Source organism: Streptomyces tibetensis (assembly GCF_040647715.1).
Taxonomy (GTDB): Bacteria; Actinomycetota; Actinomycetes; order Streptomycetales; family Streptomycetaceae; genus Streptomyces; species Streptomyces tibetensis_A.
In genome coordinates this window covers 229929-460614 of the sequence record NZ_JBEZCR010000005.1, presented here as the reverse complement: position 1 = coordinate 460614, position 230686 = coordinate 229929, and the positions used below count along the sequence as shown (strand labels likewise).

The 230686-nt window shown below is 71.4% G+C and carries 186 protein-coding genes and 3 pseudogenes (2 of these 189 only partly in view); 94 read left to right on the top strand and 95 right to left on the bottom strand.

The features are described 5' to 3' along the window. Position 1, top strand: partial view of a xanthine dehydrogenase family protein molybdopterin-binding subunit gene (locus AB0B29_RS16455; RefSeq protein WP_362239636.1) — a 1-nt sliver only. It extends 2195 nt beyond the left edge of the window; a 1-nt sliver of its 2196-nt coding sequence is all that appears in the window; its start codon lies off the left edge, out of view; its stop codon straddles the left edge of the window (only 1 of its three bases is visible, at position 1). Positions 2-167: 166 nt separating this feature from the next. Next, the gene (locus tag AB0B29_RS16450) at positions 168-1298 is read left to right on the top strand and encodes an XdhC/CoxI family protein (protein WP_362239633.1); all 1131 of its coding nucleotides are present in this window, start codon (positions 168-170) and stop codon (positions 1296-1298) included. Between the two features lie 289 nt (positions 1299-1587). On the opposite strand, the gene AB0B29_RS16445 is transcribed toward AB0B29_RS16450, so the two are convergent. From AB0B29_RS16445 to AB0B29_RS16435, 3 genes are all read right to left on the bottom strand, one after another. Then, the gene (locus AB0B29_RS16445) at positions 1588-2592 is read right to left on the bottom strand and encodes an NADP-dependent oxidoreductase (protein WP_362239630.1); all 1005 of its coding nucleotides are present in this window, start codon (positions 2590-2592) and stop codon (positions 1588-1590) included. 134 nt (positions 2593-2726) lie between these two features. Beyond that, a complete protein-coding gene (locus AB0B29_RS16440) occupies positions 2727-3782 on the bottom strand; it encodes an aldo/keto reductase (protein WP_362239627.1) in 1056 nt (351 codons plus the stop codon). Positions 3783-3841: 59 nt separating this feature from the next. Continuing rightward, positions 3842-4537 carry an SDR family oxidoreductase gene (locus AB0B29_RS16435; protein WP_362239624.1) on the bottom strand — a complete coding sequence of 232 codons (696 nt, stop codon included), beginning with the start codon at positions 4535-4537 and terminating at the stop codon, positions 3842-3844. Positions 4538-4649: 112 nt separating this feature from the next. Between AB0B29_RS16435 and AB0B29_RS16430 the strand changes: the two genes are divergently transcribed. Continuing rightward, positions 4650-5210 (top strand): TetR/AcrR family transcriptional regulator, encoded by a 561-nt coding sequence (locus AB0B29_RS16430; protein WP_362239622.1) that lies wholly within the window; start codon positions 4650-4652, stop codon positions 5208-5210. Between the two features lie 837 nt (positions 5211-6047). Here AB0B29_RS16430 and AB0B29_RS16425 read toward each other — a convergent pair. Beyond that, positions 6048-7628: a SpoIIE family protein phosphatase gene (locus AB0B29_RS16425; RefSeq protein ID WP_362239619.1), complete on the bottom strand. Its 1581-nt coding sequence runs from the start codon at positions 7626-7628 to the stop codon at positions 6048-6050. After that, positions 7625-8155 (bottom strand): methanogen output domain 1-containing protein, encoded by a 531-nt coding sequence (locus AB0B29_RS16420; RefSeq protein ID WP_362239617.1) that lies wholly within the window; start codon positions 8153-8155, stop codon positions 7625-7627. The genes AB0B29_RS16425 and AB0B29_RS16420 overlap by 4 nt, the downstream gene beginning before the upstream one ends. 266 nt (positions 8156-8421) lie before the next feature. On the opposite strand from AB0B29_RS16420, the gene AB0B29_RS16415 reads away from it, so the two are divergent. The 4 genes from AB0B29_RS16415 (at position 8422) to AB0B29_RS16400 (ending at position 11315) form a co-directional block, all read left to right on the top strand. After that, the gene (locus tag AB0B29_RS16415) at positions 8422-8826 is read left to right on the top strand and encodes an ATP-binding protein (protein WP_362239614.1); all 405 of its coding nucleotides are present in this window, start codon (positions 8422-8424) and stop codon (positions 8824-8826) included. Between the two features lie 224 nt (positions 8827-9050). Beyond that, a complete protein-coding gene (locus tag AB0B29_RS16410; protein ID WP_362239612.1) occupies positions 9051-9407 on the top strand; it encodes an STAS domain-containing protein in 357 nt (118 codons plus the stop codon). Further along, entirely contained in the window at positions 9407-10339 is a 933-nt protein-coding gene (locus AB0B29_RS16405; protein WP_362239610.1) for an anti-sigma factor RsbA family regulatory protein, read from the top strand. Before AB0B29_RS16410 ends, AB0B29_RS16405 begins: the two co-directional genes overlap by 1 nt. A 127-nt stretch (positions 10340-10466) precedes the next feature. After that, complete coding sequence (locus AB0B29_RS16400) at positions 10467-11315, top strand: RNA polymerase sigma factor SigF (RefSeq protein WP_362239608.1); 849 nt, start codon at positions 10467-10469, stop codon at positions 11313-11315. 187 nt (positions 11316-11502) lie between these two features. Here the strand turns inward: AB0B29_RS16400 and AB0B29_RS16395 are convergent, their stop codons facing one another. After that, a complete protein-coding gene (locus AB0B29_RS16395) occupies positions 11503-11697 on the bottom strand; it encodes a hypothetical protein (RefSeq protein WP_362239606.1) in 195 nt (64 codons plus the stop codon). Positions 11698-12477: 780 nt separating this feature from the next. On the opposite strand from AB0B29_RS16395, the gene AB0B29_RS16390 reads away from it, so the two are divergent. Both AB0B29_RS16390 and AB0B29_RS16385 read left to right on the top strand, forming a co-directional pair. Continuing rightward, a complete protein-coding gene (locus AB0B29_RS16390) occupies positions 12478-12672 on the top strand; it encodes a ribbon-helix-helix protein, CopG family (protein ID WP_362239604.1) in 195 nt (64 codons plus the stop codon). After that, positions 12669-13061 (top strand): type II toxin-antitoxin system death-on-curing family toxin, encoded by a 393-nt coding sequence (locus AB0B29_RS16385; RefSeq protein WP_362239602.1) that lies wholly within the window; start codon positions 12669-12671, stop codon positions 13059-13061. The genes AB0B29_RS16390 and AB0B29_RS16385 overlap by 4 nt, the downstream gene beginning before the upstream one ends. Positions 13062-13346: 285 nt before the next feature. On the opposite strand, the gene AB0B29_RS16380 is transcribed toward AB0B29_RS16385, so the two are convergent. The 8 genes from AB0B29_RS16380 to AB0B29_RS16345 form a co-directional block, all read right to left on the bottom strand. Continuing rightward, a complete protein-coding gene (locus AB0B29_RS16380; protein WP_362239600.1) occupies positions 13347-15110 on the bottom strand; it encodes a class I adenylate-forming enzyme family protein in 1764 nt (587 codons plus the stop codon). After that, positions 15107-16912, bottom strand: coding sequence for a CoA transferase (locus AB0B29_RS16375; RefSeq protein ID WP_362239598.1), 1806 nt, complete (start codon positions 16910-16912; stop codon positions 15107-15109). The genes AB0B29_RS16380 and AB0B29_RS16375 overlap by 4 nt, the downstream gene beginning before the upstream one ends. Further along, the gene (locus AB0B29_RS16370; protein WP_362239596.1) at positions 16909-17766 is read right to left on the bottom strand and encodes a class I SAM-dependent methyltransferase; all 858 of its coding nucleotides are present in this window, start codon (positions 17764-17766) and stop codon (positions 16909-16911) included. The genes AB0B29_RS16375 and AB0B29_RS16370 overlap by 4 nt, the downstream gene beginning before the upstream one ends. Positions 17767-17824: 58 nt before the next feature. After that, positions 17825-19402 carry a class I adenylate-forming enzyme family protein gene (locus AB0B29_RS16365; RefSeq protein WP_362239593.1) on the bottom strand — a complete coding sequence of 526 codons (1578 nt, stop codon included), beginning with the start codon at positions 19400-19402 and terminating at the stop codon, positions 17825-17827. Beyond that, positions 19389-20759, bottom strand: coding sequence for an FAD-dependent oxidoreductase (locus AB0B29_RS16360; RefSeq protein ID WP_362239591.1), 1371 nt, complete (start codon positions 20757-20759; stop codon positions 19389-19391). The genes AB0B29_RS16365 and AB0B29_RS16360 overlap by 14 nt, the downstream gene beginning before the upstream one ends. Further along, complete coding sequence (locus AB0B29_RS16355; RefSeq protein WP_362239588.1) at positions 20756-21730, bottom strand: UbiA family prenyltransferase; 975 nt, start codon at positions 21728-21730, stop codon at positions 20756-20758. Before AB0B29_RS16355 ends, AB0B29_RS16360 begins: the two co-directional genes overlap by 4 nt. A gap of 106 nt (positions 21731-21836) precedes the next feature. Next, positions 21837-22979, bottom strand: coding sequence for a DegT/DnrJ/EryC1/StrS family aminotransferase (locus AB0B29_RS16350; protein ID WP_362239586.1), 1143 nt, complete (start codon positions 22977-22979; stop codon positions 21837-21839). Beyond that, positions 22976-24079 carry a DegT/DnrJ/EryC1/StrS family aminotransferase gene (locus AB0B29_RS16345; protein WP_362239584.1) on the bottom strand — a complete coding sequence of 368 codons (1104 nt, stop codon included), beginning with the start codon at positions 24077-24079 and terminating at the stop codon, positions 22976-22978. Before AB0B29_RS16345 ends, AB0B29_RS16350 begins: the two co-directional genes overlap by 4 nt. Positions 24080-24354: 275 nt before the next feature. On the opposite strand from AB0B29_RS16345, the gene AB0B29_RS16340 reads away from it, so the two are divergent. Genes AB0B29_RS16340 through AB0B29_RS16315 form a run of 6 tightly spaced genes read left to right on the top strand, consistent with a single transcriptional unit; the run spans position 24355 to position 30156 of the window. Beyond that, entirely contained in the window at positions 24355-25431 is a 1077-nt protein-coding gene (locus AB0B29_RS16340; protein WP_362239582.1) for a Gfo/Idh/MocA family oxidoreductase, read from the top strand. Position 25432: 1 nt separating this feature from the next. Further along, positions 25433-26353 (top strand): sugar phosphate isomerase/epimerase family protein, encoded by a 921-nt coding sequence (locus AB0B29_RS16335; RefSeq protein ID WP_362239579.1) that lies wholly within the window; start codon positions 25433-25435, stop codon positions 26351-26353. Continuing rightward, positions 26350-27648: a M20/M25/M40 family metallo-hydrolase gene (locus AB0B29_RS16330; RefSeq protein WP_362239577.1), complete on the top strand. Its 1299-nt coding sequence runs from the start codon at positions 26350-26352 to the stop codon at positions 27646-27648. Before AB0B29_RS16335 ends, AB0B29_RS16330 begins: the two co-directional genes overlap by 4 nt. After that, a complete protein-coding gene (locus AB0B29_RS16325) occupies positions 27645-28778 on the top strand; it encodes an Ldh family oxidoreductase (RefSeq protein WP_362239574.1) in 1134 nt (377 codons plus the stop codon). The genes AB0B29_RS16330 and AB0B29_RS16325 overlap by 4 nt, the downstream gene beginning before the upstream one ends. Further along, positions 28775-29725, top strand: a complete 951-nt coding sequence (locus AB0B29_RS16320) for a Gfo/Idh/MocA family protein (protein WP_362239572.1) — start codon at positions 28775-28777, stop codon at positions 29723-29725. Before AB0B29_RS16325 ends, AB0B29_RS16320 begins: the two co-directional genes overlap by 4 nt. Then, entirely contained in the window at positions 29722-30156 is a 435-nt protein-coding gene (locus tag AB0B29_RS16315; protein ID WP_362239569.1) for a DUF6917 domain-containing protein, read from the top strand. The genes AB0B29_RS16320 and AB0B29_RS16315 overlap by 4 nt, the downstream gene beginning before the upstream one ends. 79 nt (positions 30157-30235) lie before the next feature. On the opposite strand, the gene AB0B29_RS16310 is transcribed toward AB0B29_RS16315, so the two are convergent. The 3 genes from AB0B29_RS16310 to AB0B29_RS16300 all read right to left on the bottom strand — a co-directional run bounded on the left by AB0B29_RS16310 (position 30236) and on the right by AB0B29_RS16300 (position 34234). Next, positions 30236-30769, bottom strand: coding sequence for an EF-hand domain-containing protein (locus AB0B29_RS16310; protein WP_362239567.1), 534 nt, complete (start codon positions 30767-30769; stop codon positions 30236-30238). Positions 30770-30978: 209 nt separating this feature from the next. Then, on the bottom strand, positions 30979-32238 hold the full coding sequence (locus AB0B29_RS16305) for a nucleotide sugar dehydrogenase (RefSeq protein WP_362239564.1): 1260 nt from the start codon (positions 32236-32238) through the stop codon (positions 30979-30981). Between the two features lie 796 nt (positions 32239-33034). Next, a complete protein-coding gene (locus AB0B29_RS16300; protein WP_362239561.1) occupies positions 33035-34234 on the bottom strand; it encodes a flavin-containing monooxygenase in 1200 nt (399 codons plus the stop codon). Positions 34235-34553: 319 nt separating this feature from the next. Between AB0B29_RS16300 and AB0B29_RS16295 the strand changes: the two genes are divergently transcribed. Both AB0B29_RS16295 and AB0B29_RS16290 read left to right on the top strand, forming a co-directional pair. Beyond that, a complete protein-coding gene (locus AB0B29_RS16295; protein ID WP_362239558.1) occupies positions 34554-35198 on the top strand; it encodes an ABC transporter ATP-binding protein in 645 nt (214 codons plus the stop codon). Beyond that, positions 35195-35986: a hypothetical protein gene (locus tag AB0B29_RS16290; RefSeq protein WP_362239556.1), complete on the top strand. Its 792-nt coding sequence runs from the start codon at positions 35195-35197 to the stop codon at positions 35984-35986. Before AB0B29_RS16295 ends, AB0B29_RS16290 begins: the two co-directional genes overlap by 4 nt. Positions 35987-36144: 158 nt before the next feature. Here the strand turns inward: AB0B29_RS16290 and AB0B29_RS16285 are convergent. Continuing rightward, positions 36145-36396 (bottom strand): annotated as a pseudogene (locus AB0B29_RS16285) (aldo/keto reductase); the annotation flags it as partial. Positions 36397-37110: 714 nt separating this feature from the next. Between AB0B29_RS16285 and AB0B29_RS16280 the strand changes: the two are divergent. From AB0B29_RS16280 to AB0B29_RS16270, 3 genes are read left to right on the top strand one after another with little or no spacing between them, the layout of a single operon-like run. Next, positions 37111-38370 (top strand): MFS transporter, encoded by a 1260-nt coding sequence (locus tag AB0B29_RS16280; RefSeq protein ID WP_362239554.1) that lies wholly within the window; start codon positions 37111-37113, stop codon positions 38368-38370. Beyond that, complete coding sequence (locus tag AB0B29_RS16275; protein ID WP_362239552.1) at positions 38370-41696, top strand: type I polyketide synthase; 3327 nt, start codon at positions 38370-38372, stop codon at positions 41694-41696. Before AB0B29_RS16280 ends, AB0B29_RS16275 begins: the two co-directional genes overlap by 1 nt. 47 nt (positions 41697-41743) lie before the next feature. Next, entirely contained in the window at positions 41744-49051 is a 7308-nt protein-coding gene (locus tag AB0B29_RS16270; RefSeq protein ID WP_436845852.1) for a MupA/Atu3671 family FMN-dependent luciferase-like monooxygenase, read from the top strand. Positions 49052-49379: 328 nt separating this feature from the next. On the opposite strand, the gene AB0B29_RS16265 is transcribed toward AB0B29_RS16270, so the two are convergent. After that, positions 49380-49655 carry a DUF3253 domain-containing protein gene (locus AB0B29_RS16265; protein WP_362239547.1) on the bottom strand — a complete coding sequence of 92 codons (276 nt, stop codon included), beginning with the start codon at positions 49653-49655 and terminating at the stop codon, positions 49380-49382. A 171-nt stretch (positions 49656-49826) separates the two neighbouring features. Next, positions 49827-53063: a BTAD domain-containing putative transcriptional regulator gene (locus tag AB0B29_RS16260; protein ID WP_362239545.1), complete on the bottom strand. Its 3237-nt coding sequence runs from the start codon at positions 53061-53063 to the stop codon at positions 49827-49829. A gap of 437 nt (positions 53064-53500) precedes the next feature. Here AB0B29_RS16260 and AB0B29_RS16255 point away from each other — a divergent pair, with 437 nt between their 5' ends. The 5 genes from AB0B29_RS16255 to AB0B29_RS16235 all read left to right on the top strand — a co-directional run bounded on the left by AB0B29_RS16255 (position 53501) and on the right by AB0B29_RS16235 (position 57739). Next, positions 53501-54388 (top strand): NAD(P)-dependent oxidoreductase, encoded by an 888-nt coding sequence (locus AB0B29_RS16255; RefSeq protein ID WP_362239542.1) that lies wholly within the window; start codon positions 53501-53503, stop codon positions 54386-54388. Positions 54389-54733: 345 nt separating this feature from the next. Continuing rightward, entirely contained in the window at positions 54734-55795 is a 1062-nt protein-coding gene (locus AB0B29_RS16250; protein ID WP_362239540.1) for a peptidoglycan recognition protein family protein, read from the top strand. Positions 55796-55989: 194 nt separating this feature from the next. Next, positions 55990-57111 (top strand): acyltransferase family protein, encoded by a 1122-nt coding sequence (locus AB0B29_RS16245; protein ID WP_362239537.1) that lies wholly within the window; start codon positions 55990-55992, stop codon positions 57109-57111. Between the two features lie 55 nt (positions 57112-57166). Beyond that, positions 57167-57397, top strand: a complete 231-nt coding sequence (locus AB0B29_RS16240; RefSeq protein ID WP_362239534.1) for a DUF2945 domain-containing protein — start codon at positions 57167-57169, stop codon at positions 57395-57397. A 6-nt stretch (positions 57398-57403) separates the two neighbouring features. Continuing rightward, positions 57404-57739, top strand: a complete 336-nt coding sequence (locus AB0B29_RS16235; RefSeq protein WP_362239532.1) for a DUF3140 domain-containing protein — start codon at positions 57404-57406, stop codon at positions 57737-57739. 58 nt (positions 57740-57797) lie between these two features. Here the strand turns inward: AB0B29_RS16235 and AB0B29_RS16230 are convergent, their stop codons facing one another. The 5 genes from AB0B29_RS16230 to AB0B29_RS16210 all read right to left on the bottom strand — a co-directional run bounded on the left by AB0B29_RS16230 (position 57798) and on the right by AB0B29_RS16210 (position 62016). After that, the gene (locus tag AB0B29_RS16230; protein WP_362239530.1) at positions 57798-57953 is read right to left on the bottom strand and encodes a hypothetical protein; all 156 of its coding nucleotides are present in this window, start codon (positions 57951-57953) and stop codon (positions 57798-57800) included. 249 nt (positions 57954-58202) lie between these two features. Continuing rightward, positions 58203-58433 (bottom strand): hypothetical protein, encoded by a 231-nt coding sequence (locus tag AB0B29_RS16225; protein ID WP_362239527.1) that lies wholly within the window; start codon positions 58431-58433, stop codon positions 58203-58205. 500 nt (positions 58434-58933) lie between these two features. Beyond that, positions 58934-59956 carry a hemolysin family protein gene (locus AB0B29_RS16220; protein ID WP_362239524.1) on the bottom strand — a complete coding sequence of 341 codons (1023 nt, stop codon included), beginning with the start codon at positions 59954-59956 and terminating at the stop codon, positions 58934-58936. Then, positions 59953-61296, bottom strand: coding sequence for a hemolysin family protein (locus AB0B29_RS16215; RefSeq protein ID WP_362239521.1), 1344 nt, complete (start codon positions 61294-61296; stop codon positions 59953-59955). Before AB0B29_RS16215 ends, AB0B29_RS16220 begins: the two co-directional genes overlap by 4 nt. Positions 61297-61512: 216 nt before the next feature. Further along, positions 61513-62016 (bottom strand): MarR family winged helix-turn-helix transcriptional regulator, encoded by a 504-nt coding sequence (locus AB0B29_RS16210; RefSeq protein ID WP_362239518.1) that lies wholly within the window; start codon positions 62014-62016, stop codon positions 61513-61515. 116 nt (positions 62017-62132) lie between these two features. On the opposite strand from AB0B29_RS16210, the gene AB0B29_RS16205 reads away from it, so the two are divergent. Then, positions 62133-62648 (top strand): YceI family protein, encoded by a 516-nt coding sequence (locus AB0B29_RS16205; protein ID WP_362239515.1) that lies wholly within the window; start codon positions 62133-62135, stop codon positions 62646-62648. An 8-nt stretch (positions 62649-62656) separates the two neighbouring features. Here AB0B29_RS16205 and AB0B29_RS16200 read toward each other — a convergent pair whose 3' ends face one another. Then, positions 62657-64387, bottom strand: coding sequence for a hypothetical protein (locus AB0B29_RS16200; protein WP_436845849.1), 1731 nt, complete (start codon positions 64385-64387; stop codon positions 62657-62659). Positions 64388-64544: 157 nt separating this feature from the next. Continuing rightward, positions 64545-68606: a bifunctional nitrate reductase/sulfite reductase flavoprotein subunit alpha gene (locus AB0B29_RS16195; RefSeq protein ID WP_362239512.1), complete on the bottom strand. Its 4062-nt coding sequence runs from the start codon at positions 68604-68606 to the stop codon at positions 64545-64547. A gap of 193 nt (positions 68607-68799) precedes the next feature. Here AB0B29_RS16195 and AB0B29_RS16190 point away from each other — a divergent pair, with 193 nt between their 5' ends. The 6 genes from AB0B29_RS16190 (at position 68800) to AB0B29_RS16165 (ending at position 77011) form a co-directional block, all read left to right on the top strand. Beyond that, the gene (locus AB0B29_RS16190) at positions 68800-69195 is read left to right on the top strand and encodes a cell division protein SepF (protein WP_362239510.1); all 396 of its coding nucleotides are present in this window, start codon (positions 68800-68802) and stop codon (positions 69193-69195) included. Between the two features lie 89 nt (positions 69196-69284). Beyond that, positions 69285-70493: an ATP-binding protein gene (locus AB0B29_RS16185; RefSeq protein WP_362239508.1), complete on the top strand. Its 1209-nt coding sequence runs from the start codon at positions 69285-69287 to the stop codon at positions 70491-70493. Next, positions 70486-70845, top strand: a complete 360-nt coding sequence (locus tag AB0B29_RS16180) for a nucleotide pyrophosphohydrolase (RefSeq protein ID WP_362239506.1) — start codon at positions 70486-70488, stop codon at positions 70843-70845. The genes AB0B29_RS16185 and AB0B29_RS16180 overlap by 8 nt, the downstream gene beginning before the upstream one ends. 201 nt (positions 70846-71046) lie before the next feature. Beyond that, on the top strand, positions 71047-71517 hold the full coding sequence (locus AB0B29_RS16175; RefSeq protein WP_362239503.1) for a DUF6099 family protein: 471 nt from the start codon (positions 71047-71049) through the stop codon (positions 71515-71517). Between the two features lie 995 nt (positions 71518-72512). Further along, entirely contained in the window at positions 72513-76241 is a 3729-nt protein-coding gene (locus AB0B29_RS16170; protein WP_362239501.1) for an SGNH/GDSL hydrolase family protein, read from the top strand. Then, a complete protein-coding gene (locus tag AB0B29_RS16165) occupies positions 76241-77011 on the top strand; it encodes a hypothetical protein (RefSeq protein WP_362240004.1) in 771 nt (256 codons plus the stop codon). Before AB0B29_RS16170 ends, AB0B29_RS16165 begins: the two co-directional genes overlap by 1 nt. A 246-nt stretch (positions 77012-77257) precedes the next feature. On the opposite strand, the gene AB0B29_RS16155 is transcribed toward AB0B29_RS16165, so the two are convergent. After that, complete coding sequence (locus AB0B29_RS16155) at positions 77258-77431, bottom strand: hypothetical protein (protein ID WP_362239498.1); 174 nt, start codon at positions 77429-77431, stop codon at positions 77258-77260. A gap of 240 nt (positions 77432-77671) precedes the next feature. Between AB0B29_RS16155 and AB0B29_RS16150 the strand changes: the two genes are divergently transcribed. From AB0B29_RS16150 to argF, 5 genes are all read left to right on the top strand, one after another. After that, positions 77672-78592 carry an LLM class F420-dependent oxidoreductase gene (locus tag AB0B29_RS16150; RefSeq protein WP_362239495.1) on the top strand — a complete coding sequence of 307 codons (921 nt, stop codon included), beginning with the start codon at positions 77672-77674 and terminating at the stop codon, positions 78590-78592. A 157-nt stretch (positions 78593-78749) separates the two neighbouring features. Then, positions 78750-80213 carry a 3' terminal RNA ribose 2'-O-methyltransferase Hen1 gene (locus tag AB0B29_RS16145; RefSeq protein ID WP_362239493.1) on the top strand — a complete coding sequence of 488 codons (1464 nt, stop codon included), beginning with the start codon at positions 78750-78752 and terminating at the stop codon, positions 80211-80213. Next, positions 80210-82786 carry a polynucleotide kinase-phosphatase gene (locus tag AB0B29_RS16140; protein WP_362239490.1) on the top strand — a complete coding sequence of 859 codons (2577 nt, stop codon included), beginning with the start codon at positions 80210-80212 and terminating at the stop codon, positions 82784-82786. Before AB0B29_RS16145 ends, AB0B29_RS16140 begins: the two co-directional genes overlap by 4 nt. Before the next feature lie 147 nt (positions 82787-82933). Continuing rightward, positions 82934-84157: an arginine deiminase gene (locus AB0B29_RS16135; RefSeq protein ID WP_362239488.1), complete on the top strand. Its 1224-nt coding sequence runs from the start codon at positions 82934-82936 to the stop codon at positions 84155-84157. Between the two features lie 165 nt (positions 84158-84322). Beyond that, on the top strand, positions 84323-85330 hold the full coding sequence (argF, locus tag AB0B29_RS16130) for an ornithine carbamoyltransferase (protein ID WP_362239485.1): 1008 nt from the start codon (positions 84323-84325) through the stop codon (positions 85328-85330). 67 nt (positions 85331-85397) lie between these two features. Here the strand turns inward: argF and AB0B29_RS16125 are convergent, their stop codons facing one another. Then, entirely contained in the window at positions 85398-85865 is a 468-nt protein-coding gene (locus AB0B29_RS16125; protein WP_362239483.1) for an ATP-binding protein, read from the bottom strand. Between the two features lie 308 nt (positions 85866-86173). On the opposite strand from AB0B29_RS16125, the gene AB0B29_RS16120 reads away from it, so the two are divergent. The 4 genes from AB0B29_RS16120 (at position 86174) to AB0B29_RS16105 (ending at position 91652) form a co-directional block, all read left to right on the top strand. Continuing rightward, positions 86174-87001, top strand: a complete 828-nt coding sequence (locus tag AB0B29_RS16120; protein WP_362239480.1) for an enoyl-CoA hydratase family protein — start codon at positions 86174-86176, stop codon at positions 86999-87001. Next, a complete protein-coding gene (locus AB0B29_RS16115) occupies positions 86986-89361 on the top strand; it encodes a bifunctional salicylyl-CoA 5-hydroxylase/oxidoreductase (RefSeq protein ID WP_362239478.1) in 2376 nt (791 codons plus the stop codon). Before AB0B29_RS16120 ends, AB0B29_RS16115 begins: the two co-directional genes overlap by 16 nt. A 10-nt stretch (positions 89362-89371) precedes the next feature. Next, positions 89372-90322 (top strand): RNA polymerase sigma factor SigJ, encoded by a 951-nt coding sequence (gene sigJ, locus AB0B29_RS16110; RefSeq protein WP_362239475.1) that lies wholly within the window; start codon positions 89372-89374, stop codon positions 90320-90322. A gap of 115 nt (positions 90323-90437) precedes the next feature. Further along, positions 90438-91652 carry an NAD(P)/FAD-dependent oxidoreductase gene (locus AB0B29_RS16105; protein WP_362239473.1) on the top strand — a complete coding sequence of 405 codons (1215 nt, stop codon included), beginning with the start codon at positions 90438-90440 and terminating at the stop codon, positions 91650-91652. A 24-nt stretch (positions 91653-91676) separates the two neighbouring features. Here AB0B29_RS16105 and AB0B29_RS16100 read toward each other — a convergent pair whose 3' ends face one another. The 7 genes from AB0B29_RS16100 to AB0B29_RS16070 form a co-directional block, all read right to left on the bottom strand. Beyond that, on the bottom strand, positions 91677-92759 hold the full coding sequence (locus AB0B29_RS16100) for an ABC transporter ATP-binding protein (RefSeq protein WP_362239470.1): 1083 nt from the start codon (positions 92757-92759) through the stop codon (positions 91677-91679). Between the two features lie 25 nt (positions 92760-92784). Further along, positions 92785-93636 (bottom strand): molybdate ABC transporter permease subunit, encoded by an 852-nt coding sequence (modB, locus tag AB0B29_RS16095; RefSeq protein WP_362239467.1) that lies wholly within the window; start codon positions 93634-93636, stop codon positions 92785-92787. Next, positions 93633-94448 carry a molybdate ABC transporter substrate-binding protein gene (gene modA, locus AB0B29_RS16090; protein ID WP_362239465.1) on the bottom strand — a complete coding sequence of 272 codons (816 nt, stop codon included), beginning with the start codon at positions 94446-94448 and terminating at the stop codon, positions 93633-93635. Before modA ends, modB begins: the two co-directional genes overlap by 4 nt. Before the next feature lie 146 nt (positions 94449-94594). Next, complete coding sequence (locus AB0B29_RS16085) at positions 94595-95386, bottom strand: ribonuclease BN (RefSeq protein ID WP_436845848.1); 792 nt, start codon at positions 95384-95386, stop codon at positions 94595-94597. After that, on the bottom strand, positions 95383-95505 hold the full coding sequence (locus tag AB0B29_RS16080; protein WP_362239462.1) for a hypothetical protein: 123 nt from the start codon (positions 95503-95505) through the stop codon (positions 95383-95385). The genes AB0B29_RS16085 and AB0B29_RS16080 overlap by 4 nt, the downstream gene beginning before the upstream one ends. Before the next feature lie 100 nt (positions 95506-95605). Beyond that, positions 95606-96418 carry a PaaX family transcriptional regulator gene (locus AB0B29_RS16075; RefSeq protein WP_362239459.1) on the bottom strand — a complete coding sequence of 271 codons (813 nt, stop codon included), beginning with the start codon at positions 96416-96418 and terminating at the stop codon, positions 95606-95608. A 15-nt stretch (positions 96419-96433) separates the two neighbouring features. Then, entirely contained in the window at positions 96434-98044 is a 1611-nt protein-coding gene (locus AB0B29_RS16070) for an AMP-binding protein (protein WP_362239457.1), read from the bottom strand. 127 nt (positions 98045-98171) lie between these two features. Here AB0B29_RS16070 and AB0B29_RS16065 point away from each other — a divergent pair, with 127 nt between their 5' ends. Together AB0B29_RS16065 and AB0B29_RS16060 are read left to right on the top strand one after the other, a co-directional pair. Then, entirely contained in the window at positions 98172-99356 is a 1185-nt protein-coding gene (locus AB0B29_RS16065) for an acyl-CoA dehydrogenase family protein (protein WP_362239455.1), read from the top strand. Then, entirely contained in the window at positions 99353-99751 is a 399-nt protein-coding gene (locus tag AB0B29_RS16060) for a RidA family protein (RefSeq protein ID WP_362239452.1), read from the top strand. Before AB0B29_RS16065 ends, AB0B29_RS16060 begins: the two co-directional genes overlap by 4 nt. A 34-nt stretch (positions 99752-99785) precedes the next feature. Here AB0B29_RS16060 and AB0B29_RS16055 read toward each other — a convergent pair whose 3' ends face one another. Next, on the bottom strand, positions 99786-99986 hold the full coding sequence (locus tag AB0B29_RS16055; protein ID WP_362239450.1) for a DUF5999 family protein: 201 nt from the start codon (positions 99984-99986) through the stop codon (positions 99786-99788). A gap of 246 nt (positions 99987-100232) precedes the next feature. Between AB0B29_RS16055 and AB0B29_RS16050 the strand changes: the two genes are divergently transcribed. Both AB0B29_RS16050 and AB0B29_RS37775 read left to right on the top strand, forming a co-directional pair. Then, entirely contained in the window at positions 100233-100685 is a 453-nt protein-coding gene (locus AB0B29_RS16050) for a DUF6299 family protein (RefSeq protein WP_362239447.1), read from the top strand. 18 nt (positions 100686-100703) lie between these two features. Beyond that, positions 100704-100841 (top strand): annotated as a pseudogene (locus AB0B29_RS37775) (ABC transporter ATP-binding protein); the annotation flags it as partial. A 31-nt stretch (positions 100842-100872) separates the two neighbouring features. Here the strand turns inward: AB0B29_RS37775 and AB0B29_RS16040 are convergent. From AB0B29_RS16040 to AB0B29_RS16020, 5 genes are all read right to left on the bottom strand, one after another. Continuing rightward, positions 100873-101172, bottom strand: a complete 300-nt coding sequence (locus AB0B29_RS16040) for a hypothetical protein (RefSeq protein WP_362239445.1) — start codon at positions 101170-101172, stop codon at positions 100873-100875. Between the two features lie 149 nt (positions 101173-101321). Next, entirely contained in the window at positions 101322-102080 is a 759-nt protein-coding gene (locus AB0B29_RS16035; protein WP_362239443.1) for a class I SAM-dependent methyltransferase, read from the bottom strand. A 90-nt stretch (positions 102081-102170) separates the two neighbouring features. After that, positions 102171-103367, bottom strand: a complete 1197-nt coding sequence (locus AB0B29_RS16030) for an aminotransferase class V-fold PLP-dependent enzyme (protein ID WP_362239440.1) — start codon at positions 103365-103367, stop codon at positions 102171-102173. Positions 103368-103372: 5 nt separating this feature from the next. Then, positions 103373-104692 (bottom strand): pyridoxal-phosphate dependent enzyme, encoded by a 1320-nt coding sequence (locus tag AB0B29_RS16025; protein WP_362239437.1) that lies wholly within the window; start codon positions 104690-104692, stop codon positions 103373-103375. Then, a complete protein-coding gene (locus tag AB0B29_RS16020; RefSeq protein ID WP_362239434.1) occupies positions 104689-106182 on the bottom strand; it encodes an alanine racemase in 1494 nt (497 codons plus the stop codon). Before AB0B29_RS16020 ends, AB0B29_RS16025 begins: the two co-directional genes overlap by 4 nt. Before the next feature lie 296 nt (positions 106183-106478). On the opposite strand from AB0B29_RS16020, the gene AB0B29_RS16015 reads away from it, so the two are divergent. Beyond that, on the top strand, positions 106479-107552 hold the full coding sequence (locus AB0B29_RS16015) for a type I phosphomannose isomerase catalytic subunit (protein WP_362239432.1): 1074 nt from the start codon (positions 106479-106481) through the stop codon (positions 107550-107552). Positions 107553-107679: 127 nt separating this feature from the next. Then, complete coding sequence (locus AB0B29_RS16010) at positions 107680-108312, top strand: hypothetical protein (RefSeq protein ID WP_362239429.1); 633 nt, start codon at positions 107680-107682, stop codon at positions 108310-108312. Between the two features lie 4 nt (positions 108313-108316). Here AB0B29_RS16010 and AB0B29_RS16005 read toward each other — a convergent pair whose 3' ends face one another. The 4 genes from AB0B29_RS16005 to AB0B29_RS15990 are packed head-to-tail and all read right to left on the bottom strand — an operon-like array spanning position 108317 to position 113729. Further along, positions 108317-108718: a DUF488 domain-containing protein gene (locus tag AB0B29_RS16005; RefSeq protein ID WP_362239426.1), complete on the bottom strand. Its 402-nt coding sequence runs from the start codon at positions 108716-108718 to the stop codon at positions 108317-108319. 32 nt (positions 108719-108750) lie between these two features. Then, complete coding sequence (locus AB0B29_RS16000) at positions 108751-109038, bottom strand: DUF6881 domain-containing protein (protein WP_142158676.1); 288 nt, start codon at positions 109036-109038, stop codon at positions 108751-108753. Between the two features lie 4 nt (positions 109039-109042). Beyond that, a complete protein-coding gene (locus AB0B29_RS15995) occupies positions 109043-113440 on the bottom strand; it encodes an HYD1 signature containing ADP-ribosyltransferase family protein (RefSeq protein ID WP_362239424.1) in 4398 nt (1465 codons plus the stop codon). 7 nt (positions 113441-113447) lie between these two features. Beyond that, positions 113448-113729: a hypothetical protein gene (locus tag AB0B29_RS15990; protein ID WP_362239422.1), complete on the bottom strand. Its 282-nt coding sequence runs from the start codon at positions 113727-113729 to the stop codon at positions 113448-113450. A 274-nt stretch (positions 113730-114003) separates the two neighbouring features. Here AB0B29_RS15990 and AB0B29_RS15985 point away from each other — a divergent pair, with 274 nt between their 5' ends. Continuing rightward, positions 114004-114162, top strand: coding sequence for a DUF2399 domain-containing protein (locus AB0B29_RS15985; RefSeq protein WP_362239419.1), 159 nt, complete (start codon positions 114004-114006; stop codon positions 114160-114162). Positions 114163-114280: 118 nt separating this feature from the next. Here AB0B29_RS15985 and AB0B29_RS15980 read toward each other — a convergent pair whose 3' ends face one another. Both AB0B29_RS15980 and AB0B29_RS15975 read right to left on the bottom strand, forming a co-directional pair. Further along, entirely contained in the window at positions 114281-115810 is a 1530-nt protein-coding gene (locus AB0B29_RS15980; RefSeq protein ID WP_362239417.1) for a helix-turn-helix domain-containing protein, read from the bottom strand. Between the two features lie 83 nt (positions 115811-115893). Then, positions 115894-116094: a DUF4236 domain-containing protein gene (locus tag AB0B29_RS15975; RefSeq protein ID WP_362239414.1), complete on the bottom strand. Its 201-nt coding sequence runs from the start codon at positions 116092-116094 to the stop codon at positions 115894-115896. Positions 116095-116384: 290 nt separating this feature from the next. Between AB0B29_RS15975 and acnA the strand changes: the two genes are divergently transcribed. After that, the gene (gene acnA, locus AB0B29_RS15970) at positions 116385-119102 is read left to right on the top strand and encodes an aconitate hydratase AcnA (protein ID WP_362239411.1); all 2718 of its coding nucleotides are present in this window, start codon (positions 116385-116387) and stop codon (positions 119100-119102) included. A 99-nt stretch (positions 119103-119201) separates the two neighbouring features. Here the strand turns inward: acnA and AB0B29_RS15965 are convergent, their stop codons facing one another. The 7 genes from AB0B29_RS15965 to AB0B29_RS15935 all read right to left on the bottom strand — a co-directional run bounded on the left by AB0B29_RS15965 (position 119202) and on the right by AB0B29_RS15935 (position 130070). Continuing rightward, a complete protein-coding gene (locus AB0B29_RS15965) occupies positions 119202-120557 on the bottom strand; it encodes an ABC transporter substrate-binding protein (protein WP_362239408.1) in 1356 nt (451 codons plus the stop codon). An 87-nt stretch (positions 120558-120644) separates the two neighbouring features. Then, a complete protein-coding gene (locus AB0B29_RS15960; RefSeq protein WP_362239406.1) occupies positions 120645-121949 on the bottom strand; it encodes a sugar ABC transporter permease in 1305 nt (434 codons plus the stop codon). Next, positions 121940-122719, bottom strand: a complete 780-nt coding sequence (locus tag AB0B29_RS15955) for an ATP-binding cassette domain-containing protein (protein ID WP_362239403.1) — start codon at positions 122717-122719, stop codon at positions 121940-121942. The genes AB0B29_RS15960 and AB0B29_RS15955 overlap by 10 nt, the downstream gene beginning before the upstream one ends. 14 nt (positions 122720-122733) lie before the next feature. After that, positions 122734-123816: a sugar ABC transporter substrate-binding protein gene (locus tag AB0B29_RS15950; RefSeq protein ID WP_362239400.1), complete on the bottom strand. Its 1083-nt coding sequence runs from the start codon at positions 123814-123816 to the stop codon at positions 122734-122736. Further along, on the bottom strand, positions 123816-126266 hold the full coding sequence (locus AB0B29_RS15945) for a SpoIIE family protein phosphatase (RefSeq protein ID WP_362239397.1): 2451 nt from the start codon (positions 126264-126266) through the stop codon (positions 123816-123818). Before AB0B29_RS15945 ends, AB0B29_RS15950 begins: the two co-directional genes overlap by 1 nt. A gap of 893 nt (positions 126267-127159) precedes the next feature. Further along, the gene (gene murJ, locus AB0B29_RS15940; RefSeq protein WP_362239394.1) at positions 127160-128842 is read right to left on the bottom strand and encodes a murein biosynthesis integral membrane protein MurJ; all 1683 of its coding nucleotides are present in this window, start codon (positions 128840-128842) and stop codon (positions 127160-127162) included. Between the two features lie 136 nt (positions 128843-128978). Continuing rightward, a complete protein-coding gene (locus AB0B29_RS15935) occupies positions 128979-130070 on the bottom strand; it encodes a lytic polysaccharide monooxygenase auxiliary activity family 9 protein (RefSeq protein WP_362239392.1) in 1092 nt (363 codons plus the stop codon). A gap of 341 nt (positions 130071-130411) precedes the next feature. On the opposite strand from AB0B29_RS15935, the gene AB0B29_RS15930 reads away from it, so the two are divergent. After that, the gene (locus AB0B29_RS15930; protein ID WP_362239389.1) at positions 130412-130822 is read left to right on the top strand and encodes an MmpS family transport accessory protein; all 411 of its coding nucleotides are present in this window, start codon (positions 130412-130414) and stop codon (positions 130820-130822) included. A gap of 137 nt (positions 130823-130959) precedes the next feature. Here the strand turns inward: AB0B29_RS15930 and AB0B29_RS15925 are convergent, their stop codons facing one another. After that, positions 130960-132351 carry a cytochrome P450 gene (locus tag AB0B29_RS15925; RefSeq protein WP_362239386.1) on the bottom strand — a complete coding sequence of 464 codons (1392 nt, stop codon included), beginning with the start codon at positions 132349-132351 and terminating at the stop codon, positions 130960-130962. A 404-nt stretch (positions 132352-132755) separates the two neighbouring features. Then, positions 132756-133742 (bottom strand): acetylxylan esterase, encoded by a 987-nt coding sequence (locus AB0B29_RS15920; protein WP_362239383.1) that lies wholly within the window; start codon positions 133740-133742, stop codon positions 132756-132758. A gap of 231 nt (positions 133743-133973) precedes the next feature. Between AB0B29_RS15920 and AB0B29_RS15915 the strand changes: the two genes are divergently transcribed. The 6 genes from AB0B29_RS15915 (at position 133974) to AB0B29_RS15890 (ending at position 138743) form a co-directional block, all read left to right on the top strand. Next, positions 133974-134966, top strand: a complete 993-nt coding sequence (locus AB0B29_RS15915; protein ID WP_362239380.1) for an ABC transporter permease — start codon at positions 133974-133976, stop codon at positions 134964-134966. Further along, a complete protein-coding gene (locus AB0B29_RS15910; protein ID WP_362239378.1) occupies positions 134960-135832 on the top strand; it encodes a carbohydrate ABC transporter permease in 873 nt (290 codons plus the stop codon). The genes AB0B29_RS15915 and AB0B29_RS15910 overlap by 7 nt, the downstream gene beginning before the upstream one ends. 79 nt (positions 135833-135911) lie before the next feature. Then, entirely contained in the window at positions 135912-137567 is a 1656-nt protein-coding gene (locus AB0B29_RS15905) for an ABC transporter substrate-binding protein (RefSeq protein ID WP_362239375.1), read from the top strand. Then, a complete protein-coding gene (locus tag AB0B29_RS15900) occupies positions 137564-137686 on the top strand; it encodes a hypothetical protein (protein ID WP_362239373.1) in 123 nt (40 codons plus the stop codon). Before AB0B29_RS15905 ends, AB0B29_RS15900 begins: the two co-directional genes overlap by 4 nt. Next, entirely contained in the window at positions 137683-138366 is a 684-nt protein-coding gene (locus AB0B29_RS15895; protein WP_362239371.1) for a hypothetical protein, read from the top strand. The genes AB0B29_RS15900 and AB0B29_RS15895 overlap by 4 nt, the downstream gene beginning before the upstream one ends. After that, the gene (locus AB0B29_RS15890; protein WP_362239369.1) at positions 138363-138743 is read left to right on the top strand and encodes a Beta-galactosidase C-terminal domain; all 381 of its coding nucleotides are present in this window, start codon (positions 138363-138365) and stop codon (positions 138741-138743) included. The genes AB0B29_RS15895 and AB0B29_RS15890 overlap by 4 nt, the downstream gene beginning before the upstream one ends. On the opposite strand, the gene AB0B29_RS15885 is transcribed toward AB0B29_RS15890, so the two are convergent. Both AB0B29_RS15885 and AB0B29_RS15880 read right to left on the bottom strand, forming a co-directional pair. Beyond that, positions 138689-140671, bottom strand: coding sequence for an alpha-glucuronidase (locus tag AB0B29_RS15885; protein WP_362239367.1), 1983 nt, complete (start codon positions 140669-140671; stop codon positions 138689-138691). The genes AB0B29_RS15890 and AB0B29_RS15885 overlap by 55 nt on opposite strands. Before the next feature lie 20 nt (positions 140672-140691). Beyond that, positions 140692-144489, bottom strand: a complete 3798-nt coding sequence (locus AB0B29_RS15880) for a GH92 family glycosyl hydrolase (protein WP_362239364.1) — start codon at positions 144487-144489, stop codon at positions 140692-140694. 368 nt (positions 144490-144857) lie between these two features. Here AB0B29_RS15880 and ngcE point away from each other — a divergent pair, with 368 nt between their 5' ends. The 9 genes from ngcE to AB0B29_RS15835 all read left to right on the top strand — a co-directional run bounded on the left by ngcE (position 144858) and on the right by AB0B29_RS15835 (position 157118). Next, complete coding sequence (gene ngcE / locus AB0B29_RS15875) at positions 144858-146312, top strand: N-acetylglucosamine/diacetylchitobiose ABC transporter substrate-binding protein (protein WP_362239362.1); 1455 nt, start codon at positions 144858-144860, stop codon at positions 146310-146312. 44 nt (positions 146313-146356) lie between these two features. Continuing rightward, positions 146357-147283 (top strand): carbohydrate ABC transporter permease, encoded by a 927-nt coding sequence (locus AB0B29_RS15870; RefSeq protein WP_362239360.1) that lies wholly within the window; start codon positions 146357-146359, stop codon positions 147281-147283. A 3-nt stretch (positions 147284-147286) separates the two neighbouring features. Then, positions 147287-148210: a carbohydrate ABC transporter permease gene (locus AB0B29_RS15865; protein ID WP_362239357.1), complete on the top strand. Its 924-nt coding sequence runs from the start codon at positions 147287-147289 to the stop codon at positions 148208-148210. A gap of 358 nt (positions 148211-148568) precedes the next feature. Further along, entirely contained in the window at positions 148569-149780 is a 1212-nt protein-coding gene (locus tag AB0B29_RS15860) for an ROK family transcriptional regulator (RefSeq protein WP_362239979.1), read from the top strand. A 133-nt stretch (positions 149781-149913) separates the two neighbouring features. After that, on the top strand, positions 149914-151014 hold the full coding sequence (locus AB0B29_RS15855) for an ABC transporter substrate-binding protein (RefSeq protein WP_362239976.1): 1101 nt from the start codon (positions 149914-149916) through the stop codon (positions 151012-151014). Positions 151015-151203: 189 nt separating this feature from the next. Continuing rightward, the gene (locus AB0B29_RS15850) at positions 151204-151995 is read left to right on the top strand and encodes an ATP-binding cassette domain-containing protein (RefSeq protein ID WP_010033972.1); all 792 of its coding nucleotides are present in this window, start codon (positions 151204-151206) and stop codon (positions 151993-151995) included. Next, on the top strand, positions 151992-153284 hold the full coding sequence (locus AB0B29_RS15845) for a sugar ABC transporter permease (RefSeq protein WP_362239354.1): 1293 nt from the start codon (positions 151992-151994) through the stop codon (positions 153282-153284). The genes AB0B29_RS15850 and AB0B29_RS15845 overlap by 4 nt, the downstream gene beginning before the upstream one ends. A gap of 182 nt (positions 153285-153466) precedes the next feature. After that, a complete protein-coding gene (dxs, locus tag AB0B29_RS15840; protein ID WP_362239352.1) occupies positions 153467-155389 on the top strand; it encodes a 1-deoxy-D-xylulose-5-phosphate synthase in 1923 nt (640 codons plus the stop codon). Positions 155390-155603: 214 nt separating this feature from the next. Continuing rightward, on the top strand, positions 155604-157118 hold the full coding sequence (locus AB0B29_RS15835; protein ID WP_362239349.1) for an amino acid permease: 1515 nt from the start codon (positions 155604-155606) through the stop codon (positions 157116-157118). Between the two features lie 121 nt (positions 157119-157239). Here the strand turns inward: AB0B29_RS15835 and AB0B29_RS15830 are convergent, their stop codons facing one another. Continuing rightward, positions 157240-157611: an NTP pyrophosphohydrolase gene (locus tag AB0B29_RS15830; protein WP_362239346.1), complete on the bottom strand. Its 372-nt coding sequence runs from the start codon at positions 157609-157611 to the stop codon at positions 157240-157242. A gap of 83 nt (positions 157612-157694) precedes the next feature. Between AB0B29_RS15830 and AB0B29_RS15825 the strand changes: the two genes are divergently transcribed. From AB0B29_RS15825 to AB0B29_RS15815, 3 genes are all read left to right on the top strand, one after another. Then, a complete protein-coding gene (locus AB0B29_RS15825) occupies positions 157695-158714 on the top strand; it encodes a hypothetical protein (protein WP_362239343.1) in 1020 nt (339 codons plus the stop codon). Between the two features lie 230 nt (positions 158715-158944). Continuing rightward, on the top strand, positions 158945-160216 hold the full coding sequence (locus tag AB0B29_RS15820; protein WP_362239340.1) for a nucleotide sugar dehydrogenase: 1272 nt from the start codon (positions 158945-158947) through the stop codon (positions 160214-160216). Beyond that, positions 160213-161985 carry a glycosyltransferase gene (locus AB0B29_RS15815; RefSeq protein ID WP_362239337.1) on the top strand — a complete coding sequence of 591 codons (1773 nt, stop codon included), beginning with the start codon at positions 160213-160215 and terminating at the stop codon, positions 161983-161985. The genes AB0B29_RS15820 and AB0B29_RS15815 overlap by 4 nt, the downstream gene beginning before the upstream one ends. Positions 161986-162061: 76 nt before the next feature. Here AB0B29_RS15815 and AB0B29_RS15810 read toward each other — a convergent pair whose 3' ends face one another. The 6 genes from AB0B29_RS15810 to AB0B29_RS15785 form a co-directional block, all read right to left on the bottom strand. Further along, a complete protein-coding gene (locus tag AB0B29_RS15810) occupies positions 162062-163483 on the bottom strand; it encodes a polysaccharide deacetylase family protein (protein WP_362239334.1) in 1422 nt (473 codons plus the stop codon). Between the two features lie 59 nt (positions 163484-163542). Next, complete coding sequence (locus AB0B29_RS15805) at positions 163543-164982, bottom strand: cellulose binding domain-containing protein (protein ID WP_362239332.1); 1440 nt, start codon at positions 164980-164982, stop codon at positions 163543-163545. A gap of 162 nt (positions 164983-165144) precedes the next feature. Then, positions 165145-167274 (bottom strand): 3-hydroxyacyl-CoA dehydrogenase NAD-binding domain-containing protein, encoded by a 2130-nt coding sequence (locus AB0B29_RS15800; RefSeq protein WP_362239329.1) that lies wholly within the window; start codon positions 167272-167274, stop codon positions 165145-165147. Further along, positions 167271-168488, bottom strand: coding sequence for a thiolase family protein (locus tag AB0B29_RS15795; protein ID WP_030838745.1), 1218 nt, complete (start codon positions 168486-168488; stop codon positions 167271-167273). Before AB0B29_RS15795 ends, AB0B29_RS15800 begins: the two co-directional genes overlap by 4 nt. 198 nt (positions 168489-168686) lie before the next feature. After that, positions 168687-169715 (bottom strand): LacI family DNA-binding transcriptional regulator, encoded by a 1029-nt coding sequence (locus tag AB0B29_RS15790; protein WP_362239327.1) that lies wholly within the window; start codon positions 169713-169715, stop codon positions 168687-168689. Next, on the bottom strand, positions 169712-172117 hold the full coding sequence (locus AB0B29_RS15785) for a glycoside hydrolase family 2 protein (RefSeq protein WP_362239324.1): 2406 nt from the start codon (positions 172115-172117) through the stop codon (positions 169712-169714). Before AB0B29_RS15785 ends, AB0B29_RS15790 begins: the two co-directional genes overlap by 4 nt. 163 nt (positions 172118-172280) lie before the next feature. Between AB0B29_RS15785 and AB0B29_RS15780 the strand changes: the two genes are divergently transcribed. The 3 genes from AB0B29_RS15780 to AB0B29_RS15770 are packed head-to-tail and all read left to right on the top strand — an operon-like array spanning position 172281 to position 175371. Beyond that, the gene (locus AB0B29_RS15780) at positions 172281-173594 is read left to right on the top strand and encodes an ABC transporter substrate-binding protein (RefSeq protein ID WP_362239322.1); all 1314 of its coding nucleotides are present in this window, start codon (positions 172281-172283) and stop codon (positions 173592-173594) included. After that, a complete protein-coding gene (locus tag AB0B29_RS15775; RefSeq protein WP_362239319.1) occupies positions 173594-174544 on the top strand; it encodes a carbohydrate ABC transporter permease in 951 nt (316 codons plus the stop codon). Before AB0B29_RS15780 ends, AB0B29_RS15775 begins: the two co-directional genes overlap by 1 nt. Next, a complete protein-coding gene (locus tag AB0B29_RS15770) occupies positions 174541-175371 on the top strand; it encodes a carbohydrate ABC transporter permease (RefSeq protein ID WP_362239316.1) in 831 nt (276 codons plus the stop codon). Before AB0B29_RS15775 ends, AB0B29_RS15770 begins: the two co-directional genes overlap by 4 nt. A 76-nt stretch (positions 175372-175447) precedes the next feature. Here AB0B29_RS15770 and AB0B29_RS15765 read toward each other — a convergent pair whose 3' ends face one another. The 3 genes from AB0B29_RS15765 to AB0B29_RS15755 all read right to left on the bottom strand — a co-directional run bounded on the left by AB0B29_RS15765 (position 175448) and on the right by AB0B29_RS15755 (position 178600). Further along, the gene (locus AB0B29_RS15765; RefSeq protein ID WP_362239314.1) at positions 175448-176737 is read right to left on the bottom strand and encodes a ribonuclease D; all 1290 of its coding nucleotides are present in this window, start codon (positions 176735-176737) and stop codon (positions 175448-175450) included. Between the two features lie 183 nt (positions 176738-176920). Then, complete coding sequence (locus tag AB0B29_RS15760; protein WP_003993737.1) at positions 176921-177583, bottom strand: response regulator transcription factor; 663 nt, start codon at positions 177581-177583, stop codon at positions 176921-176923. A 342-nt stretch (positions 177584-177925) separates the two neighbouring features. Then, positions 177926-178600 carry a DUF3000 domain-containing protein gene (locus tag AB0B29_RS15755; protein ID WP_104778336.1) on the bottom strand — a complete coding sequence of 225 codons (675 nt, stop codon included), beginning with the start codon at positions 178598-178600 and terminating at the stop codon, positions 177926-177928. A gap of 101 nt (positions 178601-178701) precedes the next feature. Here AB0B29_RS15755 and hemE point away from each other — a divergent pair, with 101 nt between their 5' ends. After that, a complete protein-coding gene (gene hemE, locus AB0B29_RS15750) occupies positions 178702-179769 on the top strand; it encodes a uroporphyrinogen decarboxylase (protein WP_362239311.1) in 1068 nt (355 codons plus the stop codon). A gap of 42 nt (positions 179770-179811) precedes the next feature. On the opposite strand, the pseudogene AB0B29_RS15745 reads toward hemE, so the two are convergent. Continuing rightward, positions 179812-180186, bottom strand: a pseudogene (locus AB0B29_RS15745) (MFS transporter); the annotation flags it as partial. On the opposite strand from AB0B29_RS15745, the gene AB0B29_RS15740 reads away from it, so the two are divergent. Continuing rightward, entirely contained in the window at positions 180128-180349 is a 222-nt protein-coding gene (locus AB0B29_RS15740) for a LysE family transporter (protein WP_362240002.1), read from the top strand. The pseudogene AB0B29_RS15745 and the gene AB0B29_RS15740 sit on opposite strands and share 59 nt — an antisense overlap. 137 nt (positions 180350-180486) lie before the next feature. Beyond that, complete coding sequence (locus tag AB0B29_RS15735; RefSeq protein ID WP_362239308.1) at positions 180487-180819, top strand: hypothetical protein; 333 nt, start codon at positions 180487-180489, stop codon at positions 180817-180819. Between the two features lie 236 nt (positions 180820-181055). On the opposite strand, the gene AB0B29_RS15730 is transcribed toward AB0B29_RS15735, so the two are convergent. Together AB0B29_RS15730 and AB0B29_RS15725 are read right to left on the bottom strand one after the other, a co-directional pair. Continuing rightward, positions 181056-182444: an FAD-dependent oxidoreductase gene (locus AB0B29_RS15730; RefSeq protein ID WP_362239306.1), complete on the bottom strand. Its 1389-nt coding sequence runs from the start codon at positions 182442-182444 to the stop codon at positions 181056-181058. A gap of 27 nt (positions 182445-182471) precedes the next feature. After that, the gene (locus AB0B29_RS15725; protein ID WP_362239303.1) at positions 182472-183452 is read right to left on the bottom strand and encodes a DUF4349 domain-containing protein; all 981 of its coding nucleotides are present in this window, start codon (positions 183450-183452) and stop codon (positions 182472-182474) included. Between the two features lie 157 nt (positions 183453-183609). Between AB0B29_RS15725 and hemG the strand changes: the two genes are divergently transcribed. Then, positions 183610-185055: a protoporphyrinogen oxidase gene (hemG, locus tag AB0B29_RS15720; protein ID WP_362239301.1), complete on the top strand. Its 1446-nt coding sequence runs from the start codon at positions 183610-183612 to the stop codon at positions 185053-185055. A 4-nt stretch (positions 185056-185059) separates the two neighbouring features. Next, positions 185060-185791, top strand: a complete 732-nt coding sequence (hemQ, locus tag AB0B29_RS15715; RefSeq protein ID WP_362239299.1) for a hydrogen peroxide-dependent heme synthase — start codon at positions 185060-185062, stop codon at positions 185789-185791. 1 nt (position 185792) lies between these two features. Here hemQ and AB0B29_RS15710 read toward each other — a convergent pair whose 3' ends face one another. From AB0B29_RS15710 to AB0B29_RS15700, 3 genes are all read right to left on the bottom strand, one after another. Next, positions 185793-187457, bottom strand: a complete 1665-nt coding sequence (locus tag AB0B29_RS15710) for an alpha/beta hydrolase (RefSeq protein WP_362239297.1) — start codon at positions 187455-187457, stop codon at positions 185793-185795. A 118-nt stretch (positions 187458-187575) separates the two neighbouring features. Then, positions 187576-188346, bottom strand: a complete 771-nt coding sequence (locus tag AB0B29_RS15705) for a TIGR04222 domain-containing membrane protein (RefSeq protein WP_362239294.1) — start codon at positions 188344-188346, stop codon at positions 187576-187578. Between the two features lie 86 nt (positions 188347-188432). Continuing rightward, positions 188433-188573, bottom strand: a complete 141-nt coding sequence (locus AB0B29_RS15700) for a hypothetical protein (RefSeq protein WP_362239292.1) — start codon at positions 188571-188573, stop codon at positions 188433-188435. 204 nt (positions 188574-188777) lie between these two features. On the opposite strand from AB0B29_RS15700, the gene AB0B29_RS15695 reads away from it, so the two are divergent. The 3 genes from AB0B29_RS15695 (at position 188778) to AB0B29_RS15685 (ending at position 193455) form a co-directional block, all read left to right on the top strand. After that, positions 188778-190244 (top strand): aldehyde dehydrogenase family protein, encoded by a 1467-nt coding sequence (locus AB0B29_RS15695; protein ID WP_362239289.1) that lies wholly within the window; start codon positions 188778-188780, stop codon positions 190242-190244. A gap of 155 nt (positions 190245-190399) precedes the next feature. Then, positions 190400-191956: a GMC family oxidoreductase gene (locus tag AB0B29_RS15690; RefSeq protein WP_362239287.1), complete on the top strand. Its 1557-nt coding sequence runs from the start codon at positions 190400-190402 to the stop codon at positions 191954-191956. Beyond that, positions 191953-193455, top strand: coding sequence for an APC family permease (locus AB0B29_RS15685; RefSeq protein WP_362239285.1), 1503 nt, complete (start codon positions 191953-191955; stop codon positions 193453-193455). Before AB0B29_RS15690 ends, AB0B29_RS15685 begins: the two co-directional genes overlap by 4 nt. Positions 193456-193477: 22 nt before the next feature. On the opposite strand, the gene AB0B29_RS15680 is transcribed toward AB0B29_RS15685, so the two are convergent. Continuing rightward, positions 193478-194857, bottom strand: a complete 1380-nt coding sequence (locus AB0B29_RS15680; RefSeq protein ID WP_362239282.1) for a DUF692 domain-containing protein — start codon at positions 194855-194857, stop codon at positions 193478-193480. 181 nt (positions 194858-195038) lie between these two features. Between AB0B29_RS15680 and AB0B29_RS15675 the strand changes: the two genes are divergently transcribed. Continuing rightward, a complete protein-coding gene (locus AB0B29_RS15675) occupies positions 195039-195611 on the top strand; it encodes a potassium channel family protein (protein ID WP_362239280.1) in 573 nt (190 codons plus the stop codon). A gap of 73 nt (positions 195612-195684) precedes the next feature. On the opposite strand, the gene AB0B29_RS15670 is transcribed toward AB0B29_RS15675, so the two are convergent. Continuing rightward, positions 195685-196446 carry an aminoacyl-tRNA hydrolase gene (locus AB0B29_RS15670; protein WP_362239277.1) on the bottom strand — a complete coding sequence of 254 codons (762 nt, stop codon included), beginning with the start codon at positions 196444-196446 and terminating at the stop codon, positions 195685-195687. A gap of 42 nt (positions 196447-196488) precedes the next feature. Here AB0B29_RS15670 and AB0B29_RS15665 point away from each other — a divergent pair, with 42 nt between their 5' ends. Beyond that, a complete protein-coding gene (locus tag AB0B29_RS15665) occupies positions 196489-197361 on the top strand; it encodes an ABC transporter ATP-binding protein (RefSeq protein ID WP_362239275.1) in 873 nt (290 codons plus the stop codon). A 229-nt stretch (positions 197362-197590) separates the two neighbouring features. Beyond that, entirely contained in the window at positions 197591-198262 is a 672-nt protein-coding gene (locus AB0B29_RS15660; protein ID WP_362239273.1) for an ABC transporter, read from the top strand. A 9-nt stretch (positions 198263-198271) separates the two neighbouring features. Here the strand turns inward: AB0B29_RS15660 and AB0B29_RS15655 are convergent, their stop codons facing one another. Together AB0B29_RS15655 and AB0B29_RS15650 are read right to left on the bottom strand one after the other, a co-directional pair. After that, a complete protein-coding gene (locus AB0B29_RS15655; protein WP_361878045.1) occupies positions 198272-198451 on the bottom strand; it encodes a hypothetical protein in 180 nt (59 codons plus the stop codon). A gap of 28 nt (positions 198452-198479) precedes the next feature. Next, the gene (locus AB0B29_RS15650) at positions 198480-199997 is read right to left on the bottom strand and encodes an FAD-dependent oxidoreductase (RefSeq protein ID WP_362239270.1); all 1518 of its coding nucleotides are present in this window, start codon (positions 199995-199997) and stop codon (positions 198480-198482) included. Between the two features lie 186 nt (positions 199998-200183). Between AB0B29_RS15650 and AB0B29_RS15645 the strand changes: the two genes are divergently transcribed. After that, positions 200184-200660, top strand: coding sequence for a hypothetical protein (locus tag AB0B29_RS15645; RefSeq protein WP_362239267.1), 477 nt, complete (start codon positions 200184-200186; stop codon positions 200658-200660). Next, positions 200657-201268 carry a hypothetical protein gene (locus tag AB0B29_RS15640; protein ID WP_362239265.1) on the top strand — a complete coding sequence of 204 codons (612 nt, stop codon included), beginning with the start codon at positions 200657-200659 and terminating at the stop codon, positions 201266-201268. The genes AB0B29_RS15645 and AB0B29_RS15640 overlap by 4 nt, the downstream gene beginning before the upstream one ends. Before the next feature lie 297 nt (positions 201269-201565). On the opposite strand, the gene AB0B29_RS15635 is transcribed toward AB0B29_RS15640, so the two are convergent. The 6 genes from AB0B29_RS15635 to zapE form a co-directional block, all read right to left on the bottom strand. After that, the gene (locus AB0B29_RS15635) at positions 201566-202423 is read right to left on the bottom strand and encodes a PPK2 family polyphosphate kinase (protein WP_362239262.1); all 858 of its coding nucleotides are present in this window, start codon (positions 202421-202423) and stop codon (positions 201566-201568) included. 86 nt (positions 202424-202509) lie between these two features. Beyond that, positions 202510-203916 (bottom strand): PhoX family protein, encoded by a 1407-nt coding sequence (locus AB0B29_RS15630; RefSeq protein ID WP_362239259.1) that lies wholly within the window; start codon positions 203914-203916, stop codon positions 202510-202512. Between the two features lie 90 nt (positions 203917-204006). Further along, positions 204007-204960 carry a slipin family protein gene (locus tag AB0B29_RS15625; RefSeq protein ID WP_362239256.1) on the bottom strand — a complete coding sequence of 318 codons (954 nt, stop codon included), beginning with the start codon at positions 204958-204960 and terminating at the stop codon, positions 204007-204009. A gap of 167 nt (positions 204961-205127) precedes the next feature. Continuing rightward, a complete protein-coding gene (locus AB0B29_RS15620) occupies positions 205128-206615 on the bottom strand; it encodes a SulP family inorganic anion transporter (protein ID WP_362239254.1) in 1488 nt (495 codons plus the stop codon). An 8-nt stretch (positions 206616-206623) separates the two neighbouring features. Continuing rightward, positions 206624-207205 (bottom strand): carbonic anhydrase, encoded by a 582-nt coding sequence (locus AB0B29_RS15615; RefSeq protein WP_362239252.1) that lies wholly within the window; start codon positions 207203-207205, stop codon positions 206624-206626. A gap of 706 nt (positions 207206-207911) precedes the next feature. After that, a complete protein-coding gene (gene zapE, locus AB0B29_RS15610; RefSeq protein WP_362239250.1) occupies positions 207912-209015 on the bottom strand; it encodes a cell division protein ZapE in 1104 nt (367 codons plus the stop codon). A gap of 37 nt (positions 209016-209052) precedes the next feature. Here zapE and AB0B29_RS15605 point away from each other — a divergent pair, with 37 nt between their 5' ends. From AB0B29_RS15605 to msrB, 4 genes are all read left to right on the top strand, one after another. Continuing rightward, positions 209053-209868, top strand: coding sequence for a pyrimidine reductase family protein (locus AB0B29_RS15605; RefSeq protein ID WP_362239248.1), 816 nt, complete (start codon positions 209053-209055; stop codon positions 209866-209868). 243 nt (positions 209869-210111) lie between these two features. After that, positions 210112-210585 (top strand): indole-3-glycerol phosphate synthase, encoded by a 474-nt coding sequence (locus AB0B29_RS15600; RefSeq protein ID WP_362239246.1) that lies wholly within the window; start codon positions 210112-210114, stop codon positions 210583-210585. A 168-nt stretch (positions 210586-210753) separates the two neighbouring features. Then, the gene (gene murC, locus AB0B29_RS15595; protein ID WP_362239243.1) at positions 210754-212145 is read left to right on the top strand and encodes a UDP-N-acetylmuramate--L-alanine ligase; all 1392 of its coding nucleotides are present in this window, start codon (positions 210754-210756) and stop codon (positions 212143-212145) included. A gap of 14 nt (positions 212146-212159) precedes the next feature. Continuing rightward, positions 212160-212567 (top strand): peptide-methionine (R)-S-oxide reductase MsrB, encoded by a 408-nt coding sequence (gene msrB, locus AB0B29_RS15590; protein WP_352094963.1) that lies wholly within the window; start codon positions 212160-212162, stop codon positions 212565-212567. A gap of 8 nt (positions 212568-212575) precedes the next feature. Here msrB and AB0B29_RS15585 read toward each other — a convergent pair whose 3' ends face one another. From AB0B29_RS15585 to AB0B29_RS15570, 4 genes are all read right to left on the bottom strand, one after another. Next, a complete protein-coding gene (locus AB0B29_RS15585) occupies positions 212576-215485 on the bottom strand; it encodes an ABC transporter substrate-binding protein (RefSeq protein WP_362239240.1) in 2910 nt (969 codons plus the stop codon). Between the two features lie 239 nt (positions 215486-215724). Continuing rightward, positions 215725-216462 (bottom strand): FAD:protein FMN transferase, encoded by a 738-nt coding sequence (locus tag AB0B29_RS15580; RefSeq protein ID WP_362239973.1) that lies wholly within the window; start codon positions 216460-216462, stop codon positions 215725-215727. A gap of 14 nt (positions 216463-216476) precedes the next feature. After that, entirely contained in the window at positions 216477-216890 is a 414-nt protein-coding gene (locus AB0B29_RS15575) for an FMN-binding protein (protein WP_362239237.1), read from the bottom strand. A 13-nt stretch (positions 216891-216903) separates the two neighbouring features. Beyond that, positions 216904-218190 carry a ferredoxin reductase family protein gene (locus AB0B29_RS15570; RefSeq protein WP_362239970.1) on the bottom strand — a complete coding sequence of 429 codons (1287 nt, stop codon included), beginning with the start codon at positions 218188-218190 and terminating at the stop codon, positions 216904-216906. Between the two features lie 206 nt (positions 218191-218396). On the opposite strand from AB0B29_RS15570, the gene AB0B29_RS15565 reads away from it, so the two are divergent. Together AB0B29_RS15565 and AB0B29_RS15560 are read left to right on the top strand one after the other, a co-directional pair. Next, the gene (locus AB0B29_RS15565; protein WP_362239235.1) at positions 218397-219095 is read left to right on the top strand and encodes a response regulator transcription factor; all 699 of its coding nucleotides are present in this window, start codon (positions 218397-218399) and stop codon (positions 219093-219095) included. After that, a complete protein-coding gene (locus AB0B29_RS15560; RefSeq protein WP_362239233.1) occupies positions 219092-220555 on the top strand; it encodes a sensor histidine kinase in 1464 nt (487 codons plus the stop codon). Before AB0B29_RS15565 ends, AB0B29_RS15560 begins: the two co-directional genes overlap by 4 nt. A gap of 266 nt (positions 220556-220821) precedes the next feature. Here the strand turns inward: AB0B29_RS15560 and AB0B29_RS15555 are convergent, their stop codons facing one another. Further along, on the bottom strand, positions 220822-221373 hold the full coding sequence (locus tag AB0B29_RS15555) for an EF-hand domain-containing protein (RefSeq protein WP_362239231.1): 552 nt from the start codon (positions 221371-221373) through the stop codon (positions 220822-220824). Positions 221374-221505: 132 nt separating this feature from the next. Further along, positions 221506-223800, bottom strand: coding sequence for a molybdopterin-dependent oxidoreductase (locus AB0B29_RS15550; RefSeq protein WP_362239229.1), 2295 nt, complete (start codon positions 223798-223800; stop codon positions 221506-221508). 321 nt (positions 223801-224121) lie between these two features. Between AB0B29_RS15550 and AB0B29_RS15545 the strand changes: the two genes are divergently transcribed. The 4 genes from AB0B29_RS15545 to AB0B29_RS15530 all read left to right on the top strand — a co-directional run bounded on the left by AB0B29_RS15545 (position 224122) and on the right by AB0B29_RS15530 (position 227638). After that, on the top strand, positions 224122-225246 hold the full coding sequence (locus AB0B29_RS15545) for an ABC transporter ATP-binding protein (RefSeq protein WP_362239227.1): 1125 nt from the start codon (positions 224122-224124) through the stop codon (positions 225244-225246). Continuing rightward, complete coding sequence (locus AB0B29_RS15540) at positions 225243-225947, top strand: ABC transporter permease (protein ID WP_362239225.1); 705 nt, start codon at positions 225243-225245, stop codon at positions 225945-225947. The genes AB0B29_RS15545 and AB0B29_RS15540 overlap by 4 nt, the downstream gene beginning before the upstream one ends. Beyond that, positions 225944-226609, top strand: coding sequence for an ABC transporter permease (locus AB0B29_RS15535; RefSeq protein WP_104778254.1), 666 nt, complete (start codon positions 225944-225946; stop codon positions 226607-226609). The genes AB0B29_RS15540 and AB0B29_RS15535 overlap by 4 nt, the downstream gene beginning before the upstream one ends. A 72-nt stretch (positions 226610-226681) precedes the next feature. Next, on the top strand, positions 226682-227638 hold the full coding sequence (locus tag AB0B29_RS15530; protein WP_362239222.1) for an ABC transporter substrate-binding protein: 957 nt from the start codon (positions 226682-226684) through the stop codon (positions 227636-227638). Positions 227639-227733: 95 nt separating this feature from the next. Here the strand turns inward: AB0B29_RS15530 and AB0B29_RS15525 are convergent, their stop codons facing one another. The 4 genes in view from AB0B29_RS15525 to AB0B29_RS15510 are tightly spaced (at most 14 nt apart) and all read right to left on the bottom strand, a layout consistent with a single transcriptional unit that may run on beyond the window. Then, positions 227734-228318 carry a GTP-binding protein gene (locus AB0B29_RS15525; protein WP_362239220.1) on the bottom strand — a complete coding sequence of 195 codons (585 nt, stop codon included), beginning with the start codon at positions 228316-228318 and terminating at the stop codon, positions 227734-227736. Next, positions 228305-228664: a DUF742 domain-containing protein gene (locus AB0B29_RS15520; RefSeq protein ID WP_362239217.1), complete on the bottom strand. Its 360-nt coding sequence runs from the start codon at positions 228662-228664 to the stop codon at positions 228305-228307. The genes AB0B29_RS15525 and AB0B29_RS15520 overlap by 14 nt, the downstream gene beginning before the upstream one ends. 1 nt (position 228665) lies before the next feature. Further along, entirely contained in the window at positions 228666-229097 is a 432-nt protein-coding gene (locus tag AB0B29_RS15515) for a roadblock/LC7 domain-containing protein (RefSeq protein ID WP_020271575.1), read from the bottom strand. A 14-nt stretch (positions 229098-229111) separates the two neighbouring features. Further along, a protein-coding gene (locus AB0B29_RS15510; protein WP_362239215.1) for a sensor histidine kinase crosses the window boundary here: on the bottom strand, positions 229112-230686 show its 3' portion. It continues 999 nt past the right edge of the window; the window shows 1575 of its 2574 coding nt (coding positions 1000-2574); the start codon falls outside the window, past its right edge — the gene reads right to left on this strand; it ends in the stop codon at positions 229112-229114.

Here is a 230686-nt window from a genome sequence, read left to right as displayed (position 1 = left end):
ATCCATGCCCTCGGGCCGACGGAGCGCACACCGCTCGTCCGGCAGCCTGCCCCGTCCGGCTGCCGGACTTCCCAGGGGCCGCCGCCGCGTGACGTTTCCCCGGCGTCGTGGCGGCGGCCCGTTCACCTTCCGATCCTGTTCCTGCCATGGAGACATGGAGAACCGCCATGCTGAACATCGCGGACACTCTGCACCGCTGGTGCCGCGAGGCACGCCCCTTCGCCCTGGCCACCGTCGTCGGCGTGCACGGCAGTGCCCCTCTGCCGGTCGGTACGTCGGTAGCCGTGGACGAGGACGGCAACGCCGTCGGCAGCATCTCCGGCGGCTGCGTCGAGGGAGCGGTCCACGAGCTGTGCCGGCAGGTGCTCCATGACCGGGGCACGCCGCAGCGGGCCTGGTTCGGCTACTCCGACGACGACGCCTTCGCCGTCGGTCTGACCTGCGGCGGCGAACTCGACGTCCTCGTCCAGCGCATCGATCCCGCAGCCCAGCCACACCTGTCCACGGCCCTCTCCGAGATCACGCAAGGGCGACCGGTCGCCGTGGCACAGGTCGTGGACGGCCCGGATCGTCTCCTCGGCTCCACGCTGAGTGTGCTCGGCGGCGGCCATGCCGCCTACGGGCGCGTGGACGGCGGCCCGGCGGACCGGGCCGTGGCCGACCGGGCCAGGGCCATGCTGCGGGCGGGCCGAACCGTCCGCACCGACATCGGCGGGCAGGCAGACGAATGCGCCGAACGGTTGTCCGTCCTCGTTCATGTCCGTGCGTCCCCGCCGCGCCTGCTGGTCTTCGGTGCCGTCGACTTCGCCGCGGCCCTCAGCCGGGTCGGCCGCTTCCTGGGCTACCACGTCACCGTCTGCGACGCCCGCCCCGTCTTCGCCACTCCCGCCCGCTTCCCGTGCGCGGACGAAGTGGTCGTCGACTGGCCCCACCGCTACCTGGAACGCACCGAGGTGGACGAGCGCACCGCCGTATGTGTCCTCACGCATGACGCCAAGTTCGACATCCCGCTGCTTCGCCTCGCACTCGACCTGCCCGTCGCCTACGTCGGGGCCATGGGTTCCCGGCGCACCCACGACGAGCGCCTGCGCCGCCTGCGTGAGCAGGGCGTCACGGAGAACCAGCTGGCCCGGCTGCGTTCCCCCATCGGCCTCGATCTCGGAGCCTCCACACCCGAGGAGACGGCCGTCTCCATCACCGCGGAGATCATCGCCCAGGCCAACCACGGCACGGGCAGACCTCTGACCCAGATCACCGGCCCGATCCACCGGCCGTCGGAGTCGGCGGGCTACCGGTAGGCCCGCCGGCCTCACGAACCGACGAGGGTTCATCGTCTCCCCCCGGACGCAGCCGTCGGTCGCGGAGAACCGACACCCGGCGTTCTCGATGGGAGTGCGGAAGGCACCGCTTCATCGGGGGTGTGCGCCGGACGGTCAGCCCGAAAGCCCACAGGCGTGCCTGCCGGGCCGACGTCGGCAGCGCGCAATGGCCTCTGACCTGGCCCTTTCTGCGACTCGCCAAGCAGACACGGAGCGGTGGGCCTTCTCGCCGTCGGAGGCGGCTGGTGCCTGGGGCTCGTGCTCGCTCTCACGTCATCGTGACGACGACTTTGCCCGCCTTCGGCCGTCCCCCTTCGACGTACTCCATGGCCTGGAGGGTTTCTTCGAACGGGAAGACCCGGTCGACGACGGGGCGGATCTTCCCGGCGTCGATGAGCGGGGTGAGTTCGCGCAGTTGGTCGCCACTGGCCTTCATGAACAGGAACGTGTACGACACGCCGTGGCGCTCGGCGCTGCGCCGGGTCCTGAAGCTGAGCGCGGTCATGGCCAGGCGGAGCATCGGGTTCACGCCGAGTTCGCGGGCGAAGGCCGGGTCGGGCGGGCCGGCGACGCTGATGGCCATGCCGCCAGGCTTCAGAACGCGCAGCGACTTGGCGAGGTTCTCGCCGCCGAGGCTGTCGAGGACGACGTCGTAGCCGTCGAGGACCTCTTCGAAGTCCTGCGTGCGGTAGTCGACCACGACGTCAGCGCCGAGGTCCTTGACCAAGCCGATCTTGGCGGTGCTCACGGTCGTGGCCACGTCCGCGCCCAGCGCCTTGGCCAGCTGCACGGCGATGGAACCGAGGCCGCCGGCGCCCGCGTGGATCAGGACCTTCTGGCCCGGCCGGACATGCGCCCGCTCGACCAGGGCCTGCCATGCGGTCAGGGCGACCAGGGGGAGGGAGGCGGCCTCGGCCATGGTGAGGGTGGCCGGCTTGGGTGCCAGGTCGTCCGGGTGGACGGCGATGAGTTCGGCGAAGGTGCCGATGCGGTCCTTGTCGGGCCGGGCGTAGACCTCGTCGCCCACCGCGAAGCGGGTGACGGACGGGCCGACCCGGACGACCGTCCCTGCGAGGTCGTTGCCCAGGACGAGCGGGAGACGGTAGGGCAGGAACGCCTTGAAGTCCCCGTTGCGGATCCTGAGGTCCAGCGGGTTGACGCCCGCTGCGTGGATCTTGACCAGGACGTCGTCGGCGCCCACCTGCGGGTCGGGGAGCTCGGCGGCGCGCATCCCGGCTTGGCCGCCGTACTTCTCGACCATGAAGCCCCTCATCGTCGTCTCCGTTCTGTGTTCCGTCCCGGGAGGGCGGGGTCTCCGCTCGTCCGGCCGTCGACCAGTACGAGTGGTTTGGATTGTGGCTCCGGCTTGTGGCTCGGGCGAGCTGGTTCCTCAGCCGCGTTCACCCGTCAGGCGACCGGCACGACCGGGGCGGTGACGCGGTCGGCGGCACCTCCCCGGAGGCGGTCCAGTGACGCGGCGGTTCCGTCGTGGGGTGCGCCGAGCGGCACCGCGCTGACCTCGGCCAGGCGGGTGTACTGCTCGTCGGTCAGCTGGATGTCGAGTGCGCCGAGATAGCTGTCGAGCTGGGAGAGGCTGCGGGGGCCGATGATCGGGACGAGTGTGGCCACGGAACGCGCGGCGCGCTCACGCACCCAGGCCACCGCCACCTGGGCGGGCGTCACGCCGGTCTCCTCGGCGATGGCCAGGACGGTGTCGACGACGGCGGTCTTCTGGCCTGTGCTCTCGGTGTGGATGACCATCCCCAGGTCGCTCAGGCGCCCCTCGGCGGAGCGGCGGTATTTGCCGGTGAGCAGTCCGCCGCCGAGCGGGGACCACAGGGCGGCACCCAGGCCCAGGCTCTCGGCCATGGGCAGGAGCTCACGGTCGGCGGTGCGCTCGACGAGGCTGTACTCGTGCTGGATGCCCACGACCGGGGCCCAGTTCTTCAGGTCCGCGAGGGTTACCGCGCGCGATACGCGCCAGGCGGGGAAGTTGGACAGCGCGGCGTGGTGGATCTTTCCGGCGCTCACCAGGTCGTCGAGTCCGCGCAGGAGTTCCTCCATCGGCGTGAGCTCGTCGGGGAAGTGCACCCACAGCAGGTCGATGTAGTCGGTGTTCAGGCGCTTGAGACTGGCCTCGACCGAGGAGACCATGTTCTTGCGGCTGTTGCCGGTCTTGGAGATGTCCGGCTGCGAGGCGGCGCCGAGGGCGAACTTCGTGGCCAGGACGAAGTGGTCGCGGTCGGCGGAGATCAGCTTCCCGGTCAGTTCCTCCGACTCGCCGAACTGATAGCCGTCCGCGCTGTCGAGAAAGGTGCCGCCCGCCTCGGCGAACCGGTCGAAGATCCGGCGTGCCTCGTCCGGCTCGGCGCCTGCGCCCCAGCCGGTGCCGAAGTTCGCGGTGCCGAGCGCGTACTCGGAGACGCGCAGTCCGGTCCGGTTGCCGAAGGTCGTGTAACGCATTCGATGTCCTTGTGCGGAGGGGTGTGAGGGGGGTCGCGCGGGGGGTGCAGGGGTGAGTGTCAGCCGGCGTGGTGCGGCTGGGGCTCCGCGGACAGGCTCTGCTTGACGTACCGGCTGGTCTCGTCGGCGAGGATTTCGGGAAGGCCGGTCTCGATGCCGTCCAGGGCCTGGGCCGCGACGTCGGCGGCGGCGACCTTCTGATCGGCGGGTACACCGGCGGCCATGTCGGTGTCCATGTAGCCGACGTGCAGCGCCGAGACGGCGATTCCGCGGGGCGCCAGCTCGTCGCGTGTGGCACCGGTCAGCGCCCAGGCGGCGGCCTTGGACGCGGCGTAGGAGCCGAGTCCTGCCGGGTGGAACCAGGACAGGACGGACAGGACGTTGAGTACGGCGCCGCCGCCGTTGCCCTCGATGACGGGGGCGAAGGACCGGATCGCGGCGAGCGGGCCGAAGAAATTGGTCTCCATCTCCTGGCGCACCTGGGTCACCTCGCCTCCGATCAGCGACGCCCCGGTGGAGATGCCTGCGTTGTTGATCAGCAGTGTCGCGTCGGACGCCACGCGCGCGGCCTCCCGTATCGACGCCTCGTCCGTGACGTCCAGCCGTATCGGGATGACGCCCGGCACGTCGACCGTCTCGGGGCGTCGGGCCGCGCCGTACACCTTCGCGCCGCGCTCGACGAGCTGGGCGGCCAGGTGCCGTCCGAGCCCCCGGTTGGCACCGGTGACGACCGCGACCGCGTTCTTCAGTTCCATGTTCGCTCCATTGCCGGCGGGCGCCGTCCGCGACCCGCTGAGTTAGATTGCAGTCATAATCTAAACACGGAGCTATGATAGATGCCAGTCGACATCCAAATGGGAGGTGGTCATGGGCCGCGTATCGCAGGCGCAGGCGGAGGAAAACCGCAGGCGGGTGGTGGACACCGCCTCCCGGCTGTTTCGAGAGCAGGGCACGCAGGTCAGCGTCGCCGACCTGATGAAGGCGGCCGGTCTGACGCACGGCGCCTTCTACAAGCAGTTCGCCTCCAAAGAGGCGCTCGTCGACGAGGCCACCGCCCACGCCTTCGCCGAGCTCGCCCAGCGCCACAGCGCCGGGCTCGAGCGGTACGACGGGCAGCGCGCCGCCGCCCAGCAGGCGCTGATCGACACCTACCTCTCCGTCGAGCACCGCGACGACCCGGCGGACGGCTGCCCGGTTGCCGCGCTCGCCGCCGACATCGCGCGCGAGGGCGGCGGGCACGAGGCCCGTCGCGTCTACGCCGAGGGGGTGGCGGACTTCGCCGACTTCCTCGCCACCGACGATCAGGACGGCATCGCCCGGCTCTGCACGCTGTTCGGTGCGCTGGTCCTGTCCCGTGCCACCAAGGGCTCCCCGCTCTCCGGGGAGATCCTCGCCGCAGCCCACGCAGCATTGACCGAAGCCGGTTGATCAAGGGCAGGAGGCAGACCGTCCGCCTCGGCGGTCGGCTCGGGAGGACTTCGGTCGCGGAGGGCAGCCGAAGTGGTCGAGGCCGGGTGAATGACGGCGTCAGAGGGTCCCGGTCGTGACGCTCATATGACGCTCCGGCTCGGGGCAGGCCGTACCCGTGCCCGGGGAAGGCCCTCTTGCCTGCGGCTTTCTCCAGCTGGGGAATCCGGAGATGGTTCCGATGACGTCGCACGTGGCGTGCGTGGCAATTCTCGAGCCTGCTGCAAAGGGGCTCTGACCTGCAGATTTCGCAGGTTGCTCAGGCGCGTTCGGGTGCGCTCGACGTGTTCCTCGACATGCACGACGTGGCACGTGTCCTGGTGCCGGGGTGGGTTTGACCTGCGGCTTCGTGGGAGGTCTCGCGAGCTGATGGACGCGTTTCCCTCGGTCCATGGAGGCGTGGGGGAAACCGTCCCGACGCTCATTTGACGCTGCTTGCAACGGACCATCAGGTGGGTGGCACGCGGGCCGCCTGGTCATGACTGGCCCCGGCCCACTCGTCCGCGACTGCTCCGTCCCGCGGCGGGGCAGCCGGCCCGCTACCCCGTCGGGACGGCCTCCGCCCGCCACAGGACAGGGGGCGAAGTCCACCGGCCGCCTCGTCGAGGAGCGGCCCGCCGCCGTCGGCTGACGAGGGAAGGCCCGGAAGACACTGGTCGGCGTCGCGACTCAGGAGGCCAGGGAGTGTGCCGACGGCGCTGAGCGTTCTCGTTCTGCCAGGCACCCGGCCTGCCGGGGGCCAGGGCTCACGCCGTCCTGGGCGCCCCTATGCCCTGCTGTCGCTGAGCGGAGGCGCGCTCAGGAGGGTGAGGGGAAGCGGGCGGCGAGCAGGGCGCGGTCGTCGGGAAACGCCGCTTCGGGCTGGTGGTGCAGGAACCGGTCGCACAGCTCGGTGATGCTCAGGCCGCTGGTGGTGTGGGCGAACCCGGTCAGCCGCTCCATTCCTGTGGCGAGGTCCTCGCGACGGCGCTCGATCAGGCCGTCGGTGTACAGCAGCAGGGTGTCGGTCTCGGTCACGGTGGTGTCGGCCAGCCGGTAGCGGACGTTCCGGACGGGGCCGAGAGGTGGTGAGATGGCGTGGTCGAGGTAGGCGCTGGTGCCGTCGGCGTGGACGAGCAGCGGTGGCGGATGGCCTGCTCTGGCGTAGGTCAGGGTGCGCGTCCGGCGGTCGAAGACCAGGTAGCAGGCGGTGGCCATGCGGTTCGGATGGTAGCGGCCCAGGAAGGTGTTGAGCTCGTCCAGGACGGCGGCGGGGTCGGTGCCGCAACGCGGCACGATGTTGCGCAGGGCGGCGGTGATCTGTGCCATGACGGTCGCTTCGTGCAGTCCGTGACCGGCGACGTCGCCGATGCTCAGGCCGATGTGATCGGAGTCCACGTCGTAGACGTCGTACCAGTCGCCGCCGACCGAGAGCAGGTCACTGCCCGGGGCGTAGCAGGTGGCCGACTCCAGACCGGGTAGCTGTGGCAGCTGGGGCAGCAGACTGAGCTGCAGGCGTTCGGCGACCCGGTGCTCGTGCTCGTGCAGCCCGGCCCGGCGCAGAGCCTGGGCGATCTGCTGGGCGACCGCTGTCACATGCTCGGGAGCGGTGGCGCTGAGCGAGCCGTAGACGATCAGCATGCCCAGGTGGACGCCGTCCGCCTCCAGGGACAGGGCCAGGGGAACCGCGTCCGCGGCTTCACGAGTGAGCGGGCCGTCCGAGGAAGAGGGCCGGTCCAGGTCGGTCCAGCCGCCCGCGCCGACCGGAAGGCCGGTGTCCTCCGGCTGTAGGGGCGGTACCAGCCGTGACGAGTGCAGATAGAGTTCCGCCGCGGTGGCCCCCAGGGCTGTCGGCGCCACCTCGCTGACAGCGCGGGAGACCTCCGCGAGAGTGATCGCTCCGGCCAGGGCGGCCGTGAGGTCGTACAGGTGCTGCAACCGGGCACGGGCGGCCTGTTCGGCGGCCAGCAGCCGCGCCCGGTCCACTTCTGTGGCCCGGCGGAAGGCCACCTCCCGGTTCAGCGCCTCCACCTGCTGGCTGAGCACGACGAACTGGTCCGACGCCCCGGCCTCGACGAGATGCAGCTGCACGGCCGGCTGCGGGCCGTCCCACCACGTGGCCCGCGCCCCGTGACAGCGAAAGCGCCGCGTGCGGCCGTCGGCGTCCTTGAGGACCAGCGCGCCGGGCACGGGACTGCCGCTGCGCAGCCACACAGCCAACTGCTGACGCAGCTGCGGGGTGTCGTCCGGCCGTAGATCGAACACGCTGGCGCCCGGGCGCAGCCGGTCGTCACAGCGGCGGGCAGCCGGGTTGGCGGCCAGCACGCGGCCGTCGGCCCCGCACAACAGCACCGGATGGGGCAGCGGTCTGGTGATGGCCCGGAAGAGGCCAAGGGTCATGGAGCCACAGCCCGGTCGCCGAAGTACTCACGGCCACTCACCGTCTCGACATCCACGTCGGGCACCAGGTGCACCACCACCCGGCAGCCCGCGTCGCCGCGCGCGATGGTCTCCTCCAACTCCACCCGCGCGTAGCCCAGATTGCGGGCGGCGACGGTACCGAAGACGTTGGACGTCATCATGCACATCGACTCCCGGCCCACCACCTTCTCCGCGAACGGGCACACCCGGTTGCCCAGCACGATCTTCGTCTCGTCGTGATCGATGACGTAGAAGTCACCCTTGATGCGGCGCTTGAGGTCCACCAGCGCCTCGGCGACCTGCTCACCCGTGAGCCGGTCGGTTCCCAGTGCCTTGAGGTACATCTCGTCGATCTGCGTGCCGACGGCCTGCCCCACCAGGCTGACGTAGCCGGACGCCTCCTCCAGACCGATCACCGACTCCAGCGACGTCGCCAACTCACGCACCAGAGTGCGCAGGAACACATCACGGTCCAGCGGAATCTCCACATCCGAAATCCGTTCCATGCCGGCTCCCTCGTTCTCGGGCCCCGGTGGCAGCGCGACCGGCGTGGCCTCATGTCGTGTGCGGGAATGATTCTGCCAGCGCACTCCAGCCCGCCACCACCAGTCCCGTCGACAGCGGCGATCAACCCTTCACAGGATCAGCCCGTCACCCGACAACACAGATGGTTCACCAGGCAGGCAGGGGTAACCCGACAGACGACTGCGACCGGCTGTACGCAGCGCCAGGCGGCGGCAGAGCAGGCCGCCACCCAGGCTGGAGGAACCTCGTGAACGGCGAACCGATCATCCCATCCTGCGAGTCGCGCTTCCCCGCTGTGACGGCGAGCATCGCGGCCGCCCGGCACTGGGTCCGCGACTGCGTGGAAGGTTTCGGCGGTCCGCTGCACCAGCACCGGATGATCCAGACCGCCGAACTGCTCGTCTCGGAACTGATCACCAATGCCATCCGCCACGGCGTCGGCCCACCCCTGATCCGGCTCACCTGGAACGGCCGGCTGCTGCGCATCGCGGTCAGCGATGACAGCGACCGCTGGCCGCGCATGCGTGCCACCAGGAACACCGAGCCCGGCGGCTTCGGCATGCAGCTCCTCGAACGGCTCGCGCACCGCTGGGGCGTCACCCCGCGCCACCCCGGCAAAACGGTCTGGGCGGAACTCAGCCTCGCTCCCTGAGCTCGCCCTCCCGCCAAGCCTGAGTCGGCACGGGCGCCACTGCAGGAAGGCACGTACTGGGTCGCACGAGCTCCACCAGCTCACGTCTCGGGACCCGCGCAGATAGGGGGGCCCGATTCTCTCGCGTGGCCGGACTGGGCGTCCGCCGTGCCTGACCGGGTATCGTGCAAGGCGATCGATATGAGCCGCCGTGCGGCCGAGCCCGGGGAACTGGGGGCAAAAGCGTGGATGTCGCACCTGGCGTGGGCGGTCCCTCCGCCGCGCCGCCACGTGAGGCGGTACTGCAGATCGATCCGTTGCCCGACAGTTCGGGGCTGGGGGCGATCGGGGAGATCAGCATGAACACACGGACGGTCTGGCAGCAGGCGTTGCAGCAACTGGTCGAGCGTGGCACGGACGTGTATCACGTGGATCTGTCCCGGGTGCGATTCGTGGATGTGGCCGGCGTGACGGACCTTGCGGTCACCGCCCAGCGTCTCCCCGAGGGACAGCGGATCGTGCTTCACCGACCTCCGGCGCAGCTGCCGCGCATCCTCGAACTCTTCTGGCCCGGGCTTTCCGTGATCGAGGTGGCTGCGTGATGACCACAGTGCCCTCGCACGAGCCGTTCGTGCACCCGGCGCTCTTCTACGAGGGGACCGACCAGTACGTCGCGGGAACGGTTCCGTTCCTGCGGGAAGGGCTGGACGCCGGTGAGCCCGCAGCCGTCGCAGCTCCGCCGGATCGTTTGAAGCTGATCCGCGAGGGGCTCGGTGAGCGAGCGGCACAGGTCCGTTTCATCGACATGACCGAGGCCGGCCGCAACCCGGGCCGCATCATCGCCAACGTGCTGCGCAAGTTCGCCGACGCCCAACCCGGCGCCCGCCGGGTCCGTATCATCGGCGAGCCGATCTGGCAGGGCCGTTCCGCCGACGAGTACCCGGCGTGCGTCCAGCACGAAGCGCTGATCAACGCCGCTTTCACCGGGCGCGCGGTGACCATCCTCTGTCCCTACGACGCTGGGCAACTGGAGCAGCAGGCGCTCTGTGACGCCCTGGCGACCCACCCGGTCGTCATCGACGCCGACGGTGAGAGGCGATCCACCGCCTACAGCCCCGAAGAGATCATTGCTCGCTACAACGAGCCCCTGCTCGCTCCACTCGATGCTGCGGCCCGTACTTTCGCCGCACCGACGCTGCCCGAGATCCGCGACTTCGCCGTGTCCCGGGCGCGGGCCCTGGGCGTGTCCGGCGTGAGCCTGGGCGACCTGGAACTCGCGGTGGCGGAGCTGACCACCAACAGCGTCGTCCACGGCGCCGGCTCGGGGACGCTGCGGATCTGGGCCGAGAGCGGCCGCATCGTCTGCGAGGTCCACGACGGCGGACAGCTGACCGATCCGCTGGCCGGCCGCCGTCCGCCGAATCCCACGCAGCCCGGCGGCCGCGGACTCCTGCTGGTCCACCAACTCGCCGACCTCGTCCGTGTCCACACCGGCCCCGAAGGCACCACCGTTCGCTGCTACCTCCCCAGCTGACACGACCAGGCAGCGAGCCCGAACAACACAGCACAGGTATAGGTGCGGGAAGGCGGGGTAGGCGATGCGCCGTCGGCCGTTTTGCAGGCGATAGCGCGGTCGGCTCCAACTTTGGGAGGGGCACAGCATGGCGCTCATGGGCATTCCGGCGGCACTGGACGCACGAACGAGCGAGCTGCCGGAGGTCGCCGACCCCTCCCGGGTTGCGCCAAAAGACGCTCGCCAGCTCTCCAAGCTGTTCTTCGAACAGCTGACGGTCCTGGAAGAGGGCACGCCCGAGTACAGCTACGCCCGCGGCACACTGATCGAGATGAACATGTCCCTGGTCCGGTACGCGGCCGGCCGTTTCCGCAGCCGCGGCGCGGAAGAAATGGAGGACATCGTCCAGGTCGGCATGATCGGCCTGATCAAGGCCATCGACCGGTTCGAGCTGACGCGCGAAGTGGAGTTCACCTCCTTCGCGATCCCCTACATCGTGGGCGAGATCAAGCGGTTCTTCCGCGACACCACCTGGGCCGTACACGTGCCGCGCCGGCTGCAGGAAGCCCGCGTCCAGCTCGCCCGCGCCACCGAGGAACTGCGCAGCCGGCTCGGCCGCACCCCCACGGTCAAGGAACTGTCGGAGCTGATGAGCCTGCCCGAGGACGAGGTACGGGAAGCCCGACTTGCCGCCAACGGCTACAACTCCTCCTCCCTGGACGCCGCGATCGGCGGCAGCGAAGACGGCGAGAGCGCTCTGCAGGACTTCATCGGAGCCGAAGACCAGTCGCTGGAACTGGTGGAGGACTTCCACACCCTCGCCCCGCTCCTCGCCGAACTCGACGAGCGAGACCGGCAGATCATCCACATGCGGTTCGTGGAGGAACTCACCCAGGCCCAGATCGGCGAACACCTGGGTGTGTCCCAGATGCACGTCTCCCGACTCCTGGCACGGACCCTGGGCCGCCTGCGCGAAGGCATGCTCACTCAGCGCTGAGACCACCGGCAAAAGCGACGCCAGGTCCGCAAGGTCCGCCGATGGACGTCGGCCAGAACCGGGCGACTGCGCTGCCGTCGAGGTGGGCGGTTGCCGAGGTCGGCCGATGAAGACGCCGGACGAAATGTGGATGATCACGCGCACGGAGACAGGTCCTCTGATCGGGAGACAGATGGGGCTGCCCGGGTCACGCCTCGGCCACTTGGAGCAGCCAGCTGACCGGCATGTCGTCCTCGGTGTCGCTCGCGCTCTTCCTGGTGCGGCCGATGGCGATCTTCTGCGGACTCGTCGGGAGCTTCGCGCCGTTGTGGACCCGGCCGCCTGCCTGCGTGACGTTCAGGTCCACGGCGGCGCTCCAGTTGGAGCCGTCGTGCCAGTTCACCTTGATCTTTGCATCCCCAGTAGTGGATGAGCCCGCCGCTCTCAGTGAACGCGAAGCCGGGGGGGTGCCTCTATGTCCTTCGCCAAGCCGGAGCTGGTCATGCGAGGGCTGCTTTGGGGAGGCGGGGTTCGTAGAAGGTGCCGTCGCGGAGTCTTCCCGTCCGGGGTGACTCCGTGGCCGTGGTGGTTGCTCTTGCCGACGTCCAGGCAGAGGAAGACGCCCGTCTCGTCGACGTCGATCACCGTGCCCCCACATGCGTCGATGCCGTGGCGGCCTTGGCGGCGGGGCCGCTCTCGCGCATCCACGTCATGCAGACCTGCCGCCCGCAAGCGGCCCGGCATTGCGCCGGGCCGGGCGGTGGCCGGACCCTGGAGTCCACAACGGTCCCTGAGCTGATGTTCTTCGTGACTCTTCCGGGCCGACCTCTTTTCGATGACGCATCACGTGGAGTGCGTGGCGGTTCTCGAGCCTGTGGGCAAGGGCGTCTGACCTGCGGATTTGTTGCTCTGGTGGGTTTCGACCTGCTTCCCTCCGTGTAGCGGTTTGAGCGGACGGGTCGGTCTTTGAGAGCCTCTCTGACCTGCGAATTCGTGAGCGAGGCGCTTGCAACGGCGACGCCTTCAAGTGGCTCTTGCGGGACTCTTGACGCTCGGATGACGCTCGAAATGGAAGTCTTTGGACCTCCGCGGCAGCGATGCGCATGGGCGCCTGGTCCCACCCTTCGCGGAGCCGAGCGTGGCCCGACCGCGCCACTTGATACCGGCCTGGTATCATGTTTGTATGGCTATGACCCTTCGACTCCCCGACGACCTTGATGCGAAGCTCACAGAGCGAGCTCGTCGGGAGGGCCGCAGCAAGCAGGAACTTGCCATTGAGGCCATCCGTGATGCCCAGAACCGGGCCGAGCTCAAGGTCGATGACGTCCTGGCCGAGCTCATGGACAGCGATGCGAAGATCCTGGACTACCTGAAGTGACGGACGTGCGCTACGTCCAGATCGACGAGATCCTGGCCGTCGCCCGCACGGTCAACGGTACTGAGCACGGCGTGCGTGACATGGGCCTTCTGGTGTCGGCGATCGAGAGACCCCGCACGCATGTGTTCGGGGCCGAGTTGTATCCCACGCTGCATGAGAAGGCTGCGGCGCTGCTGCACTCCGTCGCCCGCAACCATGCGCTGATCGACGGCAACAAGCGCACTGCCTGGCTCGCCATGCGTGTCTTCCTGCGGTTCAACGGCGTCAGCGCGAGTACCGTCCCGCCGCCCGTTTCCGTGGCCGGCCCGTTCGTCGAGGACGTCGCGCAGGACAACGTCGATGTACCGGCGATCGCCAAGCGCCTCGCAACCTGGTTCCCCGTCGTTTGACTTTCGGCTGACGGGGTCCGGACGACTGACGAGGGCGGTCTGCCGGCGCAGTTGACGAACCCGGTGGTCGATGGGTCCCGGAGGTGAGCCCACCGACCGTCTCGGGCGGTACGTGACGCTTCCAAGGGCGATCAACCGTTGACAGAGGACGCGCTCGGTAGGTTCGAGGGCGGCCGGATCAGTACGAACGAGGCTGCACCCCGCTGCTGCTTTCGCGGTGGACTGCGACTGAGACGTGTCCCATGCCGAGCGGGGCAGTGGCGGGGGGCGGGAGGGGCAGTGTCGTCACCCGCCTCCTGAGCGGTCCGGGACGCGGTGCTGAACGGCCCGGGCGGCCAGGGTGCGATGGCAGATCTTGCCGGTGGGGCCGAGGGGCATTTCCTCGACCACCAGGAGGAGTTCCGGGAGCTTGCGGCGGGCCAGCCCCCGGTGCAGCAGGTGAGTGGTGAGCTCGGACAGGGTGGGTGTGGGCGTGCCGGGGGCCGGGCGGACGCAGGCGCACAGGCGTTCGCCGAGGGCCGGGTCGGGTACCGGTACGCAGACCGCCTCGGACACCGCCGGATGATGGCCGAGTGCGCGTTCGACCTCGGCGAGACTGATGTTGAGGCCGCCGCGGATCGCGACGCGCTTGAGCCGTCCCAGGACGTGCAGCCGTCCGTGCTCGTCCAGCCGGCCGAGGTCGCCGGTGCGCACCCAGCCGTCCGACGTGCGGTAACGGGCGTCCAGCTCCGGCGCGTTGACGTAGCACATCGGTGTCATGGGGCCCCTGGCCTCGATCTGGCCGGTGTGCCCGGTGGTCAGGGGCGTGCCGTCGAGGCCGGTGATCCGGATGCGGGCGACCGTGGGGTCGGGGGTGCCGACGCTGTCGCCGAGCGGGTGGCGTTCGCCCGCGGTATGGCAGTTCACGCCGTCCGAGGAGCCGTAGACGGTCACCACCGGCCGGGCGAACCGCCGGACGCACGCGTCAGCGGTGGCCGTGGGCAGCGCCGCGCCGCTGGAGACGACGACACGCAGCGAGGAGGTGTCCTCGCCGGGCCGGGGTGGGAGGTCGGTGAGCCGGCGGAGCATCGTGGGCACCGCGAAGAGGTGGGTGGGGCGGTGCTCGGAGACCAGCCGCAGAGCGTCCTCCGCGTCGAACACCGACTGCACGATCACAGTGCCGCCGAGGGCGGCGAGCGTGACGGGCGTGCCGAGGGAACCGAAGGAGGAAGCCAGCGGGACGAGGACGAGGTGACGGGGCGGCACCGATGCATCCGGGCTGAGTGCCCGGACGTAGCGGGCCCGGCCGCCGGCCAGGGCGTGATGGCTGTAAGCGACCATCTTCGGCTCGGCCTCGGTACCCGACGACACCAGGATGCGGGCGGGGCCGTACGGATCGGCCGGCCGGTGTCGCCGGGCGTGCCGGATCGTGGCGTGTGGGGCGTGCCAGCCCGTGGGGTGCGGGGAGTGCCCGGCCATGGGATGCGGGGCGGGCCGGTCCGTGGGATGCGGGGCGTGCAGCCCGTGGGACGGTGCCTCCCCGCGGCCGGGTACGAACACGGAGCGCAGGTGGGGGAGGTCCGCGACGGCCCGTGCCTGAGACGCCCCGGTGAGAACGACGCCGCGGGCCCGTGAGCGGGCGAGCAGCGCCCGCAGGTCATGGTCGTCACCGCCCGGCGGGAGAGGGAGGGCCACCGCGCCGATCGCGTACACGGCGAGTTCCGCGGCGACGGCGTCGCGGCCGTTGGGCAGGCGCAGCGCCACCACGTCCCCGGCCCCCAGGCCCGCCCGCTCGAACACGGCGGCGATGCGGCGCGCCTCGGCGCCGAGGGCGGCGTAGGACAGCGCTCCGGCGTCGTCCACCAGCGCCTCACGGTCAGGGTGTTCCCGGACCCGCGCGGTGAACAGGCTGTACAGGTCGGTGTCCGGGCACACTCCGGCCCTCACCCAGGCCCGTCGCAGGTCGCGGGGCACATGGTCGGGAAAGGGGACTCCGGCCCGTGAGGTCCACACCGGTTGCCTGGTCCCCGTCGTCCCCGTCCTCTCCGGCGTGGTGGGGGCGGTTGTCATGCGAACTCCCACGGTGTGCAGGGGCGTGCGTAGCCGCCGGCCGGGTCCGGCGGCGTGACGGCTTTGCGGAAGGCGGCGTCGTGGAGCAGGCCGGACAGGTCGGTCAGCACGGGTGTCGCCGTCAGTCCTGCCTCGGCCAGCCGCACTTGCCACTCCTCGGTCGTACGGCGGGCGAAGCGGGCCGCGACGTCCCGTACGGATGCGGTGTCGGCGCCGTCCAGCAGGCGACGCACCTCCTCGGGGTGGCGCCGGGCACCGGGGCCGAGGTACAGGTGGCCGTCCGCCGTGCGCAGCGGCCGGTCCAGTGGCGTCCAAACGACCCGGCTCGCGGCACGGGGGACCAGGGTGCCCGCGGAGAGCAGACTGGAGTGGACCTGGCTGCCCCGGTGGGCCGCCTCACGGACCGCCAGCGCGGTCAGCACGCCCTGGGCGCACACCAGCCCGCCCAGCACGTCGGTGAGGGTCATCAGGGACGGGGCCGGGGGGTCGCCGGCCGGACGTACCGCGGCGGCGAGTCCGCTGTGCACCTGGGCGAGGTAGTCGGTGCCCACGGGGGGCCGGTCACCGCACGCGTCACCGAAACCGGACGCCCAGGCGTAGACCAGGTCGGGGCATCCGGGCAGCAGGTCGGAGGCGGTCAGACCGAGACGGGAGGCCTTTCCCGGCGCCCAGTTGTGCAGGAACACGTCGGCCTCGGCGGCCAGGGCGCGGATGGTGCGGCGGCCCTGTGCGGTGGTCAGGTCGGCCTCGATGACCGGCTTGCCCGCGCTGAGCGCCAGGAACCGGGCCGAGCACTCTCCCGCCAGCGGGGGGAGCCAGCGCATCGGGTCGCCGCCGGGCGGCTCGATCCGTACGACGTCGGCGCCCAGCATCCGCAGGACGTGCCCGGCGAGCGGGCCCTGCACCCTGCGGGTGGACTCCACGACCTGAATCCCGGTCAGCGGCAGGGCGCCCTCCCGGGCCGGGCGCGGGGAGGGGGCGGCTTCTACGGCACTGTCCGCACGCGGCGTCCGGCCCGGTGCCGGTTCCGGCCCGGGGGTCAGGTCCCAGGGCTCGGGGCGGACGGAGGGGGCCGGGTCGGAACGTACGACGAGCAGGCTGACCCCGCTGTGGTGTGCGGCGGCCCGCAGATCCGGCAGTGTGTGACGGCGTGCGGCCTGCCGCAGCGCGTCGGGTAGGGGACAGACGGCGGTGGCGAACCGTTGCTGGAACGCCGGCCAGCCGCGGCCCGCGACGCCCGGCGCCGCACCGAGCCGGACCCAGAACTTCCGCCACGCGTCCGGGTCGAGGGTCTCGACCTCCACCCGGACACCGTCGGACGTGACCAGGGTCGCCAGGCCGCCCGCACTGCTCGCGGAGCCGGGCGGGGGCTGAGGCTCCGGAGGACCACCGCTCCCTCCGGCCGTGGCGGCGGCGAGGTACTGCCCGACCGCCAGCAGTGCCCCCTCGGCCACCGAGGTCCTCACCTCGCACAGGTCCATCCCGCGGGCCCGCCCGACGCGCAGGGCGGTGGCACCCAGGGCGGCGAGCACCCCTGCCACCACCGAGGCGTAGTCGACCGCCAGGGGGGCGGGCCCGCCCGTGGCCCGGCCGTGGACGTGCATCAGACCGCAGGCGGCCTGTACGGCACGCTCGTCCGGCAGGTCCGCTGCGACGGGGCCCGCCCAGTCGAGGTGGAGGCGCACCGGGTCCTGGCCGGCGCCGGGCCCCTGCGGAAGGGCGCGTGCGGTGTGCCGCAGCAGACGCTCCGCGACCGTGGTGGCGACCGTCGGCCGGACCTCGTCCCGCGGTCCCGGCGTCACAGTCGCTCCTCGGCGGGCCGACGGCCCTGTACGGAGTAGAAGACGCTGGACGCGGCACGGAAGGACGGGTCCTGCATCAGGTCCCGCACCCGTTCCAGCTCGTCGTCGGTCATGCCCTGCTCCCTGAGCCGGTCCTGGAGGTTACGGGTGTGGTTCAACTGGAGCTCCAGACCGGGGTCCTGTGCGTGGCGTACGCCGATGTGGAGGTGGACGTCGAGGGCGGTCAGTCCGGCCGCCCGCATGGCGGCGGGCGCTCTCCGTGCCCAACCGGGGTCGCCGCCCGCGGCGCGCAGTGCTGCCCTCTTGGCCTCGAGGAACCGGACGTACAGCGCCTCCGCCTGTGGGCCGGGGGTGAGCAGCGGCGGTTCGTAGGAGGCGTCGATCTCGTCGATCTGCAACAGGCCGCCGGGTCTGAGGGCGCGCACCAGCTTGCGCAGGACGGTGTCGCGCGCGGGCACGTGCTGGAGGACCAGGCGGGCCACCACCAGGTCGTAGGCGCCCTCCGGGAGCGGGTCCCGGGCGACGTCGAGGGCAGCGGCCTCCAAGCCCGGGCCGGTCGTCAGGTCGCGTGGGTCGAGGTCGGTGGCGAGCACGGAGCCGCCCGGTGCGACCCGGTCCGCCAGCCAGCGCGCGATGCTGCCCCCGCCGGCACCGACCTCCAGGCAGCGCCAGCCCGGACCGACGCCGGCGGCGGCCAGTCGGGGCAGGGTCACCGGGTCGTACGCGGCGGCCAGGCAACGGTGCTGGTCGCGGCTGTGCGCGGTGCCGTTGCCGAAGACCGCGCGGGCAGCTCTCCGGGCGGGCTCCCGGGCGCGGGGCGGCTGCGGCACGGTATCGGGAGACGGCTGGGGCACGGCAGGACTCCTCTCGTCGACGTGATGACCCGTCAGGCCCGGCTTGCAGAAGGGCCGGTCAGGTCCAGCGGCCGGTCCCGGTGACCGCGGTGCCGGTGAGGTGCCGGGCCAGGGCGGCGCGGCGCACCTTGCCGGTGCCGGTGCGAGGGACCTCGTCCCAGGTCAGGACCGCGGGCTGACGCATCGCCGGCAGCCCGTGAGCGGCCTGTTTCCAGGCATCCGGATCCAGCCGGCCGTCGGCGGTGACCACGGCCGGCAGCGGATCGCCGTCCGGGGTGCCGACGATGACGCATTCCAGAGCCTGTGGCAGCCGCTGCTCCAGCAGGTCCTCGGTCCGCAGGCAGCTCATCCCGGGCAGGGTGTCGGCCTCGCGGTCGAGGACGCTGACGCTGCCGTCGCGGTGGTGCACCCCCACATCGCCCGTGGACCACCAGTCGCCGACGCGCTTGGCCTCCCAGCGCTCCTGTTCACCGACGTAGCCCAGCGCGAGGGCGGGTGTGCGGACCAGGAGCAGACCCGGGCGGCCGCGCGGCACCGGGCGCAGTGTGTCCGGGTCCACCGCGCGCAGCCGGGCCCGGCCCGGCACCGGACGGCCCAGGCCGCGCGTCCTGGACGCGGCGTCCGGTGCGAGGGTGGAGCCACGCGTGTGGAAGCGGAACGTCAGCGGTCCGGTCTCGGTCTGGCCCCAGCCCTGCATCCACAGCGGGTGGGCGCGGCGGCTGGCGGTCAGGTACGCGCGCAGGGCGGGCGGGTGCATCGCGTCGTAGGTGCTGATGTACAGGCGGACGCGCCGGAACGGGTTGTCCAGCCGCGCGGTGAGCGGCCGCAGCCGGACGTAGGTGGCGGGCAGCGCCTCCATCACGGTGGGCGGGTACGCCCGCAGCAACGGGTCGGCGGTGTCCGGGTCGTCGCCGGTGAGGAACACGATCCTTGCGGGCGCGAGCGCCATCACCACCGCCGTCCAGCAGAAGGTGCGCCCGTGCGCGTACGCGCTGGCGTTGCACAGGACGTCGTCCCGGCGCAGGCCGATGCCCGGGTAGCGCACCGCCTCCGGGCGGGCCAGCTTGTGCACGAGCGTCCGCGTGGAGTGGGCCACGAGTTTGGGCACGCCGGTCGTGCCCGAGGTGTGGTGGATGACCAGGGGTTCGTCGTCGTGGCGCCGCACCGGCGCGCCCGTGCGGGAGGCGTCCAGTGCGGCCAGGTGGGTCGCGCCGGGCACGGCGGTGTCGACGGTGACGCAGACGGGGGCCGTCGCGGCGGCGTCCCGGCAGCGGGCCAGCACCGCGGAGGTGGTGATCAGCGCGGCCGGCCGCAGCCGCCGCAGCAGGGTGAGGAGGTCCGGGGGGTCCAGCCGGGCGGACAACTGGGCGGGCACGGCGCCGACGCGGACGGCGGCGCAGGCGAGCACGTCGTAGTCCCAGTGGTTGTCCTTCACGATGGCCACGCGGTCCCCGGGCCGGACCCCCGCGTCGGTGAGCCGGGCGGCGGTGGCGCGCACCAGCGCGGCGAGTTCCGCGACGGTCCACCGGGTGCCCGCCCGCGGGGCGATGTCGAAGGGCCGGTCCAGGTGGAACACGGTCCGGGCGCCGCCGGCCGTCGCGTCGTCGAACAGGGTGCCCATGTCATGCGGTCGCACGGGTCTCCTCGGCTCGGTCGGGGCCGGACGACGGGCGTCGCCTCAGCCTGCTCAGGACACGGGACGCGGCCAGCGCACCCGCCCGGACGGCCCCCTCGGACGCGGGCCGCAGCATCACCCAGTCGCCGGCGTACTCCACGGCGCGCACCGGGCGGCTCAGGAAGCCGGGGCGTTCCCGCAGCGCCCGCGGGGTCGCTTCCGGCAGGCCGTGCCGGAAGGCGTGCACCAGATGATGCCGGCGGGCTCCGGCGAGGCCCGGTACGTAGCGTTCCGCCGCGTGGGCGAGGACATCGGCGGCCTCGTCGGGGGAGGCGTCCAGCAACTCGCGGACCCGGCGCGGACCGGCCACGAGCGTGATCAGCCCGCGGCCCGCGGGAGCCCGGCCGGGGTGCTTGGCGTGGTCCACGACCACACCCGAGAGCACGTCCTCCTCGACGGCCGGGGTGAGCAGGATGTGCACCGGACGCCGGGCGGGCGGGGCCAGCGGGCGGTCCAGCAGATGGCTGACCTTCAGCATCGGGGTGAAGGTGCAGGCCGTGACGAACGGCCGCTCGTCGGCGGGGAGATCCGGACGCAGCCCCACCGCCACGGGCGCCGGTACGGCCAGCACCGCGGCCCGCGCTCTGACCGCACCGTCGTCGAACCGCAGGACGGCGTGCTCGCCCGCGTCGGTGACCTCCCGCACGGCGCGGCCGGTCACGACGTCGGTACCGGCCGCCAGCCGGCGGGCCAGGAAGTCCATGCCGTCCCGGTAGGTACGCCAGGCGGCGGGGGAGCCGGACTCCAGCAGCAGGCTCACCAGCGGGGCGGCGGCGGAGCGGGCGGTGTCCCAGCCGAAGAAGCACCCCGCGACCGGCTGGAGAAGGTAGTCGTGCAGGTCGGAGTGGTAGCGGGCGGCCGTCTGCCGCACCGTGGCGGCACCGAGCGGACTGTGCTCGGGGCGGTCCCCGTCGAACCGGGCGCGGCGGCGCCCGGTCCACGCCGAGAACGCGGCCAGGTCGAGCCGGGCGCGGACGGAGAGGCCGGCGCCGGTGAACACCGCCGTGCTCTCGCCGACGCCGAGGCGGGCGCGCCCGTCACGCCAGACGGCCACCGCACCGCCGACCCGGGGGACGTCCGCCGGGCCGGCGCCCAGGCGGCGCAGCAGCTCCCAGGTGGCACGGTAGCCGCGCGCCGCCACCTGTTCGGCTCCGGTGTCCACCGTCCAGCCCTCGTGGCGCAGGCTGCGCATCCGGCCGCCCACCTGCGGCAGATGCTCGTAGACCCGCACCGACAGCCCGGCACGCCGCAGCTCGTGGGCGGCGGTCAGACCGGCGATGCCCGCGCCGACGACCGCGACGTCGACGTCGGGCGTCATGCGGCGGCCCCCGCCGCGACCAGGATGTTGGCCCCGGTCATCAGCACCACACTCAGCCGGTGCACCGCGAAGCCCGTCCGGCGGGCCGTCATGATGTCCGCCCGGACGAAACCGGTCAGGTACTGGCGGGCCCGCAGCGCGGTCGCCGGGAGCATCAGCACCACGAACCACCACGGGGCCGCGCCGGTCACGGAGGCGACCGCACCGATGAGGAACTCGGTGACCGACAGGGCCCCGATGAACACGGCGTTGCCCCGCTCGGACACCAGAGCCGCCACGGTCGGACGGCCCACCGCCCGGTCGCCGGCGACGTCGTTGGTGTTGGAGTAGACCCCGAACATCAGCGGCCCGAACCCGAACAGAACCGCCTGCACCATCAGGAAGCCGGACCAGCCCCCTGCCACCAGGCCGTACGGCACGATCACGAGCACCGCGCCGAGCGCGACGAGGAACACCTCCTGGAAGCCGTGGTAACTGAGCTTCAGGCCGTACGAGTACTGCAGCGACACGACGAACAGGACGCCCGCCGCCACCAGCGCCCACAGCGGGCGGTGCGGTGCCAGCACGGCGGCTCCCGCCCACAGCGCCGCGCCCGCGGTCGCGCAGCCCCAGGCGAAGCGCAGCGCCTGCGGCACCGTCAGCGTCCCGGCGACGAGGGGCTTGCGCGCCTTGCTGCGCAGCGGGTTGTCGGGGCCGTAGTTGGCGAGGTCGCTGCCGTCCCGGAAGCCGGTGACGTCGTCCAGGGCGACCATCGCCATGAGGACCGCGATCTCCCCGGCCAGGAACAGCACCAGTACCAGCCCCTGTCGGGCCGTGAAGTCGCCCACCGGGAACAGGGCCGCCGAGAGGGCGAGAAAGATGCCGAGGTAATAGTCGTACACGTCCAGCTTGCCGAGCCGCGCGTAGACGCGCAGCCTGCTTGCGCCGTGGGCGGCGGGCGCGGGACGGCCGGCCGCGATGCTGTCCGTCATGGGTGACCTCTTGGGTTTCTCTGCGTCGGACGGGATGCCGGCGCCGTCCGGGGCGGCGGGACGGGCCCGGCGGCTGTCGTGCGTGCTGTTGTGCGCGCGCCGTTCGTCAGGAGCGCTCGGTGACGAACGCGCACACCAGGTCGGCGACACGTTCGACCTGTGCGTCGCTCAGCAAGTGGTGCACCGGAAGCGCCAGATGACGTTGGGCGGCCTGCTCCGCCCTCGGCCAGCGGGCACCGGGTGGCGCGTACGGGGCGAAGGCGGGGTGCGCGGGCAGGGGGCGCGGGTAGTAGACGTGCGAGGCCACCCCCCGCTCGGCCAGGTGGGCGCCGAGGGAGTCCCGGTCGGTGGCGAGCACCGCGTAGACGTAGAAGCACCGGCCGTCCCGGTCGGGCGGCGGCGGGACCACGCCGTGGCCGGCCAGCGGCGTGAAGCGTTCGGTGTAGTAGGCGGCGATCTCCGCCCGACGCGCCAGCCGCTGCGGGAAGCCGCGGTAACGGTGCGTCTGGAACGCGGCCTGGATCTCGTCGAAGCGGCTGTTGAGCCCGATGGCGTGGTGGACGAAGCGCCGCCCGGCCGTCTGGCCGTGGTTGCGCAGCATCCGCACCTTCTCGCCCAGCTCCGTGTCCCGGGTGACGACCACGCCGCCTTCGCCGGGCATGCCGCAGGTTTTGACCTGGACGAAGGAGTAGACGCCCGCCTCGCCCCACAGTCCGGCCGGAACGCCGCGCAGGACGCCGCCCTGGGCGACCGCCGAGTCCTCCACCAGACGCAGTCCGTGCCGACGGGCCAGCTCGGCGAACCTCGGCATGTCGGCCATCACGGAGAACATGTGAGCCGGCATCACCGCCTTGGTCCGCGTCGTGACGAGCCGTTCGGCATGGTCCGGGTCCATGGTCATGGTGTCGGGCCGGATGTCGGCGAAGACCGGAGTGGCTCCGGTGCCCGCCACCGACGCGGCCAGCGGCGCGCACCCGAACGCGGGGACGATCACCTCGTCACCGGGACCGATGTCCGCGGCCCGCAGCACCAGTGAGAGCGCCGAGGTGCCGCTGGAACACGCGACCACGTCGGCCGCTCCCAGGTCCTCGCGCAGCAGATCCTCGAAGGCCGCGGTGCGCCGGCCCAGGATGAACCGCTGCTCCGGGTCCAGGCCGACCTCCCGGACCAGGCCGATGAGCGCGGCGCGGTCGGCTTCGAAGAGGTCGGGCGGGAAGAAGGGGACGGTGGGAGGGAGCGATACGGTCATGCGGTCCCTCCTCCGGTCAGGACGGAGCGGACGGTGTCGCACACGCGGTCCACGTCGCCGGTGCTGAGATCGGGGTGGAACGGCAGGGCCACGGCATGCCGGGCCGCTGCCTCGGCGCGGGGGAACTCGCCCTCCCGGTGGCCCAGATGGGCGAAGGCGGGCTGGTGGGGCAGGGGCAACGGATAGTAGACCTCGGTGCCGATGCCGTGCCGGTCGAGACGGGCGACGAGGGCGTCCCGGTCCTCGGTCTCGATGAGGTAGACGTAGTACACGTCGCGGTCGCCCGGCTCCACGGCGGTGCTCCGCGGCAGGCGGATGACGCCCGGCACGTCCCGCAGACGGGCGGTCATGGCGTCGGCCAGCTCGGCCCGGTACGCGATCTGCTCCTCCAGGAGGGGCAGCTTGGCGAGCAGGACCGCCGCCTGGATGTCGTCCATCTTGCTGTTCACGCCCGGCCAGGCGCTGTCGGTCGAGATCGCCGGGAAGTCGTTCAGGGTACGGCCGGTCCTGCCGTGGTGGCGCAGCGCCGCGACGGTGTCCGCCACCTCCGGATCGTCGGTGAGAACGGCTCCCGCGTCCCCGAGCGCACCGAGCGTCTTGGACGGGAAGAAGGACAGCACTCCTCCGGCGCCGTGCAGGCCCGCGTGCACCCCACGGCGGCGCATGCCGATCGCCTCGGCGCTGTCCTCGACCACCGTCAGACCATGCCGCCGTGCGACCGCGGCGACGGCGTCCAGGTCGGCCATCGTGTGGAACAGGTGCACCGGCATGACGAACCGGCTGCGGTCGGTGACGGCCGCCTCAAGGGCCGCCGGATCCATCGCGTACGTCTCCGGGTCGATGTCGACGAACTGGGGGCGGCCGCCGGCCAGAACGACTGCCGACGCCGTGGCGAAGAAGGAGTACGCGGGCACCAGGACGCCGTCGCCGGGACGCAGCCCACAGGCGCGCAGCAGCAGCACGAGCGCGTCGGTCCCGCTGTTGACACCGATGACGTACCGCGCGCCCGTGAATTCCGCGAGCGCCGTTTCAAGCTGTCCGACCTGTTTTCCGTGAGAGAACTTACCGCTGTGGAAAACCTCCTCCAGTGACTTCTCCATGGAAGGCCACAGCAGTTCGAAGGTTTTGGCCTGGGAAAAGAAGGGAATCGCATGCGCCGCTCCCTTTGTGGCCGGTAATTCGCTCAATTCTGCACCCGCCCCGTCGAGTCGTGTCGAATGCCGACGCTAAGGGGGTCCGTGGGCCGCGGAGAATGAGAAAGGGGGAATCTTCACACGTTGTGAGTAAAGGCCTTCCGTATGTCTTGACCCATTCCTGACGGGGCGGCAATAGTCCAGCGTCGCAACGGAGTTGGCGCACAGAATGAGGAGGCCCTGTGCTGCAGCCGCTCGTGGTCGGGCTAGGCCGGTCCGGATCCGGACTGCACTTGAGGACGCTGGCCCGGCTGGCCGGGCGGACCGGAAGAACGGGTCATCCACTTGTCGCCCGGCCCCCGGTCGGCTGCGACCCGCGCGCCGGTGTTCTGCGGCTGACGGCCACCCCTGGTGAGGTGACCGTCGTCAGCACACTGGATGAGGCCCTCGACCACGTGGACCCCGCCACCGCGGTGGTGCACGTCTGCACGCCGCCCCGGTTGCGGCACGCCCTGATCGCCGAACTCGCCGGGCACGGTTTCCGGCGGATGATCGTGGAGAAACCCCTGGCGGCGTCCCGCGAGGAGTTCGACGCCCTCATGCGGCTCCACGGCGAGGCGGGCCTCGCCCTCGTGGCCGTGGCCCACTGGACCGGCTCCCGGCTCGCGGGCCGGCTGCGCCGGCTCGTCCAGGGAAGGCAACTCGGTGCGTTGCGCCGCATCACCGTGGACCAGCACAAGCCGCGCTTCCTGCGGTCCCTGACCACCGACGGGCACCAGAGCGCCCTCGACGTGGAGATCCCCCACTCCCTCGCTCTGGCCCTCGACCTGGCCGGCCCCGCCGAACTGCGCGCCGCGCACTGCTGGGACCTGCGCTGCGAAGACCGGGAGCTGCCCCGTCTGGGCGGTGCCCACGTGGCACTGGAGCACAGCAGCGGGGTGGCCACACTGCTGCGCTCCGACCTGGGCGCACCCGTGCGACAGCGCAGCGTCGTCTGCGAGTTCGACGGCGGGACCGCCACGGGCCACTTCCCCCTCAGCGAGGACGACGACCACGCCCAGCTCGTCATCACCCCCGTCGGCACCGACGCGCCCGAGGCGCCGGCCGGAGCCCCCGCCACGGGCGGCGTGCCCGGTCCCGCTCGGGAGGTCTTCCGGGACGACGCTCTGACCGACTTCCTGGAAGGCGCCTATCGCGGCTTCCTCTCCGAAGCGCCGGACGCCGCCGGCTTCTCCCTCGCCTGCGAGACCGCCCGCCTGCTGTGCACGGCCCGGGAACACTGCGCCGCCGCACCGTCCGCCTGCAAGGGGAGCCACTGACATGCCCCTGTACGACACCGCCGGGCACCCCGCCACCGGGTTGGGGCCCACAGGGTTCGGGCCCCTGGCCGGGATCGGCGACGAGGCGGCACCCGGCACCGACGGTCAGCTGGCCGCCCTGCACGACCTCGGCTGGCACGCCATCGAACTGCGCACGGTTGACGGCACCGCCGTCGCCGACCTCTCCCCGGCCGCGTTCGGCACCCTCACGCGGCGGTTGGAGGACGCCGGTGTCTCGGTGATCGCCGTGGCCTCCGGGATCGGCAACTGGTCCCGTCCCATCACCGGTGACCTCGCCGTGGACCTCGCCGAACTGGACGTCCTGGCCGAGCGGTGCGCCGCCCTGGCCTGCCGTCTCGTCCGGATCATGTCGTACCCCAACGACGGTCTGACACAGACCGATTGGGCCGACCGCGTCCTCGCCCGCACCGCCGTACTGGCGGACCGCGCCGAGCGGGCGGGACTGGTGCTGGTGCACGAGAACTGCGCGGGCTGGGCCGGGGACCGGGCCGACCGCGCGCTCCGACTGCTGCGCGCCGTCGGCAGCCCGGCCCTGCGCCTGCTGTTCGACACCGGCAACGGCGTTCCTCACGGCTACCACGCGCCGGACATGCTGCGCGAGCTCGCCCCCTATGTGGCCCACGTCCACATCAAGGACGGCGTCCGCGCCCCGGACGGCACCACCGCCTACACCCTGCCCGGTGAGGGTGATGCCGACGTCGCCGCATGCCTGCGGATCCTGGCCGCCCACGGCTACACCGGCGCCCTCTCCCTCGAACCGCACCTCGCCGTGCGCCCCCACGAGGGCCTGGTCCGGGCCGGTGAAGACGCCGGTGACCTGTTCGTACGGGCCGGGCAGGCGCTCACCCGGCTGCTGCGCGGCGTGGAGGCGGCACCCTCCCAACGGGGCGGTACGGCGTGACCGTACTGTTCACCGGCCGGTACCAGCGGCTGCTGCTGGACCTTCTGCGCCTGCCCAGCGTCAACCCTCTGGAGGCGGAGCCGGCCGGCCCGCCGTCGCGGTTGCCCGACCTCCTCGACCGGTACGCGGCGGCCGCCGCCGACGTGGGCTTGCGCACCGTTCGGCTCGCGGCCGCGCCCCCGGCCTGTCTGGACCGGCCCGGCGTCCCGTCCACCGTCCGGACCGCCGCGCGCGACCCGCGCTTCCTGGCGGACCAGCCCAGCCTGCTGCTGCGGCTGGGCCCCGAACGTCCAAGCGCGGACACGGTGATGTTCAACGTCCATCTGGACACCGTCGCCGGACACGTCCCGCCCGCCTTCGACGGAAGCAGGTTCACCGGCCGGGGGGCGGTCGACGCCAAGGGGCCCGCTGTCGCCCTGCTCGCGGGCCTGCGGGCCGCCGCTTCCCACCCGGCCGTCGGACGGGACGTCACCGTCCTGCTGCAGGCCGTCGCCGGGGAGGAGGGCGGCGCCCTGGGCACCTACGGCACCCGCCCCCTGCTGGAAGCGGGCCACCACGGACGCCTCAACGTCTTCTGCGAGCCGACCCGGCTGCGCGCGCTGCCCCGGGCGACCGCCGCCATGACCGCCCGGATCACCGTCACCGGTGAGGACGCCGTGGACGACCATCCGGACGCCGGACACAACGCCACCGTGCTGCTCGGCTTCCTCGCCCAGTACCTCGCCGCCCGCCTGGACGGCGAGGTACCCGGCGCACGGGTGTGCCTGGCGGGGCTGCACACCGGCCGCACGCACAACCGCGTCCACGGCACCGGCACCCTGCTCGTGAACCTGTCCTACCGCACCACCGCGGACGGCCGGCACCTGAGGGCCGCGATGACCCGGCACGTCACCGACGGTCTGCTCCGCTTCACCGAACTCTTCACCCCCACCCGGGAGTTCGCCCGCACGGCACGGGACGCGGCCGACATCACACGGCTCGGCTGGGACAAGCACGGACTGCCCGCGCTGGACAACCGCGACGCCTGGGCCGAGACGCTCCTGGCCCGCGCGGGAGCCCGGCCGGCGGACGACGACGACCCCGGTTTCACCTGCGACGCCGTCTGGGCCGCCGGCCTGGACGACGCGTTCACCACCGTGCTCGGCCCCGGTGACCTCGCCGCCAACCACGCCCACGCGCCCGGGGAGTTCGTCGACCTCGCCGATCTGGAGGACTTCGCCGGCGTGGTCCACCGCCTCGTCACCCTCTTCGCCGAAGGCCACCGACCGTCCCCTGACGTAAGGAACCCCGTATGACGGTGCCCACCGCCTCCCCGGCAACCTCCGACGACGCATCCGTCCTCGTCGGCCACGCCGAGCTGCATGCCGCGCTGACCGGCCTGTTCACCGGCCACGGCATCCCGGAGCCCCGGGCCCGGCTCGCTGCCGACGCCCTGTGCCACGGCGACCTCACCGGCCACGACTCGCACGGGGTGTTCAACCTCACCCGGCTCTACCTGCCGCTGCTGGAGTCGGGGCGCTGCGATCCCCGTGCCGAACCGCGGACCGTCACCGACCTGGGCGCCTGCGCGGTCGTCGACGCCCGCCGCGCCCTGGGCCTGTGGGCCGCGGCCGAGGCCATGGACGATGCCGTCGCCCGGGCCCGCCGGCACGGCGTCGGCCTGGTGTCGGTGCGCGGCGCCACCCACTTCGGGTGCGCCGGCTTCCACGCCGTCCGCGCCGCGCACGCCGGGATCATCGGTGTCGTCGCGAGCAACTGCGGCGGCCAGCGCATCGCACGGCCGCCGGGAGGCGCGGTGGCCATGCTCGGCACCAACCCGCTGAGCGTCGCCGCACCCGCTCTCGACGGCCACCCCTTCCTGCTGGACATGAGCACCACCGTCGCACCGACCGGTCGGGTACGCGTCGCCGCCCGCCGCGGCACGCCGGTGCCCGTCGGCTGGCTGGAGGACGCGGCGGGCGCCCCGGTGACCGACCCGTCCGCCTTCGACCGCGGCGAGGCGTTCCTGCGCTGGCTGGGCGGTACGGCCGAGACCGGCGTCCACAAGGGCTACGGACTCGGTATCGCGGTGGAACTGCTGGCCGCGGTGGTGTCCGGGTCGGCCGTGGGTCCCTCGCCCGCCGCCCTGGAAGGGGACGGCGGGCCGCACGGACGGGACGACGGGATCGGCTTCTTCCTCCTCGCGATCGCCCCGGACGTGCTGCGTCCGGGCACGGACGTCGCCGCCACGACCCGTTCCCTGTTCGGCGCGCTCGCCGACTGTCCGCCGGTGCCCGGCGGCGAACCGGTGCGTTACCCGGGGTGGCGGGAGGCCGAACTCGCCGCCGGGCGCCGCCGAGACGGCGTCCCGCTGCCGGAGCACCTGTACCGGGAACTGGCCGACCTGGGTCTCCTCGCTGGTGCCGGCGCCGGGAACCTGCGATGACGGGGCCTCTGCGACTGGGCGTCATCGGCCTCGGCGCCATCTCCCCCTACTACCTGGCCGCCGCCGAACAACTGCCCGGCTGGGAGCTGTCGGCCGTGTGCGACACCCGCGAGCGGGCCCTGGAGCAGTACCGGGGCCGGGCGGCCCGCTTCCGCGACCACCGCACACTGCTGGCCCGGGCACGGCCGGACGCCCTGGTCGTGGCCGTCCCGAACCACGCACACCTCCCCGTCTGCCGAGAGGCGCTGGGCGCCGGTGTTCCCGTGTGCGTCGAGAAACCCCTCGCCCTCACCGCCGCCGAGGGAAGCCTGCTGGAGGAGCTCGCGCGGCGCTGCGGCGTCCCCCTGATGACGGCGTTCCACCGCCGCTACAACGCGGCCGTCAGCGCGCTGGCACACCGGGCGGCCGGCCGGAGGATCGTCGCGGTTCGCGTGCGGTACCTGGAGCGCATCGAGGAGCATCTCGGCGGCGAGGACTGGTATCTCGACCCCGCCCGCTGCGGCGGCGGCTGCGTGGCCGACAACGGCCCGAACGCCGTCGACCTGGTGCGGCTGCTGCTCGGCGACGTCACGGTCACCGGCTGCGAGATCCACCGCGACGGCTCGGGCCTCGACCGGCAGGCCGTGATCCGCCTCGACAGCCCCACCGGAGCCACCGCCTCGGTGGAACTGGACTGGTCGTATCAGGGGGAACTCAAGGACGTCGAGGTCGAACTGGCCGACGGGGAGGTCCTGCACGCCGACATGCTGGCCGGCCACCCCGGCTTCAAGGCGTCGCTGTGGCACGAGTACGAGGCGATCCTCACGGAGTTCGCCTCCCTCGTCGACCGGAGTGCCCCGGCCGGACCGGGAGCGCACGGCGGCCTGGCCGCACTGGAGTCGGTCGAGGCGGCCTACCGCTGCGCGCTGCGCGCGCCCGATGCGGCGACAGCGGAGGCGGACCGGTGAACCCGGCGGAGGACGGCCCGAAACGTGTGGTGCGCGCCGACCTGGTCAAGGTGCTGACACACCACCGCACGGACCGCGGGATGCGGCTGGAGGAACACGCGGCGCGCTGCGTCCGCCGCGGCGAGGTGCACGAACTGGTCAGCACCGACCAATGGGACCCGCGCCCGGGTGCCCGGATCGACCGGGTGGGCTTCCTCGGCTTCGCGGAACTGCTGTGCGGCGGCGTGATCGACCGCGGCGATCTGGTGACCATCGGGGACACGCCGGTCGGCACGGTCCTCGGCTTCGACGCCTGCCACCTTCCGAACCACTACAACATCCTGATCCACACCCCCCGTCCGGTCAGTGGCCGGGACCTGCGGCTGGAGCCCGAGGCCCGCGTCACCTTCGTCCAAGGGCGAGACGAAGGGGGCCTGCGGCCGAAGCGCTGACGCCTTCGGCCGCAGGCCGCCCTCCCTGGGATGGCCCCCTGGGCGGATACCCAGGGGGCCACCGAGCCGTTCCGGCAGGTCAGCCGAGGAGCTCGACGTCCAGTCGGCCGAAGTGGAAGTCGCGGAGCGCCCCGAGCAGTTCCTCCTCGGACAGGCGGCCGTCGCCGTCCGTGTCGAGCTGCCCGAACATGTCACCTGCCCGGGAGTCCGGCACGCCGACCGCGGTCAGCCAGGCCCGGAACTCGCGCTCGTCGATCTCTCCGTCGTGGTTGTCGTCGCACAGGCGGATCAGCGCCTTCACGATGGGGGAGAGTGCGCGGTTGAGGCTCGCCTCGCCCTCCTTGAACAGCATGTCCCCCGTGGCGTCGAGGAACTGCTCCCGGCTGATGCCGTTCCCGGCGGGGACGCCGGCCTTCTCGGCCAGGTGCTCGTAGAGTCCCTGGAAGGCGGTCAGGAGCTCCTGAACCTCCGCGGAGTCGGCCTTCAGCCCCAGGTTCTGGGCGATCCGGGCCGCCTCGCCCTGGAAGTCGCCGGGTTCCAGCACACCGTTGCCGTCGATGTCCCACTTCTCGAAGCGCTTCACCAGACGGTCGTTGGCGACAGCAGTGCTCATGTGTTCTCCTTCTCGGTTCGTCTCGGATACGACGGGCTGCGGCCTGGTCGGGGCCGCAACCGCGCAGGGCGCTGCCACTGCGCGGGTCTGGGGGCCGGCGGGACGCCGGCAGGAAGGCGCACGCCGACCGGGTCGGCGGCACGAGGCGTCGGCCGATGCGGTGAAAAAGGGGTCGTCGCGGCCGGTGCGGTAGAGCCGACGGGGCTGTGTCAGAGAAGCGTCACTCTGCTGCCCACGGCCTTGCCGCGGGTGTCCAGCACGGCGCAACGGGCGCTGCCCAGCGCTTCCCTCGCGTAGCAGGAGTGGTCCTGCAGCAGGATCGCCACATCCGCCTCGTCCAGGGCTTGCCGCAGATCCGTGGCGCGCGGCAGGGGCCGGTCGTCCACGCTGAAGCCGGCCGCGTACGGGTCGTGGTAGAAGACATCGACCCCCGCTGCGAGCAGCCCCTGCGCCACGGGGTGCGCCGGTGACTCGCGTATGTCGGCGACGCCGGGCTTGTAGGTGACGCCCAGGAGGAGGGCGCGTGCGCCCCCGGGCAGGCCGCGGGTCTCGGTGAGCAGGGACAGCGCCCGGTCCACGACATGCTTCGGCATGTGGGTGAGGACCTCGTGTGCGGCAGCCAGCATGCGGAAGGGGAAGCCCTCGGAGTGGGCCCGTGAGGCCAGATAACGGGGGTCGACGGGGATGCAGTGCCCGCCGACGCCGGGGCCGGGACGAAAGGGTGCGAAGCCGAACGGCTTCGACGCCGCGCAGTGCAGCACGTCCCAGACGTCGATGCCGGCCCGGTGGCAGAACAGTGCCATCTCGTCGACCAGGGCGATATTGACGTAGCGGTAGGTGTTCTCCAGGAGTTTGGCCAACTCCGCCTCCCGCGTGCCCCGGGCGAGGACGAGGTGGTTCACGAACCGTCCGTAGAACGCGGTGGCGTACTTGGCGCACAAGGCGGTGCAACCGCTCACGACTTTGGGGGTGTTGCGGACGTCCCAGGTCTCGTTGCCGGGGTCGATGCGCTGCGGGGAGTACGCGAGATGGAAGTCCTCACCGGCTCGCAGCCCACTGCCGCGCTCGAGCAGCGGTCGCACGACGTCCTCTGTGGTCCCCGGGTAACTGGTGGACTCGAGGACGACGAGCATGCCGGTGCGCAGCCGGGCGGCGACGATCTCCGAGGCGTCCCGCACCGCGGACAAGTCGGGTGAGCCCTGTGGTGTGAGCCCGGTCGGCACACAGATCACCACGGTCTGTGCGCCGTCCAGGACCGCTGAGTCGGCCGTCGCGCGGAAACCCGCGTCCAGCATGGCGGCGACCTCGGCGTCGCGGACGCCGCCGACGTGTGAGCGGCCTTCGGCGAGAGAGGACACCACGCTGCCGGACACGTCGTACCCGGCGGTGGTCAGACCGGCCGAGACCGCGGCTCGGGCGAGCGGTAACCCGACATGGCCAAGCCCCATGACGACAAGGTCGAGGGTCATGTGCAGCAGTTCTCCTGGATGTGGGGGGACCGGAGCGCGCGAAGCGGTGGTTCAGGCCGAGAAGCTGCCGCTGCCGGGCGCGACGTGCGCTCCGAAGCCCGGCTGCACAGTGAGGCCGGGTGTCATACAGAAGGGGTCCCCGTACACCGTGACCGGCCTGTCGGTGTTGTTCGTCAGCACGTGTGCGTCCGCCGGAAGTTTGTGACAGCCGTGAGGTTCCGGGTAGACGGACAACGGCGCCGCCTCCGTCCGGAACACCACGACATCGCCGGGTTCCGCCGCCGCAGCTGTACCGGTGGCTGCGGTCCCCGCGAGGAGCGCACAGGTTGCAGCAAGCAGAAAGGTCCGGGCACCACGCACGAGCGGTCTCCTCTGGGATTCTTCGGTGATTTCTTTTTCTCGGTCGTTCTTCTCAGGTCGGCGGGGCCGATGACTCGTCGAAGGGTTGACCCCGGTGACCGTTCTCGCGGGGCTGTCGGCAAGAATTCTTCAACGGTCAGGGGCACGGCTGCTTCCCTTTCTGGCGGCCATGAGACGGGAGCCCAACAGTCAAGTCGTGCGGCGTTCCTCGGAAGGAAACGTCTGCCGCGCTTTCGGCGTCTGGAGTCTGTCCGCTTGCCGGGGAAGGATGCGCCGACGGCAGGTGGTGTACACGTGTGAGTGAATACGCCTGCAATTACGGTGAGTTGGCGCGGGGGGACGGGAGACGATCGCCCGTCCCGGCACGGCTGTGAGGCACGTATGACGCACGAGGCTCTCAAAGCGGTCTGATGGCAACCCTCATACCGAGGGGCGCTCAGGCCGTCCGGTCGCCACGCTGAGGGGCGAGACGGGGCGCCCGGGCCTTCTCGCGACGGAACGCCTGCACGATGGCGCGCGCCTCGATGCCCGCCTGGCGGAGAACCCCTGTCAGGGGATTGGTGTAGCCGGCGAAGTACAGGCGTGGGGCTTCGGGACGGGTCTCTGACGCTACGGCGAGGGGTAGCCCGTGCTCGTCGAGTACGCCCAGGGACCCGACCAGGTCGTGCAGGTCGGCCCGGTACCCGGTGGCGGCGATGACCGTGTCGGGCCGCAGTCGGGTGTCGTCGGTCAGTACCACGTCGGGGCCGTCGAATGCCCGGACGGCCGCGACCGGCTCGACCCGCCCGGAGCGGACGGAGTCCACGAAACCGTGGTCGAGCACCGGGCTCACCCCTTCGTGGGCATTGCGGGTGTACAGGCCCGTACGGGGTCGCGGCAGCCCCCGGGAGGTCAGGTCGGGCACCGCGAGACGTTGCGTGAGCAGGGAGGTGCGGTCGCGCCACGCGAGCGGGAGGGCCTCGGTCAGCCGGCCGACCGCATGCCATCGGGCACTGGAGCGGGGCAGGATGTTGGGCGGCGTGCGGATCGAGATCCAAACCCGTTCGGCTCCGGCCCCGGCGAGGACGCTCGCGATCTCGGTACCGCTGTTGCCGGCGCCGACCACCAGGACGTGTTGCCCGCGGTAGGGCGCCGGAGAGCGGTAGTGGGCCGAGTGCAGCAGCGTGCCGGTGAAGGCCGAACGTCCGGGCCAGTGAGGGAGGTTCGGCGTGTGGCAGCGGCCGGTGGCCACCACCACCGCATCCGTGGGCACCGGTCCGGCGGGGGTGTGGACCAGCCACTGTGCTCTCGAACCCGGCTGGGCCCTCTCGACGCGCTGTGCCGGGGTGGCCACCCGGACGTCGAGCCGGTGATGGGCGGCGTAACCCTCCAGGTAGCGCACGTAGTCGTCCCTGCTCATCCACGGGCCCGCCTGGCGTGGCACCGCCAGGCCGGGGAGTTTCGACGCGCCGCGAGTGGTGTGAAGGCGCAGGTGGTCGTAGCGCTGCGTCCAACTCGCTCCTACGTGGTGCGACCGCTCGAGGATCATGGTCGGCTCTCCGGAGCGGTTCAGTAGTGCGGCGGCCGCCAGGCCGTGAGGGCCCGCTCCGATCACGATCGTGGGAGCGCTGAAGTGTCGCTGTGGTGTCGGGGGCATCGCTTCCTACAACGGCGGACTGCGGCGCACGTCACGCCCGACTGACAGCGGCGCACGTCACGCCCGACTGACACAGGGGGAACAACGGGCTGCCGCCGTAACACCGGCGGTGTGGAGTCGTTGGAAACAGGGCAGGCGTGCGCCGCTTCGTGCGGGAGGGGGGCGTCCGGTCCGCCCATGACCGGACCGTCCGGGCCGGACGCGGCTGAACGGTCATGAGCCGGGCGGGCCAGGGGACATGGGCCTGCGTGGCCCCCGCCTCGGGGCGGCCCCCTCCGGGCCGGCTCGCTCCACCAGTCCGATCTTCCGAGGGGCTCATGTGCAGGCAGTAACGACGCGCCACCGGCCAGGGCTGCGGATCAGTGGGGTCTGCAAGGCGTACGGCCGCAGGCAGGTCCTGCGCGATGTGGATCTTGATGTGTGCGCCGGGACGCTGGTGGGAGTCGTCGGCGAGAACGGCGCCGGGAAGAGCACTCTGGTACGGATCGCTGCAGGACACCTTGCACCCGACCGCGGAACGGTGACGCGGACCGGGGCAGTGGGGTACTGCCCGCAACGGGCCGTGCTGAACGACGCGTTCACCGTCGGGCAGCATCTGCGCCTGTTCCGGACGGCCTACCGGCTGCCGACCCTGGAGCGCGCCGACGAGCTGATGGAGCTGCTGGCGCTGACCGACTGCCGGGGACAGCAGGTCGGTGAACTCAGCGGTGGAACGCGGCAGAAGCTGAACCTGCTGATCGCCCTCATGCACGATCCGCAGCTGCTGATCCTGGACGAGCCCTACCAGGGCTTCGACTGGGACACCCATCAACGGTTCTGGACCCTGGCCGCCGACCTGCGTGATCGAGGCCGGTCGATCATCGTGGTGTCCCACCTGCTGCACGACCTGCACCATTTCGACGCGATCGCTCACCTGCGCCAGGGCCGTCTGCACTTCGAGGAGACCGAGGAGACCGACCGTTGAGGCTCTTCTGGACGGCATTCACCGAACTGCTGCGCTGCACCTTGCTGGGCCACCTGCGCAACCGGCTGGCTCTCGTCCTTGCGGTCGCGTTCATCCCCCTCTGGATCGCCGTGGCCCGCCTGTGCACCTCCGACCAAGTGGTGCGCATCTGGCTGGAGGCCATCAGCGCCCCCGTCTCCGCCCCGGCCGGCCAAGTAGGGCAAGTGGCCAGCGCGCTGGGAGCCGTCACCATGGTTGCGGGCTTCATCACCTTCATCGAGACGTTCCGGTCCCGGCAGTTGGACCGCCGTCTGCTGCTGGCCGGCTATCCCCGGCTGCCGATACTGCTGGCGAAGCTCGCCGCCGTCGCCCTGACCGCCGCCGCGCTGGCCCTCTACACCACGATCCTGCTGTGGATCTCCCTGCCCGTACGCCACGCGGCACCCCTGGCGCTGGCCCTTGCAGGCGCCGGCCTCGCCTACGGCGGCATCGGCCTTCTGGTCGGCTCTCTGGTCCGCGGCGAGCTGGAGGGCTTCTTCCTCATCATCATGCTCAGCCTGGTCGACACCGGCCTGCAGAATCCCGTTTTCAACACGCTCATGGACGTGGCGGGCGTGTCCGCGCTTCCTCTGTACGGCGTGAACCAGGTGGCGCTGAGCTCAGCTCTTACTCCGCGCATTCCCTGGTCCCACGGCCTGCTCTCCCTCACCTGGTCCGCAGCGACCGGCGCCCTGGCGCTGCTCGTCCTCCACACCCATCGCCCTTCCCGCTCCCCACGGTCCCGCGGGACGGGAGCCCGGGCGGGGTGAACGGTGAGAACCCTCTTCCTCCCGAGGCCGCCCCGCCGGCCACGAGGCCGTACTGCCAGCGGTTGTCCTTCGATCGGCGGTGACGGAGAGTCGTGGAGGGCGTTGACCTTCACGTGTCCAGTGACGGTCGCTGTGAACGACGTGGACGTGTCGACCGCCCCGGTCAGGAAGCCTTTGCCGAGCGGGCTGAACGGCACGAAGCCGATGCCGAGGGCCGCGCAGGTGGGCAGCACCTCCGGCTCGGGGTCCCGGGTCCACAGTGAGTACTCGCTCTGCACCGCCGTCACCGGATGCACCGCGTGGGCGCGGCGGATGGTCTGCGCACTGGCCTCCGAGAGCCCGAAGCAGCGGACCTTGCCTTCCTGTACGAGTTCGCCCACCGTGCCGGCGACGTCCTCGATCGGCACGTCCCCGGCGAGCTTGTCCACCCGATAGACATGCTGATCGTGCCCCTCGAATGCTTTGTGCGGGGGGGCGAGCTGTGCGTCGCGCCTTGGAAATCGCTCACGATCTTCAGCCACTCCTGCGGGCGTTCGACGAATGGCAGATGTCCGGTCGGGAGCTCCGCGGTCTCGGCGGTGGGGATGGCGGCGGCGAGCTGTCGTTGCAGGGGGAGATCAAGGGGTCCGCGGTGGTGACGACGACCAGTGTCGGTACGGCGATGCCGGCGAGGTCGCCGCGGACGTCGACCCGGCGGACCAGGTCGAGCTGGTCCGCCGGTGCCGGAGGGGAGGGTGGGAGCGAGTTGCCGACTTGGGCGTCCCCAACTTTGACCTGAGGCGCTGAGCGGTGCGGCCCGCGGAGCGGTTGGCCAGAACGGCCGCTCCGTTCCCGAGCGGTTCGAAATCGCCAAATCCGGACCGGAAGCCGTCCGGGCCACTTCCGAGTCTTGAACACGCCTGTCCGGGTCTGCTTGGGTGGCGGATCAATGGCCGCCACCCCGGCGGCGTATCGGGGGGAATGGTTTCTGTGCTGGGCCGGCAGCGGGGCATGAACACGCCGTACGACGGGCGACCTCACCGGCCCCTTCCATCTGTCTGGACCCCGTACCGCCACTGAGCGTGCGGGCAGGCGATTCCGGTCTCACACCCTTCACCCCCTTCATGCAGACCAGAGGAAGGTGCATGAGGTACTTCCGTCTGCTCGTCCTGGGCAACGGCATCTCGGCGTACGGCAGCTATCTGAACATGGTGGCGCTGAACGTCTTCGTCTACGACGCCACCGGCAGCGCGCTGGCAGCCGGCCTCTTCATGGCCGTACGCCTGGCGACCAGCGTCGTCTCGGGCTGGGTCAGCGGCCGGCTCGTCTCGGCCTACGACCGCAAGCGCCTGATGGTCGGTGCCGACCTGTGCCAGGCCCTGGCCCTGCTGTCGCTGCTGCTCGCCCCCGACGGGGCACGCCCCGGACTGCTGTACGTCCTGGCCGTGGTCACGGGCGGCTGCTCGACGCTCTCCCAGGTGGCCCTGCGCAGCAGCATCCCCGAGATCGTCGGCGCGGAGCACCGCGTGCGGGCCAACGGGCTGCTCGTCACCGGACGTTCGCTCGCCATGATCGCCGGCTTCGCCTCGTCGGGCCTGGTTGTGGCGCAACTCGGCTACTCGGCGGCGTTCGCGCTGGACGCCGCGACCTTCCTGGTCTCCGCGACCATGCTCTTCCTGCTGCCCGTCCGCACCAGGTCGGCCGCCGAGCCCACGGGAGCCGGCTCCGCGAAGGACTCCGGCGCCGCGCGCTGGACGGCCCGGATGCTGCTCGGCACCGCACCGGTACTCATGGCGATGGTCGCCGTCCGGGCGGTCGACGGGCTGGGCTCCTCGTCCCACAACGTGGCCCTCCCCATCTACTCCAGCAGCCTGGACCCCGACCATCCGGCCACGTTCATCAGCCAGTTCTGGGCCACCTGGGCCATCGGCAACATCGTCGTCCAGCAGGTGATCGGCCGGATCACCAAGAAGTCCGGACGGACACCGGGGGAGCGGGCCTTCGCGCTCGGCGCCTGTGTGATGTCGGCCGGGTTCATCGTGGTCTTCAGCGGGCTGCCGACCGTGCCCGCCGTCATCGCCGCGCTCGTCGCCGGAGCCGCCGACGGATTCACCGAGATCGTCTACGTGTCGAGGCTGCAGACCGCCCCCGACGAGCAGCGCGGCCGCCTCTTCGGACTCACCGCCTCGGTGGAGAACTTCGGGTTCGGGCTCGGCATGCTCGTCAGCGGCGCGCTCCTGGAGGCCTTCTCGCCGCTCCAGGTGGTGGGCGCTTTCCACGGCCTTGCGATCGTCCTGTGTCTGCTCCTGCTGGGCTGGCTGCTGCGCCGGGGGACGGCACCCGACCCGCCCGCGGAGGAACCGGCCGGCCGGGACCAGCCGACGGTGACGGAGGAACGCGGCTGATGAGCACCAGCGAACCCGACCCCCGGATGGCCGTCATCGGCATGGCCTTCCGGCTGCCCGGCGCCGACACGCCCGAGGACTTCTGGCGGATCATCCGGGACGGCACGGACTGCATCACCCGCTTCACCGACGAGGAACTCGCCGCCGCGGGTGTGCCCGCCGAGGAGTACGAGGCGGAGGACTTCGTCGGCGCCTCAGGGCTCCTCGACGACATCGCCGGCTTCGACGCCCAGCACTTCGCGATGAGCCCCCGCGAGGCCCAGCTCACCGACCCGCAGCACCGCATGTTCCTGGAATGCGCCCAGCACGCCCTGGAGAACGCCGGGTATCCGGACGAACGCGACGGCACCCGGGTCGGCGTCTACGCCAGTACCGGCTACCACCTGTACACCATGCAGAACTACCTGCTCAACAACGTTCTGCCCGGCGGGCCGGTGCCCGACTGGACGTCGGGCATGCAGATCACGGTCGGCAACTACGCCGACTTCACGGCCACCCGGGCCGCCTACCGGCTGGGCCTCACCGGACCCGCCGTCAACGTCCAGACGGGCTGCTCCAGTTCCCTGGTCGGTCTGCAGTCGGCCGCGCAGTCGCTGCTCATGGGGGACTGCGACATCGCCCTCGTCGGCGCCACCGCCGTCCACGTGCCGCAGGTCCTGGGATACCGCTACGTCAAGGGCTCGATCCTGTCCCGGTCCGGCCGCCTGCGGGCCTTCGACGCCGGGGCCGACGGCACCGTGGGAGGAACGGGCGTCCTGGCCGTGGTCCTGAAGCGGCTGGCGCGGGCGGTCGCCGACGGCGACACCATCCACGGCGTCGTCCGCGGCTGGGGCATCAGCAACGACGGCGCGGACAAGAAGGCGTTCACGGCCCCGAGTGCCCGGGGCCAGCGCGCGGCCGTCCGCCAGGCCCTGCGACGCGCCGGCGTCGGCGCCGACACCATCGGTTACCTCGAGACCCACGGCACCGGCACGCTGAAAGGCGACCCCATCGAGTTCGACGGCGCGGCCGGCGCCTACCGCGAGGACACCGACCGCGAGGGCTACTGCGCCCTGGGTTCGACCAAGGCCAACATCGGCCACCTCGACGCCGCCTCCGGACTGGCCGGCCTCGTCAAGGCCCTGCTGGTCCTGCGCCACGGTGTCATCCCGCCGATGGCGAACTTCAGCGAACCCAACCCCCTCATCGACTTGGACCACAGCCCTTTCTACATCCCCCGGACCGCACGGCCCTGGCCGAAGAGCGACGTTCCCCGCCGCGCGGGCCTCACCTCACTCGGCGTGGGCGGCACCAACGTCCACCTGATCCTGGAACAGGCCCCCGAGCCGGCGCCCAGGGCCGACGACACCGCGCCCGCGGATGTGCTGCTGGTCTCGGGGAGCAGCCGGGAGGCCCTCGCGGCCAACGCCCGCGCCTTCCGCGACCGGTTACGCAAGCCGCCCGCACCGCACCTGGCGGACCTCGTCACCACCGCCGCCCTGGGCCGCGCCCACGGCCGTCACCGCCTCGCGGTCCGCGGCTCCACCCCGGCAGCCCTGGTTGAGGCCCTCGACGCCTGGCTCGCCGGAGCCGCCCCCGCGGCGGTCACCACGGGGACGGCAGCCGGGGACGGAACCCCACGCGTGGCCTTCCAGTTCACCGGGCAGGGCAGCCAGTACCCCGGAATGGCCGACGCGCTCTACGCGCGTTTCCCCGCCGCACGCCAGGTACTCGACACCTGCGAACGGCACTACCGCGACCTCACCGGCGACTCCCTGCTCGACGCACTGCGCACGGCGGACCCGGCAGACGTACCGGGGGAGGGGCCGCTCGGGGAAACCGACACCGCGCAGCCCGCGCTGTTCGCCCTGCAGTGCGCACTGGTCCGGCTGTGGCGTGATGCCGGAGTCGAACCGTACGCCGTGACCGGGCACAGCGTCGGGGAGTACGCCGCGCTGTACGCGGCCGGAGCCCTGTCCCTGGAGGACGGTCTCCGCCTCACCACCGAACGCGGCCGGCTGATGCGGGCGCGCTGCGCACCGGGCGCGATGGTCGCGGCACCGATCGACCGGGCGGCCGCCCTCGCCCTGGCCGACGCGGTTCCCGGGCTGGAGCCCGCCGTGACCAACGGCGAGCGGAACCAGGTGCTCGCCGGGCCCGTCGCCGCCGTCGACCGGGCGTGCGCGCTGCTGGAGGAACGCGGCACCCCGGGGCAGCGGCTGCCGGTGACCCGGGCCTTCCACACCGCCTTGATGGAACCGATGCTGGACGAGTTCGGGAAGGTCCTCGACGAGGTCGACTTCGGGCCCGTGCGCATCCCGTTCGTCAGCGCCCTGGACGGTGCCACCCGGCCGCCCGGCTGGATCCCCGGCCCGGACCACTTCGTACGGCACACCCGCGAACCCGTCCGCTACGACGAGGCGTTGCGCGGCATCGGCACCGACCCGCCCGGGGTGCTGCTCGAGATCGGACCGCACACCACCCTCAGCGGACTGGCCCGCCGGGCCCTGCCCGGCGTACCGGCGCTGCCGTCCCTGCGGCGCGGCACCGGACTCGGCGCCCTCTGGGGTGCTGCGGCGGGACTGCACTGCGCCGGAACGGACGTCGGCTGGGACGTGCTCCTGGCGGGCGGCGGCGGCAGACGCATTCCGCTGCCCGGATACCGGTTCCAGCACAAGGACCACTGGACGGGGCACCGGCCGACGCCCCTGAGTGCGAGAACAGCAGCGAGAAAGGGAACCGAAGTGGTGCAGCAGGAGACAGCGGTCGCACAGGTACTCCAGCGCGTCGTCGAGGCGACCGCCCGGCACCTCGGCGGAGATCCGTCGGCGATCGACGGCGACGCGAACTTCTTCGACCTCGGCGCCGACTCTCTGCAGATGATCAGTGTGCTGCGGGAGCTGGAGCAAGCGCATCACGTCAAGGTGACGATGAGACAGCTGCTCGAGGAGACGGGCACGCCGCGCCGACTGGCGGAGTTCATCGTCGCCCACATGCCGGACGACGCCGGTACGGCGCCGACCGGATCCCCGGTGCAGCGAGCCGAGCCGACGATGCCCGTCGCTCCGGCAGCCCTATCGGAGCCTGTCGCACCGGCACCCGCTCCGGAGCCTGTCACACCGGCACCGGCCCCAGAGCCCGTTCCACCGGCGCCGACTCCGGAACCCGCCCCCGCCGGCACGGCCGCCGCTCCCGAGTACGCGACCCGCGAGGAACTGGAGGACCTCGCCGACAAGATCCAGCAGATGTCCCGGATACAGCTGCAGATGATGTCCCAGCTCTCCCAGCTCCTCGCCCTCCAGACCGCCTCGGTGACGGACCGGCTCAACGGCAAGGTGGCCAAGTGACCGGGCTGAACGGCGTATCCGCGGCGCTGGACCAGGACCTCGCGGCGATGACCGAGCTGTCGCAGCGCATCGCCGAGCAGATGGCCGACGCCGCGGCTCCGGCCTCGCGGCCGCCGCAGATGCACGGGCCCCGCGTGACGGTCGCGAAAACCTCCGGCATGGTCCAGGACGTCTCGCCGCACACCCAGCAGGAGCACCTGACCGACCTCGTACGCCGCTACACCGCCAGAACGCCGACCTCCAAGCGGATCGCCCAGCGCTACCGCCATGTCCTGGCCGACAGCCGCGCGGTCGTCGGCTTCCGCAGAGGCACGAAGGAGATGCTGTACCCCATCGCCGGCCGCCGGGCGAGCGGTGCACGCCTCGAGGACGTCGACGGCAACGAGTACGTCGACATCACCATGGGCTTCGGCGTCCTGCTCTTCGGCCACGAGCCCGACTTCGTCACCGAGGCCGTGCGCGAGCACCTGTCCCGGGGCATCCAGCTCGGCCCCCGCACCATCGAGACCGGCGAGGCGGCGGAACTCCTCGCCGGCCTCACCGGTCTGGAGCGGGTGGCGTTCGCCAACTCCGGTACGGAGGCGAACTCCGCGGCCATCCGCCTCGCCCGCGCCGCCACCGGCCGGGACAAGATCGTCTCGTTCCTGGGCGCGTACCACGGCCACGCCGACAACGTCCTGGGCCGGGCCTCGAACAGCGGCGGCGATCAGATCACCGTGCCCGTCTCCCGGGGCATCCCGCAGTCCGCCGTCTCCGATCTCCTGGTCCTCGACTACGGCAGCGAGGCAGCGCTCGAGGCGATCGCCCGGAACGCCGGTGACATCGCCGCGGTCGTCGTGGAGCCGGTGCAGAGCAGACACCCCCGGCTCCAGCCGGTGGAGTTCGTGCGCAGGCTGCGGGAGCTGACCCGACGCCACGGCATCGTGCTGCTCTTCGACGAGATGCTGACCGGCTTCCGCCCCGCCCCGCGCGGCGCGCAGGAACTGTACGGCGTGACCCCGGACCTCGCCACCTACGGCAAGCTCCTCGGGGGCGGCTTCCCCATCGGCGCCATCGCCGGGCGCGCCGACATCATGGACGGCGTCGACGGCGGCCACTGGTCCTACGGCGACGACAGCTACCCGCCCGCCGACACCACCTTCTTCGGCGGCACGTACATCCAGCACCCGGTGTCGATGGTCGCCGCCCGTGCCGTGCTGACCCACCTCAAGGAGCACAGCCCGCGCCTCCAGGAGCGCCTCAACGCGCGTACCACCGAACTGGCCGCGACGCTGAACGGCTTCTTCGAGGCCGAGGAGTACCCGCTGCGGATGAGCCACTTCGGCTCCCAGTTCCGCTTCGAGCACCGCGCCGACATGGAACTGCTCTACCACCACCTGATGCTGCGCGGTGTGCACGTGTGGGAGTGGCGCAACTTCTTCCTGTCCACCGCCCACTCGGACGGCGACATCGAGTTCGTCGCCGACGCCGTACGGGATTCGCTGCGCGAGCTGCGGTCGGCGGGCTTCTTCCCGGGCGCGCGGCCCCCGGTACCGGCGACAGCACCGCCGAAGCCGGCGCAGGCCGCGCCCGCCCCACCGCAGACGGCGCCGCCCGCCCCCGTGGCATCCATGGCCTGGAACGCCGCGGCCGTCACCGCACCCCGTACGGAACCGGCGAAGGAAGCCGCACCCCGCAACGGACCCGCGAAGGAAGCCGCACCCCGCAACGAACCCGTCAAGGAAGCCGCACCCCGCACACCCGACTTCAGCGTCTACTTCTTCGGCGACTACCCGCAGGACAGCCCGGCGCCCCGCCAAGGCCAGTACGAACTCCTCATGGACGTCGCCCGGTTCGCCGACCGGCACGGCTTCCACTCGCTGTGGATGCCCGAGCGGCACTTCCACTCCTTCGGCGGCCTCTTCCCCAACCCGGCGGTGCTCGCCGCCGCGCTGTCCCGCGAGACCGAACGCATCCGGCTCAACGCGGGCTCCGTCGTCCTGCCCCTGCACGACCCCATCCGGGTCGCCGAGGAGTGGTCCATGGTCGACAACCTCTCCGGAGGACGCGTCGGCATCGGTGTCGCCAGCGGCTGGAGCGCGAACGACTTCGTCTTCTTCCCCGACCGTTTCGGCCGGCACAAGGAGGTGATGTACGAACAGCTCGAAGAGGTACGGACGTTCTGGCGAGGCGACGCCATGCACCGGACCAGTGGGGACGGGGAGGCCGAGGTGCGGCTCTTCCCCCGGCCGGTGCAGGACACCCCGCCCATGTACACCGCGGTGGTGGGCAACCCCGCGTCGTACGAACTCGCGGCCCGCCACGACCTGGGCATCGTCACCAACCTGATGACCCAGACCGTCGAACAGCTCCGGGACAACATCGCCCTCTACCGGCGCACCCGGGCCTCGCAGGGGCTGGACCCGGACGCCGGACGCGTGGCCGTCCTGCTGCACACCTACCTCGCCGATCACCACGACACCGCGCGGGCCGAGGCCTACGAACCGCTGTCCCGCTACATGCGCGCGTCCCTGTCCGTGTTCAGCGGCGTCACCAACAGTCTCGGGCACAGCATCGACCTGGCCGACCTGAGCGAGGACGACCTGGACGCCGTGTTCCGCCGCGCCTACGGCCGCTACTGCGACCAGCGCGCCCTGATCGGCACGGCGGACAGTGTGCGGCCCGTGGTCGACGCGGTGACCTCGGCCGGCGCCGACGAGATCGTCGCGCTCGTCGACTTCGGCGTCGCGGAGGACGCGCTGCGCGGGGGACTGCCCCGCCTGGACGCCCTGCGCCGCCACTACGGCCGGTCGACCGCCGCGCGCGACCCGGCGCCGGACGCCGCCGCCCCCTCACCCCCCGAACCCACTGCCACCGACGCCCCCTTGTCGCCCGGCCAGGAACGGATCTGGTTCCTTGAGCGCCTGCTCCCGGGACGCACCGCCTACAACGAGATCAAGGCGATCCGCCTCGACGGTCCCCTCGACGTACCCGCTCTGCGTGCGGCGCTGCGCGGTCTCGTCGCCCGGCACGAGGGGCTGCGCACCGTCTTCGGCGAAACCGGAGGCAAGCCCCGGCAGACCGTACGGGTGTCCGCCGAGCCCGATTTCGAGATCGTGCACGGTGCGCTCCAGGACGTCCTCGCGGCCGAGAGTGCACGCCGCTTCGACCTGGCGAACGGCCCGCTGTTCGTCACCAGGCTGGTCAGGCTCGCCGAGGCGGAGCACGTCCTCGTGCTGTCTCTGCACCACATCGTGGTCGACGCGGCCTCCGCCACCGTCCTCGCCCGCGATCTGTCCGCCCTCTACCGGGCCGAACGCGAGTCCACCACCCCCGGTCTCCCGGCCCTCACCTGGAGCTACGCCGACCACGCCAGGGAACTGGCGGCGTCCGCGAACAGCCCCGAGGCCGAGGAGGACCTGGCCTACTGGCGCCGCACCCTCGGCGGTGAGCTGCCCGTCCTCGCCCTGCCCACCGACCGGCCGCGCCCCGCGACGATGACCTCCAACGGCCGAGCGGTCTTCCACACGCTCGGCCCGGAACTCTCGAGCCGTCTGCGCGAGTTGAGCCGCACCCGGCGCAGCACCCTGTTCATGACCCTGCTCGCCGGATACGCGACGATGCTGCACCGGATCACCGGACAGACGGACATCGTCGTCGGCACCCCGATCTCGGACCGTCCCGAGCGGGCCGAGCACCTGCTCGGCTTCTTCGTGAACACCCTCGCGCTGCGCTTCGACCTGTCCGGGGACCCCGCGTTCTCCGCGCTGCTGGAGCGCGTGCGCACGATCGCCCTCGACGCCTACGACCACGCACGGGTGCCGTTCGAGGCGGTGGTGCGCGAACTCGCCCCGGCCAGGGCGGTCGACCGGACACCGGTGTTCCAGACCTTCGCCGAGTTCCAGCGCGCCGAACCCTTCCGCTTCGACCTGCCCGGCATCGAGGCCACCCCCCTGGACGTCGGCCCGGACAAGTCCCTCACGGACCTCACCGTCTACTTCACCGACCAGCCGCAGGGCATCCGCTGCCATCTGGAGTACAACACCGACCTGTTCGACCAGCCCACCGTCGACCGGTTCTTCGCCACCCTCCAGGACCTGCTCGCGGCGGCCGTCGACACCCCCGAGGCACCCCTGTCACAGCTCGCCCCCGCTGCCGTCGACACGGCGGCCGAGGGCGGCCCCGTTCCGGTGTCCTGGCAGCACGGCCCTTCCCGCCCGTCGGCGGACACCACCGTCCACGCCCTCTTCGCCCGGCAGGCAGCCACCCAGCCGAACAGCACGGCGGTGATCAGCGGAAGCTCCCGGCTGACCTACCGCGAACTGGACCACCGCGCCGAGCAGTTGGCCTCCGCCCTGCGAGCGCAGGACACGACGGGCGGCGACACGGCGGGGACGGTGGCCCTGTGGCTGCCGCGCTCCGCCGACCTCGTCGTCGCCATGCTCGCCGTGCTGAAGACGGGCCGCGCCTACGTCCCGCTCGACCCCTCCCTGGGCCGGGCGCGCGCCGAGCAGGTCATCGCCGAGTGCGGGGCCCGGACGCTGGTGTCCACGCCCGAGCAAGCGGCGGCCCTGAAGCTGACCGGGCAGGTGACCGTCGTACCGCCGGACGCGACCGCACCACGCCGGCAAGACGTCGCGTCCCTCCCCGACGACCGCTCCCCGTGCTGTGTCCTCTACACCTCGGGCAGCACCGGCACGCCCAAGGGCGTCGTGGTGGCACACCGCGGCGTCGTCGACCTGTGCGCATGGCAGCACCGGCGCTTCGCCTTCACCCGGGCCGACCGCAGTGCCGTCGTGTGCAGCCAGAGCTTCGACGCCTCGCTCCTGGAGATCTGGCCGGCGCTGACCGCGGGTGCGTCGGTCGTCATCGCGGACGAGGAACTGCGCATCGATCCGCGGTCCCTGGCCCGTTGGTACGCCGAGCAGGGCATCACCTTCTCGATCCTGCCCACCGCCCTCGGCGAACAGGTGCTTCGCCTGCCCCCGGCCGACCAGCCGCCCCTGCGCCACCTGCTGCTCGGCGGCGACGTGCTCCGCACCCGGCCGCGGCCCGAGGCGCCGTACGAGACGGTGAACGTGTACGGACCCACCGAGGTCACCGTGCTGTGCACCACGCACACCGTGCACCCGCAGGGCGAGGACGCCGCCGCGATCGCGCTCGGGCGCCCGGTCGACAACGTACGGCTGAGCGTCCTCGACGCGTCCGGCACCCCGGTCCCCGTCGGCACGGTGGGGGAGTTGTACGTCGGCGGCCCCGGCGTGGCTCTCGGCTATCTGCACCGCGCCGGACTCACGGAGGAGCGCTTCCTGCCCGACCCGCTCGGCGGCCCGGACGCCCGCCGGTACCGCACCGGCGACCTGGTCCGCTGGAGGGGTGACGGGACGCTGGAGTTCCGCGGCAGGGTTGACGACCAGGTGAAGATCCGGGGCTTCCGCGTCGAGCCGGAGGAGGTCTCCCGCGTGCTCAACGCCCTGGAGGGCGTGCGCGAGGCGGCCGTGCTGGCCCGCCGCAACGACCGCGGCGAGGCATACCTCGCGGCCTACGCCGTCCCCGCCGACCCGATCGGCACGGCGGCCGATGACCGGCAGGCGTTTGCCGACCTCGTGGCCGAGGAACTGGCGGCCCGGCTGCCGGAGTACCTGGTACCGCGTGCCTGGCGGGTCCTGCCGGCCCTTCCCGTGACGGGCAACGGCAAGCTGGACCGGTCCGCGCTGCCGGCGCCTGACCTCGTCACCACGGCCCCGCGCCCCACCAGGCCGGGCACCACCGTCGGCGATGGGCCCCGGGCCGGTCACCGTACGGACGTGGAGCGGCGCGTACGGCAGCTGTGGGCGGACGAGTTCGGCGTCGACGCGGACGGCATCGCGGCCGACGCCTCGTTCTTCGACCTGGGCGGCCACTCGATCACCGCGATGCGGCTGGTCAACCAGGTCCGGGAGGAGTTCGGCACCGACTACCCGATGCTGAGCTTCTACCAGGAGCCGACACTACGGGCCATGACGGCCCAACTGGCCTTGGCAGCAGGCGAGATGCCGTCGGGCCCGGGATCCGGGCCCGACGAAGGGCCAGGCTCGGTGGAACGCCGGGCACCAGCCACCGCTCAGCAGTCCCGCTTCGCCGCGGTGCACGCCGAACACCTCTTGCCCCAGGTCTTCAACGTCGCCCTGCGGATCACCCTCACCGGAAACCTGGACGTGACGGCCCTGCGTACGGCCCTGACCGGCCTCGTCGAGCGGCACGAGGGACTGCGGACCCGTCTGGTCCCCAGCGGGGACGGCTGGGAGCAGCAGGTGCTCCGGCCCGGTGTGGTGGAACTGCCGGTCGAGGACCTCACCGCACGGCCCCCCGGGGAGCGGCGGACGGCCCTGGACGAGGCCGGCACGGAGGCCGCCGAAACACCGATCGACCCCACCCACGACACACCGATGGCCGTGCGCCTCCTGTGCACCGGCGAGAGCACCTGGGTCCTGCTCCTCGTCCTGCACCACTCCGCCTGCGACGGCTGGTCCGTCAGCCTGCTGCTGAAGGAACTGGCCGCGCTCTACGGCGCCGCCGTGCGGGGCGAACCCCACACCCTGCCGCCCGTGCAGTGCCAGCCCGCGGAGTACGCCCACTGGCAGCTGGGCCAGGCGGACAACGCCGCCGACGAGCGCAAGCTGCGGTTCTGGCTGCGCGAACTCGACGGAGTGCCGTTCAACGTCGAGCTGCCCCTCGACCGGCCCCGGCCCGAGAGGGCGAGCGGCCGGGGCGGTGCCGTGATGTTCACCGTGCCGGGCGAGGTGCGGACCGCCGTGGAGCGGCTGGCGCGGCAGCGGGGCACCACGCCCTTCGTGGTCACGGCGGCGGCCCTGGGCCGGCTGCTCGCACGGAAGTCGGGGCAGACCGACGTCGTGTTCAACATCTCCTACGCCAACCGTGAACGCCGCGCCTTCGAGTCCCTGCTGGCCTGCACGATCACCGGCTTCGCGCTGCCCGTGCGAGACGGAGCCGCCGGTTCCTTCGCCGGTCTGACGGACCGTGTCGCCCGCACGGCGGTGGAGTGCATGGACCGGGCCATGCCGGTCCGCCTGATCGCCCCCGCGCTCCAGGAACGCACGGGCGTGGCCGTGCCGGACCGGCTGGACGTCGGCTTCGCGTACCAGAGCTCTCTGGACGCCGAGATCGAACTGCCCGGACTGACCACGGCCGTCGAGGACCTCGCCCCCGCCGCGTCCCGCACGGAACTCACCTTCGGCCTCGTCCCGGCCGGGGACCAGCTCCAGGGATTCGTGGAGTACTCGGCCGACCTCTGGGACCGGACCACGATCGAGGGATGGACCCGTGAATACGTCGCCCTGCTGCGCGAGGAGACCGGCAGCGCGCTCGGGGACTGACCCCGGTCCGTGTCGCCGCCCGCGAGGCGCCCGGCTCCGGCCCGCCTCGCGGGGCAGCACACGGACAAGTCCGCCTACCACGCGCGGGACCAGCCCGTTTTCCTGGGTTCATCAGGTGGCCGGCCCTGCTCGACCTGATTACCGACGTACACGACGTGAGGCCCGCTGCTGCCCGCGAACGCCGGCTGACCTGGCGTTCGAGAAATCGGGCCGGGACGGCGATGCCGACCCCCTTGAAGGGGGCGGGTGACCGCCACGGTGACCAGCTGTGCCGCGGCTGGGTGAAGCCCCGCCACCGGATGACCCCGGGGCCATGCGCAGCCGGCCGTCACCGGCCCGCGCGACGGATGCGGATGGGGCCGCGGGCTTCGGTCTCCGCGACGGGCCGGCCGGCCTGGGTCACCTCGACCTTGCCGGCCGCCACCAGACGCCAGGCCGCTCGACGGGCCGGTTCCATCAAGGTCCGCCAGCCCTCGTCGTCGCCTTCGTAGGCCTCGCGCGCGGCGTCGGACGGACAGATCGAAGCAGTGGCCGCACGTCGCTCGAGCAGGGCCATGATGACCTGCTCCAGCCGCTGGGTGAGCTGCCGATCCGTCTCCGCCACGCAATCCAGTGTGGCACCGTTCGCGCGGGGCGGCTGTCATGCGGGCCGCGGTGTCGGCGGTGACGGCATCCGCGACGGTCGCCACGTGGCCGACCTCGGCCGGACTCGCCGCGCAGGAACAGCGGCCCGACCAGCTCGGGCCCGCACAGAGGGTCGGTGAGGGCTGCCGGATCATGGTGTCCGCGGGTGTGCCTCCGCCAGAACCTCCACCTCATGGGTGTTTCTGGTGCCCGCGGTGAACTCGCCCGTGTACGTCTCCTCGGCCATCGTGGCGCGCAGGCGGGCGGCGATGCGTTCCACGTCTCCCCGCTCCGCCGGGGGGTGCGGGGCACCGGCCCGTTCGCGGGTCGCCGCAGCCGTGCCCAGAAGGCGAGTCGCCCGCTCCGTCGCGCCGGACAGGGAGTACGCGCCTGCCAGGCCCTCGAGGGCCAGGGCGACCGAGCGGGGGTCCTTGGTCGTCGCGGCCGCTGCGAGGCCGTCCCGGTGGCAGGCCAGGGCGCGGGCGGCGTCGCCGCGCTGTTCGGCGATGAAGCCCAGTTCGGCCAGGACCAGCGCGAGACCGGGGCCGTCGCCGCGGCGGCGGTTCCAGGCGAGCCAGGGCCGCAGCCACTCCTCGGCCGCGTCCAGCCGGCCCCGGCGGCGGGCGCTCAGCGCGAGGCCCAGCGCGGCGAACTGCTCGGCCGGCTGGTTGCCCTGCCCGACCGCGATCCTGAGCGCGCGCGTGTGCAGCTCGTCCGCCTCGTCGTAGCGCTGGGTGAGCAGGGCGATCCGGCCCAGACCCGACAGCTTCGTGGACATCTCCGGCCAGGTCTCCAGGGCCTGGGCGATCTGCAGGCTCTCCCGGTGCAGCCGGGCGGCGAGGTCGTAGTCGCCGTTGATCTCGGCGAGCCTGCCGAGCACGTCGGTCGTCTTCAACCGGCCCCACAGGTCGCCCAGTTCCGCGAAGTGGGCACGGGCCTCCTCGGCGTTGCCGCGCAGCGACTCCAGGTCCCCGCGGGCCAGGGCGAAGCACGCGCGGGTGGTCAGCGCGGCGGCGGTGCCCCACGCGTCCCCGAGAGCGCGGAAGCGGACCAGGACCCGCTCGAGGCGCTGTTCGCCCTCGACCAGCGCCCCCACCGTCCACTGCGCGTGTGCCAGGAACCACTGCGCCCTGGTCGACTCCAGGGTCGATTCCGGCGGGTGCTCCTCCAGGGCGTCGCACTCCCGGCCGTGCTCGCCGAGCAGCAGGCGGATGCCCGTGTACCAGGACGCCGCCTCCCCGCGCTCCTCGGGCGTGGCCTCGCCCGGGGTGTCGAGGGCCGTCGCCAGCGCCCTGCGGGCCTCGCCCAGCCGGCCGCGGACGTACCAGTACCAGGTCAGCGAGTTGACCAGGCGCAGTGCCTCCTGCGCGGCCCCGGACCGGTTCGCCTCGGCCAGCGCGCGCTGTACGTTCGCCGCCTCCAGGTCCAGGTGCTGGAACCAGCGGGACTGCTCCCGCTCGTGCAGGTGCGGCCGGGCCCGCTCGGCGAGGCGGACGCAGTGGCGCAGGTGCCGGGCGGCGGTCCCGGCGTGCTCACCGGACTCGGCGAGTTTGTCACGCGCGTAGACCGCGACCGACTCCAGCAGCCGGTAGCGCGGACCCTGCGGCCCTTCCGTGCGGACGGCCAGGGAGCGTTCCACGAGCAGGCTCAGCGCGTCCAGGACGTCGGTGGGGGACACACCGCCGCCGGAGCACACGTCCTCGGCGGCTCGCAGCCCGCATCCCTCGCCGAACACCGACAGCCTGCGCAGCACGGTCCGTTCCCGGTCGTCGAGCAGGCTCCAGCTCCAGTCGAGCGTGGCCTGCAGCGTCCGGTGGCGCGAAGGGGCGTCCCGGTAACCGCTGTTGAGCACTTTGAAGCGGTCGTCGAGCCGGTCGTGCAGCTCCACGATCCCCAGCGACCGCACGCGTGTGGCGGCCAGTTCCAGGGCGAGCGGGATGCCGTCGAGGCGCCGGCACACGTCCGCGACGAGCGGAGCGGTGGTGGCGTCCAGCACGAAGTCCGGGTCCGTCGCCCTGGTCCTGTCCACGAAGAGACGTACCGCCCCCGCGCTCGTCAGGGCGTCGAGGTCCGGGGTGTTCTCCGGGGGCAGTGACAGCGACGTCACCGGATACACCGTCTCGTCACGGGTGCGCAGGGGCTCCTGGCTGGTCGTCAGGATGTGCAGGTGCGGGGCCCGGCCCAGCAGCAGCGAGGTCAGGTGCGCGACGGCCTCCACGACGTGTTCGCAGTTGTCCAGCACGAGCAGCAGCCGCCGTCCGGCCAGGGCGTTCGCCAGCCCGTCGACCGGGCCCCCGGCGTCGTCGTCGGAGGTGTTCTCCCGGATACCCAGCGTCGCCATCACCTGCTCGGCCAGCGCCTCCGCACCGGCGAACCGCTCCGGGCCCCCGGCGTCCGCGAGCTCCACCAGCCAGGTGCCCTCGCCGAAGGCTCCCGCCAGACTCTCCGCCGTGGCCAGGGCGAGACGCGTCTTGCCGACCCCTCCCGGGCCGGTGAGCGTCACCAGGCGGCGCTGTAAGAGCAGGGCCCGGATCGCCGGGAGGTCCTGCTCGCGGCCCACCAGCGGCGAGGCCGACCCTGCCGCCGCCGGGCCCGCCTGCACCGCCGGAGCGAACCGCGCGGGCGGCTCCGGGCGGGCCAGGACCGGGTCGTGCCGCAGGATGGCCTGCTGCAGCGCCTCCAGGGACGGCCCGGGTGTCAGCCCCAGCTCCTCGTCGAGCCGGCGCCGCAGGGCGTTGAAGCTGTCGAGCGCGTCCGAGGAGCGCCCCGCCTGGTACAGCGCCCACATCAGCGCACCCCGCAGGCCCTCGCGCAGCGGATGGTGCTCCACCAGCTCCGTCAACTCGCCGACCAGCAGGTTGTGTTCACCCAACTCCAGCCGCACCCCGGCGTGTTCCTCCACCGCCGTCAGGCGCTCCTCCTCCAGGCTCGCCGCCGCCGGCCGCACGGACGGCTTCTCCGCGAACTCGGCGAAGGCGGGGCCCCGCCACAGTGCCAGCGCCTCGGTGTACAGCGCCGCCCGCGTCACCGGGTCCGCTCCGGACCTGGCCCGGGCGACCAGTTCACGGAACCGTCCGGCGTCGAGCGCACCGGCCGGGATGTCCAGGACGTATCCGGGAGGCCGGTGCGCGATCAGTTCACGGCCCCCCGTCTCCGCGTCCTCCAACGCGCGCCGCAGCTGCGAGACTTTGGCCTGGAGCGACGCCGTCGGCCGGGCCGTGAACGCCGAGCCGCCCCACAGGTCCTCGATCAGCCGGCCCGCGGGGACGACCTGTCCGTGGTGGGCGAGCAGATCGGCGAGGAGCAGGCGCACCTTTACTTCGGGGACCCGCACCGGACGACCTTCGTCCGTGCGCACCTCCAGCGGGCCCAGCACCCCGAATTCCATGATCTCAGCGTAACCGGCCGAAGACCGGCGCGACGTGCGACGAACAGAGCTCGGCCGCCGTCCCGAAGTGCTCCTCCGCCGTCCTTCCGAAGTCGTCCGAAGCGAATCCGAAGGGGCGTGGGCCAGGGTTTCCCGAGGAATGCGGTGCGGCGCTGGTGGGGGGAGGCGGGGCAGGTGGCCGGAAATGAGCGACTCCACCTTGCGATCACCATCGGCAGCACGAGGAAAGGCCGCTTCGGGCACGTCGCGGCGGAACGGCCGGCCTGTCGGGCGCGGTTGCGACCCCACTTCGACGGGGTGGTCGCGGACCCCGCCACGGCCCGGTTGCCCGACGTGGTGTCCGCCGGCGTCTGAGCCGATGCCGCGAACCTCTCTCACCGGCGCGCCCCGCGTGCCGGCTCGCTCAGCACACCACTTCGTACTGGAGGAACAGATTCATGGGTGACAACCACACCTCGGTGTCGGTGCTCGGCCTCGGCCTGATGGGGCAGGCCCTGGCCGCCGCCTTCCTGAAGGCGGGTCACGCCACCACCGTGTGGAACCGCTCGGCGGACAAGGCCGACGGCCTCGTCCAGGACGGCGCGGTCCTCGCCGCGAACCCCGCCGAGGCCGTCGCCGCGGGCGACCTGGTGGTCGTGTGCGTGTCGACGTACGACGTGGTGCACGACGTCATCGGCTCGCTCGGTGACGCCCTGCGCGGCAAGACCGTCGTCAACCTGACCTCGGGCTCCTCCGAGCAGGCCCGGCAGACCGCCGCGTGGGCCGGGAAGAACGGCGCCGAGTACCTCGACGGCGCCATCATGATCACCCCGCCGGGCATCGGCGCCGAGACCTCCGTCCTCTTCTACGCGGGTGACCAGGCCGTCTTCGACGCCCACGAGCCCGTGCTGAAGCTCCTCGGCGGCGGCACCACCTACCTCGGCACCGACCACGGCAAGCCCGCCCTTTTCGACGTGTCGCTGCTCGGTCTGATGTGGGGCGCCCTCAACAGCTTCCTGCACGGCGTGGCCATCGTGGAGACCGGAGGCGTCAAGGCGCAGGAGTTCCTGCCGTGGGCCCACATGTGGCTCGACGCCATCAAGATGTTCACCGCCGACTACGCCGCGCAGATCGACGCCGGCGACGAGAAGTTCCCGGCCAACGACGCCACCCTGGAGACGCACCTGGGCGCGCTCAAGCACCTCGTCGAGGAGTCCGAGGCGCTCGGCGTGGACACCGAACTGCCCAAGTACTCCCAGGCACTGATGGAGGGCATCATCGCCCAGGGCCACGCCAGGAACAGCTACGCCAGCGTCGTGAAGGCGTACCGCCGTCCCCATCAGTAGGCGCCGGGACAGTTGTTCGCTCAATTCCGGGCGCTTTCCCTCCCGCAATCCCCGCTTTTGCGAACGGTGTGCCGGTCGAGGAGGAGGTGGTGGCGGCCGACGCCTCTTCCCCCGGTTCCGGGACGTCGTAATCGCGCCGTTTTCGGTACGTGGGGTACGGCGAGGTGAACGACGGGTCGAACGGCGGAAGAATGATAGGGACCTGACAGCTGCAGTGCTGGACCAGGCACGCTGCGAGATTCGGCATGCCCCGAGATCAGCCACTCACCGGGATCAGGCCGCTCCCCACATGTGATCGGACCGTCTTCAGACCGGCACGCACGCGCCGGAACGGAGGACTGACTCATGGCCACCCCGCTCACCGCCGCCCGGCTCGTCGCCGCGTTGAAAGCCGAGGGCTGCGCCGTTCACGAAGTCGCCGGCTGGCGCACCAACAACCGCAACCACAAAGGACCTTGGGGTCCCGTGCACGGCGTGGTGATCCACCACACCGTCACCGGCCCCGGCACGGACGTCGTCGGGCTGATCTTCCACGGCCACAGTGCCCTGCCCGGCCCTCTCGCGACCGGGTGCATCACCAAGGACGGCGTCGTCCACCTCACCGGCAACGGCCGGGCCAACCACGCCGGTGGCGGCGACGGCGACGTCCTCGACGCCGTCATCGGCGAGTCGTACGGCACGTACCCGCCCCCGACGCACGAGCACGACGGCTCGGCCGGCGCGGTCGACGGCAACGCCCGGTTCTACGGCTGGGAGTGCGAGAACAAGGGCGACGGCAGGGACCCGTGGCCGCCCGCCCAGTACCTCGCGATGGTCAAGGCCACCGCCGCGATCTGCCGCGCGCACGGCTGGGGCCCCAAGAGCACCATCGGCCACCTGGAATGGAGCGACTGGAAAGTCGACCCGCGCGGATTCGACATGGCCGGCTTCCGCCGTGACGTCGCCGATGCCCTGGCCCTCCCGGCGGGCCGGTGGGAAGGAGAGGACCCCATGCCCCAGTACGTCAACCTCGGTGTCGACGCGCAGTACCCACTCACGCCCGGCGCCTGGAACTCGATCGAGTTCACCGAGGAGTGGACCGACGAGACCGGCGACCACGCCACCGGCGGGAGTGTCTTCGCCCGCGGCCCGGCCCGCTTCAGCGGAACCCTCAGCCTGCACCTCGACGGACTGCCCGCGGGCGCCGTCGTCCAGGCGCGCATGACGGAGTACGAGGACGACCAGCAGCGCGTGGACCACCCGATCCACGAGCTCGTCGGGACGGGCGGCGGCACCTTCGTGGTCCTGCCCGTGACGAAGCGGGTCCCGTCGGGCCGGAGCATGCGGGTGCGGCTGCTGAACCAGGCCGCCGTACCGGTCACCGTCGTGAGCGCCGTCCTGACCGTGCTGGTGTGGAAGGAGACCTGAGCACCGAAGGGCGGGAGACGATCGCCCGTCCCGGCACGTATACCCGGGCATGAACCGAAGCGAGCCATGTCCGTTACGAGTTGAACGAATGCACGGCCCTGTGATTAGGGTGCGGACGATGTTCTGCGCACACTCCCTCCCTTCGCTTCCGGCCGGAAGAGGCGCCCACGCCTCGCGTCGCTTCGGGAGGGCCCGTGAGTGACACGATGACCGCGGCCCGCCCGGGCGCGGAAACGACCCCGGTGACGCGCACCGAAGAGCAGAGCACCGCGACCGGCCCGGCACGGCAACGGGACGCGTTCTTCGACAACGCCAAGTACCTCGCGATCGTGCTCGTGGCCGTGGGGCACGCCTGGGAGCCACTGCGCCAGGACAGCAGGGCCGTCACCGCCCTCTACACCTTCGTCTACGCCTTCCACATGCCGGCGTTCATCATCATCTCGGGCTACTTCTCACGCACCTTCGACGGCAGCCCGGCCCGGCTCAAGCGCCTGGTCACCGGCGTCGTCGTCCCGTACGTGGTGTTCGAGACGGCGTACACCCTGTTCACCCGCTGGTCCAGCCAGGACCCCGACCGCCCGGTCAGCCTGCTGGACCCCCTGTACCTCACCTGGTTCCTCGCGGCACTGTTCGTCTGGCGGCTGACCACACCGCTCTGGCGGCTGGTGCGGTGGCCGCTCCCCCTCGCCCTGGTCATCGCCATGGCGGCGACGACCGCGCCCTCCACAGGACCCGACCTCGATCTGCAGCGCACCCTGCAGTTCCTGCCGTACTTCGTGTTCGGCTTGCTGCTGCGGCCGGAGCACTTCCGGCCGGCACGACGGCGCGCGGCGCGGATCCTCGCCGTGCCGGTGGCCGTCTGCGCCCTGGGCCTGGCGTACTGGGCGGTTCCGCGGATGGACTACGCCTGGTTCTTCCACGCGGACAGCGCCCCGGAACTGGGCGTCCCCCTCTGGTACGGGCCCCTGATGACCCTGGTCGGCTTCGGCTGCTCACTCGTCCTGGTCGGCTGCTTCCTCGCCTGGGTGCCCGGGCGGCGGACCTGGTTCACGATGCTGGGCGCCGGCACCCTGTCCGGCTACCTGCTGCACGGTTTCGTCGCGCAGGCCGCGAAGCACTGGGGCTGGTACGAGCCGGCCTGGGTCCGCGGGCCGGCCGGGGTGATCGCCGCCACCCTGATCGCGGCGGTGGTCGTCACCGCGCTGTGCACACCGGCCGTACGGCGGGCCTTCCGCTGCGTGACGGAGCCCAGGATGGCGTGGGCCTTCGACGACACGGCCCCTGGGCGGGCCGGCGCCCGCCGAGCTGCGCCCTGACCGGCCGGCCCGCACGCTGGAAGGACATCACACGTCTCGGCCAGGGAGCACCGGCATGGCGAACGATCACAGCGAGAGCGGGAAACCGAAGAGGGGTGACAAGGTCACCTGGAGCAGTCACGGCAGCCGCACCGAGGGCGAGGTGGAGCGGGAGATCACCGAACGGACCGAGGCGTCCGGCCGCACGGTCGACGCCTCGCCCGACGACCCGCAGTACGAGGTGCGCAGCGAGAAGTCCGGCAGGACGGCGGTGCACAAGCCGTCCGCGCTCAAGAAGAAGAAGTGAGGCGGCGTGGACGAGGGCGAACGTGAGGAGACCTGGAACGACTTCCGTGACCTGGTGAACATGACACCGGCCGGTCTGGAGAAGTGGCTGGAGTCCGACGACTCGCGGAACGCCGGACAGCACCAGGACGGGGGCGAGTCCACCGGACACGCCTCCGGCCGTCGGATCGTGGCGATCCTGCGGGCCAAGAAGGGCGACCTCACGGACGACGACTACCGGCACATGCGCAAGGTCGTCGGCTACGTCCGCCGTCACCTGGCCCAGCGGCCCTCCGGGGACGTACGGGACTCACGGTGGCGGTACTCCCTGATGAACTGGGGTCACGACCCGCTCGGCGGGTGAGGGGCCGGCGGGGGAGCGACCGCACGGATCCCCCGGGAGGCGCGATGCCCCCCGGGAGTCATGCCGCGTCGGTCTCCCGCGGGGTCACCGCGACCCCGTTCAGCGCCTGGGTCATCTGGTGCTGGGTCTCCTCGGCCACCACACGGGCCTCTTCCACGACGTCACCGCGTTCGCGTATGAGGCTCTCGTAGATCGGCAGCTCTCCGGTCGACATCGAGTCAGGTTTCACGGTGCTGTTCCTCTCGCTTTGCAGACGGGATCTGAGGGGGTCCGAGTAAGTCTGCGTCACGCCCTCTCACCGTGTTACCCACCCCCGGGGTGTCCAGATTTCCGTCACGTGTTTCGCAAATCCCTCACGTTTGCCGTCGCGCTTCCGTGCGAGGCGCGCTGTCGTGGCCACGTGTGCTGCGCATGCGGAAGGGCCCCGGGAATCGCTTCCCGGGGCCCTTCCGTGCGCAGTGCGTCAGAGCGACGTCGTGTGGACGCCCGCGTTCGCGCCGGCGGCCGCGCCCTGCGGGGAGACGACCGCCTGCACGGCGGCGCAGGCCTCGCCGGTCAGGGGGCCGACCAGGCCGGCGGAGAGGCCGCCCACGAGGCCCGCGGAGACATCGACGCCGCCCGCGTTGCCGCCGGCGACGGCGTCCAGGTCGGCGTCGGTGAGCTCGGCGGTGTCGACCCGAGAGGTGAGGTTCATGGGGGTGTTTCCCTTCGCGTGAATGTCTCGCAGTGGCGATGAGCACGGGCGCTCGCAGAAAACCGGAGACCGGTATTCCGCCCCGGCCGCTCCCGCCGTGCGCAGGATCAAAGCACTCCCCGGAGGAGAGATCCAACCGACCGCCGGTGCTGCCCGCCTTCGCGCGGCCACCGCCTTCACCGCTGTGACCTCCGGGTCACGGGATGCGCCCACTCCTTCACACAGCCCGTCGCCCGGCCGGGCGCGGGACTCTTGCGCCCCGATTCCCGAAGCGGGCACTTCACCGCCAAGTTCCCAGGTCGCGCCCGAGCCGCGGCGGCGGCCCGGGGCACCGCACGGCATCCCGGTGCACGGTGTGCAGATGTGCTGGATGTTCGGGCCCCGTCTCCGTCAGGCTCAGGCCCCCGCCCCCGTCAGGCGCAAGCCCCTGGCCCGTCAGGCGCAAGCCCCTGCCCCGTCAGGCGCAAGCCCCTGCCCCGTCAGGCGCAACCCCGCCCCCGTCAGACCGCCCCGGCCGGCTGCAGCAGCCGGGCCAGCAGGTCGTCCAGGGTGACCAGGCCCGAGAGGCGGCCGGAGCCGTCGCGGACCACGGCCAGGGACGACCGGCGGCGGCGCAGCACCTCGATGGCGTCGGCGACCGTGGCGGTCTCCGTCAGTTCGGGCACCGGCCGGGCGAGGTCCCGCGCGGTCGTGGCCCGGCCCCGGGCCCGGGCCACCAGCGCGTCGCGGGCGTGCACCGAGCCGAGGACCGTGCCGTTCTCCCGGACCAGCAGCCGGGTGCGGTCGTGCTCGGCGGCGAAGCGCAGCAGCGCGTCGAGGTCCGCTTCGCCCTCGACCCAGCTGATCTCGGCGGCCGGGATGCGCAGCGCGGCGACCGGAGTCTCCGGTTCGGTCAGCGAGCGGGTCAGCAGCTCGGAGTCGGTCGCGCTGATCAGACCCAGCCGCTCCGACTCCTCCACCAGGTGCGTCAGCTGCTCCCGGTTGTGCACCGAGGCCAGCTCGTCGCGCGGGGCCACCCGGCACAGCCGTACCAGGGCGTTGCTCACCCGGTTGAGCAGCCGGATCAGCGGACGCACGGCCCGCACCACCGCCCGGAAGGGCGGCGACAGCAGCATCGCCGACCGCTCGGGGTGGGCGATCGCCCACGACTTGGGCGCCATCTCGCCCACCACCATGTGCAGGAACACCACCACGACCATCGCCACGGCGAAGGCCACGCCGTAGCTCACGGCGCTGGGCAGGCCCAGGGTGTGCAGCAGCGGGTCGAGTTCGTGCGAGATCGCCGGCTTGGACACCGAACCCAGGCCCAGGGTGCAGACGGTGATGCCGAGTTGGGCGCCGGCCAGCATCAGCGACAGCTCGCGCATCCCCTCCAGGGCCGCCCCGGCGCCGCGCCGCCCCTCGGCGGCCGCCTTCTCCATGCGGTGCCGTTTGGCGGCGACGAGGGCGAACTCGGCCGCGACGAAGAAGCCGCTGCCGATCAGCAGCAGCACGGTCACGAAGACCGCCATCGGGAAACTCACGCCATCTCCTCGGCTTCCGCGGCCTCCACGAGCAGGCCGATCCGGACGCGGTCGGCCACGTGCCGGTCCAGCGTGCGGACGTCGATCACGGCCCGGCCGCCCTCGGGCAGCTCGACCGTGACCCGGTCACCGACCGTCGGGAAGCGGCCGAGCCGGTCCACGACCAGGCCGGCCACGGTGTCGTAGTCGTCGTCCTCCGGCAGCCGGACACCGGTCGCCTCGGCCACCTCGTCCACCCGGCGGCCGGCGTCCACCAGCCAGCCGTCGCCGTCCGCGACGGCGAGCAGGGTGACCTTGTCGGACTCGTCGGCGATGTCACCGACCAGCTCCTCGGCGATGTCCTCGTACGTGACGACGCCCGCCACGCCGCCGTGCTCGTCCAGCACGACCGCGAACTCGTCGTCGTGCTCCCGCATCCGTGTCACCGCGTCGGGCAGTGCGAGCGTGTCCGGCAGCAGCAGCGGCCGTCGGGCCACCTCGCCCGCCCGTGCGCCGGCCAGGCGGGCGGCGGGCAGCGCCATCAGCTCGCGCACGCCCAGCACGCCCACGATGTCGTCCGGGTGGTCGCCGAGCACCGGATAGTTGGAGTGGCCGTGCCGGGCGATCAGGCCGATCGCCTCCTCGGCTCCGGCGTCCTTGCGGACGAAAACCGCGTCGGCGCGCGGCACCATGACCTCGTCGAGGGCACGCTCGGAGAACTCCAGCGCGTGGTCCAGCAGCGCGGCGGTGTCCTGCGGCAGCTCTCCCTGCTCGTGGGACTCGCCGATGAGATGGCCGAGCTCCTCCAGCGTGGCGCCGTGGTGCAGTTCCTCGACGGGCTCGATCCCCACCTTGCGCAGCAGCCGGTCGGCCGCGCCGTCGAAGATCCGTACGACGGGGCCGACGATCCTCAGATACGCGAGAGTCGACGGGGCCAGCGCCTTGGCCAGCCGTTCGGGCACGGCGATCGCGAGGTTCTTCGGGGCGAGTTCACCGAGGACCATCTGCACGACCGTGGCCAGGACGAAGGCGAGCACGACGGCGACGGTGCCGACGGCCGCGTCGGGCAGGCCGAGGCTCGACAGGGCCGGCCTGAGCAGCGCGGACACCGACGGTTCGGCGATGAAGCCGACCACCAGGCCGGTGACGGTGATGCCCAGTTGCGCGCCGGACAGCATGAACGACAGCCGCTCCAGCACCCTGAGGGCACGGGCGGCCCTGCGGTCCCCGGCCTCGGCCTCACGCGCGAGGGTGAGCCGGTCGGCGGAGACGTAGGCGAACTCCTGGGCGACGAAGTAGCCGGTGCCGGCGGTCAGCACGAACACGGCGAGCAGGCCCAGCAGGGCCTCGGCGGCACTCATCGAACACCACCCCGCCGTGTGCCGCGATCACGCGTGTCAGGGCGGGATGGTCGGGGACTGTGCCCCGGAGGGTCCGTCGATCTGGCGGACAAGAACGTGCTCCTTGGACGGGTGGTGTGTCATCCGGTACAACGCTCCTCGCCGCGCCGGTGTTCCCGGATTCTACGCCCGTGTAGATGAAGCGCTCCGGGATCACGGGGCGCCGGTGCGCCCGGCTCACTCCTTGCCGGGGGCCTCCGCGAGATCCGGCACCAGCCCCCGCATCGCCGCGCACTGGTCCGGCCCCATGAAGCGGGCCAGGGCCTCGGTGACCGTGTCGGCGAGCGGGGCCGAGGCTTCGCTCAGCAGGTGGCGGGCCTTGTCCGTCAGGGTGACCTCGACGCCGCGCTTGTCGCCGCAGACCGATCTGCGGGTGACCAGGCCGGCGTGCTGGAGGCAGGCGATCTGGTAGGTGAGGCGGGTCTTCGGGCGGCCCAGGAGCTCCGCGACCCGGGTCATGCGCAGGCCGCCCTCGGGCTGCTCGGCGAGCAGGCACAGGACGAGGAACTCGTCGTGCGAGACGTCCAGTCTGTCCTTCACGACCGCGCGCAGCCGTTGCTCCACCGCCCCTGTCGCGGCCAGCAGCAGCATCCAGGCGCGCAGTTCCGCGGGCAGCAGCCCGCCACCGCCGTGGGACGGGCATTCGGGCAGGTCGGTGGGGTGCTCCTCGGGGTCGGCCATGCCCCTGAGTGTACCTGTCGTCCAAATTTGAAGAAGAAGGGTTGTTCAATTTTGGATTAGCCGCTAGCGTGCCTCGCAGTCATCCAAATTTGCACTACTCGGCAGGGAGAACGCCCATGACCGTCACCGTGGAAACCGGACAGTGGCAGCTCGACGCGACCGCCTCGAGCGTCGGCATCCGGCACAAGACCATGTGGGGCCTGGTCACCGTGAAAGGCGCCTTCGGTGCTCTCGGCGGCCGGGGCGAGGTCCGCACCGACGGGTCCGCCGTCGGCACCCTCACCTTCGACGTGGCCTCCCTCGACACCAAGAACGCCAAGCGCGACACCCACCTGCGGTCCGAGCACTTCTTCGACGCCGACCACCACCCCGAGATCACCTTCGTGGCCCGCAGCGCGGAGCTCCGTGAGGGGGACCGGGTGCACGTGGTCGGACAGCTGACCGTGCGCGGCATCAGCAGGCCGCTGTCCCTGACCGCGCGCGTGACGGACCGGGACGCCGCGGGGCTCGCCCTGGACACCGAGTTCGACGTGGACCGCGAGCAGTTCGGCATGGGCTGGAACCAGCTGGGCATGATCCGCGGCCGGACGACGGTCACCGCCACCCTCCGCTTTTCCCGGGCCACCGTCTGACATCCGGGTCAGCCCGGGCGCACGGCCTTCTGCACATCCGCGCTCGACAGCGTCTGCGGCGACGCCGTGAACGCACGCAGACGGATCCGGGCACCGGGGCGGGGCAGTGGGAAGCGGCCCGCGGGCGGCCGGAGTTCATAGGGGGCGGTGCCGTGCGCGGGCAGGGTGCGCGGGCCCCGCACGACCTGCCAGTACGCGCCCATGCCCTGGCCGGTGGTCAGCATGAAGTGCGGGGAAAGCGCGGTGCCGCCGGTGTTGGTGACCTGGAGGGCGAGGCGGGAGACGGTCGCCGCGGTGGGGTGCCGCACCGCCGTGACCCGCATGCGCAGGGGCGGCGTGCCCGTCGCCGCCACGGCCGCACAGGCCGCCGCCGGCGCCAGCAGCAGCACCGTCACGGCGACCCGCGCCGGGCGGCCGCGCACCCCGGTCGGCAGGCCCGCACGAGGCTGCCACGCCCGGGTGAACGCCGACGCCGGAGTCGTCACCGCCGCCGCCAGCCACAGCGGCGTCATCAGCAGGTAGTAGCCGTCCTGCGACCGGGTCGCCAGATAGAAGGCGCACCACGGCAGCACGGTCGCGGCCGGCCCCAGCCGCCGTACGAACAGCACGAACAGCGCGAGCAGTCCCGCCAAGAGCAGCAGGCTCGCGTGGGAGTACCAGCCGATCCGGTCGCTGCCGTCCGTGAGATACAGCGAGACGCCGACCACGCCCTGGCCGTGCAGCACCGCCCCCTGGGTGAGCGGCAGCGCGATCCCCGTGAGCCAGCGCCCCGGCTCGCTCACGACGAAGTACGCGTTGAGCGCACACCATGCGCAGGCCGCCGCCCCGGCGAACCGCAGCACCACCAGCGTCGCCGCCCGGCCGCCCAGCTCACCGCGCCGCACCGCGTAAATCCCGGCCAGCAGGAACGGCGCCAGGAACCAGGGGAGTTGCTGCGCCGCGCACGCCGCCCCCAGACACACCGCCCCTGCCAGACCCGCGGCCCCGAGCCGGCCACCCTCACCGGTACGGGGCCACCGCACCACCACCGGCACCAGCAGCGCCAGCGCCACGACCGCCGGGTAGCCGAGCCGCCCGTACGACGGCAGCATCCCGAAGCCCAGACACACCAGGGTCGCCGCCGACCGCCACGGCACCGGCAGCATCCGCCACAGCACGACCGTCCCGGCGATCAGCGCGCCCGTGCTCACCGCCGTCGCCGGAGTGCCGCCGTGGCCCAGCCACAGCATCGGCACCGTCAGCAGCGGGGCGAGCGGCGGATAGCCGTAGGTGAAGTCATAGCCGCCGGTCACCGTCGGGGTGAGGGCCACGCCACGGCCGAAGAGCCAGGGCCACGGCTGCCCGTACACCGGGTGCCCCGCGGCCAGTTCCCGCGCCGCCTGGGTGGTGAGCAGGGCCTCGTCGGAGCCGTTGTGGAGCATGATCCACGCGCACAGGGTGAGCGTCACGCCCGTCACCAGCACGCACACATCCACCCCGGCCAGCGACCGGACCCGGCGGACGACCAGGGCCAGCACCCCGCACGCCAGGATCGAGGCGTAGCACAGCGAGATCACGGCGGCCACGGCCGGACGGTGACTCGCCGCCGAAGTCCACACCGCCCGCGTACCGATCAGCAGACCGATGTCGGCGAGCAGGGTCAGGACGCGGTGCCACTGGGCCGGGGGAGCCGGCGACGCCGAGACCGCCGCCCCGGTGCGCGGGCCGGGCACCACCAGCGTCGTTTCTGCCGAATACACGCCGCAGGACGCTAATCGCCGTCGGTGAGCGGGACCCGGAGGGAGGTGAAGATTCCGGTGTGCTCCGGGTAAGGGGCCTGTTCGGCCCGTAGACGGCTCAGTTCAGTACACAGCGGTTCGGAACACAGCCCGACGGCCGCCCGATTCAGTACACCCCTCAGTACACGTCCCGCACGTACCGCTTGTCCGCCGCGAGCTGCTTCACGTACGCGGCGGCCTCGGCCTCGCCCAGCCCGCCGTGCGCCACCACGATGTCCCGCAGCGCCCGGTCCACGTCCTTCGCCATCCGGGAGGCGTCACCGCAGACGTAGAAGCGGGCCCCGTCGCGCAGCCAGTGCCACAGTTCCGGCCCGTGCTCGCGCATCCGGTCCTGCACGTACACCTTGTTGCGCTGGTCCCGGGAGAAGGCGGTGTCCAGCCGCGTGAGGCTGCCCTCGTCGAGCAGCGCCGTCAGTTCCTCCTCGTAGTAGAAGTCCGTCGCCCGGTGCTGCTCCCCGAAGAACAGCCAGGAAGGGGCACGGTGACCGAGCGCCCGCCGCTCCTGGAGGAACCCCACGAAGGGCGCCACACCGGTGCCGGGCCCGACCATGATCATCGGCGTCGACGCGTCCGCCGGGGGCCGGAAGTGCGGTGAGCGCTGCACGAACACCGGTACCTCCGTGTCCGGCTCGGCATCCGCGAGGTACGGCGAGCAGACCCCGCCGCGCGCCCGGCCGTGCAGGTTCTCGTACCGCACCACGGACACCGTCAGCGACACCCGGTGGGGATCGGCCAGCGGGCTGGACGATATGGAGTACAGCCGCGGCTGAAGCCTGCGCAGCACCCCGGCCCACTCCTCGGCGCTCGCCCGCACGGCGTACTCGGCCAGCACGTCCACGGCTTGGCGCCCCCAGCTCCACTGCGCCAGGCCGTCCTTGTTGTCCGGCCGCAGCAGCCTGCGCAACTCATGCTTGTCCCGGGCGCGTTCGGAGACGAAGCGGAGCAGATCGGGGGTGATCCGGGTGATGTCGAGATGCCGGTGCAGCGCCTCGCCGAACGGCACCTCGCCGACACCGTCGACCGTCACGGCCGCCCCCGCGTCCACCCCGGTCACCGCCAGCCACTCCTCCACCAGCGAGGGCGCGTTGACCGGCCGCACCCCGAGCGCGTCCCCGGCCTCGTACGCCAGGTCCGTCCCGCTCGTGTCGAAGGTGAACCGCCGGACCTCCTTGCCCGCCCCGGCCCGGCTGAGCAGCCGGTTGCCGACGAGCCTTGCCGTGGTGACCGGCTTGGACCTGGCCCTGGGCTTCGCGACCGGGGTGGCGGACTGCTCACCCAGGGCCGACAGCACCTGGTCGAGCCACTGCCGGGCGGACGGCTCGAAGTCCGGCTCACAGTCCGTGCGCGGGGCCAGCCGCACCCCGCCCAGTTCGCCGAGGCGCGCGTCCAGCCGCCGCCCGTGGCCGCAGAAGTCGTCGTACGAGGAGTCGCCGAAGGCCAGCACCGCGTACCGCACCCCGTCCAGCCGCGGGGCCGGCTCGCCGGACAGGGCGTCCCAGAAGCCGGAGCCGTTGTCGGGCGCGTCGCCGTCCCCGAACGTGCTGGTGATGAACAGCAGGTCGGCCGTGCGGGCGAGCGTGCCGACGTCGGCGTCGTCCATGCCGACGAGGGTCGCACGGTGCCCCGTCGAGGTCAGCCGCTCGGCGGTGGCGGTGGCGAACTCCTCCGCGTTCCCGGTCTGCGAGGCCCACAGCACGACGACCTCACGGCCGGACCGCTGCGGCGACTCGGCCGCCGACGTCCGTGAGTACATCCCGGCCAGGACGCCGTTGACCCACAGCGCGTGCTCGGACGAGAAGGGCGCGTCGGACGGCAGCACCGGAACGCCGGGCGCGCCCGAGCCGAGGCCCGCGAGAAAACCGGTGAGGTACTGCCGCTCCTGGGCGGAGAGCACCGGCGGAGGGGAGGGGTCCAGACCGAAGGGGTTCGCGGTGCCCGGCGTCACGGCCGTGGGCGTCAGCGCCGGTGCCTGCGGTGCGGACGCCGCTGCCTGAGGGATGGACGCCGGTGCCTGCGGTGCGGGCGAAGCCACCTTCGCCAGCGACACCGCGCAGGCCTTGAACTCCGGCTGGAACGACAGCGGATCCACCGCGTCGCTCGTCACCGCGTTGACGCTCAGGTACTCGCCGAACAGGTCGTTCCAGTGGAACGGCGCGAAGCAGCACCCCGGCCGCACCCGGTCCGTCACCACCGCCGGCAGCACGGCCCGCCCGCGCCGGGAGGCCACCTCGACGAGGTCGTCCTCGTCGACCCCGAGCGCCCGGGCGTCCTGCGGGTGCAGCTCCACGAACGGCCCGGGATTCAGCTTGTTGAGCTTGGCGACCTTCCCGGTCTTGGTGAGGGTGTGCCACTGGTGCTGCACCCGCCCGGTGTTGAGCACGAACGGGTAGTCGTCGTCGGGGAGTTCGGCGGCGGGCAGATGCGGCCGGGCGAAGAACACGGCCCGTCCGGAGGCCGTGGGGAAGCGCAGCCCCTCGTCACCCACGTACCGGATCGGATTGCGCGGCGGCCCGTCCTCCCGCGCGGCCGGCCACTGCACGGGCGTCTCCCGCAGCCGCTCGTAGGAGACCCCACGCAGGTCCCAGCCGGTCTTCGGGTTCCGGAAGCGCCGGATCTCCTCGAAGACCTGCTCGGCGCTGTCGTACGAGAACCCCTTCTCGTAGCCCATCGCGCACGCCACCTCGGCGATGATCCGCCAGTCGGCCATCGCCTCCCCGGGCGGGTCCGCCGCCTGCCGGGTCAGCGTGAGGTTGCGCTCGCTGTTGACGAACACCCCCTCGGCCTCGGTCCACATCGCACCGGGCAGGACGACATCGGCGTACGCGTTCGTCTCGGTGTCCGCGAACACGTCCTGCGTGACGACGAACTCGGCGGCCTCCAGACCCTCGATGACCGTACGGCGGTTGGCGACCGAGGCGACCGGGTTGGTGCAGATGATCCAGCACGCCTTGATCTCCCCGTCGGCCATCCGCCGGAACATGTCGACGGTGCCCTGCCCGGCCCCGTCGGCCCGCAGCGTCCCCGGCGGCAGCTCCCACACCTCCTCGGTGAACGCCCGCTCTTCCTCCACGAGCACCGACCGCTGCCCCGGCAGCCCGGGCCCCATGTAGCCCATCTCGCGCCCGCCCATCGCGTTGGGCTGCCCGGTCAGGGAGAACGGCCCGGCGCCCGGACGGCAGATCGCTCCCGTCGCCAGATGCAGGTTGACCAGGGCGTTGGTGTTCCAGGTGCCGTGCGTGGACTGGTTCAGACCCATGGTCCAGCAGCTCATCCACCGCTTGCCCGCCGCACCGATGATCCGGGCCGCCTCGCGCAGGTCGTCCTCGTCGACGCCGGTGATCCCGGCGACGGATGCCGGGTGGTAGTCGGCGAGGAACTCGGGCAGGGCCTCCCAGCCCTCGGTGTGGGCCGCCACGAACTCGGTGTCGGTGTGCCCCGCCTCGTGCAGCAGATGCAGCAGGCCGTTCAGCAACGCGAGGTCGGTCCCAGGCCTGACCTGCAGGAACAGATCCGCCTTGGCGGCGGTCGCGGTCCGCCGGGGGTCGACGACGATCAGCTTGGCACCCGCCTTGACCCGCTCCATCATCCGCAGGAACAGGATCGGATGGCAGTCGGCCATGTTCGACCCGATGACGAGGAAGGCGTCCGCCCGGTCGAAGTCGTCGTACGACCCGGGCGGCCCGTCCGCGCCGAGCGACAGCTTGTAGCCGGTGCCCGCGCTCGCCATGCACAGCCGCGAGTTCGACTCGATCAGGTTCGTGCCCACGAAGCCCTTGGCCAGCTTGTTCGCCAGATACTGCGCTTCCAGGCTCATCTGCCCGGACACGTAGAAGGCGACCGCGTCCGGCCCGTGCTCGTCGACGATCGCCCGCAGCCGCGCCGCCGTCTCGGTGATCGCCTCGGCGACGGGTGCGGGGGCCGCCTCCTCGCCCCGGACCTCCCGCACCAGCGCGCCGGTCAGCCGCCCGGGCGCGGCGAGCAGGTCGGCCGTGGTCGCGCCCTTGGTGCACAGCCGCCCCGCGTTCGCCGGGTGCGCCCTGTCACCGGACGCCTTCAGCACCGTGCGGCGCCCGTCCGGGCCCGTCCCCACATCGAGCACGAGACCGCAGCCGACACCGCAGTACGAGCAGACGGTGCGCACCTGCCGCGTGTCCGGCCGGTCGGAGGGGGTCGTGGTCATGCCTCCGACGGTACGAATCGCCCGTTACGCCTCTGTCACACGGCTTGATCATCGGGGGTTACGCCCGTCACACAGCCGCCTTCCGGCCGTTGTGAGGTGCAATGAGGTCGCGGAGCGTGTCGCATTGGGCCGAACGGGTGACTCTGCGCAAGAATTGCCCGATGCAGACAGCGAGCGCGAGCCAGGACGGAGCATGCCGGTGAACAGCCACGATGTCACCGACGAACAGTGGGAGGGGCTCGCCCAGGTCGTGCCGCTGCGGGGCCGGGACGCCTGGCCGTCCGCCGTCGGCCACCGGTCCATACCGGAGGCCGAGACGCAGACCCGCCGCCGTTTCGTCGTCCTGCGCGTCAACGTCTTCGCCGACGCCCGGGACGTCGCCGAGCGGCTGATGGCGGGCGTTCCCGTCCTGCTCGACCTCACGGGCGCGGAGACGGAGGTCGCCAAGCGGGTCCTCGACTTCAGCACGGGCGTGGTCTTCGGCCTGGCCAGCGGGATGCACCGGGTGGACCGCAACGTGTTCCTGCTGACACCGGCGGGGACCGAGGTGACCGGGTTGATGGAAGGGGCGGGGTTCCCCGGGGCGTGACCGGGGCCCGGGCGTGACCGTAGCTCGTTCGTAGGAAGCCCTCGAAGAGGGAACGGTTCGTCCCACCGGCGGAGCCCTACCGTCCGCCTATGACCCAGCCTGTCCTCCCCGCCCCACCCGGCCGGGCCGTGCCCGCTGACCGGACCGCCGCAGCCACCTCACCACCCGCTCTCCCTGTCCATCCCGACCGCCCCCGCGTCACCGAACTGCGTCTGGCCGCCTTCGCCACCCACCGCCGCGCCGCCTTCCCGATCGGGCCCTTCACCCTGCTCGCCGGTCGAAGCGGCTGCGGCAAGACCAGCGCGCTGCGGGCGTACGAGGCCCTCGCCCGGCTCGGGGGCGGTGCCGAACTCGGCGAGGCGTTCCCCGACCCGGTCGCCTGCGTGCCGGAGCGGGCCCGGCCCGACGCGCAGCGCCGCCGCGGCTTCCGCATCGGATGCACGGCCGACGGTCCCGCCGGCCCGGTCCGTCTCGACGTGGCCGTACAGGCCGAGCCGGAACTGCGTGTCGTGGGCGAGCGGTTGACGTCCGACGGGCTGATCCTCCTGGAGACCGCCCTGCGCGATCCGGGCAAGCGTGCCGTGCAGGCCGCCTGGCACACGGCCGGGCCGACGCCCGTGACCCGCGGCCCGCTCCCGGACGACCGGCTCGGCACCGCCCTGCTGCCCCTGCGCGTCGCCGGCAAGACAGCGGGGCAGCGCAGGGTGCTGGCGGCGGTCGAGCAGATGGTCGTCGCCCTGCGCTCCGCCTTCGCCTGCGACCCCGAACCCTCCCGTATGCGCGAGCCCGTGGCGGCCGGCTCCGGCCGCCTCCGGAGCGGCTGCGGCAACCTCGCGGACGTGCTGTGGCGCACCCGGGCCGAGTGCGGGCGGCGGCACGCGCAGCTCGTGGCGGCGGCGCGGGCCGGATGCGGCGGGCCGGTGGTGGACGTGCTCGCCCGGCTGAACGGCGACGGGACGGTCGCCGCCGCCGTCGACCGGGGCGACGGCCACCACACGGAGCTGGGCCGACTCGGCCACGGCGAACTCCGCTACCTCGCCTTCGCGTTGGTCCTCCTCACCGGACCCGGTGTGCTGGAGGTCGACCCGGCAGGCGAGGTACCCGCCGCCCTGCAGTCGCTCACGATCCTCGCCGACGGTTTCGACCGGGGTCTGGACAGTCTGCAGCGACGGGAACTGCTGAACCTCGCGGCCCGGATGTGCGAGCGGGGGCACATCCGGCTCCTCGGCGCGGTCAGCGACGGTGCGTGGGCCGCCGGGACGGAGGGAGCCACGGTGGTACACCTGGACCGTGACTGATCCACTGGACGCAACGCAGCCCGGCCCCCACGGTGAACCCCTCGACGTGGCGACACTGCAACGCCGGCTGGCCGAGTTCGCCGCCGCGCGGAACTGGCAGCCGTACCACACCCCCAAGAACCTGGCCACCGCCCTCAGCGTCGAGGCGTCCGAACTGGTCGAGATCTTCCAATGGTTGACGCCCGAGGAGTCGGCGCGGGTCATGGCCGACCCGGACACCGCGCACCGCGTCACCGACGAGGTCGCCGACGTGCTCGCGTATCTGCTCCAGCTCTGCGAGGTGCTGGGCGTCGACCCGCTGGCGGCGCTGAACGCCAAGATCGACCGGAACGAGCGGCGGTTTCCGATCTAGTGCCGGCACCGCCCGGCCGCCTGGAGTGAAGAAGTCCACTTGTACTCTGCGTAACTGAACCTCGGCCCGAATCCGAATCGTTGTCCGCAATTTTCCGCCTTCCTCTGGCTTTTCGTCTCACAGCCCCTCACGCTGGGTAGTGAACAAGGGAGTGTGGGCAGACGGACGCGCGCAGCGCGTCGGACAAGACGGGGGCAGCGCATGGACGCGGTGCGGCTCATCGTGACGAGCAGGCGGTCCCTGGCGGCGGGCGGCGACGCGCGGGAGACCCTGGCCGAGGTGTGGCAGGCGCAGGCCCTCGCGCAGGCCATCGGCAGCCGCCTCGCGGTGGCCGGACCACCGGAACTGCGCGGCGAGGCACTGGGGTTGACGGAGCTGGCGGGCCGGGGCTGCGGCGTCCTCGACCCGCCGGTGCTGGCTCCCGGGGAGCTGCGGGCGGGCCAGCTCACCGAGTTGGGCGACGCCCGCCACACCCTGATGTACCTCGGCGGCCTCCTCGGCGAGGTCGGCATCGCCCTGGTCGCCCTGGCCAGCGCCGCCGACGACGAGGGCACGTACTGGCAGTGCATGGAGGCCATCGACGCGGCGGACGAGTCCCGCGACCGCGTCCTGGAGATGCTCCGCAGGCTGGCGGACCGGGAACAGGCGCTGCCGGAGCGAGAAGCGGGGTAGGGGGAGGGGCCGGGAGCTGCGACTCTCCGTACCCCGTCGAGGGAGGCCGGTCCTTCACCGCCCGATTCGGTGAGCTCGGCGAAATCCGTCACGGTCACTCCGCCGCAGGCGCAGCGTCCTTCCCCTGTCTCCACCGCATCAGCCAGTCGAAGGGCGGAAATCTCGCCGCAGTGAAGCGGACATTCCGGCACGTTGAAATCGATCGGCGAAGGGGTCGTGACCGGCAGCGCTCCGGAAAGGAGCTGCCAGGTGCGAAGTGCGTGGGTGGCGCAAAGCCGTCAACGGCGATGCCCTTTGTGTCCGGCATCATGGGGCTTGTCGGGCTGTTGTTCCTCCTGAGGTTTTCATAGAATCTTCATCATGTAACGCTGTACGGCTTCTGCTTGAGGGGGAGAGCTTGGGTGCCACAGCGCCGCCGATCGAAGAGGCCGACCGCAAGATTCCGCAATTGCTGTGCCCCCGCTCGGCGGACGGACCCTGACCGACTGGCGTTGCGGCATCCAACACGGCGCGACGGAAACGGGTGCTGTCGACATGTCAGGCGCAGGCAGCCCCCGATAGATCACGTCACGTCAGCATCGAATCAGCCCGCACGTCCGTGACGGGCAAGGCGCCTGGACGAGTGGCCTTCGCGTGCGACCGGCCACTGCAGGGCTACCCCGCGACGGACCCGCGGTGGCCGCTGCGCCCCGCGCTGCCGGTCGGGACCGCGGGAGGGCCGGCGCCCCTGCACACCACATTGCGTCCCGTAACCCCACTACTGGAGTAGGTAGTTGAGAGTTCATAGATTAGCTCGTACCGGGATCGCGAGCCTTGCGGCCACCGCGGTCCTGACCGGGCTCATACAAGCCGCGCCCGCGTTCGCCGACACCAGCCCTCCCGGTTCGAAGCCGTCTCCGAAGCCGTCCGGCAGTCCGTCGTCCGATCCGCCGGCACGTGTGCAGAGTCCCGGCAAGAGGCTCGGGAAGGACTGGAAGAGCTCGGCGGACCGGGCCGTGACCACCGCGGCGGACAACGGCGGATTCAAGATCCTGGTGGCGGACAGCAAGGACGCCTACCAGTGGCGGACCGTTGCCACGCTGGCGGAGCCCGGCATGCCGGCGGACACGTGGATCGGCAACTCCTGTGTCATGGACCGTGATCACGCTGCGGTCGTGTACGCGCCGCGTACGTTCACGAACAAGCCGGACCTGATGCAGGGTGGGGCGTTCACCGCGGTCGTCGACCTGAAGTCCGGCCGGGTGACGAAACTGCCCTTCACCGGCTCCCTGGCCTACTTCGACCCGTCGTGCAACCCCGAGACCCGGACGGCCGCGTTCACCGCGTTCCGCGACAGCAAGACCCGGCTTCTCACGGTCGACACCGGCGGCAGGACGACCACCGACACCACGGTCACCGGCCAGGTGACCTCGGCCGTCCCGACGAAGGACGGCCTCGTCGCCGCACACGGCCGTCACCTGGTGAACGTCGACCCTGCGGACGGCAAGCTCCGGACGCTGGCCGCCGCGGACGGCGTGCCCTTCGACATCCGCCCCACCGGCAAGGGAATCGCCTTCCTCGACCGCAAGGGCGAAACGGCGCACGCCAAACTGTGGAAGCGCCAGGGCAAGCTGTCGGAGCTCGCGTCGGGAAAGCTCGGCGATGTGGCTCTTGAACAGGGCACCGGGGGCCGGGCCTTCCTCACCGGGAACGCCAAGAACACGAAGCTCACGGGTACCGCGGTGGCTCACCTGGACGTTGCGGCGGACACACACGTGTCCAGCCTCGGACGACTGGCCGTCGATCCCGTGCTGATGCCCGGCGTGCGCGCGGGCCTGGAGCGGATCGGGAGCGCGGGCAAGGGCTTCACCAAGGCCGAACCCTCACCCCGGACGGGCACCTCCGAGGACCCCACGACTGAGGGAACCGACCCGCTGACCATCAGCAGTATCGCGACCGCCACCGGCGAGAAGATCACCCAGACGGTCACCGACACGACCAGCGCCACGGGGAAGGGTTCCTTCTCGCCCGCCCTGCGCGTGGCCGGCGGAACCGGGCAGGCGTCCGGGAAGAGCGCGCGAACCGCGCAGGCGGCCGACCCGCACGATCCGGTCGACACGGACCGCTGGTGCTCCATCCCCCGCAACGACGTCAAAGCGCTCGCGCTGCAGCCGACCCCGAACCAGGTCGAGTGGGCCGTCGACATGGCGATCCGCGGCGAGCTGCGCGCCAAGTGGATCAAGCAGGGCGGCTGGCGCTCGGGCCTGGGCACCGTCGACCCGCAGGGACTGTTCCCGCCCCCGACGCTGAAGGGCAAGGCCGGCGCGCGCATCCCCGCCCAGGTGCTGCTGGGCGTCCTCGCGCAGGAGTCGAACCTGTGGCAGGCCGAAGGCGGCGCCATCCCCGGCCAGATGGGCAACCCGCAGGCGGCGATCGCCGGGTTCTACGGGCACAAGGGGGATACCTCCGAGGCGTACTGGAGGATCAACTGGAACCTGTCGGACTGCGGCTACGGCGTCGGCCAGGTCACCGACGGCATGCGCTTGGCCGGCCTGGAGAAGCCCGGCGAGACGTCCCTGCCTGCGGCGAAGCAGAAGGCTGTGGCGCTCGACTATGCGGTCAACATCGCCGCGTCGATGTACATCCTCGCGGACAAGTGGAACCAGGTGCACACCGCGGGCCAGACCATCACGGTCAACAACGACGACCCGTCGAAGCCGGAGAACTGGTTCGCCGCGCTGTGGAACTACAACCTCGGCTTCAACGAGAACAAGGGTGACGGCAAACCGTGGGGCCTGGGCTGGTACAACAACCCGGCGAACCCCGTCTACCCGCCCTCGCGGCACCCGTTCATGTCCGACCCGCGCGACGCCGCGAAGCCCCAGAACTGGCCGTACCAGGAGAAGGTGATGGGCTGGTCCGCCTGGTCCATGGACACCGGCTACTCCTACGCCACCGACGGACGGCAGGACTGGCCCGGCGAGTCCGGGTTCTCCAGCGCCGGTTTCCGGCCCGCCTGGTGGATCAACCCGGGACAGCGCGACCGCGTCAAGCCGCCGCTGGACGCGTTCTGCAATTCCACCAACAACTGCAACTCCGCCAACCCGCCGGATTGTCCGGACGCCGCGTGCTACGAGAAGTACTGGTGGCGCGGCTCGAACGTGACGTGGAAGGCGAACTGCGACGCCGACTGCGGCAACGAAAACATCAAGTACGTGACACTGCGCGAGGAACCGGGCCGCGGCTACCGCTTGCAGAGCGGCAAGTCGTCGTGCGGCGCCGCTCCCGCGGGGGCGCTGATCGTGGACTCCATACCGGACAACGTCGAGACCTACAGCGACTGCGGATCGTCCGGCACCGACGCCGGCTCCTTCCAGTTCACCTTCCACGCCAACCCGGTCGCGAACGGACCGGGGCTGGGCCCGTTGGAGGCCAAGGGAGACCTGCACCAGATCGGCGGCGGGCAGGGCGGTCACTTCTGGTACACCCACACGCGTGACACCGCTCATCTCGGCGGCCCCGGCGCCCGGATGACCATCGACGGCACCTGGACCCTCGGCCGCACCGTCGAGTGGGCCCGCGTCTTCGCCCACCAGCCGGACACCGGGGCGCACACCCAGCAGGCCCACTACGTCATCAAGGGCGTCGCGGGCGGTGACCGCCACCGCTATGTCAACACCCACTTCGGTGAGAACACCTGGGTCGAACTCGGCGTCTACCGCTTCACCAGCACGCCACGGGTGGAGCTCACGAACACCACCGACGACGGAACCGCGGACGAGGACATCGCCTGGGACGCGGTCGCCTTCCAGCCGCTGTCCGGCAAGCCGAAGCACATGGTCGTCGCCATGGGAGACTCCTACACCTCCGGTGAGGGCTCCGGGTCCTACTCGCCCGAGTCCGACCGGGGCCACGGAAAGAGCAGTTGGAACGCGTGCCGACGCGGTGACAACTCCTGGCCGCGCAAGGTCCTGCTGCCCGGTCAGAGCACCAGTCTCGGCCAGCTCTCGAAGGACAGGAGCACCACCGTCGACTTCCTCGACGTCAGTTGCTCCGGCGCGAAGACGTCGCAGATGACCACGGGGGACCCCACACCATGGGGAAGGATCGGCAACTACCGCGAGAAGAGCCAGATCGACTCCGGTGCCCTCAGCTCTGACACCACCCTGGTCATGCTGACCATCGGCGGAAACGACGGGGACAACTTCACCAACGCCGTCAGCAACTGCTACATCGTCGGAGTGTGCGACCCGGGCGACTACACGGGCAAGGTCGACCAGGCGGTCACGGACACCGGGACCGTCATCGACCAGATCGCGGCCGCCGCGCCGAACGCGCAGATCGTGCTCATGGGTTACCCCCGTCTGGTCAGTGACAGTCAGTGCGTCACAGCGGACTTCGACGCCCTGAACCAGCTGGCCGACTACGTCCGGGACAAGCAGAAGGCCAAAATCGAGGAATTGCGCAAGGCGGGGCGCAAGGCGGCCTTCGCCGATCCCATTCCCGCGTTCCGGGGACACGGGATCTGTGACGGCGACGAATGGATCAACCGTGTCGTCGCCGGCCCGAACGGTGACGGCGACTTCCACGACGGTGACCCGGCCAACCAGGTCCCGTGCTTGCCCTGGCCCGGCAACAACGTCTGTGCCAGCCTCGAGTCGTTCCACCCGAAGAGTGCCGGAACAACGGGCTACGCCCGGGTCATGGATCAGGCACTGGCCGACATCGGGTACAAGGGAAGTTAGTGGCTGACACCACGGGCAGCCCGGTGGTCACGGGGCGGGTCAACCGCCTCGTGACCACCACCTGCCTCACCGTCCTGATCGCGCTGATCACCGTTCTCGGCGTCGTCGTCTCCTGGCTGTGGTACCGGCACTGGCATGACGGGAACATCAACAGCGAGCGCAGGGACAGGGCACTCGCATCGATCCTGGAGCGATCCCGTGCGACGGCGGACGACACGGCCCGCGCACTCGACACGAGCGACGCCACCGACACCGACGCTCTCATCGGTGTGATCTGGCGGAACACAGAAGCTCCCGTGATCACCTATGACGCGTCGCGCAGCGAGTTCACTGCCACGGCCGCGAGCTCCGCCATGTACGACGAAGAGGCCATGCTCCCCGGTGGTGGGCCCGTCAAGGTGACCCGGTGTCTGATCTTCGCCTACGCCCAGCGCCCCGGTCAGGGGTGGACGTCGAGGGTTTCCGAGCGGGACGACGACGTATGTCGTCCGGGCACCCAGATCGGCGGACTGGTGCGCCTCGCGCGGACGCGTATCTCCGCCATGTATGCCGAGGACCTGACGCGAGCCGGCGTGCAGAAGGCCCTGGACCCCACGGGACGGCTGCGTTTCTACGACGTCAAGAGCGCGGTGCGCAGGGCAGACACGGTGACGGTATCCATCCTGCTCTCCAGCTCGGACACAACGGTCGCTCAGTGCTACCGCTTCACCCGGCCCGTCGGCGACGCCGACCAGGGCTCCGCCACAGCGGTTCCGGTCTCTTCGTGCTGACCGTGCGGCCCCGACACCTGAAGGCTGGACAACGCCCTTCGTGGCTTGCGGAGCCTGTAGGTCTCGCGGTCGGACGGGCGGCCCGCCGCCCCGGCTGCCGCGTCGAAGGCGGTGTGCCTGCTGATCGGCCGGGACGGGGATGAACGCACGGATTCCGTCCGGTAGTAACGGCTCGATCCGCGTCCACTGCGCCTCACTCAACGGACACACCCTGACCAGCGACCGGCTGAGCCGAACGAAAACAGCCTAGCCCGCTTGTCCCTCCCCGACGGCCCACCGTTGCGCATCCCCCGCCGCCTGAAGGTCCGCGTCCAATGCCGACAGGTCCGCGTTCAACGCCGCCATCAGCTCCTCCATCTGCTGCAACAGCCCCTTGGGCTGCCCGCTTCCACCTTGCTGCGGCACGGTCTCTTCGGACATGACGGCCTCCTCGGCCCCCGGCCCCCCGGGGAGGCCGATGCGGGTGACACCCCGGCGGTCCACCCCCCGGTGCGGAAGCCGGGGGCTCCGGCTCCGCCCGAGCCAACGATCACCATCGGGGCGGGTCACTGGCCCGGTCACCCGGGCCCCGCGGTATGGACGTAATTTCACCCGACCGGGGACCGGACGGTACGGGGGACCGACCGCGTGATCGCACACCCCGGCGTGCAGGATGGAAGCATGGATCTGCGCATCTTCACCGAGCCCCAGCAGGGGGCCACCTACGACACTCTGCTCACCGTCGCCAAGGCCACCGAGGACCTCGGCTTCGACGCCTTCTTCCGTTCCGACCACTACCTCCGCATGGGCAACGTGGACGGCCTGCCCGGCCCCACCGACGCCTGGATCACCCTGGCCGGACTCGCCCGCGAGACCAAGCGCATCCGGCTCGGCACCCTGATGACCGCCGGCACCTTCCGGCTGCCCGGCGTGCTCGCCATCCAGGTCGCCCAGGTCGACCAGATGTCCGGCGGCCGCGTCGAACTCGGCCTCGGGGCGGGCTGGTTCGAGGAGGAGCACAAGGCCTACGGCATCCCCTTCCCCAAGGAGAAGTTCGCGCGCCTCGAGGAGCAGCTGGCGGTCGTCACCGGCCTGTGGGGGACGGCCCCCGGCAAGACCTTCGACTTCCACGGCACCTACTACGACCTCGCGGACTCTCCCGCCCTGCCCAAGCCGGCCCAGCAGAAGATCCCCGTGCTCGTCGGCGGCCACGGCCCGTCCCGCACCCCGCGGCTGGCCGCCAGGTACGCCGACGAGTTCAACATGCCCTTCGGTTCCGTCGAGGACAGCGAGCGCCAGTTCGGCCGGGTGCGTGCCGCCGCCGAGGAAGCGGGCCGCGGAGACGCGCTGACGTACTCCAACGCCCTGGTGGTCTGCGTGGGCCGGGACGACGCGGAGGTCGCCCGCCGGGCCGCCGCAATCGGCCGTGAGGTGGACGAGCTGAAGCTCAACGGTCTGGCCGGCTCCCCGGCCGAGGTCGTCGACAAGATCGGCCGCTACGCCGAGGCCGGCTCGAGCCGCATCTACCTCCAGATCCTCGACCTCGACGACCTCGATCACCTCGAGCTGATCTCCGCGCAGGTGCAGTCGCAACTGTCGTAGCCGGCCCGCCGAGCCGCCCTCGTTAAACGAAGGCGCTGGTGGGCACAGGTGTGCGAAGCTGTGGGCGTCGTCCTGCCGAGCCCCCAGGATCACCCGTCCTGGGGGCTCTCGCGCGTACGGCACCGACACCGTCCACCCAGCCGGAGAGGCCCTCCGCATGTTCCTGACGATCACGACCACCGGCACGCCGGAACGCCCCGCCACCGACCTCGGCTACCTGCTGCACAAGCATCCCGACAAGGCGCAGGCGTTCTCCACCTCCTACGGCACGGCTCACGTCCTCTACCCCGAGGCGGAAGCCCAGCGCTGCACGGCGGCGCTGCTGCTGGAGGTCGATGCGGTGGCACTGGTCAGGCGCGGCAAGGGCAAGGGGCGCGGCGGCGCCCCGGACGCGGCCCTGGCGCAGTACGTCAACGACCGCCCCTACGCGGCCTCCTCACTGCTCGCCGTGGCGCTGAGCAGCGTCTTCTCCAGCGCCATGAAGGGCGTCTGCAACGCCCGGCCGGAGCTGCCGGGACAGACAAGGCCGCTGCGCGTCGAGGTGCCCGCGCTGCCCGCCCGCGGTGGCCCCGACCTCGTGCGCAAGCTCTTCGAGCCGCTCGGCTGGACCGTCACCGCCGAGCCGGTGGCCCTGGACAGCGAGTTCCCCGAATGGGGTGACTCGCGGTACGTGAGCCTGGTGCTGGAATCGGACGCGCTCGCTCTCGCCGAGGCCCTGCGCCACCTCTACGTCCTGCTCCCCGTCCTCGACGACGCCAAGCACTACTGGGTCGCCCCGGACGAGGTCGACAAGCTGCTGCGTGTCGGTGAGGGCTGGCTGCCCGGCCACCCGGAGCAGCGGCTGATCACCAGCCGCTACCTCTCGCGCCGCTGGTCGCTGACCCGGCAGGCCACCGAGCGGCTGGAGCTGGTGCGGCTCGCCGAGACCGACGACAGCGAGGTCGAGGAGATCGACAACGCCGTCGAGGCGGAGACCGAGGCCGAGGAGAAGCCGACGCCGCTGGCCGTGCAGCGCCGCGAGGCGATCGTCACGGAGCTCCGGAAGTCCAAAGCCGCCCGGGTCCTGGACCTGGGCTGCGGTCAGGGTCAGTTGGTGCAGACCCTGCTCAAGGACCCGGCGTTCACCGAGATCGTCGGTGTGGACGTCTCGATGCGGGCGCTCACCATCGCCTCCCGGCGCCTCAAGCTGGACCGCATGGGCGAGCGGCAGGCCGCCCGCGTCCAGCTCTTCCAGGGCTCCCTCGCCTACACCGACGTACGGCTCAAGGGCTACGACGCCGCCGTGCTCAGCGAGGTGATCGAGCACCTCGACCTGCCGCGGCTGCCCGCCCTGGAGTACGCGGTGTTCGGTTCCGCGCGCCCGAGGACGGTCCTGGTGACCACCCCGAACGTCGAGTACAACGTGCGCTGGGAGTCCCTCCCGGCCGGGCACGTCCGGCACGGCGACCACCGCTTCGAGTGGACCCGCGCGGAATTCCGCGCCTGGGCCGGGGCGGTGGCCGAACGCCACGGCTACGGCGTCGAGTTCGTCGCCGTGGGCCCCGACGACCCCGAGGTGGGGCCGCCCACCCAGATGGCCGTGTTCACGATGACCACCCCGAAGGAGGCGAAGGCGGCATGACCGACGTACAGCAGGGTCGTGTGCTGCCCGTCACCGACCTGTCCCTGGTGGTGCTGGTCGGGGCCACCGGCTCCGGCAAGTCCACCTTCGCCCGCAGGCACTTCAAGCCCACCGAGGTCATCTCGTCCGACTTCTGCCGCGGCCTCGTCTCCGACGACGAGAACGACCAGAGCGCCACCAAGGACGCCTTCGACGTCCTGCACTACATCGCGGGCAAGCGCCTGGCCGCAGGCCGCCGCACGGTCGTGGACGCCACCAGTGTGCAGTCCGACGCCCGCCGCCGGCTGATCGACCTGGCCAAGCAGTACGACGTGCTGCCGATCGCGATCGTGCTCGACGTGCCCGAGGAGGTGTGCGCCGAACGGAACGCGGCCCGCACCGACCGCGCCGACATGCCCCGCCGGGTGATCCAGCGCCACACCCGCGAACTGCGCCGCTCCCTGAGGCACCTGGAGCGCGAGGGCTTCCGCAAGGTGCACATCCTGCGCGGCGTCGAGGAGGTCGAGCACGCCACGGTCGTCACGGAGAAGCGCTTCAACGACCTGACCCACCTGACCGGCCCGTTCGACATCATCGGCGACATCCACGGCTGCGCCGCCGAGCTGGAGGCGCTGCTCGGCAAGCTGGGCTACGTCGACGGCGTCCACCCGGAGGGCCGTACGGCCGTCTTCGTCGGCGACCTGGTCGACCGCGGCCCGGACAGTCCCGGCGTGCTGCGCCGCGTGATGGCGATGGTGAAGTCCGGCAACGCCCTGTGCGTGCCCGGCAACCACGAGAACAAGTACGGCCGTTACCTGCGCGGCCGCAACGTCCAGCACACGCACGGCCTCGCGGAGACCATCGAGCAGATGGCGGGCGAGAGCGAGGAGTTCGTCGCCGAGGTACGGGAGTTCCTCGACGGTCTCGTCAGCCACTACGTCCTCGACGGCGGCCGGCTGGTCGTCTGTCACGCCGGTCTGCCCGAGAAGTACCACGGCCGCACCTCCGGCCGGGTCCGCAGCCACGCCCTGTACGGCGACACCACCGGGGAGACCGACGAGTTCGGTCTGCCCGTGCGCTACCCGTGGGCGGAGGACTACCGGGGCCGGGCCGCGGTCGTCTACGGCCACACCCCGGTGCCGGAGGCGACCTGGCTCAACAACACCATCTGTCTCGACACCGGCGCGGTCTTCGGCGGCAAGCTCACCGCGCTGCGCTGGCCGGAGCGCGAGCTGGCCGACGTCCCGGCGCAGCAGGTCTGGTACGAGCCGACGAAGCCCCTGCGCTCGGAGGCGCCCGGCGGGCAGGACGGCCGCCCGCTGGACCTGGCGGACGTGCGGGGCCGCCGGGTCGTCGAGACCCGGCACCAGGGCCGCGTCTCGATCCGCGAGGAGAACGCGGCGGCGGCCCTGGAGGTCATGAGCCGCTTCGCGGTGGACCCGCGGCTGCTGCCGTACCTCCCGCCGACCATGGCCCCGACGGCCACGAGTCACGTCGAGGGCTACCTGGAGCACCCGGCGGAGGCGTTCGCCCAGTACAAGGACGACGCAGTCGCCCGGGTCGTGTGCGAGGAGAAGCACATGGGCTCCCGGGCGGTGGCCCTGGTGTGCCGCGACGCCGAGGCGGCGCACAAGCGCTTCGGCGTCGGGGGTACCTCCCGCTCGAGCGCAGCCGAGAGTGGGGGAGGCCCCACGGGGTCCCTCTACACCCGCACCGGCCGCCCCTTCCTCGACGACGACGCCCTCACCGAGGAGATCCTCGACCGGGTGCGCACGGCGATCGGCGAGGCGGGCCTCTGGGACGAACTGGAGACGGACTGGCTGCTGCTGGACGCCGAGCTGATGCCCTGGTCGCTGAAGGCGTCCGGGCTGCTGCGGTCGCAGTACGCCGCCGTGGGCGCCGCGTCCGGCGCGGTGCTCCCGCAGGCGCTGGCCGCGCTCCAGGGCGCGGCGGCCCGCGGCGTGGACGTGGCCGGTCTGCTGTCCCGTACCGGTGAACGCGCCGCGGACGCCGCCGCGTTCACAGAGGCGTACCGCCGCTACTGCTGGACCACGGACGGCCTGGAGGGCGTGCGCCTGGCACCGTTCCAGATCCTCGCGGTGCAGGGACGCAATCTCGCCGGCCTGCCGCACGACGAGCAGCTCGCCCTGCTCGACCGGCTCGTCGAGCACGACGGCAGCGGGCTCCTGCAGACCACCCGCCGGCTCTACGTCGACACCGCCGACCCGGAGTCGGTCCGGGCCGGCATCGACTGGTGGCTGGAGATGACCGGCCGCGGCGGCGAGGGCATGGTCGTCAAGCCCATCGGCGCGGTGGTCCGCGACGGCCAGGGCCGCCTGGTGCAGCCCGGCATCAAGTGCCGCGGCCGCGAGTACCTGCGGATCATCTACGGCCCCGAGTACACGCGCCCGGAGAACCTCGCCAGGCTGCGCTCGCGGTTCCTCAACCACAAGAGGTCCCTGGCGATCCGCGAGTACGCCCTGGGTCTGGAGGCCCTGGACCGGCTGGCCGAGGGCGAGCCGCTGTGGCGGGTGCACGAGGCGGTGTTCGGGGTGCTGGCACTGGAGTCGGAGCCGGTGGACCCGAGGCTGTGAAACGGGTGGGCGGCGGTCCTGCCGTCGCCCACCCGGCTCTTCACCACCCGCCCCACCGTCCGCTCTCGTCATCCGGACGCGAACAGAAAGTGCGTCGAAACATGCAGGGTGCGCGTCAACCCGCGCCCGGGCGGTCAGGATGGAGGCATGGCATACCACGTCCACTCCGAGGCCGGGCGGCTGCGCCGCGTCATCCTGCACCGGCCCGATCTCGAGCTCAAAAGGCTCACCCCCAGCAACAAGACCTCGCTGCTCTTCGACGACGTGCTGTGGGTACGCAGGGCCCGCGCCGAGCACGACGGATTCGCCGACGTGCTGCGCGACCGCGGAGTCGCCGTCCACCTCTTCGGTGACCTGCTGGCCGAGACGCTCGAGGTCCCGGCGGCCAGATCCCTCGTCCTGGACCGGGTCTTCGACGAGAAGGAGTACGGCCCGCTGGCCACCGACCCGCTCAGAGCCGCCTTCGAGAACATGCCCGCCCCTGAGCTGGCCGAGGTCCTGATCGGCGGCATGACCAAACGCGAGTTCCTGGACGTGAACCCGGAGCCGACCTCCGTGCGCTTCCACGTCATGGATCTGGACGACTTCCTGCTGGGCCCGCTGCCCAACCACCTCTTCACCCGCGACACCTCCGCCTGGATCTACGACGGGGTGTCCATCAACGCCATGCGCTGGCCCGCCCGGCAGCGCGAGACCGTGCACTTCGAGGCGATCTACCGGCACCACCCGCTGTTCCGCGACGAGCCGTTCCACGAGTGGTCGAAGGGACAGGCCGACTACCCGTCGACGATCGAGGGCGGGGACGTGCTGGTCATCGGCAACGGTGCCGTGCTCATCGGCATGAGCGAGCGCACCACCCCGCAAGCCGTGGAGATGCTCGCGCACAAGCTGTTCGCCGCCGGGTCCGCCGAGACGATCGTGGCCCTCGACATGCCCAAGCGGCGTGCCTTCATGCATCTCGACACCGTGATGACGATGGTCGACGGCGACACCTTCACCCAGTACGCGGGCCTCGGCATGCTCCGCTCGTACACCATCGAGCCGGGCGTCGGCGACAAGGAGCTGAAGGTCACCGACCACCCGCCGGAGCACATGCACCGCGCGATCGCGGCCGCCCTCGGTCTGAACGAGATCCGGGTGCTGACCGCCACCCAGGACGTGCACGCGGCCGAACGCGAGCAGTGGGACGACGGCTGCAACGTCCTCGCCGTCGAACCCGGGGTCGTGGTCGCCTACGAGCGGAACTCCACCACCAACACCCATCTGCGCAAACAGGGAATCGAGGTGATAGAGATCCCGGGGAGCGAGCTCGGCCGGGGCCGGGGCGGGCCGCGGTGCATGAGCTGCCCGGTCGAACGTGACCCGGTCTAGGCGGCCCGGGGCCCCTGCCCCCGCAGCCCCACTGCTGTGACCCTGCGACCCCCGCCTCGATGACCCTGCCCCTGACCCCGTGCCCGAGAGGCCCTCGTATAGGCATGCTGAGGTTCGTATAGTATTCCAGTAGTTCTGTGTCCCCCGTATCCCTGGAGCGCCCTCATGGCGACTGTTCCGACCGCCCTCGCCGGCCGCCATCTCCTCAAAGAGCTGGACTTCACCGAGGAGGAGTTCCGCGGTCTGGTCGAGCTGGCCGCCGACCTGAAGGCCGCCAAGAAGGGCGGGATCGAACCGCGCTACCTCCAGGGCCGGAACATCGCACTGATCTTCGAGAAGACGTCCACCCGCACCCGCTGCGCGTTCGAGGTCGCGGCCGCCGACCAGGGCGCCTCGACCACGTACCTCGATCCCTTCGGCTCCCAGATCGGGCACAAGGAGTCGGTCAAGGACACCGCGCGGGTGCTGGGCCGGATGTACGACGCGATCGAGTACCGGGGCGACAGCCAGCAGAAGGTGGAGGAGCTGGCGGCGCACGCCGGTGTCCCCGTCTACAACGGCCTCACAGACGACTGGCACCCCACCCAGATGCTCGCCGACGTGCTGACCATGACCGAGCACTGCGCCAAGCCGCTCAGCGAGGTCTCCTTCGCCTACCTCGGCGACGCCCGCTTCAACATGGGCAACTCCTACCTGGTCACCGGCGCCCTGCTCGGCATGGACGTACGGCTCGTCGCGCCGAAGCAGTACTGGCCGGCCGAGGAGATCGTCGACCGGGCCCGCGCACTCGCCGTGACCAGCGGCGCCCGCATCACGCTCACCGAGACCGTGGACGAGGGGGTCCGCGGCGCCGACTTCGTCGCCACGGACGTCTGGGTCTCCATGGGTGAGCCGAAGGAGGTCTGGGCCGAGCGCATCACCGCCCTCGCCCCGTACGCCGTGACCATGGACGTCCTGCGCGCCACCGGCAACCCGGACGTGAAGTTCCTGCACTGCCTGCCGGCCTTCCACGACCTCGGCACCAGGGTCGGCCAGGAGATCCACGCGGCCTACGGCCTGGAGTACCTGGAGGTCTCCGACGAGGTCTTCGAGTCGGCCCACTCGGTCGTCTTCGACGAGGCGGAGAACCGGATGCACACCATCAAGGCGGTCATGGTGGCGACCCTGGCCTGAACGGGCCGTGCCGTGCGGGCGGCCCCCGGTGTCCTTCAGGGGCGCCGGATCTCCCGGCCCGCTCCGGTCACACCGTCCGGCGCCGCTGAGCCGGCACCGCGGACAACCTGAACCAGACCGCCTTGCCCGACTCGGTCGGCCGGTGCCCGCAGGAGGAGCTCAGGGAGCGGATCAGCAGCAGCCCGCGCCCGTGCTCCTGCCAGGGGTCGGGCGGTCCGCCGGCCGGACAGCTGAGGTCACCGGGCGGAGCCGGGTCGGTGTCGTGCACCTCCACCCGGCAGCCCGAGGGCATCAGCTCCACGACCAGCTCTATCGGCCTCTCGCCCGTGGTGTGCTCCACGGCGTTGGCCACCAGCTCCGCCGTCAGCAGTTCCGCGGTGTCGCAGTCCGCCCCGTGGTCCAGCTCGGTCAGCGCCGTACGGACCAGGGCACGGGCCGCGGGCACCGCCGCAGCGGTGTGCGGCAGCGCGATGCGCCAGGAGGCGGGGGCTGAAGGGAGTTCGTACAAGGCGGGTCCGTTCATGGAGCAGGACATCCTGCTTTCAACCTGATGAATGGTACGGCGCCGCTCTTCGGAGGCGTCCGAGGGGCACCGTCGGAGGCGCCCTTGCCCCCTTGCCGGACGGCTTACCCAGGTGAACGCGCCGCCGCGCACAGCTGCTCCCGCCGTTACGCCGGTGTGGACGATCTGTGACGGATGTAACCGGGCCAGGTCACGCCCGGCCCGCACCGAAGTCCTACCCGTACGGTCTATCGCGCACTCATGACGACAGTCACGGATGAGTGATAGCTTCGAGGGGTAGAGCTCAGTGAGGCAGTGCCCGCCCGAGGAGGCCGCACGTCATGAGTCCCTTCACCGGCTCCGCCGCCCGCACCCCCGGCTGGGAGCATCTGCGCGTCGAGGTCGCCGACGGTGTCGCGACCGTCACCCTCGCCCGCCCCGAGAAACTCAACGCGCTCACCTTCGGCGCCTACGCCGACCTGCGTGACCTGCTCGCGGAGCTGTCCCGGGAGCGGTCCGTCCGGGCCCTGGTGCTGGCCGGTGAGGGTCGCGGCTTCTGCTCCGGCGGCGACGTCGACGAGATCATCGGCGCGACGCTCGGCATGGACACCGCACAGCTGCTGGACTTCAACCGGATGACCGGCCAGGTGGTTCGCGCGATCCGGGAGTGCCCGTTCCCGGTGATCGCGGCCCTGCACGGAGTGGCGGCGGGCGCCGGAGCGGTCCTCGCCCTGGCCGCGGACTTCCGGATCGCCGACCCGACCACCCGCTTCGCCTTCCTCTTCACCCGCGTCGGCCTCTCCGGCGGTGACATGGGTGCGGCCTACCTGCTGCCCCGGGTCGTCGGCCTGGGCCACGCGACGCGCCTGCTGATGCTGGGCGACCCCGTCCGCGCCCTGGAGGCCGGGCGCATCGGCCTGATCAGCGAACTGACGGAGGAGGGCGCCGCCGACGAGACCGCACAGCAGCTGGCCCACCGCCTGGCCGAGGGCCCGGCTCTCGCATACGCCCAGACCAAGGCTTTGCTCACGTCCGAACTGGACATGCCCATGGCTGCCTCGATCGAACTCGACGCCTCGACACAAGCCCTCCTGATGACCGGCGAGGACTACGCCGAGTTCCACGCCGCGTTCACGGAGAAGCGCCCCCCGAAATGGAGCGGACGATAGTGGACGTGCCTCAAGGGGCGCAGAGAACTGCGCGACAAGCCACAACGGAGCCGCAGCCGCACCACGACACCAGCCACCCCCTCCGCGTCGGAATCATCGGCGGCGGCCCCGGCGGCCTCTACGCCGCCGCCCTCCTCAAACGCCTCGACCCCGCCCGCGATGTCACCGTCTGGGAGCGCAACGCCCCGGACGACACCTTCGGCTTCGGCGTCGTCCTCTCCGACGAAACCCTCGGCGGCATCGAACACGCCGACCCGAAGGTCTACGAGGCCCTCCAGAGGGACTTCGTACGCTGGGACGACATCGACATCGTCCACCGCGGCAACCGCCACACCTCCTCCGGGCACGGTTTCGCGGCCCTGGGCCGCAAACGGCTGCTCGACATCCTCCACACCCGCTGCCGCGACCTCGGCGTCGACCTCCGCTTCCGCACCGAGGCCCCAAAAGACCTGCCGCACACCCACGACCTGGTCATCGCCGCCGACGGCATCCACAGCACCACCCGCGAGACCTACGCGGACGCCTTCCGCCCCCGGGTGACGACCCACCGCTGCCGCTACATCTGGCTCGCCGCCGACTTCCCCTTCGACTCCTTCCGCTTCGAGATCGCCGAGACCGAGCACGGCGTCATGCAGCTCCACGGCTACCCCTACGCCCCCGACGCCTCGACGGTGATCATCGAGATGCGCGAAGAGGTCTGGCACGCGGCCGGATTCGACGAGCTCGGTGAGGCGGAGTCGATCGAGCGCTGCGCCAAGATCTTCGCGGAGGCGCTCCGCGGCCGTCCCCTGAAGTCGAACAACTCCACCTGGACGACGTTCCGTACGGTGGTCAACGACCGCTGGTCGCACGGCAACGTCGTCCTCCTCGGGGACGCCGCCCACACCGCCCACTTCTCGATCGGCTCCGGCACCAAACTCGCCGTCGAGGACGCACTCGCCCTGGCCGCCTGCCTGGACGAGCAGGCCTCCCTGCCCGAGGCCCTGGCCGCCTACGAGGCGGAGCGGCGACCGGTCGTCGCCTCCACGCAACGTGCGGCCCGGGCCAGTCTGGAGTGGTTCGAGAGCCTCTCGCTGTACCTGGACCAGCCGCCCCGCCAGTTCGCCTTCAACCTCCTCACCCGCAGCCGCCGCGTCACGCACGACAACCTGCGGCTGCGCGACGCCCGCTTCACGCAGAAGGTGGAGCGCGAGTTCGGCTGCCCGCCCGGCACACCCCCGATGTTCACGCCGTTCCGGCTGCGCGGACTGACCCTGCGCAACCGGGTCGTCGTCTCGCCGATGGACATGTACTCGGCCGTCGACGGCGTCCCCGGTGACTTCCACCTCGTCCACCTGGGCGCCCGGGCGCTGGGCGGGGCCGGGCTGGTGATGACCGAGATGGTGTGCGTCAGCGAGCAGGGCCGGATCACGCCCGGCTGCGCCGGCCTCTACACCGGACGGCAGGCCGAGGCCTGGAAGCGGATCACGAACTTCGTGCACACCCAGGCGCCCGGCACCGCCATCGGCGTGCAGCTCGGCCACAGCGGCCGCAAGGGCTCCACGAAACTGATGTGGGAGGGCATGGACGAACCGCTGGAGGACGGCAACTGGTCGCTCGTGGCCGCCTCGGCGCTCCCGTACAAGCCGTTCAACCAGACGCCGCGCGAGCTGTCCCGCGCCCAACTCACCGACATCAGGGAGCAGTTCACCGCGGCCGCGGTCCGCGCCGCCCGGGCCGGCTTCGACCTGCTCGAACTGCACTGCGCGCACGGCTACCTGCTGTCCGGCTTCCTCTCGCCGCTGACCAACCGGCGCACCGACGCCTACGGCGGCTCCCTGGAGAAGCGGCTGCGCTTCCCCTTGGAGGTCTTCGACGCCGTACGGAACGTGTGGCCCGGGGAGCGGCCCATGGCCGTCCGCGTCTCCGCCACCGACTGGGCCGAGGGAGGGACGAGTGCCGAGGACGCCGTCGAGATCGCCCGGGCCTTCGCCGCGCACGGCGCCGACGCGATCGACGTGTCCACCGGCCAGGTCGTCGCGGACGAGCGGCCCGAGTACGGGCGGTCGTACCAGACGCCCTTCGCGGACCGGATCCGCCACGCCACCGGCATCCCTGTGATCGCGGTCGGCGCGATCTCCAGCTGGGACGACGTGAACTCCCTGATCCTCGCCGGCCGCACCGACCTCTGCGCCCTCGCCCGGCCCCACCTCTACGACCCCCACTGGACCCTGCACGCGGCGGCCGAGCAGGGTTACACGGGCCCGGGCGCGCCCTGGCCGGCCCCGTACCGTGCGGGCAGCCGCCGCCCCCAGACGGGCCGCCTGGACGCCCCGAAACCGCGACTGGATCTCGGGGGCGGTGACGCCCGCGGACGTTAGGATCCGAGGTATGCCGCTGACCCTGGACGACGTGGACCGGTTCGAAGCCTCCCGACCGCGCCTGGAGGCCGTGGCCTACCGGATGCTCGGGTCGGCGAGTGAGGCCGAGGACGCCGTCCAGGAGACGTTCCTGCGCTGGCAGGCCGCCGACACCGACCGCATCGAGGTCCCCGAGGCCTGGCTGACGAAGGTGCTCACCAACCTGTGCCTCAACCAGCTCACCTCGGCCCGGGCCCGGCGTGAGACCTACGTGGGGCAGTGGCTGCCCGAGCCGCTGCTCGCCGGGGACCGGATGCTCGGGCCCGCCGACACCGCCGAGCAGCGGGAATCGGTCTCCTACGCGGTGCTCGTCCTGCTGGAGCGCCTGTCCCCGAACGAGCGGGCGGTGTACGTCCTGCGGGAGGCCTTCGACTACCCGCACCGGGAGATCGCCGAGATCCTCGACATCACCGAGGCCTCCAGCCAGCAGATCTTCCACCGTGCGAAGAAGCACGTGGCCGACGGCAGGGCCCGTACCCGTACCGAGATCGACGAGGCCGCCGCCCGGCGGATCATCGACGAGTTCCTCGCGGCCGCCGCCAGCGGCAGGACCGAGCCGCTCGTGCAGCTGCTCACCGGGGACGCCGTCGCGGTCGGCGACGGCGGCGGGAAGGTCCCGGCCCGCGCCAGGGCGTTCGAGGGTGCCCTCGCGGTCGCCACGTTCATGCGGGGCCTGTTCAAACCCAGCGCGGCCAAACGCGCCCTGGTCGGCGGCTCGCCCGACGTCTACGCCTGGACCGCCAACGGCGACCCCGCCCTCGTGGTGGTCCTCGACGGCCGGGTCATCGGCGTCATGTGCCTGGAGGTGGCAGCCGACGGTATCGCCGCGTTCCGCAACCAGGTCAACCCCGACAAGCTCGAACGCGCGACCCGGCTGTGGGCCGCCGGTGACCACGGAGAGCCCCTGCTCAGGGTCTTCTGACCCGGCCGACCGTGGTGTGACGGGCGTCACACCGCGTTCCTGTCAGGAAACGGCGGCCCGCCCGGTTCAAGGGGCGAAACCCGCTGAAGACAGCCGTCATGACAGGAGCCACGCCATGCAGCACCGCATCGTCGTCCTCGGAGCCGGCTACACCGGAGCCACCGCCGCCGGGCGCCTCGCCAAGCGACTGCACCGCGAGGACGTCACCATCACCCTCGTCAACGCCGAGCCCGACTTCGTCGAGCGCGTCCGGATGCACCAGCTCGCGACCGGCCAGGACCTCGCGCCCCGGCCCTTCGGCGAGATGTTCGGGGGCACCGGCGTCGCGCTGAAGCAGGGCAAGGTCACCGCCGTCGACGTGGACCGCAGGACCGTCACCGTCGCCGCCCCGGACAGCGCGGGGGAGCGGCAGGACGAGGTCGTGCAGTACGACACCCTCGTGTACGCCCTCGGCAGCGGCTGGAACGACCAGGGCGTGCCCGGCACCGCCGAATACGCCCACGAGATCGCAAGCCGCGCCGGAGCGCTCCGGCTGCGTGAGCGCCTGGCCGGTCTGGCCGCCGGGGAGTCCGTGGTCGTGGTCGGTGGCGGCCTCACCGGGGTGGAGGCGGCGACCGAGATCGCCGAGGCCCGCCCGGACCTCGACGTCGCCCTCGCCGTCCGCGGCGGCTTCGGCGACTGGCTCTCGCCCAAGGGCGGCGCGCACCTGCGGAAGGCCTTCGACCGGCTCGGCATCACCGTCCACGAGCACACCGCCGTCACCGCCGTCGAGGCCGACCGGGTCACCACCGCCGACGGCACGGGCATCCCGGCCACGGTCACCGTGTGGACCACGGGCTTCGCCGTCCACCCGATCGCCCGGGCCACCACCCTGGACGTCTCCGGCACCGGCCAGATCGTGGTCGACGGGACCATGCGCTCGGTGTCGCACCCGGAGGTGTACGCCGTCGGCGACGCGGCCCTGGCGATGGGCCCCGGGGACAAGCCGCTGCGGATGTCGTGCGCCTCGGGCGTCCCCACCGCCTGGCAGGCCGCCGACGCCATCGCGGCCCGGCTGACCGGCGCGAAGGTCCCGAACGTGCCGGTGCGCTACTTCAACCAGTGCATCTCCCTGGGCCGCAAGGACGGCCTGATCCAGTACGTCACCGCCGACGACCGGGCGAAGTCCGCGGCCCTGACCGGCCGGCTCGCCGCGTTCTACAAGGAGATCATCTGCAAGGGCGCGGCCTGGGGCGTCGCCCACCCGGTACTCCTGCCGGTCCGGCGCCGCCGCGTCGTGCGGGAGACCGCCGTCGTCCCGGAGGGTTCGCCGGTCAGGACGGCGGCCTGACCCCCCGTGGGGACGCCGACCTCCTCAGACCGGGTAGGCGTGGGTCTGTGCGGCCTTCACCGTCGCCCAGACCTCCGCGCCCGGGTGGAGGCCGAGCTCGGCCGCGGCGACGGTCGTCAGGTCGGCCGCGAGGGGCAGCTCACCGGTGAGGCCGGCCCGGATCTGGTCGCCGTGGGTCTCCAGGCCGGCCACCTCGCAGCGCCACAGGTTGCGGGCGCTGGAGCCGGTGGGCCGCTCACGGTGGAGGGTGACCGCGCTCGGCGGGAACGCCACGAAGACCGGGCCGGAGAGCACTTCGGTGGTGGTGAGGGACGGGCCGTCGGCGAGCCGGACGGCATGGCCGTCGGCCACGCCCCGGTAGAGGTTCAGGCCCACCAGCTGTGCGATGTAGTCCGTGCGGGGGTGGCGGGCGATGTCGGCCGGGGTGCCCTCCTGGACGACCCGGCCCTGCTCCACGACCACCAGCCGGTCGGCCAGCACCATCGCGTCGAGCGGGTCGTGGGTGACGAGCACGGCCACCGCCTCGAAGTCGGCCAGGTGGCGCCGCAGCCGGGCGCGGACCTCCAGCCGCGTGCGGGCGTCCAGGGCCGCCAGCGGCTCGTCGAGCAGCAGCAGCCGGGGCCGGGTCGCCAGGGCCCGGGCGAGGGCGACGCGCTGGGCCTGGCCGCCGGAGAGCCTGCGCGGCTTGGCGCCGGTGTGCGCCGCGAGGCCCAGCCGCTCCAGCCACTCCGCGGCCTGCGCACGGGCCTCGGCCCTGGTCGCGCCCTGACAGCGGGGGCCGAAGGCGACGTTGTCGAGGGCCGTGAGGTGCGGGAAGAGCAGGTAGTCCTGGAAGACGACCCCGACGGGCCGGGACTCCGGTGGGATGCGGTCCAGCTCCGTGCCGTCCAGCCGCAGATGGCCGTCCGTGAGTGGGGTCAGGCCGGCCAGGGCCCGCAGCGCGGTGGTCTTCCCGGCGCCGTTCGGCCCGAGCAGGGCGACGACCTCGCCGGGCGCGACCGTGAGTGCCACGTCGAGGCGGAAGGTGCCCCGGTCCACGACGAGGCGGGTGTCGAGCCCTTCCCCGGCGGTATCCGTGTGAGCGTCCTGCCCATGGGTCTCGGTCATCCGGCACGCATCCAGTGGGTCTCGGTCATCCCGCACGCATCCAGCGGTCGCGCAACCCCGCCAGCACCGCGACCGACACCGCGAGCAGCACCAGGCTGAGGGCGATCGCGGCCTCCGGGTCGCTCTGCAGGGCCAGGTAGACGGCCAGGGGCATGGTCTGGGTGCGGCCGGGGAAGTTGCCGGCGAAGGTGATGGTCGCGCCGAACTCGCCGAGCGCCCGCGCCCAGGCCAGCACGGCTCCGGCCGCGATGCCCGGGGCGATGAGGGGCAGGGTGACGCGGCGGAACGCGGTGAGGCGGGAGGCGCCCAGGGTGGCGGCGGCCTCCTCGTAGCGCGGGTCGGCGGCCCGCAGGGTGCCCTCGACGCTGATCACGAGGAAGGGCATCGCCACGAACGCCTCCGCGATCACGACCCCGGCGGTGGTGAAGGGCAGGGTGACCCCGAACCACGAGTCGAGCCACTGCCCGACGATGCCGTTGCGGCCGAGCGCCATCAGCAGCGCGACACCGCCGACGACCGGAGGCAGGACGAGGGGCAGGGTGACGAGGGCGCGCACCAGGCCGCGGCCGCGGAAGTCGACGCGGGCCAGCAACCAGGCCAGCGGCACGCCGATGACGAGGCTCACGCCGGTGGCCAGGGTCGCGCAGATCAGGGAGAGCCTCAGCGCCTGCCACACGTCCGGGCTGGTCAGCTGAGCGGGCAGGCTGTGCCACGGGGTCCGCACCAGCAGGGCGGCCAGCGGCACGACCAGGAAGGCCAGGCCGAGCAGCGCGGGGACCAGCAGCGGCAACGGGACTCCCGGGCGGACGCGCCGGCGACGCGGACCGCCCCGGAGGATGGCGGCCACGGCGCGAGGCTTGTCGGTCGGGAGCGTCACGGCTTGAGGAACCCGGCCCCGCTCAGGACCTTCTGGCCCTCGGCGGACCGCACCAGCGCGATGAACGCCTTGGCCGCCTCGGCGTTCTGCGCGTCCTTGAGCAGGGCGATCGGATAGTCGTTGACGGCATCGGCGGACTCGGGGAACTCCACGCCCGCCACCTTGTCACCCGCCGCGCGCACGTCCGTCTTGTAGACGACGGCGGCGTCGGCCTCCTTCAGCTCGACCTTCGTCAGCGCGGCCTTGACGTCCTGCTCGTACGACACCGGCGTCAGCTTCAGCTTGCTCGCCTCGAGGGCCTTCTGCGCTGCGGCGCCGCACGGCACCTCCTTGTCGCACAGCACGACCTTCAGGCCCGGCTCGGTGAGGTCCTTCAGCGAGGAGATCCTGCCCGGGTTGCCGGGCAGGGTGGCGATCTCCAGCTCGTTGCGGACGAAGGTCGCGGGCGCGCCCGAGGCGTCCCCGGCGTCGGTGACGATCTTCATGGTCTTGGGGCTGGCCGCCGCGAACACGTCGGCCGGAGCGCCGCCCGTCACGCTCGCGGCGAGGGAGTCGCTGCCGCCGAAGCTGAAGGTGACCTTCGTGCCCGGGTGCTCCTTCTCGAACTGCCTGCCCAGCGTCGTGAAGCTCTCCTTCAGCGAGGCCGCGGCGAACACGGTCACCTCGCCGGAGAGCTTGCCCGACCCCGAGGAGTCCGGCTTCGCCGAGGAATCCGAGCCGGACGACGAGCAGGCACTCAGGGCCAGCAGGGCGGCGGCTCCCCCCGCGGCCAACGGGAACGGGCGGCGGGTCCGGCGCACGGTACGGGTCATCACGGGTCTGCTCCCTCGGGTGGGTCTGCGCCGATGATAATGCCGCAGATGCGAGGAGAAACCCACCTGTGGGTTCGCATGAGCAGGGGCAGGAATCCCTAGGGGTGGCATGTGAGTTCCTACGGTCGGGGCCGGCCGGGGCGGGGCTACTCCGTGCGGCGCCGGTGCCCGTGGTGCTCCAGGGCCCAGCGGCCGAGGAGCGCCCCGCCGTAGACGACGTAGCCCACGCCGATGAGCCAGGACTCCACGACCAGGACGACGCCCATCGCTCCGTAGCTGATCGCGTTGTTGACGATGAGGGGCGTGAAGACGAAGTAGGAGAACATGCGCAGGCCGCCCAGCCCCAGCATGGTGGCCAGCGCCCCCGGGAGCAGATCGCGCCAGCGGACCTGCCCGCCCAGCAGGAAGCGCTGCCCCCACCAGAAGAACAGCACCCCGGACGCCGAGCTCAGCGCGATCCGCTCCGAGCCCGAGACGAGGCCGCGCGTCTGCACCTCCTGGTACAGGTACACGGTCATCGCGATCATCCACACCGCCTGCCGCCAGACGCGGTGCCACGGGCCCGAGGGCAGGCCCCAGATCCGCTCGTAGCCGTTCTGCACGCTCGCGCCGAAGGCGATACCGAAGACGGCGAGCGCCACCCCGCCGAGCACGCTCGTGGTGCCGATGACCTTGCGCGGCGGGCTGATGATGTCCGTGAGCAGCCGCGCGGACCGCCCGGACAGCCCCATCCCGTCGGCCAGCCACGAGGCGAAACCACCCCGCCCCAGGGGGTCGGCGGCGGCGACCACGATCAGCAGCGGAGCCAGGGTGACCAGCGCGAGCGTGGCGAAACCCGTGGCCCGGTGCATCAACTCCAGGTCGCGGCCCTGCCGCACGAGGGTGTGGGCGCCGGCCCGGTGCCACCCGCCGTGCAGCGAGCGGCCCAGCCGCCTCACGGCACCCGGTCCGCGCCGACGCCCGCCGCTTCCGGAAGCCGGTCCGCGCGGGCGTTCACCGTCCTCGAAGGCCGGTCCAGGCGGGCGTTCACCGTCCTCGACGGTGTGGTGACGGTCATTCCTCGGTCCGCCTCCCGCCGCGTGCTCCGTCCATTCACGGACATCGTCGACCGTTCCACAGCGGAGCGGACGCGGCAATCCGGGCGGCGCCCGCGGGTGTCAGAGCCCCACGAACTCCGCCCCCGCGTCCCGCAGCCGCTCGTGCAGCCCCCGGAACACGGCCGACGAGCGGACCCCCGGCCAGTCGGCGGGGAGCAGCTCGGACGGCAGGCCCGGGTCGGCGTAGGGGAGATGGCGCCAGGAGTCCAGCGCGAGGAGGTAGTCCCGGTAGGCCTCTTCCGGCGGGGTGTCCTCGCGCTTCTCCCAGTCGTGCAGCACGCGCGCGTGGCGGTCGAGGAACGCCTCGTGCTCCTTGGCGATGGCCGCCAGGTCCCACCACCGGGCGACAGCCTCCGCGGTCGGGGCGAACCCGAGGTGGTCACCGCGGAAGAAGTCGACGTACCCGTCGAGCCGCAGCCGCTGGAGCGTGTGCCGGGTCTCCTCGTACAGCCGCGCCGGCGCGATCCACACCCCCGGAGCGGCCGTGCCGAAGCCGAGCCCGGCCAGCCGGGAGCGCAGCACGTGCCGCTTCTGCCGCTCCGATTCCGGCACGGAGAAGACCGCGAGCACCCAGCCCTCGTCCTCGGGCGGGGCCGAGGCGTAGATGCGGCGGTCGCCGTCGTCGAGCAACTGGCGGGCGTCCGGGGACAGTTCGTAACCGGCCGCGCCCTGGGCGGTGCGGGCCGGAACGAGCAGTCCGCGTCTCTTCAGCCGCGACACCGAGGAGCGTACGGACGGAGCGTCCACGCCGGCCGCGGCCAGCAGCCGGATCAGTTCGGCTACCGGCACGGGGCCCGGCACGAAGCGGCCGTACGCGCCGTAGAGCGTGACGATGAGAGACCGTGGTGCATGCTGGTCGGACACGTTGATCATCTTAGGTCGTACGGATCATTCCCGGTCGCGTTCCGGTACCCCCGGGGCACGCAGTCTGAACCGCTGGAGCTTGCCGGTGGCCGTGCGCGGCAGTGCGTCCAGGAAGACGATCTCCCGCGGGCACTTGTACGGCGCCAGTTCGCTCTTCACGAAGGCGCGCAGCGCATCGGCGTCGCGTTCCGCGCCCTCCTTGAGGACGGCGAAGGCCAGCACGACCTGTCCGCGGGCCTCGTCGGGACGGCCCACGACCGCCGCCTCCACCACGTCCGGGTGCCGCAGCAGCGCGTCCTCCACCTCGGGGCCGGCGATGTTGTACCCGGCCGAGATGATCATGTCGTCGGCGCGGGCGACGTAGCGGAAGTAGCCGTCTCGATCGCGGACGTAGGTGTCGCCGGTGACGTTCCAGCCGCCGCGCACGTAGTCCCGCTGCCGCGCGTCGGCGAGGTAGCGGCAACCGACCGGGCCGCGCACCGCGAGCAGGCCCGGCTGCCCGTCGGGCACGGGTTCGCCGTCCGCGTCCTGCACGCGCGCCTGCCAGCCCGGCACGGGCACGCCCGTGGTCCCGGGCCGGATCCGGTCGTCGGCCGCGGAGATGAAGATGTGCAGCAGTTCGGTGGCGCCGATGCCGTTGATCACGCGCAGGCCTGTGCGCTCATGCCAGGCCTGCCAGGTCGCTGCGGGGAGGTTCTCGCCGGCCGAGACACAGCGGCGCAGTGAGGAGAGGTCGTGCCCGTCCAGTTCGTCGAGCATCGCGCGGTACGCCGTCGGGGCGGTGAACAGCACGGAGACCCGGTGCCGGGCGATGGCGGGCAGCAGCTGCCGGGGACCGGCCTGTTCGAGGAGCAGCGCGCTCGCCCCGGCCCGCAGCGGGAAGACCACCAGCCCGCCGAGGCCGAAGGTGAAGCCCAGTGGGGGGCTGCCCGTGAACACGTCGTCGGGGCCGGGCCTCAGGACGTGCCGCGAGAAGGTGTCGGCGATCGCAAGGACGTCCCGGTGGAGGTGCATGCAGCCCTTGGGGCGGCCGGTGGTGCCGGAGGTGAAGGCGATCAGCGCCACGTCGTCGGCCGCCGTCGCGAGGGCCGTGTACGGGGTGCCGGGCGCGGGGCGGTTCAGGAGGTCGTCCGGGGCGTCACCGCCGTAGGTCGTGATCGTGAGGCCCGGGATCTCGGCCTTGGCGAGGTCGTCGACGGCCCGGATGTCGCACAGGGCGTGCCGTACGCGGGCGATCTCGCACATCGTGCTCAGCTCGTGCGGGCGCTGCTGGGCGAGCACCGTCACCGCCACGGCCCCCGCCTTCAGCACCGCCAGCCAGCAGGCCGCGAGCCACGGGGTGGTGGGGCCGCGCAGCAGCACCCGGTTGCCGGGGACGACGCCGAGTTCGCCGGTGAGCAGATGGGCGACGCGGTCGACGCGGGCGCGCAGTTCGCCGTACGTCCACCGCTCGCCGGTGCCGGTGAGGAACGCCGGGCGGTCGTCGGGCGGGCCGTCCAGCAGTTCGGCGGCGCAGTTGAGCCGTTCGGGGTAGTGCAGCTCCGGCAAGTCGAAGCGGAGCTCGGGCCATTGGTCCGGGGGCGGCAGATGGTCCCGGGCGAAGGTGTCGACGTGGGCCGTGCCCCGTGGGTTCATACGGTTCGCCCCCTTGGCGTGGTGGGCTCGCTCCTGGAGCGTATCGTGTTGGTGACGACAGTCAACGGTCCGCGATAGCCTCGGAGTGGCCCAGCCGGAACGCAGGGTGGCGGAGAAGGGACCGGCGATGACCGCATTCTCACTCGAACCTGCACAACTCGCCTGGTGCGCCGAGCTGCGCGCCCTGGCCGCGGAGCGGCTCCGCCCACTGGCCGACAAAGGTGAACCGGGGCATGTGAACCGCGCCCTGGTCGCCGAGCTCGGCAGTCTCGGCCTGCTGGGACGCCTGTTCACCTCGGGCGCGCTCGACCTGTGCCTGATGCGCGAGTCCCTGGCCTACGCCTGCACGGAGGCCGAGACGGCCCTGGCCCTCCAGGGCCTCGGCGCCCATCCGGTCCACGCGTACGGCACGCAGGCCCAACGCGCCCACTGGCTCCCCCGGGTGACGGCCGGCGCGGCGATCGCGGCCTTCGCGCTGAGCGAGCCCGGCGCGGGATCCGACGCGGCATCCCTCGAACTCCGAGCGGAGACGGACACCGGCCCACAGGGTGGCCGGGCCTCGGAGGACACCGCTCTCGCCGCCGCCCCCGACGGCTGTGCCCGCTGGCGTCTCACCGGTGAGAAGTGCTGGATCTCCAACGCCCCCGAGGCCGACTTCTACACCGTCTTCGCCCGCACCACGCCGGGTGCCGGGGCCCGGGGCGTCACGGCCTTCCTCGTGCCCGCCGACCGCCCGGGCCTGACCGGCAGGGGTCTCGACATGCTCTCGCCGCACCCGATCGGCGCACTCGACTTCGACGCCGTGCCGGTGACCGCCGACGACGTGCTCGGCGAGCCCGACCGCGGCTTCCGGGTCGCCATGGGGACGCTCAACCTGTTCCGCCCCAGCGTCGGCGCGTTCGCCGTCGGCATGGCGCAGGCGGCCCTCGACGCGACCCTCGCCCACACCGCCGGACGGGACGCCTTCGGGGGCAGACTGAAGGACCTGCAGGCCGTCGCCCACCAGGTCGCCGAGATGGCCCTGCGCACCGAGGCGGCCCGGCTGATGGTCCACGCGGCCGCATCGGCGTACGACGCGGACGACCCGGACGTGCCCCGGCGCTCCGCCATGGCGAAACTGCTCGCCACCGAAACCGCGCAGTACGTCGTCGACGCGGCCGTCCAGTTGCACGGGGCCCGGGCCCTGCAACGCGGCCACCTGCTCGAGCACCTCTACCGCGAGGTGCGCGCCCCGCGCATCTACGAAGGGGCCAGCGAGGTGCAACGGGGCATCATCGCCAAGGAGTTGTACGCCCGTCAGGAGGCCCGGTGAGCACCGATCGCGTCAACCCGCCCGAGCTGTCGCCGCCGGCCGGCTTCTCCCACGCCGTGGTGGCCTCCGGGTCACGGGTGGTGTTCCTGGCCGGCCAGACCGCCCTCGACGCCGACGGCAAGGTGGTCGGCCGCACCCTGCCCGAGCAGTTCCAAAGGGCCCTCGCCAACCTGCTGACCGCCCTCACCGCGGCCGGCGGCACGCCGTCCGACCTCGCCCGTGTCACCGTCTACGCCACGGACGTCGAGGCCTACCGCGCGCACGCCCCCGAACTGGGCCGCCTGTGGCGGCAGGCGGCCGGACGCGACTACCCCGCCATGGCGGTCGTCCAGGTCGTCCGGCTGTGGGACGCGGAGGCGATGGTGGAGCTGGACGGCTTCGCGGTCCTGCCGTAACGGGACCGTCGTGCCGCCGTGCAGCGAGCCCGGGTCAGGCCGCGACGGCCAGTCCCTCCGACGTCACCCGGCGGGGCTGCACGACGCGCCCGTCGGGGAGCAGTTCGCCGGTGTCGTCGAAGACGACCGTCCCGTCGCACAGCAGGCTCCAGCCCTGCTCGGGACGGGCCGCCACGACGTGTGCGGCGGGGGAGGGGGAGTCGGTCGCGGGGCACTGGGGCTGGTGGGCACACATGGCGCACCTCCACGTCGGTAGGGCCATCCGAAGGGTTCGTATGACTCGTACAGACAGACCATCCTCCCGTCCCGGACCCACGGGAACGGCCCGGCGGGAAGCGTGACACGCCCCGGACATTCCCGGGACGGTTCCACGACGGCCGGGGTGGACGCGCCGCCGATGGGGTGAGGCCGACGGGCGCCGGGCCCGCGGGGCGGGTACGAGTGGAAGCCGCAACTCAACCCATTCCGGGAGGTTTCCCTCATGCGTCTACGTCCCCTTCTCGGCGCGTCGGCCGGTGCCGCGCTGCTCCTGCTCACGGGCGCGGGCGCGGCGCCCGCCACCGCGTCCGCCCTCGCACCCACCGCCTCCGTGACGGTCGACGCCGTGGGCAAGATCGCAGCCGACGGCACCGTCACCCTGTCCGGCACCTACCGCTGCGCCGGCTCCAGCGGCCCGGTTTTCGTCAGCTCCTCCGTGAGTCAGGGCGCCTCCACGACCCGTTACGGCATCGGCGGCACCCGGGCCGTGTGCGACGGCGCCGAGCACCGCTGGGTGAACACGGGCCGGGCCACGTCCGGCGCGCTGGTGGCCGGGGCGGCCCACGTCCAGGCCGCCGTGATGGAGCTGCGCTCCTTCGGCATCCTGCCGCTGCCCGTCTTCCACGCGGTCAAGGACCAGGACGTCACCCTGCAGCAGGCCCCGGCGCGGCGGTGAACCGTTCGGCGGGCGTTCGATTCCGGGACGCCCGCCGAGACGGTCGCCGCGTTGACCGCGGCCCGGGGCCGTGCCGCCCTGCTGGCCGTCGGCCACGACCGCACCCTGCTGGAGCGCTGGTGCGACCGCGCCGTCCACTGGGACGCCCTGGCCTGAGACCCGGCGGCCCGGGCGCGGCCGCCCCCGGTCAGTGGTCGTCCCAGTGGCCCTCGTGGGCGGCGTGGCGGTGGCCGTCGTGCACGTAGTCCGTGTGGTCACCGTGCCGTACGGCCAGATGGCCGCAGGCGTCGCCGTGCTCGTGGTCGTGGTTGCGGTGCACCGTGTGGCCGGCGTCGGCGCACTCGTCGACGTGGCCCTCGTGCATCCGGTGGATGTGGCCGTCGTGGGCGTAGTCGGTGTGGTCGCCGTGGGTGAAGGCGAGATGACCGCAGTCGTCGCCGTGGGTGTGCGCGTGGTTGTCGTGGGTGGGGTGCTCGGCGGTGGTCATGGGGGGCTCCTCGGGTCGGCGCGTGACCGCTCGCCTGGCCTGCGCCGAGACCGGCAGGGCGATGTCGACGCGGAGCGGTCTCCGCGAGAAGTGTGGGAGTGTCCGCCCGCACCCGCACCCGGTGTGGGGCGCGCGGGTGAGACACACGGCTATCGCACCGCCACGACCACGCAGCTGTCGCCGTACTGCCACACCGGGCCGGCCTTGTCGAAGCCGGCCTGCCGGAGCAGCTCCAGGTGGGCGGCGACGGGGAGTTCGGCGGGGCGGGTGCCGGGTGCCGGGCGGCGGCGGCGCTCCGCGAGCAGGTCGGTCAGCTCCGGGTCCTCGCCGGCCGCCGCCCACCAGGAGCCCCAGTCCTCATGGGCGAACACGCGCTGCCGGGAGGCCCGGCAGCGCCCGACGTGGGCGGCGATCCCGGCCGGGCCCGTCTCGCCCTGAGGGAGGTGGTCGCCGTTGACGAGGACGCCCCCGGGGCGCAGCAGCACGGCGAGTTGCCGGTAGGTCGCGAGCAGGGTGTCGCGGTCGAGGTAGTGCAGGGCCGTGGTGGAGACCGCCGCGTCCAGGGGCCGGTCCAGATCCAGGGCCCACGTCCAGCCGGGCGTGCCGATCTCGGCGTCGACGTAGCGGGCCGCGTCCGGGTGGTGGGTGCGGCCCAGCTCCAGCAGGAGGGGGTCGCGGTCCACCGCCACGATCTCCGCGTCCGGCAGCCGCCGGATCAGCCGGGCCGCGAGGGAGCCGGGCCCGCAGCCGAGGTCCACGACGAGGGGTGGCCTCGCGCACCCGGCCGTGGCGTGCTCGACGACATCGGCGATCACCGTGAACCGCTCCTCGCGGTCGACGGCGTACCGCTGTTGCTGGAGTTCCCAGCGCTCCACCCACCGCTCCGCCGTCGCCAGACTCAGCCCCATCCGGTCGCGCCACCTCGTCGTATCGCACCTGACTCCTGCCGGTCAGAGCCTACAGGTGGAAACGGTTCCCATTACGCATAGTCGGCGGTGTCACGAGAGTGAGGCGAGAACCGACAACAGCCGGTCGATCTCCTCGACGGTGTTGTACACATGCAGACTCACCCGCACCGAACCGGTCTTCTCGCCCGCGTCACCCTGGCAGTGGTGGTCCGAGCGGACCATGAACCCGTGGCTGAACAGGATGAACCCCAGGTCGCCCGAGTCGATGGCGTGGTGCCGCAGGGTCACGATGCCCCGGCGGCGCTGCACGGTCGTGCCGGCGGCCAGGCTGAGCGGGCAGCCGAGGATCTCGTAGGTGTCCAGCCGGCGCAGCCCCTCCGTGAGGCGGGTCGCGAGATCGGCCGTCCAGCGCTCGATCCGGTCGACACCGGCCGCGTCCAGCCAGTCCAGAGCCGCTTCGAGAGAGGCGATGCCCACGGTGTTGGGGGTGCCGCTCCAGCCCCCGGGCACGAACGCCGGCCCGCGCGCCTGCCGGGCCCACACCGCCCCGGAGCCGGGCAGGGCGAGCGCCTTGTGGCCCGAGAACACGACGAAGTCCACGTCCAGCTCGGCCACGGACACGGGGAGATGGCCGACGCTCTGCGCGGCGTCCAGACAGATGACCGCGTCCGGGCCGACGGCCTCGCGGATGCGCTGCACGTTCATGTCGCCGCCGTACACGTGGTGCACATGGGTGGTGGCGACGAACCGGGTGCGCGGGCCCGCCCGCTCGGCCAGCGCCCGGTGGTCGTAGTCCCCGGAGCCGCTCTGGTACGGCATCGGCACCACCCGCACCCGCACTCCCTCGCGGGCGAGCAGCCGCTGCGCCTCCAGCCACGGCACGATGTTGGCCTGGTGGTCGGCGTCCGGGACGACGATCTCGTCGCCGTCGCGCAGGAAACCCGGCAGCCAGTCGCGGGCGACGGTCCGCAGCCCCTCGGTGGCGCCGCTCGTGAAGTGGACGGCGGAGCGCTCCGGTCGCGCGTCCCCGAGGAACCGGGCCACGCGCTCACGGGTCCGCTCGACCAGCTCCGTGGTCCGGTTGGCCCAGGTGTAGGTGCCGCGCCCGGAGTTGGCGTTGGACGTCGTCAGATACCTCTGCACGGCGTCCAGCACGGCCTGCGGCTTCTGCGCCGTGGCCGCGCTGTCCAGGTACGCCAGCTCCGGATGCCCGGTGACGATGGGGAACTGGGCGCGCAGCGCCCGCTGCCACGGGTGCGGATCCCCGCGGGTGAGCGGTGCGGTCATGGCAGTCAGTCCCGCACCAGGGGCGCGCCCGCGTCCCGCCAGGCGATGATGCCGCCGGCCAGGCTGCGCACGTCGGGGTGGCCCATCCGGGTCAGCAGTGCCGCGTACCGCGCGGACTGCTCACCGACCGGGCAGGCCAGCAGCACCGGCTGGCGTTTGCTGAACGGCAGGCCACCCCGGACGAGTTCGGCGAACAGTTCGTCGACGATGTTGACCGAACCGTCGATGTGCAGCGCCGCGTACGCGTACGGGCTGCGCAGGTCGACCACGAGCGGCCGGTCGGTGTCGAGCCGGCGCCGGGCGTCGGCCACGGTGACCGACGGTGCCCCGGCGACCTCGGCGTCGGACAGGTCGGCCGGCGAGTTCTTCCGGGGCGGCCGGCCCAGCAGATCGGGGCGCCGCTGCCGGACATAGCTCAGATAGCTCTCCACCCGGTCGCAGACGATGAACACGGCGGTCCGCCGTTCCTCCGACTCCTCGTCCAGAGGCCGCAGATGGCGGACCGCGCCGAAGTAGGCCGCCCCTGCCGTGGGCCCGCCGAGGATGCCGCAGCGGCGGTTGAGGGTCAGCATCCCCTCGATCGCCTCGTCGGCGCGGACCGAATCGAGCGTGTCGTACGTGTCCGGGTCGAACAGGCCGACCTCCTGCACCTCGTCGATGGTGCGGATCCCCGGGATGAAGTCGGACTTGGCCGCCACCAGCCCGACCACCCGCACCGACGGGTCCTCCTCGCGCAGGGCACGGGCGACCCCCGTGGAGGAACCGGCGGTGCCCACACAGGCGACGAACCAGTCCGGGACCCGGCCGTCCAGGTCCTTGACGATCTCCGGCCCGGTACCGGTCAGATGCGCCTCGGTGTTGCGCGGGTTGAAGTACTGGTCGGTGTGCAGCCAGCCGCTGCCGGAGGCGGACAGCGTCCGGTGGAACAGGGTCAGCGGATCGTCCGTGGCGGTCGGGTCGAGGCACTCGCTCTGTCCCGGCAGCTCCTCGATCTCCGCGCCGAGCAGCAGCAGGAGGTCCTTGATCTCCGGCACCCGCATCCGGTTGGTGACGCTTTTGAAACCCAGGCCGTGCATGCCCGCGATGACCGCGAGGGCCTTGGCCGTGTTGCCGCTGGACAACTCGACGACGTGGCTGCCGTGTTCGACCGCCTCCGCCAGCAGGGGGCCCGCCATGCTCCAGGCGGCCCGGTCCTTGACCGAGCCGAACGGGTTGAGCATCTCCAGCTTGGCGTACAGGTCGATGTTCCGAAGGCCGTGCACGGCCGGGTCTATCCGCACCAGAGGGGTGTTGCCTATCGCCTCGGTGATGCTCTCGTACCTCACGGGGCTCCCCTCGAGGGCGTGATCGGCCAGAACTGGTCGTCCAGGCACCAGTGCCAGGCGTCGCCGTCCCGCCAGGCCGCGACCTTGCGGGCGGCGGGCTGGTGCTGGGCGCGCGTGGCGTGGAAGTCCATGGCGTAGCCCGCGGTGTTGGCGAAGGCCAGCAGGTCGCCCGGTTCGGGGCGGCGCGGCAGGAACACCAGGCGCCGGGTGATCAGGTCGCTCTCCAGGCAGAGACTGCCGAAGAGGTGCACGGCGACGGGCCCCCCGCCCGGCCCGGCCCCGCCGCGGGGGACGACGACCGGGTCCATCAGTACGCCGTGGTCCTCCAGGGCGATGTCGTCCGCCTTGGCGGCCAGCCGTACGAGCAGGGGCCCACCGGCCGCCTGGTCACGGACCTCCAGGACCCGCGCCAGCGAGAGTCCGCACTGGTCCAGCAGTGCCCGGCCGGGCTCGGTGTGCAGGTCGTACAGGTGCTCCAGCAGCAGCGCGGCCAGCGGGCGTCCGCCGAGCGAAGGGGCGGGCTGGGCCAGCAGCTCGTCCAGGTAGGCGGCGCCGGCGACGGGCCGGTGGGCGGGATAGAGACCGAGCGCGCCGCGCAGGGTGCCCGACTCGGTGCGCAGCCCGTAGCCGTGCCCGCCCCACGTCAGCGGCGGACGCCGGCCGAGCACGGCCTCGGTGAGCCCGCTCGTGTACGCCTCCCACTGCTCCCGCTCGGCGAGATAGCTGACGCCGAACCCGCCGCCGACGTCCACGGCCCGCGGTCGCAACCCCCGGCTCCGGCACAACTCCAGTGCGGCCAGGCACCCTTCGAGGGCGATCGCCTTCTCCGCGACGCTCGTCGTGTCCAGGTGGAAGGCCGCCCCCGCCGGATCGACGGCGTCGGCATGCCGCTCGACCGCCTCCAGCAGCAGCTCCAACTCCCGTACGGGTGTGCCGAAGCGGCTGCGCCGGCTCAGCACCTTCACCCCCGGCGTCTCGAAGCCGGACAGCCGCAGCAGCACCCGCACCGGCGCGAGCGCGTGCTTGCGCACCAGGGCGGCGAGCTGCTCCAGTTCGGCGACGGCGTCGACGCCGACCGTCACCCCCGCACGGGCCGCCAGCCACAGGAACTCGGGGTTCTTCGGGCCCGTGGCCGTGATCCGGCCGGCGTCGAACCCGGCACCCAGCGCGTGCTGCAACTCGCCCAGCGACGCCACGTCCACGCCCGCGTCCGTCGCGGCCAGCCGCCGCAGCAGCGCACTGGACCGGTTGGCCTTGTGGGCGTAGAACACCTGCCCCGACAGATGGTGCGAGCGGTACACCGAACGGAACCGCTCCAGGTTCTCCGCGATCTGGTCCGGCACCACGACGTGCACGGGCGAGCCGAGCGCGTCGACGAGCGAGTGCAGCGTGCCGTGCGCCGCCATGAGCGAGCTCAGCCGGGGCTCCAGCCGCGGTTCGAGGTACAAGGGTTCCGGCTGCGGTCCGACGTGCAAGGGCCGGCCGTCCATGCGCGCTCCCTCCCCTGAAGCCGCTGCACCCGGCATCCGGGCCCGTCGGACACTCCTCGCGTATCACCGTATGACCCCTATCCATTCTTCGGTCGCTTTACGCCCTGTAAGGCCCGGGCCCGGGCCTCGGCCGGTGTGAGCGGATCACGAGCGGGGCAGCGGCGCGCGCCGGGCGCGAGGCGGCGGCGTTCCGCGGTCCGCGGCTCGTCACGGGCCCGCCCGGTGCCGCACGCATGTACCCCCGGCCCGGGGGTACTCCGGGCCGGGACCGGCAACCGACCCGTCCGAGGAGGGACGTGGACTGGCATCCGCTGCGGCTCACCACCCCCGTCAAGCAGCACGTCTTCGGCGGCCGGGCCATCGCCGAGCGACTGGGCCGCACCGGGCTGCCCGAGGGGCCGGTCGCCGAGACCTGGGAGGTCAGCGACGTCGAGGGCGATGCCTCGACCGTCCTGGACGGCCCCCTCGCCGGGCGCACCCTGCGGCAGATCATGGCCGAGCACCCGGTCGAACTGCTCGGCCCCCGGCTCCCGCCCGGCCCCCGTTTCCCGCTGCTCACCAAGTTCATCGACGGCCGCGGTGCACTGCCCGTGCATCTGCACGCCGACGACGCCACCGCCCGGCGCCTGGAGGGTGAACCCAACGGCAAGACCGAGGCGTGGCACGTCCTGGACGCCGCTCCGGGAGCCACCGCCCTGGTCGGCGTCCGTCCCGGCGTGGACCGCGAGACCCTGCACCGGGCGCTGCTGGCACAGGACTTCGACGCGGTCATGCGCCGCCTGCCGGTCCGAGCGGGACAGACCGTCTACGTCCCCGGCGGCACCCTGCACAGCTTCGGCCCGGACACCCTCGTGTACGAGATCGAGCAGACGTCCGACATCCAGCAGCACGCGATGCGCCGCCGCATGGAGGACGGCTCACCCGTCCCCGACCACGAGTGGCACGCGAACCTCGACCGTCTCCTCGACGAGTGGCGCCCCGGCCATCGACCGGAATTCCACCCCGGCCTGAGCATCCGTCAGGGCGACGGCCTCGTACGCACCGTGCTCTGCGCCGGCCCGCACTTCGCCCTCGAACGCTGGTCCGCCGGTACGGCGGCGCCCTGGACCTACCGCTTCTCAAGCGTGCGGATCCTCACCAACGCGGGCGCACCCGTCACCGTCACCGCCGGCTCCTGGACGGGCCTGCTGGACCGGGCCCGCACCCTCCTCCTGCCCGCCGTCCTCGGCGAGGTCCGCATCCAGGGCTCCGCCGACGTCCTGATCGGTCACGTCCCCGACCCGGAGCGCGACATCCGCGCCCCCCTCCTCGCCGCCGGCCACGGCCCGGCCGCCGCCGCCGCCCTCGGTGAGGGGCTCGGTCCGCGGTAGCGGGCCCGTGACAATCGGGACGGATCCGTAGCAGGTCCGCAGGGCAACGGATGCGGCCGGTGGCGGGTCATACGGGGGGCAAGGGCAAAAGCCCGCGCACCCGACCGGGCAAACCGGTGGGAGACCGATGGGGGAGACCATGAAGATCCGTAACCGAGGCATCCGTACGACCGTGGCCGTGCTGGCAGCCGTCGCCGGTGTCGCCGCAGCCGCCGTGCCGGCCGTCGCGGCCACCGCACCGGCCTCCGACACGCCCCGGTTCCTCGAGCCGGCCGAACTGCCGCCGCACCCGACCTCGCCCTGGTACGCCGGTCCGGTCACCGCCGGCCAGCCCGACCCGCTGCCGATGTGCGTGGGCGACGCGCTGCCGTCCATCACCACGCACCGGGAGTACTGGACGGAGTACGACACCAACGCCCAGCAGCTCACCGTCGAGGGGCGCAGCGAGCAGTGGGCGAAGGACTTCGCGGCGCTGCTGCGCAAGGACCTCGCCGGCTGCGCGAAGAAGCTGATGCAGCAGGACCCCGACATCACGGCGACGCAGAAGTACTACGGCAAGCTGAACGTCGAGGAGGGCGCCGACGTCTACGGCATCCACACCGCCTCCGCCTGGGGCTCCTCCGACATCGGCCTCTTCTCGGTCGGCCGCGACGGCGCGACCGTGACGATCGTCCGCTGGAGCCAGATGGGCGACTTCCAGCACGCCCAGGTGGCCGACTTCAAGGCCACGACCGTCACGGCGGTGAACAAGCTGTACTGACGGCTCAGCCCCGGGGCGGCCCGGTGGGGGCGTCGTACACGAGGAGCCCGTCGTCGCGAAGACGGGCTCCCGGTGTCGGTGCATGGACGCTCAGCCGCCCGTCGTGCATGAGGTGGCGGGCCGGTACGCCGCGGGCGAGCACCGCGAAGTCGGCGATCAGGCGGCGGTGACAGCGCCACCAGACCGCCTCGCTGCACATCACGGCGGTTCGCGCGCCGCCCGCCTCCCGCAGCAGATCGGGATCCCGGCGGCTCCCGGGAGCGGTCCGCACGTCCACGACGGCTCTCACACCGGCATCGCGCAACAGCTCACCGATCCGGTCCCGGCCGGCGGTGCTGTGCCCGAAGGTCACCAGCGACGTGTCCACGGTCTCGGAATATCCCTTCTCGGGGGGTGCACACCTCATACTCCCCGAAGGGTCGGATGTCCCGGGAGGGCCTACTGCTCTCCACCGAAGTGGGCGCGATTCCAGACGTCCTCGAATTCATCGCGACTGATGACGAATGCAGAGAACTCCGGTTGGGCCGCGACCGCTTCGATGGGGCCGACGGGGATTTCACTGAGCCCGATCTCACCGGTTTCGTGAGACGAGTCCGCCTTGAGCAGACGTCCATCCCGATACCGTTGGATCTTACGGACTTCGTATCCGTCTTCGCCGATCTCGCTGAACAAAGTGACTGGCTCGACATCGAAATCGTGCAGCCAATGCACCTTCCAGTATTCCACTGCGCTAGCTCTTTCCATGGTTGACGATGCGTCCTGCAATGTCCAGGGGGCCCTGGTTCGGTATGACGAAGACGTCCGGTCGCTCAACGGACCTCATCACCTGGAGGCCGCGCACATCAACCTCGATGTAGTGGCTGAACTTCTGACCCGCCCAGGGTACGCGAAGGAAAGCGAACGACAGTTGGCCAGGCGTCTTCGTCCCGGGCCTGATGTCCGACAAGTACTGGCCGTCACCGAATCTGGCGTCCTTCGGGTTGTGTTCCTTGAGGGACGGGCGGAGCTCGCCGCTCTCGAGTATGCCTTTGTATCCCTTCTCGTTCGTGTAGTGGAACAACGAGGTGATCTCGCCGTCAGGCACCTGTTCGACCTCATAGGTGCAGGCGTCCGGAGCCAGTCCCAGCGGATCTGCCGCGGTGTGCGGATTGTCCACGTAGGTGTCGGGGTTCGGTGCAGGCGCGAGACCCAGCGGGTCGGGGCTGAGATACCGCGCCGTCTCGGGATCGTAATGACGGAAGTAGTTGTAATGCAGGCCGGATTCGGGGTCGAAGTACTGGCCGGGAAAGCGAAGTGGCGTGTACGCGGTGCTGTCCGAAGCCCACGCGGTCGATCCCCAGAGGGTGCTGCGTGTACGCCAGGCGATGTCGCCGTGCTCGTCGACCAGTTCGGTGGGTGTGCCGACGAGGTCGGTGACTATGGCGAAGAAACGGGCGTCGATCTCTTCCTGAGGCGCGTCGGCGGCGGTGATGCGTTCCGCCTGGGCGACGGGCTGGAGGCCCTGGTGGTGCCAGGTGAGGACGACGGGATCCGGTTGGGCGGCCGAGACGGTGCTCTGCTCGCAGAGGGTCGTGCCGTCCCACGTGAAGTCGACCTGCTCGACGACCGTTTCCGTGTCCGCCGCGAGGCGTTGCTTGGCTGTGCGGCGGCCCAGTGGATCGTAGAGGTGGCGCCAGAGGCTGCCGTCCGGCGTGACCACGGAGACAAGCCGGTCTTCGGCGTCCCAGGTGTAGCGCCAGGTGTCGGGCTTACGGGACTGGCGTCTCTTCTGACGCAGGACGACACGTCCTCGGGCGTCGTGTTCGTAGCGGACGTTTCCGGCGCGGGTGATGCGGGTTCCCGCATATACGCGGGAACCTGTCGCCTCCTGGCCGGGGTGGGCGGTCGGCCATGCGGCTTCGGTCTGGTTCCCGGCCTCGTCGTAGGCGTACCGCTCGGTCCAATCCTGGCCGCGGACAGCCGTTACGCGGCCTGCGGCATCCAGATCGAAGGTGCGTGTGCCGTTCAACCGGTCGTCGTGCCGGATCAGGTTTCCGTCGGCCCGGTAAGCGTAGGCATGTGCCTGAACGATTCGGCCGGTGCCGTCGACCACGGACCGTGAGGCGAGGCGGCCCATGCCGTCGTAGGTGTTCGTCAGGCTCATGGCGCCGTCGAGGTGACGGGTCACCTCGCTGCCGGCCGGGTCGTATGCGAAGCGGAGCGTGTGTCCGGCTGTCACCAGGCCGATCCGACGGCCCCCCGCGTCGTAGTCCCAGCGGCTGGTTGCTCCCGTCGGTGTGGTGCGGTGCGTGCGGCGGCCCAGGGCGTCGTATCGGTAGAGAACGGTTCGGCCGTTGACCGTCTCGGACAGCACCTGTCCGACAGCGTCGCGTTCCAGCGTGAGGTCCGCATCCGGGCCGACAGCCCGAACCAGTTGGCCGCTGAGATCGTAGGCGTAGGTGGTGACCGCGCCGTCGACGTCCTTGCGGACGATCCGGCCGAGCGGGTCATGCTCGAAACGGATGACTTCGCCCAGAGCGTCGGTGCGAGCTCGGAGGCGTCCTGCCGGGTCGTGGGTGTAGGTGAGGACGCGGTTGTCGAAGTCCGACTCGGATGTCAGCCGTCCTGCCGGGTCGTACACGTAGTCCCAGCTGAGGCCCTGCGGGTTGGTGACCCGGGTGAGGCGGAGTTCGGTGTCGTAGGTGAACTCGTGTCGTACACCGTCGGGTCCGGTGCGGGCGGCTATCAGATCGAAGTGGGTGTACTCGAAGCGGGAGACGCCACCGTTCGCGTCGGTGTGCCGCGTGCAGTTGCCCTCGCCGTCATAGAGCCATGACTCCTCCGCCCCGTCGGCCGCGATGCGGCGGGTCGGCTTGCCCTCGACGGTCCACTCGAGGCGGGTCCGCGCGCCCATCGGGTCCGTCAGGACGACGGGCCGCCCGAACACGTCGCGCTCGTAGGTGTTCACCGCGCCCAGCGGATTGGTCACCTTGACGGACAGGCCCGCCTTGTTGTTGTGGATCTCGGTGCAGTGGCCGAGAGCGTCGGTGATGCGCGTGAGGCCGCCGGAGCCGTCGTAGGTGAAGAGTGTGGTGCGATCGGCGGGATCGGTGACGGCCACAGGGTTGCCGGAGTCGTCGTACTGGTGGATCCAGCGCGAACCGTCCGCTTCCCTCACCAGCGTCGGCAACCCCAGCGCGTTGTATTCGCAGCAGAAGCGGGCGCCGTCCGGCCGCGTCACGCGCGTGATGCGGCCGTGCTCGTCGTATGTGTAGCGCGTCGTCTGTCCCAGTGGGCCGGTCACCGCCACCAGCCGCAGCTCCTCGTCCCATTCCTGTCGGGTGGCGTTGCCTAGCGGGTCGGTTTCGCGGACCAGGCGCAGGGCCTCGTTGTGTTCGTAGACGCGGGTGTGCCCGAGGGAGTCGGTCACGCGGGTGGTGCGGGTGGCGTCGTCGTAGGTGAGGGTGGAGGTCAGGGCGTCGCCGGTGCCGCCGGTGGCGATCACGCGGCCGTGCTCGTCGTACGTGTACCAGTACGTCGTGTTGTTGCGGTCGGTCCAGGAGGTGATGCGGCCCTCGGCGTCGTAGGTGTAGCGCATCGGCAGGCCCGAGGAGTTGGTCTCCTCGGTCAAGTGGCCCTGCTCGTCGTAGCCGAAGGCCAGCAGCGTGGTGCCGGGCCGGCCCGGGGCCGCGGGGTCCAGCAGGCGCAGGCCGGTGATGCGGGACAGTGTGTCGTGACGGTCTATCTCGATGTGGTAGCCGCCCGAGTGCACGACCGCGGACGGGAGGTCGCCCTCGGCGTAGAGGACGGTGATGCGGTTGCCGTTGCGGTCCTGGACGTGCTGGAGCGGCAGGTCGACGGCCTCGTCGTCCGCCGCCGCGACTGGTGAGTGGAAGACGTGGATCAGTCCGGTGTCCGGGTCGGTGACGCGAACCGCGCCGTCGACCTCCGTGTCCCAGGACAGCAGGAGGCGTGAGCCAGGTGTCTCCGGGCGGACGGACTCGTTGGTCTCCGGGTCCGGGACCGGGAAGCAGAGGCGGGCGCCGTCCGCGGCCGCGTACACGAAGCCGTCTTCATCGGCCTGGACCCGCTGGTCGAGCGTGGAGGCCCAGGTGGGGCCGAACCAGCCACCGAAGCGGTACGAGGAGATATGGGTGCGCTCCAGGACCAGGGGCAGAACACCCGGCAGTTCGACGTCCACCCGGGGCAGGGCCATGTCGCCGGTGGCCACGTCGATCGGGTCCCGCACGAACTTCTTGATCATGTTGCGGATCGAGGCGGGCAGCTTGTTGTAGCCCGGGTTCAGTTTCAGGCGCTCGAAGGTGGCGCAGTTCAGCTTGAAGGCCTTACTGAGCTTTGCCAGCTCGGCCGGCTTGAGCGCCTTCAGCCCCTTGCCCAGTGCCTTGCCCAGCAGGCCGAAGCCGACACCCAACAGCGCGCCCTCGGCGAGAATGCCGGCCAGTTTGTCCGGATCCTTGAACGCACCCGGATCCTCCAGCAGCGTCGCGAAGGCCGAGAACTTCACGCCCTCCTTGGCCATCTTGGCCACCGACGCCACGCCTCGGATCTCCTTGAGCGTCTTGAGCGCCCGCTCCACACCCCGGATGACCTCCATCACCCCACGGATCACGGACGCGAGCGCGGTGCCCTCTCTCTCGATCCGGGCGATCAGCGCCACCACCTTCAGCGCCCGCTCACCCGCCATCAGGGTCGCGGCCACCGACGACGCCCCCAGCGTCAGGACGTCCAACGCCAGGCCTGCTATCTCGAACTCGGCGATCTCCGCCAGCAGTACGCCGATCTCGGACAACAGCTCGTGCGCTGTGTCGGCGAAGTCGTCCAGCGCCTTGGCTCCCTCGCGGAGGGAGTCCGCCATCTCGGTGGCGTTCTTGCGGGCCGCCTTGGCCCGCTTGTTGTACGCCTTGGCGGCCTTGCCCTCCCACTCCACATCCGCCAGCGCCTTGCGCGCCGCCTCCGCGGCGTCGTCCAGGCCGGTGGCCAGGTGCCGCCACTTCTTGGCGATCTCCCGCACCCCGTCCGGATCCACCGCCGGATCGGTGATACCGAGGAACTCCAGGCCACTGGCGAGCGTGTCGCCGAACATGTGGTTGAACTTGTTGACGTAATGAAGGGGGTTGAGGTCCACCACGGAGCTCTCAGCCCTTCTTCGCGCGGGCCGCGGCAGCCAGCAGCAGATCCAGCAGGTCGAAGGCGTCGGATATCTCGCCCAGCAGCTTGGCCTCCGCCTCCCACTCGTCCTCCAGCTGCCCGGTCAGCTTGGCCAGGGTGGCCATGCCCTCCCGTATCTCCTCCGTCGCACTCAGCAGGGAGCCGAGGGCACCCAGCGCCGACAGGTCGTGCGACTGGGCCTTGAACTCCTGCAACGGCTTCGCCGTGTGGTGCCCCACATGACGCAGCCCCGACGCCGCCTTGTGCATGGATGCGGCTTCCTTCGCCAGGTCCGACACGCGACCCGCCCCCCGTACTTCACTCTGTGCACATGCCAACCTCCTGACACTAATCTGATCGGTTCCGCGCCAAGTCAAGTACATGCCAACGGCAGGCAAAGTGAGGGGTTGCGGGAACACGGCAGGTCCGCACCATGGTTGCCCTGCCTCACCCCTGTGGAGCCGCATCATCACGAGGGCGGTCTGATCGAACGGGGCTCCCGGTCGGGTGGTGATGGCGGGGCGGCGCCTGGGAGCGGCAGCAGTGACCAGGGTGGCCGAAGCCCCGGAGTCGGCGGGCGCGCCCGCCGCAACTCCCTGGGACCCTGCCCTGGCCGCCGCTCTCGCCGAGAACGGTGTCCGGGTCGAGGAGGAAACGGTGCTGGACGACTTGCTCATGGACCTTGGAACGGGGTCCCGCTGAGGCGTACCCGGAGAGTGCGGCAGGCGCCCCCGGAAAGTCCCAGAGGCGCCTGCACATCACCCCCCGTCTTACATTCGTCCAGCTCAGAAGGAGGCTGTGGTGGTGTTCATGAGAACCTTCAGATGTCCCGGAACGTCTCGATCTGCGCCCCCACCGAGTTGAGCCGCTCCGCCAGGTCCTCGTAACCCCGGTTGATGACGTACACGTTGCGCAGCACCGACGTGCCCTCCGCGGCCATCATCGCCAGCAGGACGACCACCGCGGGGCGCAGGGCCGGCGGGCACATCATCTCGGCGGCGCGCCAGCGGGTCGGGCCCTCGACCAGGACGCGGTGGGGGTCCAGGAGCTGGAGCCTGCCGCCGAGGCGGTTCAGGTCGGTCAGGTAGATCGCCCGGTTGTCGTAGACCCAGTCGTGGATGAGGGTCTTGCCCTGGGCGACCGCCGCGATGGCCGCGAAGAACGGGACGTTGTCGATGTTCAGGCCGGGGAACGGCATGGGGTGGATCTTGTCGATCGGCGCCTCCAGCTTGGAGGGCCGGACGGTGAGGTCCACCAGCCGGGTACGGCCGTTGTCGGCGAAGTACTCGGGCGTGCGGTCGTGGTCGAGGCCCATCTCCTCCAGCACGGCCAGCTCGATCTCCAGGAACTCGATGGGGACGCGGCGGACCGTCAGCTCCGACTCCGTCACCACCGCGGCGGCCACCAGGCTCATCGCCTCGACCGGGTCCTCGGAGGGGGAGTAGTCGACGTCGACGTCGATGGTGGGCACCCCGTGCACGGTGAGCGTGGTCGTGCCGATGCCGTCGACCTTGACGCCGAGGGCCTCCAGGAAGAAGCAGAGGTCCTGGACCATGTAGTTGGACGAGGCGTTGCGGATGACGGTGATGCCGTCGTGCCGGGCGGCCGCGAGCAGGGCGTTCTCGGTGACCGTGTCGCCGCGTTCGGTCAGGACGATCGGGCGGTCCGGGCTGACCGCGCGGTCCACCCGGGCGTGGTACTGGCCCTCGGTGGCGGCGATGTCCAGTCCGAACCGGCGCAGCGCGATCATGTGCGGCTCGATCGTGCGCGTGCCGAGGTCGCAGCCGCCGGCGTAGGGCAGCTTGAACGAGTCCACGCGGTGCAGCAGCGGGCCGAGGAACATGATGATGGAGCGGGTGCGGCGGGCCGCGTCCGCGTCGATCGCCGCCAGATTCAGCTCGCTCGACGGCACGATCTCCAGGTCGACGCCGTCGTTGATCCACCGGGTACGCACGCCGATGGAGCCCAGCACCTCGAGGAGGCGGTACACCTCCTCGATGCGGGCGACGCGGCGCAGTACCGTGCGCCCCTCGTTGAGCAGTGAGGCGCACAGCAGCGCCACGCACGCGTTCTTGCTCGTCTTCACGTCGATGGCACCGGACAGCCGGCGCCCGCCGACCACCCGCAGATGCATCGGACCGGCGTAGCCGAGCGACACGATCTCGCTGTCGAGGGCCTCCCCGATGCGCGCGATCATCTCAAGGCTGATGTTCTGGTTGCCGCGCTCGATCCGGTTGACGGCGCTCTGGCTGGTTCCGAGCGCCTCGGCCAGCTGCGACTGCGTCCAGCCACGGTGCTGCCGGGCGTCACGGATGAGCTTGCCGATGCGTACGAGGTAGTCGTCTGCCATGGGACTGAGGTTATCTCAGATATGAGATGCCGCCCGGCAGGGGGTCCGAACGGGTGACGTGATGTCAATCCCGCCCGGCGTGCTCAGCGTCGACGCGCCCTCGTGGTGCGCCGCCATCCGAAAGGTCCGGGCAGATCCATCGATGTCGTACGACGTCCTGTGCTGCTGCGGGTGTGGCGCGGGCCGTTCTTTCCGCCGCCGGTGGTGATGGACCAGGAGCGCTTGTTGATGTTCAGGCGCACCCCCGGAAGGATCCGGAAACTCTTGCGGAACGTGAGCGGCATGCCTGTTCTCCCCTCCGTCTTGCGTGGATGTCGCGCGTGGGTACCCGGTTCGGATACCCGGGAAAAGGGCGCGCATGACCGCACGGCGGGCGCCGGGGCATGACCATTCGGCGGTCGTGTACTAGAGTTATCTCGACATCGAGATATCTGCCGAGAGAGCACCGCAGCCGCACGCCGCCATCGAATCCGGCGGTAAGGGTTACCTAACTTAGCCTTACCTTAGCGGATCGGCCAAGATGCCGTGGCGGCAGGATCGTGGTGGTACGCGCACATCAATGAAGGAGACTGTCGTGTCGGCGAACAGCTTCGACGCCCGCAGCACGCTGCAGGTGGGCGACGAGTCGTACGAGATCTTCCGGCTGGACAAGGTGGAGGGCTCGGCCCGCCTGCCCTACAGCCTCAAGGTCCTGCTGGAGAACCTGCTCCGCACCGAGGACGGCGCGAACATCACCGCCGACCACATCCGTGCCCTCGGCGGCTGGGACTCGCAGGCCCAGCCCAGCCAGGAGATCCAGTTCACGCCGGCCCGCGTGATCATGCAGGACTTCACCGGCGTTCCCTGCGTCGTGGACCTCGCGACCATGCGTGAGGCCGTCAAGGAGCTGGGCGGTGACCCGGCGAAGATCAACCCGCTGGCGCCGGCCGAGCTGGTCATCGACCACTCCGTCATCGCCGACAAGTTCGGCACCAACGACGCCTTCAAGCAGAACGTCGACCTGGAGTACGGCCGCAACAAGGAGCGCTACCAGTTCCTGCGCTGGGGCCAGACCGCCTTCGACGAGTTCAAGGTCGTCCCGCCCGGCACCGGCATCGTCCACCAGGTGAACATCGAGCACCTGGCCCGGGTCGTCATGGTCCGCGAGGGCAAGGCCTACCCGGACACCCTGGTCGGCACCGACTCGCACACCACCATGGTCAACGGCCTCGGCGTCCTCGGCTGGGGCGTCGGCGGCATCGAGGCCGAGGCCGCCATGCTCGGCCAGCCGGTCTCCATGCTCATCCCGCGCGTCGTCGGCTTCAAGCTCACCGGTGAGCTCACGCCCGGCACCACCGCCACCGACCTCGTCCTCACGATCACCGAGATGCTGCGCAAGCACGGCGTCGTCGGCAAGTTCGTCGAGTTCTACGGCGAGGGCGTCGCCGCCACGTCGCTGGCCAACCGCGCCACCATCGGCAACATGTCGCCGGAGTTCGGCTCCACCGCCGCGATCTTCCCGATCGACGACGAGACCATCAACTACATGCGGCTCACCGGCCGCAGCGAGCAGCAGCTCGCGCTGGTCGAGGCGTACGCCAAGGAGCAGGGCCTCTGGCTCGACCCGGCCGCCGAGCCCGACTTCTCCGAGAAGCTCGAGCTCGACCTGTCGACCGTCGTGCCGTCCATCGCCGGCCCGAAGCGCCCGCAGGACCGCATCGTCCTCGCCAACGCCGCCGAGCAGTTCGCGCAGGACGTGCGCACCTACGTCAACGACGAGTACGAGGCCAGCAAGGAGTCCTTCCCGGGTTCCGACGCCCCCTCGACGATCCCGAACGGCACCCCGTCCAACCCGGTCACCGTGACCGCCCCCGACGGCACGTCGTACGAGATCGACCACGGTGCGGTGACGGTCGCGGCCATCACCTCCTGCACCAACACCTCCAACCCGTACGTCATGGTCGCCGCCGCCCTGGTGGCCAAGAAGGCGGTGGAGAAGGGCCTGACCCGCAAGCCGTGGGTCAAGACCACCCTCGCCCCGGGCTCCAAGGTCGTCACCGACTACTTCGAGAAGGCGGGCCTGACCCCCTACCTCGACAAGGTCGGCTTCAACCTCGTCGGCTACGGCTGCACCACCTGCATCGGCAACTCCGGCCCGCTGCCGGAGGAGGTCTCCAAGGCCGTCAACGACCACGACCTCGCGGTCACCTCGGTCCTCTCCGGCAACCGGAACTTCGAGGGCCGTATCAACCCCGACGTCAAGATGAACTACCTGGCCTCCCCGCCGCTGGTCGTGGCCTACGCGCTCGCCGGCTCCATGAAGGTCGACATCACCAAGGACGCCCTGGGCGCCGACCAGGACGGCAACCCGGTCTTCCTGAAGGACATCTGGCCGACCGAGGCCGAGGTCAACGAGGTCGTCGCCAACGCCATCGGCGAGGACATGTTCGCCAAGTCCTACAGCGACGTCTTCGCGGGCGACGCCCAGTGGCAGGCGCTGCCGATCCCGACGGGCAACACCTTCGAGTGGGACGCCGAGTCCACCTACGTGCGCAAGCCCCCGTACTTCGAGGGCATGGCCCACGAGCCGGCCCCGGTGGAGAACATCTCCGGCGCCCGGGTGCTCGCCAAGCTGGGCGACTCGGTCACCACCGACCACATCTCCCCGGCCGGCGCCATCAAGGCCGACACCCCGGCCGGCAAGTACCTCACGGAGCACGGCGTCGAGCGCCGCGACTTCAACAGCTACGGCTCGCGCCGCGGCAACCACGAGGTCATGATCCGCGGCACGTTCGCCAACATCCGCCTGCGCAACCAGATCGCGCCGGGCACCGAGGGCGGCTACACCCGCGACTTCACGCAGGACGGCGGCCCGGTGTCGTTCATCTACGACGCCTCCCGCAACTACATCGAGCAGGGCATCCCGCTGGTCGTCCTGGCCGGCAAGGAGTACGGCTCCGGCTCGTCCCGCGACTGGGCCGCCAAGGGCACCGCGCTCCTGGGCGTCAAGGCCGTCATCGCCGAGTCCTACGAGCGCATCCACCGCTCGAACCTCATCGGCATGGGCGTCCTGCCGCTGCAGTTCCCGGAGGGCCAGACCGCCGCGTCCCTCGGCCTCACCGGTGAGGAGACCTTCGACTTCACCGGCGTCGAGGAGCTCAACAACGGCACCACCCCGCGCACGGTGAAGGTCACCACCGACACCGGCGTCGAGTTCGACGCGGTCGTCCGCATCGACACCCCCGGCGAGGCGGACTACTACCGCAACGGCGGCATCATGCAGTACGTGCTGCGCAGCCTGATCCGCAAGTAAGCGGACCAGGTCGGCAGTTCGAGGGCCGCGTCCCCGGGCGACCGGGGGCGCGGCCCGCGCCGTTCGCCGCAAGCGCCGGTATGTACCGCTGCAGCGGAGTCACTCGCCGCGGTACTTCGCCGCCGCGGCCTGGGCGAGGTCCTGCGCCTTGTCGAGGGCCGCGTCCACGGACTGCCGGCCGGCGATGGCCGCGGCGATCTGCTCGGAGACCGCCGTCCCCAGCACGGCGAACTCGGGGATGCCCAGGAAGCCGATGCCGGTGTAGGGGCGGGGGCCGACGCCCGGGTCCTTCGGGTCGGCGGAGTCCGTCGCCGCCGTGTACTCCTGCCGGTACCAGGCACCGGCCGCCTGCTGGTACTCGGGGTTCTCGTAGAGCGACTTGCGGTTGCCGGCGGGCGCCGAAATCCAGCCCACCTCCCGGCCGACCAGCTCCTGGAACTCCTTGGAGGAGGCCCAGGAGATGAACTCCCACGCGGCGTCCTTGTGCTCGGACGCCTGCTGGATGCCCCAGGCCCAGGTCCACACCCAGCCCGCCTTGTCGGTCTTCTCGTGCGGGGCCGGGACGTAGCCCACTTTGCCCTTGACCGGGGAACTGTCCGCCTCGATCGACGAGGCCAGCGACGTGGCGTCGTACATCATGGCGCACTTGCCCTCGACGAAGCTGTCCAGGATCTCCAGCACGCCCATCCGCTCGGGACCGGGCTGACCGTGGGAGCGCAGCAGGTCGACGTAGAACCCGACGGCCTCCCTGAACTCCGGCGAGGTCAGCCGGGCGTTCCAGTCCATGTCGTACCAGGCGCCGCCGAAGGTGTTGACGACCGTGTTGATCGGGGCGAGGTTCTGGCCCCAGCCGGGCAGGCCGCGCAGGCAGATGCCGCTCGCGCCCTCGGAGCCGTCGACCCGGGCGGCGAGGTCGGCGACCTGCTTCCAGGTCGGGTTGGTCGGCATGGTCAGCCCGTCCTTGCGGAACAGGTCCTTGCGGTACATCAGGAAGGAGCCCTCGCCGTAGAACGGCTCGGCGTAGAGCTTGCCGTCGTCGCCGGCCAGCGAGGACGCCAGGTTCGGGAAGACGTCGTCCTGGTCGAAGTCCTCGTCGGCCTCCACAAAGGCGTCCAGCGGGGCGAGCCAGCCGTTGTCCGCGTAGATCGGCACCTCGTAGGCGCTGACGCTCGCCACGTCGTAGGTGCCGGCCTGGGTCGCGAACTCGCGGTTCATCTTCACCCGCGCCTCGTTCTCCGGCAGCAGCGTGTAGTCGACGGTGATCCCCGTCTCGGCCGTGAAGTGTCTCTTGGTGAGTTTCTTCAGCGTCTGGATCTGCGGCACGTCCGTCGCGAGCACGCTGAGCCGGGTCTGCTCCCCGCCGCCGGGCAGATCGGCGTCACCGCACCCGGCGAGGACAAGACCGGCGGCGACCGTGACGGCCACGGCCGCCTGGGTGAGGCGGCTGCGTTTCATGACACCTCGGCCCCTACCCACCTTTGCTCGGTATTAGGCATTTCATGGCAAAGGCAATAAGTACCCCCATTTCGGGCAGGGCGTGATTCATGGCCTGCCCCCTCGGGCCTGAGCGCGTCTCGACAGCGCGTCCGCCGCCACGGCGGCCAGCAGCACCCCGCCGGTGATCATGAACTGCACGGCGTCCTGAACCCCCAGCAGCCCCATCCCCGAGGCGATCGACTGGATCACCACCACACCGAGCAGCACCGACCAGGGTGAGCCCCGCCCGCCGAACAGGCTCGTCCCGCCGATGACGGCCGCCGCGATGGCGTTGATCAGCAGCATCCCCGAACCGGCGGCCCGGGCCGTCGTCGGGCTCGCCGACGTCAGCCCCGACGCCACGAACAACCCGCCGAACGCGGCCAGCGTCCCCGACACCATGAACATCGCGACCCGCACCCGCTCCACCCCGATACCGGCCCGCCGTGCCGCCTCGACCCCGCCGCCGACCGCGTACACCCGCCGCCCGTAGCGGGTACGGCGCAGCAGGTAGTCCGAGACGACCAGGACCACCAGGAAGATCAGCAGCGCCAGCGGCAGCCCCTGGAACCGGTTGAGGGTGTAGGCACCGGCGAAGGCCACCACCGCCAGGAGACCGGTGCGCATCCCGATGTCGCCCTCCGTCCGGTAGGGCATCCCGGCCGCCCGGTGGCGGCTGCGCCGGCGGTGCGCGGCCAGGAAGTACCCGGCCGTGCCGAGCGCGGCGACCGTGTACGCCACCAGGTGGTTGCCGAAGTGCCGGCTGGTCAGGGAGGCGACCAGGCCCTCCTCGTCGATGTTGATCGTGCCGCTGGCCCCCAGCAGATAGAGCGTCAGGCCGTTCCAGATCAGCAGCCCGGCCAGCGTCACCACGAACGCGGGCACGCCGAGCCAGGCGTGGAAGAACCCGTGGAAGGCGCCCACGGCCGTGCCCACGGCCACCGCCACGATCACCGCCAGCCACTCCGGCACCCCGTGGTTCACGTTCAGCACGGCGAACGCCGCACCCGCCAGGCCGCTGACCGAGCCGACCGACAGATCGATCTCCCGGATCAGCAGCACGAACACGATCCCGACGGCGACCAGCCCGGTCCCGACGATGTCCACGCTGAGGTTGGACAGGTTGCGCGGCGAGAGGAACTTGTCGTCCAGCCCCTGGAAGACGATCCAGATCACGAGCAGCCCGGCGAGAACCAGGAGCGGTCCCCGCTCTCCGCCCCGCACACTGCCGCGCACCTCCAGCGCGTACTGGCGCACACCGTCCCGCCAGCCGCGGGCGGCGCCCTGCTCCCGATCGGTGGTGATCGGCCCGGCGCTGCCCGGCCCCGCCGGTCCACCGTCCCGGTGCGGCCCGCCCCGTCTCACGGCCACGCCCCCTCGTCGCCCCTCGAGCGATGGGCCACGGCGTTGTCCGCCGCCCCCGTGACCGAGGAGATGATCTGCTCCTGCGTCACGGTACTCACGTCGAACAGACCGTTGTTGCGGCCCAGCCGCAGCACGGCGACCCGGTCGGCGACGGCCTTGATGTCGCCCATGTTGTGACTGATGAGGATGATCGCCATACCGCGGTCGCGGACCTCCTCGATCAGGTCGAGCAGATGACTGGTCTGCTCCACGCCGAGCGCGGCGGTGGGCTCGTCGAGCAGCAGCACCTTGGGGGCGCCCATCAACGAGCGGGAGATCGCGACGGCCTGCCGCTGCCCGGCCGACAGCGCGGCGACCGGCACCCGCACGTCGGGGATGCGGATCGACAGCGCCCGCATCAGGTCACGGGCACGGCGCTCCATCTCCACCTCGTCGAGGACGCCCACCCGGTCGATCTCACGGCCGAGGAAGAGATTGCCGACGACGTCCAGGTTGTCGCACATGGCGAGGTCCTGGTAGACGGTCGCGATGCCCAGGGCGTGGGCGTCGTGCGGGCGTTTGATCTGCACGAGGCGCCCCTCCCACTCGATGACGCCCCGGTCGGCGGGGCTGACCCCGGAGATCACCTTGACCAGCGTGGACTTGCCCGCCCCGTTGTCGCCCGCCAGGGCCACGACCTCACCGGCCCGGACCTGCAGGTCGACGTCCACCAGCGCCTGGACGCCGCCGAACCGCTTGGTGATGCCACGCAACACCAGGACGGGGGGATGGGACACGGGGACCACCTCGCTCACCGGGCGAGTCCGGCCCGGGCGCAGGCCGGGCGGAGCTTCGGGGTGCAGATCTGGCCGACCGTGTAGACACCGGTCCGGACGAGCGTCCGGCCGATCGTCTCGCGCGTAACGGCCGTGGGCGTGAGCAGGATCGCCGGGACGTCCTCGGTCGTGGGGCTGTCCACCGTCGTCGTGACCAGGGAGTCGATGTCGTTGCCGCGCGCCAGGGCCACGGCCATCGCGGCGGCCGCCTCGGCCTCCTGCCGGAACGGCTTGTAGACGGTCATGTACTGCTCGCCCTCGACGATGCGCTGCACGGCGTCGAGATCCGCGTCCTGCCCGGTGACCGGGGGCAGCGGCGTGACACGGGCGCTCTTGAGGGCCGAGACGACACCGGCCGCGATCGAGTCGTTGGCCGCGAGCACCCCGTCGATCGCGCCCGGGCCGAGGGCACTGATCGCGGCGGACATGTGGTCGTGCGCGTTCTCCGTACGCCACCCGAGGGTGCTGTACGACTTCAGGATCCGCACCTCGTCCTGGAGGACGGTCCGCGCCCCGTCCTCGTACCAGGCGGCGTTGGGGCTGGACGGGTCGCCGTTCACCATGACGACACCGCCACCGTCGGCCCGGGCGCCCATGCCCTTCAGGAGCTCCTGCCCCTGGAGCCTGCCGACCTGGGCACCGTCGAAACTGACGAAACCCGAGACCGGGCCTTCGGCGAGACGGTCGTAGGCGACGACCGGGATGCCCTCACGCTGCGCCGCGTGCACCGAGGAGCGCAGGGCCTTGGGGTCGACGACGTCCAGGAGCAGCGCCGAGACACCCCGGGTGATCATGGAGGTCATCTGCTGCCGCTGGCTGGCCGCGTCGTTCTCGGCGTTGGCGTACACGACCCTGCACTCGGAGCACAGCTCCTTGACCCGCTTCTCGATCTGGGGCCGGTCCCACTTCTCCCAGCGGGGCACGGCCCGGCTGGGCAGCAGCAGCCCGATGGTCAGCTCGCCCTCGCCCTCCCCGCCACCCTCCGAACAGCCGGCGAGGGACACGGCCAGCAGGACCGCCAGCAACCCGGCGACCCCACGCAGACCGAGCCCACGCATCAGGGACCTCCCTCGGGGGACCGGTTCGGGTGACGGGACGCGGGTGGCTCCGCAGCCCCCTCACCGATGTGGCGCATGGCCCGGTCGAGACCGACGGCCTGCTCCCCCTCGCGTCCCCCCGCCCGGTCGTCGCGGGACCGGCCCTGGTCGCGGGACCTGCGGCGGTCCCGGCCCCGGCCCAGGCCCCAGGTCCGGTCGCGGCCCAGGCCCCAGACGCGGCCCGGTCTGCGCTCCTCCGGCTCGGTCTCCGGTTCCTCGTCGGGCTCCGCACCGGGCTCCGTCTCCCGACGGGTGACGACGATCTCGCTCCACACCTGCTTGCCGCCGCCCACCGGCACCGAACCCCAGGCCGCCGACATGGCCTCGACCAGGAACAGCCCACGCCCGCCCGTCGACTCCCAGTCCACGACCACGGGCTTGGCCGGTGCCCGCGGTGAGGAGTCGCTCACGGTCACCCGCAGCCGGTCCGCCGCCAGGGTCAGCTCCACGCGGACCGCGCCCTGGGTGTGCACCAGCGCGTTGGTGACCAGCTCCGACACCACCAGCAGGACGCTGTCGGCCTCGGCGGCGATGCCCCACGAACGCAGGGTGCGCGCGCTGAACCGGCGGGCGTGCATCACCGCGTCCGGCAGCCGCCACACCACCCAGCCCGCCCGCACCGGCCGTATCCGCATCCCGTCGTAGCGCAGCAGCAGCACCGCCACGTCGTCCTCGCGCCGCCCGGCCTCGCCGAGCAGCGCGTCGGCCATCCGTCCCGGGTCGGCGGGATCGGCCGCGGCGAGTGCCTGGCGCACGAGCCGCATCCCCTCGTCCACCTGGAGATCCGCCGACTCGACCAGACCGTCCGTCACCAGCGCGAGCACCGATCCCGGGGCGAGGGCGAGGGCCGTCAGCGGGAACTCCGCGTCCGCGAGGACGCCCAGCGGGAGTCCGCCCTCGACCGCGATCTCCTCGGTGCCGCCGTCGGGATGCCGTGCCAGTGGTGCCAGGTGCCCGGCCCGCACGAACAGCGCGTTGCCCTCCTCCATGTCCAGTTCGACGTAGCAGCAGGTGGCGAAGAGGTCGGTCTCCATGCCGACGAGCAGCCGGTTGGCGTGCGCGACGACCACGTCCGGCGGATGTCCTTCGACGGCGTAGGCGCGGACCGCCGTACGCATCTGACCCATGATCGTCGCGGCCCCGGCGCTATGGCCCTGCACATCCCCGATGACCAGGGCCACCTTGTTCTCCGACAGGGCGATCACGTCGTACCAGTCGCCGCCGACCTGGAGTCCGCGACGGGCGGGCAGATAGCGGGCCACGGCCGTGCCCCCGGGGAGCCGGGGCAGCCGGCGCGGCAGCAGGCTGCGCTGGAGCATCGTCGCCAGTTCCTGCTCGGCGTCGTAGGCGTGCGCGCGCTTGAGGGCCTGCCCGACCAGGCCGGCGGTCGCGGTCAGCAGGGCCCGCTCCTCGGGTGCGAACTCGTGCCGGGTGTCCCAGCCGACCAGGCACACCCCGGCCACCCCGCTCCTGGCCGGCAACGGCAGCACCGCGAGCCCGCCGGGGCCGATCCCCGCGAGCCCCGGTTCCAGGACGGAACCCGCCTGCCACAGGCTCATCCGGCCGTCCCGCAGGGCCGCCTGGAGCGTGGGCAGGGCGGAGACCGGCGCGTCGGGCCACTCCGAGCGCCACTCGCGCCGCCACAGCTCCGGCCAGGCGCCGGCACCCGGCGGATCGAGCACGGTGACCGCCAGCCGGTCCTCCAGCAGCTCGGCGAGCGCCACCCGGTCCGCTCCCAGCGGCTCGCGCAGCGCGGCGACGACGACACGGCTGACGTCCCGGACGGTCGTGGCGTCGTCGAGCGCGGCCGTCAGCCACTGGATCCGGGCGACGTCGCTGGCGCTGCGGCGCAGGACGGGCGCCGCGCTCACCACGCCCAGCACCCGCTCGGGAGCGCCGCCCAGCCCTTTCAGCACCCGGCAGTTCAGCCGCAGCCAGCACAGTTCACCCGTGGGCCTGCGGATACGGAACTCCAGCTCACGGCGGCCCGGGGCCTGCGCGGACGGCTCGATGACCGACATCAGCGCGGGGACGTCTTCGGGAACGCTGACGGAGAGCAGGGTGTCGGTCTTGCCGTCGAAACCGTCGTCGGGGATGCCGACGAGTTCGAGCAACGCCGGGTCCGTCTCGACCAGCCCCGTCCCGGGCGACAGGGCGAAGGAGCCGACTCCCATGGCGCGCAGGGCCGAATCCAGCAGCGGCGAGGGCGCCGACCGGTCGGCCTCGCCCCGCAGCCGCCCGGCGACGGCCTCGGCGTACCGCTCCAGGAACTCCCGCTGCTCGGACCCGAACCCCTCCCCGGCCTCTCCCACCACGACGAGACACCCGAGCCAGCCACCGGCGGCCTCCAGCGGCAGGGCACCGAGCGGGGTGGAGGCGGCCACGCCGTCCTGACCTCCGTCGAGCACCACACCCGCGAGCCATACGGGCCGCCCCCGCAGATACGCCTCGGCGACGGCCGGGCCACCGCCTCCCGCCTCCGGGTCTGAAGGGGTACCGCCGGAGCCGGCACCGGGGGAGGGGGCGGAGGGAGGGGTGCGGCGGGGACCGGCACCGGGAGCGGGCGCGGGGGAAGGGGTTCCGCCGGATCCGGCTCCGGGAGAAGGTGCGGGGGAGGGGGCGCCGCCCGGACCGGCTGCGGGAGCGGCGGGGGAAGAGGTGTCGCCCGGACCGGCTCCGGGAGAAGGCGTGGGGGAAGGAGTACCGCCGGGACCGGCACCGGGAGCGGGCGCGCGCGAAGAGGTGCCGGGGGTGTCGGGGGCCGGCGTCGCCCCGGGGGGACCGCTCGACTCCGCGCCGGATGAGCCCCCCGGAACCGGGACCGCCACCCGCCCCGGCAGCCGGTACCGCTGCTCCGACTCGGTCCCGGCCGACTCCACCAGCCGCAGCTCGGCCCCGTCCTCGCCGCGTACGTACACCGCGGCCAGCGTCACCCCGGCGAATGTCAGGAGCCGCGCTCGCGCGGCCGGTTCCGGAGCGGGGCGGGGCGGACCGGGGCCCCCGTTCCCCGGCGCCCGAAGACCGGGGATCGCGGCCCGGGCATCGCCGTAGTGGGGCATGTCCGCATCCACCTCCCGTCCATGCCGCAGCCACCGGCAGGTGGGAGTCCCCGGAACTCAGGCGACGACGAGGCGGGCACGGGAGCGGCGGCGCGGCGTCGCGCCTCCCATGGCGGATCCACGCCGCACACGAGCGGCAGGGCACCCACACAACAGAATCGCACACCTGGACAACCACGACATATGGGGCCATCTGCCCCTGTTCCCCGAGCCGGGCGCCGCCCGGGCGAGCCGAGCGGGCACCGTCACCGGCGACGGGCGAAGCCGCGCAGTTCGCCGACCCTCATCAGCCGCGCCAGGGCGAGGTAGCCCGAGGCCATCACGACCGTTCCGGCGGCGAGGCTCAGCACGGTGGACCAGGTGCCCGTGCCCAGCGACGCGGCGCAGGCCCGGGCGGCTCCCCAGGCCGGGCCCGCGGCGAGGGCGGCGGCGCCCACCAGTTTGGTGTACGTACGGCGCAGTTCCCCTTCGTCGAGCCGTCCGCCGAGCCTGACGCGCAACCGCCATGCCGTGACGGCCAGCCCGACCAGGTACGACACGGTGTACGCACCGGCCATACCGGTCACCGCCCAGCGCGCGGGCAGCAGCACATGGCAGAGGGTGACCAGCGCGATGTTCACCCCGGCGATCCACGTCGCCATGAAGAACGGGGTGCGCGTGTCCTCGAAGGCGTAGAAGCCCCGCAGGAGGAGGTACTGCGCCGAGAACGGGATCAGTCCCGGCCCGAACGCCTGGAGCATCTGCCCGAGCGGCTGGACGGATGCCGCGTCGGCCGTCCCGTGGGCGAACAGCAGCGCGGCGATCTGAGGGCCCAGCGCCACGAAGAGGAACCCGGCCGGCACGATGACGACCCCGCTGACCCGCAGCGCCCGCGAGAGATCGGCACGCAGCTCTGCGATCCGGCCCTCCGCGGCGGCCCTGCTCATCCGCGGCAACAGAGCGGTCACCAGGGAGACGGTCACGATCGACTGCGGCAGCATCCAGATGGTCTGCGCGTACATGTAGGCCGAGTAGCCGGCGCCGGCATCCGGCAGCGCCTGGTCCGCCGCGTTGGCGAAGTTCGTCACCACGGTCAGCGCGACCTGGTTGACCAGGACGAACAGCAGCGTCCACTTGGCGGCATGGGCGCTCTTGCCCAGGCCGGTGCCCCGCCAGTCGAAGCGGGGCCGGAAGCGGAAGCCGGCGGAGCGCAGGAAGGGGATCAGCGCGAGGGCCTGCACGGCGATCCCGGCCGTCGTGCCCAGCCCCAGGAGTCGCACCTGGGTCGCGGTGATGTCCTCCACCCCGTCCGGGACCGTCATCAGCCCCAGGTACGCGGCGAACATGCCGATCAGCACGACGTTGTTCAGTACCGGCGTCCACATCATCGCGCCGAACCTCTCCCGGGCGTTCAGCACTTGTCCCAGGATGCCGAACAGGCCGTAGAAGAAGATCTGCGGCAGCAGGAAACGGGCGAAGACCACGGTCAGTTCGAACGCCTCGTGGCTGCCGGCGGTGTCGCGCATGTACAGGCCCACGATCTGCGGTGCGGCCCACACGGCCAGCGCCGTCCCGGCGGCCAGGACGCACAGGACGAGCGTCACCAGCCGCTGCTCGTAGGCCCTTCCGCCGTCGGCCTCGATGGCCCGCGCCCGGACCAGCTGCGGCACCAGCACGGCGTTGAGCGCACCGCCGATCACCAGGGTGTACAGACTCGTCGGCACGGTGTTGGCCGTGTTGTACGTGCTCGCCAGCAGCCCCGTGCCCAGCGCCGCCGCCTGGAGCACCTGCCGGATCAGCCCCGTCGCCCGGGACACCATCGTGCCCAGTGCCATCCAGAGGGACGAGCGGGCCGGTCCACCCCGTTCCCCCGGGCCGCTCCGCGCCCGTCGTTGTTCTCCGCTCTGCCCGCTCATGGCCGCCGACCCGGCCTTCGCCCCCTCCACCATGGCGCCAACCTAAGCGGCCCGGGTTCCGAGAAGCGGACCGGGGGGGGCGAGCTCCGCCCGCCCCCCGGTCCGCGTCCTCGTGCCGACGGGCCCGGTCACCGTCGCCCCGGTCACCGGGCCCGTCTCGTCCGGTGGTTCAGCCCACCCGGCAGGGCAGACTGCTCGTACTGTCACCCCCCGACCCGGAGACGGTGTAGCCGAACGTCGTGCTTCTGCCTGGTGCCAGGGAGCCGTTCCAGTTGGCGTTGTGGACCATCACCGCCTGGCCGTTGTAGGTCGGGCTGCCACTCCACAGGCTGTCGACCTTCTGGCCCGCCGGGAGGGTCCAGTCGACCATCCAGCCGAGCATCGGGACCGTGCCGGTGTTGGTGACGGTCACCTCGGACTGGTAGCCGCCGTTCCAGGTGCCGGTTGTCCTGCGGGTGGCCGTGCAGGTGCCGGGGACCGGCTCGGACGGGTTGCCCGGCTGCTTGATGCCGGTCACCTCGCCGTTGCCGCCGTCGAAGACGACGTCGGAGCACGAGTAGAAGGTCTCCTGGCTGTCGGAGCGCTGCCAGACCATGTAGATGATGTGGCGGCCCGACTTGCCGGCCGGCAGCTTGCCCGTCCAGGAGTAGTTGGCCTCGACCGTGCCCGGGGAGCCCTTGAGCGGAGGGTGGTCGACGCTCAGGAACGGCCGCTCCTCCATGTCGTTCCAGGTGAGCGTCTTCGTCGGGTCGAAGCCGTCCTTGGTGATGTAGACGTAGAACCAACCCGGGTGCGCCGCCCAGGCGTTGTACGAGAAGTCGACGGTCGCGCCCGAGGTGAGGTGGGTGAGCGGCCAGTCCTTGCTGGGCGTGTTGAACCCGGTGAAGTTGGTGTTGCCGCCGCTGCACAGCTCGCCGTCCGGTACGAAGCCCCGGGTGCGGCCGGCGCCGTCCGAGCGGAGCACCGAGAACCAGTTGTAGAACGGCGTGGTGCCGCTGACCTGCTGCGCGCCTCGGCAAGCGGGATTGACCGGCTTGATCTCGCCGGTGTCGGTCAGGCCGTCCTGCCAGCACAGGAAGGTGCGGCTGCCGGGCTTCATGGGGGTGCCGTGCGCCTCCGCCTCGCCACCGGTCGTCATGACCAGGCCGATGGCCGGGACGGTGACGAGGAGGGAGAGCAGCACGAGGAAGAGGGCTCTGGCCCGGGAGGGGAGCGCCGGGCCGGGCGTCGTGGTTCCTCCGGACTCTCTTGTCAGGATCATGACAGCATCATCCGTTCGTGGGGTACGGGCCTGCGGATGCGTGTGCACGGATGCGCGGGATGGGGGCGACTCGAGGGCGGGTTCCGATCCACCGTGATGGGAGCGCTCCCACCCCGCTTGTTGCGGAAGGTAGCGCCAGACGGTTCAGATGTAAACGGCTCGGGGCCAAGGGCCGGGCCCGGTCCGCCCGGTGATGCGCCGGACGCCTCCGCCCGGGAGGGGGTGAGTGGCGGGCGGCCGTCCCCGCGATGGCTCTACAGGCCTGCGCGCAAAGGAAGTTGACTTTGCTTTCCCTTTGCGGTTGGCTGCGGGCTCGACCATCATGATCCGGGGGGATCCCTTTGAAGCGCACCCTTCGCGCAGCCGTCTGTACTGTCGCCGTCACCGGCCTCGCGCTCGGCCTCACCGCCTGCTCCGAGGCGGTCGACCAGGTCGACAAGGCGGTGGACGAGACGTACGAGGTCACCTACGAGGTGACCGGGAAGAACATCGACTCGATCGAATTCCACGGCGGCGGGGGCAAGGCCATGGACCCGAAGGTCGAGTCGGTGTCGAAGCCCGAACTGCCCTGGAAGAAGACGGTCACGCTGCGCGGCATCATGCCCGCGGCGGTCATGCCCGTCGCCGCGGACCCCGAGGGCTCCCAGATCACCTGCAAGATCATCCACAAGGGCAAGGTGATCGAGGAACAGAGCGCAAAGGGTCTCGTGAGCGCCGGCGGCTGCACCGCGGAGTCCCCGGTCGCGGGGTGACCCGAGCGGACGGACCCCTTCGATCGAGCGACCCACTCGCGGGACACGCGCTGGGCCTGTCGTTCGGCTCAGGTCGGCCGAGAGTGACTGCGCCTCTCGGCCGCCCCGCGAAGCCGGCATGACCCAAACGACAGAACCTAGCGGCGGCCCCCGGCTCGGGGGCGGTTCCGGGGGAGGACGGTCATCCGCAGGGCGCGCGGCCGTACGGTGAGCCGGGCGACCTGGCGGACGGCCTGACCCTCGGCGAGTTCCAGCCGTACCGAACGCAGCATCGTCGCGAGCGCCGTGACCATCTCGGTGCGGGCGAAGCGGTCCCCCATGCACTTGTGCTTGCCGTCTCCGAAGGGCAGGAACGCGCCTGGCGGAGGCTCCTGCGCGGCGTCGTTCCACCGGTCAGGGTCGAAGGTGAGCGGATCGGGGAAACGCTCGGGGTCGCGGTGCAGAGCGTGCTGACAGTAGGCCAGCTCGGTGCCGGCAGGCAGCGTCCACTCGCCGAGACGGGTCTCCTCGGTGGTACGACGCGTGACCAACCAGCCGGGGTGGTGCAGCCGCAGGGTCTCCGTGATCACCCGATTCAGGTACGGCAGCCGGGCCACGTCGTCGAGGGTGACGGGCCGCTCGCCGAGGACCTCGTCCAGCTCGGCCAGGACCCGGGCCTCGATGCCGGGGTGGCGGGCGAGTTCGTACAGGGTCCAGGACAGAACCGACGCGGTGGTCTCGGTGCCCGCCACGGCCAGGGTGAGGATTTCCGAGGAGATCTGATGCCCGGTCAACGGCTCGCCGGTCTCCTCGTCGATGGCGCGCAGCAACATGGAGAGCATGTCTCCGGTGTCGTGCCCGGAGGCCTGCAACTCCTCGACGGCCGTGTTGACGGTGGCGCGTACGCCGGCCCGGGCCCGGTCGAAGCGGCGGTTGAAGGGCAACGGCAGGCGCTCGGCCCAGTCGGGCAGCATGAGGCGCACACCCACGCCGTTCATCACCACCGACAGGTCGCTGCGCAGCCGGCGGAAGACGGCGTCGTCGAGGCTGCCGGCGAACACCGTCTTGGCCAGCATGTCGAGGCTGAGTCCGACCATCGCCTCGCGTACGTCGAGGGGCCGCCCGCGTTCCCAGTCGGCGACCGTGGCCGTGACCTCGGTGCGCATGATGTCGACGTACCGGCTGATCTCGGTGTGGGCGAACGCCGGTTGCAGCTGGCGGCGCTTGCGTACGTGAGGCCGGCCCGTGGCGGTGACGACGCTGTCGCCCAGCAGCTGGCCCAGCTTGTCGTAGAGCCGGCCCTTGTCGAGAGTGGGTGCCAGGGCCTTGAGCATCTGGTGGATCAGGGCCGGGTCCTGGACCACCACGGTGCGCGTTCCGGGTTGCAGGACGATCTCGACGAGCGGTTCCCGTGTGTCGCGCAGCGAGTCGATGAAGCCGAGGTTGTCGCGCATTCTCAGAGCGTGGCCGATGAACGGAAGCGATCCGGCGGCCCGGGGAATGGGGAGAGGCGCAGCGGACGTCACGGGGCATCCCTTCACAGCAATCATGGGCGCCCCTATAACTTCCCTGCCCCTTCCCTGGAGCAATCCCGTCATGAACGTGTCCTGTACCACGCGGGACGAGCTGGTTCGAAGGAGGGGTGCCCGCAGCGGGCGTTGCACGGGAGCTCCTGAGGCAAGGGGCCCGGAGACCGGAGGGGCGCCCCCAGCGGGCGGTGCACGGGAGCTCCAGCGGCACGGGCCCGGAGACCGGAGGGGTGCCCCCAACGGGCTTGCACGGGAGCTCCTGCGGCGAGGGGCCCGGAGACCGACCGCCCGAGCGCCGCTTCGTGCCCTCCGAGTCCTTTTGTGGCCGGCCCGGCCGCCCCGTTGCCGTCCGCGAGCAGGCCGAACCCGCTCCGCGGCCCCGCCCGGTGCCGTCGGGGGCGACGTCCACCAGCGCCGTCCAGCCGTCAGTCCAGCACCCCTCGCAGCCACTCCAGTTGGCGCCGCACCTGCACCGCGTCGCCGCCCTCGTGCCCGTTGAACGGATACGCGTGGATCTCCCTGCGCGGGTCCGTGCCGGTCAGTTCGGCGTAGCGGTTGAAGGCGGCGTACGCCCCGCTCGGCGGGCACACCGTGTCCCGCAGGCCCACCCCGAAGTGGGCCGGGGCCTGTGCGCGGCGCGCGAAGGAGACGCCCTCGACGTAGGAGAGGGTGCGATAGGCGGCCTGCTCGGCGCCCCGGTGGACGGAGAGGTAGGCGGCGATCTCGCCGTAGGGCCCGGCGTCCGTGAGGTCCAGGGCGCGCCGGATCCCGCACAGCAGCGGTGCCGTGGTCAGCAGTGCCGTCAGGCCGGGCACGAGCCCCGCGACCGCCAGGGCGAGCCCGCCTCCCTGGCTGTTGCCCACGGCGGCGATCCGCCCGGGATCGACACCCGGCAGCTCCCGTACGGCTGCGACGGCCCGCACCGCGTCCGTGATCAGGCGCCGGTAGTGGTAGTCCCCGGCGGCGAGCAGCCCGCGCACGGCAGGCCCTGGGCCGCCCGGCGCGAGGGCGTGCGGGTCAGGCGTCTCGCCGCCGCACCCGTACTGGTCGCCCTGGCCGCGGTTGTCCATGAGCAGATGCGCGTACCCGGCGTTGACCCACGTCAGGCGCTCGTGCGGCAGGCCGCGGCCGCGCCCGTAACCGGCGAACTCGACCACGGCGGGCAGCGGTTCCCCCGCCCCGGCCGGCCGGCTGAACCACGCCCGCACCGGGTCGCCCGCGAAACCCCGGAACGTCACGTCCCAGGTCCGCGTCAGCCGAAGGCCCGTCTCCACCGGCCGCACCGACACCACGGGGTCCGCCTGCCCGGCGGCCTCCAGGGTGTGCTGCCAGAACGCGTCGAAGTCGGCGGGCTCGACGATGTCCGGGCGGTGACACTCCAGTTGGGTCAGTGGCAGGTCGAACGCGGGCACGGCGACACCTCGCAGGAATCGGTGATCATCCAGAAACTTGCGGCCGGGCAAGGCGGTTGACTCCGGGGGTCATACCCAGCGGCGGGGCCATACCAACGCGCCGCAGACGCCCCGTCCGAGTGTCGCAGCACCCATTGACAGCGCTTTCTGAGCCCCATAAGTTGCCGCAAGTTACCGGCAAGAGCTCGAAAGTTTCGGTTCCGCGTCCCATGTCCACGGGAGGCCCGAGCAATGAGCACGTCCACCACATCGGCCCCGCCGGGCGCCCAGGACCAGCCGTCGGCCCGGGCCGCTCCCGGGCGCGGCAGGCAGGCCCCCGCCCGGACCGGCCGGCGGCGGGCACTGCGCCGCGACTGGCAGTTGTACTCGCTGGCGATCCTGCCGCTGCTGTTCTTCCTGGTCTTCCGCTATCTGCCGATGATCGGCAACGTGATCGCCTTCCGGCGCTTCGAGCCCGGCGGTTCGATCTTCGGTGAGGAATGGGTGGGTCTGCGCTATGTGCGGATGTTCCTCGGCGACCCCACGTTCTGGCAGGTGTTCCGCAACACCCTGTGGCTGGGCGGGCTCACGCTCGTCTTCTGCTTCCCGATCCCGATCGTGCTCGCGCTGCTGCTGAACGAGGTGCGCCGACGCTCCCTGAAACGGTTCGTGCAGTCGGTGTCGTACCTCCCGCACTTCCTGTCGATCGTGATCGTCGCGGGCATCACGATGCAGATGCTGGCGAGCGACGGCCCCGTCAACCACCTCCTCGGACTGCTCGGCCACGACCCGGTCCGCTTCATCCAGGAACCCGGGTGGTTCCGCACCGTCTACGTCGGTTCGGAGATCTGGCAGACCGCCGGCTGGGGCACCATCCTCTACCTCGCCGCGCTCACCACGATCGACGAGGACCTGTACGAAGCGGCCCGCATCGACGGCGCGGGCCGCTGGCAGCAGATCTGGCACGTCACCCTGCCCGGCATCCGGCCCACCATGATCACGCTGCTGATCCTCAACGTCGGCACGTTCATGGCGGTCGGCTTCGAGAAGGTGCTGCTGCTGTACAACCCGCTGACCTACCCCACCGCGGATGTGATCTCGACGTACGTCTACCGCTCCGGCGTGGAGTCCAACAGCTTCAGCTACGCCGCCGCCATCGGCCTGTTCGAGGCGATCATCGGCCTGGTCCTGATCACGTCCGCCAACACGCTCTCGCGCCGCACGGTGGGGACGAGCCTGTGGTGAGGCCGAGCCGCTCCCAGCGGGTCTTCCAGGGCGTCAACGGGGTGATCCTCACGCTCGTCGTGCTGGTGACCCTCTACCCGTTCGTCAACATCGTCGCGCGGTCCTTCAGCGGGGAGCGGCAGATCCGTGCGGGCGAGGTGACCCTGCTGCCCAAGGGGTTCAACCTCACCACGTACCGGATCGTGTTCCAGGACTCGATGTTCTGGCGGAACTACGGCAACACCGTGCTCTACACGGTCGTGGCGACGGCGGTCGCCATGGTGCTGACGACCTGTTACGCCTACGTCCTGTCGAAGAAGCACCTCAGGGGCCGCGGCGTGCTCGTCGGCATCGCCGTGTTCACCATGTTCTTCACCGGCGGCCTGATCCCGAACTACATCCTGGTCACCAGCCTCGGCCTGAAGAACAGCGTGTGGGCGATCGCCCTGCCGAACGCGATCAGCGTCTTCAACCTGCTGGTGATGAAGGCCTTCTTCGAGAGCCTGCCGACAGAACTGGAGGAGGCCGCGCAGATCGACGGCCTGAGCACCTACGGCATCCTGCTGAGGATCGTGCTGCCGCTGTCCAAGGCGGTCGTGGCGACCATGGTGCTCTTCTACTCGGTGTCCTTCTGGAACTCCTGGTTCAGCGCGTTCCTCTACATGGACCGGACCGAGCTGATGCCGGTCACGGTCTACCTGCGCAACCTCATCCAGGGCGCCACCGGCGGCGGCAACGCCGGTGCCGGAACCGAGCAGCTCAGCCAGGTCGGCGCGAACATCCAGTCGGTGACCATCGTCCTCACCGCCCTGCCGATCCTCTGCGTGTACCCGTTCGTCCAGCGCTACTTCGTCTCGGGCGTGATGCTCGGCGCGGTCAAGGGCTGACCACCGCACCCTCCTCCACCGGCACAAGGACCGACCACCGCACCTCACCTCGACCGGCATATGGAACAAGGGAGTTCCCGTGAACAACGAAGGGCAGCTGTCGCGGCGCCGGATACTCGCCGCGGCCGGCTTCATCGGCCTCGCCACGGTCACCGGCTGCGGCGGCGGTGACGACGGCGGGGACGGCAAGGACCTGTCGAAGAAACAGAACGGGGCCATGAAGAACTACCGGGCCGGACAGCAGTTCAAGGCGTCCCGGCCGCTGTCCTTCTCGGTGCTGCACAACAACAACCCGGTGTACCCGATGAAGAGCAGCTGGCTGTTCTGGAAGGAGGTCACCAAGCGCACCGGCGTGACCCTCGAACCGGTCGACGTGCCGCTCGCCGACTACGAGAAGAAGCGCAGCGTCCTCATCGGCGCGGGCGACGCACCCTTCCTGATCCCGAAGACGTACCACCCCTCCGAGGTCGCCTTCGTCTCCTCGGGCGCGATCCTCCCGGTCAGTGACTACGTGAAGCTGATGCCCAACTTCCGCGAGAAGGTCCGCAAGTGGAAGCTGGAGCCCGAGCTCGACTCGATCCGCCAGTCCGACGGCCGCTACTACCTGCTGCCCGGCCTGCACGAGAAGGCCAAGGCCGGCTACTCGCTGTCCTTCCGCACGGACGTCCTCGACCAGCACGGTCTGAGCCTGCCCGCCACCTGGGACGAGGTGTACGACGTCCTCAAGGCGCTCAAGGAGGAGCACCCCGGCAAGTACCCCTTCACCGACCGCTGGAGCACCAACACCCCGTTTCCCTGCGGCGCCCTGTTCAGCTACCTCGGCCAGGCCTTCGGTGTCAGATCCGGCTGGACGTACGACAACATCAGCTTCGACCACAAGGCGCAGAAGTACGTCTTCACCGGCGCGCAGGACGCCTACCGCCAGATGATCGAGTACCTGCGGAAACTCGTCGCCGAGAAGCTGATGGACCCCGAGAGCTTCAGCCAGACCGACGACCAGGCGCTGCAGAAACTGCTCGCCGAGAAGTCCTACGTGATGAGCGCCAACCCGCAGGTGCTGGTGCAGGACTACCGGTACAACCTGGAGAAGCAGGTCAAGGGCGCGCGGATCGAGATGGTGCCGGTGCCGATCGGGCCCGCCGGCCCCCTCGTGCTGGGCGGCAGCCGGCTGGAGAACGGCGTCATGATCTCCAGCAAGGCACTGAAGAGCGACGACTTCGTCGCCATGATGCAGTTCACGGACTGGCTCTGGTACTCCGACGAGGGCCAGCGGCTGGCCCGCTGGGGCGTCGAGGGCGTCACCCACACGCGCTCCGCAGGCCGGTACCGGCCGAAGCCCGGCATCAGCCTCATGGGCTCCGACCCGGACGCCCCGAAGGACATGCAGAAGGACTTCGGCTTCTACAACGGCGTCTTCGCCTACGGCGGCAGTTGGGAGCTCGTCTCCTCGATGTTCGGCCCGGACGAGAAGAAGTTCCAGGACGCCATGGCCCAGCGCGAGCAGCTGCCCATCGACCCCGCCCACCCCCTGCAGTCCTTCGAGCAGGAGCAGGCCACCCTCTGGGAGACCCCGCTCAAGGACCACGTCATCCAGAACACCCTCCAGTTCGTCCTCGGCAAGCGACCGCTCTCCCAGTGGAACTCCTACCTCGCCGAGCTGAAGTCGAAGAACATGCAGCAGCTCGTCGACCTGCACAACAAGGCCTACGAGCGGTTCAAGAAGGAGAACGGGTGATCCGCGCCGCCGACGCGCCGCGCGGCCGGCTCACCGGTGGCTCGGCGGTGCACCGGCCCCGCGCGGGGCAGGGCGCCCGGCACGTGCGGCGGTCACCCGGCCGGGAGGCCGCCGCGTGAGCACCGTGCGCACCGCCGGCTTCGGCACCGGAACCCTCTCCCGCGCCTCCGCCCTGATCCACACCCTCCTGACCGTCGAGGCGCTGCTCCTCCTCACCACCTCCCCGGGCCTGGCCGGGCTGCTGCTGCTCGGTCCCGACCCCGCCAATCTCCCTCTCGCCGCCCTGTGCCTGCTGCCCCTCGGACCGGCCCTGTCCGCCGCGCTCTTCGCCCTCCACCACCGCAGCCGCGACCTCACCGAGCTGCACCCGGCCCGGGACTTCCTGCGCGGCTGGCGGCTCAACGCCGTACCGGCACTGAAGCTGTGGACACCCCTGCTGACGTGGCTGACGGTCATCGCCTTCACCCTCACGCACTTCTCCGCCACCGGCCTGCCCGGCTGGTGGGCGCTGCTGCTCGCGGTGATCGGCACCGGATCCCTGCTCTGGGGCGCCCACGCCTTCGTCCTCACCTCCCTGTTCGCCTTCCGCACCCGGGACACCGCCCGCCTCGCCGTGTACTTCCTGTTCCGGCACGGCCGCGCCACCCTCGCCGCCGCCTCCCTGCTGATCCTCACGGCCGCGTCGGCGGCCCTGCTGACCGAGGCCCTGCCCGCCCTGCCGGCGGCCCCGCTGCTGCTGTCCCTGCTGCACGGCTGCCGCTCGGTGGTCGCCGAGACGCGGAAGGACTTCACCGCGTGATGCGCAAGATCCGCTACGGCGGCGACCACAACCCCGAGCACCCCTCACGGGCCTCCGCGTCGGCGAATGGGACGCCCGCCCAACGGAGTTCACCCAGACCGTCCCCGAGCTGGGGGCGCGGGCCCGGCTCGTCATCGAGATCGTGCTCCCGCGCGGCGCCGAACCGGATCGACCCTGACGGCACCCGCCTGCTCTTCCTCCCCCACCACGCTCCCGAAGCGGCCCACCTGACAGCGCACGGCACGGCCACCGACCTTCTCACCGGCAAGCGGGGGGCCGAGGGCGAACCCCCGGTCCTCGACCCGCTGGGCGTGGCGATCCTTCAGTGGATCCGCCGCCCCCGCTCGTCCGGCACCCCGGAGGCGCGGAAGAAGTAGGTGTTGACCTGGTCGCGCCATTCACGGGCACTGCGCAGCTGCTCCTCGTAGCGCTCCGCCACCCGGGCATGGCGCGCCGGGTCCACCAGCCCCGCCAGCGAGGCCCACACCGCCCGGGCCTCCTCGACCTCCTCGACACCCTCGAAGTGGGTGTCGTAGATGTGCTGGATCACCGTCTTCCCGCTCTTCAGCACATGCCCGTAGGGCACATGGTGGAAGAACAGCAGCAGCTCGTCCGGGCAGGTCTTCGGGGACTCGTACAGCTCGGCCCACGGTGGGCCGTACTGCCCGGCGAACCCCGTACCGCCCGTCACACCGCGGTCGACCCCGACGCCGTCCCGGTCGGCGAAGTGGTAGGTCCCCCAGGGGCTGTACTCGTACCCCTCCACACTCGGCCCGTAGTGGTGCCCCGGCTGCACCATGAACCCGACACCCAGGGGAGCGGTGTACTTCTCGTACGTCCGCCACGAGCCGTCGAGCACGGCGTGCAGCCCGTCGGCCAGCCGTGCCGGGGCGTCCGGGAAGGTGAGCGCGATCCACTCGTCGAGCACCGCGCCCGGATCGGCGTCCGGCTGCCAGGCCAGCCGCCCGAAGGTGTACAGGTTGGCCTGCGCCAGCGGATGCCCGGTCCAGAACGGGTCGTCTCCGACGTTCGACACCGCGACGAGCCCGCCCCACGCCGACTCGCCCACGGTCGAACCCCGCCGGATCCGGAACCGCAGGACTTCGCTCCACATCGGGCCCAGCCAGCACGTGTGCCGCTGCTGCCCGGTGTACTCCTGGGTGATCTGCAGCTCCACCGCCAGCCGGGTCCGCGGCATGGCCCCGATCAGCGGCGAGACCGGTTCCCGCACCTGGAAGTCCATGGGCCCGTGCTTCACCTGGAGCACGGCACCGGCCGCGAACTCCCCGTCCAGCGGCACGAAATGGTCGTACGCGGCCCGGGCCCGGTCCGTCGTGCGGTCCCGCCAGTCCTGGCGGTGGTCGTAGACGAACGCCCGCCAGTGCACCGTGCCGCCGAACGGCTCCAGCGCCGCCGCCAGCAGGTTCGCGCCCTCGGCATGACTGCGGCCGTACGCGAACGGGCCCGGCTGCCCCTCCGAGTCGGCCTTCACCACGAACCCGCCGAAGTCGGGTATCGCCTCGTACACCCGCCGCGTCGCCTCTGCCCACCAGCCGCGCACCGCCTCGTCCAGCGGATCGGCCGTGGGCAGCCCGCCCAGCGTGACCGGGGACGCGAAGGACACCGACAGATGGGTACGGACGCCGTAGGGACGCAACGCCGCAGCGATGGCGGCGACTTCATCGATGCGGTCGGTCAGCAGACGCGCCTCCGTCGCGTGCACGTTGACGTTGTTCACCGACAGGGCGTTGACCCCGCACGCCGCGAGCAGCCTGCCGTACGCCCGCACCCGGTCGAGTTCGCCGCGCGCACTGCCGTCCTCCCAGAACAGCGAGCCGCCCGCGTACCCGCGCTCCACCTGGCCCATCACCGGGTGCACGGCCACGTTGTCCCAGTGGTCGAGCATCCGCAGTGCGAGCGCCGGGCGGTGGGTCTGCGGCTCCCACTCGCCGCGGAACGCCGCCTCGCCGAGACGGACGACGTGGAACAACCCGTACAGCAGCCCCCGGCCGCCGGAGGCGGTGACGGTGGTCGTGCCGCCCTGACGCGCGAGAGCGAAGCCCTCGTCACCGAGTGCGCCGGGGCCGAGTCCGAGAACCAGGTCGTACGAGCCGTCCGGCTCCGCATCCCGTACGACCCGGCCCCCGAAACCCCGGCAGGCCTCGGCCACTTCCGCGTGCACCGTGTCCACCAGCGGACCCTGTCCCCGGATCAGCGTCCGCCTGCTGCCGACCCACCAAAAGGCGGCGGGCGGTAACCAGGCCGGATCGACACCCTCGGGCAGGACGGGCACGGGAAGCGGCATCGGACCCCCAACTCGGCTGCTCAGGAGAGCAGTTCGACCTCCGCCAGCGTGGCCTCACCGTCGAGGACCAGGCGGTACCTCTCGTACGTACCCGGCGACCTCACGGAGAACGCGCGGGTCTGTCTGTCCCACGCGAAGGACTCCCCGGAGCGCCGGTCCAGCGTGCGCCAGGTCGTGCCGTCGGCGGAGCCCTGGAGCGTCCATCCGGCCGGTGCCTTCGCCCGGTCCGCCGAGGAGGTCAGCGTGTACTGGACCGCCTTCGCGCCCTGGGAGACCGGCAGGTCCACGGAGGTCACTGCGGCGTCCGTCGCAGACGTGTCGTCGAACAGGGGACCGTCGCCCTGCAGCACGTCCGCGCGGGGCGTCGGCACCTCGTCGTCCCGGGTGATCGACACGGGCGCCGCGTGCTCGCCCGTGCCCCAGGACGACGGCCGCGAGCCCATGTCGAACTCCAGGACGCCGCCCTCGGCGACCAGCGCGTGCGGCAGCGAGGTCTTCGTCCATGCCCGGCCGTTGACCTTCACGCCCTGTACGTACACGTTCCTCGCGCTGTTCCGCGGCGCCTTCACCACCAGCTCGCGTCCGTTCTCCAGATGCACGGTCGCCTTGGTGAACAGGGGCGATCCGATCGCGTACTCGCCGCTGCCCATCACCAGCGGGTAGAAGCCGAGCGCGGAGAACAGGAACCAGGCCGACTGCTCGCCGTTGTCCTCGTCACCGTGGTAGCCCTGCCCGATCTCGCTGCCGGTGTACAGCCGTGACAGCACCTCGCGGACCTTCTCCTGCGCCTTCCAGGGCTGCCCGGCCGCGTCGTACATGTAGATGGCGTGGTGGGCCACCTGGTTGGAGTGCCCGTACATGCCCATCCGGACGTCCCGCGCCTCGGTCATCTCGTGGATGACACCGCCGTAGGAGCCGACGAACTCGGGGGAGGCCGTCTCCGGGGTGGAGAAGTAGTCGTCGAGCTTGTCCGCGAGACCCTTCCGGCCGCCGTACAGGTTCGCCAGACCCCGGCTGTCCTGCGGGGCGGTAAATGCATACCCGTATCCATTTGTCTCGGTGTAGTCATGGCCCCACACCCGCGGGTCGTACTTCGAGGACTCCACCCGCCAGTCACCCTTGGCGTTGCGCCCCTGGAAGAACCCGGCCTTCGCGTCGAAGAGGTTGACATAGTCCCGGGCGCGGTTCAGGAAGTACTCCGACTCCTCCCGGTAGCGCCGCTCACCGGTCTCCTCGTAGAGCTTTCGTCCCATGCGGGAGATGCCGTAGTCGTTGAGGTAGCCCTCCAGCGCCCAGGACAGACCCTCGTGTGTCTCGGTGCTCGTGTAGCCGAGGAAGGGGGAGGTGGCCATGCCCTTGCGGCCGGCGCCCGGGTTCGGCGGCACGACCGTGGCGTTCTTCACCGCCGCGTCGTACGCCGCCTCCGCGTCGAAGTCGACGCCCTTGACGTACGCGTCCGCGAACGCCACGTCCGAGGACGTGCCCGTCATGAGGTCCGCGTAACCGGGGGAGGACCAGCGGGAGGTCCAGCCGCCGTCCTTGTACTGCTGCACGAACCCGTCGACCAGCTCGCCCGCCCGGGACGGGGTCAGCAGCGAGTACGCGGGCCAGGTGGTCCGGTAGGTGTCCCAGAAGCCGTTGTTGACGTACACCTTGCCGTCGACGATCTTCGCGCCGGTGTCCGTCGGGGTGTCCGGCTTCGGCATGGGCGAGAAGGGCGAGGCGTACTGATACCTGCCACCCACCTTCTCGAATCCGGAGTTCGGGTACAGGTAGAGCCGGTACAGGCTGGAGTACAGGGTCGTCAGCTGGTCGGGGCTCGCGCCCTCCACCTCGACCTTGCCCAGCAGCCGGTCCCACTGCCGCTGGGCGCTCTTCTTCACCGCCTCGAAGGACCGGCCCTGCGGGATCTCCTGGCGGAGGTTGTCCTCGGCCTGATCGAGACTGATCAGCGAGGTCGCCAGGCGCAGGGTGACGGTCCGGTCGTCGGCCTTGAAGCGCAGGTGGCCCTTGACGCCGCTGGAGTCGCCCTCGGTTACCGGCTGGTCGAACTCGCCGTGGACGAACAGCCGGGTCGCGCCCGTCGACAACCCGGACTTGACGTCCGAGTAGCCGGTGACGATGCCGTTCTCCTTGTCGAGCGTCAGGCCCGCCTGGTCCGTCACGTTGTCGAAGAGGACGGTCGCGTCGTCGCCCGGGTAGGTGAAGCGCAGCACCGCCGCGTGGTCGGTCGGCGCCATCTCGGCCTTCAGCCCGTTCTCGAACCGCACCCCGTAGTAGTACGGCCGGGCCGTCTCGTTCTCGTGCCGGAAGGCCAGCTCGCGGGCCTCCCGCCCGTACTCCGGGACTCCGGTGGCCAGGGACGGCATCACCTGGAACGTCTGCCGGTCACCCATCCAGGGACTCGGCTCGTGGCTCGCGCTGAACGCCTGGATCGTCGGCAGGTTGTCCGCGTTGTTCGCCCGCGCGTAGTCGTACAGCCAGCTGAGCGAACCCGCGTTGGTCACCGGCGTCCAGAAGTTGAAGCCGTGAGGCACCGCCGTCGCCGGGAAGTTGTTGCCCCGGGAGTACCCGCCGCTGGAGTTCGTCCCGCGGGTGGTCACCGCGTAGTCCGACAGGTGTGCCTTCGGCCGTTCGGGCGCGACGGACTCGATGCCGATGTCGTCCAGCCAGCCCCGGAACCTCGCCGGGCCCTTGGCGGAGTCGTACGCCACCAGGATCCGGTCCACGGTCTTCCCGGCCGCGACCGACCCGATCCGGGAGGCCACATGGTTCCACTGGTTGACGTAGAGGATCTTCGCCGCGCCCTGCCCCCGCGGGGTCAGCGGGAAGCCGTGCTGGTCGGTGGCGCGCAGGTCGCTCAGGTGGGTGCCGTCGGTGAAGGCGAGATCGACGGAGACGTTCGTGGCGTCGTAGTCGAGGTCGCCGTCCGCCATCGACGGGAAGACGCGGTAGGCAAGCCGCGTGTTCCGGTCGACGGCCACGTTCACGTCGAAGATCTTGTTGTAGGAGTACGCCCTCCCGTCCGCGGTGTGCCGGCCGGCGTACCGCAGGGCCCGCTTTCCGGTGAACCCGGCGCCCGCCTTGGCGGTGGGGGAGCCGCTCGGGCCGCGGTCGACCACGGAGAGCATGTCCTGCGGGACGGGCCCGTCGGTGCCGCCCGTGGACAGCTGGAGGTCGGCGAGCTGGAGGATGTCACCCCCGTTGTTCCGGGTGACGTCCAGCCGGAAGTGCCGGTACTCGCCGGGTTCGGCGAGGTCGTACGTCTGCGTCCGGAACCGCTCGGAGAAGGTCTCGCCGGAGCGGGTGTCCAGGGTCTTCCAGTCCTTGCCGTCTGCGGAGCCCTCGAGCGCCCAGTCCTTCGGGTCGCGCTCATCGTGGTCGTTAGCCGATGTCAGCGCGTATCGCACCAGTTTGACCGGCTTGTTCAGGTCGAACTCGACCCAGCCGGAAGGCTCGAAGGTGAGCCACTTGGTACTCGGTTCGCCGTCGGCGAGGTTCTCCTTCACCTCGCCGCCGCCCGCGTTCTCGGCGCTCGCCCGGACGTCGGTGACCTGGTCGGTCACATGGCCCGGTATGCCGCTGCTGTAGCCGCCGTCGACTCCGGAGGCCCGCTTGGCGCCGTCGGGGCCGGTGTCGACGGTGTTCACCCAGTCCGGAACCGGGTCGTCCGCCTCGAAGGAGGACGCGAACCCCCGATCCGGTGCGCCGGGAGCCTGTGGCAGTGCGACCGCAATGCCCTGCGAACCCAGGGCCAAAGCGAAGGCGGTCGCCGACACGACCGCCGAACCCCATCTGTGCCGAGCTTTCCGCTGCATCAACGGGTACCCTCCCTGCGCAGTGGACAACGTTGTCACCTTCGATGCGCAAGGACCAGTAGTCGCCCAAGTGACGGGGAGTGTCAAGGGTGTTGCCTGTGGCATTCGGGCGCGGCGACCGGGATATTTCCGGCGGAGAACCCACAGGCCGCTCATACTTCCGCGAGGTCTCAACTCGGATAAGACCCACGGCCAACCTTGTGTTCGATCTTGATCCGTCGGCGGGAAGTGGACTATACCTGTCGGGCGCTTCACACGATCCGCACGTCATCACCCGCACTTTCCTGCACGACCCAGCGTGACCCGATCGCGGTGCCGGGGAGGATCCGGTTCACCGCCTGAGTCCTGGAGAAGGCGAGGACTTGAGCATGGGATCCACTTCCGCCGAGAACCACGGCACCGAGGGTGTCGGCCGCCGTGATCTGATCAAGAGGTCTGCCGCACTCGGGCTGATCTCCGTCCCCACCATGAGCTTCCTGTCCGCCTGTGCGAGCAGCGGCGGCGACGACAGCGGTGACAAGGCCAAGGCCGGCAAGAAGACCGCGAAGAACCCGCTCGCCGTCAACGACACGGCCGGCATGGAATTCGTCCTGTTCGACGGCGGTTTCGGCAAGGAGTACGCCGAGGACGCCGTGAAGATCTACGAGAAGAACTTCCCCAAAGTGAAGGTGAAGTTCTCCGCCACCCAGAAGATCCAGTCCACCCTCCAGCCCCGCTTCAACCAGGGCACCCCGCCGGACCTCATCGACAACTCCGGCGCCGAGCAGATGGACATGGGCGTCCTGGTCGGCAAGAACCAGCTCACCGACCTCACCCCGCTGCTGGACGCGCCCTCCTACGACGACCCGGACAAGAAGGTCCGCGACACGCTGCGCCCCGGCATCGTGGAGATGGGCCAGTTCGACGGCGACAAGGTCTGGATCCTGTACTACGCCTACACGGTGTACGGCGTCTGGTACTCGCAGAAGGCCCTGGACTCGCTCGACGAGCAGTACCCCGAGACCTGGGACCAGATGCTCGCGGTCTGCGCGAAGGCCAAGAAGAAGGGCATGGCGGGCTGGACGTATGCGGGCAAGTACCCGTACTACATCCCCTTCTCGCTCTACCCGATGATCGGCAAGGTCGGCGGCCGCGAGGTCCTCGACGCGATCGACAACCTGGAGCCGAACGCCTGGAAGCACCCGGCCGTCAAGGCCTGCTTCGAGGCGTACTACGAGCTCTACAAGAAGGGCTACGTCCTCAAGGGCACCCCGGGTCTGGACCACATCCAGTCGCAGACGGCCTGGGCCGAGGGCAAGGCACTGTTCATCCCGAACGGCTCCTGGGTGGAGAACGAGTCGGCGAACGTCATCCCGAAGGACTTCGATCTGGCCGTCTCCGCACCCACCGGCCTCGACTCCTCCGACAAGATGCCGTTCGGCACCATCTGGGCGTCCGGCGGCGAGCCCTTCATCGTCCCGGCCAAGGCGAAGAACGCCGCCGGCGGCATGGAGCAGCTGCGCATCATGCTCAGCGAGGCCTCGTCGAAGAACTTCACCGGCAAGGTGAAGTCGCTGACCGCGTACAACGGCGGCACTGACGGCATCGCCCTCACCCCCGGCCTGAAATCGGGTGTCGCGGCCCTGGACAAGGCCGGCGAGAACGTGGTGAATCCCCGTATGCAGGACTGGTACGTGCAGTTGCAGAAGGAGAAGATCGGCGTCTCCGGCCTGGGCGAGATGATGGCAGGCCGCCTCACTCCCGCCGAGGCCATCAAGAAGATCCAGGGCTTCGCCGACGAGACCGCCAAGGACGACTCCATCAAGCACTACAAGCACCAGTAACGGCACCGGAAAACCCCAATTCCGCACACGGCACCGGAGTGGCGATGCAGCACGGCAAGTACCGGTTCATCGTGGGCTTCCTAGCGCTGCCCCTCGGCCTGTACGCGCTTTTCGTGATCTGGCCGTTCATCCAGTCCATCTACTACTCGTTCACGGACTGGACCGGCCTGAGCCCCGAATTCAAGATGGTCGGTTTCGACAACTACAGCCGCATGCTCGACGACGAGATCTTCTGGAAGTCGTTGCAGCACAGTTTGCTGTTCGCCCTCCTGCTGCCGGTGGTGACGATCGGTCTCGCGCTGTTCTTCGCCTTCATGATCAACGTGGGCGGCAGAAAGAGAAAGAACGGCCCGGTGGTCACCGGCGTCCGAGGCTCCTCCTTCTACAAAATCGTCTACTTCTTCCCGCAGGTCCTCTCGATCGCCATCGTCGCGCTGCTGTTCGCGTTCGCGTACAACCCGGACAGCGGCGCGATCAACTCGCTCCTGCGCGGTGTCGGCCTGGACGGCATCCAGCCCCTCTGGCTGGGCGACCCCGATCTGGCCCTCTGGGCGGTCATGGGGGTCCTCGTCTGGTCCACGGTCGGCTTCTTCGTGGTCCTCTTCTCCGCCGGCATGGCCTCCATCCCGTCGGACATGTACGAGGCGGCCCTGCTGGACGGCGCGAACCGCGTCACCACGTTCTTCCGGATCACCCTGCCCCTCCTCTGGGACACGGTGCAGTCCGGCTGGGTCTACATGGGCATCCTCGCCCTGGGTGCCGAGTCGTTCGCGGTCGTGCAGATCATGACGACCGGGCCGGGCGGTCCCGACTACTCGACCACCGTCATGGTCCTGTACGTGTACCAGAAGGCGTTCCGTGACGGGCAGGCCGCCTACGCCACCACCATCGGTGTCGCCCTGCTCGTCGTCACGCTGGCCTTCGCCGCCGTGGTGATGCGGCTGGGCCGTCGCGAGCGGCTGGAGTACTGACCGATGAAGACGACCGAAACCCCCGCGCCGCTCCCGGCCGAGTCCGGAGCCCCGATCACCAAGACGGACGTCCGGCCCCTCCCTCCCGCGAAGGAGAAGAAGGAGGGCACGGTCCTCAACGTCTTCTCCCACGGCGTCCTGGTCATCTGGGCGTTCATGGTGGTCATGCCGCTGCTCTGGGCGGTCATGACGTCCTTCAAGGACGACCGCTCCATCTTCAGCTCGCCCTGGTCGCTCCCGGACTCCCTGCACTTCGACAACTGGTCGCGGGCGTGGACCCAGGCCAACATGAGCGACTATTTCCTCAACACGGTCCTCGTGGTGGGCGGTTCACTCATCGGCACGCTGGTGCTGGGCTCCATGGCGGCCTACGTCCTGGCCCGCTTCGACTTCCCGGGCAACCGCTTCATCTACTTCCTGTTCATCGGCGGCATGAGCTTCCCGATCATGCTCGCGCTGGTCCCGCTGTTCTACGTCGTGAACAACATGGGCCTGCTGAACACCATCCACGGCCTGATCCTGGTCTACATCGCCTACTCGCTGCCGTTCACGGTGTTCTTCCTCACGGCGTTCTTCCGTACCCTGCCGACGTCGATCGCCGAAGCGGCCTTCGTGGACGGCGCTTCCCACAGCCGCACGTTCTTCCAGATCATGCTGCCCATGGCCAAGCCGGGTCTGATCAGCGTCGGCATCTTCAACTTCCTGGGCCAGTGGAACCAGTACATGCTCCCGACGGTGCTCAACACGGACCCCGACAAGCGGGTCCTCACCCAGGGCCTGGTCCAGCTGGCGGTCAGCCAGGGCTACAAGGGCGACTGGTCGGGCCTGTTCGCGGGCCTGGTGATGGCGATGCTGCCGGTGCTGGCCGCGTACATCGTCTTCCAGCGACAGGTGGTGCAGGGGCTTACCGCCGGTGCGCTGAAGTAGAAGCCGGGGCTTCGCGACTGCCGTTCCCAGGGGGCGTTGCGCAGCTCGGCGGAGCGAGGTGCCTCCCCCCAAGCTCTCGACTTCGCTCGAGCAGGGGCCCCGACCCCCACCCGGCGCAAGGCGAAAGCCACGCACCCCCCAACTCCGGGCTAGGCGAAAGCCGCGCAGCCCCATCCGGACCGCGCAGCCCCGTAAGCAGAAAGCGCGTACCCCCACATAGCGCTCCGCGACGGCCCGCGCACACACCGGAATCAGTTCAACCTCTTGACGGGAGGCGACCCGAACGGCTCAGCTTAGAGTTCACTAGTTGGACATAGACGGGGCCTCATCGCTGCGGCCCCGCGCGCAGGAGGTCGTCGTGGAGACTCCGGGGTCGCAGTCATCGCTGCACCGAGCCAACCTCGAGCGGGTCGTCAGAGCCGTACGTCTCGCGGGCTCCCTCACCCAGGCCGAGATCGCACGGACGACAGGTCTGTCCGCGGCAACGGTCTCCAACATCGTCCGGGAGCTGAAGGACGGCGGCACCGTCGAGGTCACCCCGACCTCCGCCGGCGGCCGCAGGGCCCGCAGCGTCTCGCTGAGCGGCGACGCCGGCATCGTCATCGGCGTCGACTTCGGCCACACCCACCTCCGCGTCGCCATCGGCAACCTCGCCCACCAGGTCCTGGCCGAGGAATCCGAGCCCCTGGACGTCGACGCCTCGTCCACCCAGGGCTTCGACCGCGCGGAACAACTGGTCACCCGCCTCATCGAAGCCACCGGCGTCGACCGCTCCAAGATCGCCGGTGTCGGCCTGGGCGTCCCGGGCCCCATCGACGTGGAGTCCGGCACCCTCGGCTCGACCGCCATCCTCCCCGGCTGGACCGGAACCAAGCCCGCCGAGGAGCTGGGCGGCCGCCTCGGCGTCCCCGTGCACGTGGACAACGACGCCAACCTCGGCGCCCTCGGCGAGATGGTCTGGGGCAGCGGCCGAGGCGTCCGCGACCTGGCCTACATCAAGGTCGCCAGCGGCGTCGGCGCCGGCCTGGTGATCAACGGCAGGATCTACCGCGGCCCCGGCGGCACCGCAGGAGAAATCGGACATATTACACTCGATGAATCCGGCCCGGTCTGCCGTTGCGGAAACCGCGGCTGCCTGGAGACCTTCGCGGCCGCGCGCTACGTGCTCCCGCTCCTCCAGTCCAGTCACGGCACCGACCTGACCATGGAGGGCGTCGTACGGCTCGCACGGGACGGAGACCCGGGCTGCCGTCGGGTGATCGCCGACGTCGGCCGCCACATCGGCAGTGGAGTGGCCAATCTCTGCAACCTGCTGAACCCGAGCCGGGTGGTCCTCGGCGGTGATCTCGCCGAGGCCGGTGAGCTGGTGCTCGGGCCGATCCGGGAGTCCGTCGGCCGCTACGCGATCCCCAGTGCGGCACGCCAGTTGTCCGTTCTCCCCGGTGCCCTCGGCGGCCGTGCGGAGGTGCTCGGAGCGCTCGCCCTCGCCCTCAGCGAGATGGGCGATTCGACCCTTCTGGACGGAACCGCCCCCGGCGCACTGAAGGCGGCCACCCCTGCCTTCACTTAGAGAACGGATGGCACCGTTGCCATCTCGTTAAGGATTTACTTCTTGACGTCGCACGTGTGGCCGAGTTGACTTCCAGCCACCTCGGCCGCAATGTCGCGGCCTCGTCAGGGAGGTTTCTGAAGTGAACACGCGTATGCGTCGCGCCGCTGTTGCTATTGCCGCCGGTGCGATGGCCGTTTCGCTTGCTGCCTGTGGCAGCGCCAAGGAGTCGGGCGACAAGGCCGACTCCTCCGGGTCCGCCAAGAAGGGCGACGACATCAAGGTCGGCCTGCTCCTTCCGGAGAACGCGACCGCCCGTTACGAGAAGTTCGACCGGCCGCTCATCGACAAGAAGGTCAAGGAGCTCACCGACAACAAGGGCGAGGTCGTCTACGCCAACGCCAACCAGGACGCCGCCAAGCAGAACCAGCAGGTCGACGCGATGGTGTCCAACAAGGTCGACGTGCTGATCGTGGACGCCGTGGACTCCAAGGCCATCGCCGGCTCGGTGAAGAAGGCCAAGGACGCCGGCATCCCCGTCGTCGCCTACGACCGCCTGGCCGAGGGCCCGATCGACGCCTACACCTCGTTCGACAACGTCACCGTCGGCAAGACCCAGGGCGAGGCCCTGCTGAAGGCCCTCGGCGGCAAGGCCAAGGACGGCCAGATCGTCATGATGAACGGGTCCTCCACCGACCCGAACGCCGCCCAGTTCAAGCAGGGCGCGCACTCCGTGCTCGACGGCAAGGTGAAGATCGGCCGCGAGTACGACACCAAGGAGTGGAAGCCGGAGAACGCCAACTCCAACATGGAGGGCGCCATCTCCGCCCTCGGCAAGGACAAGATCGTCGGCGTCTACTCCGCCAACGACGGCATGGCGGGCGGCATCATCACGGCCCTGAAGGCGGCCGGCATCGCCGACATCCCCGTCACCGGCCAGGACGCCGAACTCGCGGGTGTGCAGCGCATCGTCACCGGTGAGCAGTACATGAGCGTCTACAAGCCCTACCCGCAGGAGGCGGACGTCGCGGCCGAGATGGCCGTCGCCCTCGCCCAGGGCAAGTCGCTCGACTCGATCGCCAAGGACAAGGTCGACAGCCCGACCACCAAGGCCGTCCCGTCCGTCCTCGTCCCGGTCGTCTCGCTGACGAAGGACAACATCAAGGACACCGTCATCAAGGACGGCATCTACACCGTGAACGAGATCTGCGCGGGCAAGTACAAGGCCGCCTGCGACAAGATCGGTCTCAAGTAGAGCAACCGCCACGTCCCCACCGAGCACGGGAGTCCCAGCCGGACTCCCGTGACTCCATGCGGGGACCGGTTCGCCCCCGAGTTCCTCCGGCGCTCCGCCACATCAGCCCCGCAAGCTATGCGGGGCGCCGGAGTGATCACTCCTCCCACACTTCTGCACAACCTCCCGCCGGGTCAGGCGGCGAAGGAGATGGTTCACGTGTCCGCTACGCCCGTGCTGGCGTTGCGCGGGGTCTCCAAGCGGTTCGGTGCCGTTCAGGCGCTCACCGACGTAGAGCTTGAGGTCCACGCCGGTGAGGTGGTCGCCCTGGTCGGCGACAACGGAGCCGGAAAGTCCACGCTGGTCAAGACGATCGCCGGCGTGCACCCCATCGATGAGGGCGTCATCGAATGGGACGGCAGGTCCGTCCAGATCAACAAGCCGCACGACGCCCAGAACCTGGGCATCGCGACCGTCTACCAGGACCTCGCGCTCTGCGACAACATCGACGTCGTCGGCAACCTCTACCTGGGCCGGGAGATCCGCAAGCGCGGCGTCCTGGACGAGGTGGAGATGGAGCGCCGCTCCCGCGAGCTGCTCGACACGCTGTCGATCCGCATCCCCAGCGTGCGCATCCCGATCGCCTCGCTCTCCGGCGGTCAGCGCCAGACCGTGGCCATCGCCCGTTCCATGCTGGGCGAGCCCAAGCTGGTCATCCTCGACGAACCCACCGCCGCCCTCGGCGTCGAGCAGACCGCTCAGGTCCTCGACCTGGTCGAGCGGCTGCGCGAGCGCGGCCACGCCGTGATCCTCATCAGCCACAACATGGCCGATGTGAAGGCCGTCGCGGACAAGGTCGCCGTGCTGCGCCTCGGCCGCAACAACGGCGTCTTCGAGGTCAAGTCGACCTCGCAGGAAGAGATCATCTCCGCCATCACCGGCGCCACCGACAACGCCGTGACCCGCCGTGCGGCGCGCACGAACGGGGAGGTTTCCAAGTGAGCATCGACAAGACCTCCGCGGCTCCGGACGAGCACGCCGTGGAGAACCCCGAGGCGGCCAAGGCCGCCGTCACGGTCGTCGACCCCCGGCTGCTGGTGCGCGAGCAGGGCCTCAAGGGCTACGTCACCGAGTACAAGCGGAAGATGAAGTCCGGTGACCTGGGCTCCATCCCGGTCGTCATCGGCCTGGCGATCATCTGGCTCATCTTCACGAGCCTGAACTCCAACTTCCTCACCGCAGGCAACCTGTCCGACATGTCCGTCGCCATGGTCGGCACCGGCATGATCGCCGTCGGCATCGTCTTCGTGCTGCTGCTCGGCGAGATCGACCTGTCGGTCGGCTCGGTGTCCGGTGTGGCGGGCGCGACCTTCGCGGTGCTGAACGTCACCAACGGCATGAACGAGTGGCTCGCCTTCGTGCTGGCCATCGTCACCGGCACCGTCGCCGGTGTACTGCACGGCTTCTTCTTCGCGAAGGTCGGCGTCCCGGCCTTCGCCGTCACCCTGGCCGGTCTGCTGTTCTGGAACGGCCTCATGCTCCAGATCCTCGGCGACAACGGCACCATCAACCTCGACCCGGACGGGGTCGTGGCCCAGCTGACCAGCTACTACTTCTCCGACGTGGCCGCCGCGTACACGCTGGCCGCGGTGGTGACCGCCGGGTTCTTCCTCAGCTCCTTCCTCGAGAACCGGCGCCGCGAGGCCGCGGGCGTGCCGTCGAGGCCGCTCAGCGAGACCATCGTGCGGACGGTGCTGCTGGCGGTCCTGGCGTTCGCCGTCGCCGTCGTCTTCAACCAGTACAAGGGCCTGCCGCTCGCCGTGGTGATCTTCATGGTGGTGCTGCTGGTCACGGACTTCGTGCTGCGCCGCACGCCGTACGGCCGGAAGGTGTTCGCGCTCGGCGGCAGCGTCGAGGCGTCCCGCCGTGCCGGTATCAACGTGGAGATGGTCCGGATCTCGGTGTTCGCCATCTCCGGCACCTTCGCCGCGGTCGGCGGCCTGTTCATCGCGTCCAAGATCGCCGCGGCCAACCAGGGCGCCGGTGGCGGTGACCTGCTGATGAACGCGATCGCCGCGGCGGTCATCGGCGGCACGTCGCTGTTCGGTGGCCGTGGACGCACCTGGAACGCGCTGCTCGGTGTCCTGGTGATCGTGTCCATCCAGTACGGCCTCGCCCTGGAGGGCATCGCCTCCCCGGTGCAGTACATGATCACCGGTGGTGTGCTGTTGGCCACCGTCGTCATCGACGCCGTCACCCGTAAGACCCAGAAGACCGCAGGGCGCGCATAGCGTTGAGTGACACCTCCTGTGCCCGGTACCCCACAGGTACCGGGCACAGCTGTGTCGTAGAGGTGGCGCACCATGGGTAGAGCCGAACGCGTGACGTACGACGCACGGCCTCGGCGCCGCCCGCACAGGCGGAACATTAGACTCGACGAGCCCGGCAACAGCTCTACTGCAAGGAGGCACGGGTGCCGCTGCTGACCCGTATCAGGGGACCGCGCGATCTGGACCGGCTCAACCCGGAGGAGCTGAACCAGCTGGCGGAGGAGATCCGGAGCTTCCTCGTCGAAGCGGTCTCCAAGACCGGCGGTCACCTCGGCCCCAACCTCGGCGTGGTGGAGCTCACCATCGCCCTGCACCGGGTCTTCGACTCGCCCAAGGACAAGGTGCTCTGGGACACCGGCCACCAGTCCTACGTCCACAAGCTGCTCACCGGCCGCCAGGACTTCTCGAAGCTGAAGATGAAGGGCGGCCTGTCCGGCTACCCCTCGCAGGCCGAGTCCGAGCACGACGTCATCGAGAACTCGCACGCCTCGACCGTCCTCGGCTGGGCCGACGGCATCGCCAAGGCCAACCAGATCATGGAGCGCGACGACCACGTCGTGGCCGTGATCGGTGACGGCGCACTGACCGGCGGCATGGCCTGGGAGGCGCTGAACAACATCGCCGACGCCAAGGACCGCCCGCTCGTCATCGTCGTCAACGACAACGAGCGCTCCTACGCGCCGACCATCGGCGGTCTCGCCAACCACCTGGCGACCCTGCGGACCACCGACGGCTACGAGCGCTTCCTGGCCCGCACCAAGGAGGTCCTGGAGCGCACGCCCGTCGTCGGGCAGGCGCTCTACGACACCCTGCACGGCGCCAAGAAGGGGCTGAAGGACTTCATCGCCCCGCAGGGCATGTTCGAGGACCTCGGCCTGAAGTACGTCGGTCCGATCGACGGGCACGACCTGGAGGCCCTGGAGTCCGCACTCGCCAAGGCCAAGCGGTTCGGCGGGCCGGTCATCGTGCACTGCCTCACCGAGAAGGGCCGCGGCTACCAGCCCGCCCTCCAGGACGAGGCGGACCGCTTCCACGCCGTCGGCAAGATCCACCCCGACACGGGCCTGCCGATCGCCAGCTCAGGCGCCGACTGGACGTCGGTCTTCGGCGAGGAGATGGTCAAGCTCGGCGAGGAGCGCGAGGACATCGTCGCCATCACGGCCGCGATGCTCCAGCCGGTGGGCCTGGACAAGTTCGCCAAGCGCTTCCCCAAGCGGGTCTACGACGTCGGCATCGCCGAGCAGCACGGCGCCGTCTCCGCGGCCGGCCTGGCCACGGGCGGCGTGCACCCGGTGTTCGCCGTCTACGCCACCTTCCTCAACCGCGCCTTCGACCAGGTGCTGATGGACGTGGCCCTGCACAAGTGCGGCGTCACCTTCGTGCTCGACCGGGCCGGGGTCACCGGTACCGACGGCGCCTCCCACAACGGCATGTGGGACATGTCGATCCTGCAGGTCGTGCCGGGACTGCGGCTGGCCGCCCCGCGTGACGCCGACCAGGTGCGCGCCCAGCTGCGCGAGGCCGTCGCCGTCGACGACGCGCCGACCGTGGTCCGCTTCTCGAAGGGCGCCGTCGGACCCGCCGTGCCCGCCGTGCGGCGCGTCGGCGGCATGGACGTCCTGCGGGAGCCCGGCACCGAGCGGCCGGACGTGCTGCTGGTCTCCGTCGGCGCCCTCGCGCCGATGTGCCTGGAGATCGCCGGCCTGCTCGACAAGCAGGGCATCTCCACGACCGTCGTCGACCCGCGCTGGGTCAAGCCCGTCGACGAGGCCATGGCCCCGCTCGCCGAGCAGCACCGGGTGGTCGTGACCGTCGAGGACAACAGCCGCGTCGGCGGGGTCGGCTCGGCGATCGCGCAGGCCCTGCGTGACGCGGGGGTCGACGTGCCGCTGCGCGACTTCGGCATCCCGCCGCGCTTCCTCGACCACGCCACGCGGGCCGAGGTCCTCGCCGAGATCGGGCTCACCGCGCCGGACATCGCCCGGCAGGTGACGGGGCTGGTCGCCAAGCTGGACGGGCGCTTCGAGCGCAGCGCGGCGGACGCCGTGGACGTTGCGCGCGACTGACGCTGCCGAGACGCCGAGTCGGCCGAGGAGCCGAGTCGACCAGGACGTCGAGTCGGCTGACCTGGTCGGCACGGCCTAACAGGTTCGAGATGGGCCGGTTTTCCCACCGTGAGGGTGGCGAAACCGGCCCATTGGCGTGAATCGGCCCGTGCCGGGGCATACGGATGGTGCCACCTCTCGATCATGTCGAGGACGACAAGCGTGGGAGGTACCCGTGAGCAGTACCCTCTTCAGGACGAAGAAGGTCGAACAGTCCATCAGCGACACCGAGGAGCCGGAGCACGCGCTCAAGAAGTCCTTGTCCGCGCTGGATCTGACCGTCTTCGGCGTCGGCGTGATCATCGGTACCGGCATCTTCGTACTCACCGGCACCGTCGCCAAGGACAACGCCGGGCCCGCGACGGCCCTGGCGTTCGTCGCGGCAGGAGTCGCCTGCGCCCTGGCCGCGCTCTGTTACGCCGAGTTCGCGTCCACCGTCCCGGTCGCCGGGTCCGCCTACACGTTCTCTTACGCCTCGATCGGGGAACTTCCCGCCTGGATCATCGGCTGGGACCTGGTCCTGGAGTTCGCGCTGGGCACTGCGGTGGTGGCCGTCGGCTGGTCCGGCTACATCCAGTCGCTCCTGGAGAACGCGGGCTGGACGATGCCCGCGGCCCTGGGCAGCCGGGAGGGCGCCGACGTCTTCGGCTTCGACATCCTCGCCGCCGCGCTCGTCCTCGTCCTCACCGCCATCCTCGTGATCGGCATGAAGCTGTCCGCGAGGATCACGTCGGTCGTCGTCGCCATCAAGGTGACGGTCGTCCTCGTCGTGATCGTGGCCGGCGCGTTCCTCATCGAGGGGAAGAACTACGACCCGTTCATCCCGAAGGAGAAGCCGGTGGAGGCCGGGTCCAGTCTGGACTCTCCACTCATCCAGCTGATGTTCGGCTGGGCGCCGTCCAACTTCGGCGTGATGGGCATCTTCACCGCCGCCTCGGTCGTGTTCTTCGCCTTCATCGGATTCGACGTCGTGGCCACGGCGGCCGAGGAGACGAAGAACCCGCAGCGCGACATGCCGCGCGGCATCCTCGGCTCCCTCGTGATCTGCACAACTCTGTACGTCCTCGTGTCGATCGTCGTCACCGGCATGCAGAACTACACCAAACTGGACGTGGACGCGCCGCTCGCCGAAGCCTTCAAGGCCACCGGGCATCCGTGGTTCGCGGGCTTCATCAGCTTCGGCGCCGCGGTCGGCCTGACGACCGTGTGCATGATCCTGCTGCTCGGGCAGACGCGCGTGTTCTTCGCGATGAGCCGTGACGGGCTGCTGCCGCGGTTCTTCTCGCACGTCCACCCGCGGTTCAAGACGCCGCACCGGCCGACCATCCTGCTCGGCGTGATCATCGCGGTCGTCGCCGGGTTCACGCCGCTGACGGAGCTGGCCGCGCTGGTGAACATCGGCACGCTGTTCGCGTTCGTGGTCGTCGCGATCGGTGTGATCATCCTCCGCAGGACCCGGCCCGACTTGCCCCGGGCGTTCCGCACCCCGTGGGTGCCGGTCCTTCCGATCCTGTCGGTGTGCGCGTCGCTGTGGCTGATGATCAACCTGCCCGCCGAGACGTGGGTCCGCTTCGCCATCTGGATGGCCGTCGGGTTCCTCGTCTACTTCCTGTACGGCCGCACCCACAGCCGCCTCGCCCGCCGCGAGGCGGGGGAGGAGCAGCCGAGCGTGGGCGGTGGCACGCCGTAAGCGGCTGCGGCTGAGTGGGCGTAGGCCTGCGGCGGCCTGTAACTGCTTCGGACCCACCCGGCCCCAGCACCCACGCCGGGTACTTCGCTACGCCAGCTGTGGAAGCACCCCGCCCGGCACCCTACGGACGAACCGAACGCGGCCCCGCCACCTCCGCCCCCAGCTCCCCGACCCTCCTCCGCAGCTCCCGGTCCGCTGTGACCACCAGGACGGGACGCTCACCGGCCGAGGCCACGACCTCGACGATGTGGTCGTCCCCGCTGCCCGGGGCGGACGACACCCGTACCCCGGGCACGGACTCCACCCCGCGCGCCGCGCCCTCCACCACCAGGACGATCTCCACCGGGCCGGCGACGGCCGGGACCCCTTCCGACGCCAAGCGGTCCCGCAGCCGTTCCGCCGCACCCCGGCGGTCCCGCCACCAACCGTCCGGCACCGAACCGACGACGTTCGCGGCGTCGACGACGACCAGGACAGACACGTTGGCGTTCATGTGGCCAGGGTCGCACGGCAGATGGCCCGGGGCGGGGGCGGGCGGGCGCGCGCCGGGGCCGGTCGGCCGCATAAAGTGAACCGGTGAACGGCGACTGGCTCATCCGCGGCCGCGACGGCCGCCTCACCGTGTATCTGCCCTCCGGCGACGCCGTCCTGTGCCGGGCGGAGCTCGGCCCTGGCGGCCCCTGGGAGGACGAACCCCGAACCGTCGGCGGTGCCCAGAAGCTGCACCCGGAGGCGGCGGTCGGGCAGGGCGCCGACGGCTACGCACATCTGGCGGCCTGGCGGCCCACCGCCCCGGGCGAGTCCGGGCTCGTGCACTCCACGCACTTCCGTCCCCACCTCGCGCCCCTGGACTGGACTCCCATCGGCCACCCGGACAAGAAGGGCGACCGCACGGGGCCGCCCGCGGTGACCGTGGACGGGGTGGGGCGCGGTTACGTCTTCGTCCGTAACGGGAACGGCGGAGTCAGCCTGCGCAACCAGAAGGTGAAGGGCGGCTGGGGAGGCTGGCTGGACCTCGAAGGGCATGACGTCGAGGGGGAGTTGGCCGCCGTCACCGGTGAGTCGGGGCTGGTCGAGCTGTACGCCTCCGTGCCCGGCGGGATCCTGCACTGGCGGCAGGAGTCGGACGGCAAGAAGCCCGTGCGGACCGAGGGCGTCGAGGCTCCCGTGCGTCCTGGCACCCTGCGCGCGCTCGCCACGTCCGCCGAGCACACCACCCTCTTCTTCACCGACGACTCCGGCGAGCTGTGCGCCTGGCGTCCCGGTGAGAAGCCGGTGACGCTGCTGGCGTCTGCCGGGCCGGGGCCGGTCTCAGCCGTCCGGTGCGTCATAGAAGGGCACGACTGCACCGTGCTCGCCCAGCGGTCGGCGAGCGGCCGGGTCGCCTTCGCCGCCTATCCGACCGAGCAGGAGTCGGCCGGTGCCTGGTGGACCGAGTCCGGCCCCCGGCTGCCCGCCGACGCCGTCGTGTCGGTGGCGCTCGACGAGCACGAGGAGGTCGTCGCGGCCTCCCTGTCGCCCTCGGCGGGGACCGTGCTGCTCACCCGCCGCAAGGACGAGCCGGGGCTGGCGCTGGAGGCCTGGCGGGAGCTGTGAACCGCTTGCAAGAAGTGGAAGCAGCCCCTTCCCTTTGAGGCTCTTGTCGCACGAGACACCTGAAGTGTGTCAACGGTTGTACAGATGTGTGCGTGACAAGGCGCACCTTGGGAGAACATGGTCAAAAAGTGAAGGTGTTGTTAACCTCCTCGGACTTGTTCGATTTGCTCGGGGGGCCGGTTGCTGCTGCGTCTGGCTGACGCCGTGGCAACGGGGTTGGGAATGATGTCGTGAGCAGATCCTCCACGGTGGATCTTGTCGTTGTCGGACTCGGTTACGTGGGGCTGCCGTTGGCACGGTCCGCCGCAGCCGCGGGCCTGAAGGTGGTCGGTCTCGACCGCAGCCGTCGGGTGGTCGAGGGGCTGAACGGCGGCCGTTCGCACGTCGACGACATCTCCGACGCCGAAGTGCGCGCCATGCTGGAGCAGGGCTTCGAGGCCGTCGACCGGGCCGACGTGATCGCCGGCGCCGCCGCTGTCGTGGTGTGCGTTCCCACGCCGCTCACCGAGCACGGCGCTCCGGACCTCGGCGCGGTGCACGCCGCCGTCGACGACATCGCCGCGCACCTCACGCCCGGCACGCTCGTGGTGCTGGAGTCCACGACGTACCCGGGTACGACCGACGAGGTCGTCCGGCCGCGTCTGGAGGCCGGGGGGCTCACAGTCGGCGTCGACTTCCACCTCGCCTTCTCCCCGGAGCGCATCGACCCGGGCAACGCCTCCTTCGGCCTGGAGAACACGCCCAAGGTCGTCGGCGGCATCACGGCCGACTGCACCAAGGCCGCCCGCGCCCTCTACGAGCGGTTCGTGAACCGGGTCGTCGAGGCCAAGGGCACCCGCGAGGCCGAGATGGCCAAGCTGCTGGAGAACACGTACCGGCACGTCAACATCGCGCTCGTCAACGAGATGTCGATGTTCTGCCGGGAGATCGGCGTCGATCTGTGGGACGCCATCCGGTGCGCTTCCACCAAGCCGTTCGGGTTCGCGCCGTTCTACCCGGGTCCGGGAGTCGGCGGGCACTGCATTCCGATCGACCCCAACTACCTGTCGTACAAGGTGCGTTCGCTGGGCATCCCGTTCCGGTTCGTGGAGCTGGCGCAGGAGATCAACCAGCGGATGCCCGTGCACGTGGTGAACCGCGCCGCCGATCTGCTCAACGACCAGGGCAAGGCCGTGCGCGGCTCCCGGGTCCTGCTGCTCGGCGTGACCTACAAGCCGGACATCTCCGACCAGCGGGAGAGCCCGGCCCTGGCCGTCGCGGAGAACCTCCTCGCGCGGGGTGCCGAGCTCGTCTACTTCGACCCGCGGGTCGAGCACTGGCACGTCGCCGGTGCGCCCGTCGAGCGGGCCGAGGACTACCTCGCCGCCGCCGAGGCCGCCGACCTGACGATCCTGCTCCAGCCGCACCGCGAGATAGACCTCGACGAGCTGGCCGACCGCGCCCGGGCGCTCTTCGACACCCGGGGCAAATCCGCCGACCACCCGCGGGTGGTCAAGCTGTGACTGCCGACGATACGTACATACCGGGAGCCGTCGACTCCGGTGGCCGTCGGGCCCACCGCAAGCGGCGGCACCTGAAGGTCTCGTACTTCGTCTTCCTGGGCCTGGCCGCACTGATCGCCACCCGGCTCGACGCCGGCTCCCTGCACCTGTACTCCATGGGTGCCATGGGCCTGCTCGCCCTGAAGATGTTCGGCGCCCTCTTCTACCGTCCCGCCAAGGCAGGCCGGGAGGAGCTGGAGTACCTGGAGAACGCCTGGGTCACCGCGGTCATCCCGATCTACAACGAGGACCCGGTGATGTTCGAGCAGGGCATGCGCAGCCTCCTCGCGCAGAGCCGCCTGCCGAACGAGATCCACATCATCGACGACGCCAGCGCCAACGACTCCGGCATCAGGGCCGCGAAGAAGATGCGCCGCGAGTTCGAGGCGAAGGGCGTCAAGTACACCGTCAGCGTCCAGCCCGAGAACAAGGGCAAGCGCGAGGCGCTGGCGCTGGGCTTCGAGGCGGCGCCCTACTCCGACATCTTCCTGTGCGTCGACTCGGACACCGTGCTGTCCCGGGACACCGTGCGCGAGCTGCTGCTGCCGCTGGCCGACGAGAAGATCATGGCCTCCACCGGCATGGTGCTGGCGCTCAACCACGACAGCAACATCTTCACCCGCCTCCAGGACCTGCGCTACGGCAACTCGTTCCTGTTCGAACGGGCCGCCTACTCGCGACTGAAGTCGGTGCTGTGCTGCTGCGGCGCGCTCTCCGCGTACCGCGGCACGCTGGTGCGCAAGTACCTGCCGGACTTCCTCAACCAGCAGTTCCTGGGCAAGCCGGCCGTCTTCGGTGACGACCGCCGCATGACCAACTACTGCCTGATGGAAGGCCAGGTCGTCTTCCAGGAGACCGCCGTCGGCTACACCGCGGTTCCCGAGAAGCTGCCGCACTTCCTGCGCCAGCAGGTGCGCTGGAACAAGTCCTTCTTCCGCGAGTCGCTGTGGGCGTTCCGGCACCAGAAGAAGTACCGCCCGGCCTTCTGGCTGACCTGCATGGAACTCGCCCTGTGGCTGGTCTTCGGCTCGGCGATGTTCTACTCGATGGTCATCCTGCCCATCATGAAGCCCGCCCAGTTCGTCAACCACATCGGCGACTACCTCGTCTTCATGGTGCTGATGGGCTACCTGCGCAATGTGCGCTACCTCGACTTCCCGCGGCGCGGCATGGGCTTCGTCAAGCGGTTCGGCATGTTCCTGCTCGCGCCCATCTACGGCGTGATCCAGCTGACGCTGCTGACCCCGCTGCGCTTCTACGCCCTGTTCACCCTCCACAAGGGCAGTTGGGGCACGCGCCAGGGCGGCGTCGAGGTGTCCGTGGCCGGGGACCACGAGCACGACGTGACGGAGATCTTCGAGGAAGAGGACCCGTACTCCGACAAGAAGGTCACCGAGACGCTCCAGCTGATGCGTCTGGAGGGCGTGGCGCTGCGCACCCGCCCCCGCCCGACGGGCGGCATCCCCTCCCAGCCGCAGCCGATCCCCGGGTACGACGAGGAGCAGCACGCGGCCGTCCCGCAGCAGCGTGTCAGCTGGGGGGCACCGGCCGGGCAGCAGCAGTGGCAGGGCGGGTACGAGGGCCATCCCGACCCGTACCAGCAGCAGTACCCGGGCCAGGGCGGCCACGTCCCGCAGCAGGGCGGCTATCCGCACCAGGACCCGTCGTGGCCGCAGGGCCAGGGCCAGGGACAAGGCCAGGGTCAGGGCTACGGGCAGGGCGGCTGGTAACGCCGCAGGAGCGAACGGAGAGAGGGGCGGCCGGGGGGCCGCCCCTCTCTTGTGGGTCCGGGTCGTGCGCCGGGCCTCAGGTGTAGGAGGCCATGGCTTCCTCGACCGTCAGCACCGGGATGTCCCGGTCGTCGATCGCCTTCATCAGCGTCTCCAGGCCCGCCTTGCCGATCTCGGTGCTCGTGGCCGGGGTGCCGTCCACGACCTTGTGCAGGCACAGGATCAGCCAGTCGCCGCTGTTCACGCACCGGTCCAGCCGGCCGCCCGGGCCCGTCAGCTTCGACAGGGCCGTACCGCCGATCCCCGTGCCGTCGTTGATGCCGGTCAGCGCCTTGAGGCGGTACGGCATCGCCGGGGCGAACGACTCGATCGTCTCGGAGATGATCGACCGGGCCGTGGTGAAGTGCCGGCTCGCGATCTGGTCGACCGGGACCCCGTCGGACGTCTTCTGGAAGGCGCCGTGCGGATAGGCGAAATGCTCGCTGGTGAAGCCGTTGGACACCAGCCACTCGCGCAGCTTGCGGAAGTCGTCGTCGGCCTGCTCGGCGGTGAGCTTGGGGTAGCTGGCCGTGTGAACGGCGTTCGCGTACGAGTGGCCGCCCATCTCCCAGCCGGAGAAGTCCTGCATCGACCGCATCTGGTTCAGCGTCAGGAAGCTGCCGGTGCCGATGGCGTCGGCGATGTTGTAGACCGTGCCGGGGAAGCCGAAGCGGTCCATGACCGGGCGGGCCAGGTCGTGGATCGACTTGTGGGAGTCGTCGAAGGTGATGGAGACGACGCCCTTGGGGAAGACCGAGACGGTGTCCGGTATCAGCTCCACGGCCTGCAGCCGGTAGGTCACCGGGCCGCCCGCGTCGTCGTACACCGCGAACGACATGTCGGTGAAGCCGGTCTTCGTGGACGGCTTGCCGTCGGCGCCGATGGAGTACGTGCCGGCCGCCGCGTTGACGTCCGCCCACTGGAGGTGGACGGTCACCCACTCCCCGGACTGGACGTAGTTGGCCGAGGTCTTGGAGTGGACGTGGTGGGCCCAGGCGAAGTGGTTCGCCAGGGAGCCGCTGCCCAGGTAGAAGACGAGCTTGGCCAGGTTCGTCACGTCCTCGACCCGGAAGACCAGCCGGATCATCTTGCCGGTCAGGCTCATCGCCGGCAGGCCCGTCTTGCGCACGTAACTCTGCTTGCCGGTGCCGGCCGTGGTCACGCGCACCGACTGGGTGCCGCGGACGAAGACCGACTTGTCGTTCGCCTCGGCCGAGGCGGTGCCCGCACCCCCGGGCGTCCAGCCGTGGCCGGACTGGAACTGCTGGGACCAACTGGCCCGGCGGTACTTGGGGCGGCGGCCCGAAGGGGCGTACAGGGGAGGCGTGGTGAGGCCTCCGATGCCTCCGGCGGCGGCCGGGGCGGCGGGCTGCGCCACCACCTTGCCCAGCCACGCGCCGCCGCCGGCCATGGCGACGCCTCCCGTACCGCCCATCAGCAGCGCGGAGCGCCTGCTCACCACCGGCTTGTCCTCCGTTGCCTCGGCAGCGTGCCTGTGGGCGCCGGACCGCCTTTTCCTCACCGGGACTCCCGAACCGTGTCGAAGTAGTTCATGCCCTCGTCGGTGAAGCCGTCGACAGCGGACTGCACCTGCTTCGCCGAGAGGGTGTCGTTCGCGTTGTAGTAGAGCCAGTCCACCTTCATGTCCCAGGCGCGTTCGCCCTTGAACGGCAGGTCGATGAACCAGTGGTTGAAGTTCACGGACATGTCCGCACGCGGGGCGTACTTGCCGTTGCTGAGGAAGAGCTTCTTGCCGTCGAGCCAGTAGGCGACGACGCCGTCCTTCACCCGGATCAGCACGGTGTGCCAGGTGTCGAGGCTCTTGTTGGTGGTCTTGTAGACCCGGTCGTTCGTCTTGTGGTCGAACCAGGTCACGGTGTCGAGCTTGGGACCGGGGCGGCCCCAGCCGCCGTTCGGCATGTACTCGTTGTCCAGCTCGCTGTACTTCGAGCCCTTGCCGCCGATGGTGTAGAAGGTCTGGTTGACGTGGTCGCCGGAGTCACCGGTGGCCGGCTCGTCGCTGAAGTGGATCCGGGCCGCGTACGTGCCGTCGCGGAACTTGCTCGCGGCCGTGCCGAGGCTCGCCTGCTTCGTCCCGGCCTCGGTACCGTCCGTGCTCGCCCGCAGATTGAGCACCTGGCCGTCGGCGTGGGAGCCCTCGGCGGTGGGGAAGCTGACGCCGCTCGCGGACCAGGTGTTCTCGACGCCCGGACCGCCCTTGCTGGTGCGGACCAGCCAGCCGTGCTTGAACAGGGCGGGGTCCTTGGGGCCCTGGTAGGTGAAGTCGTCGAACAGCACCCCGGCCGGAGGGGCCGGAACGGGGGAGGGTGCAGAAGCCTTCGCCGCCTTCTTGTCGTCGCTCGCCTTGGTGCCGTCCGGCTCCTCGCCCCAGACGAGGACGCCCCGCTTGTAGGCGGTGACCTTCTCCGCCGCCTTGTAGCTGGTCATCTCGGCGTCGAAGGAGCGGTCGTCGGACTGCTTCAGCTTCTTGTGGTCGGTGCGGAACAGCTGGAGGTCGATGCCCTTGCTGTTGGCTCCGGGCTTCAGACTGCCCGCCGCGGCCGTGAAGCGGACCTCCAGGTAGTGGTCGGCGGTGTCGCCGGCCTTGTCCGTCGCCACGATCCGGCCGGCCACGTTCGAGCAGCCGAAGACGGCGTTGACGCAGTTGAAGGCGTACGCAGCGCCGTCGTCGGCGGTGAACCAGTACCGGAGCGCGACATCGCTCAACGGCACTGCCTTGTCCGTGTCGTTGAAGACCTCGAACGACGGCTTGGCGGCCGCGGCCGTCGCCGGGGTGTCGGTCCGGTAGCGGACCTTCAGCTCGGGCGGATCCGGGTTCGCCGCCTTCCACACCGGGTAGAGCGCCGTGCCGCCGGCGGCGACCACCGCCACGAGGAGCAGGAGCCTGATCTTGGGCCAGACTCGGCGTCGGGGTGTTCGGCGACGAGGGGACGCCACGCAGGACTCCTTCGAGGACACCCGGCGGTCCGGTGTGGAGACCGTCAGAGTCAGGTAAACAATGGTCGGATTGTGTGAGGATCCTATCTGTGGCGGCATGCAAAAAGGGGGGCGGGTGCACGGATTGTTACCGTACGCCCCACCCCCCTCAGGGGTAACGCGTTACGCCGGGACGCTCGCGACGCCCTGCGCCAGGAACCTCTTGCCGTTCACGCGCTCGGAGACACCCTCGCGGTCCAGGTACGGCGTGATGCCGCCCAGGTGGAAGGGCCAGCCGGCGCCCGTGATGAGGCACAGGTCGATGTCCTGCGCCTCGGCGACGACGCCCTCGTCGAGCATGATGCCGATCTCCTGCGCCACCGCGTCGAGCACGCGGTCGCGGACCTGCTCCTCCGTCAGGACGGTGTCGCCCTGCTTCAGCAGCGCGGCGACCTCGGGGTCCAGCTCCGGCTTTCCGGAGTCGTAGACGTAGAAGCCGCGCTTGCCGGCCTTGACGACGGCCGCGAGGTTCGGGGAGACCGTGAAGCGGTCCGGGAAGGCCCGGTTGAGGGTCTCCGAGACGTGCAGACCGATCGCGGGGCCGACCAGCTCCAGCAGCACCAGCGGGGACATCGGCAGACCGAGCGGCTCGACGGCCTTCTCGGCGACCTCGACCGGGGTGCCCTCGTCGATGACGTTCTGGATCTCGCCCATGAAACGGGTCAGGATGCGGTTCACGACGAACGCCGGGGCGTCCTTGGTGAGGACCGCGGTCTTCTTCAGCTTCTTGGCGACGGCGAAGGCCGTGGCCAGCGAGGCGTCGTCGGTCTTCTCGCCGCGGACGATCTCCAGCAGCGGGAGGACGGCGACCGGGTTGAAGAAGTGGAAGCCCACGACCCGCTCGGGGTGCTGCAGCTTCGACGCCATCTCCGAGACGGAGAGGGAGGAGGTGTTGGTCGCGAAGATGGCGTGCGCCGGGGCGACCGCCTCGACCTCCGCGAACACCTGCTGCTTGACACCGATCTCCTCGAACACGGCCTCGATGACGAAGTCCGCGTCGGAGAAGCCCTCGGCCTTGTCCAGCACACCGGACACCAGCGCCTTGAGGCGGTTGGCCTTGTCCTGGTTGATGCGGCCCTTGCCGAGCAGCTTGTCGATCTCGGCGTGGACGTAGCCCACACCCTTGTCGACGCGCTCCTGGTCGATGTCGGTCAGCACGACCGGCACCTCCAGGCGGCGCAGGAACAGCAGCGCGAGCTGGCTGGCCATCAGACCGGCGCCGACGACACCGACCTTGGTGACCGGGCGGGCCAGGTTCTTGTCCGGGGCGCCGGCCGGGCGCTTGCCGCGCTTCTGCACCAGGTTGAAGGCGTAGATGCCGGAGCGCAGTTCGCCGCCCATGATGAGGTCGGCGAGGGCCTTGTCCTCGGCGTCGTAGCCCTGCTGCAGGTCGCCGTTCTTGGCGGCGGCGATGATGTCCAGGGCGCGGTAGGCGGCCGGGGCGGCGCCGTGCACCTTGGAGTCCGCGATGAAGCGGCCCTTGGCGACGGCCTGGTCCCAGCCCTCGCCGCGGTCGATCACCGGGCGCTCGATCTTCAGCTCGCCCTTGAGGACGGTGGCGGTCCAGATGAGCGACTGCTCCAGGAAGTCCGCGCCCTCGAAGATCGCGTCGGCGATCCCGAGCTCGTAGACCTGCTTGCCCTTGAGCTGCTTGTTCTGGTTGAGGCTGTTCTCGATGATCACCGAGACGGCCTTCTCGGGGCCGATCAGGTTCGGCAGCAGCGTGCAGCCGCCCCAGCCGGGCACCAGGCCGAGGAAGACCTCGGGCAGCGAGAACGCCGGCAGGGCCGCGGAGACGGTGCGGTAGGTGCAGTGCAGACCGACCTCGACACCGCCGCCCATCGCGGCGCCGTTGTAGTACGCGAAGGTCGGCACGGCCAGCTGGGACAGCCGCTTGAAGACCTCGTGGCCGCCCTTGCCGATGGCGAGCGCGTGCTCGTACTCCTTGAGGATCTCCACGCCCTTGAGGTCGGCGCCGACCGCGAAGATGAACGGCTTGCCGGTGATGCCGACACCGATGATCTCGCCGTCCGCCGCCTCCTTCTCGACCTGGTCGATGGCGGCGTTGAGGTTCGCCAGCGAGGCCGGGCCGAAGGTGGTCGGCTTGGTGTGGTCGTGGCCGTTGTCCAGGGTGATCAGGGCGAAGCGCCCCGCACCCAGGGGGAGGTCGAAGTGGCGTACGTGCGCACTCGTGACGACCTCGTCCGGGAACAGCTCGGAAGCCTGCTTCAGAAGCTCGGCGGTGGTGCTCACTTGTCCCCCTCGAAGTGCGGGTTCTCCCAGATGACCGTCGCGCCCATGCCGAAGCCGACGCACATGGTGGTCAGGCCGTAGCGGACGTGCGGCTGCTCCTCGAACTGGCGGGCCAGCTGCGTCATCAGGCGGACGCCGGAGGAGGCCAGCGGGTGGCCGAACGCGATGGCGCCGCCGTACTGGTTGACGCGCTCGTCGTCGTCGGCGATGCCGTAGTGGTCGAGGAAGGCCAGGACCTGGACGGCGAAGGCCTCGTTGATCTCGAACAGGCCGATGTCGGAGATCGACAGGCCCGCCTGGGCCAGCGCCTTCTCCGTCGCCGGGATCGGGCCGTAGCCCATGACCTCGGGCTCCACGCCCGCGAAGGAGTAGGAGACCAGGCGCATCTTCACGGGGAGGTCGTGCTCGCGCGCGAAGTCCTCGGAGGCGATGAGGGAGGCGGTGGCGCCGTCGTTCAGACCGGCCGCGTTACCGGCGGTGACCCGGCCGTGGACGCGGAAGGGGGTCTTCAGACCGGAGAGGTTCTCCAGGGTGGTGCCCGGGCGCATCGGCTCGTCGGCGGTGACCAGGCCCCAGCCCGTCTCACCGGCCTCGGGGGAGGTGCGGCGCACCGAGACCGGAACCAGGTCGGCCTGGATCTTGCCGTTGGCGTACGCCTTGGCGGCCTTCTCCTGGGAGCGCACGGCGTACTCGTCGGCACGCTGCTTGGTGATCTGCGGGTACCGGTCGTGCAGGTTCTCCGCGGTCATGCCCATGAACAGGGCCGACTCGTCTACCAGCTTCTCGGAGACGAACCGCGGGTTCGGGTCCACGCCCTCGCCCATGGGGTGGCGGCCCATGTGCTCGACACCGCCCGCGATGGCGATGTCGTAGGCGCCGAACGCGACGGAACCGGCGACCGAGGTGACGGCGGTCAGGGCGCCGGCACACATGCGGTCGATGGAGTAGCCCGGCACGGACTGCGGGAGACCCGCGAGGATCCCGGCGGTGCGGCCGATGGTCAGGCCCTGGTCACCGATCTGCGTGGTCGCGGCGATGGCGACCTCGTCGATCTTCTTGGGGTCGAGTCCGGGGTTGCGGCGCAGCAGCTCCCGGATCGCCTTCACGACGAGGTCGTCGGCACGGGTCTCGTGGTAGATGCCCTTCGGGCCCGCCTTGCCGAACGGGGTGCGGACGCCGTCGACGAAGACGACGTCCCTGACGGTACGAGGCACGATGGCTCTCCTCCAGGGTCAGGATCTGCATTGCTGCTGCGATGCGCTGAGCGCGCGCTCAGGCCCATGCTACTTATGAGTAACGTGGCTGCACACCCCTGACAGGCGGAGCGGTGAAGGTCACATCTTGGAGTGCCCCGTAAGGGGCGCGGGGAACTGCGCGGCCAGCCACGATGCTCCCGCACCCCCGAATGGCGCTCACCGAGGCGGTGCGGTGGACCCCCGAGGCGTCAGCACAGGAGTCGGCACAGGATGCGACCCACCCTCACCCCCGCTGATCACCGAGAACAAGGTTCTGGCCACCTCGGCGCCGAACCCATGCACGTCATGGCTCATGGCCGACAACGTCGGATGCGTCAGCCGGCACAGCTGCGAGTCGTCCCACGCCAGCAGCGACACGTCCTGAGGCACCCGCAGTCCCATCTCCGCCGCCACCGACAACCCCGCCACAGCCATGATGTCGTTGTCGTACACGATCGCCGTCGGCCGGTCGGCAGGTGCCGCGGTCAGCAGCGAGCGCGTCGCCCGCGCTCCCGCGTCCCCCGAGAAGTCCGTCGCCACCTGCCACGCCCCGGCCAGCGCCCCCGCCGCCTCGTCGAACGCCGCCGTCCGGATCGCCGTGTGCCCGAGGTCCGCCGCCCCGCCCACCCGGGCGATCCGGCGGTGCCCGAGGGCGGCCAGATACCGCACCGCCTCCGTCACGGCCGTGGCGTCGTCCGTCCACACCGACGTGAGCCCCCCGGTCAGCGAGGGATGCCCGACGGCGACCGCCGGCATCCCGAGGCGCTGCGTCATGGCCGCCCGCGGATCGTCCCCGCGGAAGTCCACGAGGATCGACCCGCCGATCTGCCGCGCCCGCCACCACGCCTCCTGGACGCCCACCTCCTCGTCCATGTTCCGCACCAGCCTCAGCAGCAGCGAGCTGGAGTGCTCGGCCAGCACGCTCTCCACGCCGGAGACGAACTCCATGTACCAGGGTTCGAGCCCCAGGGCCCGGGCCGGCCGGCACACCGCCAGGCCCACCACGTCCACCCGCGATCCGGCCAGGGTCCGCGCCGTGAGGCTCGGCGCCCAGCCCAGTTCGCGCGCCGCCCGGAAGATCCGGTCCCGCGTGGTCTCCGCGAGCCCGGGTTTGTGGTTGAAGGCGAGGGACACCGCACCCTTGGACACACCGGCGCGCGCGGCGACGTCCTTGATGGTGACGCGAGGGGTCGGCGTTGCCGTCATCGGGTGGGCTCCACGCAGTACAGGGCCGAACGGGCGGTCTCCGCGTCCGGAGTCTTCCAGCCGCGCACCCCGATGGTCACCTCTTCGCCCGGCAGCAGGGTCACCAGCCCCCGGTCGGCCCGCGCTCCCGGGCCCAGCCGGTCGGCCTGGAGCAGCAGGTCGCGAACCAGGGTGCGGGCGGTCACGGTGATGCCGCCCGGGGCGAGCGCGACATCGAAGCGGGGCTGCGGGTAGGCGACGTCACGGTCCGGCAGCGGGAAGTGCACCGCCCGCAGCCCTCCCCCACTCTCGGCTCCGCTCGAGCGGGGGGACCCCCACACGTCGGCTACCAGGAACTCCTCCGGCCCGGCGGGCGTCAGCCCGGGCGGCACCTCGACCCGGGCCACGGACCGGGCCCCGGCCGTGAACTTCACACCCGCCTGCCCCAGCGTCCCGCCCGCCACGGACATCCGGCGCAGGGTGAGCGCCCCCGCCCAGTCCCCGGCCGCCTGGTTCACGGCGGCCAGCTCCAAGCCGCCGTCCCCCGCCAGGATCGTCAGCAACCGGTCCGCGTACAGCCGCCTCAGCTCGTGGTACAGCGGCTTCTCCCGGCCGTCCCCGTCGATCGCCGCCCAGGACGTCACCGGCCAGCAGTCGTTGAGCTGCCAGAGAATCGTGCCCGCGCACACCGGCCAGTGCGCCCGCCAGTGCTCGATCCCGGCCGCGATCGCCCGAGCCTGGTTGAGCTGCATCAGGTAGTGCCACCGGTCGAAGTCGCCCTCCGGCACGGCGAAATGCCGCTGCAGCCCCCGCTCCAGCTTGCCGTTGCCGTCGTCGGCCTTCTGGTGGTGCAGCATGCCGGGGGAGTCCGGCGCGAGCTCCTCCCCGGGCAGGGCCCGTCGCAGCGTGGCGTACGCGGGCGGTGCCTGCCAGCCGAACTCGGCGACGAAGCGCGGCACGTTCAGCCGGTAGTCCGCGTAGTCCTCCCGGTTCCACACCTCCCACGAGTGGTGGGTGCCGTGCGCCGGGTCGTTCGGGTGGTGCTCCCACGACCCGGACCAGGGGCTGCCCGCCGTGTACGGCCGGGTCGGGTCCAGCTCGGCCACCACGCGCGGCAGCACCCCCAGGTAGTAGCCCTCCCCCCACGAGTCCCCGGACAGCCGAGGCTCCCACTCCCAGTCCCTGAAGCCCCACAGGTTCTCGTTGTTGCCGTTCCACAGCACGAGCGACGGATGCGGCATCAGCCGTACGACGTTCTCCCGCGCCTCGGCCTCCACCTCGCCGCGCAGCGGCTGTTCCTCCGGGTAGGCCGCGCAGGCGAACGGGAAGTCCTGCCACACCAGCAGCCCGAGCTCGTCGCAGGCGTCGTAGAAGTCCTCGCTCTCGTAGATCCCGCCGCCCCAGATCCGGACGAGATCCACGCCCGCGCCGGCCGCCTGTTCCAGCCGCTGCCGGTAGCGCTCCCGGGTGATCCGGGAGGGGAAGACGTCGTCGGGGATCCAGTTGACGCCCCGCACGAAGAGCCGCTCGCCGTTGACGACGAGAGTGAAGCCGGTGCCGTGTGCGTCTGGCCGCCGGTCCAGCTCGACGGTCCTGAAGCCCACCCGCCGCCGCCACACGTCCAGTGCCTCCTCGCCGTGCAGCAGCGTCAACTCCACGTCGTACAGAGGCTGTTCGCCGTACCCGCGCGGCCACCACAGCCGTGCGTCCGGCACCCGCAGCCGTACGGTCCCGCCCGCCCCCTCGATCTCGGTTCGCGCCCGTACTCCCGCGACGGTCGCCTCCACGGCGAGCGGTGCCTCGACCCGGGTCCGCTCGACGTCCACGACCAGCTCGACGACGCCCGTGCCCTCCTCGACGGTGACCAGCGGACGCACCCGGGCGATCCGTGCCGTCGACCACTGCTCCAGGCGCACCGGCCGCCAGATCCCGGCCGTCACCAGGGTGGGCCCCCAGTCCCAGCCGAAGGAGCAGGCCATCTTGCGCAGGTACTGGTAGGGCTCGGTGTAGGCGGCGGGGCGCTCGCCGACCCGGCCCCGCACCGCCTCGGCCTCGGCGTACGCCGAGACGAACCGCACGGACAGCCGCCCGGACAGCCCCGTCACGTCGAACCGGTAGGACCGGTGCATGTTGCGCACCTTCCCCAGCGGCCGTCCGTCCAGGGAGATCTCGGCGACGGTGTCGAGCCCGTCGAAGACCAGGTCGGTCCGCTCCTGCGCGGACGAGCCCTCGAGCTCCCGCTCGTAGGTCCAGTCGCGGCGCCCCACCCAGGCCACGTCGGTCTCGTTCCGGCCGAGGAACGGGTCCGGGATCACCCCGGCCGACATCAGGTCGGTGTGCACGCACCCCGGCACGCCGGCCGGCAGTCTCTCCGAGCCGTGCCGCAGGGTCCAGCCGTCGCCGAGCGGTGTGGCCTCCAGCATGCGCACTCCCTTAACCGGTCCAGTGAAGAGTCGTGTGTCGGTTTCACATCGTTGGCGGGATTGGGACTTTACCGGTTGAGTGCTCACTGTCAGAGTTCCGAACCAGCCATACCGCACGTGCTCGTCCGTCCCGAGTCCCCCTCAGCGAACGGAGCTGATGCACATGAACCGCCGTACCCTCCTCGCCCTGGCCGTGGGCGCCGCCCTGCTGGCCTCCGGCTGCACCGGCACCGGAAGCTCCGCCGAGGGCGCCGACGCCGAGGCGCCCGACGATCCCGCCAAGGTCAGCGGAACCATCACCGTCCTCACCCACCGCACCGACCTCGTGCAGGACGGGACGATGAAGAAGTACGCCGCCGAGTTCAACCGGACGTACCCCAAGGTGAAGGTCGAGTTCGACGGCATCACCGATTACGAGGGCGAAGTCAAGATCCGTATGAACACGGAGAACTACGGCGACGTCCTCATGATCCCCGCGGTCATCGAGAAGAAGGACTACCCCAAGTTCTTCGCGTCGCTGGGCAGTGAGGCGGAGCGCAGCAAGAAGTACCGTTTCACCGATTTCACCGCCGTGGACGGGAAGGTCTACGGCCAGAGCCCGCTGGGCGCGCTTCCGGGGTTCATCTACAACAAGAAGGTGTGGACACAGGCCGGGGTCACCGAATGGCCCACGACACCGGCCGAGTTCCTCGCCGGACTCAAGGCGATCAAGTCGAAGACCGACGCGGTCCCCTACTACACCAACTTCAAGGACAAATGGCCGCTCAGCCAGTGGACCGGCGTCAACGGCTCGGTCGGCTGCGACGAGCAGGCCACCACCAGGCTCGCCGAGGGCAACCCCTGGGCCGAGGGCGCCGACCTGCGCGTGGCCGACACCCTGCTGTACGACATCGTGCACGAGGGGCTCGTCGAGAAGGACCCGACCACCACCAACTGGGAGGCGTCCAAGCCCAGGCTGGCCAAGGGCGAGATCGCCACCATGTGGCTCGGCTCCTGGGCGGTCATCCAGATGCAGGGCGCGGCGAAGCAGGCCGGGACCGACCCGGACGACATCGGGTTCATGCCCTTCCCCGCCCAGAAGGACGGCACGTTCTGCGCGGTGACGTCGCCCGACTACAACCAGGCCGTCAACATCAACTCCTCGCACAAGGAGGCCGCCCGCGCCTGGATCGACTGGTTCACCGAGGAGTCCGGCTACGCGCAGGACAACCTGGCGCTGTCCCCGCTCAAGGACGCCCCGCTGCCCGCTGTCCTGAAGCCGTACGAGGAGGCGGGCGTCAAGCTGCTCGAACTCGATGACAGCAAGGGCGCCGAGGTGAAGAGCATCGACAACCAGTCCGAGGTCGGCATCAACAAGCCCGACTACCGACAGGAACTCGTCGACATGGCCCGCGGCGCCAGGAAGGGCGACCCGGACGACTTCCTGGACGGCCTCGGCGAGAAGTGGACCGAGACGCAGAAGTCGCTGGGGTCCTGATGACGGGCACCACCGAGACGGCGGCCGTCCAGGCCGCCGCGAAGGCGGCCGCCGCCCCGGCTCCGGCCCCCGCCCCGCGCCCGGCACGCCTGTGGCGCGGGGCCACCCCCTGGCTCTTCCTGCTCGCCCCGCTCACCCTCCTGATCGTCTTCACCTACGCGCCGATCGCCAACATGGTCGCGTACAGCTTCACCGACTGGGACGGAGTGAGCCCCGAGCTGAACTACACGGGCGTCGAGAACTACGCCGAACTCTTCACCCGTTCCGAGCTGTTCGAGGTGTTCTGGGTCAGCGGCTACTACCTGGCGGCCTCCGTCGTCCAGATCGTCGTCGCGCTCTACTTCGCCACGATCCTCAGCTTCGACGTGCGCTTCCGGAACTTCTTCAAGGGCGTGCTGTTCTTCCCGTACCTGATCAACGGCGTGGCGATCGGGTTCGTCTTCCTCTACTTCTTCCAGGACGGCGGCACCCTCGACTCGGTACTGAGCCTGTTCGGCGTGGAGAGCGACCGGGCCTGGCTCGGCACGCCGGCATCGGCGAACACCTCCCTGGCCGGCGTCTCCGTCTGGCGCTACCTGGGCCTGAACTTCGTGCTGTTCCTCGGCGCGATCCAGTCGATCCCCGGGGAGCTGTACGAGGCGGCCGAACTGGACGGCGCGAACCGCTGGCACCAGTTCCGGTACATCATCGCGCCGGGCATCAAGCCGGTGCTGTCCCTCACCGTGATCCTCTCGATCTCGGGTTCCCTGTCGGTCTTCGAGATCCCCTACATCATGACGGGCGGCGCGACCGGCACCGAGACGTTCGTGATCCAGACGGTGAAACTGGCGTTCCAGTTCAACAAGACGGGCCTCGCCTCGGCGGCCGCGCTCGTGCTGTTGCTGATCGTCCTGGCGGTGACCTGGGTGCAGCGGCGCCTCGCCCCCGACGACAAGGTGGACCTCGTATGACCCGCCGCGCGGTGACCCGCGTCCTCGTGTACCTGTCGCTGATCACCGCGACCGCGGTGGTCCTGCTGCCGCTCGCCGCGGTGTTCCTGACATCCCTCAAGTCCGAGCGGGAGATGGCCGACGGCAGCGGAGCGCTCGCGCTGCCCGAGGACCCGTTCGACTTCCACAACTACGTGACGGCTTTCCAGGACGGCCGGATGCTCTCGGCCTTCGGCAACACGGCGATCATCCTGGTCGTCGCCATCGGCGGCACGGTCCTCGTCGGCTCGATGACGGCCTACGCCATCGACCGCTTCCGGTTCCGCTTCCGCAAGGCGGTCCTGGCCCTGTTCCTGGTCGCCGCGCTGGTCCCCGGTGTGACCACCCAGGTGGCCACCTTCCAGATCGTCAACAGCTTCGGCATGTTCGACAGTCTGTGGGCGCCGATCGCCCTCTACATGGGCACGGACATCGTCTCGATCTACATCTTCCTGCAGTTCGTCCGGTCGATCCCCACATCCCTGGACGAGGCGGCCCGCCTGGACGGCGCGAACGCCTTCACGATCTACCGCAAGATCATCTTCCCGCTACTGAGACCGGCGACCGCGACGGTGGTGATCGTCAAAGGCATCACGACCTACAACGATTTCTACATCCCGTTCCTCTACATGCCCTCGGAAGATCTTGGCGTGATCTCGACGTCGCTGTTCCGCTTCAAGGGCCCGTTCGGTGCCCACTGGGAGACCATCTCGGCAGGAGCGATCCTCGTGATCCTCCCGACACTGATCGTCTTCCTGTGCCTCCAGCGCTCCATCTACAACGGCTTCACCAGGGGAGCGACCAGGTGAGCACGCCCCCAAGGGGCGCGGGGAACTGCGCGCACAGCCACGGACATACTCGCAGCCGCCCTCCCGGGAAGGCCCGCTAGGGAGCCTTGGCGGACAACGCGGTCACCAACACCGGCGTCACCTGCTCCACCTGCCACGGCCGAGCCCCGTGCCCGGCCAGGGCAGCGGCCACCGACTCGGCGTCCACCAACGCCGGCGGCTCCCAGCACACCCGCCGCACCGTGTCCGGCGTGATCAGATTCTCCTGCGGCATGCTCAGCTGCTCGGCCAGCGCCGACACCCCGGCCCGGGCCGCGGACAACCGCGCCGCGGCCGCGGGGTCCTTTTCGGCCCAGGCGCGCGGCGGCGGAGGCCCGGTCACCGACTGCCCCGGCTGCGGCAGCTGTGCCTCGCTCAGCGCCTTCGCCCGGTCCACGGCCGCCTGCCACTGCTCCAGCTGCCGCTTGCCGACGCGGTGACCGAATCCGTTCAGCGCGGCCAGCGCCTGCACATTGGCCGGAACCGCCAGCGCGGCCTCGACGATGGCCGCGTCCCCGAGCACCTTGCCCGGCGACACGTCCCGCCGCTGCGCGATCCGGTCCCTGGTCTGCCACAGTTCCCGTACGACGGCCAGCTGCCGCCGCCGGCGGACCTTGTGCATGCCGGACGTACGCCGCCACGGGTCCTTGCGGGGCTCGGCCGGCGGAGCGGAGGCGATCGCGTCGAACTCCTGGCGGGCCCAGTCCAGCTTGCCCTGCCGGTCCAGCTCCTTCTCCAGCGCGTCGCGCAGGTCGACGAGGAGCTCGACGTCCAGCGCCGCGTAGCGCAGCCAGGGCTCGGGCAGGGGCCGGGTCGACCAGTCGACGGCGGAGTGCCCCTTCTCCAGGACGAAGCCCAGCACGCTCTCGACCATCGCGCCGAGGCCGACCCGGGGGAACCCGGCGAGCCGCCCGGCCAGCTCCGTGTCGAACAGCCGCGTCGGCACCATGCCTATCTCGCGCAGGCACGGCAGGTCCTGGGTGGCGGCGTGCAGCACCCACTCGACGCCGGACAGGGCGTCACCGAGGGCGGACAGGTCGGGGCAGGCGACGGGGTCGATCAGGGCCGTGCCGGCGCCCTCGCGGCGCAGCTGCACGAGGTAGGCGCGCTGCCCGTAGCGGTAGCCGGACGCGCGCTCGGCGTCGACGGCGACGGGTCCGGAGCCCGCCTCGAAGGCGGCGATCACCCGGGCCAGGGCGGTCTCGTCCGCGATGACGGGCGGAATGCCCTCACGCGGCTCCAGAAGGGGGATCGGCGCCTCCGTAGCAGAAGATCCGCCGTCGTCCGGAGGGGCGCCTCCGGTGGTTCGCAGTGAGCTGTCTGCTGCGGTGTCGTGGGCGTCGGTCACATGTCAAGGGTATCCATGTATGGACAGCGCCCGCCGACGGAACGTTCCGTCGGCGGGCGCTCGAGGGTCGCAAACCAGTCATGTCGGGGAAGCGGCGGGTTCACGAACCGTGAGTGACGTGCACGGGGGCCGCAGGCCGGTCCCGCGTCACGTGAGGGGGCACGAGGGGCACGGCGGAGCGGGTCAGTGGATGATCCCGGTCCGCAGCGCCACCGCGACCATTCCGGCGCGGTCGCCCGTGCCGAGCTTGCGGGCGATGCGGGCGAGGTGGCTCTTGACGGTCAGGGCGGACAGGCCCATCGAGACGCCGATCGCCTTGTTCGACTGTCCCTCCGCGACCAGCCGCAGCACCTCGACCTCGCGGCCGGACAGTTCGCGGTAGCCGCCCGGGTGGCTCGGGGCACCCGGGGGGCGGCGGTGCAGTCGCGCGGCGGCGGCGCCGATGGGGGCGGCGCCCGGCCGGGTGGGGAGCCCGACGTTGGTACGGGTGCCGGTGACGACGTAACCCTTCACGCCGCCGGCGAGTGCGTTGCGCACGGCACCGATGTCGTCGGCGGCGGAGAGGGCGAGCCCGTTGGGCCAGCCCGCGGCGCGGGTCTCCGACAGCAGCGTGAGGCCGGAGCCGTCCGGCAGGTGGACGTCTGCGACACAGATGTCGCGGGGGTTGCCGATGCGGGGACGAGCCTCCGCGATGGACGAGGCCTCGATGACGTCGCGCACACCGAGCGCCCACAGGTGGCGGGTGACGGTGGAGCGGACGCGCGGGTCGGCCACGACCACCATGGCGGTGGGCTTGTTCGGGCGGTAGGCGACCAGGCTTGCGGGCTGCTCGAGGAGAACGGACACCAGGCCTCCTGGGGTGCGGGACGGGGCCGGCTCGTGGGGGTGAAGCCGGGACGAACCGTGCTTTCAAGGTCACAGTCGTCTTCGGCACCGAAGCCGTCCGCCTTTAGAGAATGATCACGAATCGGTGATAACAATCCGCGCAATTCGGACACGCGGTCGATCATTCGAAGGTCGAACGGTTTCGGTCTGCGTCGATACGCGGTCGAAAGTGGCCGTATCGACAAAGTGATTCGGCCAAGAGGGGTACTCAGGTGTGATCGTCGGCCGGACATGGTTGACCGCCCCGCACAAGGTCGATCAGTGCGGGGCGGTCAGGGGGCGATCGCCGAGGTCAGGGGCAGGTCAGCGGGACTGCGGTCCGCGCCGCTGGGGCAACGTCACCACCGACGCGTCGCCGGGGACGGCCGGGGGCAGCCCGGCGATCTGGGCGAGCAGATCGCACCAGGCCGCCAGGTGCGCCGCCGTGTCGGGGACGCCGCCCAGGCCCTCGCGCGGCGTCCAGGACGCGCGGATCTCGATCTGCGAGGCGGCCGGGCGCGCGGAGAGCCCCCCGAAGTAGTGGGAGCTCGCGCGGGTGACCGTGCCGCTCGGTTCGCCGTAGGTCAGCCCGCGTGCCTGGAGCGCGCCGGTCAGCCAGGACCAGCACACCTCCGGCAGCAGCGGGTCCGCCGCCATCTCCGGCTCCAGCTCCGCACGCACCAGCGTCACCAGCCGGAAGGTGCCCCGCCAGGCGTCGTGACCGGCCGGGTCGTGCAGCAGCACCAGCCGGCCGTCGGCCAGGTCCTGGTCGCCGTCGACGACCGCCGCCTCCAGCGCGTAGCTGTGCGGAGCGAGCCGCCTCGGCGGGGGCGTCGGCTCGACCTCGATCTGGGGCCGCAGCCGCGCCGCCTTGAGCGCGTCGACGGCGGCCCGGAAGGGCAGCGGGGCGGAGTCCGCCTCCCGCCGGTCGTTCTCGGTGTCCTTCGCTTCGTCCATTCCGCCAGCGCCGTCCGACAGTCGTCCCTGAGCCGCAGCCATGCGGGAAGATTACGGGGACCGGAGCCCGGGCGGGGGCTAGACACCCCGCGCCCGCCCAGGGGCTGAATCACGCCGTTCGGCGGCGTGCGAAACTTGGCCCCGTGAGTGCCAACGACGCCCCTCGGGCCCAGCAGCCGTCCGCCGCATACGACTCCGCCTTCCTCAAGGCCTGCCGGCGCGAGCCCGTGCCGCACACGCCGGTGTGGTTCATGCGGCAGGCCGGGCGCTCACTGCCGGAGTACCGCAAGGTGCGCGAGGGCATCGGGATGCTCGAGTCCTGCATGCGGCCCGACCTGGTCACCGAGATCACGCTCCAGCCGGTGCGCCGGCACGGCGTGGACGCGGCGATCTTCTTCAGCGACATCGTCGTCCCGCTCAAGGCCATCGGCATCGACCTCGACATCAAGCCGGGCGTCGGCCCGGTCGTCGAGCGCCCCGTCCGCACCCGGGAGGACCTGGCGCAGCTGCGCGACCTGACCCCCGAGGACGTCCCCTACGTCACCGAGGCCATCGGCCTGCTCACCCGCGAGCTCGGCGCCACGCCCCTCATCGGCTTCGCCGGCGCCCCCTTCACCCTCGCCAGCTACCTCGTCGAGGGCGGCCCGTCCCGCACGTACGAGAACGCCAAGGCGATGATGTACGGCGACCCCGAGCTGTGGGCCGACCTGCTGGACCGGCTTTCGGACATCACCGCCGCGTTCCTGAAGGTGCAGATCGAGGCGGGCGCCTCGGCGGTCCAGCTGTTCGACTCCTGGGCCGGTGCCCTCGCCCCCGTCGACTACCGCCGCTCGGTGCTGCCGGCCTCCGCGAAGGTCTTCGAGGCCGTGGGCGGCTACGGCGTGCCGCGCATCCACTTCGGCGTCGGCACCGGCGAGCTGCTGGGCCTCATGGGCGAGGCCGGCGCGGACGTCGTGGGCGTCGACTGGCGTGTCCCGATGGACGAGGCCGCCCGCCGGGTCGGCCCCGGCAAGGCACTCCAGGGCAACCTCGACCCGACCGTGCTGTTCGCCCCGACGGAGGCCGTCGAGGCAAAGACCCTCGAGGTCCTGCACTCGGCGCAGAACCTCGAGGGGCACATCTTCAACCTCGGCCACGGCGTCATGCCGTCCACGGACCCGGACGCCCTGACCCGGCTCGTGGAGCACGTGCACACGCTGACCGCGCACTGAGGGCGGCCGGGGCCCGCCCGGTGCCGTGAGCGAGTTCGCGGTTCAGGACGGCGGGCGGTCCCCGGTGGCCCGGATCAGCCACCAGGTGGCCGCGAGACAGCCGGCCGCGGGCAGGGCCAACAGCACCGGTACGGCGTCGACACCGGCCAGTTCGATGCCCTTGCCCAGCACCGGTCCGGCGGCCACGCCGCCGATCATCGAGGCGGCGATCACATAGGCCCCCGCCCGCCGCGCCCGCGGTACCGCCCGGGACAGCCACGGCAGCCCCGTGGGGAAGATCGGCGCATGGAAGAGGCCGGCACCGGCGTACGCGTACGGCGCCGCCGCCGGGATGAGGGCGAGCAGAAGGCAGGCCACCATGCCGACGGAGCTGACGACCATGATCGTCTGGACGGACCAGCGCAGCGTCAGCGGTGCGTGTGCACACATCCTCCTGGGTCTGGTCTGGTGGGCGGCTCTCACGGGCTGCGCCCGCGCCCTGCGTGTCCGGCTCCAGAGCCCCGCGGCACGCCGCGTGCTGGACCGGATCACGGGCACGGTCATCATCGGGCTGGGACTGCGGCTGGCCATGACCGGCTGATGGGCGGTGACCACATCCCACGAAACACCGGTGACCCGGGTGTGGTGCTGAACGCAGTCGACGGGGCGTGCGTATGTGTCGGCAACCGCCCGCGGCGCGGGGAAGGCGGGTCGCGGGGCCGACGTGAGGAACAGGCGATGAACGACCGAGTGACTCCCGCGATGCACGCCCTGCCCGACGGCGAGGCGGAGCTGACGCTGGTGGTGCGGCTGCCCTGGGAGGACGTGGCCCGCCTCGGCCAGGAGGCGGGGCGGCTGGCCACCCAGTTGCGGCGGCCCGTGACGCTGGAGGAGGCGGTGAGCCACCGCTTGCGGTCGACCCGCGTGGCGTCGCACGCGAAGCCGGCGGGGGAGCAGCCGCCGGCGGTGACGGCCGCACCGGCGTCGGTGTCGTCGTTGCCGTCGCGGGCGCCGGCGGAGCAGGCGCGGCAGGCGATCGACCGGATCACCGGGACGGCGGGAACGGCTTAGGCCGGTTCGCCGTGGGGGTGCGGGTGCGTCGGCGGCTGCCTGCCCGTCGTGGCCGTTCGCGCAGTTCCCCGCGCCCCTGAGGGCGTGGCCCCGTCGTGCCTCACGAGGAGCCCGCCCGCTTCTGAGGGCGTGGCCCCGTCGTGTCTCACGAGGAGCCCGCCCGCTTCTGAGGGCGTGGCCCCGTCGTGTCTCACGAGGAGCCCGCCCGCTTCTGAGGGCGTGGCCCCGCCCCCGCCTCACATCGAACCGCGTACCTTCGCCGCCGCCTTGCGGGCCGCCACCAGGACCGGGTCCCAGACCGGGGAGAACGGTGGGGCGTAGCCGAGGTCCAGGGCCGTCATCTGTTCCGCCGTCATGCCCGCCGTGAGGGCGACCGCCGCGATGTCGACCCGCTTGCCCGCGCCCTCCCGGCCGACGATCTGGACACCCAGGAGGCGGCCCGTGCCGTGCTCGGCGAGCATCTTGACCGTCATGGGGGAGGCGTCCGGGTAGTAGCCCGCGCGGCTGGTCGACTCGATGGTGACCGACTCGAAGCGGAGCCCGACGCGGTGGGCGTCCTTCTCCCGCAGGCCCGTGCGGGCGATCTCCAGGTCGCAGACCTTGCTGACCGCCGTGCCGACCACGCCCGGGAAGGTGGCGTAGCCGCCGCCGACGTTGGTGCCGATGACCTGGCCGTGCTTGTTGGCGTGGGTGCCGAGCGGGATGTGCCGCTCCTGGCCCGAGACCAGGTCGAGGACCTCGACGCAGTCGCCGCCGGACCAGATGTTCTCGTGACCGCGCACCCGCATCGAACGGTCCGTGAGGAGACCGTCGTGCGGGCCCAGGGGCAGGCCGGCGGCGCGTGCGAGGGTCGTCTCGGGGCGGACGCCGATGCCGAGCACGACGACGTCCGCCGGGAACTCGCCCTCCTGCGTGACCACCGCCCCGACCCGCCCGTCGTCATCGGTGACGATCTTCGTGACCTCGGCGTCGTTCACCATCGTGATGCCCAGGCCCTCCATGGCCTCGTGCACCAGACGGCCCATGTCGGGGTCCAGGGTCGACATCGGCTCGCTGCCGCGATTGACGACCGTCACCTCGTAGCCGCGCTTGATGAGCGCCTCGGCCATCTCCACGCCGATGTAGCCGGCCCCGACCACCACCGCACGGCGGCCACGCGTGCTCTGCAGCGTGTCGAGGAGCGCCTGGCCGTCGCCCAGGGTCTGCACCCCGTGCACCCCGGCCGCGTCCGCCCCGGGCATGTCCGGCCGGATCGGCCGGGCGCCGGTCGCGATCACGAGCTTGTCGTACGACGTCCACGTCTCCTCGCCCGAGTCGACGTCACGCGCGCGCACCCGCTGCCCGTCGAGGTCGAGTTCCGTCACCTCGGTGCGCAGACGCAGATCGATGTCCCGGGCGCGGTGCTCCTGCGGAGTGCGGGCGACGAGCCGGTCCCGGTCGGTGACGTCGCCGCCCACCCAGTAGGGGATGCCGCACGCCGAGTACGACGTGAAGTGGCCCCGCTCGAACGCCACGATCTCCAGCTCGCCGGGCCCCTTCAGACGGCGCGCCTGTGACGCCGCGGACATGCCCGCGGCGTCACCGCCGATGACGACCAGTCGCTCCCGTGCACGGCTCATGTTCATGCGAACACGCTACGGGAGCAGGGCATTTCAGTCCCGCTCACCCGGCGTTCCCGGCTGCGCGGACTTCGGCGCCGGCCGGGCCGTCGGCAGCGGGCCCAGCGCGGTCGCCGTGGGGGCGGGCGCGGGGCGGCGTGGCAGCCGCGGGCGTACCACGCGCAGCCACAGCAGCACGAGCAGCGCGGCCACCGCCGCGAACGGCAGGACCGCGCCGAAGGCGACGGCGAGCCAGCGCAGCATCGTCACGAAGGCGCTCCAGCCGCCCGCGAGCGCGTCCACGAACCCCGGGTCGTCGTCCTTCGCCTCCTTCTTCACCGGCGTCTCGGACAGCGACAGGGTGATGGTGGCCAGGCTGGTGCGGTCCTTCAGGGACTTCTGCCGGGCGAGCAGCGCCTCCAGGTCGGCCTGGCGGGTGCTCAGCTCGCCCTCCAGGGTCACCACGTCGCTGAGCTTGGTGGCCCGGTCCATCAGCTCGCGGATCCGGGCCACGCTGGCGCGCTGCGTCCTGATCCGGCTCTCCACGTCCACCACCTGGTCGGTGACGTCCTCGGCCTTCGCGCTGCGGTCGAGGAGCTTGCCGGCGCCCTCCAGTCCGGCGAGGACCTCGTCGTACTTCTCGACGGGCACGCGCAGCACGACCCGGGTGCGCTCACGGCCCCCGGCGTCCCGGGTGGTCGTTTCGTTGCCGACGTAGCCGCCCGCGTTCTCCACGCCGGTGCGGGCCTGGTCCAGTGCCTTCGGGACGTCCTTGACCTGCACGGTCAGGGAAGCCGTGCGGATGATGTGGTCGGGGGTGAGCTTCGCCGGCGCCGTGGCCTTGCCGCCGCTCGCGGTGCCGCCGGGGGCGGCCTCGCCCGAGACGGCCCTGTCGTCCGCCCCCTTGCCGGCGGCGGAGCTGCTGCCGCCCGAGGAGTCGTCCCCGGCGCTGCACCCCGTGAGGGCGAGGGCGGCCGCCAGCAGGAGTGCGGCCAGAGCCGACGCGGGGTGTCGTACGGATCGTCGTGTGCGCATGCGGGCATCCCCAGGGGTCGATTCTGCTGACGCTTCTTCGACGCCGGGACCGTGCCGATCGTTTGGCCCGGGACGGTTCCGATGCGGTCACGGTCGGGACTCGTACGGGACACCGGGGCGCGGCGGCGCTGTCAGCGCGGTCTGAGAAGCTGGGGGCATGCGCGAAGTTCAAGGACGGGTCGTCGTCGTCGGGGCGGGCATCGCGGGGCTGGCGGCCGCGCACCGGGCGCTGGACCGCGGGGCTCGGGTGACCGTGCTGGAGGCCTCCGACCGGGTCGGCGGCAAGCTGCTGCCCGGAGAGATCGCGGGCGCGCGGGTGGACCTCGGCGCCGAGTCCGTGCTGGCCCGCCGCCCCGAGGCCGTGGCCCTCGCCCGCGAGGTGGGCCTCGCCGACCTCCTCCAGCCCCCGGCCACGGCGACGGCCTCGCTGTGGACCCGCGGCGCCCTGCGCCCCTTCCCCAAGGGGCATGTGATGGGCGTGCCCGGCACCGCGTCCGCCCTGGCCGGCGTGCTGTCCGAGGAGGGCCTCGCCCGCATCGAGCAGGACGCCGAGCTGCCCCGTACCGAGGTCGGCGACGACGTGGCGGTCGGGGAGTACGTGGCGCGGCGCCTCGGCCGCGAGGTCGTCGACCGCCTGCTGGAGCCCATGCTGGGCGGGGTGTACGCGGGCGACGCGTACCGCATCTCCATGCGTGCGGCCGTCCCGCAGCTCTTCCAGGTGGCCCGGACGCACACCTCCCTGACGGCTGGGGTGCGGGAGCTCCAGGCCAAGGCTGCCGCGGCCCGGCAGACCGGCCCGGTCTTCATGGGCATCCGGGGCGGCGTCGGCACCCTGCCCCTCGCGGTGGCGGACTCGGTCCGGGCCCGCGGGGGCGAGATCCTCACGGGGACGCCGGTGACCGGGCTGCGCCGCACCCCCGAGGGCGGCTGGCACGTCGTCTCCGGTGAGCGCGAGTGGCTCGCGGACGCCGTGATCGTCGCCGCGCCCGCCCCCGCGGCCGCCCGGCTGCTGCGCGCCGAGAACCCCGGGGCCGCCGCCGAACTCGACGGCGTCGAGTACGCCTCCATGGCCCTGGTCACCCTCGCCTACCGCCGTGCGGAGACGGCTCTGCCCGACGGCAGCGGCTTCCTCGTGCCGCCGGTCGACGGGCGCACCATCAAGGCGTCCACCTTCGCCTCGCAGAAATGGGGCTGGATCGCCGAGGAGAACCCCGACCTGGTCGTCCTGCGCACCTCCGTCGGACGGTACGGCGAGACGGAGATCCTCGAGCGCGACGACAGCGAGCTGGCCGGCGTCTCCCGGCAGGACCTGAAGGCCGCGACCGGCCTCGACGCCACGCCCGTCGCCACCCACGTCACCCGCTGGGACGACGGCCTGCCTCAGTACCCCGTCGGCCACCACGCGCGCGTGGCCCGCATCCGCGAGCACGTCGCCCGCCTCCCCGGCCTCGCCGTCTGCGGCGCCGCGTACGACGGCGTCGGCATCCCCGCCTGCATCGCGAGCGCGTACGCCGCCGTCGACCGGGTCCACGGTGACCAGGGCGCCGTGCAGGAGCTCACCGCCCACCCGGTGCAGAGCCTGCACGGCGGAGCGGGAGAATGAGGCCATGAGCAACGACGCCCCTACCCCCGAGTCCGGCAGGATCCCGAACAAGGGCAAGCTGGCCAAGGACCTCAACGAGGTCATCCGCTACACGCTCTGGTCCGTCTTCAAGCTGAAGGACGTGCTCCCCGAGGACCGCGCCGGGTACGCCGACGAGGTCCAGGAGCTGTTCGACCAGCTCGCCGCCAAGGACGTGACGATCCGCGGCACCTACGACGTATCGGGCCTGCGCGCCGACGCCGACCTCATGATCTGGTGGCACGCGGAGACCAGCGACGCGCTGCAGGAGGCGTACAACCTCTTCCGCCGGACCAGGCTGGGCCGCGCCCTCGAGCCCGTCTGGTCGAACATGGCGCTGCACCGCCCCGCCGAGTTCAACCGCGCGCACATCCCGGCGTTCCTCGCCGACGAGACGCCCCGCAACTACGTGAGCGTCTACCCCTTCGTGCGCTCCTACGACTGGTACCTGCTGCCCGACGAGGACCGCCGCCGCATGCTCGCCGACCACGGCAAGATGGCCCGCGGCTACCCCGACGTGCGCGCCAACACCGTCGCCTCGTTCTCCCTCGGCGACTACGAGTGGATCCTCGCCTTCGAGGCCGACGAGCTGTACCGCATCGTCGACCTCATGCGTCACCTGCGCGCCTCGGAGGCCCGTATGCACGTCCGCGAGGAGGTGCCGTTCTACACGGGCCGCCGCAAGGACATCGCCGAGCTGGTCGCCTCGCTGGCCTGATTCAGCGGACGCCTCTGTGAGCCCCGGCCCCGGCCCTGTGCGGGGCCGCCGGTTCCGGCTCGGCGTCCCGGGCCGGAAGTCTCGGCTCGGTGTCCGGGGCCGCCGGTCTCGGCTCGGCGTGCGGGGCGCAGTCGGTGCGTCGTCCCGGCAGCCGCCCCTCCAGCAGGTACGCCTCCATGTGACCGTTGACGCAGGTGTTCGGGCCGCCCGCCAGCCCGTGGGTGCCGGCGTCCCGTTCCGTCACCAGGACCGAACCGGCGAGACGGCCGTGGAGGTCGAGGGCGCCGTCGTACGGGGTGGCGGCGTCCCGCTCGGCGGCCAGGATCAGCGTCGGCGGCAGCTCGCCCGGGCGGGCACCGACGTCGAGCGGGCGCTGCCGGGGCGCCCGCCAGTAGGCGCACGGCAGGTTCGTCCACACGTTGTCCCAGGTCTCGAAGGGCGCCATCCGTGCGAGCCGGGTGTTGTCCCGGTCCCACACCGCCCAGTCCGTGGGCCAGGGGGCGTCGTTGCACTCCACGGCCAGGTACACCGCCCGTGAGTTCTCCGCCTCGGCTGCCGCCTCCGGTTGCCGTTCCGCCTGTTCGATCAGGGGCTTCGGGTCGCCCTCGAGGTACGCCGACAGCGCGTGCGCGCGGTGCGGCCACTGGTCGTCGTAGTACCCGGCCTGCAGGAACGCCCCCTGCAACTCGCCCGGTCCGACCTTCCCGCCCGCCGGCTCGGCGGCCAGCCGCGCGCTCGCCCGCTGGTAGCTGCGCAGCACCTCCCGCGCGGTCGCGCCCAGCCCGTACACGTCGTGGTGGCGGGCGACCCAGGTCCGGAAGTCCGCCCAGCGGCGCTCGAACGCCACCGACTGGGCGAGATTGTTGCGGTACCAGATCCGGTGGGGGCCGGGGTGGACCACCGAGTCGAACACCATGCGCCGCACGTGGGCGGGGAACATCGTCGCGTACAGGGCCCCGAAGTACGTCCCGTACGACGAGCCCATGAAGGTCAGCCGCTTTTCGCCGAGCGCGGCACGCAACACGTCGAGGTCACGGGCGTTGTTGAGGGAGTGGTAGTGCCGCAGGGCGCCGCCCGCGCGCTCGGCGCAGCCGCGCGCGTACGCCTTCGCCCGCGCGATGCGTTCCTTCTTGTACGACTCCGAGGGGTGGGCCGGTGCCTGCGAGGGCCCCTCGAAGAACCGCTTCGGGTCCGCGCACGACAGCGGCGCCGAACGGCCGACCCCGCGCGGGGCGTAGCCGACGAGGTCGTACGCGGCCGCGATCCGCCTCCACTCGGGGAGCAGGCCGATGAGCGGGAAGTACAGGCCGGTGGCGCCCGGCCCGCCCGGGTTGTAGACCAGGGCGCCCTGCCGCCCGACCGTCCGCGCCCCGTGGTGCGGGTCCTTCCGCGTGGCCCGGGTCCTGCTGACGGCGAGTTCGATCTGCTCGCCGTCCGGGCGGGCGTAGTCCAGCGGGACGCGCACCGTCGCGCACTGCATGGTGCCGGGCAGGTCCTGCGCGTCGGGGCAGGGGCCGAAGTCGACACCGGCGGCCTCGGCCCGCGCGGCCGCCACGGCGGCGCCGCGCCGCTCGGCCGCCCCCGTGGGGTCCTCGGTGTCGGGGGCCGTGGCGAGGGTGCTCAGCAGCAAGGACCCGGCGGCCGAGTAGAGGAGGGCGGCTCTCATGCGTATCCCTTCGGTGCACGGTGGCGACCCAAGGGATGTTTCGTTCGGCGCGGCGGGAAGGCAAGCACCGTCCGCCGGTGTCGGGCCGCGTGCCCCTTGTGCACCGGCTCCGGGTCGGTCAGTCGTGCGACCCGCGGTGCGCGAACGCGGCGCGCAGGTCCGGCTCTCCGATCGCGCTGACGCCGCGCACCGCCACCGAGGTGAGGTACGTACGGTCGTCGGCGGTGCCGTCCGCGGTGCGGGTCAGGGTGCCGAGCAACTGCTGCCCGGCCGGGGAGGCCCAGCGCGAGTAGGGGTGGATCTCGACCCGCGCGATGGCCAGGCAGCTCAGGGTCAGGGCGAGCGGCAGCGCGAACCACAGGGCGACCAGATGCCGCGGCATGTCCGGCGGAGCGGGTGTCAGCAGCGCGGCCACGCCCAGCCCGAGGACGGCGACGGCGGCCACGCGGACCTGCCGGACGGCCGTCGCGACGGTCGTCCGGGCACTGTCCGGCACCGCGAGCCCCGCGCGCTCCAGCCCCTCGGCGATCCCGCGCACCGCCTCGGCCGCGGCGGCCGTGGACCGCACCGGCGCGATCCGGGACTGCCCCTCGGGACCGATGGCCCCTATCACCGACCGCTCCATCGCGTCCCGCCCGCGCGGGTCGACGACCGTCGCCCAGCCGGTGTGCGCCAGGAGCAGCCGGCGCTGACGGGCCATCGCGACCAGCGTGACGTCGGCGACCCGGCGGGGGCCGCCGGAGAGGAACGCGGCCTCGTAGAGCGTGAGTTCACGACCCGGGCCGGTGTCGGCGTCCACGGTCGCGGCGCGCACGGCGGCCAGGCACAGACGCGTGCACGCCGTGCCGGCCACGGCCCAGGCCGCCAGCAGGAAAAGAACCCAGAGCATATGTTGTTTGTATGTGACACGGTGTCGAATACACCATGCCTTGTTCACGATCCGGACGGAGTGTTGTCGGTATGTGACGTTCCGCTTCAGCTCGTGGGCGGACTGCGGGCGGGCGGCGGGACGGCCGGTCCCGGGCCGGTGGCCGGGGGAGTGCCGGTGGCCGTCAGGTCGCGGGTCACGGCGTCGAAGGCGGCGCAGCCCGTCTGCAGGGCCTGGGCGCTCAGCACGTTCGGTGCCGGTCCCGGCCGGTCAACTCGGGCGCGCAGGCCCGGGGCCGGGTGACTAGTGCCGCGGCACTAGCCCACCCGGGTCCTCTGGGCCGCCCGGACGCCGTCGCGGCGGTGTGCCCCGTGGCCGCCGCCCGCCCGATGGGCCATGTTGCTGAGCGTCGAGCCGATCGGGCTCCGGCCGGACGCGAAGGAGGCCCCGCGGTGGGTGAGCTGTACATCGACGGCGAGTGGACGCAGGCGGCGGCCGGTGGCCGGCGGGAGGTGGTCAACCCCTACGACGCCTCGGTCGTCACCACCGTCGACGAGGCCGACGCCACCGACGTCGACCGCGCCGTGCGCGCCGCCCGGCGCGCCTTCGCCGAGGAGGACTGGGCGAACCTCCCCACCCGCCGCCGGGCCGACCTCCTGCTGCGCGTCCACGACCTGCTGCTGCGCGACCGGGAGGACATCGCCCGCACCGAGACCCTCGACACCGGCAAGACGCTCGCCGAGGCCCGAATCGACGTGGAGGACGTGGCGAACGCCTTCCGCTACTTCGCCGAACTCGCGGGCAAGGACGGCGGCCGGGTCGTCGACGTCGGCCCGGACGTCCTCAGCCGCGTCGTCTACCAGCCGGTCGGCGTGTGCGCGCTCATCGCTCCCTGGAACTACCCGCTGCTGCAGGCCTCCTGGAAGGTCGCCCCGGCCCTGGCCGCCGGCAACACCTTCGTCCTGAAGCCCAGCGAGACCACGCCCCTCACCACGATCGCCATGATCCGGCTCATCGAGGAGGCCGGTGCCCCGCCCGGCGTCGCCAACCTCGTGCTGGGCTCCGGGGCGACCGTCGGTGCGGCCCTGACCAGCCACCCCGACGTCGACCTGGTCTCCTTCACCGGCGGCCTGCACACCGGCCGGGCCATCATGGCCAGCGCCGCCGAGGGGCCCCGGAACATCGCCCTGGAACTGGGCGGCAAGAACCCCAACATCGTCTTCGCCGACGCCGATTTCGACGCCGCCGTGGACCACGCCCTCGACGCCGCCTTCCTGCACTCCGGGCAGGTCTGCTCGGCCGGTTCGCGCCTGCTCGTCGAGGACTCCCTGCACGACCGGTTCGTCGAGGCCTACGCCGAGCGAGCCCGGGCGATCCGGCTCGGCAACGGCCTGGAGGAGGGCACCGAGAGCGGCCCGCTCAGCTCCGCCGAGCACCGCGAGAAGGTCGAGGGCTACATCGCCGTCGCCAAGGAGGAGGGTGCCCGGCTCGTCACCGGCGGCACCCGCCCCGACGACCCGGCCCTCGCCCGCGGGTTCTTCCTGCTGCCGACGATCTTCGCCGACTGCGACCGGTCCATGCGCATCGTCCAGGAGGAGGTTTTCGGCCCGGTGGTCACCGTCGAGCGCTTCCGCACCGAGGACGAGGCGGTGGAACTGGCCAACGACACCCGCTACGGCCTGGCCGGCGGCGTGTGGACCTCGGATGCGAGCCGCGCCCAGCGCGTCGCCCTGCGGCTGCGGCACGGAACCGTGTGGATCAACGACTTCCACCCCTACGTGCCGCAGGCCGAGTGGGGCGGCTTCGGCCGCTCCGGCGTCGGGCGCGAACTCGGCCCCACGGGACTGCGCGAGTACCAGGAGGCAAAGCACATCTACCAGAACCTCGCCCCCGCCCCCTCCGGCTGGTTCAAGGGCTGACCGGCGCCGGCCCACCAGCACCACCCCACGGCCGGCCCCCTCCACGACGAACACGGAAGAAGGGCTGCCCGCCCACGCAGTCCGGCCGTGGCGCACCGGCCACCGAACGAGGGCCGTCCGTCCACGTCGCGCCGGCCACCGAAGAAAGGCACCGCATGGCCACCACTCCCGCGCACGGCGACGAGTCCGCCTACGACTACGTCATCGTCGGCGGCGGCACCGCAGGCTGCGTGCTCGCCGCCCGGCTGAGCGAGGACCCCGACTGCCGCGTCTGCGTCATCGAGGGCGGCCCCAGTGATGTCGGCGACGAGCGCATCCTGCGCCTGCGCAACTGGATCAACCTGCTCGGCTCGGAGTTCGACTACGGCTACACCACCGTCGAGCAGCCGCGCGGCAACTCCCACATCCTGCACTCCCGGGCCCGCGTACTGGGCGGCTGCTCCTCGCACAACACCCTGATCAGCTTCCTGCCGCTGCCGCAGGACCTCGACGACTGGGTCGGCCGCGGCTGCTCCGGCTGGGACCCGGCGACGATCCTGCCCTACCGCGACCGGCTGCTCACACGGATCGTCCCGGTGGCCGAGGCCGACCGCAATCCCATCGCCCGGGACTTCGTCACCGCGGCCTCCCGCGCCCTCGGCGTCCCCGTCGTCGACGACTTCAACGCCGAACCCTTCGCCGACGGCACCGGCTTCTTCTCGCTGGCCTACCAGCCGGAGGGCAACCTGCGCTCCTCCGCGTCCGTCGCCTACCTCCACCCGGTGCTGGACCGGCCCAACCTCACGCTGAAACTGGAGACCTGGGCCCACCGGCTGATCCCCGACGCCTCGGGCCGGCTCACCCGGGTCGCCGTCCGGGGCGCCGACGGCGAACCCGCCACCGTGCGCGCCGAGCGCGAACTCCTGCTCTGCGCGGGCGCCATCGACACCCCGCGGCTGCTGATGCTCTCCGGCATCGGACCGGCCGACGACCTGCACGCCCTGGGCATCGAGGTACGGGCCGACCTGCCCGGCGTCGGGGAGAACCTGCTGGACCACCCCGAGTCCGTGATCGTCTGGGAGACCGCGGGACCGCTGCCGCCCAACTCCGCGATGGACTCCGACGCCGGCCTGTTCCTGCGCCGCGACAAGGGCCAGCCGCGCCCCGACCTGATGTTCCACTTCTACCAGGTGCCGTTCACCGTCAACACCGAACGCCTCGGCTACCCCGTACCGCGGCACGGGGTCTGCATGACGCCGAACGTGCCGCGGGCCCGCTCCACCGGCCGCATGTGGCTGCGCAGCAACAACCCCGCCGAGCATCCCGCCCTGGACTTCCGGTACTTCACCGACCCCGAGGGACACGACGAGCGCACCATCGTGGACGGTCTGAAGGTGGCGCGTGAGGTCGCCGCGGCCGATCCGCTGCGGGACTGGCTCGTCCGCGAGGTCGCGCCCGGCCCGGACGTCGTCTCCGACGCCGACCTGTCGGAGTACGGCCGCCGCGCGGCCCACACCGTCTACCACCCGGCCGGCACCTGTCGCATGGGCGCCGCGGACGATCCCCTGGCCGTCTGCGACCCCGAGCTGAGACTGCGCGGCTTCGACGGGGTGCGGATCGTCGACGCGTCGGTGTTCCCGACGATGCCCACCATCAACCCGATGGTGACCGTGCTGCTCGCCGCCGAACGGGCCGCCGACCTGATCACCGCGGGACGGAGGCCCCGGCCGTGACCGGTACACCACCGCCCGCAGCGGCGTCCGGCGTCCCCTCGGGGGAGCCCGGCTCCGAGTTCCGCAAGGACATGGGCCCCTGGGCCAACTTCGCCCTCGGCTTCACCTACCTCTCCCCGGTGGTGAGCACCTACACCCTCTTCGGCACGGCGCTCGCCGAGGGCGGCCCGCCGATGATCTGGGCGTTCGTGCTCGCCGGCTGCGGCCAGTTCCTGGTCGCGCTGATCTTCGGCGAGGTCGTCGCGCAGTACCCCATCGCCGGGGGCGTCTACCCGTGGGCGCGACGGCTGTGGGGCAAGCGCTGGGCGTGGATGACCGGCTGGGTCTACATGTGGGCGCTGCTGGTGACCATCACCTCGGTCGCCTACGGCGCCGGGCCCTACATCGCCATCCTCTTCGGCTTCGACCCCACCGTGCACACCACCGTGCTGTGCACCGCCGTGCTCATCGTCATCGCCGTCGCCATCAACTACATGGGCACCAAGGCGCTGTCGGCGGCGGCCGTGATCGGATTCGCAGGCGAGCTCATCGGCGCCCTCGTCGTGGGCATCTACCTGCTGTCCACCCACCGCCACCACAACATCGGCGTCATCTTCGACACCTACGGCACCGAGGGGAACGGCTCCTACCTCCCGGTGTTCCTGGCGGCCGCCATCATCGGCTTCTACCAGTACTACGGCTTCGAGGCGTGCGGCGACACAGCCGAGGAAGTGGAACACCCGGGCCGCGTCATCCCCAAGGCGATGCGCCGCACCATCTACATCGGCGGCGCGGCGGCCACGTTCACCTGCATGTCGCTGCTGCTGTCGGTCACCGACTACAACGCGGTCATCTCCGGGGAGCAGGCCGACCCCGTGGTGGACGTGCTGTACGACGCCATGGGCGCGGCCGGGGCGCGGGCGGTGATGGGCGTGGTGCTGATCTCGTTCCTGTCCTGCACGATCAGCCTGCAGGCCGCGGCCGGCCGGCTGATCTACTCCTACGCGCGCGACGAGATGATCGTCGGGCACGGCCTGCTGCGGCGGTTCATCCACGCCCGGGCGGTGCCCAGCTGGGCCTTGTTCGTCTCCGCGGCGGTGCCGTTGCTCATCGCCTTCGCCTCCCTGGCCTCCGAGAACGCCCTCACCAACATCGTCTCGTTCGCGATCCTCGGCATCTACGCCTCGTTCCAGATGGTGGTGCTGGCAGCGCTGCGCGCCCGGCTCAAGGGCTGGCGTCCGGCGGGGGAGTTCACCCTGGGCCGCTGGGGCATGGCGGTGAACATCGGGGCGCTGGCCTACGGCATCTTCGCCATCGTCAACATCTGCTGGGCCCGCACCCCGGAGAAGCCGTGGTGGGAGAACTGGATCGTGCTGCTCTGCGGCGCGGTCGTGCTGGGCACAGGCCTGCTCTACATGTTCACCACGCACCACTACGGCCGCGGCGACGCCCCGGCGGGTGACGCCGTGCCGCGCAAGGCCGGGGCGATGACCGGCAAAGGCCCTGCGGGGGAGGGGTGAGGAGGCTCCGGACCCAGCCCCCTCAACGCCGCAGCAGCACCCTGCGCGTGGCGCGGGCCAGGCGGTGGCCGGGCCGCCGGGAGCGCGGTGCCGGGCCCGACCGCTCCAGCCACCACTCCCGCAGCTCCCGACGCGCCCGCGGGTCCCCGGTGAGACCGGCGGACAGCAGGTGCTCGGCGAAGGTGAGGGCGTCGCGCCGGTATCCGGCGGTCATCGGGCGGGTCTGGGCGTAGCCGAGGAACGCCGTGCGGTACCCGTCCCCGAGGATCACCGGCAACTCGGGAGCGACCTTCGCCACGACGTCCGCCCGCTTCGCGGCGAGCGCCCGCGCCTGGACACCGACCCGCACCCGGTCGAACCCCTCGGGCACGGGTGTGCCCGCGACCAGCGCCGACAGCAACGCGGCCTGCTCCAGCCCGAGTCGCTGCCGGGCCTCGCCGGCCCCTTCGTGATGGGGCAGGCCGGAGACGCCCCGTGTCGCCCCGGCCGCCCCGGTCTCATGGCGGTGCGCTCCGGAACCGGCCGGTGCCGGTTGCTCGGTGCGCCGTTCGCGCAGCTGCGTCTTCACACGTTCGACCGCCCCCGCCTGCAGCGCCCGGCGGATCGTGGTCAACTCGGCTTCCAGTTCCGCCGGTGCCGGGAAGTTCTCGTCCCGTTCCAGCAGGACGCCCGGCGGGCTGACGCGGGAGGCGAGGTCGGTCAGGATGTCGAGGACCGGCCGGGGGACGGGGTGGGCGTGGCTGTCGTGCCAGACGCCGTCGCGTTCGAAGCCGCCGGCGACGTGGACGTAGGCGATGGCCTCCAGGGGCAGCTCGGCGAGCGCCTTGGCCGGGTCCTCGCCGCGGTTGACGTGGTTGGTGTGCAGGTTGGCCACGTCGATCAGCAGGCGGACGCCCGTGCGGTCGGCGAGGTCGTACAGGAACTGGCCCTCCGTCATCTCCTCGCCCGGCCAGCAGACCAGCGCGGCGATGTTCTCCACGGCCAGCGGCACCGGAAGCGCGTCCTGTGCGATGCGTACGTTCTCGCACAGGACGTCCAGGGCGTCCCGGGTCCGGGGCACGGGCAGCAGATGGCCCGCCTCCAGGTGCGGGGAGGCGGTCAGCGGCCCACCCGCCCGTACGAACGCGATGTGCTCGGTGACCAGCGGGGAGCCCAGCACCTCGGCGCGCTCGGCCAGCGCGGTCAGCCGTCCGGCGTCGGGCCGGTCCGCTCCGCCGAGGCCGAGCGAGACGCCGTGCGGCACCACGGTGACGCCGCGCTCGCGCAGCCGCCGCAGGGAGTCGGGCAGGTGCCCGGGGCAGACGTTCTCGGCCACCGCCTCGACCCAGTCGATCCCCGGCATGCGCTCCACGGCGTCCGCGATCTCCGGTCGCCACCCGATGCCCGTCCCCAGTCGCTCCATCGTCCCCTCCTCCACCCGGCCCGTTCCTCGAACGTGAGGGGGGTATGGCCCAGCCGCTCGCCCCCGAACCCCGCACGGCCCGCCTTCAGAGCAACATTTGAGGTTCGGGGGCCCGGCCGCCGACCCCACCGACGGAGGCGCAAGGGTCGCGTCCCGGCCCGATACGCCGTAGACCGGACCTATGCCCGAAGGCAGCGAGCAGCCCCACCGCCCCGTGCGGAAGCGGGAGAAGGAGTTCGGGGCGGCCGCCGTCCGCCGGCTGCGGTTCGTGGCCGGAGCCGTGCTCGTGGCGGGTGGGACGGCCTACTTCCTGTTGCCGCTGGAGGGCCTGGGCGCCGACCGCCTCTGGCTGGGCTGGCCGCTGTTCGTGCTGTGCCTGACGTTCGTCGCCGTGCTGCTGCTGCGCCATGTACGCGACGTCGTGCTGGAGAAGCCGCAGGCGCGGTCGGGCATCATGATCTCGCTGCTGATGTGCCTGGCCGTGCTGGTCTTCTCCTCCGGGTACTACGCCCTCGCCCAGCAGCCGGGACAGTTCAGCGGCCTGAGCACCCGGGTCGACGCGCTGTACTTCACCGTCGTCACGCTCGCGACCGTCGGCTACGGCGACATCACCCCGCGCGGGCAGGAGGCCCGCATGGTGACCGTCGTCCAGATCGTCTACACGTTCGTCTTCCTCACGGCGGCGGCCACCGCGCTGACGCGCCGGATGCACGCGGTGGTCGCGGACCGCGAGCGGCGCCCGCCGCCACTCTGACGCGGGAGGCCCTACACCGGTCGGGAGGAGCGGTAGTTGAACACCGACCAGAGGACGAACAGACCGGTCACGATCATGATGATCGACCAGAACGGCTGGTACGACGCGGCTCGCGACGCAGCGCCGGGTGGTCCGCGACCACCGTGCACGAACCGGGCGCGATCTCGGTGAACCCCGCGTCGCGCACCAACGGCAGTCCACTGCTGACGAGTCCGGGCCAATGGGCCGCGCCGGCCGTCCGGACGGCGAGCGGGAAGCCCGCGTCGTGCCAGGCGGCCCGCTCCTGCCCGGACAGCTCCCACCAGGCCAGCTGGGCGGCGTGGCCGGCCTGCGCCATGGCCTTGCCGGCCGACATGCCGAGGTCCGGGTTCAGCCAGAGCACCGGGGCGGACGGGTCCGCGTCCAGCGGCGGATCGGGGCCGTCCAGGTCGGTGCCGGAGACCTGGAGCCTGGCCAGGTCCTTGGGCCAGCCGTCCAGCGGGACGGGCGGGAAGACCCGCACCTCGGCGGCCTTGCCGGTGACCGTGACGCCGGGCAGCGCCTCGGCCCGCCGCCACTCGGCGCCGCGTGCCCGCCGCACGACCTTGCGGATCCTGGCGTCCTGCCAGTCCCGCATCGCCCCGGCCCACTCGCCCTCGCCGGCCGACCGCTCGTCGGCCAGGATCGTCAGCACCGCCCGCGCGGCCGTCTCCAGGGCGTCCGTGCGCGCGGGCGGGTCCGCCCGCTCGATCCGCACGACGAGCGGCAGCACGAACTGCGGTGCCTCGTCGCGCGCCGAGGGCTCGGACCGGAAGGGACTGTCGCTCTCGCTCACGGGCGTCGGGTTTTCACTCACGAACCCCAGTGTGCCAGCCGGAAGATCGTGCAGGATGGCCGCATGCGACCCGACCTGTGCCTGCGCGACGCGGGCCGCCGCTACGGCCTTCGGGGCCCCTGGGTGCTGCGCGGAATCGACCTGGCGGTGGCCCCGGGCCGGCTCGTCCGCGTCGAGGGCGCCAACGGCAGCGGCAAGTCCACGCTGCTGCGGCTGCTCGCCGGCATCGACGCGCCGAGCGAGGGCCGGATCACCGGCCGGCCGGCACGCACGGCGTACGTCCCCGAGCGGTTCCCGCCCGCCCTGCCCTTCACCGCCGCCGGCTACCTCATCCACCTCGGCACCGTGCACGGCCTGACCCGGAAGGGGGCCGCCCGGGCGGCCGGGGAGTGGCTGGAGCGCCTCGGGGCCGCCGCGTACGCCGAGACGCCGATGGCCCGGCTGTCGAAGGGCAGCAGCCAGAAGGTCGCGGTCGCCCAGGCCCTGCTGGCGGAGCCCGAGCTGCTGGTACTGGACGAGGCGTGGACCGGCCTGGACGCCGCTGCCCGCGCCGAGTTGGAGCGCGCGGTCACCGAGCGCACGGCGGCCGGCGGCTCCGTGGTCTTCGTCGACCACGACCCGCGCCGCCTCGCGGGCCTGCCCGACGAGACGTACGCCGTGCGCGAGGCGGGCGTCGTCCGGCAGGAGTCGGCGCGGGCTCCGGCCGCGTCCGGCCCGCAGGTGCTGGTCGAGGCGCAGGGCCCGCCGGACGGACGGTTGCCGGAGGAGGTGCGCCGGACGGTCACCTCGACCGAGGAGACCGGGCCCGGCACCTATCGCCTGTCCGTCCCCGCCCCGCACTCCGACGTCCTGCTCCGCACCCTGCTGTCGGCCCGCCCGCCCTGGCACGTGGTGAGCGTGACGCCGCGGACGACGCCGCCGGGGAGGCAGGGGTGACTGTCCGCGGAGCGGTATGGGGAGACTGCCCGCCGAATGACAGGAGGCCGCGGCGCGTGATTGTCCGCGGAGTGGTGCGGGGAGACTGCCCGCCGAATGACAGGAGGCCGCGGCGCGTGGCTGTCCGCGGAGCGGCACCGGGAGACTGCCGTCAAGGCCCGGCGCCTCTCGTCCTGATGAGGGACGTCCGGTGTGCCGGCCCGCGGGCGATCGTCTCAGGGAGCCGCCGGTGACCGCCCTGATGCGCTACCACGCCGCCCTGCTGCTGCGTTCGCAGCGCTGGCTGCCGCCGTTCCTGCTGTACGCGGCCTTCCTCGCGATCAGTATCCAGGCCGGGCAGCCGGTGCTCGACTCGCTCGGGTACACGGCCGCCGCCCTGTTGCCCGTCGCCGCGTGGCTGGCGCGGATCTGTGCCACGGGCGAACCCGACGCCGCACGCGGCTGTGTCGCGGCGGCCGCCGGTCCCGCGCGGGCTCATGTGGCCTGTCTGCTCGTGGCCGGGGCCGGTGCCGCCGTGCTCGGCACACTCGCGACCCTCGTCGTGACGCTGCTCAGCGACCCGGTCGCCTCCGACCACCGCACCCGGGTGCCGCTCGCCGCCGCCTGCGGTGCCGGGCTGCTCGCCGCCCTGGCCTGCGCCCTGCTCGGCATCGCCGTCGGCGCGCTCACCAGCCGGCCCCTGCTGCGGTCGCCGGGCCGGGCGGTCCCCGCCCTGCTGCTGGCGGCGCTGCTGTCGCTGGTGGCCACCGGCTCACCGGCCCAGGCCGCCGTGCAGGGCCTGGTCACCGGGTCGCAGCGAGGCACCGTCCCGCTGCCGCTGATGCCCCTGGGCGCGGCGGCCCTGGTCACGGCCGGGGCGCTGGCCCTGGCCGGTGCACTGGCCTCCCGCAGGTCGCCGTGAGCGGGCGGGTCACCCCGAGCAGGCCGTGCGCTGCGCCTCCTGCCACTCGCAGGCGGGGCAGAGCGTGATGCCCTTGTACGACTCGGGGTGCTCCGTAGGCTCCCGGCACAGCACGCACTCGGCGTACGGCGGCCCCTCGGCCAGGGGCGGCCTGGTCGCGTCGATCAGGCAGTAGTCGTCCTCGCTCATACGTCCAGCGTAGGTCCGGGGCGGGCGGTCAGAGGTCCCGCTGCTCCAGCGGTTTGGTCGCCGGGCCCTGGATCACCTTGCCGTCCGTGTCGAAACGGGAGCCGTGGCAGGGGCACTCCCAGGCACGTTCGGCCGCGTTGAAGTCGACCAGGCAGCCCAGGTGGGTGCAGCGGGCGGACACGGCGTGCAGCCCGCCGTCCTCGTCCCGGTACACCGCGACACGGTGGCCGTCCGCGCGGACCACGGCGCCCTCGCCGGGCGGCAGGGACTCCACCGGCGGGGAGGGCCGCAGCCGGTCTCCCACGAAGTGCCCGGCGACCTTGGCCTGCGTCTTGAGGAACGTCGGCGCCTCACGCAGCGCGGGCTTGACCCGGCGCGGGTCGTACAGCGCGCTCCACTCGCACTCCTCGCCCAGGACCTGCGCGGCCAGCAGCCGGCCGGCCATGATGCCCCCGGTCATGCCCCAGCCGCCGAAACCGGTGGCCACGTACGTGTGCCGGGCGCCGGGGTGCAGGGGGCCGATCATCGGCACCGTGTCCGTGGGCTCGGTGTCCTGGGTGGCCCACCGGTGGGTGACCTCCAGGTCCGGGAAGTGGCCGGTGGCCCAGGCGGTGAGGCGTTCGAAACGGGCCCGCGGGTCGCCCGTGCCCGGCGTGAAGTGCTCACCGGTGACGATGAGCAGCCGACGGTCGCCCTCGTGGGGCGCGGTGCGCACCGAGCGCGTTTCCTCGTCGGGCGTGATGAACATGCCGTCCGGGTCCTGGTCCGCGGGGATCGTCCCGGCGACGACCAGCTCGCGGCGTGTGGAGAGGCGGGCGAACAGCAGGGCCCGGTCGAAGATCGGGTAGTGCGTCGCGACGACGACGTCCCGGGCCCGGACCGTCGCCCCGGTCGCGGTGGACAGCCTGCACGGTTCGCCCTCGTCCAGGCCGAGGACGGTGGTGTCCTCGTAGATCCGTCCGCCGTGCTCGACCAGGTCGGCGGCGAGTGCCAGCAGGTACTTGCGCGGGTGGAACTGGGCCTGCCCGGTGACCTCGACCGCGCCCGCCACCGGGAAGGGCAGCCCGGTCTCCGTCACGAACGACGCGGGCAGCCCGGCCTCGGCCGCGGCCTCCGCCTCGGCGCGCAGCTCCGCCACGCGGCCCGTGTCCCGGGCGTAGGTGTAGGCGCTCCTCGTCTCCCACTCGCAGTCGACGCCCAGTTCCTCGGCGATCCGGGCCGCGTGGTCGATCGCCTCCGACTGGGACCGCGCGTACAGCCGTGCGCCCTCGGGGCCGCGGGTGCGCCGCAGCTTGTCGTAGACGAGCGTGTGCAGGGCGGTGACCTTGGCGGTGGTGTGTCCGGTGACGCCTGCCGCGACCCGGCCGGCCTCCAGGACGGCCACGCTCCGCCCGGCCCGGGCCAGTTCCCACGCCGTGCTCAGCCCGGCGATACCGGCGCCGATCACCGCCACGTCGACGTCCAGGTCCTCCGTCAGCGGCGGGTGGTGGCCGTCCGGGGCCGTCTGAAGCCAGTACGAGCTGCTGACCTGCTGCTTCTCGCTCATGGGCCGCCGGGTACCCCGGTCCGTCCGCTTCAGTGGCGGCGGGCCCCGCTTTGGACGTCGTTTCTGTGCCCGACCAGGTCGGTGGCGAGCGCCGCGTTCCGCCCGCGCTCATGGAGGTGGCCGGAGAAGGGCGATGCGGTCCGAAACTGTGGTGCGGACATATCAGCTCGATGCCATGCTCACGCCATGAAAAAGATCATTCCGGTCGGGGTCACTGCCCTGACCACCGCAGCTCTCCTGGCCGGTACAGCCCTGCCCGCGCACGCCAGGCCCGCCCCGGTCGTACCGCACCCCTGGGACCACAGGGTCACATGCACGTCGACCGACGCCGACGGGCGTAAGATCGTCACCCGGTACGGCAACTCCGACTTCGGTTGGAACCACTTCACCCACCGGCACAACATCAAAAAGTGCTCGATCCTCAACGCGGCACTGAAAGACAAGGTCGACGAGAACGACGGTCACGGGCGACTGGAGTACGACGGCGTGGCCATCAGGACCGGCGGTCGCCCGGCGCAGGTCAAGTTCGTGGTGATCGTTCAGTACTCGCGTAAGACCAAGGACAAGAAGTACGACGCCGGCCGGGGACAGAAGATCGGCGTCATCAACGCCTTCTGCCGCAACCAGCCGCACAACAAGTGCCCTGCATGGATGAACCAGTGATCGACTCTGAAGACCGTGAGCAGCAGGCGGCGATCAGCCGTCTGCTGCTGTACTACCTCAACAGCCCCCTGGCCGAGGGCTGCCGGCTTCGCGGAGTTCTGCCCGCGCCCGGCGCCGTCCGGATTGCCGTCCATTCCGGAGACGGCGAGGACGGCACCACCTTCCTGTACGAGGTCCCCCACGACGCCGTTGCCCCGTACTACATCCCGGGCCTCCTGCGCACGGTGCTGGCGGGCACCCAGCTCTACGGGTCCAGCGACATCAGCGAAGCCATGGGGATGACCGTCATCCGCCTCCGCCCCGAGGAGATCACCCCGGCCCCGGAAGACGAGTACGGCCAGACCCTCACCGTCGTACACGCCTTGTCCGACCCCGGCGACGAGGAGAACCCTTTCCTGATCGGGTTCCTGATGATGGGCGACAGCCTGTTGCGCCTGTACGTGCAGCGTCCCGACCGCCCAGGCGCCATCGGTGTCGACGTTCGCCTGACCGACACAACCACCGCCCTGATCGCTTCCCTGCCGAGTCTCATCGAAGAAGCACAGCACCAGAAGCCGTCTCCGGATGACCCGCACTGCGATCTCCTCGTGGACCTGACCGACTGGTAGCTCAGGTGTCCGCACCAGACGGTTCACCACGCAGCAGGTCGGGCCGGGTTTCGGCCCTGGCGAAGCCCCGCTGAAGCCCGGCCGCCAGACGGTCGACGATGCGGTGTGCCGGGCTTGTTCGTCCCGCCGGCGAGCCGGTGCGGCTCAGCGAGCACGGCGGAGGCACCCTGATGGAGATGCGCTCCCTGTTCGGCACCCGCGAGCAGATGGAGCAGCTGGTCGCCATGGGCATGAAGGAGGGTCTGAAGGAGGCCGTCGGCCGGATCGACGCCCTGCCGGCCGCCTGAACCCGTCGGATCAGGGCTGCTCCAGCAGCCGTTTTCGGCACTCGGAAACGTCGAAGTCCGCCTCCGGATACCGCGGGTCCAGCTCCTCGAAGTGCTCCAGGAGCAGGGTGCCGACCGCCCAGTTGCGGTACCACTTGTGGTCCGCCGGGATCAGGTACCAGGGCGCGTCCGAGGTGCCGCAACGCTCCAGGGCGATCTCGTACGCCTCCTGGAACGCGGGCCACAGGGTCCGGTCGCCGATGTCGGACGCGGCGAACTTCCAGCGCTTCTCCGGCTTGTCGAGGCGCTTGAGCAGCCGGCGGCGCTGCTCCTCGTAGGAGACGTGCAGGAAGCACTTGACCAGGGTCACCCCGTCGCCGGCGAGGGACCGCTCGAAGCGGTTGATCTGCTCGTAGCGCCGGGCGATCTCGGGGGCGGGCGCGAGCTCGCGGACCCGGGCGACCAGGACGTCCTCGTAGTGCGAGCGGTCGAAGATGCCCAGTTCGCCGCGGATCGGGAGTGCCTGCTCCACGCGCCACAGGAACGGGTGCGCGCGCTCCTCGGCGGTGGGTGCCTTGAACGCGGTGATCCGGCAGCCGGAGGGGTTGAGCAGGCCGATGACGTGCTTGACCGTGCCGCCCTTGCCGCTGGTGTCCATGCCCTGCAGAACCAGCAGCACGCGGCGCCGGTCGCCCCCGGTGCTCGCCGCCCACAGCCGTTCCTGGAGGACGGCGAGCCGCTCGCCGGTCCGGTCCGTGGCCGCCTTGCCCTCCGCCTTGCCGTGCGGCCCGCCCGGAGTGGCGGCGGCGTCGTATCGGCTCAGATCGACCGGACGGCCCGGGGGCAGGCGCAGCCGCTCCCGCAACGAGGTGCTGTCCTTGTGTGCCACCGGGCCCCCTTCGCGGTCCTGTGCCTCGATGGTCCGGCGGGGCGCCGGGCTTCGCACCCGGCGCCCGGTCGGGAGGGGAGCGCCGGTCAGCGCCGCCAGGGGCCCGTCACCGCGAACGTGGTGCCGGGCGTGTAGCAGTTGACGTACATCGTGTCGCCGTCCGGGGAGAACGTCACCCCGGCGAACTCACCATATTCCGGCTCCTGCTCGGTGCCGCCCGCCGCGTCAGCGGCTGATGTGATCGCCTGCCGGTTGCGGGCCATCGCGTAGACCTCGCCGCGCCGGGTCACACCGAAGACGTGCTGGGCGCCGTTGCCGTCCTCGCAGACCATGAGGCCGCCGCTGGGCGCCAGGCAGATGTTGTCCGGCGACTCGCCCGGCAGCTGCACATCGGTGTCCGGGCCGAAGACGATCACCAGCGTGAGCCGGCGGCGCTCGGGGTCGTAGCGCCAGACCTGCCCGAGGTGGTCGGCGGCCGAACCGTCCGAACGACGCGCGAACGACGACACGAAGTACACCGAACGGCCGCCCCAGTAGCAGCCCTCCAGTTTCTGCGCGTGCGTGATGCCCCCGCGGCCGAAGTCCTGGAACCGGATCGGTGTCTGCGCGGCCTGCGGGTCCGGCACGTCCACCCACTCGATGCGGTCGAACTCGGCGCCGACGTCCTGGATGGAGGACAGATCCGGCACCCCGGGCACGCGCATGGCCTGGAGCCGGCCGCCCGCGCGCAGCGAACCCCTGCCGTCCAGCGGCCGGTTCGGCAGGAAGCGGTAGAAGAGGCCGAAGGGCTTCTCGAAGGCGTCCTCGGTCTCGTACACCACGCCCCGCCGGGGGTCCACGGCGATTGCCTCGTGCGCGAAGCGTCCCATGGCGGTCAGCGGCACGGCCCCGGTGCGGTGCGGATCGACCGGGTCGACCTCGAAGATGAAGCCGTGGTCCTTGGTGTAGCCGTTGGTGCCGGCCCGGTCCTCGGTCTCCTCGCAGGTCAGCCAGGTGTTCCAAGGGGTGGGCCCGCCCGCGCAGTTCACGGCGGTGCCGGCGATCGCGACGCGCTCCGACTGCACTCTGCCCCGGGAGTCGAGCGTCAGCGCCGTGCAGCCGCCCTTGCCGCCCGGGTCGTAGGTGAGGCCCTCGACGGTCGGGACCGGGACCTTGCCGTTCACGCGGTTCTCGTGGTTGCGGACCAGGTGGACCCGGCCGCCTCTGCCACCGAAGGCGGACATGCCGTCGTGGTTGGAGGGGACCTTGCCCTCGCCGGAGCGGAGTTCGTCCCCTTCGCGGGACAGGATCCGGTAGTGGAACCCCTCAGGCAGGTCGAGAACGCCCTTCGGGTCGGGGACGAGCGGGCCGTAGCCGGTGCGGCCGAGGCCCTGTGCTGCGGCGGTGCCGGCGAAGAGTTCGGAGAGGGCGCCGGAGAACGCGATCCCGACGCCCAGGGCGCCGGTTCCGGCGAGCATGCCGCGTCGGGTGGTGATGCGACCGGATTCGGTCATGGGGAAACCTTCCTGCTGGCGGACAGGAACTGTGATCCCGCTGTGTCTATCACCTGGTACGGGCCGCGGGAACCACGCGCGTAGCGCGCGTCACTGCTCGACCGCGCGCCGCAGCCGTTCCATGGCCTCCCCGGCCTGCTCCGTCAGGTCGACGGCGCGCTGCTCCGTCAGGTCGACGGCGCGTTCCTCGATCTCCTCGCGGTCCGTGGGCTGTGCGCGGCTCGCGGTCTCCGCCTCTTTCTCGTCTCCCGCGTCCTGCGGCTGTCCCGCGCCCTCCGCCGCGGGCTGCGCACCCCGCTCCAGGAACCGCAGCAGCTCCACCGGAATGGGCAGGACGAGCGTGGAGTTCTTCTCCGCCGCCACCGCCATGACGGTCTGCAGCAGCCGCAGCTGGAGCGCCGAGGGCGTGTCGGCCATCTGGCGGGCGGCCTGGGCCAGCTTCTTGGAGGCCTGGTACTCGGCGTCGGCGTTGATGAGCCGGGCCCGCCGTTCCCGGTCGGCCTCCGCCTGGCGGGCCATGGAGCGTTTCATGGTGTCGGGCAGGGAGACGTCCTTGATCTCCACGCGGTCGATGGTCACGCCCCACTCCACGGCCGGACTGTCGATCATCAGCTCCAGGCCCTGGTTCAGCTTCTCCCGGTTGGACAGCAGGTCGTCCAGCTCGCTCTTGCCGATGATCGAGCGCAGCGAGGTCTGCGCCATCTGTGAGACGGCGAAGCGGTAGTCCTCGACGTTGACGATCGCGGCCGAGGGGTCCACGACCTTGAAGTACACGACGGCGTCCACCCGCACGGTCACGTTGTCGCGGGTGATGCCCTCCTGGGCCGGGATGGGCATGGTCACGATCTGCAGGTTGACCTTGCGCATCCGGTCCACCGCGGGGATCACGAGGTTGAACCCGGGCCGCCGCACGTCCCCGTGCAGCCGCCCGAGCCGGAAGACGACCCCGCGCTCGTACTGCTTGACGACCCGTGCCGCGGAGGCCACGTACACCAGCGCCCCCGCCCCGACCGCCGCCACCACGCCGACCAGCTCTTCGACCATGCCGACCTCCCGTTCAGAGGTCCGAATCCATCCGTTTATGTAACGATATGCCCGAACCGGGGCGTGGGGCCATGGTCGGAGATCGGACCGAAACGGGGCGGACGCGCTCGGTCCGGGGCGCGCAGCCGGCGCGCCCCGGACCAAGGGGTGGGTGATCCGGTCCTCCGCTAGGCGGCGGTGACCTTCTCCGCCGGAGCCTTGTCGGGCTCCGTGACCTTCACCGGTTCGGTGCCCGTCGCGCTGTGGCGTGCGGCCCAGTTCTCCAGGGCCGTGCGGCAGGCGTGGTCGAGGTGGTGCAGGCCCGAGAGGTCCAGCTCGACCGGACGGTCCTGGGGCAGGCTCTCCAGGCTGTCGAGGATCTTCGGCAGCCGCAGGAAGGTCGCGTTCCCGGACAGGTACGCCTGGATCGGGCCGGCGCCCTTGTCGATGATCTCCATCTTGACGTGCGAGGCCTCCCAGGCGGTCTTGACGACCGACAGGGCCAGACCGATGAGCACACCCTCGAACATGTTCACCGCGACGATCGACACGGCGGTGACGATCAGGATGAGCGCCTCACCCTTGTGGGCCCGCCACAGCGTCGCGATCTGGCCGAACGGGATCAGCTTCCAGCCGGCGTGCACGAGGATGCCGGCGAGGGCGGGGATCGGGATGAGCGCCAGGGCCCACGGCATCGCGGCGGCGAACAGCAGCAGCCACACGCCGTGCAGCACCCGGGAGGCCTTGGTCTTGGCGCCCGCGTTGACGTTGGCGGAGCTGCGCACGATGACGGCGGTCATCGGCAGCGCGCCGAGCAGACCGCACAGGGTGTTGCCCGCGCCCTGGGCGATCATCTCCTTGTTGTACTCGGTGCGCGGACCGTTGTGCAGCCGGTCCACGGCGGCCGCGCTGAACAGGCTCTCGGCGGAGGCGATCAGCGCGAAGGCGATGATGGTGCCCCAGATGGCCGGGTTCGCCAGTTCGCCGAAGGCCTCGGCCCCGGGCGGCTGGATGACGCCCAGCAGACCCTCCACCTGGACGGTGGCGACCGGCAGGCTGAAGGCGAGCGTCGCGACCGTGGCCAGGACGACCGCTGCGAGCGCGCCGGGCACGGTCTGGACCGCCTTCGGCATCTTCTTCCAGAACACGATGACGGCGATGGTGCCCGCGCCGATCGCGAGGGAGATCAGGGCCTCGGTGCTGCCGAGCGTGTCGGCGAACATCCCGGGCAGGCCGGCGATCTTGCCGAGTCCGGACTCCGGCGCCTTCAGGCCCGCCGCCGCGTAGATCTGCCCGGCGATGATCACCAGGCCGATGCCGCAGAGCATGCCCTCGACGACGGAGACGGATATCGCCCGGAACCAGCGGCCGATCCCCAGGAAGCCCATGGCGAGCTGGAGCAGGCCGGCGAGCAGCACGATCACGCCGAGCGTGGCCACTCCGAACTGGCTGACGGCCTCGAAGACCAGCACGGTGAGCCCGGCGGCGGGTCCGGACACCTGCAGGCTGCTGCCGCGCATCAGCCCGGTGACGAGCCCGCCCACGATGCCGGTGATGAGTCCCAGCTCCGCGGGAACGCCGGAGGCGACCGCCACGCCGACGCACAGCGGGACGGCGACCAGGAAGACGACGATCGAGGCGAGGAAGTCCTGCTTCAGGTACGGGAACTTGGTCATGGTCGCCCTCACACCTTCTCGAAGGATTCGGTGTCCGCGCGGTGTTCGCGCACGGTGCCCGTGTGCACCTCGTAGAACCAGGCGTGCAGCCGGAGCCGGCCGTCCGTCAGGCGGCTCTCCACGCAGGGGTAGGAGCGCAGCCGCTCCACCTGGGCCAGGACATGGTTCTGCACGGCTTCGGTGACCGTCTTGTCGGTCGGGTCCGCGCACTTGGGCTCGTCGCAGGCGTGCGCGAGCCAGTCACGCACGGCGGGTACGCCGGAGAGGTCGTCGCCGCGTACCACCGCGCCCACGGCGCCGCAGTGCGAGTGGCCGCAGACCACGATCTCCTTGACGCCGAGGACCTCCACGGCGTACTCGATCGTGGCCGCCTCCGAGGTGGGGTGGGCGATGGAGTGCGGGGGAACGACGTTGCCCGCGGTGCGCAGCTCGAAGAGCTCGCCGGGCCGGGCGCCCGTGATCAGGGCCGGTACGACCCTGGAGTCGGAGCAGGTGATGAACAGGACCTCAGGGGACTGGCCCTCGGCGAGGTGGGCGAACTCCTCAGGGCGCTGTCCGAAGATGCGGGCGTTGTCGATGAGGGGTTGCATGAGTGTGGTGATCCTCCTGGCGCGCAGTGGGGGCGCGTCGGACGGGCATGACAAGGGGGTGGGGGGAATTGCTTGGCCGCTCAGCAGCGAAAGACCTGAAGTGCCGCCGGAGTGTGCGACGTCGAGGATCTCGACGTGTGGTCGTGCGCGGCGCCGGGTCTGACCGGTTCGGGCCCTGTCGGCCGGATGTGCCGTTGCAGCGGCCGCTCGGGGCCCGTGGGTGCGAGGTCCGCGGTGTGGGACCGGTCGCGGGTCCGCAGGGGACCGGTCGGGTCCCCGTGGTGCCCGGCGCGACAGGTCGCCGTCTCGTCGCGCAGCGCCTTCCCCAGGGACTTGTGGCCGGGGCGCGAGGACATGCCGGAGGGCTTCGTTCCGGGCTGAGCTTTGGCCTCGACTTGGCTGTGTGTATGCGCGGTTGCGAAGGACGCGGTCGGTGCGAAGAACTGAAGGGCGAGCAGGACGGCGGCGAGGAGCGAAACCACGGTCCGTGCCGTCGTGCCTCGGTACATGCGCCCCCCTTCCGGTGCTTCGCACGTCTAGTGCGGACCAACACTTGGTCAACGGCCGGTCAAGAAACACGTTAACCCTGCAAAGCCGTTTGCAGGGTTAACTTAACGTTTCAAGCTGAAGAGAGCCTGAAAACCGCAGGTGTGATGGCTTGAACAGGGGCTTCCCGCCGAGCGGTCGGCGCGGTGTGGGGCTGTGGTTACCGGGGGTCCGTCAGGGAACCCGCGTCGCGGGCGAGAGCGGTGAGGCGGGAGATGGCCCGGAAGTACTTCTTGCGGTAACCGCCGTTCAGCATCTCGTCGCTGAACAGCCGGTCGAAGGGCAGGCCAGAGGCGAGCACCGGTACTTCGCGGTCGTAGAGCCGGTCCGCGAGGACGACCAGTCTGAGGGCCGTCGACTGGTCGGGAACCGGGTGCACACCGGTGAGGCAGACGGCCTTGATCCCGTCGGTCAGAGCGCCGTACCGGCTGGGGTGGACCCGGGCCAGATGGTCCAGGAGGGGCGAGAACGCGTCGAGGGAGGCGCCCTCGGTGGCGTGTGCCGCGCGGGTCACCTGCTCGTCGGAGTACGGCGGCGGCGCTTCGGGCAGACCGCGGTGGCGGTAGTCCTCGCCGTCGATGCGCAGGGCGCGGAAGTGGGCCGACAGGCCCTGGATCTCGCGCAGGAAGTCGGCCGCGGCGAACCGGCCCTCGCCGAGCTTGCCGGGCAGCGTGTTGGACGTGGCGGCGAGCGCCACACCCGCGTCGACGAGCTTGCCGAGCAGGGTGGAGACCAGGACGGTGTCGCCCGGGTCGTCGAGCTCGAACTCGTCGATGCACAGCAGGCGGTGGCCGGACAGGGTCCGGACGGTCTGCTGGAAGCCGAGGGCGCCCACCAGGTTGGTCAGCTCCACGAACGTGCCGAACGCCTTGAGCGCGGGCTCGGCCGGGGTGGCGTGCCACAGGGACGCCAGCAGGTGGGTCTTGCCGACGCCGTAGCCGCCGTCGAGGTAGACGCCGCGCGGACCGGCCGGTGCCTTCTTCGGCGCCTTGCCGAAACCGAACAGCCGCCGCTTGCCGGACCCGGGGGACCCCCCCGAGTCGAGGCCCGCCGCGAAGGCCTCCAGGACCCGGACCGCCTCCGTCTGGCTGGGCTGGTTGGGATCGGGGATGTACGTGCTGAAGCGGACGGAGTCGAACCGCGGCGGCGGCACCATCTCGGCGACCAGCCGGTCCGCGGGTACGTGCGGCTCACGGGCGCACAGGGACAGCGGGGCCGGTTCGGTTATGGGGCCGCTTCCGGAGGGGGCCAGGGGAGAAGACACGGTTCACCATGCTACGGCGCGTGGAACACTGCACGGCATGCGACGTCTGTTCCCTGTGACCGATGAAACAGCAGCTCCGGCGCCGGGCGGCGCGTCCGGTGAGGCCGCCGGGCGGGAGTGGAGCCTTCAGGAGCTGGCCGCCGCCTACGCCTATCCGGAGCCCGGGCCGGGGGGACCGGTTCCGTGGCTGCGCGCCAACATGGTGTCCACGCTGGACGGGGCCGCCCAGCACGACGGCCGTTCGCAGCCCATCTCCAGCGCCACCGACATGCGGATCTTCGGCACCCTGCGGGCCCTGGCCGACGTCGTGATCGTCGGCGCGGAGACAGTGCGCAAGGAGGGGTACCGGCCGGCCCGCGCGCGGGAGGACTTCGCGGCGATGCGGGAGGCGGCCGGGCAGCGGCCGGCACCCGCCATCGCGGTGGTCACCGCCAGTCTCGACCTGGACTTCTCGCTCCCGCTGTTCACCTCGCCCCTGGTCCCCACCCTGGTCCTCACGGGCGCCGCCGCCGCCCAGGACCGCGTCGCCGCCGCCGAGAAGGCGGGCGCCCGGGTGGTGACCGCCGGGGACGGCATCGGCGTGGACCCCGCCCTCGCCGTCCGGGCCCTCGCCGACCTCGGCCACACCCGTCTGCTCACCGAGGGCGGCCCGCGACTGCTCGGCCAGATGGTCGCGGCCGGCGTGCTCGACGAGCTGTGCCTGACCGTCTCCCCGATGCTCACGGCGGGCGAGGCGCAGCGCATCGCCGGAGGGCCGGCGGTCACGGTCCCGCACCGCTTCGGGCTGGTGTCGATGCTGGAGGAGGACGGCTTCCTGTTCACCCGGTACGGGCGCGCCCGAGCCGCGTACTGAAACGCCGGGCCCGGGGTACAAGGTCGACCGGGAGGTCCGGTCGACCGGTTCGCCGCGGCGGCGGGGCGGACCCGCGGTCGGTCCGTTCATCGGCGGAATATGCCGTTCTGTTTGGTTTTCGGAGGGCACACTGGATCCGGCAGTACCGATGCGAAGACGGTGCAGGACGGTTTCCGCAGGGCCTGGCACGGCCGGCCTGCGGCGAAGCGGGGCCCCGGGCCCCCGGAGCAGAAGGAGCGCCTGGTGTTCACCAGCGTATTGATGATCGAGAAGGCGCTGACGTCGGCCGACGTGGAGTTCGTCACCACCTTGCACGGCGAGGAGCAGGTCTCCTTCGAGGTGCTGTTGCAGCCGCGCGGTGAGCAGGCGGACCGCCTGCTGCGGGCCATCGACGACGTGGCGCTCGGCGAACTGGACGAGGCCGTCCGCGAGGGGGAGACGCCGGAGGGCGAGGAGGCGCTCAGCGTGGGGCAGCGGGCGCTGGAGGTGTCACTCGCCGCACTGCGCGCCTCGGGCAGTCCGGCCCAGGGACGGCTGATCGAGGATCATCCGCTGGACGCGCTGAAGTCCCTGGTGCAGGAGGTCCGGGCGGACGAGGTCATCGTGCTGACCGACCCCCACTACGTGGAGGAGTTCTTCCACCGGGACTGGGCGTCGCGGGCCCGGCACAAGGTGGGGGTTCCGGTGCTGAAGCTGTTCTCGCACAGCAAGGCGTAGGGGCGGGCTGTTGTGGTTCGCCGGGTGCGGGCCGGTGGTGGTCGCTCGCGCCCACGCGGCGGAGCCGCATATCGATGCAGCCCCGCGCTCCCGGGTCGGCCACAGCACTCCCCGTTCCTGAAATAGGGTGGGGGCGCTCACCGTCGTCGCTCGCTCTTGGAGACCTACATGGCAGCCGGCCTTCCTCCCGCCATGGACCGACCGCACTTCATCGGGATCGGTGGGGCAGGAATGTCGGGGATCGCGAAGATCCTCGCGCAGCGCGGCGCCGTGGTCGCGGGCAGCGACGCCAAGGAGTCGGCGACGGCCGAGGCGCTGCGGGCACTGGGCGCGACCGTGCACATCGGCCACGCCGCGGGGCATCTCGCCGACGACGCCAGCTGTGTGGTCGTGTCGTCGGCGATCCGGCAGGACAACCCCGAGCTGGCCCGGGCGGCCGAGCTCGGCATCCCCGTCGTGCACCGGTCCGACGCGCTCGCGGCGCTGATGGACGGGCTGCGGCCGATCGCCGTCGCCGGTACGCACGGCAAGACGACCACGACGTCGATGCTGGCCGTCTCGCTGAGCGAGCTGGGCCTGAAGCCCTCGTACGCGATCGGCGGCGACCTGGACGCGCCCGGCTCCAACGCGCTGCACGGCGAGGGCGAGATCTTCGTCGCCGAGGCCGACGAATCGGACCGCAGCTTCCACAAGTACGCGCCCGAGGTCGCGATCGTCCTCAACGTCGAACTGGACCACCACGCCAACTACGCGTCGATGGACGAGATCTACGAGTCGTTCGAGACGTTCGTGGACCGGATCACCGAGGGCGGCACGCTGGTGATCGCCGCCGACCACGAGGGCGCGCGGGAGCTGACCCGCCGGGTCGCCGGACGCGGTGTGCGCGTGGTGACCTACGGCGAGTCCGACGACGCCGGCGTGCGCATCCTGTCGGTCGTGCCGCAGGGGCTGAAGAGCGAGGTCACCGTGGTGCTGGAGGGCGAGGAGCTGACCTTCACCGTCTCCGTCCCCGGCCGGCACTACGCGCACAACGCCGTCGCCGCGCTGGCGGCCGGCGCGGCCCTCGGCGTCCCGGCGGCCGAGCTGGCCCCGGCGATCGCCGCGTACACGGGCGTGAAGCGGCGGCTCCAGCTGAAGGGCGAGGCCGCGGGCGTCCAGGTCATCGACTCCTACGCCCACCACCCCACCGAGATGACCGCAGACCTGGAGGCCATGCGCGCGGCGGCCGGCGACGCCCGGATCCTGGTCGTCTTCCAGCCGCACCTCTTCTCGCGGACCCAGGAGCTCGGCAAGGAGATGGGCCAGTCCCTCGCCCTCGCGGACGCCTCCGTGGTGCTGGACATCTACCCGGCGCGCGAGGACCCGATCCCGGGTGTCACGAGTGAGCTGATCATCGAGGCGGCCCGGGCCGCGGGCGCCGACGTGACGCCGGTGCACGACGAGGCGGACGTCCCGTCGGTCGTCGCGGGAATGGCGAAGCCCGGGGATCTCGTTCTCACCATGGGAGCGGGCGACGTCACCGACCTCGGCCCGCACATCCTGGACCGTCTGTCGAACTGAGGGGCTGGAGGCTCATGCCGTACGACGTCGAGAAGCCGGACGAGCAGTGGCGCGTGGAGCTGAGCCCGGGCGAGTACGCGGTGCTGCGCCAGGCGGCCACGGAGCCCGCCTTCACCGGTGAGTACACCGACACCAAGACCCGGGGCGTCTACTCCTGCCGCGCCTGCGGAGCGGACCTGTTCACCTCGGACACCAAGTTCGAGTCGCACTGCGGCTGGCCGTCCTTCTTCGACCCGAAGGACACCGACGCCGTGGAGCTGATCGAGGACCGCTCGCACGGCATGGTGCGCACCGAGGTGCGCTGCGCACGCTGTGGCTCGCACCTCGGGCACGTCTTCGAGGGCGAGGGGTATCCCACGCCCACCGACCAGCGGTACTGCATCAACTCGATCGCGCTGCGGCTGGCCCCCGACGAGGGCTGAGGCGGCGCTCAGCGGATCCGGCACTCCTTCTGGGTGAGGTGCTTCGTGTCGCCCGCGATGCGACTGCACAGCACGTGGGTGTCGGAGGTGCCGTCGTCGTCGCGGCGGACCTCCTTCAGGACGATGCTGTGTCCGGTGCGGTCGCCGTACAGCGGAGCGCCGGTGAAGTCGATGATGCCGGTGGCCATGCCCTCGATCCTGACGTTGCGCAGGTTCACCCAGGTCGAGGCACGGCTCTGCGGCCGGTCGTCGCGGGTGGCCGCCCAGAACAGGGCGCGGGTCGCGTCATGGGAGAGGGCGGTCTGGCCGCTGGCCAGGGCGGGGCTGTCGTAGCGCAGGCGATGGCCGCGCAGTCCGGGCAGGTGCTTGGCGGCGTCCAGGTAGAAGGCCGTCCCCTTGGCGGCCGTCCGCAGCTCCGCGAGGGCCGCGTGGTACAGCGTGACCTTCGGTGCGACGGACTGGCCGCCACCGGCGAAGTCGGCCTTGGACAGGTCGTCACCGGTGAGGATGGCCAGGGGCTTGTCGGCGCACCCCGGCTCGGTGCCCAGCTGGGTCATCAGCGGGTCGATGTCCTCCACCCGCCCCGCGAAGTAGACGACGGACGGGACCCGGCCACCCCGGCAGATCTCCTGGGCGTGCGAGCGGAGTTCGGGCTTGCCGCCGCTGAGGGTGTAGCGGCGCTGCGGGAGCGGGGTGAAGCCCTGGCGTCTGAGCATCCCCTGGCCGTAGCGCGCCTGTTCGTCGGTGTAGAGGTCGTCGGTCTTCGCCGTGTCACGGGCCAGGACGAGGGCGTACTGCCGCCGGTCGGGCCTGCGCAACTGGGCGGCGATCAGGCCGAGTTGCCGGGTCTGCCACTCGTCGGTGGCGGCCAGGCTGAACCAGTTGGCGAACTCGCGGGGCAGATAGGTCGCGGAGTTCGTGCCGGAGACGACCGGCAGGCCGGCCCGCAGCAGGGTGCGGATGGTCGCCCGGCTCGACTTCAGGTCGCGGCCGGTGCCGACGACTCCCACCACGGTCGGGTCGTGGGCGGCGTACGCGGCGATCGCCTCGGCCATCTCCTCCTGGTGGCCAAGGTCGACGCCGCCGTTGGCGATCAGGACCCGCAGCTTCACGCTGGAGTTCTCGTTGACGACGGCCTGCGCCAGATACACGCCCGCCAGTTCCTCGGCGCCCTTGACGAGGGAGGAGCCGGCCGAGGCGTCGGCGCTGAGCGGCCCGGCGTAGACGACGGTGACGTACTTGCCGGCGTGGTGGGCGAGGACGTCCGCGTTCTGCCGCGCGATACCGTCCTCCAGGTCGGCCACCGTCCAGGGCGTCCCGTCGTCGGCCTTGAGCGCCTTGACGTCGTCGCCGGGCTCGGGTGCGGGCAGCCAGTCGGCGAAGCGGACGTCGTGCGTCGCGATGCCGATGCACTCCGTGCTGCCGTCGGGCGCCGACTCGCGCCGGGTGTCCCGGTTGGCGGTCAGCACGGACGCCGAGCAGTACCGGTCGTGCAGGGCGTCGGCCCGCATGACGATGGCCGCGGCGAGGAGGGCGACGACCAGGACCAGCGTGTGCAGGGCCCACACCAGCCGGGCGAGCGTCGGCCGGGAGGAGGCCCGCAGGTGGTGGCGGCCCTCCTCGACCGGGCCCAGCTGGTCGTGGGGGAGCGGGATCTTCATCACCCACGGCAGGACGGACCGCTCCCGGCTGGGTGACTGCTCGGCGCGCAGGTTGCGGCCCCACTCCTGGTACCAGGTGCGCAGCCGGACGCCGAACGTCGGCGGTGTGGCGTCCGGGGCGGGTGGGGTCTGGACGACACTGCGCTCCAGGCGCGGCACGTCGTCGTTGCGCACCGCGGCCACCACGAGCAGCGGGTCGAGCTCGCTGCGCCGGCTGCGGACGTCGCTGATGGCCCGGATCAGCTCGATGCCGCCGTTGCGGTCGTCCGCGTGCGGCAGGAACAGCATCGGCGGCCGGGGCCGTTTGAAGCCGCGCAGGTCCCAGCTCCAGCGGCGGTGGTTGTCCCGCAGGTCCTCGCGCAGCGCCAGGACGCACAGCTGGAGGTGGAAGTCGCCGCCCGCCGTGAGCGCCTCGGCCACGTCGTAGGCCCGGGCCGCGATCGCCTTCCAGGAGCGGACCGGCCGCAGCAGCGACACCTCGGTGGACTCCTCCTGGTCCGCCGCCCTCAGGAACGTCGTCGTCATGAACCAGCGGCTCTCCCGGCGCAGCCACAGGAAGATCGGGGCCCGTCCCGGCAGGACGTAGTTGAGGACGGTCAGCAGCAGCAGGAAGACGAGGCCGGCACCGACCGCGACGTACCACTCACTGCGGGCGAGAAGCGCGGCCAGGACGGTCACGAGGCTCGCCGGGAGGATGTGGGCCATGTCGAACAGCGGCAGGCCGGAACGCCAGCGGGCCGTGTTCTTCGGCCGCCAGCGCTGCTGCGCCAGCTCGTTCAGCAGCCGCAGCCGCTGGTCCTGCCCCGCCTCGGGGCTGCCGGGGGCGGGCGCGGGCCAGCTGTCGCCGAGCGCCGCCACGGCGTCGTCGATGGCGTGCACCAGCCGCAGCCGTGGGAACGCGTAACGCCGGTAGAGCGCCTTCGGGCCGCCCCACTTCCTCGGGTCGCTCAACGCCCGGACCAGGGCCGCGGCCCGGCGCACCTCCGTGGCGCCCTCGTAGGTGTCCTGCGTCACCGCGCAGCGCGTGCCGTGCGCCTCCTGGCCCGCGTGCAGCTGCCGGACCAGCCCGGCCACAGCGTCGTCGTCCCGGCCCTCCTGGGCGTGCACGACGAACACCGGCATCGGCGGTTCGGTGCTCCTGCGGAAGTCCTGGATGAGGATCTCGAGCTGGTTCTGGAGATGGCGCCCGGCGTCGCTCGCCGGCATGCCCTCGTGGCCCCCGGCGCAGTCCGGCGGCGTGCGATGGTCCTTCACCATGGGCAACCCCCCGTTAACCTTCGGTGACCTATGAGATTAACCGCTGCCGATGGGGTGCGAGTGGGTGACGAACGAACTTCAGGAACGATGCGGCTCCACGGCGGGGGTGGCGCTGAAGGGGTGACTCTTCGAGATGCGGCTCCACGGCGGGGGCGGCGCTGAAGGGAGGACTCCTCGAGACGCGGCCGCCGACGCCCACCGCCGGAACTCCCGCAGCGGCCGAACCGGCGTCACCGGGATCACGCCGCGGCGGCCCCGTCCGCGCCCGCCGCCGGAAAACCGGCACTGCGCAGCACCCGCCGGTCCGCGTCCACCGCGAACACCTCGCACCCCTCGCGGGCGGCCGCCCAGCCGACGCCCTCCCCGCCCAGTGCGAAGGCGGCCGTCGCAACCGTGTCCGCCTCCGTCAGGGTCGGGGCCACCACGGTCAGGCTGAGCAGGCCGGTCGCGGGCCGGCCGGTGCGACCGTCGAGGATGTGGTCACCGCGTTCGTAGCGGGCGGAGGTCGCCACGGCCCGGTCCGTGACGTCCAGGACCGTGCAGAGCCGGTCGGCGTGTTCGGGGTGGCGCACGCCGACGCGCCAGGGGCCGCCGGAGGCGATCACGTCGCCGCCGGCGTTGAGGCAGAACCGGCGCGCCCCCGCTGCCGACAGCAGTTCCGCGCCCCGCTGCACCGACCAGCCCTTCACCACGGCGCAGGGGTCCAGGCCGCGGCCGGGCAGGCGCACGTCGAAGGCGCCCCCGGTGGCGATCCGGTACTCCTCGCACAGGTCCAGGACCTCGCGCAGCTCCGGGCCGGGCCCGGGCACCTCGCCCCGGTCCAGTCGTGACACCTCGCTGTCGGGGCGGAACGGGCTGAACCGGGCGTCGACCTCGCGCAGCCAGGCGAACAGGCCGTCCACCGCCGCCTCGGGGACGTCCTCGTCGTCGATCCGTACCGACACCGGGAACCCCATGACGTGCTCGACGCGCCGTATCCCCCTCATGCCTCTCATCCCCGCGCGTCGATGGCGGCCTGGAGCGACTCCTTGTAGCCGTCGCTGGTGATCGTCGCACCCGACACCGTGTCGATGTCGGCGCTCTGCGCCCGGAGCGTCTCCTCGATCAGCTGAGGAACCGCGGCCGTGGTCTGCGGGTGGTCCGGCTGCTGCAGCATCCGCACCGCGGCGATCCGGTCGCCGTCGAAGGTGACCTCGACCCGCACCGGTCCCTTCTCGGTGTCGACGAGGGACCCGGACACGACGGTGGCCGTGGCGCCGCCCGACGTGGAGGCCGAGGGGGTGGACGCCGGCGCCGCCGCCTCGGCGGGGGCCGGCGACGAACCGGCTGCCTGCGAGGGCGCGTAGCGCCAGAGGGGGATCAGGCCCGCGACACTGAGGACGAGGACGGGCAGGGCTCGTTTCACGACGTACTCCTCGTCATCCGGCCAGGCTGAAGCGTTCGAAGTGGATCTGCGGCCCCGGCACACCCAGCTCGCGCAGGCTGCCGAGCACCGCGTTCATCATCGGTGGCGGGCCGCACAGGTAGACGTCCCGCTCCGCGAGGTCCGGCACCAGCCGGGCCAGCTCCGGCGGAGCCAGCCGGTCGGGCACGGGAGGGCCGGTCACCAGGTGCAGTTCGGCACCCCTGGCGAGGGCCAGGTCGCGCAGTTCGTCGTAGAGGACGGCGTCCCGGTCCGTGGCCACCCGGTAGATCACGACCGCGTGGCCGTGCAGTTCCTCCAGCAGGGCCCGGATCGGTGTGACACCGACGCCACCGGCGATGAGCACGGCGTCGGGGCGGGTGCGGTGCAGGGTGGTGAAGGCGCCGTAGGGGCCTTCGGCGAACACGCGCGTGCCGACCGTCAGATGCCGCAGGGCGGCGCTGCCGGCGCCGGCCCGCTTGACGGTCAGGCGCAGCGTACGGCCGTCCGGGGCGGCCGACAGGGAGAACGGGTTCGCCTGCCACCAGCGGTCCCGGGTCAGGAACCGCCACAGGAAGAACTGCCCCGCCCGGGCCGGCAGCCGGTCCAGGTCGCGGCCCGTGACGTAGACCGAGACCACGTGGTCGTTCTCCGGGACGACGGCCGTCACCCGGAGCCGGTGGCGGAGGTTGCGCCACAGCGGCAGCACCAGCCGGCCGGCGAACACCGCGGCGAGGGCCCCGCCCCACAGGGCGTACCAGTACGCCGTGGCGACCGGCGACGAGGCGAACGTCGTCCCCGCCGCGACCTGGTGCGTGAACGCCAGCACCACCGCCACGTAGGTGTACAGGTGGATGAAGTGCCAGGTCTCGTACGCCAGGCGGCGCCGGGCGTACCGGGCCGAGACCGCACCCACCACCAGGATGATCGCCAGTGCGACGATCGCCCGCAGCACGCCCTCGACCGTCTCGGCGAGATCCACCAGCTGGTTCACCGGGTCCAGGGACGAGGACGCGGCGTAGCCGAAGACGATGAACACCGCGTGCGCGAGCAGCAGCCACAGCACCGAGAAGCCCGTCCAGCGGTGCCAGGACGTCAGCCGGTCCATGCCGATCCGCCGGTCGAACCACGGCAGCCGGGCCACCAGCAGCAACTGGAACGCCATGAGCAGCGCCGCGTACAGACCTGCCAGCCGGCCCAGCACGATCAGCGCGTTCGAGGCGAAAGAGGCCTGGGCGAAGAACACGGCCACCACGACCGCGTTCGCCAGCAGCACCGCGGACAGGCCGGTGCGGCCCACCACTGCGGGCCGCGCGCCCGGGCGGGGCGCCAAAGGACGTTGATGGAGGGTCGTCACGATCGGCAGCTCCTTGATCGGCTCCTGGTACACCGAGCTTGGCGCGGGGGAGCTGTCGGGAAGCTGTCGCCCTACTTTCAAGTGTTTATCGATCCGGCGGCGGGAGGGCGGGCGGCTATGGCGGCGTGGGACGCGTGCCGCAGTATGAGCGCGTGGAGAAAGTACGACTTCTCGTCGTCGACGACGACCCGCCCATCGCCGACCTCGTCGCGACCGTCGCCCGCTACGAGGGCTGGGAGGCGGTCACGGCGTACACCGGGGAGGACGCACTGCGGCGGGCCGCCGAGTTCCATCCGGACATCGTGGTGCTCGACCTGATGCTGCCCGGCGTGGACGGCTTCGGCGTCCTGGACCGGCTGCGCGCCTCCGGCACGATGGTGCCGGTCGTCTTCCTCACCGCCCGCGACGGGGTCGCCGACCGGGTCGCGGGCCTCACCCGGGGCGGGGACGACTACCTGGTCAAGCCGTTCGCCGTGGAGGAGCTGATGGCCCGGCTGCGGACCGTGCTGCGGCGCAGCGCCGGACCCGCCTTCCAGCGGTCCGTGCTCCGGGTCGGCGACCTGACGATGGACGAGGACACCCGCGAGGTCCGGCGCGGCGCGCGGCTGCTGTCGCTCACCCCGACCGAGTACGAGGTGCTGCGCTACCTCATGCGCAAGTCGCCCGCCGTGCTGACCAAGGCGCAGATCCTCGACCACGTGTGGGAGTACGGCTTCGGCGGCCGCTCCAACGTCGTCGAGCTGGTCGTCAGCCGGCTGCGCCGCAAGCTCGACGAGACCGACGAGGGTGGCTCGCCGCTCATCCACACCGTGCGCGGCTTCGGGTACGTGCTGCGGCAGGCCGCCGAGTGATCGCCCGGCTGCGGCGGACCTACCGCAGGATGCGGCTGGGCACCCGGCTGGCCCTGGGCCTCGGCGCCCTGTCCCTGGTGGTGTTCGCCGTCGTCGGCACCGCCCTGACCACGTACATGCGGGACTATCTGTCGGCGCAGCTCGACACCCAGCTCGCGCAGGCCCAGATCGCCCAGTCCAAGAGCATCGCGGACTACGGCACCCTCTCGGGCAAGAAGTACTACAGCTGGTTCTACGCCGTCTACGACGTGCGGAACGGCACGCCCGAGCTGCGCAGGCCGGAGGACCCCGCCGACCTGCCGGAGGACGTCGACGACTTCACCTCCCTCGCCCGGGCCCAGACCGCCGCGCACCAGGAGATCCTGCGCACCGAGCACCTCGAGGACGCGGGCTCCTACCGGTTGCGCGCCTGCCAGGTGAAGCCCGGGGTGGTGCTGGTCAGCGCCGCGCCCATGGAGGACATCGAGGACACGGTCGGGCAGCTGATCACGATCCAGGTCGTCACCTTCGCACTCGCCCTGCTCGCGCTGGTCGTCTTCGGCCGCCGGATGCTGCGCCGCGGCCTGAAACCGCTCAGCGACATGGCGTCCACCGCGCACGGCATCGCCTCGCACGACCTGACCGAGTCGGCGGCCCGGCTCCCGCTGCGCGCCGACGGCCGGGACGGCGGGCCCGAGGTGGACGAACTGCGCACCGCCTTCAACACGATGCTGGAGCACATCGACGACTCCCTAGCCGTGCGCGCCGAAGCCGAGCAGCGGCTGCGCCGCTTCGTCGCCGACGCCTCGCACGAACTGCGCACCCCGCTGATGTCGGTGCGCGGTTACGCCGACCTCTTCCAGTACGCCGCAGCCAACGCCCCCGAGGAACGCGACCGGCACCTGGCCCGGTTGCGCGCCGAGGCCGCCCGGATGGGCATCCTCCTGGACGACCTGCTGCTGCTGGCCCGGCTGGACGCTGCGGAGGTGGAGACACCGCTGCGCGTCGAGGACGCCGACCTGGTGGAGCTGGTGGGCCAGGCCGCGGACGCCTTCCGTGCCGGTCGCCCCGACCATCCGCTGACCGTCCTGGCGGGTCCGGACCCGGTGCCGCTGCCGATGGACCCGCTGCGCATCCGGCAGGTCGTCGACAACCTGCTGACCAACGCCGCCGTGCACACCCCCGCCGGGACGAAGGTGTCGGTGGAGGTCGCCCTCGTGCCCGGCGCGGCCGAAGTGCGGGTCGCCGACACCGGTCCGGGCATCCCGCCCGAGGACCGGGCCCGGGTCTTCGACCGCTTCTACCGCGTCGACAAGGCCCGCAGCCGTGACCGCGGCGGCAGCGGCCTGGGCCTCGCGGTCGCCCAGTCCCTGGTGCGTGCCCACGGCGGCCGCATCGAGCTGAACAGCGCACCGGGGGCGACGGTGTTCACCGTGCGCCTGCCCGTGTCTGTCGAAGCCCGGGAGCGCAGCCGCTCGTAGGCGGTGAAAGGGAGGAGGGGCACCAAGCTCCCAGGGGTCGATGCCACCGGGACCTCGAGAAGGACCTCTCTGTACAGGTCAGGGCAGCCGGTGAACGCCGGACTCCGAGTACCGTCTGCGCCAACAGATCGTCGCCCGGTTCGCGTGCTGCCGACCCCACCGCACCCGACCCTCCGAGGCTTTGCGCGACCCACGCCGCACGCGGCCCTCGGTCAGGGGCGCAGACGCCGGTGTGCGCGCGGTCCCCGGGGCGTATCCGGAGGCTGTCAGGCGGTGATCCTGCCGAAGAGGTGGTTGGCAGGGGCTTCCGGGTCGTTGCCGTAGAAGAACTCCGAGACCGCCTGGTGGAACTCGGCGCGGTCCAGTGCACCGGAGCCGTCCCGGTCCAGGGCGGCGAAGACCTCGGCGCAGTCCTCGCGGGGAGCGCCGGAGACCGAGTTGAACATCAGCTGGAACTCGTCCTGCTCGATCTTGCCGTTCCCATCAAGGTCGACGAGGTCGAAGAAGCAGTTGGTGACCGGCTCGATCTGTTGCGGGTACTGGGCGGGGTCGGTGAGGGCCTGCTTGAAGCCTTCGACCATCTCCCGCAGGTCCACCTTCCCGTCACCGTCCCGGTCCAGCGGTGCGATCACGTTGGTCCAGAACTCGTCCATCCCCGCGGTGAGCCGACGGGCGGTCGTGGAGTCGGGCGCGGTGCGGCGGGCGGCGATGTAGCGCTCGCTCATCATGCGGACGTCCTGCTGGGTGATGAACCCGTCGCCGTCGACGTCCGCGCCCCTGAACCACCGGCCGTACTTGAGGTCTTGAAGTGCAGTCACAAGTGCGGACAGTATTCAAATGGTTACGCAGGCGCAAACAGATGAGGAGCGACTGCCCCGGCGGGGAGCGCTCCATGTCGCTGAGCGTCGGCGTACCACGAGGTCACGCCTCCGTGGCGGGGGCCGTTCGTGTCACTGTTCGAGGTGTGGTGGTGTGAAGGCGAGCACCTCCGGCAGGGGGCCGTCGTAGGGCTCGACGTCGACGAGCGCGCTGTGTGCGCTCGGTCCCTGGGACAGGCGCGAGCACCCGCGGTCCGCGGTGAGGGCGTTCGGGTTGCCGTGGCGGTCCAGGGTTCCGCTCCGGCCCGGCTGGGCGGGGTCCCACCACGCTCCGGTGGACAGTTGGACGACGCCCGGCATGACGGCGTCCGACACGATCGCGCCCGCCAGGCAGCTGCCCCGGTCGTTGAAGACGCGCACGATCGTGCCGCTCTCGATGTCGCGCGACGCGGCGTCCAGCGGATTGATCGTCATCGGCTCACGGCCACGGATCTTCGACTCGAGGCTGTGGCCCCCGTTGTCGTACTGGCTGTGCAGGCGTGAGGCGGGCTGATTCGAGATCAGGTGCAGCGGGAATCGGCCCGCCGGGGCGCCGCGGAGCCACTCCACGGGTTCGAACCACGTCGGGTGCCCGGAGCAGTCGTCGTAGCCGAACGAGTCGATCTCCTCGGAGAAGATCTCGATGCGGCCCGACGGCGTCGTCAGGGGGAAACGCTGCGGATCGGAGCGCAGCGCCTCGAAGCTGCCGGGAAACGGCCCGGTGAGCGCCGGCAGCGCGACACCGGAGGCGCGTTCCCAGAAGTCGTCGAAGCCCGGCAGGGCAGCGTCGTCACCGAGGCCGACCCTTGTCTGCTCGTAGAGGTGCCGGACCCATTCGGTCTCGGAGCGTGCCTGTGTGAACTCACGCTCATAGCCCAGCCGGGCGGCCAGGGCGGCGAAAATCCAGTGGTCGGTGCGTGACTCACCGGCCGGCTCGCGGACCTTCGGCATCGCGACGAGGTGCGGGTCGGAGAACCCGGCGGCGAAGTCGTCACGCTCCAGGCTGGTGGCGACGGGAAGCACGATGTCGGCGAACTTGGCCGTGGTGTTCCACCAGGCTTCATGGACCACCACCGTGTCCGGGCGCTGCCAGGCACGGGCGAGTCGGTGGAGGTCCTGGTGGTGGTGGAAGGGGTTGCCTCCGCACCAGTAGATCAGGTGCAGGTCCGGCAGGGTGAGGCGCTGACCGTCGTAGTCGATGGTCCTGCCCGGTTCCAGCAGGGTGTCGGCGATCCGGGCGACCGGGATGAAGTCCGCCACGGGGTTGGCAACCCGGGGCACCGACGCCACCGGCGGGCGCCCCGGGGCAACACCCGTCGCATCCATCGTCGCGTAGCCCGCGCCCCAGCCGCATCCGGGCCGGCCCATCGAACCCGCCATGGCCGCCAGAACGACCGACATCCAGATCGGCTGCTCGCCGTGGTCCGCGCGCTGTATCGCGTAGTTGACCATGATGAGAGAACGCTGTGTGGACAGGCGGCGAGCGAGATCCGTGATCGTGTCGCGGCTGATACCCGTGATCCCCGCGGCCCAGTCGGCGTCCTTGACGAGGCCGTCGGCCTCGCCGGTCACGTAGGAGGCGAAGCGGTCGAATCCGACGCAGCAGCGAGTAAGGAAGTCCTCGTCGTGCCATCCGTTGACCAGCATCGTGTGCGCGATGCCGAGCATCAAGGCGGTGTCGGTGTTGGGGGTGACAGGCAGCCACTCGGCGTCGAGGAAGTCGGCGGCATCGCTGCGGATCGGGCTGACGTTCACGAACCGCACCCCGGCCTCACGGCACTTCCGTTGCAGTTCCCGTGTCTGGTGCCGGGCCAGTCCGCCAGGGTTGATCTGGCTGTTCTTGAGAGCCAGCCCCCCGAACGCCACCACGAGCTCGCAGTTCTCGGCGATCTCGTCCCACATCGGCATCCGGGACTGATAGCTCCACGGTGCCCCTCCGATCACATGCGGAAGGATGACCTCAAGAGCGGCGGTGCTGTACGTGTTGCGCGAGTCGGTGTAGCCCCCTCCCAGCGCCAGGAACCGATGGAGCTGTCCCTGCGCGTTGTGGAATGCACCCGCACTGGCCCAGCCGTAGGAGCCACCGAACACCGCATGGTCCCCGTGCTGTTGACGCACCCGGAGCAGTTCCCCGCTCACCAGCGTGAGCGCGTCGTCCCAGCTCACCTCCACGAAGGCGTCCGTACCTCTGGCCGTGTCATCGGCGCGCGGCAAGCCATTCAGCCACCCCTTGCGCACCGCGGGACGCAGCACCCGCGCGCTGTCCTCGGCAGCCGTCACCATGCCGGGGCCGATGGGCGACGGCGTGGGGTCATCGCCCCGGGGCTCGATGCGCACCAGCCGACCGGAATCGACCACGGCGACGAAGGTGCCCCAGTGCGTGGCCACCGGCAGGCGTCGTACCACCGTGCATCAACTCCAGCCCTGAAGTTTCTCCGGCTCACGGACAACGGCCGCTCACACCACAGGGGTCCCGCGTCGGTCAACGGTCCGCAGGACAAAGGCTCCCCTTGCAGGGTGCTGCCCAACCCTGACGGCGCCGGGGTCCTTCTTCGTCCTCCACCTCCACAGGGCCAGGAGCGGACCGGGCTGCCGGTCGCACGCTTCGGGCTGCGTCATCACGGCCTTCTGCCACACCACTAGACTCGTCCGGAAACAGCCCGTACGACCCTGGCCAATGCTTCCGCCAACCCGAAGGGCTCCGGCGCCTTGATACGGATCGAATCAGTCACCAAGCGGTATCCGGACGGCACGGTGGCTGTCGACCGGCTCTCCCTGGAGATACCCGACCGCTCGATCACCGTCCTCGTCGGACCCTCGGGCTGCGGCAAGACGACCACCCTGCGCATGATCAACAGGATGGTCGAACCGAGCGAGGGGACGATCCTCCTCGACGGCGAGGACATCCAGCGCCGCCCCGTCACCACCCTGCGCCGGTCCATGGGGTACGTCATCCAGAACGCCGGCCTCTTCCAGCACCGCACGATCCTCGACAACATCGCCACCGTGCCCCGCGTGCTCGGCTGGGGCAAGCAGAAGGCCCGGGCCCGGGCGGCGGAGCTGATGGAACGCGTGGGCCTGGACGCCGCGCTCGCCAAGCGGTACCCGTACCAGCTCTCCGGCGGCCAGCAGCAACGCGTCGGCGTGGCGCGGGCGCTCGCCGCCGACCCGCCCGTGCTGCTCATGGACGAGCCGTTCTCCGCGGTCGACCCGGTGGTGCGCAAGGGCCTCCAAGACGAACTGCTGCGCATCCAGGACGAGTTGGGCAAGACCATCGTCTTCGTCACCCATGACATCGACGAGGCGATCAAACTCGGCACGATGGTCGCCGTGATGCGCGAGGGCGGTCACCTCGCCCAGTACGCGCCCCCGGCCGAGCTGCTGTCCAGCCCCGCCGACGGCTTCGTCGAGGACTTCCTCGGGGCCGACCGCGGCATCCGGCGGCTGTCGTTCTTCCCCTCCGCCGAACTCCCGCTGACCACCGGCCCGGTGATCCCCGCCGACGCCTCCGCCGAGCGGATCGCCGCCGCCGACGCCCCCTGGCTCCTGGTCACCGACGCCGAGGGCAAGCCCCTCGGCTGGGCCGAACCCGCCGACCTGACGGCCGGCGACATCGACCCCGGCCGCCTCCTGCCGCACGGACGGCCGTTCGTCCCCGGCACCGACTCCCTGCGGGCCGCCCTCGACTGCGCCGTGCTCTCCCCGGCCGGCTGGGCCGTCGCCGTGGACGACGCGGGGCGGGTGACCGGCGTCGTCTCACAGGCGGCCATCGGCGAGGCGATCCGCAGCGCCCACGCCGCGGGCCACGCCGACGTGGCCGAGGTCGCGTCGTGAACGGCTTCTTCGACATCCCGAGCGACCTCCAGCACAGCTACGCCGGCCTGATCGGACTCCATCTGCGCGAGGCCCTGCTGCCCGTCCTGGCCGGCCTGCTGCTCGCGCTCCCACTCGCCCAGCTCTGCGTCCGCTTCCGCTGGCTGTACCCGCCGGTGCTCGGCGCCACCACCATCCTCTACGCCGTCCCGTCGCTGGCCTTCTTCGTCGTCCTCATCGACTACACCGGCCAGACCGAGCTGACCGTGATGATCCCGCTGGCCGTGTACAGCCTCGTGGTGCTCGTCCCGGCCATCGTCGACGGGGTGCGGTCCGTGCCCCAGGAGACCCTGGCCGCGGCCACCGCCATGGGCTTCGGACCCGTACGCCGTTACGTGCAGGTGCAGTTGCCGATCGCCGTGCCCGCCATCATCGCCGGGCTCCGGGTCGCCACCGTCTCCAGCATCTCCCTGGTCAGCGTCGGCACCCTCATCGGCAACCAGGGCGCGCTCGGCAACCTCCTCGCCGACGCGCAGAAGTACGACCGGCCCGAACTGGCCGTGAACTCCGTGATCACCACGGCCGTCCTGGCCATCGCGTGCGACGCCCTGCTGGTGCTGCTGCGCGTCGCGCTCACCCCGTGGATGCCGAACGGCACCCGCAGGCGCCCGAAGGCCGGCGTGCGGCAGCCCCTGCCCGCTCCCCAGGACGTGACCCGGTGAACGTACTTAACTTCGTCAACGCCTTCTTCAGCGACAGCGCCCACTGGCACGGCTACGACGGCATCCCGCAACGCCTGCTCGAACACGTCCAGTACTCGCTGCTCGCCCTGGCCCTCGCCGCCGCGATCGGGCTGCCCGTCGGCCTGCTGACCGGGCACACCGGGCGGGGCGGCAACGCGCTCGCCTTCATCGCCACCGCCGCCCGCGCACTGCCCAGTTTCGGCCTGCTGGTGCTGATCGTCATCGTGATGGGCTTCGGGCTGCTGCCCGTGATGATCCCCCTGGTCGTCCTCGCCGTGCCGCCGATCCTGGTGACCACCTACGAGGCGGTGCGCACCGTCGACCCCTCTCCGGTGGACGCCGCCCGCGGCATGGGCATGCACGAGTCGCGGATCCTGTTCCAGGTCGAACTGCCGGTCGCGTTGCCGCTGATCCTGAGCGGTCTGCGCTCGGCGGCCATCCAGATCGTGTCGACGGCCACCATCGCCGCCTACGTCAGCCTGGGCGGTCTCGGCCGGTACATCGTCGACGGGCTCTACCAGCGCGACTACGAGAAGGTCGTCGGCGGCGCCACCCTGGTGGCCGTCCTGGCCCTCGTCACGCTGGCGCTGTTCTGGGTGGCGGGCCGGGTCGCCGTGTCGCCGGGCGTGCGCCGACGCTGACGGTCAGGTCTGTAACAAACCGTGACCAGCACGCACTTGACTGATCACAAAGCGGCTGGATTGGATCGGTGGATGACTTTCACCGCGAAGAGCAGCAGGTCCAGGACGAGGCACACCAGCGTGGCGGCCGTCGCGCTCACCGCCGCTGCGGCGCTGCTCGCGGGCTGTTCGTCCGGCGACTCCGGCGACAATCCCCTGGCGGGCGAGAAGGCGAAGGCCGGGACCGTCGTCGTCGGCTCCAACAACTTCGCCGAGAGCACCCTGCTCGCCGACATCTACGGCGAGGCCCTCAAGGCCAAGGGGCTCAAGGTCACCTACAAGCACAACATCGGCAGCCGTGAGACGTCGTACGGGCTGATGAAGAACGGCACCGTCACCGTGCTGCCGGAGTACAACGGCTCGCTGCTGGCCTACTTGGACCCCAAGGCCGGGCAGAAGTCCCCCGAGGCGGTGAACGAGGCCGTCAAGACCAAGCTCGACAAGAGGCTGACGCTGCTTCAGTCGTCGCCCGCCGAGAACAAGGACTCGGTCACCCTCAACGCCGAGACGGCCCAGAAGTACAAGCTCACCTCCTCCTCCACCCTCGCCGACCTCAAGGACGCCGCGCCGGACCTGGTGATCGGCGGTTCCCCCGAGTTCCAGACCAGGCAGCAGGGCCTGAAGGGCCTCAAGTCCGTCTACGGCCTGGAGTTCAAGTCCTTCAAGGCGCTCGACGCGGGCGGCCCGCTGACCCAGGCGGCCCTGGCCAAGAACACCATCCAGGCCGCGGACGTCTTCACCACGGACCCGACCATCGTGAAGGAGAAATTCGTCGTCCTGAAGGACCCGGAAAACCTCTTCGGGTTCGCCAACGTCACCCCGCTGGTCAACAAGAGCGGCCTGAACCAGAAGGGCGTCGACGCACTCGACGCCGTCTCCGCCGAGCTGGACACCAAGACGCTCCTGAAACTGGACGCGCAGGTGCAGCTCGAGAAGAAGGACCCGCTGGAGGTCGCGACGGCTTGGCTGAAGTCGGCGGGCCTGAACTGACGTCCCGAGGAACCCGAGCGTGAGGGCCCGACGGCCTGAGGAGGACCGGCCCGGACGACCGCAACCGCCCGGGCCGGGCCCCTTTCGGCAGCCCCCTACGCCTGCACCGCCGACGCGATCAACTGGTCGATCAGCGCGATCAGCACGTCCCGGCACGACTCCCGGTCCCGGGCGTCACACAGCAGCACCCGGACGTGATCCGGCACCGCCAGCGCCTCCCTTATCTCCTCGGGCGGGTACGGGTGTTCGCCGTGGAAGCCGTTGACACCGACGACGAACGGAATGCCCCGGCGCTCGAAGAAGTCGATCGCCGCGAAGCTGGACCGGGGTCTGCGCACGTCGACCAGGACCACGGCCCCGAGCGCGCCGAGCGCCAGGTCGTTCCACATGAACCAGAACCGCTGCTGCCCCGGCGTACCGAACAGGTACAGCACCAGTTCCCGGCTGATGGTGATCCGGCCGAAGTCCAGGGCCACGGTGGTGGCCCGCTTCTCCTCGATGCCGTCGAGGTCGTCGATGCCCAGACCGGCCATGGTCAGGGGTTCCTCGGTGCGCAGCGGGACGATCTCGCTGACCGACCCGACCATGGTGGTCTTGCCGACGCCGAAGCCCCCGGCGATGAGGATCTTGACCGTGTCGGGTGCCGAAGACGCGTCAGGGGCAAGGTCAGAGCCGGCCAAGGCCGTCCCTCACTTTCTGCAGCAGGTCCAGGTCCGGGGTGGTACGGGAGACCAGGCGCGGTGGACGGACGGTGATCCGGCCCGCCTCCAGCAGGTCGCACAGCAGGATGACGACGACGCTCACCGGCAGGTCGAGCCGGGCGGCCAGCTCCGCCACGGCGACCGGCTCGGCGCACAACCGCAGGATCCGGGTGTGCTCGGGCTGGCACCGGACCGCCGTCTCGGGCGGCGGATCGACCGCCGTGACCGTCGAGATGAGCGTGAAATCGGCGCGGCTGGGCCGGGTCCGGCCACCGGTCAGAGCGAACGGCCTGACGAGCCGGCCCGCCGGATCACCTACGTCCACCTCACACGCCGGGATCGACGACGGGGCCGGCCATGCCCCGGGGTGCCGCGCTGAGGTGCTCGCCGATCTTCTTCACCAGCATGTTCATCTGATAGGCCACCACCCCGACGTCCGCGCCCGGCCCGGTCAGCACGACCAGATGCGCGCCGGGGCCGGCGGAGGTCAGGATGAGGTAGCTGTTGGCCATCTCGATGAGCGCCTGGCGCACCGGACCGCCCCGGAAGTCCATGCTGACGCCCTTGCTGAGGCTCATCAGCCCCGACGCGGTCGCCGCGAGCCGCTCGGCGTCGTCGCGCAGGAATCCGGTGGACTTGCTGACCACCAGGCCGTCCTCGGAGAGCACCACGGCCTGGTTCACGTCGGCGACCCGCTCCACGAGTCCGGTCAGCAGCTGGTCGAGCTGGGTGTGCGTGGCGGGGATGGGGCGTGTCATTGCGGTGTCCTTCGTCAGCGGTCGGCGGGCGGAGTCGGGGCGACGGGATCGGCGGCGGCCTGGCGGGCTACCTCGGCCGTCTCGTCGGGGTGGGGCGGCTCGGCGTCGTCGTCGCGGGCCCGGAGCGTGCCGCGCTGGAAGCCGGCCAGGGAGGACGCGGCGGCCTCCGCGGTGAAGTCGTCGAACGAGCCGTCGTCGACGGCCGGTGCGGCCTCCTCGCGCAGCTCCTCGACCAGGCTGGTCTGCGGCACCCTGCGGGGGAGCGGCTTGAGACCGTCCCGCCGGGGGAGGGCCTCGCGGTCGGCCGGGGGGACGGCGGAGGCGGTGCGACCGTCCCGGCGGGGGACGGCCTCGCGGTCGGCGGACGGGACGGCGGAGGCGGTGCGGGCGGTGACGAGGGGTCTGAGCTCGCGAACGGACCCGGCGCCCCCCGTTCCCGCCGATGACCCGGTTCTCCCCGACGCCCCGGCGCGCTGCGGTGCACCGCCCGGCTCGGCGTCCTTCGCATCCCGTCCGTCCACCGCCGACAGCCCGTCGTCCCGGACTTCGCCGTCCTTCGTGCCACCGCCCGGTCCTCGCGGCGGGCCGGCCGGGGCCGCGAGTCCGTCCGGACCGGTTCCGGCCCCGGCGGCCCGCGGCTGCGGGGCCGCGCCGTCCGCCGGCTCCCGCACCACGATCTCGTGCGGGATCAGCACGATCGCCGTGGTGCCGCCGTAGGGAGAGGAGCGCAGGGTGACGGCGATGCCGTGCCGGTGCGCCAGCTGGGCGATCACGAACATGCCGAGGCGCAGGTCGTCGGCGAGCGCCACCACGTCGAACTGCGGGGGCACCGCCAGCTGTTCGTTGAAGGACGCGTAGTCCTCCTCCGACATGCCGAGACCCCGGTCCTCGATCTCGACGGCCAGGCCCTTGGCCACCATCTGGGCCCGCACCGTGACGGAACTCGGGGCGGGGGAGTACGCGGTGGCGTTGTCGATGAGCTCGGCCAGCAGATGGATGACGTCGGCGACCGCCGGCGGCGCGACGCACACCTCCTCCTCGGTGAGCACCTCCACCCGCCGGTACTCGGCGACTTCGCCGACCGCGCTGCGCAGGATGTCCATCAGCGCCACCGGCTCGCTCCAGCTGCGGCCGGGCCGCTCGCCGCTGACGATGACCAGGTTCTCCTCGTACCGGCGCAACTGGCTGGCCGTGGAGTCCAGTTCGTACAGGCCCTTGAGGATGTCGGGGTCGGTGTGCTCGCGCTCCAGCGTGTCGAGCTTGCTCAGCTGGAGGTTGACCAGGTTCTGGCTCTGCCGGGCGATGCCCAGGATGATCTTCTGGAAGCCGCGCCGGGTGTCGGCGAGTTCGACGGCGGTGTGCACGGCCGTGCGCTGGGCGGCGTTGAACGCCCGTGCCACCTCGCCCAGTTCGTCGTGTCCGTAGTCCAGGGGCGTGGTCGCCGACTCCGGGTCGACCGTCTCGCCCCGCTCCAGCCGCGCCACCACGTCGGGCAGCCGCTCCTGCGCGAGACTGACGGCGGCCCGGCGCAGGCCGCGCAGCCGCCGGGACAGCGAGCGGGTGATCCGCCACGACATGCCGACGCACAG

Excerpts from the sequence above, each read along its gene's own strand:
- AB0B29_RS16450 (WP_362239633.1), top strand. The coding sequence starts at position 168 with ATGCTGAACATCGCGGACACTCTGCACCGCTGGTGCCGCGAGGCACGC.
- AB0B29_RS16445 (WP_362239630.1), bottom strand. The coding sequence starts at position 2,592 with ATGAGGGGCTTCATGGTCGAGAAGTACGGCGGCCAAGCCGGGATGCGC.
- AB0B29_RS16440 (WP_362239627.1), bottom strand. The coding sequence starts at position 3,782 with ATGCGTTACACGACCTTCGGCAACCGGACCGGACTGCGCGTCTCCGAG.
- AB0B29_RS16435 (WP_362239624.1), bottom strand. The coding sequence starts at position 4,537 with ATGGAACTGAAGAACGCGGTCGCGGTCGTCACCGGTGCCAACCGGGGG.
- AB0B29_RS16430 (WP_362239622.1), top strand. The coding sequence starts at position 4,650 with ATGGGCCGCGTATCGCAGGCGCAGGCGGAGGAAAACCGCAGGCGGGTG.
- AB0B29_RS16425 (WP_362239619.1), bottom strand. The coding sequence starts at position 7,628 with ATGACCCTTGGCCTCTTCCGGGCCATCACCAGACCGCTGCCCCATCCG.
- AB0B29_RS16420 (WP_362239617.1), bottom strand. The coding sequence starts at position 8,155 with ATGGAACGGATTTCGGATGTGGAGATTCCGCTGGACCGTGATGTGTTC.
- AB0B29_RS16405 (WP_362239610.1), top strand. The coding sequence starts at position 9,407 with ATGACCACAGTGCCCTCGCACGAGCCGTTCGTGCACCCGGCGCTCTTC.
- AB0B29_RS16400 (WP_362239608.1), top strand. The coding sequence starts at position 10,467 with ATGGCGCTCATGGGCATTCCGGCGGCACTGGACGCACGAACGAGCGAG.
- AB0B29_RS16390 (WP_362239604.1), top strand. The coding sequence starts at position 12,478 with ATGGCTATGACCCTTCGACTCCCCGACGACCTTGATGCGAAGCTCACA.
- AB0B29_RS16380 (WP_362239600.1), bottom strand. The coding sequence starts at position 15,110 with ATGACAACCGCCCCCACCACGCCGGAGAGGACGGGGACGACGGGGACC.
- AB0B29_RS16360 (WP_362239591.1), bottom strand. The coding sequence starts at position 20,759 with ATGACGCCCGACGTCGACGTCGCGGTCGTCGGCGCGGGCATCGCCGGT.
- AB0B29_RS16355 (WP_362239588.1), bottom strand. The coding sequence starts at position 21,730 with ATGACGGACAGCATCGCGGCCGGCCGTCCCGCGCCCGCCGCCCACGGC.
- AB0B29_RS16350 (WP_362239586.1), bottom strand. The coding sequence starts at position 22,979 with ATGACCGTATCGCTCCCTCCCACCGTCCCCTTCTTCCCGCCCGACCTC.
- AB0B29_RS16345 (WP_362239584.1), bottom strand. The coding sequence starts at position 24,079 with ATGGAGAAGTCACTGGAGGAGGTTTTCCACAGCGGTAAGTTCTCTCAC.
- AB0B29_RS16335 (WP_362239579.1), top strand. The coding sequence starts at position 25,433 with ATGCCCCTGTACGACACCGCCGGGCACCCCGCCACCGGGTTGGGGCCC.
- AB0B29_RS16325 (WP_362239574.1), top strand. The coding sequence starts at position 27,645 with ATGACGGTGCCCACCGCCTCCCCGGCAACCTCCGACGACGCATCCGTC.
- AB0B29_RS16320 (WP_362239572.1), top strand. The coding sequence starts at position 28,775 with ATGACGGGGCCTCTGCGACTGGGCGTCATCGGCCTCGGCGCCATCTCC.
- AB0B29_RS16310 (WP_362239567.1), bottom strand. The coding sequence starts at position 30,769 with ATGAGCACTGCTGTCGCCAACGACCGTCTGGTGAAGCGCTTCGAGAAG.
- AB0B29_RS16305 (WP_362239564.1), bottom strand. The coding sequence starts at position 32,238 with ATGACCCTCGACCTTGTCGTCATGGGGCTTGGCCATGTCGGGTTACCG.
- AB0B29_RS16300 (WP_362239561.1), bottom strand. The coding sequence starts at position 34,234 with ATGCCCCCGACACCACAGCGACACTTCAGCGCTCCCACGATCGTGATC.
- AB0B29_RS16280 (WP_362239554.1), top strand. The coding sequence starts at position 37,111 with ATGAGGTACTTCCGTCTGCTCGTCCTGGGCAACGGCATCTCGGCGTAC.
- AB0B29_RS16275 (WP_362239552.1), top strand. The coding sequence starts at position 38,370 with ATGAGCACCAGCGAACCCGACCCCCGGATGGCCGTCATCGGCATGGCC.
- AB0B29_RS16270 (WP_436845852.1), top strand. The coding sequence starts at position 41,744 with ATGACCGAGCTGTCGCAGCGCATCGCCGAGCAGATGGCCGACGCCGCG.
- AB0B29_RS16260 (WP_362239545.1), bottom strand. The coding sequence starts at position 53,063 with ATGGAATTCGGGGTGCTGGGCCCGCTGGAGGTGCGCACGGACGAAGGT.
- AB0B29_RS16255 (WP_362239542.1), top strand. The coding sequence starts at position 53,501 with ATGGGTGACAACCACACCTCGGTGTCGGTGCTCGGCCTCGGCCTGATG.
- AB0B29_RS16250 (WP_362239540.1), top strand. The coding sequence starts at position 54,734 with ATGGCCACCCCGCTCACCGCCGCCCGGCTCGTCGCCGCGTTGAAAGCC.
- AB0B29_RS16240 (WP_362239534.1), top strand. The coding sequence starts at position 57,167 with ATGGCGAACGATCACAGCGAGAGCGGGAAACCGAAGAGGGGTGACAAG.
- AB0B29_RS16230 (WP_362239530.1), bottom strand. The coding sequence starts at position 57,953 with ATGTCGACCGGAGAGCTGCCGATCTACGAGAGCCTCATACGCGAACGC.
- AB0B29_RS16225 (WP_362239527.1), bottom strand. The coding sequence starts at position 58,433 with ATGAACCTCACCTCTCGGGTCGACACCGCCGAGCTCACCGACGCCGAC.
- AB0B29_RS16215 (WP_362239521.1), bottom strand. The coding sequence starts at position 61,296 with ATGAGTGCCGCCGAGGCCCTGCTGGGCCTGCTCGCCGTGTTCGTGCTG.
- AB0B29_RS16210 (WP_362239518.1), bottom strand. The coding sequence starts at position 62,016 with ATGGCCGACCCCGAGGAGCACCCCACCGACCTGCCCGAATGCCCGTCC.
- AB0B29_RS16205 (WP_362239515.1), top strand. The coding sequence starts at position 62,133 with ATGACCGTCACCGTGGAAACCGGACAGTGGCAGCTCGACGCGACCGCC.
- AB0B29_RS16195 (WP_362239512.1), bottom strand. The coding sequence starts at position 68,606 with ATGACCACGACCCCCTCCGACCGGCCGGACACGCGGCAGGTGCGCACC.
- AB0B29_RS16190 (WP_362239510.1), top strand. The coding sequence starts at position 68,800 with ATGCCGGTGAACAGCCACGATGTCACCGACGAACAGTGGGAGGGGCTC.
- AB0B29_RS16185 (WP_362239508.1), top strand. The coding sequence starts at position 69,285 with ATGACCCAGCCTGTCCTCCCCGCCCCACCCGGCCGGGCCGTGCCCGCT.
- AB0B29_RS16175 (WP_362239503.1), top strand. The coding sequence starts at position 71,047 with ATGGACGCGGTGCGGCTCATCGTGACGAGCAGGCGGTCCCTGGCGGCG.
- AB0B29_RS16155 (WP_362239498.1), bottom strand. The coding sequence starts at position 77,431 with ATGTCCGAAGAGACCGTGCCGCAGCAAGGTGGAAGCGGGCAGCCCAAG.
- AB0B29_RS16150 (WP_362239495.1), top strand. The coding sequence starts at position 77,672 with ATGGATCTGCGCATCTTCACCGAGCCCCAGCAGGGGGCCACCTACGAC.
- AB0B29_RS16145 (WP_362239493.1), top strand. The coding sequence starts at position 78,750 with ATGTTCCTGACGATCACGACCACCGGCACGCCGGAACGCCCCGCCACC.
- AB0B29_RS16140 (WP_362239490.1), top strand. The coding sequence starts at position 80,210 with ATGACCGACGTACAGCAGGGTCGTGTGCTGCCCGTCACCGACCTGTCC.
- AB0B29_RS16135 (WP_362239488.1), top strand. The coding sequence starts at position 82,934 with ATGGCATACCACGTCCACTCCGAGGCCGGGCGGCTGCGCCGCGTCATC.
- argF (WP_362239485.1), top strand. The coding sequence starts at position 84,323 with ATGGCGACTGTTCCGACCGCCCTCGCCGGCCGCCATCTCCTCAAAGAG.
- AB0B29_RS16125 (WP_362239483.1), bottom strand. The coding sequence starts at position 85,865 with ATGTCCTGCTCCATGAACGGACCCGCCTTGTACGAACTCCCTTCAGCC.
- AB0B29_RS16120 (WP_362239480.1), top strand. The coding sequence starts at position 86,174 with ATGAGTCCCTTCACCGGCTCCGCCGCCCGCACCCCCGGCTGGGAGCAT.
- AB0B29_RS16115 (WP_362239478.1), top strand. The coding sequence starts at position 86,986 with ATGGAGCGGACGATAGTGGACGTGCCTCAAGGGGCGCAGAGAACTGCG.
- sigJ (WP_362239475.1), top strand. The coding sequence starts at position 89,372 with ATGCCGCTGACCCTGGACGACGTGGACCGGTTCGAAGCCTCCCGACCG.
- AB0B29_RS16105 (WP_362239473.1), top strand. The coding sequence starts at position 90,438 with ATGCAGCACCGCATCGTCGTCCTCGGAGCCGGCTACACCGGAGCCACC.
- AB0B29_RS16100 (WP_362239470.1), bottom strand. The coding sequence starts at position 92,759 with ATGACCGAGACCCATGGGCAGGACGCTCACACGGATACCGCCGGGGAA.
- modA (WP_362239465.1), bottom strand. The coding sequence starts at position 94,448 with ATGACCCGTACCGTGCGCCGGACCCGCCGCCCGTTCCCGTTGGCCGCG.
- AB0B29_RS16080 (WP_362239462.1), bottom strand. The coding sequence starts at position 95,505 with ATGACCGTCACCACACCGTCGAGGACGGTGAACGCCCGCCTGGACCGG.
- AB0B29_RS16075 (WP_362239459.1), bottom strand. The coding sequence starts at position 96,418 with ATGATCAACGTGTCCGACCAGCATGCACCACGGTCTCTCATCGTCACG.
- AB0B29_RS16070 (WP_362239457.1), bottom strand. The coding sequence starts at position 98,044 with ATGAACCCACGGGGCACGGCCCACGTCGACACCTTCGCCCGGGACCAT.
- AB0B29_RS16065 (WP_362239455.1), top strand. The coding sequence starts at position 98,172 with ATGACCGCATTCTCACTCGAACCTGCACAACTCGCCTGGTGCGCCGAG.
- AB0B29_RS16055 (WP_362239450.1), bottom strand. The coding sequence starts at position 99,986 with ATGTGTGCCCACCAGCCCCAGTGCCCCGCGACCGACTCCCCCTCCCCC.
- AB0B29_RS16050 (WP_362239447.1), top strand. The coding sequence starts at position 100,233 with ATGCGTCTACGTCCCCTTCTCGGCGCGTCGGCCGGTGCCGCGCTGCTC.
- AB0B29_RS16040 (WP_362239445.1), bottom strand. The coding sequence starts at position 101,172 with ATGACCACCGCCGAGCACCCCACCCACGACAACCACGCGCACACCCAC.
- AB0B29_RS16035 (WP_362239443.1), bottom strand. The coding sequence starts at position 102,080 with ATGGGGCTGAGTCTGGCGACGGCGGAGCGGTGGGTGGAGCGCTGGGAA.
- AB0B29_RS16030 (WP_362239440.1), bottom strand. The coding sequence starts at position 103,367 with ATGACCGCACCGCTCACCCGCGGGGATCCGCACCCGTGGCAGCGGGCG.
- AB0B29_RS16020 (WP_362239434.1), bottom strand. The coding sequence starts at position 106,182 with ATGGACGGCCGGCCCTTGCACGTCGGACCGCAGCCGGAACCCTTGTAC.
- AB0B29_RS16010 (WP_362239429.1), top strand. The coding sequence starts at position 107,680 with ATGGGGGAGACCATGAAGATCCGTAACCGAGGCATCCGTACGACCGTG.
- AB0B29_RS16005 (WP_362239426.1), bottom strand. The coding sequence starts at position 108,718 with ATGAGGTGTGCACCCCCCGAGAAGGGATATTCCGAGACCGTGGACACG.
- AB0B29_RS15990 (WP_362239422.1), bottom strand. The coding sequence starts at position 113,729 with ATGCACAAGGCGGCGTCGGGGCTGCGTCATGTGGGGCACCACACGGCG.
- AB0B29_RS15980 (WP_362239417.1), bottom strand. The coding sequence starts at position 115,810 with ATGGCAGACGACTACCTCGTACGCATCGGCAAGCTCATCCGTGACGCC.
- AB0B29_RS15975 (WP_362239414.1), bottom strand. The coding sequence starts at position 116,094 with ATGCCGCTCACGTTCCGCAAGAGTTTCCGGATCCTTCCGGGGGTGCGC.
- AB0B29_RS15965 (WP_362239408.1), bottom strand. The coding sequence starts at position 120,557 with ATGAAACGCAGCCGCCTCACCCAGGCGGCCGTGGCCGTCACGGTCGCC.
- AB0B29_RS15950 (WP_362239400.1), bottom strand. The coding sequence starts at position 123,816 with ATGCGTGGGCTCGGTCTGCGTGGGGTCGCCGGGTTGCTGGCGGTCCTG.
- murJ (WP_362239394.1), bottom strand. The coding sequence starts at position 128,842 with ATGGTGGAGGGGGCGAAGGCCGGGTCGGCGGCCATGAGCGGGCAGAGC.
- AB0B29_RS15935 (WP_362239392.1), bottom strand. The coding sequence starts at position 130,070 with ATGATCCTGACAAGAGAGTCCGGAGGAACCACGACGCCCGGCCCGGCG.
- AB0B29_RS15925 (WP_362239386.1), bottom strand. The coding sequence starts at position 132,351 with ATGATTGCTGTGAAGGGATGCCCCGTGACGTCCGCTGCGCCTCTCCCC.
- AB0B29_RS15915 (WP_362239380.1), top strand. The coding sequence starts at position 133,974 with ATGAGCACGTCCACCACATCGGCCCCGCCGGGCGCCCAGGACCAGCCG.
- AB0B29_RS15885 (WP_362239367.1), bottom strand. The coding sequence starts at position 140,671 with ATGCCGCTTCCCGTGCCCGTCCTGCCCGAGGGTGTCGATCCGGCCTGG.
- AB0B29_RS15880 (WP_362239364.1), bottom strand. The coding sequence starts at position 144,489 with ATGCAGCGGAAAGCTCGGCACAGATGGGGTTCGGCGGTCGTGTCGGCG.
- ngcE (WP_362239362.1), top strand. The coding sequence starts at position 144,858 with ATGGGATCCACTTCCGCCGAGAACCACGGCACCGAGGGTGTCGGCCGC.
- AB0B29_RS15870 (WP_362239360.1), top strand. The coding sequence starts at position 146,357 with ATGCAGCACGGCAAGTACCGGTTCATCGTGGGCTTCCTAGCGCTGCCC.
- AB0B29_RS15865 (WP_362239357.1), top strand. The coding sequence starts at position 147,287 with ATGAAGACGACCGAAACCCCCGCGCCGCTCCCGGCCGAGTCCGGAGCC.
- AB0B29_RS15855 (WP_362239976.1), top strand. The coding sequence starts at position 149,914 with ATGCGTCGCGCCGCTGTTGCTATTGCCGCCGGTGCGATGGCCGTTTCG.
- AB0B29_RS15850 (WP_010033972.1), top strand. The coding sequence starts at position 151,204 with ATGGTTCACGTGTCCGCTACGCCCGTGCTGGCGTTGCGCGGGGTCTCC.
- AB0B29_RS15830 (WP_362239346.1), bottom strand. The coding sequence starts at position 157,611 with ATGAACGCCAACGTGTCTGTCCTGGTCGTCGTCGACGCCGCGAACGTC.
- AB0B29_RS15790 (WP_362239327.1), bottom strand. The coding sequence starts at position 169,715 with ATGACGGCAACGCCGACCCCTCGCGTCACCATCAAGGACGTCGCCGCG.
- AB0B29_RS15785 (WP_362239324.1), bottom strand. The coding sequence starts at position 172,117 with ATGCTGGAGGCCACACCGCTCGGCGACGGCTGGACCCTGCGGCACGGC.
- AB0B29_RS15780 (WP_362239322.1), top strand. The coding sequence starts at position 172,281 with ATGAACCGCCGTACCCTCCTCGCCCTGGCCGTGGGCGCCGCCCTGCTG.
- AB0B29_RS15775 (WP_362239319.1), top strand. The coding sequence starts at position 173,594 with ATGACGGGCACCACCGAGACGGCGGCCGTCCAGGCCGCCGCGAAGGCG.
- AB0B29_RS15770 (WP_362239316.1), top strand. The coding sequence starts at position 174,541 with ATGACCCGCCGCGCGGTGACCCGCGTCCTCGTGTACCTGTCGCTGATC.
- AB0B29_RS15755 (WP_104778336.1), bottom strand. The coding sequence starts at position 178,600 with ATGGCTGCGGCTCAGGGACGACTGTCGGACGGCGCTGGCGGAATGGAC.
- AB0B29_RS15740 (WP_362240002.1), top strand. The coding sequence starts at position 180,128 with ATGCCGACGGAGCTGACGACCATGATCGTCTGGACGGACCAGCGCAGC.
- AB0B29_RS15735 (WP_362239308.1), top strand. The coding sequence starts at position 180,487 with ATGAACGACCGAGTGACTCCCGCGATGCACGCCCTGCCCGACGGCGAG.
- AB0B29_RS15730 (WP_362239306.1), bottom strand. The coding sequence starts at position 182,444 with ATGAACATGAGCCGTGCACGGGAGCGACTGGTCGTCATCGGCGGTGAC.
- AB0B29_RS15725 (WP_362239303.1), bottom strand. The coding sequence starts at position 183,452 with ATGCGCACACGACGATCCGTACGACACCCCGCGTCGGCTCTGGCCGCA.
- hemG (WP_362239301.1), top strand. The coding sequence starts at position 183,610 with ATGCGCGAAGTTCAAGGACGGGTCGTCGTCGTCGGGGCGGGCATCGCG.
- hemQ (WP_362239299.1), top strand. The coding sequence starts at position 185,060 with ATGAGCAACGACGCCCCTACCCCCGAGTCCGGCAGGATCCCGAACAAG.
- AB0B29_RS15710 (WP_362239297.1), bottom strand. The coding sequence starts at position 187,457 with ATGAGAGCCGCCCTCCTCTACTCGGCCGCCGGGTCCTTGCTGCTGAGC.
- AB0B29_RS15705 (WP_362239294.1), bottom strand. The coding sequence starts at position 188,346 with ATGCTCTGGGTTCTTTTCCTGCTGGCGGCCTGGGCCGTGGCCGGCACG.
- AB0B29_RS15690 (WP_362239287.1), top strand. The coding sequence starts at position 190,400 with ATGGCCACCACTCCCGCGCACGGCGACGAGTCCGCCTACGACTACGTC.
- AB0B29_RS15680 (WP_362239282.1), bottom strand. The coding sequence starts at position 194,857 with ATGGAGCGACTGGGGACGGGCATCGGGTGGCGACCGGAGATCGCGGAC.
- AB0B29_RS15675 (WP_362239280.1), top strand. The coding sequence starts at position 195,039 with ATGCCCGAAGGCAGCGAGCAGCCCCACCGCCCCGTGCGGAAGCGGGAG.
- AB0B29_RS15665 (WP_362239275.1), top strand. The coding sequence starts at position 196,489 with ATGCGACCCGACCTGTGCCTGCGCGACGCGGGCCGCCGCTACGGCCTT.
- AB0B29_RS15655 (WP_361878045.1), bottom strand. The coding sequence starts at position 198,451 with ATGAGCGAGGACGACTACTGCCTGATCGACGCGACCAGGCCGCCCCTG.
- AB0B29_RS15650 (WP_362239270.1), bottom strand. The coding sequence starts at position 199,997 with ATGAGCGAGAAGCAGCAGGTCAGCAGCTCGTACTGGCTTCAGACGGCC.
- AB0B29_RS15645 (WP_362239267.1), top strand. The coding sequence starts at position 200,184 with ATGAAAAAGATCATTCCGGTCGGGGTCACTGCCCTGACCACCGCAGCT.
- AB0B29_RS15630 (WP_362239259.1), bottom strand. The coding sequence starts at position 203,916 with ATGACCGAATCCGGTCGCATCACCACCCGACGCGGCATGCTCGCCGGA.
- AB0B29_RS15625 (WP_362239256.1), bottom strand. The coding sequence starts at position 204,960 with ATGGTCGAAGAGCTGGTCGGCGTGGTGGCGGCGGTCGGGGCGGGGGCG.
- AB0B29_RS15620 (WP_362239254.1), bottom strand. The coding sequence starts at position 206,615 with ATGACCAAGTTCCCGTACCTGAAGCAGGACTTCCTCGCCTCGATCGTC.
- AB0B29_RS15615 (WP_362239252.1), bottom strand. The coding sequence starts at position 207,205 with ATGCAACCCCTCATCGACAACGCCCGCATCTTCGGACAGCGCCCTGAG.
- AB0B29_RS15605 (WP_362239248.1), top strand. The coding sequence starts at position 209,053 with ATGCGACGTCTGTTCCCTGTGACCGATGAAACAGCAGCTCCGGCGCCG.
- murC (WP_362239243.1), top strand. The coding sequence starts at position 210,754 with ATGGCAGCCGGCCTTCCTCCCGCCATGGACCGACCGCACTTCATCGGG.
- msrB (WP_352094963.1), top strand. The coding sequence starts at position 212,160 with ATGCCGTACGACGTCGAGAAGCCGGACGAGCAGTGGCGCGTGGAGCTG.
- AB0B29_RS15585 (WP_362239240.1), bottom strand. The coding sequence starts at position 215,485 with ATGGTGAAGGACCATCGCACGCCGCCGGACTGCGCCGGGGGCCACGAG.
- AB0B29_RS15530 (WP_362239222.1), top strand. The coding sequence starts at position 226,682 with ATGACTTTCACCGCGAAGAGCAGCAGGTCCAGGACGAGGCACACCAGC.
- AB0B29_RS15515 (WP_020271575.1), bottom strand. The coding sequence starts at position 229,097 with ATGACACGCCCCATCCCCGCCACGCACACCCAGCTCGACCAGCTGCTG.